Origin of the sequence: Cyanobium gracile PCC 6307, from assembly GCF_000316515.1 — a bacterium.
Taxonomy (GTDB): domain Bacteria; phylum Cyanobacteriota; class Cyanobacteriia; order PCC-6307; family Cyanobiaceae; genus Cyanobium; species Cyanobium gracile.
This window is the reverse complement of the sequence record NC_019675.1, coordinates 2,245,995-2,465,537: the sequence shown is the minus strand read 5'-3', so window position 1 is coordinate 2,465,537 and position 219,543 is coordinate 2,245,995. Positions and strand designations below refer to the sequence as shown.

Here is a 219,543-nt window from a genome sequence, read left to right as displayed (position 1 = left end):
CCATCGGGGTGACGTTGCCAACGCAGCTGCTGCGTCAGGCCGACCGGGTGGAGGGGTGACGCCGCCGGCGGCCAACGGGGCGGTCAGCGGCCGCGCTCGCCGCGGGGTTCCCCGGTCCGCTCGATCAGCTCGATCACCCAGCTCTCGTTGAGCGTCTTCACCAGGCGGTTGGTGGCGCTGGCCATGGTGGAGAGCTCGCGCAGGGTCTGGAGCAGCAGTGGCCGCGTCTGGGATTCGGTGCTCTCCAGCCGCCGGATCAGGGCGGACAGATCCGCGGCGGTGCCGTCGGCCCGGCCCTCCAGCCGCTCGGCCAGGGCCGGGTGGCCCCCAGGGTGCGGCTGAGTTCGCTGCTGCTGCGCCGGGTGTCCGCCTCCAGGCGGGTCGCCAGGCGACGGCTGGCGACCAGGGTGCGATCGAGCTCGTCGAGGCTGCGGGGCAGGCGGGTCTCCGCCAGGCTCAGGCCGCTGCTGACGGCCCGCTGCAGGGGGATGCGGCTGCTCGCCACCTCGGCAAGCAGGTCGTCGAGGTCGGGGTGGCTGGTGAACACGAGCGTCTCGCCATCACCGATCGGGGGCTGGCCGATCGCCGCCGGATCGGGGGTGATGGCGATGTAGCTGTCGCCCAGGAGCCCCAGCTGGGCCAGTTCGGCCCGGCTGCGGCGACCCACCATGGAGCGGTAGGGGTCCCGCAGCTCCAGTTCCACCAGCACCTGGGCGTCGGGCTGCAGCACGATCCGGCGCACCTGGCCGACGGAGAATCCCGAGATCTTCACCGCCATGCCCGTCTGCAGGCCAGCGGCGTCGAGGGTGCGGAACTGCAGGCGGACGCTGGGCGCGAGCCAGTTGCCAGCGCGGGCGATCCCGAGCACGAACACCCCCAGCAGGGCCACCGCTCCGGCCAGGAAGACCAGGCTCTGGGGGCCGGGGCGCCGCGGCGTAGCGGTGGTGGACACGGTCAGGTTCCTCCCATGCGCAGGGGATCGACGACGATCGTCCAGAGCACATCAAGGCAGACCATCACCCCGATGCCCAGCCGCAGCGACCGGGCCATCCTGGAGGCCATTCCCACGGCGCCGGAGGCGCTGCGCCGGGCCTGCTGCAGGCAGATGGCGGCGCAGATCCCGCCATAGGCGGCCGCCCTGGCCAGGGCGGCCGCGAAGCGAGCCGGCTCCAGCTGGCCGATCAGGAAGCCCACCTCCCCCACCCCATCCCCCTGGTTGAGCATGAGGCTGGCGGTGATGATCACCGCCGCCATGAAATAGAGGAGCAGCACGACGCTCAGCAGGCCGCTGGCCAGCAGGTCGGGCCCCCAGGAGGCGGGGGGGCGCCGGTCGCCCAGCAGCAGCGGGCCATCCCGCAGCAGCAGCAACAGGCTCACCAGGAGTGGGGCCAGAAACAGCAGCGCCCGCACCGCCAGCAGTTCGATCGTCACCCTGGAGAGCTGCTGCAGGGGACTGCGCAGCAGCTCGATGAACCCCAGGCAAACCACCACCCCCGTGCCCATGACCGTGGCGACGAGTCGGGCATCCAGGCGCTCGAAGCGACGGATCAGCGTCGGCATCGGTCCGTCACTCACCGCAGCCCTCGGCGCTGGCGTCAGGATGGCACCCATCCTGGACCGGGGCGATGGGCAGCAAACTGAGGGTCGGTGTGGCCGGACCGGTGGGATCGGGCAAGACGGCCCTGGTGGACGCGCTCTGCCGGCGGCTGCGGGAGCGGCTGCAGCTGGCGGTGGTCACCAACGACATCTACACCCAGGAGGACGCCCAGTTCCTCACCCGCGCTGGCTCCCTGGCCCCCGAGCGGATCCGGGGCGTCGAGACCGGCGGCTGCCCCCACACCGCCATCCGGGAGGACTGCTCGATCAACCGGGCGGCGGTGCAGGAGCTTGAGGAGGCCTTCCCGGACCTGGACCTGGTGCTGGTGGAGAGCGGTGGCGACAACCTGGCGGCCAGCTTCAGCCCGGAGCTGGTGGATCTGTGCATCTACGTGATCGACGTGGCCGCCGGGGACAAGATCCCCCGCAAAGGGGGGCCCGGCATCACCCGCTCCGACCTGCTGGTGATCAACAAGATCGACCTGGCCCCCATGGTCGGGGCCAGCCTGGCCGTGATGGAGAGCGACACCGAACGTATGCGCGGCGGCCGCCCCTGGTGCTTCACAAATCTGCGGAGCGGCGAGGGCCTGGATCGGGTCGAAAGCTTCCTGCTGCGGCAGCTGCCCGACCCTGCGGCCGCCTGAGTCGCCAGAGAGATCCAGAAATCTGGTATTCGCCTTTCAGGCGTTGATCACCTAAACCGTAGGTAATGCAACATATCGACAGCTCCGTGACGTGCAAATCCTCACTCCAGCAGGCCTTGGGCCTCTTTCTGTCTCATTGGATACCGGGGGTAGCCACGTCCTTCCGTACCTTTCCCTTTGCCGTCGGTTACGGCGACTACAATTCATCTTGAACAGGCATCAATGTCTCTGCATCTTTCAAGGCGACTGGCAGCTGCAATCGCCGCAACTGCCGTGAGCGTAACCCTCGTCTCCTGCGGGGGCGAGTCCGGGTCCGGCGGCAATTTTGACGGTGAAGTGAAGGTCGGCATCCTTCACTCTCTCAGCGGCACCATGGCCATCTCCGAAACGACTTTGAAAGAAGTCGAAGAGATGGCGATCAAGGAAATCAATGACGCCGGCGGCGTCAAAGTCGGCGGCAAGTCCTACAAGATCGTTGCCGTTTCCGAAGATGGCGCCTCCGACTGGCCCACCTTCGCCGAGAAGGCCCAGAAACTGATCGACTCCGACAAGGTCGCCGTCGTCTTCGGTGGTTGGACCTCCGCCAGCCGCAAGGCGATGCTGCCGGTCTTCGAGTCGAAGAACCACATCCTCTTCTACCCGATTCAGTACGAGGGTCAGGAGTGCTCGAAGAACATCTTCTACACTGGCGCTGTTCCGAACCAGCAGGCTGAGCCCGCGGTTCAGTGGCTGATGGACAAGTTCGGCGACAAGCTCGGCAAGAAGGTCTACCTGGTCGGTTCCGACTACGTCTATCCGCGCACGGCCAACACCATCATCAAGGAGCAGATGAAGGCCCTTGGCGGTGAGACCGTCGGCGAGGATTACATCCCCCTCGGCAACACCGAGGTGGCTCCGATCATCGCCAAGATCAAGAAGGCTTTCCCGGATGGCGGGATCATCATCAACACCCTGAACGGCGACTCCAACGTCGCCCTCTTCAAGCAGTTCAAGGCCTCGGGCATCGATCCGGCCAAGTACCCGATCATGTCCTTCTCCATCGCCGAGGAGGAGATCCGCCAGATCGGCCCCGAGTACACCACCGGCACCTACGCCGCGTGGAACTTCTTCATGAGCCTGGACACCCCGGCCTCCAAGAAGTTCACCTCCGACTTCCAGGCCATGTACGGGGCCGACCGCGTCACGGGTGACCCGGCCGAATCCGCCTACAACATGGTGTACCTCTGGAAGAACGCCGTCGAGAAGGCGGGCACCTTCGAGGATCTCGACAAGGTCCGCAAGGACATGATCGGGATCACCTTCGCCGCTCCCCAGGGCGAAATCAAGATGTTCCCCAACCACCACACCTCCGAGCGGGTGCTCATCGGCGAAGCGGAGCCCACCGGCCAGTTCAAGATCCTGTACGACAGCGTCAAGGCCATCCCCCCGATTCCCTGGAACCAGTTCGTTCCCGAGACCAAGGGCTTCACCTGCGACTGGACCCAGGATCGGCCTGACGCCGGCAAGTTCAAGATGTGATCACGGAGCCATCCGTGAGGGAATGAAAGTCGGGTGGTTCCTCCGGGAACCGCCCCTTTCCTCTCCGCCACACCACCACGTTCGACCCGATCCAGCGTCGCCTCAGCAGCGCTGGATCTAACGTTCAACCTTCATTCCGTTGGAACTTTTCTTTTCTCAGATCCTCGATGGCCTCAGCATCGGATCCGTGCTGCTGCTGGCAGCGACGGGCCTGGCCATCGTCTTCGGATTGATGGGTGTCATCAACCTAGCCCATGGCGAATTCATGATGCTCGGGGCCTATGTCACCTACGTGGTGCAATCGGCTTTCAAGCCCATGGGTGGCGTGATCTTCGAACTGTATTTCCCGGTCTCACTGGTGTTGGCCTTCATTGTGACGGCACTCATCGGAGTTCTGCTGGAGAGAACGTTGATCCGGCAGCTCTATGGCCGCCCACTCGAAACGCTTCTTGCCACCTGGGGGGTCAGCCTGATTCTGATCCAGCTGATTCGAAGCGTGTCGACGGCCATGATGCTGGGCATCATCGTGGGTGTCGGCGTTGGCTTCATTATCTCTAAATTACTCGGGGCGAAGTTCTCCGAAAAGCCTTTCTTCACCTATCTCAATGGACTGGGCTGGGCGATCGCCATCGGCATCGGCCTGATCGCCGTCAACCTGTTCGACCAGGTTCGCCCGCTCTCCAAGGCCTGGTTCGGTCCGCGCAACATCGATGTCACCGCCCCGAAATGGCTACAGGGAAGCTGGGGGATGATCGGCACGATCGAACTTCCCGGCCTGCGCATTTTCATCATTCTGCTGTCCGCCCTGTTGCTGCTGGCCACCTACTGGTTCCTCAACAAGAGCGTCTGGGGCCTGCGCATCCGTTCGGTCACCCAGAACCGTCAGATGAGCAACTGCCTGGGCATTCCCACCGACCGCGTTGACAGCATCACCTTCGGCATCGGCTCCGGCCTGGCGGGGGTGGCCGGCTGCGCCATCACCCTGCTGGGCTCGGTGGGTCCGAACCTCGGGGCGGCCTACATCGTCTCCTGCTTCATGGTGATCGTCCTTGGTGGAGTCGGCAATCTGCTGGGTACCGTGCTGGCCTCACTGCTGCTGGGCATCATTCAGTCGGTGATCGGCTCGGGCACCCTGCTCACCATCTTCCCGGATCTGCCTGCGGCGGCCAAAGGGGTGATCGAATTCTTCGCCACCACGAGCATGTCACTGGTGCTGGTGTTCATCTTCATCATCGTCTTCCTGCAGTTCCGCCCCAACGGCATGTTCCCCCAGAAGGGTCGCTCGGTCGATGCCTGACCCGGTCCGTCCCACCCTCTGCAGATTCCCGTTCCATCTCCCCACCAGGAGGCCCTACCTGTGAAAATCTTCCAACGACTTGTCCCCTGGATTCTGCTGGCGATCGCCCTGTTCATCCTGCCGGCAGCGCTGGATGATTTCCGCCTCAACCTCTTCGGCCGCTACTTCTCACTGGCGATCACGGCTCTGGCCATCGACCTGATCTGGGGATACACAGGTCTGTTGAGTCTGGGGCAGGGCATCTTCTTTGCCCTCGGGGGCTACGCCGTGGCCATGTACCTGATGCTCAACACCAAGAGCCTGGCGGGTGGCAACGGGATTCCCAAGTTCTTCGAGAACTACGGCGTCGACCAGCTGCCGTTTTTCTGGCAACCCTTCTGGTCACCGGTGTTCACCCTGATCGCCCTCTGGGTGATTCCGGCCGCGGTGGCGGGCCTGGTGGGCTGGCTGATCTTCCGGAACCGCATCAAGGGGGTGTACTTCTCGATCATCACCCAGGCGGCTCTGATGGTCTTCTTCCACTTCTTCAACGGCCAGCAGAAACTCTTCGACGGCACCAACGGCCTCAAGACCAGCACCAGCGAATTGTTCGGCCAGCTGGTGGGCTCCCCGGACATGCAGGTCTGGTTCTACCGCCTCACCGTCGTGCTGCTGCCCCTGGCGTTTCTGGTCTGCCGCTACTTCACCAGTGGCCGTTTCGGCGATGCCCTGATCGCCATCCGGGACGACGAGAGCCGCCTGCGCTTTGCCGGCTTCAACCCCGTCCCCTTCAAGACCATCGTCTTCCTGGTGGCGGGAGCCCTGTGCGGGATTTCCGGAGCCCTTTACACCGTCCAGTCCGGCATCGTCTCGCCCCAGTACATGTCGATCTCCTTCTCGATCGAGATGGTGATCTGGGTGGCCGTGGGCGGCAGGGGCACCCTGGTGGGTCCGATCATCGGCGCCACCCTGGTGAACTACCTGCGCAGCCTGGTGAGTGAGGCCCTGCCCGAGGCCTGGCTGTTTGTTCAGGGGGCCCTGTTCATCTTTGTGGTGGTTCTGATGCCCGATGGCATCTACGGCTGGATCACCAAAGGAGGCTTCCGCACCTTCCTCGCCGCCTTCGGCATCGCCAAGAAGGCCAAGACCTACCCCCAGATCGACAAGGAGGCCGTTCCTGTGGATTAGTCGCCCAGGAAGACGCTTTCTGGCTCATCTGCTGTGACCGCTCCTTTGATTCCGCACCCTTCCGAAGTCCATGTCAGAACCTCTACTCGAGCTCAATGACGTCAGCGTGAGTTTCGATGGCTTCTATGCCCTCACCGACCTCAGCCTGAAGCTCTACAAGGGTGAGCTGAAGTCCATCATCGGCCCCAACGGTGCCGGCAAGACCACCTTCCTCGATGTCATCACAGGCAAGGTGCGGCCCACGAAAGGATCGGTGAGCTTCAAAGGCAAGTCGCTGCTTGGCGTCTCCGAGCAGCAGATCTCGCGCAACGGCATCGGCCGCAAGTTCCAGACGCCGCGGGTGTTCGAGAACCTCACCGTGCTTCGCAACCTGGAGCTCTCCGCCTCACCGGTCAAGAACGCCTTCAGCCTGCTGGGTTCCGGCCTGCCCCAGTCCTCCAAGGACGAGGTGCACCGGATCATGAACTACGTGGGCCTGACTCCCTTCGCCACCGTCAAGGCGGGCTCCCTCTCCCACGGCCAGAAGCAATGGCTCGCCATTGCCTCCCTCGTGGCCCAGGCCCCGGAAGTACTCCTGCTGGACGAACCCGTGGCCGGCCTCACCGATGAGGAAACCCTGCGCACGGCCGAGCTGATCAAGTCCCTCGCCGGCGACCACACCGTGGTGGTGATCGAGCACGACATGGAGTTCATCCGCGACCTGGGCTTCGACGTCACCGTGCTGCACCAGGGACAGGTGCTGACCGAAGGACCGCTGGAGAAGGTCAAAGCCGACCCGCGGGTGATCGAGGTCTACCTGGGGCCGCCCGAACACTGATCGTTTCCCGACCATCACCCACCGCGAGCCCATGTCCACCACCAGCGCCCAGCCCCTGCTTCAGGTCTCCGACCTCAATGTGTATTACGGTGAGAGCCACATTCTCCGCAACGTGGATCTGACCATCCACGAAGGCAAGATGGTCTGCCTGATCGGCCGCAACGGCGTCGGCAAGACCACCTTCCTCAAGACCGTCATCGGACTGCTGCAGCAGCGATCCGGGACGATCAACTACCAGGATGGCCAGCTCACCAACCAGCCCCCCTACAAACGGGCCCGGGCCGGCATCGGTTATGTGTCCCAGGGCCGGGACATCATTCCCCAGGTGACGGTCAAGGAGAATCTGCTGCTGGGCATGGAAGCCCTTCCCGGCGGCCTGGAAAAGAATCGCCACATCGATCCGCTGATCTTCGATCTTTTCCCGATCCTCGAGAAGTTTCTCAAGCGCAAGGGCGGGGATCTCAGCGGTGGCCAGCAGCAGCAGCTCGCCATCGCCCGTGCCCTGCTTGGCAAACCCAAGCTGCTGCTCCTCGATGAACCCACCGAGGGCATCCAGCCCTCCATCATCCTCGACATCGAAAATGCGGTGCAACGGATCATGAAGGAGACCGGCATCAGCGTGCTGCTGGTGGAACAGCACCTGCACTTCGTGCGCCAGTCCGACTTCTACTACGCCATGCAGCGTGGCGGCATTGTCTCCAGCGGCCAGACCGACCAGCTCTCCGACGACGTGATCAAGGAATTCCTCACGGTCTGAGTCTTCAGGCGCAACAGCAAGTCCCGGGCCGAAGCCACCAGCGGTGGCACGGCCCGGGACTCTTGCTTGGTGTCGCGCTCAGCAGCCGCGATTGAGCATCCAGGGTCGGGTGCCGCTCTCCTTGAGCCTGGGCTTGCCGGTGGCTTCCCTGGTTTCCTTGCGAATCAGACGCGGTTCGGACTGCTCCTGCTTCAGTCGGAAGGGGCCGCTGAGGGACATGACCGGTGTGAACACACGGAAGCCTTCGGCGCTGCAGGCCGGGCAATTGGTTTCCTTGTGGCGCTCATCGATGCTCCGCCAGACCTCATAGTTCTCGCAGCCGTTGCTGCAGCTGTATTCGTAGACGGGCATCGCAAGACGAGGGGAACAACAGGGGAAAGAAACATGGCCGCCAGCAACAGCGGCAGGCCAGAACATCGGGAGACAAGAAAAAGGGGCCTGGTGTCCAGGCCCCTCCCTCCAGCCTGCCGATCAGCAGGGGAGAATGTCCTTGTCGAAGATCCCCGTGGGGATGGCCAGGGTGCAGCAGGCGTTGGGGATGTCGACGATGCCGCTGATCCTGCCCTCCACCGGCGCACAGCTCAGCAGCAGGTAGGCCTGCTCACCGGTGTAGCCGAACTTCTTGAGGTACTCGATGGCGTTGAGGCAGGCACGCCGGTAGGCGATGTGGACGTCCATGTAGTACTGCTTACCCTCAAACTCATCCACGGAGATGCCTTCGAACACCAGGTAATCGGTGTAGTGGGGCTCCACCGGGCTGGTCTTGAACATGGGGTTGACCATCCCGTACTTCGCCATGCCGCCCTTGATGATCTCGACGTGGAGGTCGAGATAGCCAGACATCTCGATGGCGCCGCAGAAGGAGATTTCCCCATCCCCCTGGGAGAAGTGGATGTCGCCCATCGAAAGCTTGGCCCCTTCGACATAGACCGGGAAATAGATCCGGGTGCCCTTGGTGAGGTTCTTGATGTCGCAGTTGCCGCCGTGCTCCCGGGGCGGCACCGTGCGGGCCGCCTCGTTGGCCACCCGCTCGAACTCGCTGCCGGGGAGGGTGCCGAGGATGGCGCTGTTGGGGTTGGGCAGGGCCGCCAGCACCGGCTCACTGCCGGAGAGGCCGGCGCCGTAGGTGCGGCGGTCGGGGGCGGTCTTCACCAGCTCCGTCTCACGACGGTTCCACTCGTTGAGCAGCTCGTGGGAGGGGGCGCAGCCGATCAGGCCCGGGTGAGTGATGCCAGCGAAACGGACGCCGGGAATGTGACGGGAGGAGGTGTAGATGCCTTCGAGATCCCAGATGGCCTTGGCGGCCTTGGGGTAGTGATCGGTGAGAAAACCGCCACCGTTCTCCTTGGCGAAGATGCCCGTGAAGCCCCACTCATCCCCCTGCAGGGCACCGACATCGAGAATGTCGACCACCAGGATGTCGCCGGGCTGGGCGCCGTTGACCCAGATCGGGCCGCTGAGAACGTGAACGACCTCGAGATTCACATCCTCGATGTCCTTCGGGTCGTCATTGTTCTTGATCTGGCCGTCGGTCCAGTCTTTGCATTCGATCCGGAACACGTCGCCAGGATTCACCGAGGCCACGGCAGGGATTTCCGGATGCCAGCGGTTGTGCCCGGGCATGTCCTGTTGATCCATCGGCTTGGTGAGATCAACGGAGAAGAGTGTTTTGGGCATCGAGGAGCCGAGGCGCAATTTCCCATCCATCCAAAAGGATGACCTGCGGCCTGAAAGTGTCGATTGCTACAGGAAATTGGGGCCTTGTGTTCGCCCTAAAGAACAGAATCAAGAATCATTCTCACGTCTGTGGCAGCGTTCTGCTTGCCCTCGCCCACAGGGGGATCAGGTGTCGTCGAAATCCCCTTTGCGGCACAGATTATCCTTCAATCGCACAACCCAGACACTGGGATCCAGCTTGCCGACCTGATCCGTGCGGCCATCGAAATGGAACAGAAACTGCCAGCGATTCTTGACTGGAAATGTCACTTTGGCGTTGAGATCGCTGATCGGATCTCCATAGATATTGTCATACGATTGCCAGCCCGGCTCTCCCTTGACACTGCAGATCGCGGTGGTTTCGTACAGCTGTCCCTTGCCATCACCCGCTCCAGAGGTCACCTTCACGACACCCTTGTGCAGCCCATTGGCAATGCCCGGCGTGAACGCCCGTACCAGCTCCACCCGGCTCCCGTCCACCTCCACCAGCAGGTCGCCCGGCTTGGCGTCCTGAATGGCCACCTCCTTCGGGGTGGCGCGGCAACCGGCAAAAGCGAGGCCCGTACCAGCGAGAAAGCCGGCCAGCAGTCCGGCCAGGTGCTTCCGGGGCACCAGCCCCCCCACAGCGTCGGACAATGGCATCGATCGACTCTGGCGCCAACCTATGACGACGCCAGCAGCCGGCCCCAGAGGCCATCAACCCCGGCGGGCACGGGCAGATCGGTGGCCCCGCAGCGCCGGATCGGGCGGCCGCCCAGGCTGTTGATCAGCAGGGCCGCCTCGCTGGCCAGCAGGTCCGCCACAGACAGCCGCGCCTCCCGCACCAGCCCCAGGGCAAGGCCCCGGCCCCGCATCACCCCCGGCAGGCAGCCGCTCTCCAGGGGCGGGGTGACCCACGCGCCCCTGCGCCACACCAGCAGGTTGGCGCTGGTGCCGCAGCAGAGGTCACCGCCACTGCCGAGCAGCAGGGCGTCATCGGCCCCGGCGGCCCGGGCCTCCCGCAGGGCCTGGATGGCGCCGGCGTAGGCGAAGGTCTTGCAGCGGCTGACCAGGCTGGCTGCATTGCGACGCTCCAACGCGCTGACGATCACCGTCACCGGCGTGGAGGCCGGCGTCCAGGGGCTCAGCTGCAGCCAGAAGCGGGGTCGGCCCTGGGGTTCGTCCGGCCCCGGCAGCGCCAGTCCCCGGCCAGCGCCACTGCCCCGGCTCCAGTTGAGCCGCAGGGCCCCGGTGCCGGTCAGGCCGCTGCGGGCCACGGCCTCGGCCAGCAGCGGCCGCACCCGGTCGGCCCCGGGGGGTGGCGCCATTCCCAGACTGGCGGCCGAGGCGCGCCAGCGCTCCAGGTGCTCCGCGAGCAGCCGGGGCTGCCCCCCCTGGACCAGCAGCGTCTCGAACAGGCCATCGGCCAGCAGCAGGCCCCGGTCGTTGAGGGGCAGGCAGAGCCGGTCGGGATCGCCCCAGGTTCCCTCCGGGGACGGCCCGTCGATCCAGGCGATGGCCGTGCCGACCGGGTGCACGCCGCCGCCGCTCATGCCAGGGCCTCCAGCAGCGGCTCGATCTTCCAGCCCATCTCCCGGGCCTCCCCGGCCGGGTCGGAATCGGCCACGATGCCGCCGCCGGCGTGCAGCCGCAGGCGCCGATCCTTCTGAATCAGGCTGCGGATGAGGATGCTGCTGTCGAAGCCGCCGTCGGCGCCCAGGTGGAAGAGGGAGCCGCAGTAGGGCCCCCGCGGCACCGGTTCCAGCTGGTTGAGGCGCCGGCAGGCCCGCACCTTGGGGGCGCCGGTGATCGAGCCCCCCGGCCAGCAGGCCCGCAGCAGGTCGACCAGGCCGCGGCCTTCGGCGAGCCGGCCCATCACCACCGAGGTGAGGTGGTGCACGTGGGCGTAGCTCTCCAGCCCCAGCAGCTGGGGCACATGCACCGACCCCGGCACGCAGACCCGGCCCAGGTCGTTGCGCAGCAGGTCGACAATCATCACGTTCTCGGCCCGGTCCTTGGGGTCGCAGATCAGCTCGGCGGCACTGGCGGCATCGGCGTCGGGGTCGGCCCGGCGCGGCCGGGTGCCCTTGATCGGGCGCGTCTCCACCTGGCCGTCGGGGTGCAGGCGCAGAAAGCGCTCCGGCGAGGCCGAGATCACCGCCTCCCCGCCGGCAATGGCCAGGCCGGCGAAGGGGGCCGGGCCGTGGCCCACGAGCCGGAGGAACAACGCCAGCGGATCGGGCGGCTGCGGCCGCAGGCTCTCGCAGCAGGCGGTGAGGTTGGCCTGGAACAGGTCACCGGCGGCGATCCACTCCCGCAGGATCCCCACCTGGGCGGCATAGGTGTCCGGGTCGGTGTGCCAGTGCCAGTCACCGCGGGCGATGCCAGGCCCCTCGGCCGGGCGCTCCCCGGCCCCGGCCACCGCCGCCCCTGTGGCGGGATCCGCCAGCAGCCCCGCCATGGCCGCGAACCGGGCCGGGTCCTGGCCCTCCAGCCAGAGCCGACCCTCCCCCCGGTCGAAATGGATCAGGGGGTCGTGGCGGGCCGCCCACAGGGTGGCCATGTCGGAGGCCTGCCAGTGCCCGGCCGGCTCCACCCAGGCCCCGGCTTCGTAGCCGAGCCAGCCCAGCCACGGTCCGCCCTGGCGCTCCAGATCGGCGAAGACGTCGAAGGGATCGGCCGCCCCCGGACTGCCCGGCAGCCCCCGGCAGGTCACGCTGGCCACGGGATCCACCCCGAGCACACCGCGGCAGCCGAGGGGGCTGCCGTCACCGTCGAGCAGCACCAGCCCGTCCTGGCCGAAGCGTTCGGCCAGGACCCGGGCCAGGGCCCGGGGCTCCAGCCAGGGAAGCGGGTCGCTCCTCAACAGTCGGCTCCAGTGCGGAGGGCGGCTCCAGCGGGGAGGTCGGCTCCGGCACGAACGGCGGCGCTGGTCAGGTCGGCCCGGCCCGCGGCCACCAGGGCGGCATCACGGATGCGGCAGCTGTCGCAGCGGCCGCAGGGGAGATCCTCGCCGCTGTAGCAGCTCCAGGTGGCCGCGATCGGCACCCCCAGCCGCAGGGCCTCGCGCACGATGGTGGCCTTGTCCCAGGCCACCAGGGGGGCCCAGAGGCGGGCCCCCTGGCCCTCCCGTCCCGCCTTGGTGGCCAGGTCGGCCAGGTTCTGGAAGGCGGCCAGGTAGTCGGGGCGGCAGTCGGGATAGCCGGAGTAATCCACCGCGTTGACCCCGAGCACGAGGCTGGTGGCGCCGCGGGCTTCGGCGAGGCTCAGCCCCAGGGCGATGAAGACCGTGTTGCGGCCAGGGACGTAGGTGCTGGGAATCACCCCCTCGACCACGCCGCCGTCGGGGACAGGGATGGCCGGATCGGTCAGGGCCGAACCGCCCCAGGCCGCCAGGTTCACGGCGATCACGTGGTGCTCCTCAAGGGCCAGGGCGCCGGCCACCGCGGCGGCGGCGTCCAGCTCGCGCCGGTGGCGCTGGCCGTAGTCGAAGGAGAGGCCGATCACCCGGTGGCCCGCCTCGATCGCCAGCGCCGCGGCGGTGGCCGAATCCAGGCCGCCGGAGAGCAGGGCGATGGCGAGCGGCGGGAAAGGGGAGGAGGTGGCAGGGGAGCGGGTGATGGGGCGAGCGGTCGCGACGGCCCACCCATTGTGGAAGCGGTCGCGGGGGGCGGAGCGATCGGACGCGACGGAGGATGCCATGGTGGTGGCGCCGGATTCCGGTCCCTTCCGAGGTTCCCCATGGCCCATGCCCTGCGCCGCGCCACGGCGGCCGCGGCCACCGCCAGCGTCATCGTCAGCCTGCCGTCCCTGCTGGCGCTGGCGGTGGCACCGGCCCGGGCCATCCCCCGGCTGGACCTGACGCCCTACCCGAAGCCCACCGCCGCCCAGACCCGCTGGGTGATCCAGCTGCCCGGCGTGCTGCCGCCCACCGCCGATCCGCGCCTGTCGCCCAATCCGAGCGACTGGCGGGTGCAGCTGATCGCCGGCCGGGAGGTGGAGGCCGACTGCAACCAGAGGGCCTTCCGCGGCCGCTTCCGCGCCAGCAAGCTGAAGGGCCTGGGCGTCAGCGTCTACACGGTGAGCGATGTGGGGCCGATGGTGTCGACCCTGATGGCCTGCCCCCCCGGCCAGGCGACACGCAAGGTGTTCATCCCGATGGGCAGCAAGCCCTTCGTGGTGCCCTACGACGCCAGCCGGCCGATCGTCGTCTATACCCCGAAGGATCTGCAGCTGCGCTGGCGGCTCTGGAAGGCGGAGAAGGTGCAGCAGCCGGCCCAGGCCCTCTGAGGCCCCAGCGCTGGGGCTCCGCAGCGGGGCCTCAGCGCACCCCCAGCCACTTGTGGCTCTGCAGGCTGAGGCGCCAGTCGGGGTGGGCACGCACGTAGGCCACCGCCAGCTCCCGGGCGGCCGGCTCGTCCCAGACCGGCTGGAGCAGCCGCGCCGGGCCGGGGGTGGCGGGCGGGCGCAGGCGGTCCGCTTCGGCGGCCATGGCTTCGGCGAAGGCCAGGTCGGCCGGGGAGGTCACCACCACCTTGAGCTCATCGCAGCGGGCCAGGAGGGCAGCCGCCGGGGGGCGGTGGGGCTTGGGCGAGAGGGTGATCCAGTCGAAGCGGCCGCTGGGCTGCCCCACACCGCTGGTTTCCAGGTGCAGCGGCAGGCCCGCCGCCGCCAGGGCCGCACACAGGGCGTCCAGGGGCTGCTGCAGGGGCTCGCCACCGGTGATCACCACGAAGGCGGCACCGGCGGCGGCGGCGGCGCTGGCCTCGGCCGCCAGTTCGCCCAGGGGGCGCTGGGGATGGGCTGCCTGCGGCCAGGAGTGCTTGGTGTCGCACCAGGGACAGCCCACGTCGCAGCCCGCCAGGCGGATGAAGAAGGCGCTGCGGCCGGCATGGAGCCCCTCCCCCTGCAGGGAGTGGAAGGTTTCCACCACCGCCGGGCCTTCAGCCGTGGACAGGGGTGGCGACACGGTCCACGGCCTCGCTGGGGGAGCCGGGCAGCCGCTGCTGGGCCGCCGCGATCAGCCCCCGGAAGAGGGGATGGGGCTTGCCGGGGCGGGAGAGGAACTCCGGGTGGTACTGGCAGGCGGTGAAGAAGGGGTGGTCCTTGAGTTCGATCAGCTCCACCAGGCGGCCGTCAGGGGAGGTGCCGCTGATCTCGTAGCCCGATTCCAGGAACAGGGAGCGGTAGGCGTTGTTGAACTCGTAGCGGTGGCGGTGGCGCTCGTAGACCACCTCCTCCCCATACAGGCGCTGGCCCATGGTGCCCGCCGTCAGCCGGCAGGGATACACCCCCAGGCGCATGGTGCCGCCTAGATCGACCACGTCCTGCTGTTCGGGAAGCAGGTGGATGACGGGGTGCGGCGAGGCGGGATCCAGCTCGGCGCTGGTGGCTCCCTCCAGACCGGCCTGGTGGCGGGCCCACTCGATCACGGCGCACTGCATCCCCAGGCACAGGCCCAGGAACGGCACCCGCTGCTCGCGGGCCCAGCGGATCGCCGCCACCTTGCCGTCGACGCCGCGGTTGCCGAAGCCGCCGGGGACGACCACCGCATCCATGCCCCGCAGCAGGGCCTCGGCGCCCTGGCTCTCGATCTGCTCGGCGCAGATCCAGCGGAGATCGAGGGAGGCGTCCCGCTCCAGGCAGGCATGGCGCAGGGCCTCCACCACCGAGAGGTAGGCGTCATTGAGCTGGACGTACTTGCCCACCAGGGCCACCTTCACCGCCGGGCCGGGGTGGCGCAGCTTCTCCACCAGGTCCGCCCAGCGCGCCATGTCGCTGTCGTGGTCGACCAGGGAGAGGACGTCGAGCACCTGGCGGCAGAGGCCCTCGCTCTCCATCGCCAGGGGCACGGCATAGATGCTGTCGGCATCGAGGGCCTGGATCACGGCGCTCGCCTGCACGCCGCAGAAGCCGCCGATCTTGGCCTTGAGGTCGGTGCTGATGGGCCGGTCGCTGCGGCAGACGAGCACATCGGGCTGGATGCCGATCGAGCGCAGCTCCTTGACCGAGTGCTGGGTGGGCTTGGTCTTGAGTTCGCCGGAGGTGCCGATGTAGGGCAGCAGGGTGACGTGGACGTAGGCCAGATCGTGGCGGCCCACGTCACCGCGGAACTCGCGGATGGCCTCCAGGAACGGCAGCGACTCGATGTCGCCCACCGTGCCGCCGATCTCGGTGATCACCACGTCGGCGCCGCTGTTGGCCGCCACCCGGTGGATGCGCTCGCGGATCTCGCCGGTGATGTGGGGAATCACCTGGACGGTGCCGCCGTTGTAGTCGCCGCGGCGCTCCTTGTTGATCACCGCCTGGTAGATCGAACCGGTGGTCACGCTGTTGAGGCGCGACATGGCCGTGTCGGTGAAGCGTTCGTAGTGGCCCAGGTCCAGGTCGGTCTCGGCGCCGTCCTCGGTGACGAACACCTCGCCGTGCTGGTAGGGGCTCATCGTGCCCGGATCCACGTTCAGGTAGGGATCCAGCTTCAGGATCGAGACGCTGTAGCCGCGGGATTTCAGCAGCCGCCCGAGGCTGGCGGCCACGATGCCCTTACCGATGCTGGACACCACCCCGCCGGTGACGAAGACGAACTTTGCGGCATGGCCCCGCGTGGCGGACGGTGCGGACATCGGGTGCGGCGCTGATCCCCCAATCTACCGACCCCTTCCAGGCCGGCCGCGCTCACGGGCCTCCGTCGCAGCGCCCCCTCCCCGCCATCCAGCCGGAGCGTGCCCAGCCTCCTTGAGGGGGCGTCAGCGGGGCGGCCGAAGCCGGCCGTTGCCCGCAAAGCGGGCGCGGACCGGCGCAGGCCGCACCGCTGATGCTCACCCCTCCAGGAGGCTCCTCAGCATCCAGGCCGTCTTCTCGTGGATCTGCAGCCGCTGGGTGAGCAGGTCGGCGGTGGGCTGGTCGTTGGCCTCGTCGGCCAGGGTGAACACCGAGCGGATCGTGCGGGCCACGGCCTCATGGCCCTCCACCAGCTCCCGCACCATGGCCAGGGCGGCGGGGACGCCTTCGGCCTCGGGGATCGAGGAGAGGCCGGCATAGAGGGTGCCGCCAAAGGGGGCGGGGAAGCCGAGGGCCCGGATGCGCTCGGCGATCAGGTCGAGGGCGGTCCAGAGCTCGGTGTACTGGTCCATGAACATCAGGTGGAGCGTGTTGAACATCGGTCCGGTCACGTTCCAGTGGAAGCCGTGGGTCTTGGCGTAGAGCACGGTGCTGTCGGCCAGGACCCGGCCGAGGCCCTCGGCGATCTCCTGACGCTGGGCGGCGGGGATGCCGATGTCGATGGGGGGGGCGGTGGTGGTCATGAACTCCGTCGTGGCTGAACAGATGATCGCGCACTCCGTCGCCGTGCTGCCTCCGGCGCAGCCGCCGTTGGGCCGTTGACTCGATCCTGCGGGCCCCCTTCCCAGGGGAGGCTCAGCTCCACCCCGATCACGGCGTGGGTGCGGCCCAGGGCGACCATCAGGCGGCGAGGGAATGGAGGATCCCCTGGCGGATCCACCAGTAGGAAAAGGTGTCGAAGCGGATGCCCCGCTGTGGATCGAACCGCTCCACCCCCTGCCGCAGGCGTCGATGCAGCACCGCCATCCCAGGCCAGGGAGGACGCTTCTTCCTGATCCTGAGCCAGAAGATCGATCCGGCTGAGGCCATTGAACATCCGCCGCACCAGATCGGAACCCCCGATGGAACAATCGGGGGTGATTTCTGATCTCCAACCAGATCGGCCTGATGCCAATGGGATTCAGGCAAGCCTCCGTTGCGTGAATCTTCCCGCTTGATTCAGGAATTCCACTTGACCCTCCAAGACTCCAGGCCGGGCCCTGCCCCCATACGAGCCTGGCCCCCGTCGGTTTCCCCGGGTGGGCCACTGCCGGATCGCCAGAGGAAGGCGATAGAGCCTTGGGGAGACAGTCAATGAATCATGGTGCGTCGCAGACCCCTTTTCATGGGACGTCCAGGAGGTGACGTCTCATTTTTGGGGTTGAATCCATGGGGGATGAGCAGCGCAATGCCTGTGCCAGATCCAGCGCTGCCCTTTGAAGTTGGCCCTTATCTCAGTGAAGGCTAATTTCGACAGACTCTTTTCGACAACATTTCACGTCGCGTGCGACTTCCCATCCTTCCTTTTTGCATTTCCTCCATCGGCGCGGCTTCCATCGTGCTGGGACCGTGGGCCTCTGCCAAGGCAAATCCAGTGACGGTGACACTGGATGGCTTCAATTATTCGATCACCTCTACAACGCTTATTTACATTGACTCAAGAGATCAGTTTAACGCCACTACTATGCCTTGGCTGAACAACAGCGACCTTGCTAAGACTTTCGCAACAGAGGTAGGGGGTGAGCTCGGGTACCCTAACAGGAGCGGTAGATATGGTCCATATTTTTCTTGGTCTAATGCGAGTTTTTTTACGCGTGCATGGGTCTTCGAGAGCCCCGATACTCCTATTAGATTGAATCTGAGGGGTTTCTTCCCTGAAGTCTATGCAATCCTTTCTGTCCCCCCTACCCCCGTCCCGCCTCCTACCCCTGTCCCGCCTCCTCCCTCGGGCATTATCCCCGGTGGCAATGCCTCAGCCAGCAATCCCTACAGCACCACCTTCGCTGGCGGCACGTTGGTGGTGGATGCATCAGGGCCCTATGCCACTGACTACACCCTTGGGGAAGCGGGTGGAACGGTCGACACCAATGGAAACATCGCGAGTTTCAACGGCGTGTTCTCCGGCAGCGGCCCCTTCGGATTCACCAACACAGGTGTGGGCGGTGGCATCAATCTTTCGGCTGACAACCCCTACAGAGGTTTCACGACGATCAACAACGGCGCTGTTGTTCTGATCAATGGCTCCATAGCCAGCTCTGCAGGCCTGCTTGTGCAGTCAGGCGGAACCGTGGGTGGCAATGGCTTCCTGCCTTTCACCACGATCAATCCCGGTGGGTCCATTGCACCGGGCAATTCCATCGGAACCCTCACGGCCGCGGCTCTGAACCTCAACGGCGGCACGATCCGTGCAGAGATCCAGGGCCCTCAGGTGGACAGGATCAACGTCACCGGCGCGGTGGGAACCTTCTCGGGCACGGCGACGCTGACCGGCTTCGGTGGCGGAGGCCCCTGGCCCGGATTGAGTTACACCATCGTGGCGGCGCCCAACAGCCCGGATTTCGCGACGCCCGGCTCCCTCATGCTCCAGCCTGTCAGTGTTCCGAGTGCCCTGCTGAATCTGGGGACCACCCTGATCCAGGAAGCTGACGGTAATCCCAGAACGTTCGATGTGCGCTGGCAGCCGCGCAACGGCCAAGGCGCCACCACCTCCGCCCTGCAGCTCCTGGGCCAGGGTGGTGTCAATCAGCTGGCGACGGCAGGAGCTTTTGACCGCGTATTCCAGTCGCTCGCGATCGGGGCCGGGGGAAATGCCAACAACACGGGCGCGCCGATCGGTACCACGGGCTTCACGACCGACCAGGCTGCCGCGTCAGGGGTCTCCGCCGACTTCCTGGGGGCCACGGCAGCGCTGCTGGGTCTGACGTCGGGCAGTCAACTCAGCGCGGCGATCGATTCCCTCTCCCCCGAGCCCTACGCCGCCTTCCAGAGCGTCGGGCTGGAGACACTCAAGCGTCAACGCAAACTCCTGATGGCCCAGGCCGGCTCCTGCCGAGCCACCGGCTGGGTGGTGAGGGCTGAAGCCCTGGCATCAGGCAAGAGATCTCCATCGCCCTGGTGCGTGTTCGCCCTGGCGGCCAATGGCAGCAGCACCATCGACGGCGGCGGCGGGCTCTCTGGCTACCGTTCGGGTGTCTTCTCCAGCTTCATCGGAGTTGAGGTCAGACCGGGCCCAGGGTGGACCGTCGGTCTGGCCTATGGGCGAGGCACCTCCTCCCTGAACAACATGGCCCTCACCAATGCCTCCGTCACGGCAGGCGTCAACAGCATGTCATTCTATGGGGTCTATCAACCCACGGACCGCTGGAATGTCCGCGGTCTGGTGGGTTACGCGAATTTCAAGGGAAACGGCAGCCGCCTTGTCGCCTTCATCGGCAACGGATCAGCGATCGATGCGGCAACTAACGCGAATGGCTACAACGTGGCCATCAATGCGGACTACCGCATCGATCTGACAGGTCCGACCGCCAGGACTCCCGTCACCGTCAAGCCGCTTCTGGGTCTGGCGTGGGGTGGCTACCAGCAACTCAGTTTCGGTGAATTGGATGGAGGGCCCCTGAATCTGCAGGTTCAGGGTCATACAGCGAACAGTCTGGTGGGAACAGTGGGCCTGGAACTGGCCACAGGCCCGATCCCCCTCAACAGGAGCAACACCACCGCCATCACTCCCAGACTTGCCGTGGCCTATCAGGTGGATGCCCTTGGCAACGACGCCGCATCCCGCTCCATCACCTCATCGTTCTCCAGCGCTCCGGCGGCCGGCACGTTCATCACCCAGGGGCAGAATCGTGGCGTGAACGCGTTTGTGGTGGACGGTGGGGTGGACCTGAAGGTGGCAGAGAATGCCTCTGTGTATGCCGGCATCGGCTACGAGGTGTTCTCGAACGGCTCCCAGTTCACCTACAGCGGGGGCGTGAAAGTGAAGTTCTAGTTGCCAGCCCTGGGGGCCTGCCGGGCTACTCCTCCTCCGTCCAGGTGCTGGCCACGTGCAGCTCCTCCAGCTGGGCCTCGCTCACGTCGGCCGGGGCGCGGGTGAGCAGGCAGCGGGCCTGCTGGGTCTTGGGGAAGGCGATCGTGTCGCGGATCGACTCCTCACCCACCAGCAGCATCACCAGCCGGTCCATGCCGAAGGCGATGCCGCCGTGGGGCGGGGCGCCCATGTCGAGGGCCTCCATCAGGAAGCCGAACTGGCGTTCGGCCTCCTCCAGCGGCAGGCCGATGGTCTGCAGCACCTGGCGCTGCAGGGAGGAATCGTGGATGCGCAGGGAGCCGCCGCCCAGCTCCAGGCCGTTGAGCACCAGGTCGTAGGCCTGGGCGCGGGCCGTGGGCAAGGTGGTGGCCCACTGGCCGGGATCGCCGCCCAGGTCGCCCGGGTTGGGGGCACAGAAGGGATGGTGCAGGGCTTCGAGCCGGTTCTCGCCGGCGTTGAACTCGAACATCGGGAAATCCACCACCCAGAGGAAGTTCCACCGGTCGTTGTCCCGCTCGGCCGGCACCAGGCCCAGTTCGCGGGCCAGGTACTGCCGCACCCGGTCGAGGGCCTTGTTGACGGTGGCGGTGTCGCCGGCACCGAACAGCAGCAGGGTGCCTTCCGTGGCGCCGGTGCGCTCCAGCAGTTCCGCCTTCCTCTCGGCCGAGAGGTTGTCCTTGATAGCGCCGATCGTGTCGATCTCACCGCCCGCCCGCACCCGGATGAAGGCCAGGCCGCCGGCCCCCGCCTTCTGGGCCTCGCTGAACACATCCCCACCGGGCTTGATACGCACGTTGCTGACGGCCTCATTGCCGCCGGCCACGCCGATGCACTTCACCGAGCCGCCGGCCGCCACGGCGCCGGAGAACACCTTGAAGCCCATGTCCCGGACGATGTCCGAGACGTCGGTGAGCTCCATGCCGTAGCGGGTGTCGGGCCGGTCGGTGCCGTAGCGGGCCATCGCCTCGTGCCAGGTGAGGCGGGGGAACGGCAGCGGCAGCTCGATGCCCTTCACCGCCTTCCAGATGGCGGCGATCAGGCCCTCGTTGAGCGCCAGGATCTCTTCCTGGTCCATGAAGCTCATCTCCATGTCCAGCTGGGTGAACTCCGGCTGGCGGTCGGCCCGCAGGTCCTCGTCGCGGAAGCAGCGGGCCACCTGGTAGTAGCGCTCGATGCCCCCCACCATCAGCAGCTGCTTGAACAGCTGGGGCGACTGGGGCAGGGCGAACCATTCCCCACCGCAGACCCGGCTGGGCACCAGGTAATCGCGGGCGCCCTCGGGGGTGGAGCGGGTGAGCACCGGCGTTTCCACCTCGATGAAGCCCTCCCCCTCCAGATAGCCGCGGGCGGCCTTCACGGTGGCGTGGCGCAGCCGCAGGTTGCGGCCCATGCGCTCGCGGCGCAGGTCGAGGTAGCGGTGGCGCAGGCGCAGTTCCTCGCGGGTGTTCTCCTCGTCATGGACCGACACCGGGAAGGGCAGGTTGCCGCGCACCTCGTTGAGGACCGTGATGCCGCTCGCCAGCACCTCGATCGCTCCGGTGGCCAGCCGTTCGTTGAGGGACTCGGCCGGCCGGGCCCGCACCTTCCCCTCCACCCGCAGCACCGTCTCGTTGCGCAGCCGCTCGGCCACGGCGAAGGCGGCGGGGGCCAGGTCGGGATCCACCGTGACCTGCACGGTGCCGCTGCGGTCGCGCAGGTCGATGAAGATCACCCCGCCGTGGTCACGGCGGCGGTCGACCCAACCGCCCAGCTGGACAGCCTCACCGATGGCGTCGTTGCGCAGATCGCCGCACCCGTGGCTGCGCATGGGGAAGAACACATCAATCCGCGAGTTTCCCACAGGGCGCTTACGGCCCTGGCGCCCTCAGCCGCGCCGGTAGAACGGACGCTTGACCACCTCGGCCGGCTCGGCGCGCCCGCGGATCTCCACCGCCAGCGCGGTGCCGGGCTTCGCCGCGGCAGCAGGCACGTAGGCCAGGGCCACCGCTTCCCCCAGGGTGGGGGACCAGGTGCCGCTGGTGACCTCCCCCACCGGCTCCCCATCGAGGAGCACCGGATAGCCGTGGCGGGCGATGGCGCGGCCCTGCAGCTTGAGGCCCACCAGCTTCCGTGCCACTCCCTCGGCGGTCTGGCGCTCCAGGGCGGCGCGGCCGATGAAGTCGGCCGGCATCTCCAGGTGCACCAGCCAGCCCAGGCCGGCCTCCAGCGGCGTGGTGGCCGCGTCCATCTCGTTGCCGTAGAGGTGCATGGCCGCCTCCAGCCGCAGGGTGTCGCGGGCGCCGAGGCCGCAGGGGGTGACGCCTTCGGCCAGCAGCCGCTGCCACAGCGCCACGCCGGCCTCGCGGCCCAGCAGCAGCTCGAAGCCGTCCTCACCGGTGTAGCCCGTGCGACCCACGAACACCGGCGCGCCGTCGATGGCCAGCTCCCGGTGGCCGAAGCGGGGCAGGCCCGCCAGGCTCGTGCCCACCAGGGCCTCGAGGCGGGCGGGGGCCTCCGGGCCCTGCAGGGCCAGCAGCACCCCGTCGCCCTTGCGGTCGGTGATGTTGATCCCTTCGGGCTCCAGCTGGCTGGTGATCCAGGCGGTGTCGGCCTCGGCGCAGGCGGCGTTGATCACCAGCACCACTTCATCACGCTCCCCCTCGGGACCAGCGACGCGACCGCGGTCGTAGACGATCAGGTCGTCAAGGATGCCGCCGGCCTCGTTGAGCAGCACCGTGTAGCAGGCCTCGCCCGGGCCGATGCGGAACAGGTCGGTGGGCACCAGCCGCTGCAGGGCGTCCTTGGTGCCCTGGCCCCGCAGGGTAAGCACCCCCATGTGGGAGATGTCGAAGACGCCGCAGTGCTGGCGCACGGCGTTGTGCTCCTGCACCAGGCCGGCGAACTGGATCGCCATCTGCCAGCCGGCGAAGGGCACCATGCGGCCCCCGGCGGCGAGGGCGGCGGCATCCAGGGGTGTGCGGCGCAGGGGGGTGGAGTCCATCGGAGGCGACCGGCCGGCCAGGGGGACGCCGGAGCAGGGTGGCGAGATCCTATGGACTGGGCGCCGCCAAGACTGGAGGTGGGGCCGCCAATACCGAAGAAAGCCTGTGATTCGGCTTCCACCCCTATCACACCGGCAAGGAAATGCGTACCTTGAATGGCCCAATGGGTCAAGAGGATGGGCAACCGTCCCAACTGCCGCAGCTGCCGCCACTGCACCCCTCCCGCCGGGGTGGAGATGGGATGGTGCCAGCTGCGTCAGCTCCCCATCCACCCCGAGCTGGTGGCCGAGCTCTGGTGCCACCACTGGACGGCCCGCCCGCCGCGGCTGCCGGTGGTGTCCCCCGAAGCCCTGCTCAAGCAGGCCAAGCATCCGGTGGCCAGCCAGCAGCTGAGCCTGGCCACAGGGCTGTCCTGAAATCCAAGGAGAAGCCGAAAAGGGTGACGAATGTTTCCGTTTCTCCTTTCTTCTGGCTATTCTCCCTCCCTTCCAGTAGCGGAACGGTCCGTTTGGCCCTAGGAAGGCAGGATCCCGTCCACCCCGACCACGGAGGTCCCCGGCATTGATCAGAACCGCCACATCCCCATCACCCCTCGAGCTGATGGCCGTACATGTGGATTGTGAAACCTTCACCCTCCCCACCGGAGCCCACGTCTTCAGCCGCGGCGCCAGCGCCAACGCCATCTATGCCGTGCGACGCGGCATCGTCGAGCTGGTGGGCGAGCAGGGCGAAAAAACCTGCTACCGCCCCGGTGAGCTGTTCAGCTACCAGGACATCACCTGGCGCGAACTGAGCCACCGCAGCGATGCCTTCGCCCGCACGCCCGTGGAGGTGCTGCGCCTCGATCGGCTGCGCTTCCTCAACCTGCTGCACAACCACCCCACCTTGGCCGTGCAGTTGATCGGGCAGCAGCACACCCGCCTGCGGGAGCAGCGCGCCAGCGGCACCTGCTGCTACTGAGCCCGCCCGAGCAGCAGCAGCAGGCTGCGGGTCACCTTGGCCGCCAGCACGGCGCTGACGCCGCTCGGGTCGAGCTGGGGGGCCAGCTCCACCACGTCCGCGGCCACGAGCCTGTGCTGGCGCAGCTCCTCCACCAGGAGCGCGAACTGGGGCCAGTGGAAGCCACCGGGTTCAGGCGTGCCCGTGCCCGGCAGCACCGCCGGATCGAACCAGTCGAGGTCGACGGTGAGATAGAGGGGCCGGCCCCGCAGGGGTGCCAGCGCCGCCGCCATGGCGTCGATCGGCACCAGGCGGCCGGTGGCGCGCAGCTCCTGGAACTCCTCGCGGGTGCCGCTGCGGATGGCGATCTGGCGCAGCTCGCCGCTGGGCAGCACCTCCAGGCAGCGTCGCATGGCGCAGGCGTGGCTGTGGCGGGCGCCGAGCCACTCCTGGCGCAGGTCGGCGTGGGCATCGAGCTGCACCAGCACCAGATCGGGATAGCGCTGCGCCACCGCCGCCACCGCCCCGCTGCTGATCGAGTGCTCACCGCCCAGCATCAGCGGCGCCAGACCCAGATCCAGCACCGCCTCGGTGGCCCGGCCCACGGCCGCCACCACCGGCTCGGGGGCACCGAAGGGGATGGCCACGGCCCCGAGGTCGGCGAAGGCCAGGTCCTCGAGATCGAGGTCGAGCTGGGGGTCGTAGCTCTCCAGGCCGCTGCTCACCTCCCGGACCGCCGCCGGGCCGAAGCGGGCGCCGGGACGGAAGGAGGTGGTGCCGTCGTAGGGAACGCCGAAGAGCCCCACGGCGCAGCCCGTGGGTTCGCGGCGGGCGCCCATGTAGATCGCCCCTTCGGTGTCGAACAGCTCCGGGGTCATGGCTGGCTCGTCGCGTCGGCCAGCGCGCGCTCCACGAAGGCCGGAACCGCCTCGAAGGCCCCCCGCTGCCAGCGGGGCGACCAGATGCTGCAGCCCGGCGCCACCGCCGCGGCCCGCTCCGGCAGCGGCTCGCGGTAGCGGGGTCCTTCGGGGCTGGCGAAGGTCCAGCTCCACCAGCCGCTCGGGTACATCGGCACCCAGCCGTACATCGGATCGGCGTGGCCGAACACCTCGCGCAGCAGCCGCACGGTGTCGATGTGGACCTGGCGGAAGGCCTCGGGGGATTCGCTCTGGGTGGCGAACACACCGCCGGGGCGCAGCAGGCGGCGGCAATGCTGGAAGAAGGTGCGGTTGAACAGGCCCTCGGCCGGTCCGGCCGGATCGGAGCCGTCCACCAGCACCACGTCGTAGCTGGCGGCGGGGGCGTTGGCCGCCCAGGCGATGCCGTCGCCGACGGTGAGGTGGAAGCGCGGGTCGCTCCAGGCGTCGCCGCCCAGGCTGGGCAGGTGCCGGCGGGAGAGCTCCACCACCAGCCCGTCGATCTCCACCATGTCGAGGTGGGCGACGCCGGGGTGGCGCAGGCATTCCCGGGCGGTGCCGCCGTCACCGCCGCCGATCACCAGCACCCGCTCGATGGCGGCGGCGGCGCAGAGAGCCGGATGGACCAGCGGTTCGTGGTAGTGCCGCTCCTGCCGTTCCGCCGTCATCCAGCAGCCATCGAGCAGCAGCCCCTTGCCGTAGGTCTGGCTGTCGATGATGGTGATCCGCTGGTAGGGGCTGGTGCGCTCCTCCACCACGGTGGCGGCCAGGCCGTAGCGCACCCCGCCCAGCTCCTCGTCCACCCAGGCGCCCGGGGGGCAGGCGTCGGCCGGTGGCTGTTGCGGTCCCATGCGGTTGGCTCGTGGCTTTCCAGCTAAACCTTCAAGACGACCCGTTGTCACGGCGCCATGGCACATTCCAGACGCCACCTACTGAGGATCCTCGCCCTGGCGGGGGCCAGCGTGGCCCTGGACACCCTGGGACCCCGGCGGGCGGCGGCCGCGGAGGCGGCGGCGGAGACGGAGGGCACCCTGGTGGAGCGGCTCTCGGTGTGCCGCCCCGGCGGCGACCCTCTCCAGGAGCTGCTGCGCCGCAACCGCGACTTCTGCCGCACCTGGCAGGCGGCCGAGCGCAGCGAGAATCCCCTGGACCGGGCCACTCTGCTGCACGACACCTGGCCGATGCACTGCCAGGTGCGGCCCGATGCCCTGGCGGCCGGCCAGCGGCCCTGGGCCTCGGTGCTCTGCTGCGCCGATTCGCGGGTGGCACCGGAGTGGATCTTCGCCTGCGGTGCCGGGGAGCTGTTTGAGGTGCGCAGTGCCGGCAACACGGCCTTCGATGCGGGGGTGGCCTCGCTGGAGTACGCCGTGGCGGAACTGGCGGTGCCCCTGATCCTGGTGATGGGCCACAGCGGCTGCGGCGCGGTGACGGCCGCCATGGCCAGCACCCCGCTCACCCCCCTGCTGGAGGAGCTGGTGGCACCGATCCGGGCGAACCTGCAGCCGGGTGCCGACCTGGCCCAGGCGGTGCGCCACAACGCCGCCGCCGCCGCCGCCGCCCTGCCCCGGCGCAGTGCCCTGCTGCGCCAGGAGGTGGCGGAGGGGCGGCTGACCATCCAGGCCGCCTACTTCGACATCGGCAGCGGCGAAGTGAGCCTGGTGTGAGCGGCGATCTGCCCCTGGGGAACGGCCGGGTGATCCCGGCGGCCGAGCTGGGCTGGCGCTTCTCGCGCGCCTCCGGCCCCGGCGGCCAGGGGGTGAACACCACCGACTCCCGGGTGGAGCTGGTGTACGACCTGGCCGCCAGCGACGCCCTGCCCCCCGCCCTGCGGCAGCGGGCCCTGCGGCGACTGGCGGCCCGGCTCACCCCGGCCGGGGTGGTGGTCGTGGCGGCGGAGCACCGCTCCCAGTGGCAGAACCGTCAGGCGGCCCAGAAGCGCCTGGTGGAGCTGATCCAGGCGGCGATCGCGCCGCCGCCGGCGCCCCGCCGTCCCACCAAACCCAGCCGGGGGTCGGTGGAGCGGCGGCTGAAGGCCAAACGGCAGCGGGGGTCGCTCAAGAGCCGCCGCCGGCAGGGTCCGCCGGAGGAGACTTAGGCCCGGAATCCTGCTCGGCGCGGATCTGGGCCTTGGCCGCCCGCCAGTGGCCCTCCAGCTCCGCGAGGCCGCGGCCGCCGAGATCGCCGCCCAGGGCGGCCTCCACCCGGGAGAAGCGGTCGAGGAAGCGGCGGTTGGTGCCCGCCAGACCCTCCTCCGGGTCGAGGCCACACCAGCGGGCCACGTTCACCAGGGTGAACAGCACATCACCCAGTTCCTCCTGGGCATGGGCCCGGTCGCCGCTGGCCACGGCCTCCCGCAGTTCGTCCAGCTCCTCCTGCACCTTGGCCCACACCCCCTCCATGGCGTCCCACTCGAAGCCGGCGGCGGCGGCCATGCGGGAGATCGTCATGGCGCCGGCCAGGGCGGGCTGGCCGCGCACCTTCTCCGCCAGGCGGTCGCTGAGGGGGCTGGCGCTGGCTGGCTGCTGGCGCTCGGCGGCCTTGATCGCCTCCCAGCTGCGGCGCACGGTCTCGGCATCGTCGGCCCGCTCCGCCGCGGGATCGAACACGTGCGGGTGGCGCCGCACCAGCTTGGCGGCGATGGTGCGGGCGACGGCGGCCAGATCGAAACTCCCCGCCTCACTGGCGATGCGGGCGTGCAGGACCACCTGCAGCAGCAAGTCGCCCAGCTCCTCGGCCAGGTGATCGTCGTCGCCGCGGCGGATCGCATCGGCCACCTCATGGGCCTCCTCGAGCACGTAGGGGATCAGGCTGCTGTGGGTCTGGGCCAGGTCCCAGGGGCAGCCCCCCTGGGGATCCCGCAGCCGATCCACGATCGCCACCAGCTCCGCCAGGGGCTCCAGCGCGGCCCCATCGGCATCAGAAGCGGAAAGCGGCCGGGAACCAGACATCGCATGGAGGCGAGAACCACGGAGACCATCCTTGGCGATGGCGGCGCGGGCGTTATCGGCAGGGTCCAGGTGGATCCTGGAGGTGGTCGCGGATACCCATGCCGGTGGCTGTAACTACCTCGGGGATGGGATCGGCGAGGGGGCGATCCTCACTCACGCCCCAGCCTGAGAGCGACACCAACCAGATTCCACCACCGCCGAGCGCCGCCGAGGAGCGGAGCCGAACCCTTGGTGGTTGGTGACACCAGGGCTGGCATCGGCGACCACAGGGCAAGCCTCCGCTGCGATCGATCGCGCCGTGAAGCAATGATTCTTCGGGCGGCAGTGGGGCGGCAGTGGGGCGGCAGTGGGGCGGCAGCGATCACCCCTACCGGCAGCATGGAATCATCTTGCCATCATCGGGGTGCCGCCGGAGGCCATGCGGCGCAATGGATACGGGCGAGAGAACCTCCATGGGAGCAGCCAGGGAAGATCCATCCGCAAACACGAACATTGCCCCCTCCAGAAACAAGACAGCACCTTGCCTGGAATCACAAGAACGCTGCTTGTTCAATGCTGCTGAATGTCAGCGGAGGGGCAGGGCTAACCGCGCGTCGATTCCATCAACAACCTCCATCGAAGGGAACGAGAGACACCCAAAGGACGGGCGAAGACCATTCGCAACAGTGGCGCTTTACATTTCGTCACTTTCGACAGGCCGGCTGTGGCGGCTGCTACCTTTCACGGCCACTCAACCGATGAGAACTCCGACACCACGTGGCATTCATCTCCGACTTCCTCCCGCTCTTCCTGGAGCAGGTTCAGTCCCCGACCCTGGGATTCCTGATCGGCGGGATCATCGTCGCCGCCCTTGGCAGCCAGCTGGCGATCCCCGATTCGATTTACAAGTTCATCAGCTTCTTTCTGCTGATGAAGATCGGCCTGACGGGCGGGATCGCGATTCGGAATTCCAACCCTACCGAGATCTTTCTGCCGGCGCTTGCGGCCGTAGGACTGGGCATCGTGATCGTCTTCATCGCCCGCTACACCCTGGGCAAACTGCCCGGCATCAGCGTGCCTGACGCCGTGGCCACCGGCGGTCTGTTCGGTGCGGTGAGCGGCTCCACGCTGGCGGCCGTGCTGCCGCAGCTGGATTCCGCCAAGATCCCCTATGAGGCCTGGACGGCGGCTCTCTACCCCTTCATGGACATCCCGGCGCTGGTGACGGCCATCGTGGTCGCCAGCGTCTACCTCTCCAAGAAGACGGGCAACACCGCCGAGAAAGTCGAAGTTTGGCCGATCATCAAGGAAAGCATTCAGAGTTCGGCCGTCACGTCGCTGCTGCTGGGCGTGGCCCTCGGCATCCTCACCAAACCCGAGCCCGTCTACGAGAGCTTCTTCAACCCCCTGTTCCGCGGTTTCCTTGCCGTTCTGATGATCATCATGGGGATGGAGGCCGCCCAGCGGATGAACGAGCTGCGCAAGGTGGCCCAGTGGTTCGCCATCTACGCCTTCATCTCCCCCATCGTCCATGGCTTCCTGGCCTTCGGCGTCGGCGTGATCATCCACAAGCTCACCGGCTTCAGCATCGGCGGCGCCGTGGTGCTGGCGGTGATCGCGGCGTCCAGCTCGGACATCTCGGGCCCGCCCACCCTGCGTGCCGGCATTCCTTCGGCGAATCCCTCGGCCTACATCGGCGCCTCCACCGCCATCGGCACGCCCGTGGCGATCGCGATCTGCATCCCGCTGTTCATCGGGATTGCAGAAGTGATGCTCGGCCGGTAAATTCTCACCCACCAATCCATTTCCTGCCTACCACCCTTTAGGTCAAACCCATGAGTCAACAGGTCTGGAAGCTTGTGATCGTTGCGGAGGAAGTCCTCTCCAAGAAGCTCGTCAAGCTCATCAAGGCAGCAGGCGCCACCGGTTACACCGTCAATGCAGCCGGTGGTGAGGGGAGCCGCAATGTGCGCTCCACGGGAGAGCCGAGTGTGTCTCACACCCTCTCCAATGTGAAGATCGAAGTGCTCACCGGCACCCGCGAGCTGGCCGACACCATCACCCGTGAGATCGAAGCCAAGTTTTACGCAGACTTCTCGATCATCACCTACATCTACCCAGTGGAAGCCCTGCGCGATCACAAGTTCTGATCCACCGGCTCCCCCGGGCCACTGGCCCCCATCCGTTCCTGCCGGGACGGATGGGGGCCTTCCAGGCCGCCGGCTGGCGTGGATGACCGCCATCGATCACCACCGCTGATCGGATCCATCACGGGATCCATTGGTTTCTGGTGTCTTCCAGACAACAGTTCGAGCCTCCTTCCCTCTAAAACTGCACCCACCCGTACCGCACCTGATGGATCTGCTGCCCACGTTGCTGATGGAAGTCGGCAGCCACCAGGTTGAAGTGACGGAAACCCTGATCGGGGTCGGCCGTTTTCTCGTCATTTTCGTGGCGGCCCGCTTCATGGCGGAGCTGATGGTGCGCCTGCAGCTGCCCACCATCCTCGGCGAGCTGGTCGCCGGGGTGATCATCGGTGCCTCCGGTCTGCACCTGGTGGTTCCCCCCGAGGCCCAGGCCCAGCTGAGTGGGGCTCTGCTCGGGATGCTGAGCTCCCTGGGCGGCATGAGCCCGGAGTCGATCAGTTCTCTCTACAGCGAAACGTTTTCCAGCCTGAAGGTGGTAGCCGAGATCGGCCTGTTTTCCTTGCTGTTCCTGACGGGCCTGGAAAGCGAACTGGATGAACTGGTGGCCGTGGGCGTTCAGGCCGGCACCGTGGCCTTCACCGGCGTGGTGCTGCCCTTCGCCGCCGGCACCGCCGGGCTCTACTACCTCTTCCATGTGCCGTTCATCCCGGCCGTCTTCGCCGGCGCCGCCATGACGGCCACCTCGATCGGCATCACGGCGAGCGTGTTCGGCGAGCTGCAGTGGCTCAAGCGCAAGGAGGGCCAGATCGTCATCGGTGCCGCCGTGCTCGACGACATCCTCGGCATCGTCATCCTGGCGGTGGTGGTGTCCCTGGCCGGCGGGGGCTCCTTCACCCTCGGGCCTGTCATCCAGCTGTGCGTCGCGGCGGTGATCTTCGTGGCTGTGGCGCTGGTGCTCAGCCGTTTCGCTGCCCCGGCCTTCGACTGGGTGGTGGATCAGCTCAAGGCCCCCGGAGATGTGGCGGTGGCCAGCTTCGTGGTGCTCACCCTCTGCTGCTTCGCCGCCCAGGCGATCGGCCTCGAGGCCGCCCTGGGGGCCTTCGCCGCCGGCCTAATCCTCAGCGCCTCCAAGCACACCCACGACATCGAAGCCGCCGTCAAACCCCTGGTGGCCCTGTTCGCCACGGTGTTCTTCGTGCTGATCGGTACCGGCATGGACCTCTCGGTGCTCAACCCCTTCGATCCCGCCAACCGCGAGGGGCTGGTGGTGGCCCTGTTCCTGCTGGTGGTGGCCGTGGCCGGCAAGGTGGCCGCGGGCTGGACCTACACCAGCAAGGACCCCACCAACCGGCTGGTGGTAGGTCTGGGGATGATGCCCCGCGGCGAGGTGGGTCTGATCTTCCTGGGTCTGGGAACCCAGGCCGGCATCCTCACTCCGGCCCTCGAAGCCGCCATCCTGTTGATGGTGATCGGCACCACCTTCCTCGCCCCGATTCTGCTGCGGCTCGTGATCGGTGGTCAGAAGGAGGCAGCACCTCAGCCCAGCTGAGCCGTCCAGCCTCCAGGCCCATCCGATTCGCCGCCCTGCCGGTACCTCCGGTATCCATCCCCTCCATTCATGGGCGTTGCCGATCTGAACGGCCCCACCACCCTGGCGCCGCCGTTCCCGGCCCTGAGCCGCGGCCGGCTCGACACCCTGCAGGTGAACCTGGGCTACCGCTGCAACCAGAGTTGCAGCCACTGCCATGTGAACGCCGGCCCCAGCCGCACCGAGATGATGGATCCGTCCACCATCGCCCTGGTGCCGGCGGTGCTGCAGGCCCGGGCGATCGCCAACCTCGATCTCACCGGCGGCGCGCCGGAGCTGCATCCCGGCTTCCGCGACCTGGTGCGCCAGGCCCGGAGGCTGGGGGTCGCGGTGATTGACCGCTGCAACCTCACGATCCTCAGTGAGCCCGGCCAGGAGGACCTGGCCGCCTTCCTGGCCCTGCAAGGGGTGAAGGTGGTGGCCTCCCTGCCCTGCTACCTCGCCGGCAACGTCGACCGGCAGCGCGGTGATGGGGTCTTCGCGCGCAGTCTCGCGGGCCTGCGCCAGCTCAACGCCCTCGGCTACGGCGATCCGGACGCAGGCCTGGAGCTGGATCTGGTGTACAACCCCCAGGGCCCCAGCCTGCCGCCCCCCCAGGCCGCCCTGGAGGCGGACTACCGGCGGGAGCTGGCTGATCGCTTCGGCCTCCGGTTCAACCGCCTGTTCACGATCACCAACATGCCCATCCAGCGCTTCGCGGCGGTGCTGCGGCAGCAGGGGGAGCTGGAGGGCTATTTGACGCTGCTGCGCCAGCACCACAACCCGGCCAACCTGGCCCAGGTGATGTGCCGCAGCACCCTCAGCGTCGACTGGCAGGGCTTCCTCTACGACTGCGACTTCAACCAGATGCTCGGCCTGCCCATCGGCCAGGGCAGCCCCCGGGCCCACCTGCGCCAGCTGCTGGAGCGAGACCCTGATGGGGAGCCGATCGCCGTGGCCGACCACTGCTTCGGCTGCACGGCCGGCGCCGGCTCCAGCTGCGGGGGAGCCCTGAGCTGAGGCCCCGAACCGCCCGGGAGCGCCCTGAACCCTGCCGCCTCAGGGGCTCTGGCGATTCAAGTCCCAGTTGTAGGGGAGGTAGGCGAAGCGGTAGTCGCCGCCCAGGATCAGGGAGCGCTCCGCGGCGGGGCGGTAACGGGCGATGAAGCGCAGCACGGCGCTCTGCTTCTTGTGGCCCGGCACAGCCTCCGCCTGCGGATCAGCGCGCTGCCAGTCCTCGGCGAACCACTGGAAAATCGCGGAGATCCGCACCGTGCCGGCGGCCCGTTCGATCGCCAGGCCCACGGGGCTGGCCAGCCAGCGGGTCGTCTGATCCTCCAGCTGCCGCTCCAGCGCCGCCCCCGTGAAGGCCTCCTGCCGCAGGGGCGGGCAGCTGATGGCGGCGCACACCAGGGCCGCGTGGATGCGGGGCTCGTTGTACTCGCGCCGCAGAATCTCGTGCTCGATGCCATCGAGGGTGAGGCCGCGGCCCATCAGCTGGTGGCGGCGGAACTTCCACACGCCGGGAATCGCCTTGATGCTGGGCCGGATCGGATCGTTGTCGATGATCGCGCGCAGGGTGAAGGCGTTGTAGGCGTTGATCAGCAGGGCGATCTGCTCCGCCTCCGGCCAGGAGGCGAAGCGCTCGGGGGCCAGGGCGCCCAGCGCCTCGATGTAGCGATCGAGCTGGGCCGGATCCCGCTGCAGGGCGGCGTAATCCACCAGGCCCCGGCCATCCACCACCGTCCGCAGCACCGCGTTGTAGGGACCTGGATCAAGGGGGGGCTGGGGGGCGGTGGCCACCAGGGACGGGCGGCTCGCATCGGCAGACGTCCACGGGGCCGGCCCGCCGCCACAGCCCGTGGCGGTGATCAGCACCAGGCCGCAGGCCAGCAGCAGCGGGGTGCAGGAGCGGGCACGGACCATGGCGAAGCGGAGGAACACCAGAGCTTTACCGGCCAGGGGCCGATTCGGTTCGATCCCTGGCGCTGAGCAGCAGCCCCAACAGCAGGGGCAGCCACAGCAGCAACCGCTCCGGGGTGGTGAGCTGCCAGTCCGGCAGGCGTGAGGGCAGCACGAAATAGACGAACGCCGAGAGGCTCACCAGCCGCGCCCCCCAGTTCTGGCTGGGCACGGCGAAGGGCATCAGCCAGATGAAGTACCACCCGTGCACCACCGGCGAGAGCAGCAGCAGGACCAGCAGGTAGCGCCAGGCGAAGACCCCCAGCCGGGCACTGGTGAGCAGCAGCACCAGGAGCACCGGCAGCAGCAGCAGCCCATGCACGGCATTGGTCTGCAGGGTCCAGGGCCAGAGCTGGCCGATCCAGTGCGGCAGCCACTCGGCGCTGCGGCCGTGGCGGATGAAGCTGGAGCCGGCGGGCAGCAGCGGGCAGCTGCGCAGACCGCAGAACAGGGGGGCCCCCAGCAGCAGCGGCGCCAGCCCCAGCAGCAGGGTGGCGAGCACCGGGGCGGGCCGCCGGAAGCGGCGCCAGCGGCTCCAGGCCCGCTGCAGCAGCAGCGGCAGGGTGATCCACTTCAGGGCCACGCTCAGGCCCAGCAGCAGGTCGATGCAGGCCTGGGGGCTTTGGCCCTGGGGCGGGGGAACACGCTCGGCCAGCAGCCAGCCGGCCACCAGCGGCAGCAGGAACCAGCTGTCGTAGTGCCCGCCGCCGCTGAAGCCATAGATTACCAGCGGATTCCAGGCGTAGAGCGCCGCCCGTGCCGCGCCGAAACGGGCGGCGAGCAAGCCGGCGATGGCCAGGTCGGCGGCCGTGAACGACAGCTTGAACAGCAGCACCTGCTGGGCCACGGCGGCATGCAGCCGGAACAGCAGCTGCGCCAGGGGCGGGTAGATGGCGGTGGTGTCCGGGTGGTTGATCGACGGCCACCAGGGCGTGCGCAATCCCTCCAGCGCCGCGGCGTCGGGGGGCAGCGCATAGGGGCTGAACCCATGCAGCTGGATCCCCCCCTCCCAGAGGTACCGCCAGATGTCATCGCCGGGCTCCATCGCCAGCAGGGCCAGCCGCGTCAGCACCGCCACGGCCCAGAACAGGGCGCGGGGGATGGTGGGCAGCGACCAGGAGAGGGCGAAACCCAACCCCATCACCGCGGCCGCCCGCCAGAACGGCAGCAGCTGGGCGGCGTCGAACAGGTCGCCGTGGGGGCGCAGCAGCAGCGCCCCGCCGATCAGCAGCAGGGCACTGGCCGGCAGCTGCAGGCGCCGCAACCAGGCCGTCAGCGCCATCACCGCTGTCCTCGTCGCAGGGGTCGCCGCAGGAGTCGCAGCACCCACAGCCCGCCCAGGGTGGTGAGGATCACCCATCCGGCCCGGAGGCTGGCGCCCCAGCGCCCGGAAATCTTCGAGGCGCCGGCCAGGCGCGGGCGATGGGAGATCGGCACCTCGCGGATGCGCAGGCCCAGCTCGATGGCCCGCACCTGCATCTCCAGGGTCCAGCCATAGCCCCGGTCGCGCAGGCTCATCGCCGCGAAGGCCTCGCGCCGCACCAGCCGCAGCGGCCCCATGTCGCGGTAGCGGAACCCCCATCCCAGGCCGATCAGCGTCGTGGCCAGCCGGTTGCCGCTCCGCTGCAGGGGCGTGAGCGAGGCGCGGCCCACGGCGGTGGCGGTGCGGTCGCCGAGCAGGAGGTCGTGGTCGTCGATGAGCTCCAGGAAGCGGGGCAGTTCCTCGAGCGGGTCGCCGCCATCGCCATCGCAGAACAGCAACCAGTCCACGTCGGGGGCGAGATCGAGGCACCCCCGCCAGCAGGCCCGGCCGTAGCCGGGACGGGGTTCGCTGAGCACCTCCGCCCCCAGCCGGCGGGCGATGGTGGCGGTGCCATCGCGGCTGCCGTTGTCGACCACCCGGATGCGCTCGAGTCCCTGGCGGCGCAGCTGGCCGATGACGTGGCCGATGGTCTGACGTTCGTCGCGCGCCGGAATCACCACCTGGATGGCCCCCATCGCCATGGCCGATCCCGGGTTGGGCATGGACGTCCCCTGCTGATGAACGTACCGGCGAAGGGATCAAATGGATGGCCGCCCTCCCGGGGCCGGGGCCATCCGAAACGGCGGCTCGCCGGTAGGAAGGGGGAACGGCTTTCCCCATGGCCCCACCGCTCTCGCCTTACCGCTGGCGCCGGCTGCTCCTGATCGCCGCCATCGCCCTGGCGGTGGTCCTGTTCTTCTCGCTGGGCCTGCACCGCCAGCTCACCCTGGAGGCCCTGCAGGCGGCACACGGCGCCCTGCTGGAGCAGCGCCGCCAGACCCCCCTGCTGGTGGCGGGCGCCTACCTGCTGCTCTACGTGCTGGTGGCGGCCCTGTCGCTGCCGGGAGCTGCGGTGCTCACCCTGGCCGGCGGGGCACTCTTCGGGGTCGGGCTGGGCACCCTGCTGGTGTCATTCGCCTCCAGCATCGGCGCCCTGCTGGCCTTCCTGGTGGCCCGCACCCTGCTGCGGGAACCGGTGCGGCGGCGGTTCGCCCGCCAGCTGGAGCCGATCGAGGCGGGGGTGGCCCGCGATGGGGTGCTCTACCTGCTCAGCCTGCGGCTGGCGCCGGTCTTCCCCTTCTTTCTGGTCAACCTGCTGATGGCGCTCACGCCGATCCGGGCCGCCAGCTTCTACCTCACCAGCCAGATCGGCATGCTCCCCGGCACCCTCGTCTACGTGAACGCCGGCACCCAGCTCGCCCAGCTGCGCGGGGTCGGCGGCATTCTCAGCCCGACCCTGCTGTGGTCGCTGCTGTTGCTGGCCCTGTTCCCCTGGCTGGCCAAGGCGGCCCTGGGCCGCTGGCAGACCTGGCGGCTCTACCGCCGCTGGCCGCGGCCGCGCCGCTTCGACCGCAACCTGATCGTGATCGGCGCCGGAGCGGCGGGGCTGGTCACCGCCTACATCGCCGCCACCGTGAAGGCGCGGGTGACCCTGGTGGAGCGTGGCGCCATGGGCGGCGACTGCCTCAACACCGGCTGCGTGCCCAGCAAGGCGCTGATCAGCTCGGCCCGGCTGGCGGCACGCCTGCGCCGGGCCGACCGCTACGGACTCGAGCCGCTGGAGCCGCGGCTGAACCTGCGCCGGGTGCTGGAGCGGGTGGCCGCCAAGGTGGCGGCCGTGGCCCCCCACGACAGTGTCGAGCGCTACGAGGGCCTGGGGGTGGAGGTGCTTCGCGGCCAGGCCCGCCTGCTCGATCCCTGGACGGTGACGATCCGCACCGGCGCGGGAACCGAGCAGCGGCTCACGGCCCGGGCGATCGTGCTGGCCACCGGCGCCGAACCGGTGCGGCCCGACTGGCCGGGCAGCGAGACGGTGCCCCTGCTGACCAGCGAGACCGTCTGGGGCTGGCTGGCCCAGTGCCCGCTGGAGCGGCCGCGGCTGGCGGTGCTGGGGGGCGGGCCGATCGCCTGCGAACTGGCCCAGGCCCTGGCCCAGCTGGGCCTGCCGATCACCCAGATCCAGCGCAGCAACCGCCTGCTGCGCAAGGAGGACGCCGATGTGGCCGCCGAGGTGCGCCAGGCCCTGGAGGAGGACGGCGTGACCCTGCACCTGGACACCGAGGTGCTCGGCTTCGAGCGGGATCCCGCCCCCGACGGGGCGGTGACCGTGCTGGTGCGGCAGGGGGAGCGGCGGGGGCGGATCGCCTGCGACGCCGTGCTCTGCGCCCTGGGTCGCCGCGCCCGGCTGCAGGGCTACGGCCTCGAGGAGCTGGGCCTTCCCACCGGCGCCACGATCACCACCAACGCCTTCCTGCAGACGCTCTACCCCAACATCTACGCCGCCGGCGATGTGGCCGGGCCGTTCCAGTTCACCCACACCGCCGCACACCAGGCCTGGTATGCGGCGGTCAACGCCCTGTTCGGCCAGCTGCGCTCCTTCCAGGTGGACAACCGCGTCATCCCGCGCACCACCTTCACCGACCCGGAGGTGGCCACGGTGGGGCTCACCGAAGCCGAGGCGGCGGCCCGGGGGCTGGCGGTGGAGGTGACGCGCTTCCCCCTGCACGAACTCGACCGTGCCATCGTCGAGAGCGCCGAGCGGGGGTTCGTGAAAGTGCTCACCCCACCGGGCAGCGACCGGATCCTGGGCGCCACGATCGTGGCCGAGCACGCCGGCGAACTGCTGGCCGAGTTTGTGCTGGCCATGACATGGGGCCTGCGACTGGGCAGGATCTTCGGGACGATCCACGCCTACCCCACCCTGGCCGAGGCCAGCAAATACACCGCCGCCGCCTGGAAGAAGCAACGGGTGCCCCAGCACCTGCTGCCCTGGCTGCGCCGCTACCACACCTGGCGGCGCCGCGGCTGAGCCCCCGCGCACCGCGACACACCGCCCCCACCCACCCCCCCGCAACCCTCCCCCGATGACCAGCGCCGCCGATCTGCACCGCAGCGTGCAGGAGTACTACGGCTCCACCCTGAGCAGCAGCGACGACCTGCGCACCAGCGCCTGCTGCGATGCCAGCAGCGTGCCGCCAGCGCTGCGGCCCCTGCTGGCCCGGATCCACCCCGAGGTGCTGAGCCGCTACTACGGCTGCGGCCTGGTGGCGCCGCCGCTGCTGGAGGGCCTGCGGGTGCTCGACCTGGGCTGCGGCAGCGGCCGTGACGTGTACCTGCTGGCCCAGCTGGTGGGGGCCGGCGGCGCGGTGGTGGGCATCGACATGACGCCGGAGCAGCTGGCGGTGGCCCGGCGCCATGTCGACCACCACGCCGAGGTGTTCGGCTACGCCAATGTGCAGGTCCTGGAGGGCCGCATCGAGCAACTCGACCAGCTGCCCCTGGAGCCCGGCAGCTTCGATCTGGTGATCTCCAACTGCGTGGTCAACCTCTCGGCCGACAAGCTGGGGGTGCTCAACGGGGTGCGGCGACTGCTCAAGCCCGGCGGTGAGTTCTTCTTCGCCGACGTCTACGCCGACCGGCGCGTGCCCGAGGCCCTGCGCCACGACCCGGTGCTGCACGGCGAATGCCTCAGCGGCGCCCTCTACTGGAACGACTTCCTGCGGCTGGCGCGCCAGGCCGGCTTCGCCGATCCGCGCCTGGTGGCCGACCGGCCCCTGGAGATCACCGACCCGGAGCTGGCGGCGCGCACCGGAGCGATCCGCTTCTTCTCCGCCACCTACCGGCTGTTCAACATCGAGGCCCTGGAGGACGCCTGCGAGGACCACGGCCAGGCGGTGACCTACCGCGGCAGCATCGCCGGCCACCCCGACGCCCTGCCCTTCGACAAGCACCACCACATCGAGGCCGGCCGGGTATTTCCGGTCTGCGGCAACACCTTCCGCATGCTGGCGGAGAGCCGGCTGGCGCCCCACTTCGAGTTCATCGGCGATTTCAGCCGCCACTACGGCCTGTTCGAGGGCTGCGGCAGCACCCTCCCCTTCGACAGGGGGGTCGCCCCTACCGCCGACGCCCCCGCAGCCGCGCCGGCCCCCGCCAGCGGCGGCTCCTGCTGCTGAGGCGGCTGAGGCGCCGGCGCAGGGCGCGCAGGGGCCGCGGCAGCCTCGGGATCGGGTCACCGTCCTGGAGCAGGTGCAGCCAGCTGCTGGCCTCCAGGCCCACGACGGCGGCCAGCAGCAGGGGCCGCTGGGAGCCCCAGAGCTCCCGGCCCCGCTGCAGCAGCTCGGCCGGCGCCGGGGCGCCCAGGGGCCCGAGGGCGGCGCAGGCGGCCAGCACCAGCGCCGCCAGCCACAGCAGCCGCAGGCTGGTGCCCAGCAGGGGGCTGTGGGAGAGCAGGGAGCGGTGGCTGAGCAGGCGCCGGTAGGGCCACCAGAGCAGCCGCAGGGGACCCCAGCGGCGGGTGGCGTTGGAGCGGGTGTCGAGGTCTGGGGAGAGCCAGAGGCCGCCCAGGAGGAAGGCGCCGCTGGCGACGGCCACCCCCGCCGGCCCCAGGGCCGGCCACCAGAGCAGCCCGAAGGGCAGGGCCAGCCAGCGGGTGGCGCGATCGTGGCGGCGGCCGCTGGCCATGGCCGGGCTCCGGACGCTGCCGGCAAGGTACCGGCCCCCGGCCCCCGGCGCCCCCTCCGCCAGAATGGGCCGACCGCCCGATTAGCTCAGGGGTAGAGCGCCTGCCTTACAAGCAGGATGTCGCTGGTTCGAAACCGGCATCGGGCATTAGCAAAACCCGCTCCAGCACAGGGCCTTCCAGCTGCTTCCTCTGATTTTGCCGAGGCGTGCTGAGGCATGAATGGGGCAATGTGCGCACGGTTTTGCGCAGAATGGGAGGAAGTAAGCGATCAACCGCCTCATGGGCGTTACGCCTCCTCCTTGGGTCGCAAGCTTGCGGGCGCTGCTGAAGACCTCGCATGGCTTCGGCTGGACCGTCCGCGAGATCCACGGGCATGTCCAGCTAACGCACCGCTACCCGGATGGCTCCAGGTCTTCAGCGGTGCTTGATCTGCCTTGGAGCCCGGAGGCAGCCACGGCGGTGGCGGTAAGGGTTCAGGAGATCCGAAGCCGCATGGAGAGCCAAGGCCTGGGGCTCAGGGAGGCGTCTGATCTGCTTCAGGCGCCTGCGGCTGCCGTTTCAGGTGCGATCGACTGGCATGACCTAGTGGAGCGGTTCAGGAAGCACAAGGTCGAGGACACCGGCGACGTTGCTGCTACGACGTTTGAAGCGGTGTACCGGCCAGTCATGGTGCAGACGAAGACAGTGATGATGACGAAGCCCATCCCACGAGATGGGAGGGCCCTGCTGGCCGCTCTACGTGATCGCTACGGGGGCGAACCTGGGAGCCGGGGCCGGCAGATCCGCATCCAGCACGCTGCCCAGCTCCTGAGGTATGCGGTCAAAGAGCTTGGGCACCCAGACCGGTGGCTGCCTCCAGATGATCTGGTGGCGTTTGTCGGGAAGCGGCCCAAGGGCAGCTCCAGGCAACCAGCCACACCCGTGAAAGACCACCAGCTTGTTCGTTTACTGGAGGGCATCCCCGATCCCCGGTGGCGGCTAGCGGTGGGGCTTCTCGCGTGCTTCGGGTTGAGGCCGGTAGAGCTGAAGTACTGCCGCGTCAGTGGCAACAAGCTGCACGTCAACTACCAAAAGCGCACAGCAAGGGGCTCCTCGAAGGCAGGTGAAGTGAGCGGACTTGACCCTGAGGGCATGCCGGATGAAAGCCTCCGGCTGTTGCGCCTGCTGGAAAGCGGCTTGGTCGAACTCCCACCCTTGGGAAACACCGACAAGGCGTCGGCACTGGCCGTCAGGCAGTACCTCGAACGGCGTCCTGCGTGGAGGGCGCTGAAAGAGGAGGCAGCCGCCACGGGCGGAAGGCTGTCTCCATACAGCTTTCGGCATGGCTTCGCGTTGAGGGCACATGAGCTCTATGGCCTGAGCCCAAGGACCACAGCGGCCCTGATGCGTCACTCGCTGGTGACCCATTCAACTCACTATGGCCACTGGACCGACAGTGCAACGCTTGATGAGGCTGTCAGCCGGGGAATAGTACGGGCGAAAATCACAGCCGCTGCCCCAGCATTCCGGGGCTTGAGTACTTGACAAGCTAGGCAGAGTAGTTCACACTCAACCCAGCAGAGTTCGTTGCGCGGCTTGTGGCCGGCATCGAATGGCCCTTGTGGGGCTGGCTCCGGCAAAGCTGTGCTGAGCCGTACATCACCTCAAGCGTCCCCTGGCGGGATCACGAAAACACTTTTCAAGGCCGTACCACTCCACCTCGTTCTTTCTGAGAATGGCAACTGATGACCGGTGGCTGCCCACGGGGCACGCCACTGCTGCCTTGGGCGTGAGCGCCGACACGCTCAAGCGCTACGCCGACCGCGACTGCTTTCTTGTCGAAGGGACTCACTTCCGGTTTGGCCCTTACAAGAACTCTGCTCGGGTTTGGAACGTTCCTGCCTGCGCCGAGGCCTTGGCCTATCGAGGACGCTTGCAGCGCAAGCAGTTAGCGAAGATCGCCTAAGAAAAAAGGGAAGAAGTCTGCCTAGGACTCCCCCCCCTGAAATCCACGAATCGCCATGAACCCTATCACGACCCCGCTCCCAATGAGGGCGGGGGTTGTCCCCTCGTGGGACTTGCTCCAGATCCATCGGACTGCCCTTAAGCATGGCTGGCAATTTGAAGACTACTCGGCCGCCCTTAGGTGGACTGAGATCCATCGTCCTGACGACCCAATGATCAAGGTCTGGCGCTGGCTGGCGAGCGTGAAGAGAGGCCAGATGCGATGACCGGCATCTACATCCCAGACACGTGGGAAGAGGAGCAGGAGTTGGCCAGGTCTTCCAAGCCTCACCACACACCGGAAGTAGGAAAACTCCCCTACCAACGAACGGCGCCGAAGGTTGACGCCAAACCGGATGTAGGGAAAGTCCGCTCCGTTGCCGAGCTTCGCCAGGATCGGAGCCCGACGATCTGGACCATCGACCAGTTCGGTGCACAGGGCAATGCCGTGATCCTCGCGGCAGAGCTTGGCGTTGGGAAAACCAGCTTCATGTATCGAGCAGCGGAAGCCATCGCACACGGCCTTCCACTGATGGGTCAGCTCCCAACCGTCAAAGGTCGCGTCCTGTTCATTCAGGCCGACGAATCCAGGCGGAACGCAACGGAAAAGCTGGAGATTATGGACATTCAAGCAGAGGGTATCGAATTCCTCTTCCCAGACGAACAAGGCTGGTGTGGGCTTGAGATGGATCGCTTAAGAGCCCAGATCAATGGCCAACGCTATGCCGCTGTGTTCTTGGACTCCATAACGACTCTCCTGACGCACGGTTCCCACAGCATGAAGGACGCGGAGTTTTCGCATCCTCTCTATGAACTGAACGCCCTCGCCAGCAGGAACAATCTTCTTGCGGTCATCGCCGCCCATCTCAAGAAGCCTGAATCCGGACAACGCTCTCAAGTCACCGTCCATGACATCACTGGCACGGGCACCCAAGGCGGCGCAGTGTCCGACATCTGGGGCATGTGGCGGCCATCACAGCCGACCCATGAGGATCATTACGTGCTCGGATGCCTCGGCAAACGCAACTGTAAGGAGGGCACTCGCTGGCACCTCCAAGGCAACCCAGAAGACTTCTCCTGGACACTCAAGGCCGTTGGTGAAGGCGACCTCTTACCCAGCAAACGTCAACAACTCAAGGCCAGACTCCTGGAGCATCTGAGGGCTGACCCCTCCCCAAGATCCGCCAAGGATCTAGGCCAAGCACTAGGCCACAACCCCGAGCATGTCAGACGTGTCTGTATTGAGCTCTTCCTAGCTGATGCCCTCAGCCGCACAAAACAGCCCACTGCCATGGGCAGACCTATCTGGCTCTACTCTCTGCCTCTCTAATCCGGCATTGCTTAGGTATGTACTGGCAGGTTCATGAGGGCTTGACTTTTCCTATACGGGGTGAGGCGTCAGCTTTCACCCATCCACTTTTCCTACATCTCCTGAGGCGTGAGCCACGCTCCAAGGCCACTAACGCGCACCGGTCTGCGCAACAGAATCACGTTCTTGCATTGAAACCCTTGCTATCACTGCAGGAACATACTGCTTTAAGAGCAGGCTGTCTGCGTTTTCTGCCAGCCGCTATTTTGACGGGCTCAGGGGCGCCGCGCTCGGAATCCAAGATGCCGGTCCTCCACGTCGCCGTCATCCGCCACCACCGGGACGTCAATCGGGCTGCCGAAGCCCATCGGCTCCGGTTGCTCAGGCTGCGGCCGCTCCTCAATCTCCAGGTCGAGGGTGAGGTGCAGGCGCCAGATCCGCAGGTGCAGCGAGGCGAGGTCAGCCACGGCGGGGATCAGCCATCACGGCAGCGTTATGGCGCCATGCATAGCAGCAGAAAGAGCCGATTCCGGGGCAGGCGGTGGCCCATGCATAGGTGACAAAAGAGCCAGAAACGTCATCGCTGCCACGGCTTCGGCCTGCGGTTGTAGTTGCCACTCAGGTCGATGCCAAAGCCCGTCAGGCCGTTCAGCAGCCTCACCGCCCCGATGATCTCGTTCGGGTTCTTGCGGGCAATGGCCAGCTCTACCGCCTTCTCGGCCGCCTGCAGCGCCGTGGTGAGCAGGTCCATGCGCTCCACGCTGTCGTACACCTGAAACCGTTCCGCGTCGGCGCGCTGCAGGTACTTGAGGGCCTGGGGCCGGGAGACCCCATACCGTTCCATCACTTCTCGCACGATCTGGGGTCTGGGACGGAAGGCAGCGATCTGCTCAACGATCCAGGAATGGCGCGCCTCGGCCTCGGCCTTTGTGCAGCGATGGCCGGCCATGGTTACTTCTTCCGCTTGCGCGGCGGGTCGAGGATGTTGCCCTTGGCCGAGTCGAGGATGTTGCCTTGGAGCCCGTCAAGGATGTTGCCTTGGAACCTGTCGAGGATTTTCCCCTCGAATCTGTCGAGGATGGTGCGTTTGGGCTTATCAGCGGGGGGGGTGGTCATGGTGATTCGGCCTCCGCGAGGATGCGCTTCATGGCGGCAATGTGGAGGCTAGCGGTAGGGGATTGCATCTCCACGTCGTTGGGGTCCTGGGCCTCCCAGCGGGCGATCAAGGCGCGGTAGGTGTCGTGATACCCCACTTCACGGGGAAGCTCCTCGATGAAGCTGCTGGGGTCCTCCCGCGTGCCGTAGAGCCAGCGGGAACGGAAGTGCTCAGCATCAGCGAGGGTGCGCAGGTGGAGGGCACCCCAGGTCGGCCACCTCCAGCAGGTGCTGGCGCGGTGGATGGGGCGGAGCTTCTCCCACTCGGACAGCGGCCGGGGCTTGTGCTTCCGTGGCTTGGGCACCAGCGCCTTCCAGTCGGGGGACCAGCGGGGGTCGTAAGTCACGGTTGCGCCGCGAGGATCTCGCGCATCCTGGTTACGTGCTTCTCGGCGTTTCCCAGGCTGGTGATCTCCGGGTCGCCGGCATCGAATCGGGCCACGATCGAGGCGTACTGGTCGAGCCAAAAGGCCCCGGAAGTGGGCAGCCGTTGCACCATGGCATCCACATCGGCGTTCAGCGAACGCCAGGTCTGAAACCACTGCCCCCGTGCTGCCCTGCTGCCCACCAGCAAGGCGCCGAAGCTCGGGAATCGCTGGCTGCTGATCAAGGTGTGAATAGGGCGAAGGGGGCGAGTCCAGGCCATCACCGCTTCGTGCGCAGGTGCTCAGGGAAGGGCACTCCCTGCTTCCATCCGGTGTTGACCTTGGGGGTGCCCTGCTGCAGGCGGGCGTTGTATTCAGCCAGGGCCTTTTCCCGGCTGGCCTTGAGTTCGGCGGTCATCTGCGCCATCTCGGAATCCCAGATCGCCCGCTGCTTCTTCCGCTCGATCCCGGCATAGTCGATCGCCGGAGCTGGGATGCCGGCACGCTCGCAGAGCAGGGGGATCAGGCGGGCAGCATCAGGGTGCTGGCTGCTCTGGAGGGCCATGACCACCGTGTTATTGGCAAAGGGGCCACCGAAGGGGTTGCGCAGGACGCCTTGGGAGCGAGGCTTGGAGAGGTATTCAGCGGGGATGCCGCCCATGGTGGCAATCGCGCGGAGCCGCTGATCAAGGGCAACAGCCTGTTGCTCTGCGTAGGCGGTCTGCTTGTAGGCGCGTTCGACTTCACCTTCGAGCGGATCGACTTCAACAGCGGCAGGCCGCTGAGCAGTTGACCGGCCGAGAAAGGCATCGGTTTCGGCCTGCCACTTGGCGCAAAGTTCTTTCGCGTCGGCGATGGGGTCAAAGTCCATGGATGGTCACAGGGAGGGCGGTGGTTGCATAGCGGTCCCGCAGGAAACGGCGGAACTGGGCGGAAGTCAGGGGCGAATCGTCCAGTTCACAGGGACCGTGCTGATCTTCTCCCGGATGCCTCAGCACCCTTGGAGAATCGTCATCGACGGCGTAAGCCACTTGAACTAAGCTTAGACACCTCCAAGTGTTGCATGGTTTCGTCAATCGCGCCGGTCAGGGCCTTGCCGACCGTGGAAGTACAGGCGGCGCCGGTAAGGCTGGCGCTGCGCCTTGCGCCTAAGGACTTCGGCAAGACAATCCCGCGCGATCTACAGATCGAGCCGCACGGTGAAGGGGTCCGACTGTTCGCCACGGATGGTGTAACTGCGGTGATCATCGAAACCGCCGGCCATTGCGCGCAGCATCTGGCGATCCCGACGCAGGCGCTGGCGCACCAGCTGCAGCGCCATTCCGACGCGGAAATCGTGGCAGTGACACCTACAGCCGACGGCGGGGATTGGTCCTGGCGGGTGCGGACGTTCTCCGCTGCGATGACGTGCGTCTCTGAGATGCCGAGAGGTGAAACGCTGGACCCGAGTGGCATAGAGAGGGTTCTGGAGGTTGCAGAGCCTCAGGAGCGCAATGAGGGCGGCACCTGGGGGGTGCTGGCGCTCTCATCAGTGCAGAAGCTGCTGGGGGCCAAGGAGGGGCGGCTCGACCGGGTGGACATCAGGACGGTGGGCACCAAGGGGCCGCTGGTGGTCACCTTCACCGGCGAGGGGTTCACCGGGACGGTGCTGGTGATGCGACTGGAGCGGAAGTGATGGGGCGCCCCAGGAAGGCGATCGACAACGCCGGCCCCGTGGTGCGGATCGGGGTCTGGTTTGCGGAGCGAGAGGGTGACGAACCCCACTTCTCCATGGACGGGCAGCCGTGCGCCGTGGAGGACGTGGCGGAGCGGTTCGGCATCAGCCACCACGCGATCTTGAGCAGGGCACGGCGGAAGGTGCCGCCTGAGGTGTGGTTCCTCAAGCCGCAGGCGTTCAAGCGGTGGTCGGAGGATCAGCGGCTGGCGGCCTGACGCTCGCCACTCTGCCTCTGAGGGACAGATACGCCGACACTGCAGCGCCAAGGATCTCGGGCCTGTCCAAGGCGCAAAACAGGCGCTTGGCCAAAATTGGCACACCCAACCGGCACAAGCCGACGGGTGTTCGGTAGCAGGGCGATCCGTTCCGGTGGTGTTGTGTTGAGGTGCCGGGGGCGGGAAGTAGCCTTTTCGCCCCCGGCGTTTTCCTGATCAGACTTCCGCCGGATCCTTCGCCGGCGTCAGAACGCGGCCCAGGTCGTCGGTGATCACGTCCCGCGCCTCTTGCAGGGAGACAACGCCGCAAAGGGCGATCTCCTCATCAGGGCGCCAGACGTTCCATCCGCGAGGGCCAGGGGTCGCCTCGATGTAGTAGCCCCGGTGCATGTAGCCACGGGGCGCGTGCTGGATCTTGTGCATGGTTCAACTGCTGCGATGGGCTGCCGGTTTCCCTGTACAGGTCGTGACCGGCGGACGATGGCGGTGCGATGCATTGCGGTCTGCGGCCCATCACGGCGCAGCCCAGCCCATAGGGGCCATGGAAAGCATAAGGCGATCCGTTCCGGGGGTCGAGGGGTCAGCAGGCCACCAGCTGGGCCACCAGCTCATGCTTGCGGTGCCGCTTGCTGCTGACGCCGGCGAGGGGCCGTAGGCGGGCAACGGGGAGGGCCTCCAGCTGCTCAGCCACCAGGGCCAGGGGATGCAGCAGGGGGATCGGCGGGGCGTCAGTGCTGCCTGCCGCCGCCACCTGGCGGGGGTCGGTGGTGGCAGCCGGTGCCGGCACAGCAGGGGCGCGGGATGGCCTCCAGCGGGCCAGCGTCAGCAGCAGGGCCACCACGGCGACGATCAGGACCAGCAGGGCCTGGGCCACCTCCAGGGCGACCGCCAGCAGCACGTCCACCGTGTCGTGTTTCGTGTTCATTGTTCTCAGGGGCGAAGGATTCGGCGGCCGGCGCATCGCTTCCAGCACAGCGGCCACCAAGGAGCCCCTGGAACGGATCGGTTGATTCTGTTGTCGAGGTGCTGGGGGGTAGGCGTCTCATCCATGCCGGACCCCGCTACCGGGTCTTCCTTCAGTGCCTGCTGGTGCCGGATGCCGGTCCTGCAGTAGCGGGGGCGCCGTGGCGCTTGGGATGTCGTTCTGGTGATCGGTGGCTCACTCGGCCTTCTCGATCTGAAGGCATTGTACTACGGCACTGGTGGCAGTGGGTGCGATCACCGACTAGGCGCGGAGCATGGCGCCGGAGGCCCCCAGAGCGCACCAACGGCCGTCTGCCCCGCGTTGCAGGTGCGTGGTGGTGCCGGTGTCCTCGCAGGTGATCGCCACGGCCCCAAAGGTGCCGTTATCGAGGATCATCTGCCAGGCCCGGTCGGCGGTGGGGCCATCGGCGGCGGTGATCTTGAGCATGGGAAGCGGTGCAGGGCTCCCTATTGATAACACCAGCCGGCAAGAAATAGGGACCGTTTCAGATTAACTATCGCAAGGCATTCGTTGCTGTTTCGCATCTGCAACAGTTTGCTTACAGACCAGCAGCAGCGAGCCTGGCCCACTCCCTGGCGAAGAACGGCGCGATCGGCTCGGCCTTCAGGGCCGGCGTGATCCAGTCCCTCGGCGGATAGGACTTCCCAGGAATTCCTTGGAAGATGTAGCCGGCGTAAGTCACCCCGCCACTGCCGCCCCACTCAAAGCGGATGGTGGTGATGTTGATGCGCCTCCGCCGCTGCGACCGCAGGAAGGCCCCGGTATCCACGATGTCGCGGGGGCTGCCCACCGTTTCCCCGTTGCGGCGCACGGTGACGCCAGGCCACGGGTACTGGACGCTGCGGATTTCCTCCTTCAGGCGCGCATCCAAAACTTTTCCGTAGTCGGTGAGGATCTTCGGCAGCCTGCGGATCAGGTCGTCGCTGTTGAAGCTGGTGATGCGCAAGTTGGACTTGATCACCGATCCCCCCGGTAGGCGATCACCCGACCCGACGCCAGGGTGATGCTGCGGAACTGCCCGTCAATGTGAGCCCCGGCGGGCAGGGGCACGCTGGTGAAGGCGTTACTGCCGGCGGTGAGGCCCTGCACCGTGGCGGAGGCGATCACGGCAGCCTCCAGGGCGTAGATCCGGCAGAAGCTCCCGGCATGGGCAGCGGTGTCGGAGAAATACTCGAGGCCCCTCATGAGAGTGGACGGATTCATTTCTTAATGTGCCACGCTCCCGGCAGGCCTCAGGATCCTCCACGTAGCGCTCCAGGCGGCGGATGATGTTGTCGCGCGTGCCGGGGTTGGCGCGGGTCGGTAACTGTGGGGGACCCCCACTGTTTCCCGCTGGCCTTCCTTCCGGCCGCTTCACCTCGCGGTGAGCACTTATTACCTTTCGCCGAGCTTAATGAACATCATGATATCCGACATACAAGGACCACCATGGCTGCACTTGCGGACTCGGTAGCCGTTGACGCTCATGTTGGGATAAAACGCGCCTGCCGGTAGGTTATTTATTGCATACTGCTGCAATAGCTGTTGACGGCATCGCTCAACTTGCAGGTTATCTTTCGCTGACTGTCTTGAGGCCGCGAGGAAATTGTTCACTGATGCTCTTGCTACGGTGCCCTTGGCGCCGCAAATCGCATCCATCTCATCTTCTGTCATTGCCGCAACAGGTGCAGCGAGAGACGAGAAAAGAGTGAGCAGGAGCAGGGCTCGCATGTGCATCTAGCTTTCACCACACTCTAATCGTTTAGCCCAAAGGCAGGGCTGTGGCGGCCCGCAAGACATCTACGCCGCCATCTTTTGTATCTGATCACACATCTTAGACGAGCTGGGGCGCGCAGGATTGCTTCACAATCTCACCTTCACCTTCGTTGATGAGCACAGAGATCGGCTGGGCGGCGTGGGTGCATTGAACAAGCCGAAGCAGAAATACGCACGATCCTGCGCAACAAAATGCAGGATTCCCCCATAGTCGTTCTGGTCACTGGCGCAATGCAATGCCTTACAAGCAGGATGTCGCTGGTTCGAAACCGGCATCGGGCATCGCTCAGATCCCAGCAAAGGCGGGCATCCCTGCCACTCCGGCCACCCGGAAGGTTGACGATCACGGCTAGTGTCAATCTCACTGGAACCTGAGCTACCGGCCATGGCTACCGATGCCTCTCCCATCTGGAAGAGCAAGGTTGCCGGTCAGAGCAGCGCGCCCTCTGTTGAGCCTCCCCGGCCAGGCGCTCTCCCGCCCCTCACTGCGCGGTATGGAGTGCGCCAGGAACTCATCGATGACGCTCTGGCGTTCATGGACGAGTACGACGACGTCTTCCGTTCGCTGGCTCAGTGAGGATTGCGCCTGGGACCCTGATCCTCCCAGGCCCTTTTGAGATTGCACGGGTCCATGCGGCGACGATCAACAAGCATGGTGGTCTCCAGGTAACGCCTGATCCACGCAGGATCGAAACCGCTCTGGAGGAGGTCCTGACATTCCACACCTTCAGGCCTGAGGCGGACATCGCTCTGTTGGCTGCTGTGGTGGCCTACGCCTTTGCGAAGGGCCACCCCTTACCCGATGGCAACAAGCGGGTGGCGTTCTTCTCCGTGAAGATGGTCCTGCGGGCGAATGGGTTTGAGTGGAAGCCCCGCCATGAAGAGGCGGAGCAGCGCCTGTGGCAGATTGCAGAAACCTCCCCTGCACAGCGTGATCAGATGCTTGAAGAACTCTCGATCTGGATTCGGCAAAGCTGCACGCCGCTGTCCAGCTGATTTCGCCATTTTTGCAGTGGCAGATGCAGGGCACCATCTCCCCTCCGACCCTCCTGCCGGCGCGGCTGGTGGCACGAGGGGGCATGTACAGACGGCGCGTGTTGGCCAATTACTGCCGGGGCACCGCCCCACGAGAAGCCCTGAAGTTGGTCATCGCGATGACCAACACCATGCGACAGGTCACGGTGGCGGAGGCCAAAGTCCAGCGGTCGAGCCTGCTCGACGTGGTGGAGCAAGGCCAGCCGGTGGTGATCACCCGCCGCGGCAAAGCCATCGCTGAGCTGGTTCCCCGGCAGGCCGTGCGCGATCTCTTGCCCTAGCTCCAGCCTCTGCGGGACTCCCTGCCCCATCAGGCCACCAGCGGCGTGGAGACGATGCGCGCCCTGCGGGATGACGTCGGCTCCTGATGCTGTTCGTGGACACCTGCGTGCTGCTGGCGGCCCTCATACCGGAGCACCACTCCGACGCCGCCGCGACCTTTCTCGAAGAGGCCCCTGCGCCACTGGCGATCAGCCCCTGGAGTGCCACCGAGCTCCATTCCGCTCTCGGGATGAAGGTGCGCACCGGTGCCCTGAGTCCCTTGCAGGCCGAGGCGGTGCTCGAAGGCTTCGAACGCAGCCTGGCCCCAGGGTTTCTGATTCTGGAGGTGCAACCCCAGGACTTCCGCAATGCCGACGCCTGGATGCGCCGTTCATGAGGGCCGCCCGGCAGCTGGGACTCGAGGCCCAGCTGATCGGGGCTGACTGACGCACGCCTGGCGGACCACCAGAACCAGGGGGTCGCCAGTCTTGTTAAAGGAAATGCCGTTTCGCTTGAATTAGGCTTCCGCTTATTCAAGGTAAGGCCTCCCCCACAGGAGATGAAACGGGAAGCCACAGGCCACCTGGAAATCACCAGCACCGCCGGGGAGCCCGTCAGGGCGTTCGTACCGGATCCACTGCCACCCCTGCCCCCGCTCAAGCTGGGCCGTCTGGGGCTGGCCCTGCACGATCGCGCCCTCCTGGCCTGTGGGCGCCTCGATGGCGTGGCAAGCCTGCTTCCCGATCCCGACCTGTTCCTCTACGCCTACGTCCGCCGCGAAGCCCTGCTCTCCAGCCAGATCGAGGGCACCCAGTCCTCCCTGTCGGATCTGCTGCTGTTCGAGCTGGCGGAGGCTCCCGGGGTTCCTTTCGATGATGTGGTGGAGGTGTCCAGCTACGTGGCGGCGCTGGAATACGGCCTGACCCGGCTGGCCAGCGGCTTCCCTCTCTCGTCCCGCTTGCTGAAGGAGATCCACGCCGTACTGCTCGCCCGTGGGCGAGGGGTCGATCGGCAGCCGGGAGAGTTCCGGCGCAGCCAGAACTGGATCGGCGGTACCAGGCCGGGCAACGCCCGCTTCGTGCCACCACCACCGGGACGGGTGGACAGCTGTATGGCCGAGCTGGAGCGGTTCCTCCATGCCGAGGGCGACCTCCCCCTGCTGGTGAAGGCGGCGCTTGCCCATGTCCAGTTCGAGACGATCCACCCGTTTCTGGATGGCAACGGCCGCCTCGGGCGGTTGCTGATCGTGCTGATGCTGGTGGACGGCGGCCTGCTGCGCCAGCCGCTCCTCTACCTCAGCCTGTTCTTCAAGCAGCACCGCAGCCGCTACTACGAACTCCTCGATGCGGTGCGACGCGACGGTGACTGGGAGGCGTGGGTCCTGTTCTTCCTGGAAGGCGTCGAAAGGACCGCGGCCGCTGCGGTGGACGCAGCCCACCGGCTGCTGGCCCTGTTCCAGGCCGACGAGGCCAAGCTCACGGTGCGGGGACGATCGGGCGTCAGCGTGCGGCAGGTGTTGGCAGCGCTGAGGCAGCGGCCCCTGATCGGGATTCCCCAGCTCGCGGCCCGGGCCCAGTTGAGCTTCCCCACAGCAGCGAAGGCCGTGGAGCGGCTGGTCTCTCTGGGGATCGCCCGGGAAATCACCGGAGGTCGGCGCAACCGGGTGTTCGCCTACGACTCCTACCTCGCGATCCTCGGCGAAGGGGCCGATCCTCTCTGAGCCAGACGGACCCAGCGGGACCCAGCGGGACCCAGCCCGACCCCGTGCGAGCCATCATGAGCTCCGCATGTTCCTCCAGCCGTGGACCTCACGGATCTCATCCCCGGGATCCCCACCCTGCTGGTGGAGCTGGAGGACATCCTTGCCGGCCTGACCACGGTGGCCTGCCTGGAGCACATGAAATGGCTGGGGGCCTTCATGTGCATCACCCCGGTCCAGAAGAGTCTGGTGGGGGCCGCCACGACAGAGGAGGAGGGCTTCCGGCTGGTGGAGCGACAGCGGCCGTCGCTGCTGGTGGTCAGCCAGCGGCTGCAGGAGGGCACCGGGCTCTCGCTGGTGGAGCGCACGGAAGCGCTGGACCCCGCCATCCGGACCCTGCTGATCGCCGACGATGCCAACGAGGACCTGGTGCGGGAGGCCCTGGCCCGGGGCTGCAACGGCATCTGCTTCGAATCGGGCCTGTTCATGCCGGCGCTGCGGGTGGTGGCCGGCGGCGGCATCTACTACCCCGAGCCGGTGGCGGCGGTGCTGCGGCAACAGCCGCCCGTGGCCCCGATCGAACCGCTGACCGAGCGCGAACGGGTGGTGCTGAACCACCTGATGCTGGGTCTGACCGACCAGCGGATCAGCCAGGAGCTGGTGGTCAGCCCCGAAACCGTCAGAACCCACGTGAAGCACATCTTCCAGAAGCTCCAGGTCGACAACCGCACCAAGGCCGTCGTCAAGTCGATCGCCGCCGGGCTGATCAACCTGGAATCGGCTTTGGAGGCTCGCACCCCGGTCACCGGCTGAGCCGCCGGGTCTGCCGCAATCCCCCGTTCTGGGGATGCGGGCCGAGGGTGCTCCAGGAGAAGATTGTCAGGTCAGGGGATGACCCGAGCGGCCTCCCGGCCCCCCGCGCGACCCCAGCAGCAGATCAGCGCACCATGGCCGTCCACCTCAGCTTCGCCGCGGCCGGGCACTCCCGCGTCTCCGAAATCATCCTGGCCGGCCGCACCGGCTACTGGCTGTGCGACCCCGACCGGGTCCTGGCCCATGGCGTCGTCAAGCTCTACGAGCGGCACCCCGAGGGAGGCGACTTCGATCTCAACGACAGCGTCGTGGGCCCCTGGGTGGCGACCCTGACGGTCACCGGCGCCGAACGGGTGCAGTGGCTCGACCGGACCCGGACGATCATCGCCTTCGACCCCGCCACCCTGACGACGGAATACGTCACCACCGTGCCCCCGTTCAACGCCTCCGGCGTGTACTACGACCCGGAGCCGAGCCCCTGAGGGGGGATCAGCCCGCGACCTGCACGTGCTCTCCGTAGGCCACGAGGGTGTGGTCGGCGCTCAGGAGCCTCAGGCCCTCCAGCTGGGCCTGCACCACCAAGAGGCGGTCAAAGACGAACTCTTCCGCGCAGCGGTAGGGGTCGCGGTGGATCCAGGGCAGGTGCTGCACCGCCAGTGCGTGTTCGGCGCGGACGGGCAGTTCGCGGAATCCCTGCCCCAGCAGGCCAAGCCGCAGGGCGGCGGCCTCCACCTGGAAATCGGCCCGGCCCAGGGACGACTTGATCGCCACTTCCCACAGACTCACGACGCTGAACACCAGGGGCTGGGAAGGATCCGCCAACAGGCTCGCCGTCCCGGCCGGCAGCCGACGCGGTTCGATCGCCCACCAGAGCAGGAGCTGGGTATCGAGCAGCAGGGCCTGGGGGTCGGATCGGGGTTCGCTGCAGCTCACGGCGTGCGGATCAGCCGAACAGGCCGTCGATCGCGGCGGCGAGATCGGCCTTGAGATCGGCGCCCAGAACCGCGCCCCCCTCCAGGAAGCCGCCCCGGCGGGGTTCGGGAGCCGCCGCCACCGGCACCAGCCGCACCAAGGGGCGCCCTGCCTTGGCGATCACCACCTCCTCCCCTTCCAGCGCCTGGGCCACATAGCGGGAGAGGTGGGTCTTGGCGTCATGGAGGTTGACCTGCATGGCGGCGACACGCAGCCCCTTCAACTTAGTCCGCTTGCGGCTAGGACCATGGCTGCAACGAACTCCCCGCAGCTGATCTGCTCGCCGTAGCCGGCAAAGCACGCCAGGGCGGCGGCATGGCGCTCCGGGGTCACCGCCTGGCAGGCGTCGGGGACGCACACCAGCCGGTAGCCGCGGTCGGCACTTCTGCCGCCGCCAGATGGTGCAGCTGCAGCGGGCCGGGGTGGAGTTGCGGGCCGGCTTCAAGGTGGAGTGGCTGGTGGCCAGCCCCGCTGCCGAGGGCACCCCGGCCCTGCTGGATGCCCTGGAGGCAGCTGGCCGGCCCTGGCTGCAGTGCCACCCGGTGTACGGCGCCAGTTCGAGCTGTCGCTGGCGCCGGGCACGCTCCTGGAGGCCACCGACCAGCTGGTGCACGCCAGGCTGCTGATCCAACGGGTGACGCGCCGCTTCGACTGGCGCTGCAGCTTCAGCCCCAAGCCCAGCCTGGAGCGGGTGGGCAACGGCGGCCACCTGCACCTGAGTGTCCGGCGCGACGGGGCGGCGCTGCTGGCGGAGGCCTCGGCCGCCTTCACCGCCAGCGACCTGCTGCGCCAGGCCCCTGGGGGACGCGCTGCCCGGCGCCTTGCTCGACAGCCAGGCGGCGGAGCTGCAGCGCGCAGCGGGCTGCAACGAGGCGGAGCTGGTGGCCGCGGCGGCCTGATGGCCGGTGGGGGGGGATCGGCTGAGGGGCTATCCATCCCGTCCTGGTCCAGCCGTTCAGGGGCTGATCAGCTCCAACCCCGGGAACGCCTGCCGGTAGCGGCGCTGATCCCGGGTGAGCAGCGGCAGGCGCTCCACCAGGGCATGGGCACCGATCAGGAAATCCGGCAGGATCGTGCGCCGCTCTCCGCCGCGGCTGCGGTCGTCGGCATGGGCCCGAGCGGCCAGGTACGCCGCCTCCCGTGGCAGGGCCCGATAGTCGAACAGATGGGGAGGCAGCAGCTCATCCACCGACTCAATCGTCTCGCAGGCAAAGGCAATCTCGCCATAGATGATCGCGTTGATCACCACCGGTCCGTGGTCCAACCAGTGGCAAAGTTGATGGGAACTCCAGCGGCTCCAGCGGGGGTCGTCGGTGGCGACGTCCAGGATCACGTTGGAGTCGACCAGCACCATCAGCCCCCATCTCCCCGGGTGAGAGCGAGCAGTTCATCGGTACTGAGGCGGGTGCACAGCCGTGCCCGGCGCAGCCGCTGGATCGCCTCAACCCCGGGCTCCATCTGCTCAGGGGCCTTCTCCAGCAGAACCCGCCCCTCTTCGACACGAAAGACCACCTCGGTGTGGGGCAGAAGGCCGCACTGTCGCCCTCAGCCCGCCACCATCACCCGGTTCCGCCCGGCGGCCTTGGCGGCGTAGAGGGCGCCGTCGGCGTTGCGCAGGCCAGTCTCCAGGGCCGCCAGGCCCGTGCCCTCCACGATGGCCACGCCGGCCGAGAGGGTGACGCGCTGCCCCGGCGCCCCTGGGTGGGGCACAGCCGCAGCGGCCGCCCGCAGCCGCTCCAGCAGGGGCCCGGCCCCCATCGCATCGACACCGGGCAGCAGCAGGGCGAACTCCTCGCCGCCGACGCGGGCCAGCACATCGCCCGGGCGCAGCACGGCCCGCATGGCGGCGGCCACGTCGCGGAGCACCACGTCGCCGGCGCCATGGCCCCAGCCGTCGTTGATGGCCTTGAAGAAGTCGATGTCGAGCATGGCCGCCGCCACCGGCCGGCCATCGCGGGCGGCGGAGGCCAGCGCCACCGTGGCCGCCTCGGCAAAGCCCGTCCGGTTGGGCAGGCGAGTCAGTGGATCGCTCCGCACCGCAGCGGCCAGCTCGGCCTCCAGGCGGTCGCGCTGACGCAGGGTGCTCAGCACCGCCAGCACCTGGGCGGGGATGGAGAGATCGAGGATCACCCACACCCAGCTGCGCCAGCGCAGCGGCTCGCCCGGCCGGCCCAGGGCCTCGCCCACCCCGTCCTCGAGGGCGAACACCCCCAGGGCCAGCAGCACGGCCGCGCCGCACCGGGCTCGCCAGCGCCGCTGCCGCGGCTGCCCCGGCAGGCGGGCGCGCTCCCAGGCCTCCCGCGCGGCCACCCCGCACAGCATCGCCGTGGCGGCCCGCAGCAGCAGGAAGATGAGATCGGCAGTGTTCACGGGCTGGAGGAAAGTCCGGGGAAAAGTAGGAGGGAACGGAGGACACCAGGCGTCCATCACCCCACCCCGCCCCGGCCAGAATCCCCCCATCAACCGCAGGCCTGCGCCCCATGCACCGCCCCCACCCATGAGCTTCGCGGTGGCGCTGGCGATGCTGGAGCGCGAGGGCCGCTGGCTGCTGCAGCTCCGGGACGACATTGAGGGGATCGTCCATCCGGGCTGCTGGGGCCTGTTCGGCGGCCACCTCGATCCGGGCGAGCGACCGGAGCAGGCGATCCTGCGGGAGCTGGGCGAGGAGATCGGCTGGGAGGCGCCAGAACTGCCCCTCTGGTTCGAGCACCACGACGACCAGCTCAGTGCCTTTTACTTCCGCGGCCCCCTCACCGTGCCCCTCTGCGAGCTGCAGCTGAATGAGGGGCAGGACATGGCGCTGGCCGGGCTGGAGGAGCTGCGCAGCGGCCGGATCTGGAGTCCCAGGCTGCAGCAGCGGCGCGGCCTGGCCCCGTCCCTGGAGCGGGCCGTGCGCCGCCTCGACCCAAGACTCGGCCCGAAGAACTAAAGAATGGTGAATGATGGCTTAAGCTTGGAAGTATCAGACCGTTCTCCTGCGTCTCAGGGTTGATGAGGATGCGCTTCCCGGCAAGATTCGCGACAATCTCAAGGATCTTCCCTTCGGAAGCTGTCCGCGCCGTCACCCCTTCCATGGCGCCCGCAGGCCTGCCCCCCCGACCCGCGTCCCTTCAATGACCAACGTCTGGTGCGTTCGGGCGGGCGGCGGCATCTACGCGGACAATTTCATCAGCGGCGGCTTCGTCGGCATCGGCTGGCGGGAGATCACCGAGGATCTCGGCCCGGTCCGGAACCGGGAGCAGCTCTTCTCGGTGGTGCGGCGCTACTTCCCGGACATCCAGAGCGCGATCCTGCTCTCCAACTACGTCAACGAGATCCACCGCTTCCTGTTCGAGATCCGCCCCGGCGACCACGTGATCATTCCGGCGGCGGAAGCCGACCTGCTCCGCTTCGGCGTCGTCGATGAGGGCCGCGCCTACTACGACCCCACCGGCGACGACGGCTGTCCCCTGCGCCATCGGCGTCCTGTCACCTGGTCGCCCGAACCGCTCCGGCTCGACCACTTCTCGGCGCCGTTCCGTAACTCCATCCGCACCCTGCTCACCGTCCCGGCCCACACCCGGATGCGTTCCCTGCTGACGGTGTTCCTGGTGGAGCACCAGGCCGAGTTCATCCGCGCCATCGGCCGTCAGGAGACAACGGCCCCGGCCCGGTCGACGACCCGGAAGGAGGAGTCCCACCGCAGCGTGCTCGAGCAGCTCCTGCAGCTGGATCCCGGCGAATTCGAGCGGCTGGTGGTCCATCTGCTGGATGCCCTCGGCTTCCAGGACTGGGAGCGGACCGAGCACCACGGGGTGCTGCGCGACGTATTCGATGCCTGCGGCGACATCAGCCTGTCGCTGCCGGCCCGCATCCGCATCCATGCCCGCTTCCACCGCGGCAACCTCGGCGCCCGGATCGGCGCCGATGCGGTGCGGGAACTGCGCCAGTTCATTCCCTTCGGCGGCCATGGGATCTTCATCACCACCGCCGATTTCCAGCCGGCGGCGACCACGGCGGCCGGTGAGGAGGGCTTCGCCAGGATCAGCCTCGTCAACGGCCAGCAGCTGGCCGAGCTGATCGCCCACCACTGGACCCACCTGCCCGGTGACATCCGTGATCGTCTTTCGCTCGAGCAGGTGCTGGTGAAGAATTGAGGCCCCTTCCCCTCGCCTCCATGGCTTCGCGATCGCGTCGACGCACGCCCGGCCATGGCAGGGGCACGCCCCCCCGGCAGAACCCCACCGGGGCCGCTCCGGAGGCCACCGGCCTGCGGCCGCGGCTGCAGATCCTGGCGGGGTTCCTGCTGCCGCTGGTGGTGCTGGGGCTGTGGCTCAACTCCCGCGGCTTCTGGAGCCCCTGACCAAGCCACCCAACCCAGCGGACCCTCAGGGGCCTGTTCCGGGGAAGGTGGGTCCGCAGCCCACCAGCTCCACCTCCGGATCGTCGCCGAAGATCGCCAGCAGTTCCCCGTGCAGGGCCTCGGCCCAGGGGGGGGTCGATGAAGCGGAAGCGGCGCCAGTCCCAGATCCGCTCGGTGACGGCGCCGTCGGTGCAGCAGAACGCCATCCCCTCCGCCTCCGGGGCCGCCTCCGTCTCCGCCGGCAGGCTGTAGGTGGAGACGCCTTCATGGCCCTGGAGAGCGGATCCCGGCGTGCGCTCTGCGGACGGTAGGTGCTGCTACCGGCGTTGTCCAGGGTCCGCCCCCAGAGTGCGCCGGCAACCACAGGCGACAGGCGTGCAGGATCAGGTGGGAACGGTGCAGGCGCTCTGGCGCTACCCGGTGAAATCGATGCTCGGGGACTCCCCCAGCCAGCTGGCGGTGGATCCCCGCGGCATCCGGGGCGACCGGGCCTACGCCCTCTGGGACCACGCCAGCGGCCGGGTGGCCAGCGCCAAGAACCCACGGCTCTGGCAGGGGCTGCTCGGCTACCGGGCCCGCTTCCGGGAGGAGCCCGCGCCCGCGTCGCCCCTGCCACCGGTGCTGATCAGCCCCAGGGAGGACGACGGCAGCGCCGGGCTCTGCAGCGCCGACGACGACGTGGGCGCCGTCTTCAGTGAGCGCTTCGGCCGCCGGGTGAGCCTGATGGACACCCCCCCGGAGGGCGCCAGCCTCGACCAGTACTGGCCGCCGGTGGAGGGGCGAGCCTTCCAGGACGTGACCAACGCCCTGGAGCTGCCCGAAGGCACCTTCTTCGACGCCTGCCCCATCCACGCCATCACCACCGCAACCCTGGAGCGACTGCGCCAGCTCGAACCCCAGCTGGATTTCGCCGTCGAGCGCTTCCGCCCCAACCTGCTGATCAGCACGCCGCCGGAAGCCTCCGGCTTCGTGGAGGAGGCCTGGAGCGGCGCCTGCCTGCAGATCGGCGAACAGCTGGTGCTCCGGGTCGACGGCGGCTGCCCCCGCTGCGTCGTCACCACCCTGGCCCAGGGCGCCCTGGAGGAGAACCTGGAGATCCTGCGGGCCACCGCCCGTCACAACGGCGTCGTGGCCGGCATCCGCCTCAGCGTGGTCACCCCCGGTCCGATGGCGGTGGGGGATCCGGTACGGCTGTTGCCCTGAGCGGCTCGCAGCTGGCTAAGGGGCCGGCGCCAGTCCGGCCGCGAGGCGCTCGAGGGCCTCGGCCAGCAGGGCCTCGGAGGTGGCGAAGCTCAGCCGCAGGTGACCCGCCGCCCCGGGGCCGAACCAGCGGGGACTCCCCGGCACCACCACCACCCCGTGCTCCCGCCGCAGCCGCTCCACCAGCTCCTCGACGCTCTCCTGCAGCGGCGACAGGCCGACGAACAGCACGAAGGTGGCCGCGGGGGGCCGCACCCGCAGGCCTGGGATCGCCGCCAGCCGGGTAACGGCCTGATCGCGACGGGCCCGCAGATGCTCGAGAAAGGCCCCCAGCCAGGCCAGGCCGTCGGGGCTGTAGGCCGCCGTGGCCGCCACCTGGCTGAGGGTGGCCACGCCATCGACGGTGGACGGCAGCTCACTGGCGGCCAGCAGCCGGGCGGCCGCCTCCGGATCCGCCATCGCCACGTAGCCCACCCGTAGACCGGCCAGGCCGAAGGATTTGGAGAAGCCGTGCACCACCGCCCCGAGGCCGGCCAGCTCCGGCTCCAGGGCCAGCCAACTGGTGAAGGTGGCCGGCGGGTAGACCACATCGCTCCACACCTCATCGCTCAGCACCCGCAGGCCCCGCTCCAGGCAGAAGCGCCCCAGGGCCTGGAGTTCGTCGCGGCGGAAGCAGCGGCCCAACGGGTTATGGGGGTTGCAGAGGCACAGCACCCGGGTGCGGGGGGTCACCAGGGCCGCCAGGGCCGCGAGATCCAGGGGGGCCTCGGGATCGATGCGCCACAGCACCGGCACCCCACCGGCGCTCCGAACCGTGTGGGCGAAGAGGAAGTCGACCGGATCCCAGAGGATCGCCTCGTCACCGGGCGCGAGCCAGTGACGGCTCAGCAGGGCCAGACCGGCGGCGGCACTGTTCACCGCCACCACCGCTTCGGGGGGCACGAACGCCCCCCGCTGCCGGAGGTAGCCGGCCACCGCCTGCCGGAAGGAGGGCAGCCCGCCGGCCGGGCCGTAGCTGAACACACCGGAGCGGGCGTAGTCGGCGATGGCCTCGCGGATGACCGGCGCCGCCGGGAAATCGGGATCGGCGGCGGTGAGCGGGATCACCCCGGGAGGCTGCTCGGCCCAGCGCAGGTTGTGGGCCCGCTGGCGCAGCAGCTCAAGCGGTACCGCCCCGTCGCGGAAGCTGTCGGCGAAGCGATCGCTCATGCCATCAGCGGCAGCTGGAGCCCGGTGGCCGATGGCAGGACGAACGCCCGCGCCATCTGGCGACCGGCCTGCACACAGCCCAGCAGCGTCGGCCGCCGCTGGCGTTCGTAGGCGCTGAACAGGTCCGGCAGATCGCCAGGATCGCGGCAGCCTGCCAGCAGGTCACTGAGCAACACCGCATCCTCCAGGGCCGCGTTGACCCCCTGGCTGGTGAAGGGCAGCAGCGGATGGGCCGCGTCCCCCGCCAGGGCCACGTTGCCCTTGCTCCAGCGGGTGGCCGGGTCTTCGTCCACGGTGTGCCACACGTGGGCGCTGGCCGGATCGGTGGTTTCCAGCACGTGGCGGACCATGGCGGGGAACCTCCGGAAGTGGTCCTGGAGGAAGGCCCCCACCTCGGAGGGCTGCGGGGCGGTGAAGCGCTGGCTGTCGAACTGAACGAACCAGACCAGCCGGTCATCCCCCAGGGGCACCAACCCGACCGCCAGCCCCCCGGAGGGGTCGAGCACCTTGAGGAAGCGATGGCCCAGTTCGGCGGCCACCAGGGGCTGGTGCCCATGGGCCACGATCTCCTTGACCCGGCCTGGATTGGTCATCGCCCCACATCCCAGGGACAGCCGGCAGCTGGAGCGCACCCCATCGGCGGCAACGAAGGCATCGGCCTCATGGGAGCGACCGTTCTGAAAGCACACCGCCCGGGCCCGCTCCCGATCCCAGTCGAAGCGCTCGAACGGGTGGTTGTAATGGACCAGATCGTCGGGGCCCCCCCGCAGCAGCACATTGAGCAGCTGGTGGCGCAGCATCGCCACCGCCCCCTCGAGCGGGTGCTCCACCAGCACCTGCCCGGAAGCGCAGAGAATCCTCACCGAGGTGATCGGGTGGCCCAGGGTGCCGTCCGGGTCGCAGCCGAGCCGCCGCAGGGCGGCGAGACCATTGGCCAGCAGGAGAAACCCATGGCCATGGAGATGGGAGGCCATGGCCCGTTCATAGACACGCACAGGCCGGCTCTGCTGCCAGAGTCCCCTGGCCAGGGCCAGCCCGCAGGCGCCTCCTCCCACCACAGCTGTATGGATCACCGCTGAAGATCCATCGGGAAGGTGAAAACATGCCCGCTGATCAAGCAGGGATGTGCTGACTCACGCGGTGGATTCGTGATCCGTACGGAGCCCACGGCCTGAAGGAATGCATGCCCGCGAATGTTAGGGGTCACGGCAAACCTGTGGACGTCGCCATAGTCACCTTGGAGCGCTCAGCGAACAAGCCTGAGTTTTCCCTGAGCAATGGTGAGGAAACCCAGGGGAATGGGCGCTGAGGAATAACGTCGAACCGCACCGGCAATGGCGGAAGGTAACGCAACCAACGCCTGCACCACCCCCCTGCACCTCCCTGTTGCCCCGGGCAGGGAAGCGGCGACGACCTGGGGCTCGCCACGCCAGCCGTGGCTAAGGTGCGGGTGGTGAGGGAGGAACATGCGCCGTCGCACCACATTGATGATCATCAGTGGAGCGCTTCTTTCGGGCACCTCTCTTCTGATCTTCACGCATCTGCTGGATCAGCGCAGTTCCAACGACTTACGCCGCCAGAATGATCGGATCGCCGGGCGGCTGTGCACCGCCCTGCAGGACGTCGAACGTTTTTTTGCCACACCATCGGCGCAGGGGTCCGCCAGCGCGGAGGCCAAAGGGCCGGCCATGCCCCCCCCCGGTCTGCAGTCCGTCAACGAGGCGGAGCTGGTAAGCCCCCCCGTTCCGGCGGTGATGGCGACGGGCTCCACTTCCCTGAAGGGCAGGCTGCTGGTCTGCCCCCGCCGCTTTTCCCGGCTGGATCTGGTGGTGGCAGGCGAACCGGGGCAGGGGAATGCCCTTCTCCTCAGCACGGGCCCCGATCGCCGCCGGGCCCCCGAATGGATCAGGCTCACCGGCAGCAACCTGATCCAGCGCGACCAGGATGGCGACAGGCAGATCCGGCTGGCCCCATGGACCGACCTGGAGGCGAAGGGGATGGCGAAGGGGGCCCCGGCCGGTTCGCTCTACCGGGTCGGCTTCGGGGGTGTGGCGGTGGGGCTGACCCTGGCGCCGGCCCTGCCGACAAAAGCGGATCGCGTCCGCAACCTCGCCTTGGTCCTGGGGCTGCTGGGCATCGGGCTGACCATGGTGATCGCCTGGCGTTCCAGCCACAACCGCCGGAAGGATCAACCGGCGACCGGAAGCTTCCGCAGGGACGGCCAGACGTCCTTCCTGACGCACTATGCCCTGGTAAAGGATCTTGAGCCTTCGGCACTCAGGAAGCACGCTGAGCGCGGCGGAGACGGCTTCCTCGTGACCATCGACTTTCGCTATCTCGAACGGCAACGCGGCTATCTCAGCGAGGTGGAGATCAACCAGATCCTCACGAAGGCCTGTCGTGCAATCGAGAAGGGATGGGCCGTACACCCCGGCTTCAATTTCTACCATGTCTCGAAGAACAAGATTGCCCTGATCGTCCGGTCTTCCGGCAACATTCCCATCGATGACAATGGCGCCTGTGAGGCGCTCCTGGCCCGTCTGCTCGGCATTGTCTCCGGGTCCATTCAGATTTCCAGCGATTCGGTGCTTGCCTGGGATGATGTGATCATCACCGGGCAGCGATTCCCGCTGATTGATCCACCCGGCTCCCTGCTGACGATGCAGGCCTTCGGGGAGATTCTGGCCGCCGAAGACAGACGTTCGTACCGCCTAGTGAAGAGCGGTGATGATCTGCTGGTCAAGGATAAAGGTGAAATCAGAAGTCAACTCACGTCCCTGAAGGCGAGTGATCTTGAGCTGCGCTTCCAACCGATTCTTCAGCTCAGCAATCCGGGCCACTTCGGCCTCGAGCTGCTGATCCGCTTCCTGCCGCCGGCCCTGAGCAAGCTCGGCACGGGACATGTGATTCAGCTGGCTCATGACATCGGCATTACCCACAAGATCGATGCGCTGGTTGTCAGCCGGCTCGCTGACGTGCAACAGCAGATCCATGCATCGGAGTTTCTGCGTCATCGCATTGAGTATGTCTCCGTCAATGTCAGTTCCGATTCCGTGTCCACCGATCAGCGACTCAATCAGCTGATCAGTCTGTTCAAGCAGCACAGCATCGACAGCTCCATCTTCTGCATCGAGATCACGGAGATGGCCGCAACGGATATCCTGGCGGGCTCGGAAGGTGTGACGACGGCATCCGAGCGACTGATGCGGGAGCTGAACTTCAGAATCTTCATCGACGACTTCGGCTCCGGACTTTCGAACTACCGGCGGATCAGTGAAGCCTGGTATGACGCCATCAAGCTCGACATTGATCTGATCAAGGGGATCGATCGCTCCTTCCGGCTGCAGCGCTATGTCGGCTCCTTCATCGAAACGGTCCATGCACTGGGCAAAACGGTCGTCTGCGAAGGCGTGGAAACCCACAACGAACTCACCGCGGTCATCCGATTGGGCGCCGATGCCCTGCAGGGGTTCCTCGTCTCACCTCCCCTCTCCCTGGAGGACGTGGAGTCGTTCATTCGATCCTCCGAATGGGCGGACCGCGATTCCCTGCAGCACAGGCTGGAGCAGATCCGTGCCATGTCGCGGCTGCGGGACTCCGGGCATGGCGAAGGTTACCAGACGTCCGACAGGAAGATTCCGCTGGAGCGCTACATCATCGACAACTGGTCGAGGCTGCGCAGCTTTGAGGAGTTCGTGCTCCTGTTTGTCAATGAGCTGAAATCCTGGGGCCTGGAGATCTACCGCTTCTCCCTGGCTTTTCTGCCCGATCAGGATGATATCGACTGCAGCCAGTATGTCTGGGTCAGCTCCAGACCCGGCCTTGTCAGCACCCTGCGCATGGAGCGGGACTTCCTGGAGCAGGATGAGCACCTGCGCAGCCCCCTGCATTTCATCGCCACCAGGAGCAAGGTGTTTCGGCAGCAGCTGATCGCCACGAAGGAGAATGGCTTCCCTTTTCTGGACTCCCTCAAGGACGGGGGCTGCAGCGATTACCTCGGCATCCGACTGGACTCACGCGGAGTTTCCATCCCGGTGCTCACGATCGCCCTGCATGAAGGCAGCATCTTCAGCGACCAAGAGGTGCAACGCATCGAAGCGATGAGCAGCCTGCTGAGCCTGCTGTTCTATGCCTTCGAGAGTGAACGCTCGAAGCGGCTGGCGATGCTGGATCCCCTCACCCAGCTCGCCAATCGCCGCAGCTTCGATTCCTTCCTCAAGGGGAATGTCTCCGCCTCCAGAGCCGCCCAGGTCAACCTTTCCCTGGCGTTGATCGACATCGATCAGTTCAAGGTGGTCAATGATGTTCTGGGCCACGCCTACGGCGACCGATGCCTCAAGGAGATCGCCGATGCCCTCCGCACCAGCCTGAGCCGCAAGAGCGACTTCGTGGGCCGGCTGGGGGGCGAGGAATTCGCCATCATCCTGCCCAAGACCGATGCCGCTGCCTCCCTCCGCCTGTGCGAGAAGCTGCGCGAGTCGATCCAGGACAAGGGGATTTACCATCCAGGCGTGGTAACGGGCAACGTCCTCACCGTCAGCATCGGCATCGCGTCCTGGGATCCGCTGTCAACGACCGAGTGCGACGCCGACCGGATGCTCCAGCTGGCCGACGACTGCCTCTACGAAGCCAAGCGCCATGGGCGCAACCGGGTGGTCTGCCGGTCCCTGCCCAGCCAGATCGGTCTTTCCGCCTGAAGCGCACTGGAGCCGCCACCATGACCATGGCCCAGCCCAGGGAGACCCCATGACCCAGCAGAGCATTCCCACCGTGCGCGTGCGGCTGTTCGCCGGCCTGCGCGAACGGGCCGGCTGGGGGGAACGGCTCATCCCCCTCGACGCCCAGCGCACCACCGCGGCGGGCCTCTGGCGGCAGCTGGCCCTCGACACCAGCCCCGGAGAGGACAGCGCCGAGCTGCCGGCCGCGGTGCGGGTGGCCATCAACCAGGCCTTCGCCGCCCCGGACAGCCCCCTGGCCCCGGGCGACGAGGTGGCCTTCCTGCCCCCGATCACCGGAGGCTGAACCATGGCCACCACCAGCCCCGTGCGCCCGGCCCCCCCGATCGAGGTGCAGCTCCTGGAGGTCCCCTTCCAGCCGATGGAGAGGCTGGCGGCCTGGCACCGAAGCCTGGCTGCCGAGGGGGCCAACGCCACGGGTTCAGCCGCCGAAAGCCACTTCATCGGCCGCGTGCGCCCCACCAGCGCCGCCGGCGAGCCCCTCGAGGCCCTGGAACTGGAGCACTACCCGGGCATGACCGAGGCCCAGCTGATCCTCCTCGCCGAAGCCAGCGCGGAGCGCCACGGGGCGGGCGCGGTGCTGGTGGCGCACCGGGTGGGGCGGGTGCGGCCGGGGGAGGCCATCGTGCTGGTGGCCGTCCTGGCCGACCGCCGCGGTCCCGCCCTGCGCTGCGTCCAGGAGCTGCTGGAGGATCTCAAGCACCACGCCCCCTTCTGGAAACGGGAGTGGTGCGGCGGCCGCGGCACCTGGGTGGCCGGCAACACGCCGCTGTGACGTCCCCAGCTCCCCACGCCCCCTTCCCTTCGCACTCCGTTCCATGGGCCAGTCCAGCGACGCCCTCACGGCCGACCAGATCACCTTCATCGGCGCCCAGAAGCTCTTCTTCGTCGGCACCGCCACCGCGGACAGCACGGTGAACGTCTCCCCCAAGGGGCGGGATGCGCTGCGGGTGCTCGACGAGCGCCGGGTGATCTGGCTCAACCTCACCGGCAGCGGCAACGAAACCGCCGCCCACGTGCAGGCCTGCCCGCGCATGACCCTGATGGTCTGCGCCTTCGAAGGCCCGCCCCAGATCCTGCGGCTCTACGGCACCGCCCGCACCCTCCAGCGGGGTGAGGCCGGCTGGGAGGCCCTGTTCGGCCACTTTGAGCCCCTGGCCGGCGCCCGCCAGATCTTCGACCTGGCCATCGAACGGGTCCAGACCTCCTGCGGCATGGCGGTGCCCCGCTACAGCTACGGGGGCGACCGCACCGAGCTCGACACCTGGGCCCGCCGCAAGGGCAACGACGGCCTGGAGCGCTACTGGAAGCGCAAGAACCGCCGCAGCATCGACGGCCTCCCCGCCCCGATCCCGGCGCCGATCGCCGCCCCCGGAACGCCGGAGGCCAGCAGCGACTGACTCACAGCAGCGGCAGCCGCAGCAGCTGGGCCCACAGCTCCGTGCCGGCCGCCAGGGCACCGGCCTCGGCGGGGATCTCCAGCAGCAGGTCAGCCCCCTGCAGCGAGCCGATGCGGGAGGAGGCCTGGCTGCCCTCCACCTGCGCCAGCAGGGCCCCGTCGCCGGCCACCGCCAGCCGGGCCCGGGCCAGCTCGGGCCGGCCGGCGCCCCGTTTCAGGGCCGAGGCCAGGCGCACCTTCAGCCGCGGCAGCAGCACCACCTCGCCCCCCTCCAGCTGCTGCAGGGCCGGCCACAGCAACTGCAGGGCCGTGACCGCCGCGGCCACCGGGTTGCCGGGCAGGCCGAAGAAGGGGCAAGACCCCAGCCGGCCGAAGGCGAAGGGCCGGCCGGGCTTGAGGAACAGCTTCCAGAACCCCACCTCCCCCAGCTCGGCCAGAAGGGGGCGGACCCAGTCGCTGTCGCCGGCCGACACCCCGCCGGTGCTCACCACCACATCGCAGCGGTCGGCCAGCTCCCGCAACGCCTGGCGCAGGGCGGCCGGATCGTCGGCCACCACCCGCTGCTCGCTGACGGGGTAGCCCAGCCGCTCCAGCAGGGCCCGCAGCAGGGTGCCGTTGCTCTCCCAGATCTGCCCCGGCCCCCGGGCCGCACCGGCCTCCACGAGCTCATCACCGCTGATCAGCAGCCCCACCCGCGGCTGGACGCTCACCTCCAGGGCCGCCACGCCGCAGCTGGCCAGCCGGCCCAGGGCGGCGGCCCCCAGGCGCACCCCGGCCGGCAGCAGTTCGTCCCCGGCGGCGGCCTCCTCCTCGGGGGCGCGGATCCAGGGGTTGGGGCCCGCCTCTCCGGTGAGCACCAGGCTGTCGGTGCCGGCCGCCTCCCCGAGGGACTCGGGACGCACCAGCTCCTGGGGCAGCACCCGCAGCGCCCCCTCCGGCAGGGGGGCGCCGGTGAGGATCCGGATCGCCTCCCCCTCAGCCAGCACCGCTCCGTAGGGGGCTCCGGGGGCGGAGCGGCCCACCAGCCACCAGCGGCGGCCGGGGCTGGGGGCCTCGGCGTCGGCGATGGCGTAGCCATCCATGATCGAGGCCCGGAATCCCGGCACGGCCTCGGGCGCCCGCACCGGTTCGGCACTCACCCGGCCCAGGCAGCGCGCCAGCGGCAGCCGCTCACGGCCCGTCAGCGGGGTGATCGCCGCCAGCACCCGGCGCCGCGCCTCCTCCAGGGGCAGGCCCTCCCGGGGGAACGGCTCAGCCATCGCTCTCCTCCGCCAGGCCCCGCACGGCAGGGTGCTCCCAGGGGCCCCGGCGCCCCCCCTCCTTGCGCAGCAGCCGCACCGGGCCGATGGTCATGGCCGGATCGGCCGATTTCACCATGTCGTAGAGGGTGAGCAGGCCCACCTGCACCGCCGTCAGGGCCTCCATCTCCACGCCGGTGGCGCCGTTGGTGCGGGCGCTGGCCTCCAGCCGCAGCCCGCTGCCGTCGGCCATCGGCTCGATCCGCACCTCCAGCCCGGTGAGGGCGATCGGATGGCACAGGGGGATCAGCTCCCAGGTGCGCTTGGCGCCCTGGATCGCCGCCACCCGGGCCACCGCCAGCACATCCCCCTTGGCCGCCCGGCCCTCCAGCACAAGGGCCAGCACCTCGGGCGCCATCGTGATGCAGCCCTCGGCCACGGCGCGGCGGTCGCTGGCGGGGCGGTCGCCCACCTCCACCATGTGCACCTGGCCGGCGGCATTGAGGTGGGAAAGGCCGGGCTGGCTCATGCCGGGGCTGGCGGGATCGGCGGCCTCAGAAGGGTATCGGCATCGCCACATCGGCGGGCGACGGGGCGCAGGACGGCACCCGCTCCTGCACCACAGCCCCGACCACGACGATCGAGGGGGAGGCGAAGGCCTCGGCCTCCACCCGGTCGGCCAGAACCTCCAGGGTGGCCACCAGCTGGCGCTGGCCCCGCACGGTGCCCTGCTGGATCACGGCGGCGGGGGTGGTGGGGGCCAGTCCGCCCGCCACCAGCTCGGCAACGATGTGGCGCAGGTTGTGCAGCCCCATGTAGATCACCAGCCCGTCGCTGCTGCGGGCCAGGCCGCGCCAGTCGACACCGGGGCGACGCTTGTCGATCTCCTCGTGGCCGGTCACGAAGGTGACGCTCGATCCCGCCCGCCGGTGGGTGACCGGAATGCCCGCGTAGGCGGGGGCGGCGATGCCGGCCGTCACCCCCGGCACCACCTGCACCGGGATCCCGTGGGCCGCCAGGTGGGCCGCCTCCTCCCCACCGCGGCCGAACAGGAAGGGATCGCCGCCCTTGAGGCGCACGATCAGCCGCCGGCGCCCGGCCAGCTCCCGCAGCACGGCGTTGGTGCTGGGCTGGGGCACCGAATGGTGGCCGCGGCGCTTGCCCACGAAGTGCCGCTCACAGCCCTGGGGCACCAGATCCAGCAGGGCGGTGGGCACCAGGGAGTCGTAAACGAGGGCGTCGCACTGCTGCAGCAGCCGGTGGGCCCGCAGGGTGAGCAGGTCCGGATCCCCCGGGCCCGCCCCCACCAGGTACACAGTCCCGGGGCCGTCATCAACGCGGGGGGCCGGGGTCTCGTCCGTCATGGCTCCGTCATGGCAAGGCCATCAGGGCCTCCAGCACCACGGCCCGGAACCGGGGCCGCTGCAGCAGCGGCCGTCCCAGCGACGGCGGCAGGGCGTCGGTGAGCCGGTTGGCCGCCAGGGCCAGGGGCAGGGCGGGGCCGGGCAGGGGCAGCGGAGCGTCCTCGGGATTGGGGGCACTGTATGGAGTGGCGTGGCAGCGGGCACCGGTGACCGCCTCCAGGTGGGCCAGGAACGCCGCCCCCAGCGGCCCCTCCAGCGGGTGATGCAGCAGCCAGGGCACCGGGCGGCCCTGCAGCGCCGCCAGCTCGGCGGCCAGGGCCCTTTGCCAGGCGGCCCAGGCCCCCAGGAACGGCAGGCGCCGCACCGGCCCGCGCCGGCGGCAGCGCTCGGCGATCCGTGGCACGTCCCGGCGCACATGGCTGCCGGGCAGAAGGAACAGGGGCACCAGCACCAGGGGGGCGGCGGCGCTGCCGCAAGGGGCATCCGGCGGCAGCGCCGCCGTCAGGGCCTCCAGCCCCACCGGAGCCCCGCGCCCCGCCTCCAGCTCCCTGGCCAGGACCTGCAGTTCGGCGGGGATGACGCCACCGGCACGGCCATGCACCACCAACAGAAGGGGGCTTGCGATGATCCCGGGCATGCCCCTCACCCTAGGGATCACCGTAAGGAGGTCGCCGCGCATGTCGACGCCGAGCCCCGGGGGGGAATGGACGGCGCAGAGGCGGCTGGAGCGGGCGGAGGCGCTGGGGGCCGACCGGCGCCGCTTCCGCGAACTGATCGCCGCCCTGGGCAGCGGCGAACGCAGCGGCCGGGCCCTGAGCCGGGCCGAGGCCGGCGAAGCCCTCGACCACCTGCTCGACGGCCGCTGCACGGACGCCCAGGCCGGCGCCTTCCTGATCGCCCATCGCCTGCGTCGCCCGGAGCCCCAGGAGCTGGCCGGCATGCTCGACAGCTACGCACGCCGCGGGCCGCGGCTGGCGACAAGCCAGCGCCGGGTGCTGAGTTTCGGGGTGCCCTTCGATGGCCGCAGCCGCTCGGCGCCGCTGCTGCCCCTGGTGGCCCTGCTGCTGGTGGCGGCGGGGGCCGGCGTGGTGCTGCACGGCGGCGATCCGATGCCGGTGAAGTACGGCCTCACCACGGCCGAAGCCCTGGCCGCCCTCGGCCTCGACCGCCGCGGCCTCCCCTGGGACGCGGTGAACCGCCGCTTCGCCGCGGAGGGGCTGGCCCTCTTGCACCAGCCGGCCCACTTCCCGGCGGCCGAGCGGCTGGTGCCGCTGCGGGAGCAGATCGGCAAGCGCCCGCCGGTCGCCACCCTGGAACTGCTCTGGAGCTGCCACCCCGGGCCCCACCTGCAGGTGAGCGGCTTCGTCCACGCCCCCACCGAGCGGCTGGCCGGCGAGGCCCTCGCCGCCACCGGCCAGGACGAGCTGCTCCTGATCAAGGGGATGGAGGGGGGCGTGGAGCTGCCCACCAACCGGGTGGCGATCGCCTCCCACCGGCAGGGGGGAGCGGCGGGTGAGGCCGAGCGGCTGATCCTGCGGGCCCGCGACCATGGCCTGGGGGCGCCCGAAGTGCCGCTGGAAAGCCTGGCCCAGTGGCGGGACCAGGCCCGGGAGGCCCTGGCCGGATCCGGACCGCTGCGGCCCGGGCTGATCTGGAACGGCGGCTTCCTGCTCTGGCGCGCCGGAATCAGCGACAGCCTCCAGGCGGGGCTGACCCTTGCGGAGCGGCTGCTGGAGGATGGGGCGGTGGAGGACCGGCGCCGCCAGCTGGCCGACGCCCTGGCGGGCGAGCTGGCCCTCAGATCAGGGGATACCCCCCCAGCAGGGCACCCACCCGATCCAGCAGGTTGTTGATCAGCCGGCGCCCCTGGCGCTCCCCCTCCTCCCCCCAGCGCTCCCGGCCGGCCCTGATCTGCTCCACTCCGTCGGGTCCGAGGGCCTGGCGCACGTAGTCGCCGTCCTCCTCGAGCCAGACCTCCAGGGCGGCGTCCGTCACCTCCACGTGGAACTGGAGCCCGTGGGCGTGGTGCCCGATGCGGAACATCTGCTCGGCGCAGAGCGGCGTCGAGCCCAGCAGGACGGCGGTGGCGGGGAGCCGGATCCGGTCGCCGTGCCAGTGCAGCGCCGGCAGGCCCACCCCGAGTCCGGTGAGCACCGGTTCCTGATCCTCGGACCGTATCCAGTCCACCGGCCCCCAGCCCACTTCGTAGGCCCGCACCGGCGGGTCCCCCGCCGTCAGCGGCACCACCTGGCCACCGGCGGCGAAGGCCAGCAGCTGGGCCCCCAGGCACAGCCCCACCACCGGGCGCTCGCACTCCAGGCACTCCCGCAGCAGGGCCACCTCCGCCGCCAGCCAGGGGAAGGACGGCGATCCGATGTCGCCCACCCCCATCGGTCCCCCCAGCACCAGCAGGGCCTGGTCGGGCCCGAGCCGGGGCATCGGCTCCCCCCGGTCGGGCCGGCAGACCGTCACTGTCCAGCCCCGGCGTCGGGCCTCCTCGCCGAACCGGCCCGGACCTTCCCGCTCCAGGTGCTGGAGCACCACCAGGTGGGTCATGGGTGGGCGGGACGGCGATGGGAGCCCCAGCATGGGGGAGTCCGCCGCTCCGGGCCAGGTTCCATGGGCAGCGATCCCAGCCTCCGCCAGCTGCTGACGCTGGTGATCGGGTCGATCGGACTGGGCTCCCTGCTCGATGGCCGGAAGCAGGCCCATGCGGTGGCCCTGGGCTGCGGAGTGCGGCTGATGGTGCTTCCATTTCTCCTGCACCGATTCCTCGTCTGAGCCATGCCGACGCCGCAGGAGGTGCTGTGCTTCTGGTTCGAGGAAACGCCCCCCTCCGCCTGGTTCCGGCCCGGTGGCGACCGCGACCGGATCGTGCAGGAACGGTTCGCGGCCCTCACCGACCAGGCCCTGGCCGGGGGCCTGGCCGCCTGGGGCGAGCGCGCCGACGACGCCCTGGCCCTGCTGCTGGTGCTCGACCAGTTCCCGCGGCAGATCTGGCGCGACCAGGCCCGCGCCTTCGCCGGGGACGGGCAGGCCCTGGCGCTGACGCTGCGGGCCGTGGAGGCCGGCTGGGTGGAGGCGGAAGCGGCCCCGGAACGGCGGCCGTTCTGGCTGATGCCCCTGATGCACAGCGAGGATCTGGCGGTGCAGGAGCTGGGCCTGCCCCTGTTCGAGCGCCTCACCGACGCCCGCACCGCGGACTTCGCCCGCCGCCACCAGGCGGTGATCGCCCGCTTCGGCCGCTTCCCCCATCGCAACCAGGCCCTGGGGCGGCCGAGCAGCCCTGAGGAGCAGGCGTTCCTGCTGCAGCCCGGTTCCCGCTTCTGAGTCCCCGATGAACGATCCCTTTGATCCCGGCGACGCCCCGGCCGCCGGCACCACGGCCGACGCCGCAGCAACCGCCGACGCCGCCGCGAGCCTGCGGGCCGCCGAAGCCACCGCCCACCGGCTGGCCGGCGAGCTGTTTCCCTGGGACCTCACCCGGGCCCTGGAGCTGGCCCTGCTCAAGACCTTCTGTGTGCCCTCCATCTCCGGGCTGCTGTCCCGCACCGGCGAATTCGAGCAGCGGCCCCGCAAGCGCTACGACGACACCGGGCTGATGGTGGCCGAACTGCTGCGCCATGGGCTGGACAGCCCGGCCGGGGCGGCGGTGATCGACCGTATGAACCGCATCCACGGTCACTACGCGATCGGCAACGACGATTTCCTCTACGTGCTCTCCACCTTCGTGGCCGAGCCGATCCGCTGGCTGGCGCGCTACGGCTGGCGGCCCCTGACCCCCCAGGAGCAGGAGCACCTGTTCCGCTTCTGGCGCGGGGTGGGCGAGCGGATGGGGATCACGGACCTGCCGGACACCCTGGGGGACCTGCTGGCGCTGAACGAACGGGTGGAGCGGGAGGCCTTCGCCCCGGCGGCCACCAACCGGCGCATCGCCGACGCCACCCTGGCCATGCTCCTGGCCGACTGCCCCGCCCCCCTGCACCCCGCGCTGCGGTGGGGTCTGCTGGGCCTGCTCGACCGCCAGACCTGCGCGGCTCTCGGCTGGAGCGCGGCGCCCGACGGGCTGCAGGCGCTGGTGCTGCAGGTCCTGCGGGCCCGCAGCCGGGCCGCGGCCCTGGTGGCCGGCGTCCGTGCCCGCCTGGGCAGGCCCGCCCCCGCCCGCTTCTATTCCCAGCGCCCCACCCCGAGCTACGGCGCCACGTTCCGCCTCGAGCAGCTGGGCCCACCGCCGCTGCTGGACGCGCTGGCGCCGCCCCCTTCCGAGGGGCCCTGAGCTCCCCAGGGCTGCCCGCCCCACCGGCCCTGGCTAAGCAGGAGGTACCGCCCCCCTCCCGCCAGCCATGGCCGCCCCCTTCCAGTCCCCCCACTTCGCCGTCGTGCGCACGGAGGATGGCTGGATCCTCGAGGCCCGCGTCACCAAGGATCTGGAGGGCGACTGGCTGCTCAGCCGCCACGAGCTGGAGGAGCTGCACGGGCTGCTGGAACGGGTGATCGCCTCCTGACCCGCCCCGCTCCCCCCGATCCGGTGGCCCCGGACCAGGCCGCGACCGCCCAGACCCCGGGCCGCCTGCTCAGTGTGCTGGGGGTGAGCTTCGGCATCGCCGGGGCGGTGGGGGGCACCATCGGCGCCGGCATCCTGCGCACGCCCGGCCTGGTGGCGGCCCAGCTGGGCAGCGGCCCCTGGGTGGTGGCGGCCTGGCTGGCCGGCGGTCTCTACGCCCTGCTCGGTGCCAACGCCGTGGCGGAGCTGGGGGCCAGCCTGCCCCTGGCCGGCGGCTGGTACGTCTACGCCCGGCGCTGCTTCGGGGATGCCGCCGGCTTCACCGTGGGCTGGATGGACTGGATCGGCCACTGCACCGGCATCGCCTGGGTGGCGGTCACCATCGGGGAGTACGCGGCCTTCCTGCTGCCGGGACTGGAGCCCCACGGAAAGCTGGTGGGGCTGGCGGTGCTGCTGCTGTTCACCCTGATCCAGCTGCTGGGGGTGGAGGCGGGCAGCGGCAGCCAGAAGCTGCTGAGCCTGGCCAAGGCGGTCGCCTTCCTGGCGGTCGTGGCGGCCTGCGTCCTGCTGGGCGGCCCCGACACCCGGGCCGCCGCCGCCGCGGCGATCCCGGCGACGGCCCTGGCCACCCCGGCGGGCTGGACGGGCCTGGCGGTGGCGCTGGTGTTCTCCCTGCAGGCGATCATCACCACCTACGACGGCTGGCACAGCCCCATCTACTTCTCCGAGGAGTTCAGCGAACCCCAGGAGGACCTGCCCCGCTCCCTGATCGGCGGGGTGCTGGCCGTGATCGCCATTTACACCCTGTTCAACCTGGCCCTGCTGCGGGTGCTGCCCCTGAAGGTGATCGCCGTCTCCAGCCTGCCGGTGGCCGATGCGGCCGCCCTGCTGTTCGGCGCCTTCGGCGGCCAGGCGATCACCGTGCTGGCGCTGCTGTCCCTGGCGGGGCTGATCAACGCCTCGATCATGGGCGCCCCGCGCATCCTCTACGGCCTCAGCCGCGACCGCCTGTTCAGCCCCCTGGTCGACCGGGTGAACCGGGGCGGCACCCCCACCGTGGCGCTGGTGCTCACCAGCCTGGCGTCGGCCCTGCTGGTGCTCGGCGGGGACTTCACCATCCTGCTGGGGCTGGCGGCCTTCCTGTACGTGAGCCTCTACCTGGTGGGGATCGTCTGCCTGTTCGTGCTGCGGTTCAAGGAGCCGGAACGGCCGCGGCCCTACCGGGCCTGGGGCCACCCCTGGAGCACCGCGATCGTGCTGGTGGGCTCCATCGCCTTCCTCGTCGGCGCCTTGCGCAACGACACCGCCAACAGCGGCTGGGCCCTGCTCCTCATCGGCGGGGGCGTGCCGGTGTTCCAGGCCACCCGGGCCCTGACGCCGGCCGAGGCGCCATGACCTCCCGGTGGCCCCCCGCCTGGTGGGACGGCGCCCTGGCCGGGGAGATCCTGCAACGCAGCGGTGAGCACCTGCTGCTGGTGGGCAGCGCCATCGGCCTGGCCCTGGCGATCAGCCTGCCGCTGGGCCTCTGGATCAGCCGCCGGCCCCGCTGGGCCGGGCCGGTGCTGGCCCTGGCCAGCACGGTGCAGACGGTGCCGAGCCTGGCGATCTTCGGCCTGCTGCTCACCGTGCCGCTGCTGGGGGGCATCGGCACCACCCCGGCGATCGTGGCCCTCACCCTCTACGCCCTCCTGCCCCTGCTGCGGGGGCTGGTCACCGGCCTGGCCCAGGTGCCCCCGGGGCTGAAGCAGGCGGGCCGGGCCCTGGGTCTCAGCGGCCGCCAGGTGCTGCTGCACGTCGAGCTGCCCCTGGCCCTGCCCACCCTGATGGCGGGCCTCCGCGTGGCCACGGTGATCGGCGTGGGGGTGGCCACCATCGCCGCCGCCATCGGCGCCGGCGGCCTGGGGGTGTTCATCTTCCGGGGCATCGCCACGGTGAACAACGGCCTGATCCTGGCGGGGGCGCTGCCGGCCGCCGCCATCGCCCTGCTCGCCGATGGCGGCCTGGGGCTGCTGGAGCGGCGGCTGGCCCGGCGCCCCACCGGGACCAGCTCCCCCGGCCGGCGGCGGGTGCTGCGGCTCGCCTGGGGCCTGGCGGGCCTCGCCCTGGGAGCCGTGCTGGCCCTGAAGCTGCTGCCGCCCGCCGGCGCCGGCACGGTGCGGATCGGCAGCAAGAGCTTCACCGAGCAGCTGATCCTGGGCGAACTGCTGGCCCAGCAGATCGAGTCCTCCACGCCGTTGAACGTGAAGCGGGACTTCGGCCTGGGGGGCACCGGCCTGATCCATGCCGCCGTGCGCAGCGGCCGCATCGACGGCTACGTGGAATACACCGGCACCGCCTGGACCACGCTTCTTGGCCAGCCGCCGCCGCCACCGGAGACGCCGGATCCGGCGCGGGAGGTGTTCGCGCAGACCCGCCGGCTCTACGCCGAGCGTTTCGGGCTCACCGTGTTCCCCTCCCTGGGCTTCGAGAACAGCTTCGCGATCCTGGTGCGCCGCGCCGAGGCCAGGCGGCTGGGGATCGCCACGATCAGCGAGGCGGCCCCCCACACCCCCGGCTGGCGGGCGGGCTTCGGCTACGAATTCCTCAACCGCCCCGATGGCTTCGCCGGCCTGGCCCGCCGCTACGGGCTGCGCTTCGCCCAGCCGCCCGAGGCCATGGATCTCGGCCTCACCTACCGGGCCCTGGCCGAGGGGCGCGTCGACCTGATCGCCGGCGACACCACCAACGGCCTGATCCCCGCCCTCGACCTGCAGCAGCTGCAGGATGACCGCCATTACTTCCCCCCCTACGACGCGGTGCCCGTGTTCCACACCGCCACCCTGCGGCGGCGCCCGGAGCTGGTGCCCGTGATCGAGGGGCTGGCCGGCCGCATCCCCGCCGCCACCATGCAGCGCCTCAATGCCCAGGTTGACCTCGACGGTCTGGACGTGGCCGAGGTGGTGCGCCGCTGGCGCCTTCAGCAGGCCGGCGTGGCCGGGGCCGAGGGCGCCTCCTGACCATGGCCGGCGGCGGGCCCGGGGCGGCGGAACACCAGCACCGGCAGCTCGGTGTGGGTCAGCACCCGCTGGGTCTCGCTGCCCAGCAGCAGCCCGGCGAGGCCGCGGCGGCCGTGGGAGGCCATGAAGATCAGGTCGCAGCCGTGGCGGGTGGCGGCGTCGATGATCGCCTCGTAGACGACCGGATGCTCACCGACGGCGGTGTCGCAGGGGACCCCGGCCTCCTCGGCGAGGGCCCTGGCCCGCCCCAGCAGTTCGTCGGCATAGACCCGCTCCGCCTGGCTGAACTGCTCCACCACGGCCGGATCCAGCAGCACCGGATCGCCGTAGAGGGAGCCCTGGGGCGGCATCGCCAGGTTGGCGAGCACGTGCAGGAAAGTGATGGTCGCCCCGGATTCGCGGGCGAAGCTCACCGCCCGGCGAATCGTGCCGTCGGAGAGATCGGAGCCATCGGTGGGCACCAGCAGGTGACGGAACATCGGCCTCGCCTCAAGCGCGCTGGGGTGCGGTCATGATCGCCCGGCCGCCAGACGCCGCTCCACCCGCCGCGCCAGCTCCGGGGCCAGGCGGCAGCGATCCAGGGCGGCCAGGTCCTGGCCTCCCCCGGGCAGACGGGCCAGCAGGTCCACGGCCGTGGCGGCCAGGGTCGGGTCCAGATCCCCCACCAGCGCGATGAGCACCTGCCGCAGGGGGAGCAGCGGCCAGGCCCCGAGCCCCACGGCCAGGCCCTCCAGTGCGGCCCGTCGCTGCTGCAGCGGCAACGGCGCCAGCGCCCGCTCCCGCAGCAGCACGAAATCGTCCGGCTGGCGCTGATGGCCCAGAAGGGGCAGCAGGAGCGCAGCCCGTGCCCCTGCGGCGGAGCCGTCGGCGAGGGCGGCGGCGGTCGGGGCCAGGGCCTGCCGCAGCAGGGTGCGGCAGCGGGGGTGGCGGTGGCGGCCGATCACCGCCAGCAGGGCCGGGTCGGCGGCGGGCTGGGCCAGCCACCAGGCCAGCAGCCGCGCCGCCGCCGGGCCGTCGAGCCGCTCCGCCAGGGCGGCGAGCAGGTCGGAGTCGGGCCGCAGCCATCCCGCCTCCACCGCCTGCAGCCAGGGCTCCAGGTCAAGGTCCCGAGCCCGCCGCAGGCCCTGCAGCCAGGGCCAGCGTTCGGGGCTGCCGCCGGCCGGCAGCTGCCGGGGATCCCACGGGGCGCGGGCGGCCGTCACGGGGCACTCACGGCGCGGGCCGCCGCCGGGCACCGAAGCGCTCCACCAGCAACCCTTCCAGCACGTCAGCGAGCTCGGAGAGGGGCACGGCCTTCCCATGCAGCTCAGCCAACTTCGGGTCCTGATCCAGGCGGCCCCCCAGGAAGATCTTGGCCGCCTCCACCATCTGGCCGTCCTGGCGGGCCTTGGCCCCCATCAGGCCGATCTGGCCCATGTAGGGCTGGCCGCAGGCGTTGGGGCAGCCGGTCCAGTGGCTGCGCACGGCCTCGGGCAGCTCCAGGCGCCGCTCCAGTTCGTCGATCACCGTCTGGGCGGTGCGCTTGGTGGGGATCAGGGCGAAGCTGCAGTACCGGCTGCCGGTGCAGCTCACCGCTTCGGCCTGGAGGGCGCCGGGCTCCAGGCGGAACCGTGCCAGCAGGGGTTCGGACTCCAGGGCCGCCAGGCGATCGGCCGGCACGTTCACGATCAGCACGTTCTGGGCCTCGGTGAGGCGCAGCTCACCGCTGCCGTAGGTGCGGGCCAGGCGGGCCAGCTCCAGCATCGAAGCGGCATCGAGCCGCCCCATCGGCACGTGCAACCCCGCCCAGTGGAGGCCCGCCTGCTTCTGAGCCTGGAGCCCCAGCCCATCGCGGGGGGACCGCACCACCAGATGGCGGCCGTCGTGGGTCAGCGGAACCTCCGCTGCCTCCCCGGCCAGCTCCCGGTAGGCCGCCACCACCGCATCGCGATAGGCCGCCAGCCCCAGGCCATCCACCAGATACATCAACCGGCTCTTGTTGCGCTGGACCCGGTTGCCGTGGGCGTCGTAGTGCCGCAGCAGGGCCAGGGTGAAGTCAGGCAGCTGGTCGGGCCGCAGCCACAGGCCGAGGGGCACGGCCAGTTCGTTGCGCTGGGCCGAGAAGAAGCCGCCCACCATCACCGTGAAACCCAGCGGCGCGGCCGGATCCTGGGGATGGGGCGCCGGCAGGAAGGCGAGGTCGTTGTGGAGCAGGAAGCTGTCGGGGGCCCCGCCCACCGCCACATTGAACTTGCGCGGCAGGTTGCGGGGGCCGTCGTCGGCGAGCAGGCGGGCCTGGATCGCCGCCACCAGCGGCCGGGTGTCGATCAGCTCCTCCGGGTCGAGGCCGGCCAGGGGGTTGCCGGTGATGTTGCGGGGGTTGTCGTGGCCCGACTGGCGGCTGGTGAGCCCGACCCGCTCCATCCCCTCCAGCAGGGGGGGCATGTCCTCCAGCAGCAGGCCGCGCAGCTGCAGGTTCTGGCGGGTGGTGATGTCGGCGCTGCCGTGCTCGCCGCAACGGTCGACGGCGTCAGCCAGCAGCTCCAGCTGCTCGGCACGGAGGACGCCGTTGGGCAGCCGCAGCCGCACCATGAAGCGGCCGGGGGTGACGGGACGGAAGAAGATCCCCAGCCACTTGAGGCGGATCGTCAGGGTGGCCTCATCGAGGGACTCCCAGCCCGCCGCGGCCAGTTCCGCCAGCCTGGGGGCCAGCTCCAGGCCGCAGAGCTCCGCCTTGGCCCGTTCGACCTTGCTGAGGCCCGCCGGCGGCAGGGCGGACGTGTCGGTGTCGACGCTGGTGTCGGTGCTGTTCATGCGAAAGCGGCGGTCCGCATGGCCAGCCATGCGGCGGAGTCCTGCCAGGCAGGTGGGCGGAAGCTGAGGCTCGGGGGTGCCTCGGAGGTGCTTCGGGGGAGCGCGTCTCAAGCCGGTCCGGCGAGACGGGAGCCCGGGACGCCGATGAGAGCTGCGTCGTCCGGAAAGATCGTTGTGTCGGGGAGCGCCGGGGAAAGCTGCGCGAACCCACTGATCGGTAAGGCTTTAGTTTCCGGCATGGAACCGTCCACCCATGTCGTCACTGTTACCAGAACCGGCCGGCCCGGGACCTGACGCCATCCCGCCGGGGACGGCCCAGCCGCTGAACGCTGCCGAGGATCGGCGTCTGGTGCGCCTGCGGGCGCTCGGCCCCGAGCGGGCCCGGTTCCGCGAGCTGATCGGCAAGGTGGGCAGCGGCGAGCACACCAGCACCGGTCTGGACCGCCAGGAGGCGGCCGAGGCCATGGACCTCATGCTCCAGGGGCTGGTCGATGACGCCCAGATGGGGGCCTTCCTGATCGCCCACCGGATCCGCCGCCCCCACCCGACCGAACTCTCCGGCATGCTCGACAGTTACCGGCGCAGCGGGCCGGTGCTGGAAACCCCCGGCCGGCGGCCACTGTGCTTCGGGGTGCCCTACGACGGCCGCAGCCGCACCGCCCCCCTGCTGCCGCTGGTGGCCCTGGTGCTGGCCAGCGACGCGGTGCCGGTGGTGCTGCACGGCGGCGATCCGATGCCGGTGAAGTTCGGCGTCACCCTGGCGGAGCTGTTCGGCGCCATCGGCATCAGCTGGACCGGCCTGCCGCTCGAGGAGGTGCAGCGGCGCCTCGATCGGCACGGGCTGGCCCTCACCCACCAGCCCGACCATTTCGCCTGGGCGGAGCGGCTGGTGCCGGTGCGGGACGCCATCGGCAAACGGCCGCCGATAGCGAGCCTGGAGCTGCTCTGGACACCGCACCGGGGGGAGCACCTGCTGGTGAGCGGCTTCGTCCATCCCCCCACCGAGACCCGCGCCTGGCAGGCCCTGCAGGACTGCGGCGAGACTGACCTGCTGACGGTGAAGGGCCTGGAGGGCTCCACCGATCTGCCCACCTCCCGCGCCGGCATCACCGCCCGCGTGCGCCGGGGAGCCACCGAGCGGATCCTGCTCCACCCCCGCGACCACGGCATCACCAGCGCCGAGGTGCCCTGGCAGGGCCTGGAGGCCTGGCGAACCGAGGCCCTGGCGGCCCTCAGCGGCGAAGGATCCCTGGTCCCGGCGCTGCGCTGGAACGTGGCGGCCTACCTCTGGTTCGCCGGACGCTTCGAGCACCTCGAGGACGCCCTCGAGCAGGCCACGGCGCTGCTGATGGCCCGCAGCGGCGAACGGCTGCGCCGCCAGCTGGCGGCGCCGGAGAACGGAGACCCGCCGCTCGAAGATCCGAATCGGTAACCGACGCGACCCTGGGGAGGGCCGCCGGCGTGGTCTTTTGAGAGTTGACTGGTCAGCCTGCGCGCCAGCCACCCCACTTTTCGCCAGCACGATGCGCTTCGTTGTGGAGCCCGTCCTGAGAACACATGCACCTCACGGTGCATCCCTCCGGTCCTCCCTGGCTCCCCTTCAGGCTTCATGTCCAACCTTTCCCGTCGCAAGTTCCTGATCACCGCTGCCGGCACCACGGCAGGCGCCATCTGGCTGAGTGCCTGTGGCGGCAAGAAGGAGGTCGCCACCCCCGCCGCCGCTCCGGCCGCCGGTGGCGCCGATGCGCCCGAGGTCACCGGTGTGTCCCTTGGCTTCATCGCCCTCACCGATGCCGCCCCGCTGATCATCGCCAAGGAGAAGGGCTTCTTCGCCAAGCACGGCATGCCGGAGGTGAAGGTGATGAAGCAGACCTCCTGGGCCGTCACCCGCGACAACCTGGAACTGGGCGGCGGCGGCGGCGGCATTGATGGCGCCCACATCCTCACGCCGATGCCCCTGCTGCTGGCGGCGGGCAAGATCACCAAGAGCCAGCAGCCGCTGCCGATGGCCACCCTGGCCCGGCTGAATCTGCAGGGCCAGGGTCTATCGGTCTCGAAGGACTTCCTGGCCAACAAGCTCACCATCGACAACAAGGCCGGCCTCGCCGACGCCGTGGCCGCCACGGCCAAGACCGGCCGGAAGTTCAAGGCGGCCGTCACCTTCCCCGGCGGCACCCACGACCTGTGGATGCGGTACTGGCTGGCCGCCAACGGCATCGACCCCAACAAGGACGCCGACCTGGTGGTGGTGCCCCCGCCCCAGATGGTGGCCAACATGCAGACCGGCACCATGGACACCTTCTGTGTCGGCGAGCCCTGGAACCAGCGGCTGGTCAACAAGAAGCTGGGCTACACGGCGGCGGAGACGGGTGAACTCTGGAAGTTCCACCCGGAGAAGTCCTTCTCGATGCGTGCCGACTGGGTCGCCAAGAATCCCAAGGCCACCAAGGCCCTGCTGATGGCGGTGCTAGAGGCGCAGATGTGGTGCGAGGACCCCGCCAACCTCGACGAGCTCTGTGAGATCACCTCGAAGGACAGGTATTTCAAGGCGTCGGTGGCCGACATCAAACCCCGCCTGGCCGGCACCTTCGATGCCGGCGACGGTCGCACGGTGACCGACAGCCCCTACCGGATGCGCTTCTGGAGCGAGAACGCCTCCTTCCCGTTCAAGAGCCACGACCAGTGGTTCGTGATCGAGGACATGCGCTGGGGCTACCTCCCCGCCAGCACCGACGTCGACGCCCTCGTGAACCAGGTGAACCGGGCCGATCTCTGGAAGGAGGCGGCCAAGGCGATCGGGCAGGACAAGGCGATTCCCGCCAGTGATTCCCGTGGCAAGGAAACCTTCTTCGACGGTGTCGTCTTCGACCCGGGAAATCCGAAGGCCTACCTGGACGCCCTGAAGATCAAGGCCATGTCCTGAAGCGGAAGCCACTCCTTCCCTTCTCCCCGCCGCCATTTCCCACCCATCCCCCATGGCCCTCAGCGCAGCAGCACCGCACCACCGTTCCCGGAGGATCACGCCGATCTGGGTGTCCCGGGTATCTCCCTATCTGATCTGCATCGGCGCCTTTCTGGTGCTGTGGCAGCTGCTGTCCCTGATCCTGGGAGTCGCCCGCCTGCCGGGGCCCATCAATGTCGTTGTCGACACGTGGGACCCGTACATCATCCATCCCTTCTTCGATGATGGGGGCACCAGCAAAGGCCTGGCCTGGCAGATCCTGATCTCGCTGCAGCGGGTGGCCATGGGCTACGGACTGGCCGCGGTGGTGGGGATCACCATCGGCGGCCTCCTGGGGATGAGCCGCTTCCTCGGCAAGGGCTTTGACCCCGTGATCCAGGTGCTGCGCACCGTGCCTCCCCTGGCCTGGTTCCCGATCGCCCTGATGGTGTTCCAGGATTCCACCGTCTCCGCCGTCTTCGTGATCTTCATCACGGCGATCTGGCCCATCATCATCAACACGGCCATCGGCATCCGTGAGATCCCCGAGGACTACATCAACGTCGCCAGGGTGCTGAAGCTGCGGAAAGGCGCCTACATCAGGGACATCGTGATCCCGGCCACCGTACCTTTCGTGTTTGCGGGCCTGCGCATCGCCGTTGGTCTGGCCTGGCTGGCGATCGTTGCCGCCGAAATGCTCAAGGCCGACGGCGGCATCGGCTATTTCATCTGGGATGCCTACAACTCAGGGGGTGATGGCAGCTCCAGTGAGATCGTGCTGGCCATCATCTATGTGGGTCTTGTCGGCCTGCTGCTTGATCGCCTGGTGGCCTTCGCCGGGCGCAAGCTCAGCAAGGGAGCCGCCTGACCATGGCCGCCCTGTTCACCGTCGACCACGTCACCCAGGCCTTCCCCCTGCCCGGCGGGGGTGAGTACGTGGCCCTCAGGGACATCTTCCTGGATATCGCCGAGGGCGAGTTCATCTCCCTCATCGGCCACTCCGGCTGCGGCAAGTCCACCCTGCTCAACCTGCTGGCCGGCCTCACCACCGCCACCCAGGGCGGCATCCTGATGAGCGGCCGGCAGGTCACCGATCCGGGGCCCGATCGGATGGTGGTGTTCCAGAACTACTCGCTGCTGCCCTGGCTCACGGTGCGCCAGAACATCGCCCTGGGTGTGGACAACGTGATCGCCGCCAGCGACCGCCGGGAGCGGGACGCCATCATCGAGCACCACATTCAGCTGGTGGGCCTGAAGGCCGCCGCCGACAAGTATCCCCGGGAGATCTCCGGCGGGATGAAGCAGCGGGTCGCCATCGCCCGCGCCCTGGCCCTGCGCCCGAAACTCCTCCTCCTCGATGAACCCTTCGGGGCCCTCGACGCCCTCACCCGGGGCAACCTGCAGGAGCAGCTGATGCGGATCTGCCAGGAGGCGAAGGTCACCGCCCTGATGGTCACCCACGACGTCGACGAGGCCCTGCTGCTCTCCGACCGGGTGGTGCTGATGACCAACGGCCCCGAGGCCCACATCGATCAGATCCTTGAAGTGCCCCTGCCCCGGCCCCGCACCCAGCTGGGCACGGTGGAGCACCCGCGCTACTACGGGCTGCGGGCCGAGATCGTGAACTTCCTCTCGGATCAGCGCCGGGCCCGGCAGCAGCGGCTCAAGCCCGCCGAGGCCATCGCCGCCGACGGCCTCGAGAAGGTGAACCTGGAGCTGGGCTTCATTCCCCTCACCGACTGCCTGCCCCTGGTGGTGGCCCAGGAGAAGGGGTTCTTCGCCCGGCACGGCCTGACCCAGGTGCAGCTGCGGCGGGAGAGCAACTGGAAAACCCTCGAGACCCACGTGCGCCAGGGCGTTCTGGACGGGGCCCTGATGGTGGCGGGGATGCCGATCGCCATGACCCTCGGCTGCGGTGGCCAGCCGCCCCTGGGGATGGTGAGTGCCCTCACCCTCAGCTGCAACGGCAATGCCATCACCCTGCACCGCCGCTTCCACGACGCCGGGGTGAACACCCTGGCCGACTTCAAGGCCTGGATCGGCGCCCACCCGGAGTCCAGGCCGGTGCTCGCCGTGGTGCACCCGGCCTCGATGCACAACCTGATGCTGCGGGCCTGGCTTGCCTCGGCGGGGATCCACCCCGAGCGCGACGTGGAGCTGCTGGTGATCCCGCCGCCCCAGATGGTGGCCGCCCTCAAGGCGGGCACCATCGATGGCTACTGCGTCGGCGAACCCTGGAACTCCCGCGCCGTCCTGGAGGGCCTCGGCACGGTGATCGCCACCGATGTGGAGCTGTGGAACGGCCACGGCGAGAAGGTGCTGGGGGTGAGGGAGGCCTGGGCGGCCGCCTACCCCCGCACCCACCGGGCCCTGGTGCAGGCGCTGCTGGAGGCCTGCCGTTACTGCGAGGACCCGGCCCACCGCGGCGAACTGGTGGAGCTGCTCTCCCAGAGCCAGTACGTGGGCACCGATGTGGCGATGCTCCGGCCTGGTCTCGTCGACGCCTACGACCGCGGCACCGGCGCGCCCACCAGCATGCCGTCCTTCAACCGCTTCTACGGCCCCGAGGTCAACGAGCCCAACCCGGCGGAGGCGGTCTGGATCCTCTGCCAGCTCGGCCGCTGGGGCCTGGCCAGCTTCCCCAGCAACTGGCAGGAGGTGACCGAGCGCGTGCAGGATCGGGCCCTGTTCCGGAGCGCGGCCGCCGCCCTGGGGCTGCCCGCCGCGGAGCGCCCCCTGTCACCGGTGGCGGTGGTAGCGGCGTTCGATGGTGATCCTCTCGACCCGCTCAATCCCCTCGCCTACCTCGAACGCGTGCGCGTCAAGGGCCCGGTGACGGTGGCCCCGGCGCCCCTGCCGCCACCGCCGGCGCCGGTCCCGGACGCACCGCTGCCCGCCCCGGCCCGCCGCTGACGCCCCTTTCCCTCCTGTCCTTCTCCACGTTCCGATCGCATGCAGACCCAGACGTTGCCCCAGCCCAGCACCGCCGGCGTCGCTGAACCATTCCTGGTGATCGATGGGGTCAGCAAGGTGTATCCCACCCCCGGCGGGCCCTACACCGTGCTCGACAACATCAGCCTGGAGGTGGCCGAAGGGGAGTTCGTCTGCGTGATCGGCCATTCCGGCTGCGGCAAATCCACCCTGCTCGACCTGGTCTCCGGCTTCGGCCAGCCCACCAGCGGCGAGGTGCGCCTGCAGTCGGTGCCGATCCGGGAACCGGGACCGGACCGGATGGTGGTGTTCCAGAACTACTCGCTGCTTCCCTGGATGTCGGCCGCCGAGAACGTGGCCCTGGCGGTGAACAACGTTTTCCCCCATCTGCGGCGCAGCGGCGACACCGACCGGATCGTGGAGAGCCATCTGGCGATGGTGGGGCTGAGCGAGGCCGCCGACAAGCGTCCCGCCAGCCTGTCGGGGGGGATGAAGCAGCGGGTCTCGATCGCCCGGGCCCTGGCACTGCAGCCCAAGGTGCTGATCCTCGATGAACCCTTCGGAGCCCTCGATCCGATCACCAAGGAGGAGCTGCAGGAGGAGCTGCTGCGGATCTGGCGGGAGCACAGGGTGACCGTGCTGATGATCACCCACTCGATCGATGAGGCCCTGTTCATGGCCGACCGGGTGGTGATGATGACCAACGGCCCGGCGGCGACCATCGGCGAGATCCTCGAGCTGCCCTTCCCCCGACCCCGCCAGCGGGCCCAGCTGATGGAGATGCCGGAGTACTACGACTACCGGAACCACGCCCTGGACTTCCTCTACCGCCGCTTCGCCCACGACGACCAGTGAGCCACCGCTGAGCCACCCCCCGCAGGGGCTCAGTCCCCCGGGGCCTCCTCGCAGGGACGCACGGTCACCGCGGCGGCCTTGAGCTCCGGCTGCTGGGAGATGGGGCAGCCCAGGGCGTGCATCAGCCGGTTGGCCTCGCAGGCCTGCTCCTGGGCCGCCCCCCAGTGCATGGGCAGGAACACCGTGCCCTGGCGAATGCGGTCGGTGACGCACACCCGGGCCGTCACGGCGCCCCTGCGGGAGCTCACCTGCGCCCGGCCGCCATCGACCACTCCGTGGGTCCGGGCGTCGGCGGGATGGATCTCCAGCAGAGGCTCGGTGTGGGGCCGCAGCAACCGCTCGACCTGGCCCGTGCGGGTCATGGTGTGCCACTGCTCCAGGTAGCGGCCCACGGTGAGCACCAGGGGGTAGGCGCCATCGGGGGGTTCGCCCAGGCCCATCGGCTGCTCGCTGATCAGCCTGGCCCGGCCGGAGGGGGTGGGGAAACGGCCGGAGGTGTGCAGGCGCGGGGCACCGCCTCCGGGCGCCGTGCCGGAGGGGAAGGGCCATTGCTGGGGACCGTGCTCCTGCAGCAGCCCATGGCTGAGGCCGCTCAGATCGCACACCCGGCCCGCCGTGATGGCCGCGAACTCGGCGAACACCTCGGCCGAGGAGCCGTAGCGGAACTGCTGCTCGAACCCCAGGCGCCGGCCCAGCTCGGCGAAGATCGCCCAGTCGGGACGGGCCTCCCCCGGAGGGGTGCGGAAGGCCGGGCACAGGGTGACGCGGCGCTCGGAATTGGTCATCACCCCGGCCTTTTCGCTCCACTGCGCCGCCGGCAGCACCAGGTGGGCAATGGCGGCGGTTTCGGTGCCGGCGTAGGCCTCGCTGAGCACCACCAGCGGGCAGCGGGCCACGGCGGCCCGCACCCGATCGAGCCAGGGCAGGCTCACCAGCGGATTGGTGGCCGCCACCCACCAGAGCCCCAGGGCCCCCCGCTCCATCGCCTCGATCTGCTCCCACACGGTGAGGCCCGAGGCCGGCGCGATGCTCCCCGGCTCCAGGCCCCAGTGCTGCTCGATCTCAGCACGATGCCCGGCATCGGTGACGTAGCGGTAGCCCGGCAGCAGCCGGGCCAGGCCGCCGGCCTCCCGGCCCCCCATCGCATTGGGCTGGCCGGTGAGGGAGAAGGGCCCCGCCCCGGGCCGGCCGATCTGGCCGCTCACCAGGTGCAGGTTGATGATCCCCGCCACGGTGGCGGTGCCCTCCACGCTCTGGTTCACCCCCATCGACCAGAGACTCACCACGCCGCTGCTGGCGGCCCAGCGGTCGGCCAGCTGGTGCAGCTGCTGCTCCTCGATGCCGCAGAACCGGCTCACCGTCTCGGGCGTCCAGCCTGCCCAGAGCTCCGCGAGCGCCTCGAAGCCCTCGGTGGACGCCGCCACGTAGGCCCGGTCCAGCGCCCCCTGCTCCAGCAGCAGGTGGCCGAGGCCATGGAGCAGCGCCAGGTCAGTGCCGGGCCGGATCGCCAGGTGCAGATCGGCCGCGTCGCTGGTGGCGGTGGCGCGGGGATCCACCACCACGATCTGCAGGTCCTGCTGTTGCTTGCGCTTGCGCTTCAGCAGCCGCTGGAACAGCACCGGATGGCACTCGGCCGTGTTGGTGCCGATCAGCAGCACGAGGTCGGCCTGATCGAGATCGTCGTAGCAGCAGGGAGGGCCGTCGCTGCCGAAGCTGCGCACGTAGCCGGAGACGGCCGAACTCATGCACAGGCGCGAGTTGGCATCGAAGTTGTTGCTGCCCAGCGCCCCCTTGATCAGCTTGTTGGCGACGTAATAATCCTCGGTCTGGAACTGCCCTGAGCCATACATGGCGATCCCTTCGGGGCCCTTCTCGGCCAGGGTGCGGCGCACCTGGGCCTCGATCAGGTCGAAGGCCCGGTCCCAGCTGATCGGCGCGAAGGGCTGGTCGGTGCGCGGCCGGTAGAGCGGGGTGGTGAGGCGGTTGCGGTGCAGGGTCTCCCCCACGGTGGCCCCCTTGACGCAGACCTGCCCCAGGGAGGAAGGGTGGTGGCGGTCGCCGCGGGCCGTCCAGATCGCCGCGCCGGCGTCGCTGGCCGCCGCGGGGGGCTTCATCTCCAGGCCGCAGCCCACACCGCAGTAGGGACACTGGGCCCGGGCGGGGCCGTCGGAGGGGGAGGGAGGCGTGGCGGGGAGGCTCAAAATGGTGTTCGGGTGTCAGCGGCGGCCACCCTCATCACCACTCCGGCCGGGGCATCGAGCTTAAGTGAGCGTCACGACGTCATCCCGCGGGAGCCCTTCCGTGACAACGATTCAGAACGGCCCAGCCGCCACCACCACCGGCCCCGTTGCGGTGGTCCTGATCCGCCATGGCGAGACGACATGGAGCCTCTCGGGCCAGCACACCGGCAGCACCGACATCCCCCTCACCGCACGGGGGGAGGCGGCGGCCCGCCGCCTGGCGCCGCTGCTGGCGACCAGCCCGTTCTCCCTGGTGCTGTGCAGCCCCCTGCAGCGGGCCCGGCGCACCTGCGAACTGGCGGGCCTGGCCGCCCAGGCCTGCCTCGAGCCCGATCTGGTCGAGTGGGACTACGGCGCCTACGAAGGTCTGACGACCGCGGAGATCCAGGCGCGGCGCCCCAGCTGGATGGTGTTCCGCGACGGCTGTCCGGACGGGGAGAGCCCTGGCCAGGTGGGGGAACGGGTGGACCGGGTGATCGGCCGGCTGCGGCAGGAGGGCGGCCGGGTGGCCCTGGTTGCCCACGGTCACCTGCTGCGGGTGTTCGTGGCCCGCTGGATCGGGCTGACGCCCAGCCACGGCGCCCATTTCCTGCTCGACACGGCCACCCTCTCGGTGCTCTCCGATTACCGGGGGCTGCCGGCGGTGCAGTGCTGGAACGCCCCCCTGGCTCCGCCCCCCTGAGGGCGGTCCATGTCGGATTCCCGACCCCCGACCGGCTCGGTCGTCGAAACACCTGCGTTTCCACGCAGGCAGGCGAAAGTTGAGATCACAGCCCCCTGCATGTGACGGCCATGACCATCTCGACGATGGCCCCCATCGAGGCCCAGGCCATGACGCCGGAACTGGAGCAGGAGCTGTCCCTGATCGACGCCTGGTGGCGCGCCGCCAACTACCTGGCGGTGGGCATGATCTACCTGCGCGCCAACCCCCTGCTGGCCGAACCTCTGCGCCATGAGCACGTCAAGGCGCGGCTGCTGGGCCACTGGGGATCGTCTCCCGGCCAGGCCTTCCTCTGGGCCCATGCCAACCGGGTGATCCGCCGCCACGACCTCGACATGATCTACCTGTCGGGACCGGGCCATGGCGCACCCGGCGTGCTGGGGCCCACCTACCTCGACGGCAGCTACAGCGAGGTGTATCCGGACAAGAGCCGGGACAGCGAGGGGATGCGCCGCTTCTTCAAGCAGTTCTCCTTCCCCGGCCACATCGGCAGCCACTGCACCCCGGAAACCCCCGGTTCGATCCACGAGGGCGGCGAACTCGGCTATGTGCTCTCCCACGCCTGCGGGGCGGTGTTCGACAACCCCGACCTGATCGCCCTGGCCTGCGTGGGCGATGGCGAAGCGGAGACCGGCCCCCTGGCCACCTCCTGGCACATCAACAAGTTCCTCAATCCGATCGACGATGGGGCGGTGCTGCCGGTGCTGCACCTCAACGGCTACAAGATCGCCAACCCCACCCTGCTGGCCCGCATCCCCCATGAGGAGCTCGCCAACCTGATGCGGGGTTACGGCTGGGAGCCGATCTTCGTCGAAGGCCACGAGCCGATGGCCATGCACCGGGCCATGGCCGCCGCCATGGACCAGGCGATCGGGCGCATCCTGCAGATCCGGGCTGAGGCGCGCGCCAGCGGCGATGCGGTCCGCCCCGCCTGGCCGATGATCGTGCTGCGCTCTCCCAAGGGCTGGACCGGGCCGGCCACCCTGCACGGCAAGAAACTGGAGGGGTTCTGGCGCGCTCACCAGGTGCCCCTGGCGGCGCCGAACACCGATCCCGAGGAACTGCAGCTGCTGGAGGAGTGGCTGAAGAGCTACCGGCCCTGGGAACTGTTCGACGGGAACGGCACCCTGCGGCCGGAGCTGCAGGCGCTCTCCCCGCAGGGAACGCGGCGCATGGGCTCCAACCCCCATGCCAACGGCGGCCTCCTGCGCCGCAAACTGCAGTTCCCGCCGCTGGAGGACTACGCGGTGGAGGTGGCGGCCCCCGGCACCATCCAGGTGGAGAACACCTACCCGCTCGGCGAGCTGCTGCGCGACCTCATCCGGTCGAATCCCGTGTCCATGCGGGTGTTCGGTCCTGACGAAACCGCCTCCAACCGGCTGCAGGCCATCTACGAAGTGAGCAAGAAGGTGTGGATGGAGGACTTCCTGCCGGAGGACCTCAACGGCAGTGAGCTGGCCCGCAGCGGACGGGTGGTGGAGATGCTCAGCGAGCACACCCTGGTGGGGATGATGGAGGGCTACCTGCTCACCGGGCGCTACGGCTTCTTCCACACCTACGAGGCCTTCGCCCACGTGATCGCCTCGATGTTCAACCAGCACGCCAAATGGCTGGAATCCTGCCTGCTGCACGCCACCTGGCGTGCCCCGATCGGCCCCTGGAACTGCCTGATCTCCTCCACGGTGTGGCGCCAGGACCACAACGGCTTCACCCACCAGGACCCCGGCTTCATCGACCTGGCCGGCAACAAGAGCGGTGACGTGGTGCGGGTGTATCTGCCGGCCGACGCCAACTGCCTGCTGGCGGTGGCGGAGGAGGCCCTGCAGGAAACCAACGTCTGCAACATCATCGTCTCCGACAAGCAGAAGCACCTGCAGTACTTCACCCTGGAGCAGGCCCGGCGCCATGTGGCCAAGGGGGTCAGCATCGTCGGCTGGGCCAGCAACGACGACTGCGGGGTCGAGCTGGATGAACCGGACGTGGTGATGGCCTGCGCCGGCGACATCCCCACCAAGGAAACGCTGGCGGCGGTGGAGATCCTGCGCAGGGAGATCCCGAAGCTGCGCATCCGGGTGATCAACGTGGTCAAGCTGTTCGCCCTCACCGAACCGAACGAGCATCCCCATGGTCTGAGCGACAAGGATTTCGACACCCTGTTCACCGCCGACCGTCCGGTGATCTTCAACTTCCACGGCTACCCCTGGCTCATCCACCGGCTCACCTACCGCCGCACCAACCACGCCAACATCCACGTGCGCGGGTACAAGGAGAAGGGCAACATCAACACGCCCCTCGAGCTGGCGATGAACAACCAGATCGATCGCTTCAATCTGGTCATCGACGTGGTCAACCGGGTGCCCTTCCTGCGCTCCCGCGCCGCCCACGTCAAGGAACGGATGCAGGATGCGATCCTCTCCCACCGGGCCTACGCCCACACCCACGGCACTGATGCCCCGGAGGTGACCGAATGGCGCTGGGCGCCCCCGTCGGCCCCCCACGGATGACGGAGCCGGCGACGGCGGCGGTGGCTGACGCGGCGGCCGGCGAGGTGCTGGTGCTCAACGCCGGCAGCTCCAGCCTCAAGGTCTCCGTGCACACCCGCTCAGGGGAAGCCCTGTGGCGGGACCAGCGCAGCTGGAGCGTCGGCGCCGCGGAGGGGGTGGCCCCGGAGGAGCGCCTGGAGGCCGTGCTGGACGCCTGGCTGCCCGGCGCCCTGGCCGGCCGGGTCGCCGGGCTCACCGTCGCCGGCCACCGGGTCGTCCACGGGGGTGAGCGGTTCACGGCCCCGGTCCGGCTCGACGCCGCGCTGCTGGCGGTCCTGGAGGAGCTGGTGCCGCTGGCGCCGCTGCACAACGGTCCGGCCCTGCGGGTGATGCGCTGGCTGAGCCGCTGGCAACCAGAAATCACGCAGTGGGCCTGCTTCGACACGGCCTTCCACGGCACCCTGCCGGAGGCCGCCCGCACCTACGCGATCCCGGCCCGCTGGCGCGCCGAGGGCCTGCGGCGCTTCGGCTTCCACGGCCTCAACCACCAGCACGTGGCCGAAACCGTGGCCCGCCGGGGTGAAGACCTGCGGCTGATCAGCTGCCACCTCGGGGCCGGCTGTTCCCTCTGCGCCATCCGGGGGGGCCGCAGCATCGCCACCACCATGGGCTACACGCCCCTGGAGGGGCTGGTGATGGCCACCCGCAGCGGCTCCCTCGACCCCGGCCTGCTGCTGCACCAGCTGCGCCGGGGCGTCACGGCCGAGGAACTCGACCACGCGCTGCAGCAGGAGAGCGGGCTGCTGGGCCTCTCGGGGCTCAGTGCCAGCATGAAGGACCTGCGCCAGGCCGCCGCCGAAGGCCACGCCGGTGCCCAGCTGGCGATCGCGGTGTTCCGCCACCAGCTGCTGCAGGGCATCGGGGCCATGGCCGCCAGCCTGGGCGGGGCCGACGTGATCGCCCTCACCGGCGGCATCGGCGAGCACGATGGGGCACTGAAGCGGGAGCTGGAGGACACGCTCGGCTGGCTGGCGCCGTTCGAGCTGCTGCAGATCCCTGCCGATGAGGAGGGGGTGATCGCCCGGCACTGCGGCGCAGCCGGGGTCTGAGAGCTCAGGGGCGCCGCCAGGATTCGCGGTGCATCCAGCTGATCCAGTCGGCGGAGATCTGCTTGGGGCAGGCGGCCTCGCATTCCAGATGGCTGCTGCAACTGCCGAAGCCCTCGCTGACCATCCGGTCCTGCATGGCCTGGGCACGGTCCCTGCGCTCCGGCTGGCCCTGGGGCAGCTGGCCCAGGTGCGCCAGCTTGGCCGCCACGAACAGGCTGGCGGAGGCGTTGCGGCAGCTGGCCACGCAGGCGCCGCAGCCGATGCAGGTGGCGGCGTCGAAGGCCTGGGCCGCCTGCTCCCGGCCGATCAGCAGGGCGTTGGCTTCCGGAGCGCTGCCGGTGTTGATGGAGCAGTAGCCGCCGCTGGCGATGATCCGGTCGAAGGCGGAACGGTCCACCGCCAGGTCCTGCAGCACGGGGAAGGCCCGGGCGCGGAACGGCTCCAGCGTCAGCTCGGCGCCGTCGCGGAACTGGCGCAGGTAGAGCTGGCAGACGCTCGTCGCCCGCTGGGGCCCCTGGGCCTGGCCGTTGACGAGAAAGCCGCAGGACCCGCAGATGCCCTCGCGACAGTCGTGCTCAAAGCCCACCGGTCGTCCGCCGGCGGCGATCAGGCGCTCGTTGAGCAGGTCGAGGGCTTCGAGCAGGGAGAGGTCGGTGGACATCGCTTCGAGCGCATGGACCTCGAAGCCACCGGGCTGGTCGGGACCGGCCTGGCGCCAGATCCTCAGGGTGAGGGAAACGGTCGGCATGGGAACGGCGGTGGCATGGGGCTGCCGTCGGCGAGCCCCGGAAGGCACCGGGGTCGACCCAGATTCTGCTGCTCAGGCGGCGGGGATGTTGTCGTTCCGCTTCATCCCTGCGGCCATGGCCCCGGTGGCTGGGCGAAAGATGCAAGACTTCAGTTAATTTTCAGAAATAGGGTTACGGCCCCCATGCCCGATCGGGTCCCTGCTGCCGCGTAAACGACCCGTGAACGACCACCGCAAACTTGTCGTGGAACTTCGCCGGTCGATGGGCCGTCTCGAGGCGGCCCTCGGCACGATCAGCGATGCCCTGGTGATCACCAGTTGCGAGGGGCGGGTGCTGTGGTGCAACGCCAGCTACGCCCAGCTGGTGGACCGCACGCCCCCGGCGGTCCTGGGCGAATCGATCTACGACCAGCTGCCCCGCGACTGCGACAGCGCCCCCCTGCTCAACCCGGAGCTGGTGCTCGCCGGCGGTGACCTGGGGGGGCACTTCACCCGGGTGCTGGCCCGCAGCAAGCTGCGGGCCATCGAGATCGAGTGGAAGCCGATCCGCAGCGAGCGGCTGCGGCCGCTGATCTTCTGCTTCCGGGACGTCAGCGCCATGCTCTCCTACGAGCAGCTGCGGGTCGAGGCCGAGCGGATCGAGCGACGCCGCCAGCAGACCGAGAACCTGAACCGGGCTCTGGAACTGGAACGCCTCGCCCTGGCCACCAAGGTGATGGAGTGTCCGGTCACCGGCCTTCCCAACCGCCGCGGGCTCCACGTGAGCATCCGCGCCGCCCTCAAGACCCAGCGCCAGAGTGGTGGCCGGATCAGCATCCTGTTCTGCGATCTCAACAATTTCAAGGAGATCAACGACCTGCACGGCCATCAGATCGGCGATGACCTGCTGATCGAGATCGGCCGCCGGCTGCAGCGTTCCCTGCGTTTCGGTGACATTCTCTCTCGCCTCGGTGGTGACGAGTTCGTCGTCCTCACGATGGGCATCTTCACGGAGGCCGATGCCCTGCAGCTGGCGATGCGCCTCAACGACGCCGTCGGCCAGGCGTGGTCGGTGGAAGACCACACGATCCGCCCGTCGATGAGCATCGGCATCACCATCTCGGACGATCCGGACATCTCCGTCGATGAGTTGATTCGGCGGGCGGATCTGGCGATGTACGAAGCCAAGACCAACGACCAGCACATCGCCTTTTACCATTCCTCCATCGACAAGAGAGTTCGGAAGAACATCCATCTGCGCCATCAGCTGGAGGAGGCGATCCAGCATGAGGCCATGTTTCTCGCCTATCAGCCGATCGTCGGGCTGGAGGATCGGACGGTGGTGGGAATGGAGGCGCTGCTGCGCCTCGGTGCCATCACGGCGCCGATCGCCAGCCCCTCGGAATTCATCCCCCTCGCCGAACGCACGGCCCTAATCCTGCCCATCGGCCGCTGGGTGATCAGCGAAGCCCTCCGGCACCTCGCCGAGCTCCGCGCCGGGGGCTCGGAGGTCACCATGGCGATCAATGTGAGTCCCCTGCAGCTGAAGGAAAGCGGCCTCAGCGATTACTTCCTCACCCAGGCAGAGCGGATCGGGGTCGATCCCAGCTGGACCGTGATCGAGGTGACCGAAAGCATCCTGATCGAACACCCCGAACTGGCCACCTGCGAGCTGAGCCTGTTACGGGAGGCCGGCGTCAAGGTGCATCTCGATGACTTCGGCACGGGATACTCCAGCATGTCGTGGCTGGCGCGGCTGCCGATCGACTCCATCAAGGTCGACCGCAGTTTCGTCGCCGATTTTCTCAACGACCACCGCAAGGCCGTGGTGCTCGATGCCATGATCCGCCTCTCCCACGACCTGGGGCTGGGCCTGATCGCCGAAGGCATCGAGACCGCCGAGCAGCACGAAGGCCTGCTCGCCATGGGCTGCGACCATGGTCAGGGGTTCCTCTTCGGCCGGCCCGAGCCGCTCAGCCGTAGCTTCGCGGTCCCGGCACAACGGATCGGTAGGTGAGGGGCTCGCAGTGGCGCAGGGGGGTGGCTCCGGGCCGGTGCTCCCAGGACGCGATGTGGGCGAAGCGCTCGTCGTCCCGCAGGGCTTCCCCGTCCGGGGTCTGATGGTCCTCGCGGAAGTGGGCGCCGCAGGATTCCTGCCGCGCCAGGGCGTCCCGCAGCATCAGATCCGCCAGCCCGATGAAGTCCTCCAGCCGCAGGGCCTTCTCCAGCTCGCCGTCGACCACACCGTCCTGGTCCGGGAGGCGCAGATCCCCGAGGAAGTCCTGGCGCAGGGCCTCCAGCTCTCCGAGCGCCGCCGTGAGGCGATCGGCGCGACGGCTGATGCCGCAGGCGTCGATCATCAGGTGGCCCAGCCGGCGGTGGAAGACATCCACGGGCTGGGTCCCCCCCGTGCGTCGCAGAGCGCCGATGCGCGCCTCCACGGCCGCCACCGCCTCCCGGCAGGCCGGGTGGTCGTCCGCCAGGACACCGGCACCGGCGCCGGCCAGCCAGCCCGTGACCGTCGCCGGGGCGATGAAGTAACCATCGGCCAGGGCCTGCATCAGGGCACTGGCCCCGAGCCGGTTGGCCCCGTGCTCGGAAAAGTTGGCCTCCCCGAGCACGAACAGCCCCGGCACCGTGCTCATCAGGTGATAGTCGACCCACAGCCCCCCCATCGTGTAGTGGGGGGCGGGATAGATCCGCATCGGCGTGGCTCTGGGGTCGTCGCCCGTGATTCGCTCGTACATCTCCAGCAGGTTCCCGTAGCGGGCGTCGATCGCCTCGGTGCCGTCCCGGGCAATGGCCCCGGCCAGATCGAGGTAGACCGAACGCCCCCCGGGCCCGACGCCCCGGCCCTCCAGGCAGAGCTCGCGGGCGCGGCGTGAGGCCAGATCCCGCGGCACCAGATTGCCGTAGCTGGGGTACTGGCGCTCGAGGAAGTAGTCCCGCTCCGCCTCCGGAATCGCCGCCGGCGGCCGGTCGTCGCCGGGGCGCAGCGGCAGCCAGATCCGGCCGTCGTTGCGCAGGCTCTCGCTCATCAGGGTGAGCTTGCTCTGGTGGACGTCGCCGCTGGGGATGCAAGTGGGGTGGATCTGGGTGAAGCAGGGGTTGGCGAACCAGGCTCCCCGCCGATGGGCCTGCCAGATCGCCGTGGCGTTCGACTTCAGGGCATTGGTGGAGAGGTAGTAGACGTTCGAATAGCCACCGGTGGCGAGCAGCACCGCATCGGCACGGAGCACCTCGAGGGCGCCGGTGAGCTGGTGGCGGCAGACCACCCCCCTGGCCCTGCCGTCATGGACGATCAGGTCGAGCATGTCGCGGCGGCAGAGCAGCTCCACCCGCCCGGCGGCCACCTGGCGCAGCATCGCCTGGTAGGCGCCGTAGAGCAGCTGTTGGCCCGTCTGGCCGCGGGCGTAGAAGGTGCGGCTCACCAGGGCGCCGCCGAAGCTGCGGTTGGCGAGGGTGCCGCCGTACTCCCGGGCGAAGGGCACCCCCTGGGCCACACACTGGTCGATGATCGACCCGCTGATCTCGGCCAGCCGGTGGCAGCCGGCTTCCCGGGCGCGGAAATCGCCGCCCTTCACCGTGTCGCGGAACAGGCGCTCGACGCTGTCGCCGTCGTTGGCGTAGTTACGGGCGGCGTTGATGCCCCCCTGGGCGGCCACGGAATGGGCCCGGCGCGGGCTGTCGTGGTAGGTCAGCACCTGAACCCGGTAGCCCTGCTCGGCCAGGCTGGCGGCCGCCGAAGCCCCCGCCAGGCCGCTGCCCACCACCAGGATCCGCAGCCCCTGCTTGCGGTTGGGGCTGATCAGCGGCAAGGTCTCCCGGCACCGCTGCCAGGCGGTGGCGACGGGGCCCTCGGGCAGGCGCGGATCCAGCCGCATCGGCGTGCTCATCCGCCGGCCAGGGGCGGGGCCGCGGGCCGCAGCACCAGGGCGATGGGGACCAGGGTGAACCCCGCCCCGAGCAGCAGGGCCAGGCCCCTGCCGCCCAGCCGCAGGGCCACCGCATGGGCGGGCTCGATCAGACCCAGGCGGCGCACGGCGCTCTCGGTGCCGTGGATCAGGTGCAGACCCGCCGCGACTCCGGCGGCCCCATACAGGGCCAGGCACCAGGGCGCTTCCAGCACCTCCATCAGGGCGGCCAGCTCAGCCCCCGCCGCGGGCCGCGGCCAGCGCAGCTGGGCGAGGTGCAGGAGGAGAAACAGCAGCAGCAGCGAACCGCTCCAGGGGATGGCCCGGCCTGCCAGGGCCGCCACGGACTCCCAGGGCCCCTGGCGGCGGCTGCGCAGGGGGCCGGCCACCGGCCCGCGGGCCCGGCGATTGAGGTGGGCCCGGTGCAGCGAGAGCAGGGGATGGGCCAGGGCGGCCCCGAGCAGGGCGACCTCGAGCCACGGAAGCCAGCCCTGCTGGTGCAGCGAGGCGGCGTAGCGTTCAAACCCCTCCGAATCCAGGAGCGCCAGCGACACGCCGCCGAGGTGCACGGCCAGAAAGAGCACCAGGGCCAGGCCGGTGACGGCGATCCAGAATCCGGTGATCATCTGAGGAACGGAATGCCTGGGGGGTCAACGCCCACGAATCATCACCATATTGGGCTGCCAGGCTCCTGATCGGTGAGTAAAAGAATGAATGTGTTGGATTCCAGCACCTCATTGATAAGTCCAGTCCGACCGCCATCGAAGTCATGTCATGACACAAAACGACCATGGACTCATACCAATCATGCAGCAGCGACAAGCAGGTCGCCCACGATCAGAGCTACAACAATTAAACATAAGGCAATTATAGCGACATGAGACGCTCACCCCCCTTGGACAGTTCCTGCACGAAGAAAAATCACGGATTCTGAAGATGAAGAGCCACACCATGAGTCCCTTGGTGAGTGTCATCATCCCGAACTACAATCATGAACGTTTCTTGGCAGAACGTCTTAACTCGATTCTTGGCCAGACGTTCCAAGATTTTGAGCTCATCATTCTTGATGATGCCTCTAAAGACAACTCGGCGAGGGTGATACAAGAGATCATCGCCCAACATCCTCATCGCCTTGTGCAGAACAGAGTCAACTCAGGGTGTCCCTGCGCCCAATGGATCCAGGGCATCCTGATGGCGAAGGGAAGATATATCTGGATTGCAGAGTCAGATGACACATGCGAAACCAGTTTTCTTGACCAGATGGTGACCTCACTCCAGAACGGAGGAGTGCTTTCTTACTGTAGGACCAAAGCAATTGACAGCAAAGGCAATCCGATCAGCGGTCAACAGTTCTGGCCTGATACCTTTGATTCAACTCGCTGGAAAAGCTCATTCTTGCTCAGCAGCCGCAACCTATGCCGTAACTTCATGGCAAGAGGGAACGTCATCGCAAATGCCAGTTCTGTGGTATTCCTGAAGCCGACCAGTGACGTCCTGAAGAAATTGGCAGAGGCAACGAGAGGCACTCGCTTTACTGGCGATTGGCTCTTCTGGTGCCATTTTCTTATGCTTACCCCAGGCCTAGTGAGTTTTGAGTCCAGGGAGCTTTCGGGCTTCCGCTTTCACGATCAGACTACTCGCAAGGTTGAAAGCCTTGGCAGCGTCAATCGAAGCAAGGAAAGGCAAAGATTCTTCGAATACTCCTGTGCAGTCAAGTCGATTTTGCGCGTCACTCGGCCATGGCCTCGTGGTTACTGGTTACAACTCGCAGCAAGGGGGTACTGGGACTGGATCTTCTCAGAATACCTGTTCCGATTCCAACCAAAACCGCATGAAAAGCTCTTCATTACGGCTCTGCACGGTCCCCTACGACTCGGGCTATACCTCAGATTGCTCAGCTCCAGAAGCAGGCAATTTCGCTATTGGGGCTCATTCTGAATAATCAATCATGAGCATGTATCAAGATCCTGAAAATAGATGTGGTGTTCTGGGCTGCCGGCCTAGAACCAGCTTTCAGCACCGGCAAGCGTCCAATCATGCGTGGGCCCATCAGGGTACGCCGTGCTGAAACCATCTACAGATGTCGAGAATGAACTATTCATCAGCGATCTACGGACGCTTCTGAAGCCAACTATACTTGCCGAGACAACGCAAGTCTGCCATCAGTTGAGATGAGAGTCGCTTTCGCTCATTATAGCCAAGAAAACGACATCAGCGGAGTAACGACTTGGCTCTTCTCCCTGGCCAGGCGTTTAAAGGACGACAATATAGAAGTCGCCATTCATTTCGTCCATTCGGATGTTGAACTGGGCTCTGAGCCGTTGGCGCTGCAGAAACTACGCAGAGACGGCATAGAGATCTCCCGCGTGTCACCTCAATCAACATTGGAAGCTGAGGCACAGCAAACGCTCGAGTTCCTCAATAAATGGCAGCCATCAATCTTTCTTCCCCAATGTCTTCCGGCCCATTTTGCTGCCGCTGCCCATGCGGGTCAGAAGGGACTGCCATGGGCACTGACCTTGCATTCAGACGATCCAATCTACTGGGAATCCGTCCATGCGTTCATTCACCCAAAGGACCGAAATCACATCGTATGCGTTTCTGAGTATTTACGCGACAAGCTGATCGGCGCAGGAAGGGCACAACATGCTCACGTCATTCCATGTGGGGTAGCGATCCCACAAGACCTTACCACCTTCAACGACTCGCCATTCAACATGGTCTTCAGCGGAAGAATATGGGAGCGGCAGAAACGAGCAAGCCTAGTCATCCAGACGTTTGTAAAAGCATGCCAAGCCAATCCTGCGATGAGAGCAACGATGATCGGAGAAGGCTATGCACGACAATCCTGCGAGGAGCTGGTCAACGCTCACGGACTGTCCCATGCCATCACGTTCACGGGTGCACTCTCTCCGAATCAGGTCAGACCTCATCTTGCGGATTGTCAAGCCATACTTCTCATGTCAGACTTTGAAGGGCTCCCCGTTGCACTACTGGAGGCGATGGCGTTGGGGGTCGTTCCCGTTGCAAGGAGGATACCCAGCGGGATCCCCGAACTGATTGTCCATGAGCAAACAGGACTGCTCGTCTCAGAAGATCCTAAGGATGCCGCCCATGCCCTGATTCGGCTTTCCCAAGACAAACACCTGTGGCGAAGCTGCTCGGAGCAAGCCAGAAGACTCGTCGCTGATCGGTACAATGAGGAGACGAGCTACCGGAAGTGGCGCACACTTCTTGAAACGCTCCTCCACGACAGGGATTCTTCCGCGACGATTCGTTTTCCGATCGATACGAGTGTGCTCACAAGTATCCCCAAGAAGAATCCGTATCTGAATTCAATCTCAAAGAGACAGAAAGCCCTCACGAGCAGAGTTCGCCAACTCCTTCGAACCACGCTCGCCAGAGTCAAGCACTTCGTGAAGACTATCTTTCAGGATCTCTTTTGAACAGTCAATCGGCTGTGAACCTCCCAATCTCGCCTCGCTTCACTCCGGCGCAGTGATCAACCAGGCTTGCATGGGAAGGAAGACTCTTCAGAGGTTTTGGCACGTGCCCTGCGCCATCCCGTCATGGCAAATGGAATGATCAGCCCATTGGCCATACGTTCCAGGACGAAGGTAAAGTCTCCATCGAATCGCTATGCGGCCGACCAATGACTAACGGATATCCTGCCCCTTACTCCATTGCAGTGGGGCGGGGGTCGGACGCCACTAGGGACAGCAATAAGTTCTCCAGGCTCAGCTACTGTTGATGAGATGGCATGTGGAACCTACGTTGAGAGTCGCCTTCGCCCATTACAGCCAGGAGAATGACATCAGCGGTGTCACCACCTGGGTGATGAATCTAGCCAGGCGACTGCGCGGTGATGGTGTCGACGTTGCCATCCATTTCGTGGGCCCACCGGAGCTTCAGGCCAGCGAACCTCCAGTATTCGAAGAATTGCGCCGTCAGGGCATCGCCGTGTTTTCCACCCCAAGGCGGTCCCGGATTCAGGCCGACATCGCGGACACCATCGATTTCCTCAACCAGTGGCAGCCCACGGTCTTTCTCCCCCAGTGCAAACCGGCCCACTACGCTGCAGCGGCCCTGGCCGGCAGCCTGGGCCTGCCCTGGGTGCTCACGCTCCATTCCGATGACCCGGACTACTGGGCGACGGTCCGCCACTTCGGCGGCGCCCTTCACGCCGCTTCCATCGTCTGCGTCTCCCAACACATCCAGGACGAACTCAGCCGCCGGGCCACCGATCGGGCCTCCAGCGTCATTCCCTACGGGGTGACCCTTCCGGAGCGAAGCGCCGCCTTCGCTGACGATCCCTTCCGGGTGGTGTTCTGCGGCCGCATCTGGGAACACCAGAAACGGGCCAGCCTGGTGATACAGGCCCTGATCGGCGCTTGCCGATCCCACCAGTCCATCCGGGCAACCCTGATCGGCGACGGCTATGCCCGAGGGGCCTGCGAACATCAGGTGGCCGAAGCCGGTCTCGGCGAAGCGATCAGCTTCACCGGCCCCCTTTCGCCAGCCGAGGTGCAGGGCCGGCTTGCCGAATCCCAGGCCATCCTGCTGATGTCCGATTTCGAGGGGCTGCCCATCGCCCTGCTGGAGGCGATGGCGGCGGGGGTGGTACCCGTGGTGCGACGTATCCCCAGCGGCATCCCCGAACTGGTGGCCCATGAACGCACCGGCCTGCTGGTGTCGGAAGATCCCGCAGAGGCGGCCCGCGCCATCGTGCGGCTGGCCGCTGATCCCGACCTCTGGCGCCGCTGCTCCACGGCAGCCAGGACCCTTGTGAACGGGCAGTACAGCGCCGACGCCAGTTACGCCCAATGGCGCCAGCTGCTCGAGGACCTCAACCGGCGGCACGCCACCGCGAGCCCCTATGCGATCGATCCCAGCCGGATCCGCAGCCTCGGCCGGATCGATGAGAGCTTGACCCAGGAGTACCGAACCACGCCGCCACTGGGCGAGCGGTTCGCTCAGGCCCTGACGACAGCCGTCGCCAAGGCCAAGCATCGGATCAGGGGCGTCCTGGACCGTCGCCGGCAGGGGTGACCCCGCCATGGGAGGGTGCAGGGATCCCCGGCTCCCGGCCGTGCGACTGTCGCGCCCCTCCACCCTCCTCTGTGCCTTCCTGACGCTGCTGAACGACCGGCTGGGGGAGAGCATCGTCTTCCCGCTGCTGCCGTTCCTGCTGGCGGACTTCACCGCCGACGGCCGCACCCTCGGCCTGCTGGCGGGCAGCTACGCCATCGCCCAGTTCACCTTCACCCCCCTGATCGGGGCCCTCAGCGACCGCTACGGCCGCAAGCCCGTGATCACCGCCTGCGTCGCCGGCTCGGTGCTGGGCCTGGGGATGTTCGCCCTCACCGTGATCCTGCCCTGGGGCCGCGTCTGGCCCGAGGCGGCCGCCGCCGGCCTGCCCCTGGCCCTGCTGTTCGCCGCCCGCCTGATCGACGGGGTGAGCGGCGGCACCGCCGCCACCGCCGCGGCGGTGCTGGCCGACATCTCGACGCCGGAACGGCGGGCCCGGGCCTTCGGCCTGATCGGCGTGGCCTTCGGGCTGGGGTTCATCCTCGGCCCGGCCCTGGGCGGTCTGCTGGGTCGCATCAGCGTGAGCCTGCCGCTGCTGCTCGCCGTGGGCTTCGCCGCGCTGAACCTGGTGGTGGTGGTGACCCTGCTGCCGGAAACCCATCCGCCCCAGGCGCGGTTGCCCCTGCCCAGGGTCTGGGAGCTGCAGCCCTTCGGCCAGCTGCAGCGGGTGTTCGCCGATCCGCGGGTGCGACGCCTCTGCGCCGCCTTCTTCCTGTTCTTCCTGGGGTTCAGCGGCTTCACCGCCCTGCTGGTACTGTACTTCAAGCAGGCCTTCGGCTGGGGCCCGGGCCTGTCGGCCGGGGCCTTCCTGGTGGTCGGCGTGGTGGCCACGGTGGTGCAGGGCGGCCTGATCGGCCCACTGGTGCAGCGGCTGGGCGAATGGCGCCTCACCCAGATCGGCCTGGGCTGCGTGATGGCGGGCTTCCTGCTGGTGCCCCTGGCGGATCAGGGCAATGCCGTGCCCCTGGTGTTCACGGCGGTGGCGATCCTGGCCCTGGGCACCGGCCTGGTGACCCCCAGCCTGCGCAGCCTGGTGTCACGGCGTCTGGCCGACAGCGGCCAGGGTGCCGCCCTGGGCAGCCTGCAGGGACTGCAGAGCCTGGCCAGCTTCCTCGGGCCGCCCCTGGCGGGGCTGGCCTACGAGACCATCGGCCGCCGCAGTCCGTTCTGGCTGGGGATCGTCCTGATGGCCGTCGTGGTGTGGCTTGTGGCGGCGGGAACCCACCGTCAAGCAGAGGCAACACCCTGAGGGCGGGATCGCCATTGCTACGTTGCCGTCTCTCATGCCCGCGGAGCCCCGCCGTATGTCGTCGCAGCCGGTCGTCGCTCCCGATCTCTACATCAACCGCGAGCTGAGTTGGATCGACTTCAACCATCGGGTGCTGGCCCTGGCGCTCGATGAGCACACACCGCTGCTGGAGCAGGCCAAGTTCAGCGCCATCTTCAGCAACAACCTCGACGAGTTCTTCATGGTGCGGGTGGCTTCCCTGAAGTCCCAGCTGGAAGCAGGGGTCACCAGCCGCAGCGACGACGGCCTGACGCCCCAGGAGCAGCTGGAGGCGATCCAGAAGAAGCTGCGGCCCCTGCTGGAGATGCAGCAGCAGCACTACCGCCACTCCCTCAAGACCCATCTGGCCGAGTACGGGGTCCAGCTGCTCGACTACCTGCGACTCAACGAGGCCCAGACAGCCTGGGCCGACGACTACTTCCGCAAGGCGATCTTTCCGGTGCTCACCCCCCTGGCGGTGGACCCGGCCCACCCCTTCCCGTTCCTGAGCAACCTGAGCCTCAACGTGGCGGCCTTGATCCGCGATCCGGACACGGGCCGGCAGCAGTTCGCCCGGGTGAAGGTGCCGCAGAAGATCCTGCCGCGCTTCGTGCCGATCCCCACCGAGCTGAGCGGCGTCGTGCCCACCCCTGGCTACACGGCGGTTCCGCTCGAGCAGCTGGTGGCCTTCAACCTGCGCTGGCTGTTCCCCGGCATGACCATCGAGGGGCACTACTTCTTCCGGATCACCCGGGACGCCGACCTGGAACTGCGGGATCTGGAGGCGGACGACCTGATGGAGGCCCTGCAGGAGGGCCTGCGCAAGCGCCGGGTGGGCGGCGAGGTGGTGCGGGTGGAGGTGGCCGACGAGATGCCCGAGGAGGTGGTGCACCTGCTGATGGAGGGCACCGACGTGGAGCCGGAGGACGTGTACCGCACCAACGGCCCCCTCGGCCTCGACGACCTGATGAGCCTGATGGCGATCCCCCTCAGCCAGCTGCGGGACGCCCCCCACAAGGGACGCACGGCGCCGGCCCTGGTACGGGCCCAGCGCAGCCAGCTGGAGGACGGCTCGATCAAGCAGGAGGAGTTCGAGAGCATCTTCTCGGTGCTGCGGCGCGGCGATGTGCTGCTGCACCATCCCTTCGATCTGTTCTCCACGTCCGTTGAGGAATTCCTCAGCCAGGCCGCCGCCGATGCCTCGGTGCTGGCCATCAAGATGACCCTCTATCGCACATCGAAGGATTCGCCGGTGGTGGCCTCCCTGATCCGCGCCGCCGAGAACGGCAAGCAGGTGATGGCGCTGGTGGAGCTCAAGGCCCGTTTCGACGAGGACAACAACATTCAGTGGGCCCGCCAGCTGGAACGTTCCGGGGTGCATGTGGTCTACGGGGTGCTGGGACTCAAGACCCACACGAAGGTGCTGCTGGTGGTGCGGCGGGAGAAGGGGGCACTGCGGAGCTATGTGCACATCGGCACCGGCAACTACAACTCCAAGACCTCCTCGCTCTACACCGACATCGGATTGCTGACGGCCCGGGAGGACTTCGGCCAGGATCTGGTGGAACTGTTCAACTACCTGACTGGATTCTCCAAGCAGCAGAGCTTCCGCAAGTTGCTGGTGGCGCCCGTCACCCTGCGCAAGGGCATGGAGGGGTTGATCCGGCGGGAGATCGAGCACTCCAAGTCAGGACGCGGCGGACACATCAAGGCCAAGATGAATGCCCTGGTCGATCCGGCGATCATCGCCCTGCTCTACGAAGCCTCGGCCGCCGGGGTGAGGATCGAACTGATCATCCGCGGCATGTGCTGCCTCCGCCCGGGGGTGGAGGGGGTCAGCGAGGGCATCACGGTGGTGAGTGTCATCGGTCGCTTCCTGGAGCATTCACGGCTGTTCTGGTTCGCCAACGGCGGCCAGCCGGAGATGTTCTTCGGCAGCGCCGACTGGATGCCCCGCAACCTCGACCGACGGGTGGAGGCGGTGGCGCCGATCGAGGACCCGCGGCTCCAGCAGCAGATCGAGGCCTTGCTTGAGCTTTACCTCACCGATACGGGCGCCTGGCACATGCACAGCGATGGACACTTTGCACAGCGTCAGCACTCCGGCGAGCCGAAACTGACCCAGAACCTGCTGATGGAACGCTGGCGCGGCGGCCTTGCTTCGGAGGCCAAAGCGTAGCCGTCACGACATACGCAACATCTTTCAGTCAAATCACATGCAATCTTTTGCCGGATCCGGTTTTAACCGTTCCTGCGGTGCTAAATTCCGGCCAAATTCATTTGGGAGCCTGGGGTGATGGGGACACCTCTGCATTCCGCCCTCTCACTGCTGAAAAGCAGTGCAGATGGGTCTTCGTCCAGCCGGACCAGACCCAGCGGCGGTTCAGCCAGTTCCAAGCCGACAGCCACAGCCAAGACAACGACCCGCCAGGGGGGACGCATCAGCGCTGACTCCATTGGTTGGTATCTCAGCACCATCGGTCGTGTGCCGCTTCTCACACCGGCCGAGGAAATCGAACTCGCCCATCACGTCCAGGCCGGCAAGACGTTGCAGTCCCTCGTCGAAGGGGAGCTCACGGCCCGCCAGAAGCGCCAGCTGCGCATGGCCCAGCGGGCCCGCGACCGCATGATGGCCGCCAATCTGCGGCTGGTGGTGAGCGTCGCCAAGAAGTATCAGAACCAGGGCCTCGAACTGCTCGATCTGGTGCAGGAAGGGGCGATCGGCCTGGAGCGGGCCGTCGACAAATTCGACCCCGCCATGGGCTACAAGTTCTCCACGTACGCCTACTGGTGGATCCGCCAGGGAATGACGCGCGCCATTGATAACAGCGCCCGCACGATTCGCCTGCCGATTCACATCAGCGAGAAGCTCTCGAAGATGCGGCGCATCACCCGTGAGCTCTCCCACCGGCTCGGGCGCCAGCCCAACCGGCTCGAACTGGCCCATGCCATGGGCATGCAGCCGGAGGAGCTCGAGGAACTGATGACCCAGAGCGCCCCCTGCGCCTCCCTCGACGCCCACGCCCGTGGGGAGGAGGATCGCAGCACCCTGGGCGAGCTGATCGCCGACCCGGCCAGCAACGAGCACTTCGACTCGATGGACCGCCATCTGCAGAAGGAGCACCTCGGCGCCTGGCTCTCCCAGCTGAACGAACGGGAACAGAAGATCCTGCGGCTGCGCTTCGGCCTCGAGGGCGCCGAACCGCTCACCCTCGCCGAGATCGGCCGTCAGATCAACGTCTCCCGCGAACGGGTGCGCCAGCTGGAGGCCAAGGCGATCATGAAGCTGCGCCTGATGAGCAACCTTCACCAGGCCGCCTGACCCAAGCTTCCCTGCTGGCGTTGGTCCTTCCACCGGAGCATGACGACCTGGCCCGGCTCACCGGTGTGCTGGCCGTGGCCCTCTGGCTGGCCCTGCTCAGCGCCGGAGCCCTGCTGCTGCGCCGCCGCTGGCCCGCTCAGAGGGAATGGAGCCGCAAGCTCGTGCACATCGGAGCCGGGCCGGTGGTGCTGATCGCCTGGGCCTTCGGGGTCGAGCGGCTGATCGCGCTGCCCGCCGCCGCCGCCATCACCCTGCTGGCCGCCCTCAACCACCGGGTGCGGGTGCTGCCGGCGATCGAGGACGTGGAGCGGCACAGCTACGGCACGGTCGCCTACGGCGCCTCGATCACCCTGCTGCTCTGGCTCTGGTGGCCCGCCCACCCCGACACCGTGGCCGCGGGCGTGCTGGTGATGGCGTTCGGCGACGGCCTGGCCGGTCTGCTGGGCCCGCTGATCCCGTCACCGAGCTGGACGGTGTTCGGCGAACGGCGCTCCCTGGCCGGCACCGCCGCCATGGGGATCGCCAGCCTGGCGGTGCTGCTGATCCTGGGGCTGCTGGGCGGTGGCCCGGCGCCGGCCGCGATCGCCCTGATCGCCCTGGTGGCCACGGGGCTGGAGCAGTGGGCCCTGCTGGGCATCGACAACCTCAGCGTGCCTCTGGCGGTGGCCGGGCTGTGGCGGGTGCTGAGCTGATGGGACCGATCGAGCGGATCCTGATCGGCCTGGCCCTGGCGGCGGTCCTGCTGGCCCTGCGGCTGGCCAGCCGCCGCCTGCACCTGCCGTCGCCGCCCCTGCTCCTGCCGCTGCTGGCGGTGCTGCTGTGGGGCGTGCTCGGCGGCACCACCCGGCCGGCCGGGGTGCCCTGGCTCGGCGCCGTGGACGAGCTGGCCACCGCCTACGCCCTGATCGCCCTGGGGAGCTGGCTGATCCTGGAATGCCCGGAGGCCCTGGGGTGGTGGCGTCCCACCGCCAAGATCCTGCGCGACCTGCTGATGCTGGGCCTCGCGGCCCTGGCGACGGTGCTGGTGCTGCAGCGCCTGGCCAACCTCAACCTGGTGGGCCTGGTGACCACCTCGGCAGTGCTCACCGCCGTGATCGGCCTGGCGGCCCAGGAGACCCTCAAGGATCTCTTCGCCGGCATCGAGCTGCAGGTGGATCCCCCCTTCCGGGAGGGGGACTGGATCGGCGTCGGCGACGAGAGCGGCACGGTGGAATCCCTGCACCTGATGAGCACCCGCCTGCGCCGCAAGGACGGCTCGACCGTGAACCTGCCCAACAACACGGTGGCGGACAACCCGATGCGGCGCTTCAGCCAGCACGAGCCGGTGGGCAACCGCTTCGAGATCGCCCTGGGCTACGAGATCCCTCCGGCCCGGGCCCGCCAGCTGCTGGAGCGGGTGCTGGTGGAGAACCCCCTGGTGCTGAACGACCCACCGCCGGAGGTGCTGGTCCTCGCCTACGAGGACTCCCTCATCCGCTACGAACTGCAGGCTTCCCAGCAGGGCCCCTCAGAGGGGGACCGGCTGCGGCTGCGCAGCGAACTGCTGGAGCAGATCTGGTACGCCCTGGAGCGGCAGGGCTGGGAGCTGCCCTATCCGGTGCGGGAGCTGAAGCGTCGCCAGCCCCAGCGGGATCCGGCCCACCCCACCGGCGTGGATGCCTCCCTGACGGCGCAGCTGCTGCGGCGCAGCTGGCTCTTCGCCAAGCTGGATCCCGAGCAGGTGGATCGGCTGGCCGGCTCGGTCCGCTGCCTGCGCTTCGGCTCCGGCGAAACGATCGTGGCCGAGGGGGAGGAGGGCGAGGCCCTGTTCCAGGTGGTGGATGGCGAGGTGGAGGTGTTCAAGGCCGACGGCTCCCCCCTGGGGCGCTCGGTGGCGGTGCTGGGCCGGGATCAGATCTTCGGGGAGATGACCGTCTGCACCGGCGAACCCCGCACGGCCACGGTGCGCTCGCGGGGGGAATGCGTGCTGCTGGAGGTGGAGCGGGACGACTTCATGTCCCTGGTGGAGGACGATGCCGGGGTGCTGGAGGCGCTGGCGGCGATCGTGGGCCAGCGGCGCTCGGAACTGGAGAAGCTCTCCTCCCCGGATGCGGCCCGCCGCCAGACCTCGATCCTGGAGCGCATGCGGCAGCTGTTCGGCCTCGAGGGCGACTGAGGGACGCGCTCAGGCCCGAAGGAGCTGCTCGCAGCGGTGCTCCCAGTCGCGCTGGGTGCCGATGCCGGCCACCAGCACCCGCTCGGCCGGCTCCTCCCGCAGCCGCAGCTGCCACTGGCGGATCACATCGGCCCGCTCCATCCAGACATCGATCACCAGGCGCTGGATGGCCTCACCGTCCCAGCAGCGGCCCCGGGCCGTGTCGAGGGCCCAGCCGAGGAGGTCGTCGAGCTGGAAGGGGCGGAAGCCGCCGTAGATCGGGCCGGGGGCCGCGGTGCCACCGGCGGGGGCGGCAGCCGATTTCTGTTCGAGATAGAAGAGCTGCAAAGGGTCGGACAACCCGCAGAACTGCAGGAGATAAGTCATCAGCGGACCACCCCGATCTTGCTGATGCCAAACGTACCAAGGGCACGCCAGTCAGCTGTTCACCAGGAACACTCTGTTGCAGAAGATCGGATCAGCACTCTCACCTTCCGAGTGCTGATTGTGCTGCCTTGGAGAAGACCGCAGCCCCTCAGGCGAGGGCCAGGCTGCGGGCCTGGGCCTGGCGAACGGCTTCCGCCAGCTCGACGAGCAGATCCAAGGTGGTGGCCAGATCGATGCAGGCATCGGTGATGCTCTGGCCATAGGTGAGCGAGGCCAGGTCGGCGGAAATCTTCTGATTTCCTTCCACCAGATGGCTCTCCAGCATCACCCCCATCACGTGGATGGAACCGCCCCGCACCTGCTCGGCCACGCTGCGCAGCACTTCCCCCTGGCGCCGGTAGTCCTTGTTGGAGTTGCCGTGGCTGCAGTCCACCATCAGCCGGGCCGGCAGGCCGTCCCGGGCCAGCAGGGTGGCGGCGGCCTCCACCGCTTCGGCGTGGAAGTTCGGGCCGCTCTTGCCACCCCGCAGCACCAGGTGGCCGTCCGGGTTGCCGGTGGTGGAGACGATGGCGGCCTGGCCCTCCTTGTTGATGCCCAGGAAATGGTGGGGCCGGGCGGCCGCCTCCATGGCGTTGATGGCGGTGGCGGCGCTGCCGTCGGTGCCGTTCTTGAAGCCGATCGGCATCGACAGGCCCGAGGCCATCTCGCGGTGGGTCTGGCTCTCGGTGGTGCGGGCGCCGATGGCGGTCCAGCTGATCAGGTCGGCGAGGTACTGGGGCACCACCGGATCGAGCACCTCGGTGGCCGCCGGCAGGCCCATCTCCGCCAGGTGCAGCAGCAGGGAGCGGGCCCGGCGCAGGCCGGTGTTGATGTCGTAGCTGCCGTCGAGGTGGGGGTCGTTGATCATCCCCTTCCAGCCCACGGTGGTACGGGGCTTCTCGAAGTAGACCCGCATCACGATCTCCAGCTCATCCCGGTGGCGGCGCTGGGCCTGGGCGATGGCCTCGGCGTACTCCCGGGCGGCGGCCACGTCGTGGACCGAGCAGGGGCCGACGATCACCAGCAGCCGCTGGTCGCCGGCGTGAAGGATGGCCTTGATGCGCTCCCGGGCCTGCTGCACGGTGCGGGCCGCCTGCTCGGAGAGGGGCAGCTCCCGGTGCAGCACCGCCGGCGGCACCAGCGGCCGGGTTTCCACCACATGGAGATCGGAGGTGGGGATCATGCGGCCGGCGGCGGGGAACGATCACACCTTCCACCCTACGAACTGGCGGCACCGCTGCCAGCGCGGACTTCTGCAGCCGTCGTCACCAGAGGGCGGACCCGCGGGGAAGAACAATGGAACGTATGTCCATGCGGTCCTGCGTCCATATGTCCGTCTCCCCCAGCCCCACCCCCCTGTCCCCCGCCGAGCTGCTGCCCAGCTACCGCGAGGCCGCCGCCGCCCGCGAGGCCTTGGGCGTGCCGCCCCTGCCGCTCACCGCCCCCCAGGCCCAGGCCCTCACCGAGCTGCTGGAGCAGCCGCCCGCCGGCGAGGAGGCCTTCCTGCTGCACCTGCTGAGCGAACGGGTTCCGCCGGGGGTGGATGAGGCCGCCTACGTGAAGGCCGGCTGGCTGAGCGGGATCGCCAAGGGAACGGCCACGAGCCCCCTGGTGAGCCCCCTGGAGGCCACGCGGCTGCTGGCCACCATGATCGGTGGCTACAACGTCGGCGCCCTGATCGAGCTGCTCTCCTGCCCGCAGGCGGACGTCGCCGAGGAGGCCGCCCGGGGGCTGAGCCGCACCCTGCTGGTGTACGACGCCTTCCACGACGTGCTGGAGCTGGCCGAGACCAACCCCCTGGCCCGCCAGGTGGTGGACAGCTGGGCGGCGGCCGAATGGTTCCACGCCCGGCCGCCCCTGCCGGAGGCGATCACGGTCACGGTGTTCAAGGTGACCGGGGAAACCAACACCGACGACCTCTCACCGGCCACCCACGCCACCACCCGTCCTGACATCCCCCTGCACGCGATGGCGATGCTGGAGACGCGGATGCCCGAAGGGCTCGGCCTGATCGCCGAGCTGAAGGCCAAGGGCCATCCGCTGGCCTACGTGGGCGATGTGGTGGGCACGGGCAGTTCCCGCAAATCGGCGATCAACTCGGTGCTCTGGCACATCGGCACCGACATCCCCCACGTGCCCAACAAGCGCAGCGGCGGGGTGGTGCTGGGGGGCAAGATCGCGCCGATCTTCTTCAACACCGCCGAGGATTCCGGCGCCCTGCCGATCGAGTGCGACGTGAGCGCCCTCAACAGCGGCGACGTGATCACGATCCGGCCCCACGCCGGCACGATCGAGCGGGCCGCCGGCGAGGCGGGGGCCGGCGAGGTGCTGGCCCGCTTCCAGCTCAAGCCCAGCACCATCGCCGATGAAGTGCGCGCCGGTGGCCGCATCCCCTTGCTGATCGGCCGCTCCCTCACCGACAAGGTTCGCCTGCAGCTGGGCCTGCCCCCGTCGGAGGCCTTCATCCGGCCGGTGGCCCCCAGCGACACCGGCAAGGGCTTCACCCTGGCCCAGAAGATGGTGGGCAAGGCCTGCGGCCTGGCGGGGGTGCGTCCGGGCACGAGCTGCGAACCGCTGATGACCAGCGTCGGCAGCCAGGACACCACCGGGCCGATGACCCGCGACGAGATGAAGGAGCTGGCCTGCCTGGGCTTCTCCGCCGATCTGGTGATGCAGAGCTTCTGCCACACCGCCGCCTACCCCAAGCCGGTGGATCTCAAGACCCACGCCGAGCTGCCCGACTTCATCAGCTCCCGGGGCGGCGTCGCCCTGCGGCCCGGCGACGGCATCATCCACAGCTGGCTCAACCGCCTGCTGCTGCCGGACACGGTGGGCACCGGCGGTGACAGCCACACCCGCTTCCCGCTGGGCATCTCCTTCCCCGCCGGTTCCGGCCTGGTGGCCTTCGCCGCCGCCATCGGCGCCATGCCGCTCGACATGCCGGAATCGGTGCTGGTGCGTTTCTCCGGCTCCCTGCAGCCGGGCGTCACCCTGCGGGACGTGGTGAATGCCATTCCCTATGTGGCGATCCAGCAGGGCCTGCTGACGGTGGAGAAGGCCGGCAAGAAGAACATCTTCAGCGGCCGGATCATGGAGATTGAGGGGCTTCCCGACCTCAAGCTGGAGCAGGCGTTTGAACTGACGGACGCCACCGCCGAACGCTCCTGCGCCGGCAGCACGATCAAGCTGAGCATCGAGACGGTGAGCGAGTACCTGCGCAGCAATGTGGCTCTGATGCGCAACATGATCGCCCGGGGCTACAGCGATGCCCGCACCCTGGCGCGGCGGATCAAGGCGATGGAGGCCTGGTTGGCCGATCCGGTGCTGATGGAGGCCGATGCCGATGCCGAGTATGCGGCGGTGATCGACATCAACCTGGACGAACTGACCGAACCGATCCTGGCCTGCCCCAACGACCCCGATAACGTCAAGCTGCTCAGCGAGGTGGCGGGCGACCGGATCGATGAGGTGTTCATCGGCTCCTGCATGACCAACATCGGCCACTACCGCGCCGCCGCCACGGTGCTGGACGGGGCCGGCACCAGCGCCGCGCGGCTGTGGGTCTGCCCGCCCACCCGCATGGACGACGAGATGCTGCGGGCCGAGGGTTACACCGCCAAGTTCGAGACCGCCGGCGCCCGCATGGAGCTGCCCGGCTGCTCCCTGTGCATGGGCAACCAGGCCCGGGTGGAGGACAACACCACCGTGTTCTCCACCAGCACCCGCAACTTCAACAACCGCCTCGGCAACGGCGCCCAGGTGTACCTGGGCAGCGCCGAACTGGCGGCGGTGTGCGCCCTGCTGGGCCGCATCCCCAGCCCGGCCGAGTACCTAGAGATCGCGGCGGCCAAGATCGATCCCCTCTCCGACCAGCTCTACCGCTACCTCAACTTCGACCAGATCGATGGCTTCGAGGATGCCGGCCGCGTGGTGAGCGTGGAGGAGGAGGAGAAGGTGCTGGCGGAGGTGTGAGCCGGCTCCCCCCCGCGGAGGCCCGCCGGTTCATGGCCACCTACGAACAGGTGGCCATCGGCGTGCACGGAGTGCTCACCGAGAACCCGTGCTCGGAGCCGAGCCAGGCCCTGGCCAAGGCGCGGAAACGACTGCAGGAGACACCTGAACTTCTGAACAAGGCCATCCAGTTCCTCCGGGAACGAGGAACGCACCCGGATCCTGAAGTCATCGGAGCCCTGAGTCAGATGCGCCTGGCTGAATGGGTGCACCTGAAAGACCTCAAGAGTGGTGCCATCCTCCTCGACATCGAGGGACATGAGGCTTACTGCGTGGCGGGCCTGACGCAGTCACCCGGTGAGATCATCGGCAGCCGTGGCTGGATTGTGGAAACCGCGCTCTGCCCATTCGCCGGTGTGATTCTCTGCGGTGGAATCTTCCTCGCACGATGCCAACTGGGACCAGATCTGCGACGCCGTTTTAACGAGCGCTATCTAAGCCTGAAAGCCGCAGGACGGCTTCATCGCCGTCCAGATACCGCTCCGCTGTGGGAATCAACACGATCCTGGCGCTGATTGCGAGGATGTAAGGCAGCAGCGGGCTTGGATTGCCATATGCAGCTCATTCGCGTTGGGGTGGAATTTCGATCGCGATGACATTGATTGTCGTCTCTGGACAGTTGAACGCTGCCTCTGAGTGGCTGGCAAGGACATTAGAACGCAAGAACGTAATCGGTGGTGGCCTGTCCACTTGAAGGGCTTGTTCGATGGCTTACCGCTTTGTCATTGACTTGATAAGCTTGAGGTACTCATGAGAATCAAGAAAATAGTTCGGATAAGCTCTTCTGAGATTGCTAAGCGACTGCGCTGAAACAAGTACTATTTGGTGTTCATCAGTGCCTGAGTACCTCTTCTCCAGGTCGATGTATGCAGCGCTTGCTTCTGCCAAGCGATCTCTTCCGTAGGTCGTGTACTCTAATCGACTACTCAGCGTGTCTAGATCCAAGAGATAATAACTCCCACGAGTTGTCAAGGGCAGACTGGCGGCAAGATTGTATCCTTGTAGCTTCGTCTGCACTCCCAAGCGTGCGTGCGACTCGCATGTAGCCGTAAATGCCTGTTGCTTCGATTGATCTTCAAACCTAGGAACTAACTGGCATTTTTCAATATGCGCTAGTGCACTGCTTGCCTGAGCAAAATAGTTTTTCCATTCTTCTGGACCTTCACTGGATTTTAGTGAGTACTTCAGAAAAGTATCAACGGTCTCAACGGCCGTAGCCCACGCGTGTTGCACTTTCGTTCTAATCTGCAGCTCGATAAATAAGCCGTCATACCTGGGGTTTTGAGTATTCTTGTATTTGTAGATCTGGTGAAGACTACGATAGCCTGAGGGTTTTGGCTGCACTATATAGTCATCCTCCGGCATTCGCGAGTGAAGAAAGCCTGCTTGCCGATAAGCCTCTGCAATTCTGTTGACGTCTTGAATTGAATTAACTACAACACGAATGCCTGCGATATCTTGCATTGTGCTAAGCCTCATCGTTCGCCTCAGCCGCAGCTTGTTGAGGATTGACGGCATTCTCTTGAGGCGTTGGGCAATAAGACACTCAACATTCAACTTTTTTGTCTTGTCTCGGAGCGTTGCTTGAAACGTATTAATGATATAAGAGTGGGAGGCCCTCCAGTTGCTGAGAATGTCTTGCGCTTTTGCAAGTTCTTGAGCATCAACATCCTCAGTGAGACTTTTTCGCAGTAGATCTCCTGCCTTGTCGACATTGCTCTTGGAATGGAGCGGATGCTCAAAGCTCATGTCGCCATCTTAGCGAACGGCACCACTCCTACTTCTCGAGTCTGGCCTGCCACGCCTATCGAACGCTACATGGACGGAACCAGATAAGCCCCCACGCTTCCCCTTTTGGCAGCCCAAGAGCGCGTTGTCCTGAGGCCAACGGCGGCCAATCTCTGTCATGGCATGAATTCATCTTTCGAAGTCTGGAAGAACTGGCGACTTCGGCAGACCCGCAGAAATCTCATCCTGCCGTGGCCCAACCCTGGCGGGCAGTAGCCCTCCATCCAAGGAGTGGGCGTTGCCCGTGTCGCCGCGTTCGACCATGTGAGTTCGGGCGGCTGGGGCCATCCCCATGCCAAGGTCCAGCCGCAGGCGGCTGTCTTGATGATCACCCATTCGGGCTGGTTCTGACGGAAAACCTTGAGCACACAGCTCAGCCCAGCCCCGCCACAGCCCGCTCGCAGCGCTCGAGTTCGGCCTCCAGCAGAGCCAGCAGCACCGATCTCTCGGCCGGCAGGGGGAAGGGCCCCTCCTCGTAGCGGGCCTCCACGGCGAACTCCTGCAACGCCGCCAGCCGGGGCTCCAGGGGCTGACCCGCCACAGAGGCCAGGTCGCTCAGCTCATGCACCCGCGGTGGCCGGCGATCGCTCAGCACGATCCAGGCCTTGAGCAGCTTCTCCACCACCTGCTGGGCGGTGAAGCCCCAGTCCTCCTCCGGATACGCAGGATCGAGCCCGATCCGCAACGTGCGCAGATGGCGGCGCACGATTGCCAGCAGCAGAGCCGCGTCCTCAGCCGGCGACATAGAGCACCTTCCCCTCGCGGGCCACATCGCCGAACACATGCCAGCGCGAGCCACTCAACCGTTCGGCGTCGGCGGCCCCGGCCACCACCAGGTCCACCCTGACGCCGAGGGGGCCGAGGGCCTGGCGAAAGCGCTGCCAGCAGGCGGCCTTCTCGGCGGGGGTGAGTTGGGGGCGTTCCACGATCACGGCCAGATCAAGGTCGGAATCAGGACGCGCCTCGCCCCGGGCCCGTGAGCCGAACGCCAGCACCGCCATCACATCGGCGTCGGCACAGAGCCGTGCCAGAGCCAGCCGGCAGGCCTCCGGATCCAGGCCTGGGCCGAGATCCGGCAGCGGCGAGAGCCCCTGGGGCTCACGCCAGGGAATCGCCGGCGGTACAAACGGCTGTGCGGAGGCGGAGACCATGGCAAAACGCTACCGCCGCTGAACGCAAGGGCCTATCGGCGCGACTCACACCAAGCCAGGCCTGCCGTCCTTCTATTCGCCGCCCTGAACGGCCAGGAGCTTGCGCTGCTGCCTCCAGCGCAGCACCTGCCAGACCAGGAACACCATCAGCAGGGGCAGCACCGCCACCAGCACCACGAACCGGAAGGTGTTGTCGACGATCTCGCCGCCGGCGGTGGCGGCAAGGACCTGCTCCACCAGGTAGAGCCCGTAGAGACCCAGCAGCAGCCAGCCCTCGAGGCGGCTGATCACCCCTTTGGTCCAGAAGATCGGCAGGCAGGCCAGGGTGGTGGCCACCATGATCGGCAGGTCGCGGCTCACCATCACCGGGTCAACCGCCAAGCCCTTGCCGCCGGAGAGCACGGCGCAGAGTCCCAGGATCACGATCTGGTTGAGCAGGTTGCTGCCCACCACGTTGCCGATGGCCAGGTCGGCCTTGCCCCGGTAGGCGGCCACCACGGAAGTGACCAGCTCGGGCATCGAAGTGCCGGCCGCCACGATCGTCAGGCCGATCACGGTCTGACTCACCCCCAGGGCCACGGCGGCGGTGGTGGCCCCCCGCACCAGCAGCTGGGAGCCGAGCACCAGCAGGACCAGGCCCGCCGCCAGCTTGAAGGCCGCCACCAGCGGGGTGGCCCGTTCCGCTTCGTTGTCCTCGTCGTCTTCGGAATCTTCCGAGGCGGTGCGGATCTCCCAGACGAGATTGGCCACCGTCGCGAACAGCAGCGCCACACCGGCCTGCCAGGTGAGCCGGCCCCCCGAGGCCATGCCCCACACGGCCATCGAGATGCCCAGCAGCAGGGGCACGTCGCGGCGCACCAGACGGCTCCTGACGCGCAGGGGAACGATCGCCGCGCTGGCCCCCAGCACCACCAGGATGTTGAAGATGTTGCTGCCCACCACGTTGCTGACGGCCAGGTCGGCGTCGCCCTGGATCGTGGACAGCACGCTCACGAACAGTTCCGGCGTACTGGTGCCCAGGGACACCACCGTGAGACCGATCACGAGCTGGGGGATGCCCAGCAGCAGGGACAGGGCGACCGAACCGGCCACGAACAGTTCCCCGCCGCCGAACAGCACCAGGATGCCGAGGATGATCTCGACGAAACTGGGCAGCGTGGGCATGGCGGCGTGTCGGAAAGCGCATGAGCTTAGGCAGACGCCAGCCCGTCTCTGGAAGTGACACGCTGGATCTCCCCGTCCCGCCGCCCCCCTGAACCAGGAAACGTTGCTGTTCGAGCCGGCCCGGCCGGCCGCCGATGCCCTGCGCACCGTGCTGGCCTTCCCGAGCAGCTATTCGGTGGGGATCACCAGCCTGGGCTATCAGGTGGTGTGGGCCAGCCTGGCGCGCCGCAGCGACCTGGACGTGCGCCGGCTGTTCACGGATCAGGGGGATCCGCCGCACCGCCATTGCGACCTGTTCGGCCTGTCGCTCAGCTGGGAGCTGGACGGACCGGTGCTGCTCGACCTGCTGGAGCAGCAGGGCATCCCCCTCTGGAGTCACCAGCGAGGCGAGGACGACCCGATCGTGTTCGGCGGCGGCCCGGTGCTCACCGCCAATCCCGAGCCCCTGGCACCCTTCTTTGATGTTGTGCTGCTGGGCGACGGCGAGTTGCTGCTGCCCGCCTTCATCGACGCGCTCCAGGCGGCCCGCGCCCTGGCCCGGCCCGAACGCCTGCGGCAGCTGGCTCGGGTTCCCGGGGTCTACGTGCCGTCGCTCTATGCCCCCCGCTACGACGCCGCTGGCGCCCTGCTGGGGGTGGAGCCCACCGCCGCCGAGGTGCCGGCGACCGTCGCCAAGCAGACCTGGCGCGGCAACACCCTGAGCCATTCCACGGTGATCACGCCGGAGGCGGCCTGGCCCTCGATCCACATGGTGGAGGTGGCCCGCAGCTGCCCGGAGCTCTGCCGCTTCTGCCTGGCCAGCTACCTCACCCTGCCGTTCCGCACCGCCTCCCTCGACGACGGCCTCATCCCAGCGGTGGAAACCGGCCTGGCGGTGACCAAGCGGCTCGGCCTGCTGGGGGCCTCGGTGACCCAGCACCCCCAGTTCGCCGACCTGCTCAGCTGGCTCGACCAGGACGGTTTCGAGGGCACCCGGGTCAGCGTCAGCTCGGTGCGGGCCGCCACGGTGACCCCCCAGCTGGGGCGGATCCTGGCCCGGCGGGGCAGCAAGTCACTGACGATCGCGATCGAGAGCGGCAGCGAGCGGATGCGCCGGGTGGTGAACAAGAAGCTGGCCGGTGAGGAGATCTTCGCGGCGGCCCGCTACGCGAAGGAAGGGGGCCTCAGCGGCATGAAGCTCTACGGCATGGCGGGCCTGCCGAGCGAGGAGGAGGCCGACATCGAAGCCACCGCCGACCTCCTCCTGGCCCTCAAGAAGGCCACCCCGGGCCTGCGGCTCAGCCTCGGGGTGAGCACCTTCGTGCCCAAGGCCCACACCCCCTTCCAGTGGGAAGGGGTGCGGCCGGAGGCGGAGAAGCGGCTGCAGCGGCTGGCGCGGCGCCTGCAGCCCAAGGGCATCGAACTGCGCCCCGAGAGCTACGGCTGGAGCGTCATCCAGGCCCTGCTCTCCCGCAGCGACCGGCGCCTGGCGCCCGTGATCGCCGCGGCGCGAGGCCAGCACGACAGCCAGGGCGGCTGGAAAAAGGCCTACCGGGCAGCGCGCACCGGCGAGGTGGCCGCACCGGCGGATCTGCCGGTCCCCCTGCCGGCGCCGCCCCCCTGGGAGGAGGTGGTCCATGCCACCTGGGACGAGGAGCGAGTGCTGCCCTGGACCCATCTGGAGGGTCCCCTGCCGCCCGCCACCCTGCTCAGGCATCGGCAGGAGGCGTTGGCCGGCGATAGCAGCGCAGACCCGCCAGCAGCACCCACCCCGCCACATTGACCCGGCTGTCATAGAGGGGGATGTCGGTGGCGTGAAGGGCCACCAGCACCAGGGCCGCGGCCCACCAGGCCCGATCGAACAGGGCCCCGCCGGCCATGCCCAGCCTGCCGGCCCGGAGCAGCAGCCACAGCACCAGGCCCACCACCAGGACGGCGACCGGCACCCCATGGCTCATCGCCAGATCGATCGGCAGGTTATGGGGGTGGCCATGCCAGAAGCCGGTGCGCATCGGGTAAATGATGCTGAAGGCGGCCGCCCCCCAGCCCAGCCAGGGACGTTCGGCGATCAGCCCCAGCGCCACCTGCCACTGGGCCAGACGGGTGATCGCCAGCGGCCGCTGGCCGCCGTGCTGGAGGTCGATCAGCCGGCCCCAGATCGCCTCTGGCACCACCTGCCGGGCCAGCTCCTGCGGGGCCGCCGGCACCCAGGGCAGGGTGGAGAGGCCGATCACCGCCAGCACCACCAGCAGCACCGGCAGCAGCCACAGCCAGCTGCCGGGCCCGGCCACCACGGGCACCGCCAGCAGCAGGGCCCCCCAGGCATTGCGGGAATCGGTGAGGAACACCGCCGCCACCAGACCGGCGGCGATCACCAGCACCACCCCCCGGCGGCGCCAGCCGAGACCGCTCTCCAGCAGGGCCGCCAGGGTCAGGGGCCAGGCCAGCACCAGCCAGGCCCCGGCGATGTTGGCGTAGTCGAACAGGCCCGCCAGCCGCTCCGGCGGGTTGCCGCCGGCCTTGATGTGCCAAATGATCAGGCCCCCCAGCCACTGGAAGGGTCCGCTCCAGCCCCACCAGATCTGGCCCAGGCCGGTGAGGATCACCGGCACCGTGCCGGCCACCAGGGCCAGGGCCACCCGGCGGCGGGCGGCGGGGGTGCCGAGATACACCTGGAAGCCCCAGAAGCCCCAGAAAAAGGGCAGCCAGTTGCCCAGCCCCAGCCAGGCCAGGTCATTGCTGGCGGCCCGGAAGCAGCCCAGCACCATCAGCACCGCCGCCGCCAGCAGTACCGCGTTGGCCCGGTCGGCCAGGACCGGGCGGCGGCCGCGGCTGCCCAGGATCAGGGCCAGCAGCAGGGCCAGCCCAGCCAGAAAGGCACTGCTGGCCAGCAGGACCATCCCCAGCTGGAAGCAACGCCAGCCCAGGGGCGTGGCGGCGGCCGGCTTGGGCGCCATCAGGCGCGCGTCGAGGGCGGAAAAACGGATCACCGGAGCGGTGGCGGCAGCGGAGGACCGACGGCGGGTCCCGGGAGACGGCTCAATCAAACACGGCGGTCCGGCCCCGGTAGACCATCACCTGTCGCCGCAGAAACAGGCGCACCGCCCGGGCCAGGGCCAGCCGTTCGGTGTCGCGGCCCTTGCGGATTAGGTCCTCCACCTCGTCGCGGTGGCCCACGTGCATGGTGGCCTGCTCGATGATCGGCCCCCCGTCCAGCTCCTCGGTGACGAAGTGGGCGGTGGCGCCGATCAGCTTGACCCCCCGCTCCCAGGCCCGGTGGTACGGCTGGGCCCCCTGGAAGGCCGGCAGGAAGGAGTGGTGGATGTTGATCACCTGGGAGAAGCGGGCCAGGAAGGCGGGGCTCAGCACCTGCATGTACTTGGCCAGCACCACCAGCTCGATCCCTTCCGCCTCCAGCAGGGCCAGCTGGGCCTGCTCCACCTCCGCCCGGGTGGCCGCCGTGATCGGCAGATGCACGAAGCGGGCGCCGAAATCGACCGCCAGCGCCTCCAGATCCGGGTGGTTGGACACCACCAGGGGCACCTGCATCGGCAGCTCGCCGGAGCGGGTGCGCCAGAGCAGGTCCACCAGGCAGTGGTCCTGGCGGCTGGCGAAGATCGCCACCCTGGGCAGGGCATCGGAGACATGCACATGGCCCTCGCCGCCGAGGCGCCCCGCCAGGGCCGCCACGGCCGGAACGATCGCCTCACGGGGCAGGCCGAACCCCTCCAGGGCCCATTCGATCCGGCTCAGGAACAGCCCCGCCCCCGCATCGGTGTGGTGGTCGGCATGGAGGATGTTGCCGCCGTTGGCGGCCACCCAGCCCGAGAGTTCGCTCACCAGCCCTGGCCGATCGGGGCAGATCAGCTGCAGGATCGCCGTGGGGGAACGCATCAATGAATCCGGAACGGATCGGTCGGAAGCTGCATCGTGGCGCAGTCGGGCCGGTAAAGTCACGGCGCCAGCCACGTCACAGCACCGTCCCATGGCCGTCGCGACGATTCCCGCGCCCTTCTCCCTGATGGGTGTCCTGCGCCGCCTCAGCCTGCTCGCCGTGGCCCTGGTGCTCAGCGTTTCCCTGGTGGCCTGCTCGGGCGACCAGACCCGCAAGCCGCCGACGATCAGCCCCACCGACATGACCCTGATCGCCCGCCAGGCCGAAGGCTTCCTGGCGGCGAAGGAGCGCCTGCCGGAACTGGCCGACCTGGTCAACGAGCGCAACTGGGTGTTCACCCGCAACCTGATCCACGGCCCGATGCAGGATCTGGGTCGCCAGATGCTCTACATCAACCAGCGCCTCCTGCCCGCCGACCGGGCCGAAGCCACCAAGCGGGCCACCAAGCTGAAGGCCTCCCTGGCCAAGCTCGATGAGGCCGCCCGTCTGCAGGACGGTGAGAACCTGCGCAAGGACTACATCAAAGTGGCCACCGGCTTCAGCGCCTATGCCGAGGTGATTCCGGCCGAGGCCATCGCCCTGGCCGAATCCTTCAGCGCCGAGGCCAAGGTGTCCAACGCCGTGCCGCCGGCCCCCTCGCCCAACACCCCCGCGCCCCAGCCCATCGCCAGCGGCGACGACGCCTGACCCTCACCCCGGCGGGCCCCGCAACCCCTCCTGAGGCGGGAGGGTTCCCCTTGGCGTCTTCCGGCACCTCCGTCATCGTGATTGGAGGGGGCATCGTGGGTCTGGCCTGCGCCTGGTGGCTCCAGGGCCGCGGCCACACGGTGCTGTTGATTGATGGCGCCGGCCCGGGCGAGGGCCCCGGGCGCAGCGGCAGCCTGGCCGCCCTCGGGGTGCTGATGGCCGACAGCTTCCACCGCGACCGGGGCCGGGCCTGGGAGCTGCGTCAGCGCAGCCTGGAGCTCTGGACCCGGTGGCGCCACGAGCTGGCCGAACGGGGGCATCCGATCCCCTACCGCTCCGGGGTGCTGCTGCTGGCGGCCGAAGGGGACGAGGAGGAACGGCTCGCGGCGCTGGGTGCCCGCAAGCGGGCCCTGGGCCTGCCCCTGGAGCCCTGGGACCGGCGGCGGCTGGAGCAGCTCGAGCCCGGCCTGCCCCAGCCCTGCCTGGCGGGGCTCCACTCCGGCCGCGACGGCCAGCTGGATCCGGGATCGGCCCTGGCGGCCCTGGCGGCGGACGGCCGGCAACGGGGCCTGACCGTGCGGGCGGAGGCGGCCGTGGCCCTACGGCCCGATGGCGGCGGCTGGCGGGTGGACCTGGCCGGGGGCGGCGCGGAGCGGGCGGCGTGGGTGGTGCTGGCGGCGGGGAGCGCCAGCGGCCCGCTGGTGGAGACGGCCGCGGGGGTGCCCGCCGGGGGGGACGGTGGCCGCCGGCTGCTGGAGCCGGTGCTGGGCCAGGCCCTGGAGCTGGAGCTGGACACCCCGCTCCTGACCCACTGGCCCGGGGCGGTGGTGTGGCGGGGCGTCAACCTGGTGCCCCGTCCCGACCTGGAGGGGGGCCGACGCCTGTGGCTGGGGGCGACCCTGGAGCCGGGCCGCGAGGCCGACCCGGACCAGCTCAGCGGGCTGCGGGACCTGGGGGGGGCGGCACCGGAGTGGCTGCGGGAGGCACGGGTGGTGCGCCGCTGGCAGGGCCTGCGCCCCCGCCCCCTCGGCCGGCCGGCCCCCCTGCTGGAGCAGCCGGCCCCGGGGCTGCTGCTGGCGAGTGGCCACTACCGCAACGGCATCCTGCTGGCGCCGGCCAGCGCCGCCTGGGCGGCCGAGCAGATCGAGGCCCGCCCCACCGACGGCTGAACGCTGCGGCAGGCATGAAAAAGCCCCCCTGGTGAGGGGGGCCGTGGCTGTCGGATCCGCGGCACTCGGCCGACGGATCACTTGCTCTCGGTGAACTCGGCGTCGATGACGTCATCGGCGGCCGAGGCGGTGCCGTTGCCATTGCCACCGGGGGCGGCGCCGGCGGCGGCACCCTCGGCCCCGGCCTGCTGGTACACGGAGGCACCGGCGGCATAGAGGGCTTTCTGCAGCTCCTCGAGGCTGGCCTTGATGGCCGGGGAGTCGTCCTTCTCGAGGGCCTCCTTGAGGTCCTTGGCAAAGCCCTCAACCTTGGCCTTGTCCTCGGCGGCCACCTTGTCGCCCAGTTCGCCCAGCTGCTTCTCGGCCTGGTAGATGAGCGTCTCGGCCTGGTTCTTCAGGTCGATCTTCTCACGCTTCTCCTTGTCGGCCGCGGCGTTGGCCTCCGCATCCTTCACCATCTTGTCGACTTCGTTGTCGCTGAGGGTGGAGGCGCCGGTGATCGAGATGCTCTGCTCCTTGCCGCTGCCCTTGTCCTTGGCGGTGACGCTGAGGATGCCGTTGGCGTCGATGTCGAAGGTGACCTCGATCTGGGGCACACCCCGGGGGGCCGGGGGGATGCCGTCGAGGCGGAAGGTGCCGAGCGACTTGTTGTCGGAGGCCATCTCACGCTCGCCCTGCAGCACGTGGATCTCCACGTTCGTCTGCCCGTCGACGGCCGTGGAGTACACCTCCGACTTCTTGGTGGGGATGGTGGTGTTGCGGGTGATCATCTTGGTCATCACGCCGCCGAGGGTCTCCACACCCAGGGAGAGGGGGGTGACATCGAGCAACAGGATGTCCTTCACCTCGCCGGCCAGCACACCGCCCTGGATCGCGGCACCCACCGCCACCACCTCATCGGGGTTGACGGTCTGGTTGGGGGTCTTGTTGGTGATCCGCTTGACCAGCTCCAGCACGGCGGGGATGCGGGTGGAGCCGCCCACCATGACGATCTCGTCGAGCTCGCTGGTGGAGAGCTTGGCGTCCTTGAGCGCCTGTTCCACCGGCACCCGGCAGCGGTCGATCAGCTTGGAAGCCAGCTCCTCGAACTTGGCCCGGGTGAGGGTGAGGTCGAGGTGCTTGGGACCTTCGGGGGTGGCGGTGATGAAGGGCAGATTGATCTCGGCCTGGGTGGCACTGGAGAGTTCGATCTTGGCCTTCTCAGCCGCCTCGGTGAGGCGCTGCAGGGCCTGCTTGTCCTGGCGCAGGTCGATGCCCTCGTTGGCCTTGAAGCTGTCGGCCAGGTGATCAACGATCACCTTGTCGAAGTCGTCGCCGCCCAGGTGGGTGTCACCGCTGGTGGAGAGCACCTCGAAGACGCCATCGCCCACTTCCAGCACGGAGACGTCGAAGGTGCCGCCGCCGAGGTCGAAGACGAGGATGCGCTCGTTGCTCTTGCGATCCAGGCCGTAGGCCAGGGCCGCGGCCGTGGGCTCGTTGATGATGCGCAGCACCTCAAGGCCGGCAATCTTGCCGGCGTCCTTGGTGGCCTGCCGCTGGGAATCGTTGAAGTAGGCCGGAACGGTGATCACCGCCTGGGTGACGGTTTCGCCCAGGTACTTGCCGGCGTCCTCGGCCAGCTTGCGCAGCACTTCGGCCGAGATCTCCTCAGGGGCGAACTGCTTGCTGAGCACCGGGCACTTGATCTTGACGTTGGCGCCGGCCTTCTCGACGCCGTAGCTGACTTCCTTCGACTCCTCGTTGACCTCATCCACCCGACGGCCGATGAAGCGCTTGACGGAATAGAAGGTGTTCTCCGGATTCATGACCGCCTGGCGCTTGGCGATCTGTCCGACCAGCTTGTCCTGGTTCTTCGTGTAGGCCACCACCGACGGCGTCGTGCGGAAGCCCTCGGCGTTGGCGATCACCGTGGGCTTGCCGCCCTCCATCACGGCGACGCAGCTGTTCGTGGTGCCGAGGTCAATACCGACGACCTTGCCCATGGATGACCACCTCCTGGTGTGGATGAAGTTCTGACTGGAGCCATCTTCCGCATCCAGGGTTCACCCAGGCGAGGGGTGGTTCCCGAACCGGTGCCGTACCGGGAGGCGGGTCTGGGCCTGTCGGAGCCTGGGATCCGGGGGATCTACGGTCGGGCGGCAGCTGCTCACCCGAGCCCATGGCGACCCCCCAGGCAGCACCGGCGATCGGTGGCGGCACCACCCTGGCGGGGGTGCTGGGGGATCCGGTGCGCCACTCCCTCTCACCGGCGATGCACAACGCCGCCCTCGCCGCCCTGGGCCTCGACTGGGTCTACCTGGCCCTGCCGGTGGCGGCGGCGGACCTGGCCGTGGTGCTGCAGGGCCTGGAGGCGATCGACTGCCGCGGCCTCAACGTCACCCTGCCCCACAAGCAGGCCGCGGCCGCGCTGGCGCAGGAGCTGACGCCCCTGGCGCGGCGGCTGGGGGCGGTGAACACCCTGGTGCGACGGGACGGCGGCGGCTGGCTGGGCGCCAACACCGATGTGGAAGGGTTCCTGGCGCCGCTGCGCGCCCTGGCCGCCCGCGAGGCCCTGGTGCTGGGCTGCGGCGGCAGCGCACGGGCGGTGGTGGCGGGGCTGGTGGAGCTGGGCCTGGACCGCATCCGGGTGGCGGGCCGTGACGGCACGCGACTGGAGCGATTCCTCGCCTCCTGCGCCGACTGGGCCCCCGGCCTGGAGCCCCTGGCCTGGGACTCCGCGACGGCCGACCGGGCGGAACCCCTGGCCGGGGCGCTGGCGGGCGCCGACCTGGTGGTGAACACCACGCCCCTGGGCATGGCCTCCGGCGGGGATCCGGCGGCGGCGGCGCGCTCGCCCCTGACTTCGGAGCAGGTGGCCCTGCTGCGGCCGGACGCCACGGTCTACGACCTGATCTACACGCCCCGGCCCACGGCCCTGCTGCGCCTGGCCGGCGCCCGGGGCTGCCGCACCATCGACGGCCTGGAGATGCTGGTGCAGCAGGGGGCCGCCTCCCTGCGGCTCTGGAGCGGCCGGCGGGACGTGCCGGTCATCGCCATGCGGGAGGCCGCCCTGGCCCGGCTGGGGGCCCCCTAGCCTGCGGGAACCGTCCGCATCAAGCCAGCGCCCCCATGGAAGGTCCCCCGATCTGGCAGCGGCTGCTGGGAGCCCTGGCCTACCTGCTGCCGCTGAGCGATGCCCTGCGCTTCGGCCAGGCCCTGTTCGACATGTTTCCCCTGCTGCAGTGGCTGGCACTGCCGGCCCTGCCCCTGGTGGTCCTGGAGCAGGCCGTCCCTTTCGGCGGCCTCGTGCTGTTCCTGCTGCTGTTCCTGCTGGTGGTGCGCAACCCCAAGGTGCCCTACCCGATCCGCTTCAACGTGCTGCAGGCGATCCTGATCGACATCGTCCTGGTGCTGCTCAGCCTGGCCTTCGACACGGTGCTGGCACCCCTCGGCGCCGGCTTCGCCATCCGCACCCTCTCCAACACGATCTTCCTGGGCACGGTGCTGCTGGTGCTGTTCTCCGTGGTCCAGAGCCTGCGGGGCAAGGAGGCCGACATCCCCACCGTCTCCGAGGCGGTGCGCATGCAGCTCTTCTGAAGGGCGCTACGGCGCTGCGATAAGGTCTTGGATTCGTCGCTGACGGGCCTCGGTGCCCTTCAGCCCCTCCACAGGCGACCATGACGCAGCCCTATTACGAAACGATGTACATCCTCCGGCCGGACATCCCGGAGGAGGAAGTCGAGACCCACGTCGCCAAGTACCGCGACATCGTCGTCGAGGCCGGCGCCGAAGTGCTCGACACGCAGATGCGCGGCAAGCGTCGCCTGGCCTACCCGATCGCCAAGCATCGGGAAGGTATCTATGTGCAGCTCAACCACAGCGGTGACGGCCAGCAGGTGGCCGTGCTCGAGCGGGCCATGCGTCTCTCCGAGGACGTGATCCGCTACCTCACCGTCATCCAGGACGGTCCCATGCCCCCGCCCCGCAGCGTCCCCGGCGCGGCGGTCGAGGTGGCTCCCACCGAAGCGGCGACGGCCTGAGCCGGCTTGTTCTCCCCTGTTCCCTGGGCCTAAAGTCCGCCCAATGGGTGCCAGGCGATGACGGCGACGGACAGGTCCACGGACGGCGATGAGGCCGGCCCGGAAGGCAGACCGGCGTCGCGGGGGCTGCCGGCCCAGCCGGCCTTTCCTCCTTCCAGCTGGCCCTCCAGTCCGCCGCCACCGGCCGCCAGTGTGCTGACGCCCGGCCAGCCGGTGGCCCCCCTGCCGGGGCCACCACCCACCAGCTTCAGCTTCGGGGACGTCCCCGCCGTCCCGGATGCGCCCCCCATCGCCGCCGAGCCCGTCACGGACGATCTCGGCCATGCCATGGCGCCTGTCCCCCCGGCGTCCGTGGCACCGCCGGCCGCAGCCACGGCGGCCACCCCTGGCCCCGCCACCGCCAGCCCCACCAGCCTGGCCATCACCACCACCGGTCACGACGCCCAGCAGCTGGAGATGGAGCTGGCCGCCGCTCGTGATGAGCTGAAGGCCCTACACGAAATGCTGGAGGACCTGCCGGAGATCTTTGAGCGCAAGTTCCAGCAGCGTCTGGCCACGGTGATGGAGCACCAGAAGCACCTGCTCGCCGACAACCAGGCCCTGCGGGACCGGCTCTACAGCCTCAACCCCGCCGCGGCCGACGGACCGCCCTCCGGTTCAGGTCGCCCCCAGCCGCTGCTGGTGCCCACCGTGGCCAGGAAGCAGGGATGGGGCCAGGCCCTGAAGCGGGCCCTGCGGCTGGGCGGTGAAGGGGCCCCCCAGAAGATCAGTCGCCACGACGACGGGCGGCCCATAACCGCGTAGGCATCCCCCAGACGTAGATGAAGCCCTCGGCGGCCCGGTGGTCGAAGAGGTCTTCGGCACCGTAGGTGGCCATATCGGGAACGTAGAGGCTGTCACTGGCGCTGGAGCGCCCCACCACGGTGGCGCTGCCCTTCTGGAGCCGGATCCGCACCAAGCCGTTGACCGTGGCCTGGGTGCGGTCGAGGAAGCCGTCGAGGGCGTCCTTGAGGGGCCCGAACCAGAGGCCCTGATACACCAGATCCGCCCAGCTCATCTCGATCTGACGCTTGTAGCGCAGCACGTCGGCGGCCAGGGTGAGGCTTTCCAGCTCCTGGTGGGCGCGGATCAGCAGCAGCAGGCCCGGGGTCTCATAGATCTCCCGGCTCTTGATGCCCACCACCCGGTTCTCGATCATGTCGAGGCGGCCGAAGCCATGGGCCCCCGCCAGGGCATTGGCCCGGCGGATCAGGGCCACCGGATCGAGGCGCTCGCCGTCGATGGCCACGGGGTTGCCCTGCTCGAAGGCGATCTCCACCACCTGGCCCTCGGCCGGGGCGTCCGCCACCGACCGGGTCATGGCGAAGACCTCCTCCGGCGGCTCCACCATCGGATCCTCCAGGGGGCCGGCCTCGATGCTGCGGCCCAGCAGGTTGAGGTCGATGGAATAGGGGGACTTCTTGCTCACCGGGGCCGGGATGTCGCAGCGCTCGCCGTAGGCGATCGTCTCCTCGCGGCTCATGCCCCATTCCCGGGCCGGGGCCAGCACCTTCAGGTCGGGGGCCAGGGCGCCGATGGCGACGTCGAAGCGCACCTGGTCGTTGCCCTTGCCGGTGCAGCCGTGGGCCACCGCGTCGGCCCCCACCTCGCGGGCCACCTCGACGAGGCGTCGGGCGATCAGGGGGCGGGCCAGGGCCGTGGAGAGGGGGTAGCGCCCCTCGTAGAGGGCATTGGCCCGGATGGCCGGGAAGGCGAACTCGCGGATGAAGGGATCGATCAGATCGTCCACCAGCGACTGGCTGGCCCCTGCCGCCAGGGCCTTGAGCCGGATCGGCTCGAGCTCATCGCCCTGGCCGAGGTCGGCGGCGAAGGTGATCACCTCCTTCACCCCCCACTCGCGCATCAGGTAGGGGATGCAGACGCTGGTGTCGACACCACCGGAATAGGCGAGCACCACCCGCTCGGCACGCGGCGTGCCCACGGGCGGTGCCGCGCCCGCCCCCTGCTGCCCCAACGTCGCCATCCGTGCCGCTCCTGCGCTGTGGCGCCCGATTCTGGCGCCTGGGGGTCATTCTCCCCCCTGGTCCGCCGGCGGCAGCCGCCAGCGCAGCAGCACCACCAGGGCCAGCAGCAGCGGCGGCCCCAGCACCAGGGCGGCCACCAGCGCCGGCTGGACCGGCAGGGGCTGGGGCCAGCGCAGGCCGGCGGCGGCCAGCAGGGTGCTGAGCAGGAGGGCCGCCGACCAGAGACGGCCCACCTCCAGGAACTTGGATGGGGTCATGGGGGCGGCGCGATAGAGTGATGAGTCGGTCCTTGACGACCCAGCCTGACGGCATGAGCATTCTCGACACCATCAACCCCTCCCTGACCCGCTACCGGCGCAACGAGCCGGCGCCGGTGCTGCCGCTGCGGGATGAGCCCGATCTGCTGAGCCTGCTCGAGGCCAGCGGCCGCCTGGTCGCCGACGAGGAGACCGCCAGCACCGATGTGAGCACGGTGGAGGAGGAGGAGCTGTCGGCGCTGATGGGCGAGAAAGAGGACTACAACCCGGCCGACGAGCCCTCGGAGGAAGACTGGGAGGACTGACGGCCCGCGCCGGCTTCACCCTGCAGCGTTTCCGATGGCCTCCCGCGACGGCCGCCTCCCTGCGGCCCTGCTCGCCCTGATCCTGCTGGGCGCCTGCCTGGCCAGCGATGTCCTGGTGGCCAATTCCATGCTGACCCTGCCGCTGGTGGTGGCGGCCCTGTTCAGCGCCGGTGTGGCAGCCCTGGGAGTACCGCGGCTGCGGGCCCTGAAGCTCGGCCAGGTAATCCGCGATGAGGGGCCCCAGGCCCACCACAGCAAGGCGGGCACCCCCACCATGGGGGGCCTGCTGGTGGTGCCCGTGGGGGTGCTGGTGGGGGGGCTGATCAGCCCCCAGGATCCCCGCCCGCTGGCGGTGGCGGCGGTCACCCTGGCCTACATGGCGATCGGCGCCGTCGACGACTGGCGCAGCCTCACCCGCCGCACCAACACGGGCCTGAGCCCCCGGGGCAAGCTGCTGCTCCAGGCCCTGGCCGCCGTCGGCTTCCTGGTCTGGGCCCACCAGGGCGGCTGGCTGGGGGGCGGGGTGCCCGGCGATCTGGGGCTGCCCTTCGGCCGGGTGCTGACCCTCGGGCTGCTGATCTGGCCCCTGGCCCTGTTCGTGTTTCTGGCCGAGAGCAACGCCACCAACCTCACCGACGGACTCGACGGCCTGGCGGCGGGCTGCGGTGCCGTGGTGTTCACCGGCATGGGGCTGCAGCTGATGCTGCGGGGGCACGGGGGCGATCCGGTGCTGGCCGCCTTCTGCACCGCCATGGCGGGCTGCTGGCTCGGCTTCCTCAGCCAGAACCGCCACCCGGCCCGGGTGTTCATGGGGGACACCGGCTCCTTGGCCATGGGGGCGGCCCTCTCCTCGGTGGCGCTGCTCACGGACAGCCTCTGGCCCCTGCTGCTGATGGGCGGGGTGTTCCTGGCCGAATCCCTCTCGGTGATCCTGCAGGTGGGGGTCTTCAAGGCCACCAAGGGCCCTGACGGCCAGGGGCGTCGCCTGTTCCGCATGGCACCGCTGCACCACCACTTCGAGCTCGGGGGACTGCCGGAGCAGCAGGTGGTGCTCGGTCTCTGGGGCGCCAGCCTGATACTGGTGCTGGTGGGGCTGGTGCTGCTGCCCTGAGCAGCCGCAGTCCTGTCGCCGATCCTGGCGATCCCCCGCCGCTCCGTCGCATCCTCGGCCATGGCGTTTTTCACCTGGAAGGAAACGGGTCTCACCGCCGACTGCGCCAGCCTGGAGGCGATGGCGGCACGGTTGGAGGAGGCCGCGGCCCTGATGCGCCGCATGGCCGATGAGGGTTTCCAGGTGGAGCGGCACCCGGAGGGGCAGCGCATCACCCACCCCGATCCGGCGGTGTTCGGGGCCTACGGGTTCGTGAGTGAGGAATCGGCCGAGAGCCAGCTCACCCTGCTGGACGAGCCCGGCGCCTGAGCCCAGCCCCCCCTGAGCCCAGCCCTGTGCGTGGAGAGCAAGGGCCCTCAGCGGCGCAGGTACCCCACCAGCCACACCACCACGAAGGCCAGGGACGACACCCCGAGGTAGACCAGCGTCCAGGTCTGGAAGTCAGAGACGCTCCAGCCGAAGGGCAGCAACCCGTTGGCCGCGTCACCGGCGGTGCTGAAGGCGAGGATTCGGGGGGCCAGGGGGCCGAAGCCCTGGGAGATCACGGGGAGAGCCGCAGGCATCGCGGCACGTTAGGGGAAGGGGCGCGCGCCGCGTCAGGATCGCCTGATCCGCACCCCAGACATGGCACCAGGCCCTTCCCCCTTCCCGCGGACGGTGATGCTGCTGGGCAGCGGCGAACTGGGCAAGGAGGTGGCCATCGCCGCCCAGCGGCTCGGCTGCCGCGTCATCGCCGTCGATCGCTACGCCGGTGCCCCCGCCATGGCGGTGGCGCAGGTGAGCGAGGTGGTGGCCATGGCCGACCCCGACGAGCTCAAGGCGGTGGTGCGGCGCCATCGGCCCGACGTGGTGATTCCGGAGATCGAGGCCCTGGCGGTGGATGCCCTGGCCGAGCTGGAGGCGGAGGGCCTCACGGTGATTCCCACCGCCCGGGCCACGGCGGTGACGATGAACCGCGACCGCATCCGTGACCTGGCCGCCGGCGGACTGGGGCTGCGCACCGCCCGCTTTGACTACGCCGAAAGCGCCCCCGAACTGGCGGCCGCGGCGGCGCCCCTGGGCTGGCCCGTGGTGGTGAAGCCGGTGATGAGCTCCTCGGGCAAGGGGCAGAGCGTGGTGCAGGGCCCCGAGGGGATCGAAGCCGCCTGGGAGGCGGCCATGGCCGGCGCCCGCGGCGAGGGGGCGCGGGTGATCGTGGAGGAGTTCCTGCGCTTCGGCCTGGAGATCACCCTGCTGACGGTGCGCCAGTGGCAGGGCCCCACCCTGTTCTGCCCGCCGATCGGCCACATCCAGGAACGGGGTGACTACCAGTGCAGCTGGCAACCGGCCCGGCTGGGGGAGGAGCAGCTGGCGGCGGCCCAGGCGATGGCCCGGGCCGTCACCGATGACCTGGGCGGCGCCGGCCTGTTCGGGGTGGAGTTCTTCCTCTGCGGCGAGCCCGGCACCGAGGAGGTGGTGTTCTCCGAGCTCTCACCCCGACCCCACGACACCGGCCTGGTGACGCTGGTGGGCCAGAACCTGAACGAATTCGAGCTGCACCTGCGGGCGGTGCTGGGGCTGCCGATCCCGGAGATCCGCAGCCTCGGAGCGGCGGCCTCCCGGGTGATCCTGGCCGGAGCGGACGACGCACCGGGTGCCGGAAGCCCCACCTACCTGGGGCTGGAGCAGGCCCTGGCGGTGCCGGACACCCAGGTGCTGATCTTCGGCAAACCGGAGGCCCGGCCCTGGCGACGCCTGGGGGTGGCCCTGGCCCGCGGCGCCGATGAGGCCGAGGCCCGCCGGCGCGCCGATGGGGCCGCCGCACACGTTCAGGTGCAGACCAGCAGCTAAACCGTCGCCACCACTGGTTTTTCGGCGCTTCAAGCCCTATGGTGCGCCCCTCCGGGTAGCACAATGACTCAGGCCCATTCACCATCGAGGCTCTCTCGCTCCCGGAAAGCCCAGCAGAGGAGGGAACTCGGAGCGGTGGCCCTGCCTGAGAAGACCAGCACCCGGCCCGATCCGAAGCAGCGGCCCCCGGCCCCGCAGCGCTCCCGGCGTCGGCCCCTGCTCACCTTCGGCATCGGTGTGGCCGTCGGAGCCTTGATGGCGGGCCCCCTGCCGGCGCGCCTCGCCCCGTTCCTCGCCGGCCTGATTCCCAGTTCGCGCGGCATCGGGGCGGTGCTGAATCCCCTCACGATCGAGAACCGCCCGATCCTCGTGCTCGGCCGCGACGCCGTCGGCGAGAACACCGACGTGATGTTCACCGTGCGCCTCGATGGCGACATCACCCACATCACCCAGGTGCCGCGGGACACCTTCATCGAATCGCCCCAGCTGGGGGTGGTGAAGGCCAATTCCCTTTTCGCCCTCGGCGGCATCCAGACCGCCAAGGCGGAAGTGGGCACCCTGCTGGCCACCCCGGTGGAGCGCTACCTCAAGGTGAACCTCGACGCCGTCAACAAGGTGGCCGAAGCCCTCGGAGGCGTCGAGGTGGATGTGCCCAAGCGCATGTACTACGTCGACAACGCCCAGGGCCTCTACATCGACCTCTACCCCGGCAGGCAGCTGCTGAAGGGCAAGGACCTGGAGGGGTTCCTGCGCTTCCGTCACGACGAGCGGGGCGATCTGGGCCGGATGGAACGCCAACGGCTGGTGATGGCCCAGGTGTTCAGCAAGCTGGCCCAGCCGGCCACGATCGCCAAGCTGCCGGCCCTGCTGGAGATCGCCGGCAACGACATCGTCACCGACCTCTCGCCGATCGAGATGACCCAGCTGATGTCCGCCCTCGGCAAGACCAAGCTGAGCACCCAGAGGGTGCCCGGCCGGCTCTACTGGCACAACGACCTCAGCTACTGGATGCCCGACAGCAACCAGGCCTACCCCAGCGGCAGCGGCGAGGAGCCCCTGCCCTGAGGCCTCAGGGGGTGCGCCAGCCGGCGGTGAGCTCGGCCAGCAGCTGGGCCAGCCCCTCCTTTTTCGGCAGGTCGGCCTCCGCCGCCCACTCGATCTCCTGAATCCTGGCGTCCTCCAGGCCCAGCAGCTCCACCAGCTGGCGGTAGGCCACCCGTTCCTGGGCGTTGATGCTGGGCTCCTCCGCTGAGCGCCGGCCCACGCGCACCATCATGTAGCTGAGCTTCAGGGCCAGCTGGCGGTCGTCGGAGCCGGGGAGCTGGGTCACCAGATCGTCCAGGCCCGCCACTGGCAGCCGCTCGGCCAGAAAGGCCTCCAGCTGCGCTTCAGCGAGGCTGTCGGGGCTGTCGCCGTGCAGCTGCGTGGCCACCTGGTCGGCCAGCAGCTCCCGCTCGGCCCTGGAGCATTCGCCGTCGGCCCAGGCGACGGTGCAGACGATGCGCAGCAGGGCCGCTTGCTCCTGGGAGAGGACCGCGGCGGGGGTGAGTTCAGCCATGGATCAGGCCGCGAGGGGGATGGGGGGATGCTGCTCCAGCACGTGCCGCAGGTAGCGGCCGGTGTGGCTGGCGGCGTTCTGGGCCACGGTCTCGGGGGTGCCGACGGCCACGATCTGGCCCCCCTTGTCACCGCCTTCCGGTCCGAGGTCGACCAGCCAGTCGGCACAGCGGATCACATCGAGGTTGTGCTCGATCACCAGGATCGAATTGCCCTTGTCCACCAGACGCTGCATCACGTCCATCAGCTTGTGGACGTCGTAGAAGCTCAGGCCCGTGGTGGGTTCGTCGATCAGGTAGAGGGTCTTGCCGGTGGCGCGGCGGGAGAGCTCGGTGGCCAGCTTCACCCGCTGGGCCTCACCGCCGGAGAGGGTGGGGGCGGGCTGGCCCAGCTTGATGTAGCCGAGGCCCACGTCCACCAGGGTGCTGAGACGCTCGCCGGCCTGGGGGATGGCGGCGAACACCTCGGCGGCCTGCTCCACCGTCATCTCCAGCACATCGGCGATGGTGTGGCCCCGGAAGGTCACCTGGAGGGTTTCGCGGTTGTAGCGGGCCCCCTTGCAGACGTCGCACTGGACATAGACGTCGGGGAGGAAGTTCATCTCGATCACGTTCACCCCCTGGCCGCTGCAGGCCTCGCAGCGGCCGCCCTTGACGTTGAAGCTGAACTGCCCCACCTGGTAGCCGCGGGCCTTGGCCTCCACCGTGGCGGCGAACACCTGGCGGATGGGATCGAAGGCGCCGGTGTAGGTGGCGGGGTTGGAGCGGGGGGTGCGGCCGATCGGCGACTGGTCGATGACAATCACCTTGTCGATCGCCTTGATGCCCCGCAGCTCCTCGAGCCCGGTGGGGAAGGGCACCTTCATGCCGAGGCGGTTCTCGAGGGCCGGGTGCAGCAGCTCGTTCACCAGGGTGCTCTTGCCGCTGCCGCTCACCCCGGTCACGCACACCAGCCGCCCGAGGGGGATCTCCACGTCGATGCCCTGGAGGTTGTTGCGGGTGCAGTTCACCAGGGTGAGCCGGCGGCTGCCGGCATCGCGGCGCTCGGCGGGGGTGGGGATGGAGCGGCGACCGCTCAGGTAGGCCCCGGTGAGGGAGGCCTCGGCGGCCAGCAGGTTCTCGAGGGAGCCCTCGGCGACGATGTGGCCGCCATGGACACCGGCGCCGGGGCCGATGTCCACCAGATAATCGGCGGCGCGGATCGTGTCCTCGTCGTGCTCCACCACGATCAGGGTGTTGCCCAGGTCGCGCAGCTTGGTGAGGGTGGCCAGCAGGCGGTCGTTGTCGCGCTGGTGCAGGCCGATGCTGGGCTCGTCGAGCACGTACAGAACGCCGGTGAGGCCGGCACCGATCTGGGTGGCCAGGCGGATGCGCTGGGCCTCCCCGCCGGAGAGGGTCATGGCGGGCCGATCCAGGCTCAGGTAATCCAGGCCCACATCGAGCAGGAACTTGAGCCGCATGCGGATCTCCCGCAGCACCAGGTCACCGATCTGGATCTGGCGGCTGCTGAGCAGGGGCTCGGCCCCTTCATGGGCACCCACCCCCATCAGGGCCTCGATCCGCTCCAGGCTGTCGGCCACGCTCACCGAGGTGAGCTCGTGGATGGCGTAGGGGCCCACCCGCACCGCCAGGGCCTCCGGACGCAGCCGCAGGCCGTGGCAGCTGGCGCAGGGCACCAGCTCCAGGTACTTCTCGAGCTTCTGGCGCATGGATTCGCCGCTGGCATCGCGCAGCTGGCGCTCCAGGATCGGCAGGATCCCCTCGAAGGGCCGCACATAGCCCTCGCTCTTGCGGTAGCGGCTGTCGGCCTTGATGGCGATCGGCTCCTGGCTGCCCTGCAGCAGCACCGCGCGCTGGGCGTCGGTGAGCTCGTTCCAGGGGGTCTTGAGCTCGAAGCCGAAGGCCTCACCGACGCTGAACAGCAGGGAGAAGTAGTAGCTGTTCTCCTTGTCGCTCCAGGGGGCGATGGCGGCGTACACCGGCAGGGAGGGATCGGGCACCACCCGCTCCACGGTGAACTTGCGCAGGTGGCCGATGCCGTGGCAGTCGGGGCAGGCGCCGTAGGGGCTGTTGAAGGAGAACAGGCGGGGCGAGAGCTCCTCCATCACGGCGCCGTGCACCGGGCAGGCGAAGTTCTCGGAGTAGAGACGTTCGCGCTCCACCCCTTCGGGCAGGGGTTCGTCGGCCTTGGGCACCACCTCCACCAGGGCCAGGCCCTCGCCCCGCTTGAGGGCGGTGCGCAGGGAATCGGTGAGGCGCTCGTTGATGCCCTCGCGGGCCACCAGCCGGTCGACCACCACCTCGATGTGGTGGGCGTGGTTCTTGTCGAGCTCGATGTTGTCGGCCAGCTCGCGCACCTCGCCGTTGATCCGCACCCGGGCGAAGCCCTCGGCCACCAGGCCGGCCAGCAGCTTCACGTGGGTGCCCTTCTTGCCCCGCACCACGGGGGCCAGCAGCTGGTAGCGGGTGCCCTCCGGCAGGGTGAGGATCTGGTCCACCATCTCGTCGATGGACTGGGGCTTGATCGAGCGGTCGCACTGGGGGCAGTGGGGTTCGCCGGCGCGGCCGAACAGCAGGCGCAGATAGTCCTGGATCTCCGTCACCGTGCCGACGGTGGAGCGGGGGTTGTGACTGGTGGACTTCTGGTCGATCGAGATGGCGGGCGAGAGCCCCTCGATCGCATCCACGTCCGGCTTGTCCACCTGGCCGAGGAACTGGCGGGCGTAGGCGGAGAGGCTCTCCACGTAGCGCCGCTGGCCCTCGGCGAAGATCGTGTCGAAGGCGAGGGAGCTCTTGCCGCTGCCGCTCACGCCGGTGAACACCACCATCCGGTTGCGCGGGATGGTGAGATCGACGTTGCGCAGGTTGTGCTGCCGGGCCCCACGGACCCGGATCACGTCCTCGAGGCTGCCGCCGGTGAGGGTGCGCAGGGCGATGTCGGGAGCCGCGCTCTTGCTGGAGGATCCGACGCGGGCACGGGGCATGGGGGGCGGTCGGCAGCCGATGAGTCTACGGGGGATGGCCCTGGGACAGGCTCAGGCCAGGGCCGGCAGGGGGGCGGCGGCGCCGCAGAGCTCCAGGCTCACGTCCCAGAGGCGCCGGCACTGGTCGGCATCGAGGGCCGCCGGGGCGATGCGCACCTCGGTGGGCCAGCCCCGCAGGCCGCCCCACTGGTCGGGACCGTAGTGACCACCGGGCCTGGCCTGGGGGGCGGTGGCGGCGAACAGCTGGGGCAGGGCCCCCATGGCGGCGCTCTGGAAGAGCGGATCCATCAGCCGGTAGGCGAGGGGCTCGAACCAGGAGCCGGTGGCGGCGATCGAGGCGGGCTGGAGGTTGGTGCGGGCGAAGCCGGGGTGGGCCGCCAGGGACAGGACGGGGCTGCCCTGGTCGGCCAGGCGCCGCTGCAGCTCCAGGGCGAACATCACATTGGCCAGCTTGCTCTGGCCATAGGCCCGCCAGCGGTCGTAGCGGCGCTCTCCCTGGAGGTCGTCGAAGGCGATGCGGCCGAAGTACTGGGCCCCGGAGGTGACGGTGACCACCCGGGCTCCGGGGCGGTCGCGCAGCAGGGGCAGCAGGGCGAGGGTGAGGGCGACGTGGCCCAGGTGGTTGGTGCCGAACTGGAGCTCGAAACCCTGGCGGGTGAGGCGGCGGGGCGGCGCCATGACGCCGGCGTTGTTGATCAGCAGATCGAGGCGGCCGTAGCGCTCGGCGACGGTGGCGGCGGCGGCGGCCACGCTGGCCAGGTCGGCCAGGTCGAGGTGCAGCAGGTCGAGGGCGCCGGTGGAAGCGGCGGCGGTGAGCAGCTCCTCGCGGGCCTGCTCCGCCTTGGCCAGGGAACGGCAGGCCAGCAGCACGGTGGCGCCGCGGGCCGCCAGGGCGCGGGCGGTTTCCAGACCCAGGCCACTGTTGGCCCCGGTGACCAGGGCGATCCGGCCGGACTGGTCAGGGATGTCGGCGGCGGTCCAGCGCATGGTGATCAGACGGCGACAAGCGTTCAGGGGAGAACGGTCATCCGGAGACGTCCTCCCTCGGTCAAATCGTAACGGATTGTGACGGGTCTGGTCCTTCCCGGCGCAGCAGGAAGAAAAAGGGCATCTCCATGCCCTTGAGGTCCATCACCCCCAGCACGGTGTCGTCGTCCACCCGGCGGAAGACATCGTTGATGGGCAGGTGGTCGTACTGCATCGTGGCGCTCACCACGCCGCGGTAACGGGTCATCCGCAGCCGGGCCCGGGAGCGGCGGGTGCTGAGCAGGGGCAGCAGCAGCTGGAACAGGCGGCCGGCCAGCGGCGAGGTCGGGATCGGCACCCGCCCGCTCAGGCGCAGCCCCGGCCCCATGGCCCTCGGCTCCAGCCAGGTGCGGCCGCCGCCGAGGGTGCGGAACACCAGCGGATGGACCTCCTCGGCGCTGTCGAAACGCTTCCCATGCCAGTGGAAGGCCTCCAGGGCACCGTCGAGCGGATGGCCGGTGGGGACGCTCTCCCCCGTCCAGGCCCCGAGCAGGTCGTCGATTTCCACCGGGGGGAGGGCATCAAAGCGGGCGAAGGCCGCCTCCGTGGTCATCTCCCTGGTCATCGGGGCTGCGGAGGGCGAACCCATGGCGGGTTCAGGCGTGAGGTCTCCATTGTCCGTCGCCGAAGGGTGCAGCGCGGGGGCAGTGTCCGGATGGAACTGTCCTGCCAGGCCGCTCCTGCCCTCAACCGGCCAGGTGAGCGCCGCTGCGATCGATGACCCTCCACGACAGAGCGGCGGCCGGATACTTCCTGGAGGACGACATCTCTTCATCCACCGATCTCTCGGTCACGCTGCCGAAGAACCATTTCCCCAGCAGGGAGCACAACCCCCGCGCCGTGTTCGCCGCGATCCGCGACGAGCTGATGCTGGATGGCAATTCCCGTCAGAACCTGGCCACCTTCTGTCTGACCTGGGTGGAGGACGAAGTCCATGCCCTGATGGATCTGTGCATCGACAAGAACATCGAGGACAAGGACGAATATCCCCAGACCGCCGAGATCGAAGCCCGCTGTGCCCGCATGGTGGCCGATCTCTGGCATGCCCCCTCAGTTGATGACGCCATCGGCTGCTCCACCACCGGCTCCAGCGAGGCCGCCAAGCTCGCGGGGCTGGCGATGAAGCGCCGCTGGGGAGCGCAGCGGAAGCAACAAGGGCAACCCAGCGACAGACCCAACCTGGTGACCGGGCCGTTGCAGATCTGCTGGCACAAGTTCTGCCGCTACTGGGACATCGAGCTCCGGGAGATCCCGATGCAGCCCGACCAGCTGATCCTCAGCCCGGAAGCGGCCCTGCGCTACTGCGACGAGAACACCATCGGCGTGGTGCCCACCCTGGGGGTCACCTTCACCGGCCAGTACGAGCCGGTGCAGGCGCTGGCGGCCGCCCTCGATGGCCTGCAGGCCCGCACCGGCCTCGACATCCCCATCCACGTGGATGCCGCCAGCGGCGGCTTCCTGGCGCCCTTCTGCGCCCCCGATCTGGTCTGGGACTTCCGGCTGCCGCGGGTGCGCTCGATCAATGCCTCCGGCCACAAGTTCGGCCTGGCGCCCCTGGGGGTGGGCTGGGTGCTGTGGCGGCAGTCACGGGATCTGCCCGAGGAGATGGTGTTCTGGGTGAACTACCTGGGGAGCAACAGGCGCGATCTCACCCTCAACTTCTCCCGGCCCGGGGGCCAGGTGGTCTGTCAGTACTACAACTTTCTGCGCCTGGGCCGGGAGGGCTACCGCAAGGTGCACGCCGCCTGTTACGCCACCGCCCAGTACCTGGCCCGGGTGATCGCCAAGCTGGGGCCGTTCGAGATCCTGTTCGGCGGCGAGGATCAGGCGGGCATTCCCGCCCTCTGCTGGATGAAACGGGAGGGAAGCGCGGTGAACTTCAACCTCTACGCCCTCGCCGACCGCCTGCGGGTGCACGGCTGGCAGGTGCCGGCCTACAGCCTGCCGGCCCACTGCGAGGGGATCACCGTGCAGCGGATCCTGGTGCGCCATGGCGTCAGCCGCGATCTGGCCGATCTCCTGCTGGAGAACATCCGCCAGTCGCTCGACGTCTTCGCCAGCCACCCCGGCCACCACGCCCTCAGCGAGGCGACGGCCTCGGGGTTCCACCACTGAGCGGTGCCAGCGCCGCCGATCCGTCGCTGATCGCCGTCCAGGCCGCGAGCACCTGAGCCACCGACCAGGCCTGGGCGATGCAGCCCCGCGGAGCATGGGGGGGATCGCCATCGAAGATCTCGCTGAGGCTGCCCACGCCCGCCGCGTCCAGGTGATCGGCCATGGGCTCCAGGTAGGACAGGGCCCGCGGCGCATCCCCGTGCAGGCGGAAATGGCCCCGGGCGAAGGGCCCCAGCCACCAGGCCCACACCGTCCCCTGGTGGTAGGCCCCATCCCGCCGCTGGGCGTCACCGCCGTAGTGGCCGCGGTAGTCGGGATCGGCGGGGTCCAGGGTGCGCAGCCCGTGGCGGGTGAGCAGGCGCCGGCCGCAGAGGGCCAGCACGCTGGTGGCCTGGGCTCGGCTGAGCAGGGGCTCCGGCAGCGACAGGGCCAGCAGCTGGTTGGGCCGCAGCCGGTCATCGGGTCGTCCCGAAGGTCCGTCGATGACATCGAAGCAGCCGCCCATCCGGGGGTTCCAGAAGCGCTGGAAGCCCGCCGCGGCCCGATCGGCCAGGGCCCGCCAGCGGCCAGGATCGGCCCCCGTGAGCCGGGCGAAGCCCGCCATCGCCCCCAGGGCATTCACCCACAGAGCATTGACCTCCACCGCCTTGCCGTGGCGGGGGGTGATGGCCCGGTCGCCGGGCTTGGCATCCATCCAGGTGAGCTGGGTTTGCCCCTCCCCGGCGCCCAGCAGGCCATCGGCCGGATCCATGCGGATCCCGAACCAGGTGCCGGCCACATGCTGCTCGAGGATCGCCTCCAGCCGGGTGAACAGCTCCCGCACCAGGGCGTCACTGCCGCTGGCAGTCCGGTGTTCCGCCAGGGCCTGGAAGAACCACAGCGTGGCGTCCACCGTGTTGTAGGCGCCCTGATCCAGGGGCTGGTCGGCCCGGTCCGGGAAGCTGTTGGGGATCAGCCCGTGGCTGACATGGGCGGCGTAGGTGCGCAAGATGCGCTCGGCCCGCTCGCAGCGGCCCGTCGCCAGGGTCAGGCCCGCCAGGCTGATCATCGTGTCGCGACCCCAGTCGTTGAACCAGGGGTACCCGGCGATCAGCGAGGCGCCCGGCTGGTGGCCAGAAGCACCGTCCATCGACCGCTCCACCACAAAGGCATCGGCCGCCAGCACCAGCTGGCGGATCCAGGCGGGTGCCTCCGGCGCCAGGCCGGGCTGGGCGGCCTCCCAGCGGCGCAGCAGCGCCTGTTCGTGGTCGTGGCGCTCGCCCAGCGCCCGTGCGCCATCGGTGCAGGCGCCGCGATGGGTGCTGGCCACGACGGTGACGGCGGGATCCAGCGGCCCCAGGCTCACGGTGAGGGTGGCCGCCCGCAGGTGCTCGGCCGTGCTCGCCAGCCCCCGTTCCGCCTCCGCCGCCAGGGGGATCCCCTCCACCCAGCGGGCTGGATCCTCCAGCCGCCAGTCACCGCGGTCGCTGCCAAGGAAGAACGGCGCCGCCGCCGCCGGCCGCACCTCCACCCCCATCGGCAGCGCCACCAGGTCGAGCCGCGGCCGCTCGCCGCCGTGGTGCGAGCGGTGCTGCACGCAGGCGGTCAGGGTGAGGTCGAGGGGGCCGCCGCGCACCAGCCGGTAGCTCACGTAGGTGGTGTTCGCCCCCTGGACCATCCACACCCGCTTCTCCAGCAGGGTCTCCCCCCAGGCGTAGCGCCAGCGGGGCACGCTGCCCTCGAGGGCGAACGCCACGAGCCGCTCCCGCCCGCAGCCCCCCGCGTCCCCGTCGACCCCCCGCACGCTCTCCTCCAGCCCGCTCACCAGCAGGGTGCGCTCCACCGGCGGCGCCAGGGCCGCGATCAGCAGGCCGTGGTAGCTGCGGCTGGGTGGCCCCGCCACCGTGCCCATGGCATAACCGCCCAGCCCGTTGGTGACCAGCCACTCCCGCCCGTCAGCCGGCGGGGGCGATGCCGGCATTGAGGTTGGTGTCATCGCTGCCGCGGCCACGGCGGCCTGCACAGGGTGGGGAGTGGTGTCGATGACGGATCCCGATGAACTGGCTCGAGCCCACCACTCTGCTGCTGCTGGCCTGCGCCCTCCTCTACGGCCTGATGGGGGAATGGATCGATGCGGCGATCCTGCTGGCGTTCGTGCTGGGCATCAGCCTGCTCGATGCCGTCCAGCAGCAACGCAGCAGCCACGCCCTGGCGGAACTGGCCCGCCTCTCGGCACCCCGCGCCCACGTGCGCCGCGATGGCAGGGACCTGGAGCTCTCCACCGATCAGGTGCGCCTGGGCGATCTGCTGCGTCTGGAGGAGGGGGATCGGGTGGCCGCCGATGCCGCGCTCACCGAGGCGGTGGGGCTGTGGCTGGATGAGTCCCTGCTGACGGGGGAATCCCTGCCGGTGGCCCGCACCGAACCGGGGGAGCGGGTGCTGGCGGGGTCGCTGGTGGCGGGCGGACGGGGTTGGGCGACGGTGGTGGCGGTGGCGGAGGCCACGGAACTGGGCCGGCTCGGCACGAGCCTGGCCACGGTGCAACCGCCGCTGACGCGCCTGCAGCGCCAGACCCGGCGGCTCACCTCCCGGCTCACCGTGATGGCCCTGGCCCTCTGTGCCGCCCTGGCCGTGATCCAGGGCGTGTCGAGCGGCGACTGGCCCCGGGCCCTGCTGGCGGCCCTGGCCCTGGCCCTGGCGGTGCTGCCCAACGAGATCCCCGTGGTGCTGGCCCTGTTCCTGGCCCTCGGCGCCCTGCGGCTGGCCCGCATCGGCGTGCTGGCCCGCTGGCCGGCGGCGGTGGAGAGCCTCGGCAGCGCCACGGTGCTCGCCGTCGACAAGACCGGCACCCTCACCGAGAACCGCATGGGGGTGCAGCAGCTGCTCACCTGGCCGGATCTGAAGGATTGGCAGGCCGGCACGCCCCTGGAGGAACCCTTCCACCAACTGATGGAGCTGGCGGTACTGGCCAGCCGGGGCGATCCGGTGGATGCCATGGAACTGGCGATTCAGCGCCTGGCCGCCGACCAGCTGGACGACACCGAACACCTGCATCCCGATTGGCCCCTGGAACGGGAGTACCCGTTGCAGAGTGACCTGCTGGTGTTCTCGCGCCTCTGGCGCGACGGCGACGGGGACCTGCAGCTGGCGGCCAAGGGGGCACCCGAGGCGATCGCCGATCTCTGCCACCTGGATGGGGAGGGGAGCGCCGCCCTGCTGGCGGCCGCCGATGGACTCGCCACCAGGGGGCTGCGGGTGCTGGCGGTGGCCCGCGGCCTCGATGGCGCCCCCCAGCACGACCCACCGCCTCCGTGGGGCGCCACGGAGCCGGCCGCCGCCGCCCACGACTACCCCTTCGAGCCGGTGGGCTTCCTGGCCCTGGCGGACCCGCTGCGGGCGGAGGTACCGGCGGCCATCGCCACGGCCCGGGGCGCGGGGGTCCGCGTCGTGATGATCACGGGCGACAGCCCGGTGACGGCCCGCTCGATCGCCGACCAGGCGGGCCTGCCGCCGGGACCGGTGCTCACCGGCCAGGACCTCCGGACGCTCGCACCCCGGGAGCTGGCCGAGGCCATCGGCGCGGTGTCGGTGTTCGCCCGGGTGATGCCCCAGCAGAAGCTGCAGCTGGTGCGCGCCCTGCAGGACGCCGGTGAGGTGGTGGCGATGACCGGGGATGGGGTCAACGACGTTCTTGCCCTCAAAGCCGCCGACATCGGCGTGGCGATGGGCAAGAGGGGCACCGCCGTGGCGCGGGAATCCGCCGATCTGGTGTTGCTCAGGGACACCTTCAGCGATCTGGTGCTGGCTCTGGAACTGGGCCGGCGCGTCGATGCCAACCTGCACCGGGCGCTGGGCTACACCCTGGCGATCCACCTGCCGATCGCGGCCCTCGGCCTGATGCCGCTGCTGCTGCCGGGCCAGGCCCTGATCCTGCTGCCGGTGCACATCGCCCTGCTGCATCTGGTGATCGATCCGGCCTGCACGGTGATGTTCGAGGCGCTGCCGGCCACACCGGGCCTGATGCGGCAGCCGCCCCGCCCGCCGGAGGCGCCCCTGTTCGGCCCCGACACCTGGCGCCACTCCCTCACCCAGGGGGCCGTGGTGATGGTGGCGGCCCTGGTGCTGGCGTTCTGGCCCGACACGGACACCGCATCACGCCGCAGCCTGGTGTTCTCGCTGCTGCTGCTCGCCGGTGGCGGGCTGGTGTGGCTGAACGGGGATCCCCACAGCCGCATCACCGCCGCCGGTGCCGGCATCGGCCTGGGCTTGTGGCTGCTGCTGATGGCATTCCCCGCCCTCCAGCGGGTCCTGCAGCTGGCGCCCCTGACGCCCGACCAGATCCTCACCCTGCTGCTCACCACGGCGGGGGCCCTGCTGGCGGCGGGCCTGCTCGGCCGCTCCCGGGTCCGGCGGCGCCCCTGACCCCAGCAGGCTGGCGGCATAGCTGTGGGCCTCGCCGGAATCACCGCCGGCCAGTTCCGCCAGCTCCGCCTGGCGCTCGCGAGTGTCCCGCAGGTGGGACACCCGCGTGTGGGTGAGGCCCGCCTCGACGCTCTTGCTGACCCGGAAGTGGTGCTGGGCCGCGGCGGCCACCAGGGGCTGGTGGGTGATGCAGAACACCTGGCGCCGCTCGGCCAGGCGCCGCAGCAGCTGGGCCATGGCGCCGCTGACACGGCCGCTCACCCCCGCATCGATCTCATCGAAGAGCAGGGTGACGTGGGGGTCGGCCGCGGCCAGACAGGTTTTCAGCGCCAGCAGGAAGCGGCTCATCTCTCCGCCGGAGGCCACCTCCACCAGGGGCGCCAGCGGCTGGCCCGGGTTGGCGGAGAACAGGAACTGCACCGCATCGGCCCCCTCCTCGCCGGGCTCGGCGGCACCGAGGGCCACGCTGAAGCGCACATTGGCCAATCCCATGGGGCGCAGGGCCGCCATCAGCTGGTCCTCCAGCAGGCCGGCGGCAGCGGTGCGGGCCCGGGTGAGCGCGGCATTGGCCCGGTCGCGCCGCTGGCGGGCGGCGGCTTCGGCGGCCTCCAGCCCCGCCAGGGCCGCCTCGGCATCCGCCCCGGCCAGCTGGTCGCGCAGCTCGTCGCGCCGGGCGATCAGTTCGGCCAGGGTCTGGCCATGGCGGCGCTCCAGGGCCTTGAGCAGGGCCATGCGCTCCTGCAGCAGGGCCAGGCTGTCGGGGTCGCTCTCCAGCAGGGAGCCGTAGCGATCAAGATCCCGGGCCAGATCCTGCAGGCCAGCCAGGGCCTCGGCGCAGGCCCCGTGCAGCGGTGCCACACCGGCGTCGAGGCCGGCCATGGTCTGCAGCTCCTGGTCGCAGGCCGCCAGGTGGTCGAGCACCGAGGGGGCCCCCTCGGCCCCCTCCACCAGCCGGCCGATCAGGGTCATCACCCCCTCCTGCAGGCGCACCGCGTGGGCCAGGCGGTCCTGTTCGCCCTGGAGCCGCTGGCGTTCGGCCGGGTCCTCGAGGTCGGCGGCCTCCAGCTCCGCCAGCAGCTCCTCCTGCCGCTCCCGATCCCGGGCGAAGCGGTCCCGGTCGGCGCGGGCCCGGGCCAGGGCGTCGGCCTCCCCCTTCCAGTGTTGCCAGGCGGCGCGGGTGGCCTCCAGAAGGGCAGCCAGCTCCTCGCCCGCGAAGCGATCCAGCCAGCGGCGCTGCTGGCCGGGGCGGCCCAGCTGCTGGGTCTGGCCCTGGACGGTGAGATCGAGCAGCAGGGGGCGCAGCTCCAGCACCTGGTTGCGGCTCACCACCACCCCGTTGAGCCGGTGGCGACTGGTGAGCCGGTCGTCCTGCAGGCGCCAGTCGCGGCTGAGCAGCAGCTCGTCGTCCTCGGCCTCCAGCTCCTGGCGCTCCAGCCAGTCGCGCACCGGGGCAGCCAGGCTGAAGCTGGCCTCAATGCGGCCCCGCTCGGCGCCGCGGCGCAGCAGGCGGGCCCCCTGGCTGCCCTGGGCTCCGCCGAGCAGGGCATCCAGGGCATCCAGCAGGATCGACTTGCCGGCGCCGGTCTCGCCGGTGAGCACGGTGAAGCCGGCCGAGAACGCCAGTTCCAGGCGCTCGATCAGGGCGATGTTCTCGAGGCGCAGACCCGTGAGCACCCAGGCCTCCGGCGAGCGATCGGTACGTGGCCCGACCGTAGCGGCTGTGACTTTCGTTTAGAAGGGGGTTCCGCCTGCCGGCGCCGCGGCGGTGCACCCCAGCCATGGTCTCCTCCCCCCCAGCCCCTGTCCCGATCCCCGAGCGCCCGGCCGCCACCGTCGAGATGGGCGTCGAGATGGGGGACTTCCTGGAGGCGGCGGGCCTGCTCAGCTACGACCCGGCCGCCATCACCCGCATCTACGCCGGCCACCCGATGCGCCTGGCCCGGCGGATCTGGCAGACGCTGGTGCCGATCGGTCTTTACCTCCTGGGGGTGGGCTTCGACTGGTTCACCGGCCAGCTGGCCAACCCCGCCCGGGCGCGCGAACGGGCCCGGGAGTGCGCCGAGCTGCTGGTGGCCCTCGGCCCCGCCTTCATCAAGGCGGGCCAGGCCCTCTCCACCCGGCCCGACATCATTCCGCCGGTGCTGCTTGAGGAGCTGGCCCAGCTGCAGGACCAGCTGCCGGGCTTCGACAGCGCCCTGGCCATGGCCTGCATCGAGGAGGACCTCGGCGCTCCGGTGGAGACGATCTTCGCCTCCCTGGAGAAAGAGCCGATCTCCGCCGCCTCCCTCGGCCAGGTGCACCGGGGGGTGCTGATGAGCGGTGAACGGGTGGCGGTGAAGGTGCAGCGGCCGGGCCTGCGGGAGCAGATCACCCTCGACCTCTACATCGTCCGCAACATCGCCGCCTGGCTGAACCGGAATGTGGGGCTGATCAAGAGCGATCTGGTGGGTCTGATCGATGAACTCGGCAAGCGGGTCTTCGAGGAGATGGACTACATCAACGAGGCCACCAACGCCGAGACCTTCGCCCGCCTCCACAGCCACAACCCCCGCATCGCCGTCCCCGCCATCTACCGCCAGGCCACCAGCCGCCGGGTGCTGACGATGGAGTGGATCGACGGCGTCAAGCTCACCAACCTCGACGCGGTGCGCGCCCTGGGGGTCGACCCCGACCAGATGGTGGAGGTGGGGGTGAACTGCAGCCTGCAGCAGCTGCTGGAGCACGGGTTCTTCCACGCCGATCCCCACCCCGGCAACCTGCTGGCCCTGCCCGACGGACGCCTGGCCTACCTGGATTTCGGCATGATGAGCGAGGTGTCGCGGGAGGCGCGCACCGGGCTGATCCAGGCGGTGGTACACCTGGTGAACCGCAATTTCGGCGCCCTCTCCAAGGACTTCGTCCATCTGGGCTTCCTGGGGGAAGCGGTGGATCTGGAGCCGATCGTTCCGGCCTTCGAGACGGTGTTCGGCCAGGCCCTGGAGATGGGGGTGGGCCGCATGGACTTCAAGGCGGTCACCGACGACCTCTCCGGGGTGATGTACCGCTTCCCCTTCCAGGTGCCGCCGTACTACGCCCTGATCATCCGTTCCCTGGTCACCCTCGAGGGCATCGCCCTGAGCGTCGACCCGGACTTCAAGATCCTCGGCGCCGCCTACCCCTACTTCGCCCGCCGGCTGATGGAGGATCCCGATCCCGAGCTGCGGCGCAGCCTGCGGGAGATGCTCTACGACGGCGACGAGTTCCGCTGGCAGCGGCTGGAGAGCCTGGTGGCCAGTGCCTCGCTGCAGGACCAGCTCGACCTCGACGGCCTGCTCGACCAGGTGCTGGATTTCCTCTTCTCCCCCAACGGCGGGCTGCTGCGCCAGCAGCTCGTCGATGCACTGGTGCTGCAGATGGATGCCCTGGCCTGGAACACCACCCTGCGGCTTGGCCGGCGGCTGCCTACGCGTCTGCTGCCGCCGGGGCTGCGGGCCCTGCCGCCCTCCCTGGCGAGCCCGCCACTGCTGGATCTGGAGCCGATCCAGGAGCTGCTGGCGATCCTGCGCGACCTGCCCGGCTTCGAGCCGTCGCTGCTGCTGAAGCGCCTGCCGCGGGTGCTGGGGGAGCCGGATCTGCGCCGCATGGGACTGCAGGTGGCCAAGGGTCTGGCGGAGAGAGGCGTGGTGCACCTGCTGCGCGATGTGCTGGTGACACCGGCGGTGCGTCAGGCGGCCGGTGTGTCCGGTGCCTGAGATCCGTAGAGTCAATCGGATCCAAGGGAGACAAGCGTGAACAAGCGGCGAAGGCTCCTGGCCGCTGTCCTGGGTCTGGGACTGTGCTGCTCGACTCCCGCGGCCATGGCCACCGAGAACCTGGTGTTCACCAGCGGGGCCTTCCGACGCTCGATCCCGGTGGCCGACCTGGAGCACCTGGCCACCACCGGTGAGGCCCGCGGCCTGCTGGCCGACGTGCTGCGGCTGGGCCGCCAGGACCCGAAACAGGTCAGCAAGCTGCTGAACGAATCGGTGCGGCTGCCGATCGTGCTGATGAGCCGCCTGCTCAACACCCGCATCGGTGAGGCGATCCTGGCCCGCCTGGCCCGGATCCTGTTCCCCCTGCGGGCCCCGGAAGCCGGCGTGCCCGCCCTGCGGGCCGCCATGGTGCTGGGCACCTACGAGGGCAAGGGGTCGCTGTCGGCCATCACCTTCCTGCGGGCCTACCCGACCCGGGAACTGGAGGTGAGCCTCCCGGCCCTCATGGCGCTGGCGTCCAAGGCCTCCTCGATCAGCGAACTGGTGCGCTTCTTCTCCGAGTCGCCCCTGGACGGGCTGCGGGGCAGCGAACCGCAGGCGACCCCGGCGCCGGCACCCGCCGCGCCGGCGCCGGCCGCCCCCGCCCCCTGACGCGTCAGACCGGAGCCCTACATTGACGTCAGCCACGCCGCTGTCCCCCGTGCCCCTGCTACGAGCCCTGCGACGCCTGGGCCGGCAGCCCACCATGCAGGACTGGCCGGGGCTGATCGAGGCCTACCGCAGCTGGCTGCCCGTCAGTGACGCCACGCCGGTGGTGACCCTGCGGGAGGGGGCCACGCCCCTGATTCCGGCGCCGGTGATCGCCGAACGGGTGGGCCGCGGCGTCAAGGTGTTCCTCAAGTACGACGGCCTCAACCCCACCGGCTCCTTCAAGGACCGGGGCATGACGATGGCCATCAGCAAGGCCAAGGAGGCGGGCTCGGAGGCGGTGATCTGCGCCAGCACCGGCAACACATCAGCAGCCGCGGCCGCCTACGCGCGCCGGGGCGGGATGCGGGCCTTCGTGCTGATCCCCGACGGCTACGTGGCCCAGGGGAAGCTGGCCCAGGCCCTGCTCTACGGCGCCGAGGTGCTGGCGGTGCAGGGCAACTTCGACCGGGCCCTGGCGATCGTTCGGGACGTGGCTGACCGCTACCCGGTCACCCTGGTGAACTCCCTCAACCCGTACCGGCTGCAGGGGCAGAAGACGGCCGCCTTCGAGGTGGTCGACGCCCTCGGCGAAGCCCCCGACTGGCTCTGCATCCCGGTGGGCAACGCCGGCAACATCAGCGCCTACTGGATGGGCTTCAAGGAGTACCGCCAGGCGGGCCACAGCACGGTCCTGCCGCGGATGATGGGCTTCCAGGCCGCCGGGGCCGCCCCGATGGTGCTGGGGCACACCGTGGAGCAACCGGACACCATCGCCACGGCGATCCGCATCGGCAATCCGGTGAACAAGGAGAACGCCCTCAACGCCCGCAGCGAGAGCAACGGCGACTTCATGGCCGTCACCGACGCCGAGATCATCGAGGCCTACAAGCTGCTGGGCCAGGGGGAAGGGGTGTTCTGCGAGCCCGCCAGCGCCGCCTCGGTGGCGGGCCTGATCAAGCGGCGGGAGGAGGTGCCCGCCGGCGCCACGGTGGTGTGCGTGCTCACCGGCAACGGCCTCAAGGACCCGACGACGGCGATCGAGAACAACGACGCCACCTTCCACACCGGCATCGCCCCGGACACCGAGACCGTGGCCAAGGTGATGGGCTTCTGATCGCCTGACGCTGGCCCAACCGTCTGGGGAAATCCTGGGACATTCCCCACCGCCGACCGGGAGAGCCGGGGGAGGGAAAACCCACGTGGGCGGGCCGCGGATTCCCCAGGCCCGGGAATCGGTGGAAAACCCCTGGAAACGGCCCCGTTGCGGCGCCCTTTCCCCAACCATCGAGCCAGGAAAACCAAGTGATGGCAAGGGGAGTGAACCGCTTTACCCGTTTTCCCCCGCCCCTACGACGACGGGCTGTTTTTCTTCTTCTCAATCCTTGATTGATCCTCTGAACAGTCGGGAGACCACCCGTTGCGCTTTGGCGCGCCCTGTGAAACCGTGGGGCCTCACGAACGCCGTGCCGCCCTCGCCGGCCTCCGCCATGAAGCTGGTCTGCTCCCAGGCTGAACTCAGCGCCAGCCTCCAGCTGGTCAGCCGGGCGGTGGCGACCCGCCCCACCCATCCGGTGCTGGCCAACGTGCTGCTCACCGCCGATGCGGGCACCGGCCGCCTCAGCCTCACCGGCTTCGACCTCAGCCTCGGCATCCAGACGAGCCTGCCCGCCGCCGTCGAGACCAGCGGCGCCATCACCCTGCCGGCGAAGATGTTCGGCGAGATCGTGGCGCGTCTGGCCACCGACAGCCCCATCAGCCTCAGCTGCCCGGAGGGGGAGGAGCAGCTGGAGCTGACCAACCTCTCCGGCAGCTACAGGATGCGGGGGATGCCCGCCGACGACTACCCGGACCTGCCCCTGGCCCAGAGCGGTACCCCGATCCGCTTCCACGCCGAGGCCCTGGTGAAGGGCCTGCGGGCCACCCTGTTCGCCAGCAGCCCGGATGAGAACAAGCAGTTGCTGACGGGCGTGCACCTGCGCCTGGACGGCGAAGGCCTGGAGTGCGCCGCCACCGACGGCCACCGCCTGGCGGTGCAGCGCCTCTCCCACGCGGTGGAGGCCACCGACCAGCCGGCCGCCGATGGCGAGGATTTCGCCGTTACCGTGCCGGCACGGTCCCTGCGGGAGCTGGAGCGGATCCTCTCGGGCCGCGGCTCCCAGGAGCCCCTGAGCCTGTTCTGCGAGCGCGGCCAGGTGGTGGTGCTCTCCGCCGACCAGGTGCTCACCAGCCGCAGCCTCGACGGCACCTACCCCAACTACCGCCAGCTGATCCCGGCCTCCTTCCAGCGCCGCATGGTGCTCGACCGCCGCGCCTTCATCGCCGCCCTCGAGCGGGTGGCGGTGCTGGCCGACCAGCACAACAACGTGGTCAAGATCAGCGCCGACCCGGCCGCCGGCACGGCCACGATCCGGGCCGACGCCCAGGACGTGGGCAGCGGCTCGGAATCGCTGGCGGCCACGATCGAGGGGGAGGCGATCGAGATCGCCTTCAACGTCCGCTACCTGCTCGATGGCCTCAAGGCCATGGGCTCCGACCAGGTGGTGCTGCAGTGCAATGCCGCCACCACGCCGGCCGTGCTGGCGCCGGTGGGGGCCGATGAGGCGTTCACCTACCTGGTGATGCCCGTCCAGATCCGCACCAGCTGAGCCCGTGGGTCTTCCCGACCAGCTGCTGCTGAGCGATCTGCTGCGGCGGCAGGTGCGGTGCGATCAGGGCCTCGAACGCGGCGCCGGGGTGCTGGCCTGGATGCATCCACCGGTGCACCGGCTGCTGGGCTGGGCCAGCCGGCCCTCGGCCTTCGCCCAGCGGCGGCTCGTCTGGCGGCTGGACCAGCTGCGGGGCCTGGGGGAGCAGGAGGTGTTCGTGAAGGGGGAGCCGGCGGAGACGGACGCGGCCACCCTGGAACGGCTGCCGACCCTGATCGACGCGGCCCTCACCGGCGCCGATGACGTGCCCCTGGGGCTGGTGGCTGACGCCGCTGTGGAACTGCGCAGCGGCCGCATCCTGCACTACCTGGTGGCCCGCAGCGACCCGCGGCTGCCCGGCACCAGCCGCTGGCGCCTCAGTCCCGACCGGATCGTCGACCAGCAGCCCGGCCGGGTGTTCACCGCCCTGCGGGGGCTGGATGATCTGCCGGTGGCCCGCGCCAGCGTGCGCCAGCAGCTGCTGCGCCGCTCGCGGCGCTGGAAGGAGCAGGTGCAGGAGGTGGGCGGCCGCGTCGAGGAGCGGCTGGAGGGCTGGATGGAGGAGCCCCCCTGGCCGGACGCCTTCCGCGAGGAGCGGCCCTGGCCCGATCGCGACCCCGACGCTGGGAGGGAGCGCCGCGACCCCTACGACGATGAGCCCGACGGGGCCGACCCCTATCCCCAGGAGCGCTACACCGACGAGCGGGACGAACCCGACCCGCTGGAGGACTGGCCCGAGGAGGAGGAGCCCCAGGAACCGCCCCGGGAGTACCGGGAGCCCCCCCAGCCGCCCCCGCCGGAGCCGGAACCGCGCCGCGATCGCTACCGGGGCCGGGAGCCCCGCGAAGCCGACGACCCCTGGATCTGATACTGGAGAGCCGTTGCCGCGCCCCCCGGTGGTTCCTGCCTCGACCCCGTTCTTCTCGGTGCCCGAGGCCCTGCGCAAGGAGGGCCTGAGCCAGGGCGACTACGACGAGATCGTGCGCCGCCTCGGCCGGCCCCCCAACCGGGCCGAGCTGGGCATGTTCGGGGTGATGTGGTCGGAGCACTGCTGCTACCGCAACTCTCGCCCCCTGCTGGGCCAGTTCCCCACCACGGGCCCCCGCATCCTGGTGGGGCCGGGCGAGAACGCCGGCGTGGTGGACCTGGGCGAGGGGCAGCGGCTGGCCTTCAAGATCGAGAGCCACAACCACCCCTCGGCGGTGGAGCCCTTCCAGGGGGCGGCCACCGGGGTGGGGGGCATCCTGCGGGACATCTTCACCATGGGGGCGCGCCCGATCGCCCTGCTCAATGCCCTGCGCTTCGGGCCGCTGGAGGACGAGCGCAACGTGGGCCTGATGGAGGGGGTGGTGGCCGGCATCGCCCACTACGGCAACTGCGTCGGCGTGCCGACGGTGGGGGGTGAGGTGGCGTTCGATCCCAGTTACGGCGGCAACCCGCTGGTGAATGCCATGGCCCTGGGCCTGATGGAGACCGACGACATCGTCTGCTCCGGAGCGGTGGGCGTGGGCAATCCGGTGGTCTACGTGGGCAGCACCACGGGCCGCGACGGCATGGGCGGCGCCAGCTTCGCCAGCGCTGAACTCACCGAGGCCTCCCTCGATGACCGGCCCGCCGTGCAGGTGGGCGATCCATTCCTGGAGAAGGGGCTGATCGAGGCCTGCCTGGAGGCCTTCCAGAGTGGTGATGTGGTGGCGGCCCAGGACATGGGCGCCGCCGGTCTGACCTGCAGCTGCTCGGAGATGGCCGCCAAGGGGGGCCTGGGCATCGAACTGGATCTTGATCGGGTGCCGGCGCGGGAGAGCGGCATGAGCGCCTACGAGTTCCTGCTGAGCGAATCCCAGGAGCGGATGCTGTTCGTGGTGGCGGCCGGGCGGGAGGAGCCGCTGATGGAGCGCTTCCGCCGCTGGGGCCTGCAGGCGGCGGTGGTGGGCCGGGTGCTGCAGGAGAACGTGGTGCGGGTGCTGCAGCACGGCGAGGTGGCGGCCGAGGTGCCCGCCAGCGCCCTGGCGGACGACACGCCGATCAACCACCACGAGCTGCTGGCCGAACCCCCCGCCGACCTCCAGGCCCACTGGACCTGGAGCGAAGCCGAGCTGCCCGCGGCGGCGGCCGGCGGCCTGGAGATGGCCGACGGACCGCTCGGCTGGGGTGACGCCCTGCTGCGCCTGCTGGATGACCCCACCATCGCCAGCAAGCGCTGGGTCTACCGCCAGTACGACCACCAGGTGCAGGCCAACACCGTGGTGCTGCCCGGCGGTGCCGATGCGGCGGTGGTCCGGCTGCGGCCCCAGCAGGGGGAAGGGGCGATGGCGCCGGCGACCCGCGGCGTGGCGGCGACGGTCGACTGCCCCAACCGCTGGGTGGCCCTCGATCCAGAGCGGGGTGCCATGGCGGCGGTGGCGGAGGCGGCCCGCAACCTCTCCTGCAGCGGCGCCGAGCCCCTGGCGGTCACCGACAACCTCAACTTCCCCTCCCCCGACACGGCCATCGGCTACTGGCAGCTGGCGATGGCCTGCCGGGGCCTGTCGGCGGCCTGCAGCGCCCTGGCCACGCCGGTCACCGGCGGCAACGTCTCGCTGTACAACGAGACCCGCCTGCCCGATGGGCGGATGCAGCCGATCCACCCCACCCCGGTGGTGGGCATGGTGGGGCTGGTGCACGACCTGGCCCACGTGACGGGGCTGGCCTGGGGCGAGGCCGGCGATGGCGTCTGGCTGCTCGGGGTGCCGCTGCAGGAGAGCGGCGACGAACGCCTGGGGCTGGGGGCCAGCAGCTACCTGGAGGTGGTGCACGGCCGGCTCACCGGCCGCCCGCCGCTGACGGATCTGGCCCTGGAGGGCCAGGTGCAGGGCTTCCTGCGCCAGGCCATCGCCGCCGGTCTGGTGCGCTCCGCCCACGACCTTTCCGATGGCGGCCTGGCGGTGGCGCTGGCGGAGGCCTGCATCGCCTCCGGCCTGGGGGCGGCGCTGGAGCTGCCTGCCGGCGCGGGGCGAGCCGACCGGCTGCTGTTCGCCGAGGGCGGCGCCCGGGTGCTGGTGAGCGTGGCGCCGGAGCAGGAGGCGGCCTGGCGGGCCGCCCTGGCCGAGGCCGGTGAGGCCGTGCCGGCCGAGCGCCTGGGCACGGTCACGGCGGATTCCCGCCTGGTGGTGGCGTGGGGCGGCGAGCCCCTGCTGGCGCTGGCGGTGGAGCAGCTGCGCCACACCTACGAGCAGGCGATCCCCGCCCGCCTGGGCAAGGCCGGCCCCCCACCCGACAGGTAATGGGCCAAGATGAAGCCGGTCCTTGGTCTGAGTCTGCCGTGCCCTTCGCCGATCACCGCGATGCGCACGCTTCCCTGACCAGCACCGCCGAAGGCCAGGACGGCCTCGACCCTGACCGCCCTGACAAGCCGGAGGAGGCCTGCGGCGTGTTCGCCGTGCTGGCGTCGGGTCAGGCGGTGGCCAACCTCACCTACTTCGGGCTCTACGCCCTGCAGCACCGGGGCCAGGAGTCGGCCGGCATCGCCGTCTTCGACGACGTCAAGGTGCGGCTGCACAAGGACATGGGCCTGGTGAGCCAGGTGTTCGACCAGGAGGTGCTGGAGCGCATGCCCGGCCAGCTGGCGATCGGCCACAACCGCTATTCCACCACCGGCAGCAGCAAGGTCTGCAACGCCCAGCCCGTGGTGCTGATGACGCGCCTGGGGCCCCTGGCCCTGGCCCACAACGGCAACCTGGTGAACGCGGCGGAGCTGCGGACCTCGCTGGATCACCTGGCCGGGGAGTTCACCTCCACCACCGATTCGGAGCTGATCGCCTTCGCCCTGCAGGAGGCGGTGGATTCGGGTCTGGGCTGGAACGCGGCGATCCGCAAGGCGGCCGGCCGCTGCCGCGGCGCCTTCAGCCTGGTGATCGGCACCCCCGACGGCCTGTTCGCCCTGCGGGACGGCCACGGCATCCGGCCCCTGGTGTTCGGCCTGCTGGGGGAACCGGAGCAGGGTCAGTGGGTGGCCAGCAGCGAGACCTGCGGCCTCGACATCATCGGCGCCAGCTTCGTGGATGACGTGCAGCCCGGCGAGCTGATCCACTTCCGCCAGGCCGATCCGATTCCCGAGCGGCAGCGTTGGTGCGAGGAGCCGCCCAAGCTGTGCGTGTTCGAGATGATCTATTTCGCCCGGCCCGACAGCCGCTTCTTCGGAGAGTCGCTCTACAGCTACCGGGTGCGGATCGGTGAGGTGCTGGCCCGGGAAACGCCCGTGGAGGCCGACATCGTGATCGGCGTGCCCGATTCGGGGATCCCCGCGGCGATCGGTTATTCGCACGTAAGCGGCATCCCCTTCGCCGACGGCCTGATCAAGAACCGCTACGTGGGCCGCACCTTCATCCAGCCCACCCAGGCGATGCGGGAGGCGGGGATCCGGGTGAAGCTCAACCCCCTGCCTGATGTGCTCTCCGGCAAACGGGTGGTGGTGATCGACGACTCGATTGTGCGTGGCACCACCAGCCGCAAGCTGGTGCAGGCCCTGCGGGATGCGGGCGCCACCGAGGTGCACATGCGGATCAGCTCGCCGCCGGTCACCCACCCCTGCTTCTACGGCATCGACACTGACACCCAGGACCACCTGATCGCCGCGCGGCTGACGCTGGAGGAGATCGAGCGGCACCTGGGGGTGGATTCGCTCGCCTATCTCACCAAGGGGGGCATGGTGGAGGCGGCCCAGGCCCATTCGAGCCATTTCTGCACCGCCTGCTTCGACGGCCAGTACCCGATCGAGATGGATGACGAGGTGCGCAACAGCAAGCTGATGCTCGAGCCCACCGGCCTGGCGGCGCGGGTGTAGGGCCGGCGGCCGGCCCCAGCATGCGCATCGCCTTTCTCGATTCCTGGCTGCAGGAGGTGGCCGAGGGGAGCGGCACGGCGGCGGCCATCGGTGGCCTGGCCGGAGCCCTGATCGCCCGTGGCCACACGGTGGAGCGGCTGGTGCCGGAGGGGGGCTGGCCGCGGAATCTGCTGCTGCGCCGCCTCTGGTTCAACCTCACCCTGCCCCGGCGTCTGGCCGCCGCCGAGGGCCGCTACGACCTGGTGGTGGGCTTCGACATCGACGGCTTCCGGGTGGCGCACCGCTGCCCGGTGCCCTATGTGTGCTGCATCAAGGGGGTGCTGGCGGAGGAGTCGCGCTGCGAGAGCGGCTGGCCCCGGCTGATGCTGTGGGGCCTCTCCAGGCTGGAGCGCCTCAACGCCCGCCGGGCGCCCCTGGTGTTCTCCACCAGCCGCTACTGCTGCGAGCGCATCGAAGCCCACTACGGCGTGCCGGCGGGGCGGCTGCAGCTGGTGCCTGAGGGGATCGATGTTGGGCTCTGGAACCCGGCGGCCGAAGACCCTGCCGCCCTGGCCGCCCTGGATGGGGCCCGCGAACCCCACACGGTGCTGTGCGTGGCGCGCCAGTACCCGCGCAAGCGGGTGGGGGATCTGATCACGGCGTTCCAGAGCGTGCACGAGCGGCTGCCGAGTGCTCGGCTGGTGGTGATCGGCGACGGGCCGGAGCACGGGGCGCTGCGGGAGCTGGTAGAGCGGCTGGGGCTGGAGGCGGTGGTGCAGCTGCTGGGGGCCCTGCCCGACGACAGCGCCGTGCGGGAGTGGTACCGGCGCAGTGCGGTGTTCTGCCTGCCGTCGATCCAGGAGGGCTTCGGGATCGTGTTCCTTGAGGCGATGGCCAGCGGACTGCCGGTGGTGAGCACCACGGCCACGGCGATCCCCGAGGTGGTGCCCCATGGCCAGGCCGGCCTGCTGGTGCCACCGCGGGATCCTCAGGCGCTGGCCGAGGCCATTCTCAACCTGTTCACCGATCCTGCGCTGCAGGCCCAGCAGCGGGCCTACGGCCGCGAGCACGTGGTGCCGTTCAGCTGGGACCGGGTGGCGGAACGCTTTCTGGAGGCGGTGTCGCCCCCGGCAGCCGCCGGATCGTGACCAGGCCGCGGCTGCGGCCCGAGGTGCTGTCGATGGTGCGGATGGCGGCCCAGAGGTCGGCGACGGGCACCCACACCGAGGGGTAGCGGTAGCGGGCCACATCGAGGATCAGCACCCGGTCGCTGGGGGCGTGGAAGGCGGCCAGGGGGGCGATGTGGCCGCCGCCGGCCTGGCCGAGGGAGGGGCGCAGGTAGTTGGCCAGCAGGCGGTCGCCGGGCTGGCTGAGGTTGGCGCGCAGCAGGGCGCGGAACTGCTCCAGGCTCAGCCGGTCGCCGTGGATCGCATCGGCCTTCACGCCGTGGGCCGCCAGCAGGCCGGCCAGTTCCGTCAGGGTCATGCCCTGGCGCCGCACCACCTCGGCGCTCACCACCTGGCTGCCGGCCGGCACGTCAAAGACGTTCTCCTGGGTCCAGAAGCGGTAACGGCCGTAGCCCGGCACGGGCGGGGCGGGAACGGCCAGGCTGTTGAGCACCATGGCGGCGCTGGCCACGCCGCAGTAGGCGAGGTTGGCCTGGGTGAGGAACTGCTCGGCCAGGGGGCCGTAGTCGGCCCGCTCGCCGCTGGCCACCAGCAGCTCCATGCCCGCCGGCTGCATCAGGGGGATCGGCGCCGCCCGCAGGCGCCCGGCCGCCAGCGGCGCCGCCAGGGCCAGCGACAGCAGCACCAGGCCGGGAAACGGGGATGGGGGGCGCGTCATCACGGCGGCTGCGGGCGCTGGGGTGGGGCGGCTCTGGTTGGAAGGTAGGGGAGCCTTCGGCGGGTTGGGTCAGCCGAGCTCCAGGCAGGCCAGGCCGTAGACGTCCGCGAGCGACACCACCGGCGGCACGCCCCGGTACATGCGCAGCGTGCGGGAGACGGGGGCGAACCCCAGCGACGCCAGCAGCGGGGCGGCGGCGGCATTGGCGCCGGGGGCATCGATCAGCACCGTGCCGGGATGGCGCTGCAGCAGGCCCTCGAGCAGGGCCCGGGCGGCGGCGGGACTGTCGGCCACCAGGGGCCCGAGGCGCCAGCCGTCGCCATTGGCAAGGAGGCAGGGCCGCACCCGGCCGAAGCCGTGGCAGGCGCCGGCGCGATCCACCAGGGCCAGCACGGTGCCGGCCGGATGCCGGAGCCACGGGCGCAGGAAGTGGGGCCGGGGCGAGGGTTCCCGCTCGGCATCGAAGCGCTGCACGGCGGCGGACGGGATGGCGCTCCCCTCCAGCAGGCACCAGGGGGGCTCCGGCGCGGCGGGCACCGGGAGCGTGGCGCCGGCGTGGAGCCGCTGCCAGCGGGTGGTGGGGGAGGCGGGCGCGAAGCCCCAGCGGGCGTAGTCGTCGATCCGCTCGGGGGCGGCCTCCAGGCCGATGCAGGGCACCTCGGCCAGATGGGCCAGCGCCTGCTTCCACAGCTGCACCCCGTAGCCCCGGCCCCGCTGGGGGGGCACCACCAGGAACAGGCCGATGAAGCCGTAGGAGGGGTTGTAGCGGACCCCGGCGATGCACCCCACCGGCTCGTCGCCGAGCCAGCCCACCCAGAGCCCCTGGCGGTCGGTCTGGCGGTAGATGGCCACATCGCCCACGCCAGGCGCGAAGCCCTCCTGGCGGGCCCAGCCGGTGATGGTGGGGATGTCGGCGCTCTGCAGGGGGCGGATGGTGAGGGGAGCGCTCACCAGATCGTCTCCAGCTCGGGAATGGCGTGGAGCTTCTCGTCGGCGCTGATCAGGGGCCGGCGGCCCTGCAGGGCCGTGGCGCCGATGAGGCGGTCGGCCGGGTCGCCATGGCGGAACTGGGGACCACGGGAGAGCAGGGCGATCTCGGCGGTGATCGGCAGCACCTCCAGCCGCAGGGCTTCCAGCAGACGGCGCAGGTACAGGGCCGGGGGCACGTCGTCCGGCAGGCTCAGGCGTCCGCGTTCGTGGAGCAGGGCCAGCTCCCAGAGGCTGATGTCGGCGATGGCCAGTTGACCCTGGGCGCGCCCCTGCTCCAGGGCCGCCGCGGCGCGGCGGGAGAGCCGGGCCGGCTCATGGGCCCAGAACAGCAGCACATGGGTGTCACAGATGGTCAGCATCACCCGAGCCCTCGAGATCGGCGTCGCCATCAGCGATCGAGGCGACCACATCCCCCAGGGTGACGCTGCCGCCCAGCCCCTCCAGCCAGCGGCGGGCCTCCTCGGCTGGGTCCTGTTCCGGCTCGATGCGGGCAATCACCCGGCCGTGGGAGGTGACCTGAATCGCTTCCCCGGCCTGCACGCGCTTGAGCCAGGCCGGCAGGTTCTGGCGCAGGTGGGTGACGGAGACGCGCGCCATGGTGGGCGTCTGTACATGGGGTCTGTACAGACTATGGCGTGTGTGGATGGGGTTGGGACCAGAGGTGGAACTCTCAAGAAACCCCACACACTCTCGAGCCCATGGCTGACGCCAGCCGCGCCCCCGGCCTGATCCAGCGCTATCGCGAAGAGCTGCAGGTGCGCCATTACGCCCGCCGTACCGTGAACACCTACGAGCAGTGGCTGCGGCGATTCCTCCGGTTTCACGGCAGGCGTCATCCGCGCGAGATGGGAAGCGCCGAGGTGAACGCCTTTCTGAGCCACCTGGCGGTGGAGCTGCAGGTGAGCGCCTCCACCCAGAACCAGGCGCTGGCGGCGCTGCTGTTTCTGTACAGGGAGCTGCTGGAGCGGGATCTGGAGCTGGAGGGGGTGGTGCGGGCGCGGACACGGCGCCGGCTGCCGGTGGTGCTCAGCGAAGCGGAGGTGCGGGCGGTGCGCCAACGACTGGAGGGAGAGTCGGCCCTGGCGGTGGGGCTGTTGTACGGCAGCGGCCTCCGATTGATGGAGGCGCTGCGGCTGCGGGTCAAGGATGTGGATGTTCAGCGGCGTGAGCTCACGGTGCGCGACGGGAAGGGCGGCAAGGACCGGCTGACGCTGCTGCCCCAGAGCCTGGTGCCTGGGCTGCAGGAGCATCTGCTGAAGGTGCGCCAGTTGCATCGGGGTGATCTGGCTGCGGGGTGGGGCCGGGTGGTGATGCCCTATGCCCTGGCGAGAAAGTATCCGAGGGCGGATCGGGAGTGGGCCTGGCAATGGGTGTTTCCCCAACAGAACCGTTGGCATGATCGGGCCTCAGGAACACAGGGCCGCCACCACCTCGATCCGAGCGTGGTGCAGAAAGCCGTGAGGCGGGCCGTGGCTGAGGCGGGCGTCACCAAAGCGGCCAGCTGCCATACCTTCCGGCACTCATTTGCGACCCACCTTCTGGAACGGGGCCAGGACATCCGCACGATCCAGGAACTGCTGGGCCATAAGGACGTGAGCACCACCATGATCTACACCCATGTGCTGAACCGCGGGCCACTGGGCGTCTGCAGCCCCGCGGACAACTTGTAGTCATGGCTACATGTGGTTATCGGACCCGTGAACCACGGTCGAAAGACTTGGCCTTCCAGCTAAGATCGCTGTTCAGGAAAGGATTCTCGTTTGATGGGCCATTGGCAACAACTGTGGTTCACGGAAACGAGCGGAGGACGGACCGTGGTTCACGGAACCACCCAATAACAAGTTGAACTAAGCCGCTACGCGGCAGATTGCAAGCCACAGCATAGCTGAACTGCTTCAGTTTCAAGCCGACTGCCCAAGGTTCTAGCGCCATGCCACTGGCGCGGAACTGCAAGCATGTCTTGAGCAGCGACAGGAGAGCGCGACCGTCGGGAAGACACTGAGGGATGCACGTCCTCGGATGTGCTTTCCCCCTTCATCTTCCCGCTGGGAAGCTGCTGAGATGAATACTGCAGAACAGGAGCGTTTTGATCGCCTGTTTGATGCCAATCTGCAAGCCATGCAGCTGCATGGCTTGCGCGACAAAACAATTGATAGCTACAGCCGAACATTGCGGCGAGTCGCCGGCCATTTTGGTCGTTGCCCCGATGATCTCAGCCCTGATGAGTTAAAGAGCTACTTTGCCGCTCTGCTGGAGCAGTATTCATGGAGCACAATCAAGGTGGATCTCTGCAGCCTGCAGTTCTTCCATCGCTATGTGCTCGATCGCGAGATGGAGTGGATCAAAATCATTCGCCCTCCCCGTGTACGCACTCTCCCGGACATTCCCACCCGAGAGGAAGTGCATGCGTTGATCAATACGGTACGCAAGTTGCGTTATCGCATCTTCCTGCTGGCGGTCTACAGCCTGGGTCTGCGAATCAGTGAAGGCCTGGGACTGGAGGTGGCGGACATTGACGGCAGCCAAAGACGTGTGCACCTCCGCGATGCGAAAGGCGGTAAGGATCGCTATGTCCCCATCCCCGATCTCACGCTCCAATCGTTGCGCAGGTTCTGGACAACCCACCGTCACCCCCGTCTGCTCTTCCCCAGTCCGGCCGGAAGCCAGTTCATCGTCCGGATGGCGAGCGCACCGATGGATGCCAGCGGTGTCCAGGCCGCGCTCAAGGCCGCCCGCAAGGAGTGTGGCATCGAGAAACGGCTCACAGTGCACTCCCTGCGCCATGCCTATGCCACCCACCTGCTGGAGCAAGGGATGGATCTACGCCTGATCCAATCGTTGCTCGGCCACAGCAACAGCAACACCACAGCGCGTTACGCCCACATCACCCATGTGGTGCGCGATCACACCAGCGATCGGATCGAGACGCTGCTGAGCGGCTTCCAGCTTCGTTGGGAGGAAGGCTGATGCTTCTCCTCTCCCATCTGGTGGCGCGCTATCAGGGTGAGCTGGAGCGCCGCCATGGCCATCAGCTGCTGCCAAGCCACCGCCAGGCCCTGCAGGCGATGGGACGTTGCCGCCAGAGCGGCAGTGACGTCATGCGGCTGCAATGCTCCGATTGTGAGCACAGCATCCGCATCCCCCATTCCTGTGGACACCGCAGTTGCCCACACTGCCAACATCATGAAAGTCAACAGTGGATCGAACGACAACGGGCCAAGCTGCTGCCAGTGGAGTACTTCCTGATCACCTTCACCGTGCCTGCAGAACTCAGGCAGATCTTCTGGCAGCAGCAACGATTGGCCTATGATCTACTGCTGAAAACAGCCTGGGAAACGATCGATTCCTTTGCCCGCCGTGATCCGAAACTGAGAGGGAAGATTGGCGCCCATGCCGTTCTGCACACCCACAACCGGCGGCTTGAGTACCATCCCCACGTGCATCTGATTGTGCCCGCAGGTGCGATCAACGTGCAGAAACGGCAGTGGAGGGACAAAGTGGCAGGGTACCTGTTCCCGGCCGGCAACCTGGCGAGGGTGTTCCGCGCCAAATGGTACGAGGGGATGCGCCGTCTGGGCTTGCGGCTCAAGACTCCACTGCCAAGAGAGTGGATTGTGAACTGCAAATCGGTGGGCAGGGGCGAAAAGGCCTTGGTGTATCTGGGGCGCTACCTCTACCGTGGAGTATTGCCGGAGAAGAACATCATTGCCGACCATGAGGGCAAAGTCAGCTTCTGCTATCAGGACAACAAGGGAACGCGCCAGGTTCGCACACTACCGGGCGGAGAGTTTCTGTGGCTGCTGCTGCGGCATGTCCTGCCGAGACGCTTCCGGCGTGTACGGGATTACGGCCTGCTGCATGGCAATGCCAAACGACTGATCCAAGGGGTGCAATTGCTGCTCAGGGTGGAATTGCCGATTCCAGAGCTTCCCCGCGAGAAAGCGCCTATGCTCTGCCCCCTGTGCCAGGGACAGATGCGCATCATCGCACTGCGAGAACGAGGGATGACGCCGCTGCTGTGCTGAGGCTGACAAGAATGCTGGGAAGATATCCCTGAATGTAGCCAGCAGACACTGAGCAGATCCGTTCAGCTCCAGAGAACTGAACGGCCAGCTCAGCTGCGCTCTAGATTCGGCTGAGGCATGGCAAGGTTCAACGATGCCCCAAACGGCAGGCATTTGCACTCAGGAGAAAGCCAAAGATATCCTGAAAACTGGCCGGATGTTTCTGCAGTAAGCCATCAGGCTCCATCGTTGCAGGCTTGTTCAACTTCGGATAAGATCGTGGCTGCGCACGATCTATCCATAATCGTTAGTTTGACGTTCCGGAGGTGCTGATGCAGTCACCCGTGGTGGCCTCCCTGGGTTTCTGGTTACAATGTGCCGAGGAGGTGTGTTATGTCAGTCCCCATTGACGAGAAGCTTGAAGAGATCGCCGCAGCTTGCCAGCGATATGGGATTGAGCGGCTGTTTGTCTTTGGCTCAGCTTTGAGAGACGACTTTAAGCCTGGAGAAAGCGACATCGATCTTCTTGTTGAGTTTGGCCCATTGGAAATTACCAAGCGCTTCCACGTCTTTCTTGACGCTCGCGAGGCCTTTAGAAACATCTTTCAAGCCGACGTTGATTTAGTGATGCAGGGAGCGGTGAAAAACAAAATAATTGCCAACGAGATTGATCGAACAAAGAAGCTGGTGTATGGCGCGTGATGTATCTGCCTATTTGCAAGATGTCCTTGAAGCATGCATTGCGATTGAAGACGTAATGAGCGGCGTCTCGGTTGAAGAATACCGAAGCAAGCGTGCCGTGAGATCTGCTGTCGAGCGAGAGTTCATCATTATTGGGGAGGCACTTAGAAGGGTCAGCGCTCTAGATGAGAGGCTATTTCGTTCCATTTCCAATTCTCGTGCGATCGTTGACTTTAGAAACATGCTTGCTCATGACTACGGAGCAGTTGACGACGATGCCGTTTTCGGACTTGTCTATTCAGACCTAATTGTATTGAAGGCCGAGGTTGGCGAGTTTTTGCATGACTCCCATGACGCAAACTAACCATGCCATTCACCAGAGCCGCCTCCAAGGGGTTTCTTGTTCCTGCCTGAGATCATTGCGGCCTGGTGATGGCAAGCGTTCGAAGGATGTGTAGTGTTTGCTGGGAGCCAGAAAGGCAGCGTTGCGTGCTCGTAGCCAGGCAGCTACAGGTGAACCATGGTTAAAGTAGAAGGAAGATCGCTTCTCTCTTGGAGTGAACAGGCTGGCGTCGAGCTTGCTGCGATAGCAATAGTTTCTTGCCGGCCACTCAGGGACAGTGCAGGCCACACTGGCAACCGTCTCCTTGTGGATTCTAGCTTGCTGATCTAGATGGAATTCATTCTTGGGTTAATCACTGGAGTTATCTTGCTTGTTGCGATAGAGGCAGTGTTGAAAGGAAGCGGGAAAAGGAGATCTAGATCAACCCGTTCGCAGGCTACCCGGATGCCGGCAAAGGTTGAAGTTGATATTGAAGTAAGAGAAAAGCTGATATCAATGCTGGGTGGCGATAAAGACAAAGCGGAAAGACTTGTTGCAAGAATGCGATTTGGCAAAGTAGGTAGATACTCAGAGACCTACTATTGGCGAATGGCAATTAGGGAATTAGAAATGGAGAATGGAAATGGATAAGTCTTGTTTATGGAACTGGGTTCAAGCATGTGGGGTTCACTGGCGGGTCGCCTTCTCGCGCAGTGTGTCTAATTGAGGCTCCCGTTCAGTGAGAGATGTCAGGCTGATATGCCTTGACATCTGCTTGTGAGGAGTGGGCCTACAAGCGATGCCTGTGAAGATGCGACACCTTCGAACAAGCCCCTCGAGTGGGCAGGCCACCGTAATCTCTCTGCTACGCCGCGCAAGGCTCCTTGCCTGCCACTCAGGGGCAGCGTTAGATGGCTAGCCTTACCGAAAGGATGCATATCGATCTTATGAAGCCATTCTCTGAAAGAATCGGTGCTGTCACGGCACATAAGAACATTCAGGTTGAAGGCATGGATGATGCCTTGAAAAACTCGCTGTGGAATGAGATATATCTCTTTTATGACAACGAGACACCTTCACCATGGCAACGAGTTGCTTCAACAGTGGCAAGAAATGTGCATAAAGTGCCAATAGATAAAATTGGCGGAACTTCTAGCAAAGCCCTTGAGTGGTTCCGCTATGCGTTCTTCGAGGGACCCTGGCACCAGACCTACGAGATTATCGAGCATCTATTTGTAAGCGAGGAATCCATGGCCAGAACCATCGCCTCGACATTCGGAGACATCACAAGACATCGGCAAAGAGTTGCTTTGCTGAAGTCTAGACTTAACCACGTACTAGAGCGTGAGCTGTCGGGCTACCGTTTTATCGATAATGTTTTGGCTCCGATTTCAAGCCCTATCGAGGTTGCCGCGATTGATAAAGCCATTCATGACTTGGAAGTGGAAGGGCAGGGCGGAGCACGCCAACATCTTTTAACTGCTCTCGAGCTATTAGGAAAGAAGCCAGCTCCAGATTATCGGAACTCAATTAAGGAATCTATTTCCTCGATTGAGGCAATTGTTAATGGCTTAGCAGGCACGGGAGGCAATGGTGTCGCGTATGCATTGGAGCGAATCTCAGCAAAGTCCCCGATTCACAGGGCGCTTAAGACTTCGTTTAAGAGTCTCTATGGTTACTCAAGCGACGAGAGCGGAATTCGCCATTCACTGCTTGAGGAGAACAACATTGGCTACGAAGAGGCAGCATTCATGCTAGTCGCTTGCTCCGCCTTCGCTTCATTTCTAACAGCAAAGTCATCGCTACTTGTTGATGGCGAGTGATTACCATCTAACATGCCCCTCGAGTGGACAGGCCACCACCGGCTCTCTGCTATCACTCTAGAGTCCTTGCCTGCTACTCAGGGGCAGCGTTGGGCTTACGGTGGTTGACTGATTACATTGTCACTTGAATCCAACATTGCCTTGCATTAACGTCAGTGTAGTGAAGAGACCCACAGCCATACACTCATCCATAATGTCATTTCTATTGACAGCTTATCCATGTTGGGCATTGGAGTAATGCAACAAGATGAGTCAGCCCAATCTGGTAGGATTGAAATTGAGACTATACGTTCCGAGGCACTGCGTAAGGTTGGTCGCAATGTTGTCAACTTTGCAAGACTCGAGTCTGGCCTCAAGATCTTACTCTCGTTGTGTATATCTGGTTCTCCTAAGGACCTAAAGAGAAAGAAGCGACGCAGAATTCGAGAGAATCACAGGAAGACCCTTGGGAATCTTACGATGCAAATTGTTAGTTCACTGGAAAAGGGACACGATAATCTGGAAGACATTCCCGAGAACCTAGACGACATTCACATTTCACTTTCCTTTTCAGTCGGAGATGACAAGGGCTCCCGGAAGTTCCGAGAATCCCTGCTAGAACTTGTAAAAGATCGCAATAACTTGATACATCACAGGCTGGCCGAGCTAGATAGTACATCAGTTGATATCTATAGAATGGTAATTGAGTACTTGGATGAGCAGCAAAAAAGAATAATTGAAAAGCTTGATTCGATTGGGATTCTACTTGATCTTCTTGATCGGGCCCGCAACGTGATTGTTAGTGATCCTCAGGGCCAGCTGTCTAAATTCTTATTGACTTGCGATTCGTGCGAAGCCCAACAACAAGATCCACCTGACCCGCCACCGATGTCTCAGTAGTTATACCAATGCGATGCTTGCGGGCAGGTGATCTTGAGCGTTAGGCGGCACAAAACAAGCCACTGTGAGGTGGTCTGGTTTTTCTGGACAGGGTCCATCGTTAACCTGTGAGGCGGGGCACCGCCCCTGAGAGGGGGCTCCCACCGATGAGCAAACGCCGCACCCATAGCCCCGAGTTCAAGGCCAAGGTCGCCATGGAGGCGATCAGTGGCCGCAAGACGCTCCAGGAGATCGCCGCTGATCATTCGGTGCACCCGATCCAGGTGAGCCAGTGGAAGAAGCAGCTGCTGAAGGGTGCCAGCGACTTGTTCACGCGGGGCAAGAAGACGCAGGCCAAAGACGAAAGCCAGGCTAAGGAGGCGGAGCTGTTCCAGCAGATCGGCAAGCTTCAGATGGAGCTGGAGTGGCTGAAAAAAAAGTCTCAACTGCTCTGATGCCCATGAACTGCGAAAACTGGTCGATCATGACCATCCTGAGCTCACGGTCAGCCGTCAATGTGAGCTGCTTGGCCTGCCTCGATCCTCGCTGTATTACCAGCCGGTGCCGGTGGGTGAATCCACGCTACGGATCATGGGCAGGATCGATGCCCTCTACCTGGAGGATCCCACCGCCGGCAGCCGTCGGATGGTGCAGTATCTGGCCAGAGACGGCATCCCAATCAGCCGTGACCGTGTCCGAAACCTCATGCGGCGCATGGGATTACGGGCGATCTACCAGAAGCCTCGTACCACGGTGCCGGGCGAACCATCAGAGCGCTTTCCCTGCCTGGTTGATGTCAGAGCCGTCACAGCTCCAGATCAGGTCTGGGCGACAGATATTACCTACATCCCACTGCGGAAGGGCTTCCTATACCTGGTGGCGATTGTGGATCTGTTCTCCAGGCATGTGCTCAGTTGGAAGCTTTCCAACAGCCTTGACACGGAGTTCTGCCTGGAGGCCCTGGAGATGGCCCTGGTCAGTGGCGGCAAACCCGAGATCTTCCATTCTGATCAGGGCTGTCAATTCACCTCATCGGCCTTCGTTCAACGACTCAAGGCAGAAGACATCAAGGTCAGCTGGTCAGGCAGGGGGCGGTGCTTTGACAACATCCTGGTGGAGAGGCTCTGGCGCACCGTCAAATATGAGGAGGTCTACCTCCGCGCCTATGGCGATGGCTGGGAAGCCGAGATCAGTCTGGCCCGCTTCTTCTGGAGGTATGGCCATGTAAGACCACACAGCGCACTGGGAGGCAAAACTCCCCATGAGGTCTACACTGAGAGCAAACCCTGTTCTTCCCGCCCGGGGTTAACGATGTCAGGGGCCGAATCTGTCCAATAAAAGCCATCCACCTCAGAGAGAATGTGTTGAGATACTCAGGGAGTCGGAGGACGTAGTGAAAGACGGCTCTGACCAGAGGCCTGACGCAGACTAACAATGCCATTCACCTGTGCCGCCCCCAAATAATTCTTGCTTGTCCCCTTCCTCGCCGCGGCCAGTTGATGGCAAGCGTTGGCAGCACTCACACCCAGACAGTGAAAGAACATGAGCAAGCAGCAACTACACGCGATACTTGACGCGATCTTCAACGCTCATGTGCAGGCGGAATTGGCCGGCGACCTCGACGAGACGCTTGTGACCATGGTGCCGAACCCGCATCTCGTAAATGTGCCGACCATGGTGGGGGGACAACGTTCACAGGGCGTCCGTACCTTCTACTCCAAGCGGCTCATAGGCCAGTTCTTCCCGCCTGATGTCATGTTCGAAACGATTTCGCGCACGTACAGCGAGGAACGTCTCGTCGATGAACTCATCATCTCGTTCACTCACACCATTAAGATGGACCACGTCCTGCCCGGAATTGAGCCCACTGGACGACGCGTGGAAGCGGTACTCGTCGTGATCGTCGGTATCGAAGACGACAAGGTCGCCTACGAACACATCTCGTGGGATCAAGCGAGTGTGCTCGTTCAGCTCGGTCTGCTTGATCAAAAGGCCTTTCAGCGGACGGCACTTTGCGCCGCCGCTAATTCTGAGCGTTAGGCCTCTCGCTCACCGATATGATCGATCCACAGCAACGCTCTGAGGGAAACCGAATGTTCGAAGTTGACAAGGAGATCCTTAACGCAGTCCTGCTCGGGGAGCCTGCTCCCGAAATCATTGCTCTTGAGGCGCAGATTCGAGCGGCTCAACTCACCGGTGACGTTGCAGCCTTGGACCACCTGATCTCTTCAGAGCTCCTTTTCACCGGTCATGATGGCCAGCTCGGCTCTAAGGCAGAAGATCTTGATGCACATCGCTCCGGCTTCTTCCGCTTCCGCAGCCATCAACCCGAGGAGCTTCGGGTTTCGTGGGTCAGGCCGGATGTCGCGGTAAGCTCCCTACGGGCTCGGCTCTCCGTGGAGGTGGCTGGCAATCTGATCGAAGGTACCTTTCGTTACACGCGAGTCTGGGCGCCTGAAGCAGACGGAAAGTGGCGTGTCGTCGCCGGCCACGTCAGCGAGGTTCTGAATCCAGAATTGCCTCACAACGGGGCCTAATCTTGCTCTGTAGCCAATACCTCCAGGGTGTCACGAACGCTGCGCAAGCAGCGTTGGCGCCATCCCTCCGGTGTCGCTGAGTTCGGTCGTTAGGTTTGGTCGTATCGATCGTTCTTGAACTGGGGGAACTCGTGAAGCGATTCTGGTTGCTGATGTGCGTCGTCGGAACGGTGGTTCCGTACGCTGTATTTGTCCCGTGGCTCCTTGAGAACGGGCTGAACGTGCCGTCTCTGATCCAGCAGGCTTCAACACCTATCGCCGCATTCGCGTGGCTCGACGTGGTTATCTCCGCCATCTTGATGCTCGTGCTGTCGGCGCGGCAAATCGCGCGCGGATCCAAGAAGCACTGGCTCGTGGTGGCCTGCACCTGTACCGTTGGGGTCTCCTTGGGGCTTCCGCTCTATCTGTACCTTGGCGATGCCGATAGCGCTCAGCTAGTAGCGCCGGAGGGACACACCTAACAATCGCATCGAGCTGACGCCGTCAGAGATCCTCGTCCCAATGCGTTGGAACGCCGCTCATGGGCAACACGTTGGTGACAAAATCGGCCGCTTTCTTCTCTCAGCCTCGTGAACGCTCCCCCTTCGATCCGGCTCCTCGGCGCCTCTGACGCACCGGCCCTCCGCCAGATGCTGGGGCTCTTCAGCGAGGCCTTCGACGACCCCGAGTCCTACCTCAACCATCAACCCAGCGACGCCTACCTCACCAGGCTCCTGGCCAGCGACACCTTCATCGCCGTCGCCGCCTTCGCGGCAGGTCAGGTTGTCGGCGGGCTGACCGGCTACGTCCTTCCCAAGTTTGAGCAGGAGCGCAGCGAGTTTTACATCTACGATCTGGCGGTCGCGGCGGATGTCCGGCGCCAGGGCATCGCCACCGAACTCATCAGCACCATCAAGCGCATCGCCAAGCAGCGCGGCATCTATGTCATCTTCGCCCAGGCCGACGATGGCGATGACTCAGCCGTCGCGTTGTACACCAAGCTCGGCACCCGGGAAGACGTCATGCACTACGACATTCTTCCCGAACACCAGTCGACGTGATCGAATTCCGCCAGGAAACCCTCCGCCGTGGGGCTGCATGCGTACAGCCCGATCTGCACCGCTCCCGTCTCGCTCAGCTCCTGCAGCCGTGCCATCCGGAGCTGTTCCCAGTGCTCCCCATCCAGGCAGGCGTCGGCGATCACATCGCGGCCCTCGCGGCGCAGCCGGAACCACACCGTGCTGATCTCCCGGGCCAGGGGCTGGGTCGACCAGTCGGAGGCCTGGGCGTTGGTCACCACAGCGCCGAGCCGGTTGGGGCCGTCCGGTTCGAATTCCACCGAGGTCTTGATCCAGCAGGCCGGTGACAGCCGCAGCAGCAGCCCGGCCTGGTCGTAGCGGTGCTGCGGATGGGCCGTCACCCGGCAGGTGAGCACCCCATCACCGTCCACCTCCCGCAGCAGCGCATGGCCGTTGTCGGCCTCGAAGCCGTAGTGGGTGCGCTGCCAGAAGTCGGTGCGGCCCGCCGGCCACAGCCGCAGGCGGCCGTTGGCGGCCTCGCGCTCCCATCGCGGCGGCTCGTTCAACCAGTGCAGGTCCGTGTCGTGGTTCATGGCGTCACAGGGGTGGGGGTGGAGGCCAGGCCGATCTCCTGGCCGTAGGAGAGCTCCAGGGTGTGGCCGTCGGGATCCCGCAGGAAGGCCCAGAGCCCCACGGGCGGTCCGTCGTCCCGGGGGTCTGCGATCAGCACCCCTTCGCTGCGGGCCAGCGCGCAGAGCTCCAGCAGTCGCTCCGGACTGGCGCAGCCCACCCCCAGATGGCCCAGGGGCCGCAGCGGCGCATCCACCACGCGGCTCTCGATCAGCACCACGACGAAGGGCCGAGTGCCGTCGCCGATCCACGCCACGCGCAGCCCCGTGCCACTGTCCCGCCGGTGGACGGGACGCAGGTCGGTGTAGGTGGCATAGAAGGCCAGGCTCCGCTCCAGATCCGTGACGGGCAGGGCCACATGGGTCAGTCCGATGTCAACCATGGCGAGGCAGGAGAAGGACATGGAGGCCGGCCAGGCCCAGCCCCACGGGGATCAGCAGGGCGGGCACGGCGGCCAACCCCATCTCAGCAGCGATCCAGCCCAGCGAGGTGGGCACGGCCACCGCGCCGGCGCTGGCGGCACTGGTGGCCAGGCCGACGGCGGCCGGCACCAGGGCGACGGGCAGGCGCCGCGGGATCAGCAGGATCGTGGCGGGAAAGATCCCGGCCAGGCCGAACCCCGCCAGCGGCAGGGCGAGCCAGGGCGCAGCCCCGCCGGACCAGCCGATCAGGGCCGTCAGCAGCAGGGCCAGCGAGCCGCTGATCCATCGGATCACCCCCAGCCGTCCCACCAGCCCGCCGAAACCGAAACGCCCCACCGTCAGCCCCAGCCAGTAGAGGCTGACGCCGATGCCGGCTGCCACCGCCGACTGGGAGCGGCCCAGGTGCTGAACGCTGAAGGCCCAGGTGCCGATCGAGGCCTCGAGGCCCACCGCAGCCAGCAGCACCAGCCCGCTCAGCCCCACGGCCGGCCGCCGCAGGGCCTGCCCCAGCACGCGCCACTCGCCGCCGGCGGCCCCGGCGGCACGCGGCCCCGGGCCGGCCCGCCGTTGCTGCCAGATCACCAGCAGCACCAGCCCGCCCAGGCCTGCCAGCACCAGATACACCTGCCGCCAGCCGCCCCCCAGGGCCAGCACCGTGGTGGCGATTGCCGGCCCCGTGACGGCGCCGACGCCGTAGAAGCCATGCAGCGGGCCGATCAGCCGGGCGCCGGCCTCGTGCTGCGCCACCGCCGTGTTGAGGCCGGCGTCGATCAGGCCGATGCCCAGGCCCACCGCCACCCCCGTGGCCACCATCAGGTCCCAGCGGGGGGTGAGGGCGTAGAGCAGCAGGGCCGAGGCCAGCAGCGTGAAGGCCACCAGCAGCAGCCGGTCCAGCCCCAGCCGGCTGTTCACCATGCCGTTCAGCAGGGCCGCCAGCAGATAGCCACCGATCTGGCTGGCCAGCAGCAACGTCACCGACCCCGTGCTCAGCGAGAAGGTGTCCAGCAGTGAGGGCACCAGCACGCCGAGGGCCGCTTCCACCGCGCCGATCACCCCAAAGGCGGAGCAGGCCACCCCCATCCGCAGATCACCCTTCGTGTCAGTCATCGCTTCGGCGCAAGGCGACGGCGACCAGCAGCAGCAGCACCGCCAGCCAGCGGCCGGGCCCGGTCGGTTGCTGGGGGACGCCCAGCCAGCCCCAGTGATCGATCAGCAGCGAGCCGATCAGCTGGCTGCAGACCACCGTCATGGTGGTGGCGGTGAGTCCGAGCCTGGGAATCACCAGGGTGATCAGGGTCACGTACACGGCGCCGAGCATGCCGCCGCCCAGGGCCCAGGGTGGGACCCCGCCCAGCCGTGCGAGGGGGTCGGCATGGAAACTCCCCAGGACCAGCAGCAGGCCGAGGGTGGCGGACCCCACCAGGAAATTGACCGTGGCGGCGGCCACGGCGGAGCGCAGGCTGCCGGCCAGCCGCGCGTTGGCGGCCCCACCCAACGAGAGCATGCTGCCGCCCGAGAAGGCACAGAGCACGGCGGAGAGGGGGTTCATCGCCCACCCCCCGCCTGGGTGAGCAGGGCAAGGGCGGCCAGGAGCAGCGCCATGGCCGCGTAGCCCCTGGCGCCGAGACGCTGGCGGCGGACCCCCAGCCAGCCGTGGTGATCCATCACGAGGCCGGAGACCGCCTGGCCGGCCACCACCAGTCCGAGCGTCAGTGTGGCGCCCAGACGCGGGAGCACCAGGGTGCTCGAGCAGATGTACCAGACGCCGAGCACCCCGGCCAGCAGGCTCCAGCGCGGGGCCGTGCGGATCGCCCGCCAGTCGGGTGCCGGCCAGAGGCGACTGAGCAGCAGCCCGATCAGGGTGAGTGAACCCAGCAGGTAGGAGAGCAGGGCGGCGTGGGGAACGGACTGGAGCGACCGGGCCACCTGGGCGTTCATGGCCGCCTGCACCGGCAGCAGGGTGCCGGCCAGCAGGGCCATGGCGATCGCCATGGCCGAGGAGACGGGGACAACGGGCGCCCGCGAGCGGGGCAGAGACAGGCAAGGCATCTCGATATCAAGAGACTTGATTCGAAGCTAGGGGTGAGTTGTCTCGACGTCAAGTTATCCTCGGGTCATGGCCTCCGACCGCATCGACCAGATCCAGAGCCAGTGGCAACAGGCCTCCCCAGGCCTGGATGTCTCTGCCCTGGCCGTGGTGGGGCGGATCCTGCGCCTCGCCCGGCTGCTGGAGCGCCACCGCGAAGCCTTGCTGGCCCCTCATGGCCTGAGCCTCTGGTCCTTCGATGTGCTGGCCACCCTCCGGCGCCAGCCTCCCCCGCACCAGCTCACCCCCACCGAGCTCTACGGCGCCTTGATGCTGTCCTCGGGGGCGATGACCAACCGGATCGACCGCCTCGAGGCCGACGGCCTGGTGGAGAGGCACCGTGAAACCACCGATCGGCGCAGCGTCCTGGTGCGGCTCACGGCCAGGGGCGCCCAGCTGGTGGAGGCGGTGCTGCCTGTGATCGTTGGCAGCGAGCGGGAGCGGCTGGAGCAGTGCACGACGCCGCAGGAGCGTGAGCTCCTGGCAGGCCTGCTGCGCCGCCAGCTCCTGGCCCTGGACGCCGGCGACTGAACCCTCCGTGAGCATCCCAAAGGGGCCCACCGCCATGCCTTCCGCGATTTGCTTCAGACCCCTGTCGCTGGCCGACCACCAACGCCTCGAGAACCTGTGCCTTGCCTGCAGCGACTTCTTTGCGTGCATCGAAGGTCAGCCCGGTGGCCGTGAAACGGCGGCCGAACTTCTCGGACCCCTCGCGCCGGACGTGAGCAGCGGAGAGAAAAGCCTCGTTGGCGTGGAGATCGACGGTGAGCTGGTCGGGGTGGTGGAGCTGTTGGCTGGTTTCCCTGGGCCGCAGGAGTGGTACATCGGTCTGCTTCTGCTCCGTCCCGATCGGCGCGGTGCCGGAGCAGGAACGGCCATCTGGCAACACCTACGGCAACGGATGACCCAGGAGGGGGCCACCAGCGTGCGACTCATCGTCCAACACCAGAATCCCCGGGCACGACGGTTCTGGGAGCGGCAGGGATTCGCCGTGGAGAGGGAGATGGTGGCCAAAGCCGGCAAGCTGGATAGCCCCGTCTGGCTGTTGCACCGTTCGCTTCAGGCGGAGGACGCCCATGCCGTGGCAGCGCAGCAGGCCGCACCTTGCCGCTGAGCGAAAGCGCCCGCCACGACCATGAAGATCAGGCTCGAACCCCCCAACCCTGCCTGGACGGAGGCCTTCGAACGGCACAGGGCACGCCTCCTGGAAGCCCTACCGGAACCGGGGGTATCCATCGATCATGTGGGGAGCACGGCGCTCGGCGACATCAGCGCCAAGCCGATCATCGACATTCTGGTCGGCCTGATGAAGGCATCCCCACTGGATGCGGTGATCGATCCCCTGCTGGCCGCTGGTTTTACCTATGTGCAAGCTTTCACGGGCGCCATGCCCTACAGGCGTTTCTTCGTCGATCTCTAAGCTCTGTCTGACAAGCCCCTGCCTCGTGTCATCGACACTTCGCATGCGCTGGCCTTCTGACGCGATGACGACTCCCTCGCCAACATTCATGTGATGGAGCGAGAGACCTCTCACTGGACACGACACATCGCCTTCCGTGACGACCTACGGGCGCATTCGGAGGTGAGACTTGCGTATGAAAGGCTGAAACTCAAGATTGTGGAAATGGATTTCGAGGACCCACTCGACTACAACAGCTTCAAGGAGGATTTCATTCGTGAGCATCAGGAGAAAGCGATGACATGGTTCCAGCAATGGGGCTGTAGATCTGGGTTGTAACTCAGGACTGTCGATCAGGACTCTGATTGCCTCTCGGTATTACCGCCTGATGGGATAGCATTTTAACTGTTTGATCCATGCGCCAGTTGTTCGATGAAGGTCATCATTCTCGGCAACGCCGGGGCCGGCAAGAGCACCCTGGCCAGGAAGCTGATCGCCAGCCAGCCGGCCGCCCGGTTATCGCTGGATGAAGTCGCGTTTCAGGGCGGAACCGAACGACGTCCCCTTCAGGAGAGTGTCGAGGACGTCAGGCGCTGGATCTCGGAGCAGGACAGCTGGATCATCGAAGGCTGCTACGCGGACATCCTGGAGCCCGTCCTGGCCTGTGCCGATGAACTGATCTTTCTGAATCCCGGGGTTGTTGCCTGCCTGGCCCATTGCCGCTCCAGGCCCTGGGAGCCCGAGAAATTCAGCTCCCGCCAGGAACAGGACGCGAATCTCGACAATCTCCTGCAGTGGGTGGGCACCTACGACACCCGTGCCGACGAATACGGCCTTGCCAGGCACCGGGCCCTGTATGAATCCTTTGCAGGAAAGAAGCGAGAGTTATGCCATCCTGAATTGTATGCATCCACCAGGTGCTCCGTCTTCATCGCCACCAGTCTGGATGGCCTGATTGCCCGCAACGACGGCTCCATCGACTGGCTCGAGCGCGCCAACGCCGCCGTACCGGCCAGTGAAGACTGCGGCTACGCCGACTACATGCAGACGGTCGATGCGATCGTCATGGGACGGGCGACCTTCGACAAGGTTCTCAGCTTTCCCGATTGGCCCTACGGCAACCTGCCGGTCCATGTGCTCAGCACCACCCTCAGGTGCCGTCCTTCCGGAGTGCCGGACTCGGTCCAGGTGCTCCATGCCACGCCCCACGAGGTCGTGGAACGCGCCGCTGCAGCGGGCCACCGCCATCTCTACATCGACGGCGGGCGAACCATCCAGGGCTTCCTGAGAGCCGGGCTGATCACCGAGCTGACGATCACCATCATCCCGATCCTGCTGGGCTCAGGACTCAGGCTCTTCGGTGATCTGCCAGCCGACACGGATCTGCGCCTGTTGTCATCAAAGGCGTTCCCGTTTGGATTCGTTCAGAGTCACTATGCGGTGTGCCAGAAGGCCTGACATTCTGAACCCCATGCCAACCGCCTCCCTCTGGAAACGCTGGACCGGGCGATGGATCATCGCTTGTGTCGTCACGCAGCTCTTCGAGCTGTGGGGAGATGGGCTGGCTGGCTGGATCTTCTCGGCGATGGGGGTGAGCCCGGGGCCGGGTGCGCTGTTGCCCCTTGTGGTGATGGCTGTCATTCGTTTGTTCAGCGGGGCTCTGGGAGGGCTGGCCCAGGGGCGGGTTCTGAAATCCAGGTTCCCCTTCACGATCTCCTGGGTGGTCGCCACCAGCCTGGGAAGCGCCATCGCTCTGGTGCTTGTTTTCGGATGGCATGCAGCGGCGGTTCTGCCATCGGTCGGCCCGATGATCCTCGATGCGCTGCAGCCTCCACGATCCGTCCTGCCCCCCTTCATCTTCGCCAGCCTCACAGGTCTGGTTCTGGGTGTCGCGCAATGGCTGGCCCTGCGGGGCCATGTCGAGCAGGCCGGCCGTTGGGTGCTGTTCAGTGTTCTCGGACTGACGGCAGCCGATCTCCTGACCGGTGTGTTGCAGCGTTCCCTGGGCGCCGTCGGCCTGGATGTCAGCACGGGTGCATGGAATCCCGTGTTCTGGGTCATCTCCGCCGTCGGCATCGCACTGTATGGACTGCTCACCAGCCGCTTCTGGGTGGCGCGATTCGGGAGATGACGACGGTTGATTTCGGTTGGGCCTTGACCGGGTATCTCTTCGTCAGCCTCGTCCTTCTTTTTGCCTCGTCGTTCACCACCCTGGGATGGATCATGATCATCCATGGATTGATCCTGATGCCGATCTTTTTTATCGTTCTCGTCCTGCGGCTGGCGACGATCCTGGTGTCACCCGGTAACTCCTACGGATGGAGTCAGGGAAAGGGCTGCTATTCGAATGTCCAGATCGTGACGGGTCGTGCCCCGGCAACGGGACCGGGCACCATCCCCGCGTGGAAAATTGGCAGCGAGCGGTGATGGGCCACCCTGCCGGCCGACCTCCCAGCGTGTGGATCACGCAGGTTCTGCTGCTGTTGTCCTCGGTGGCGTTTGGCACGGCTTTGCTGGCTTCTGTTGTCCGGTGCCTTCTGCCAGCACAGCGAGGCAGCTGTCCATCGCCCGTCACGCTCCCTGAGCTTGCGCTCGGCCTGGCCATGCTGACCTGCGCTCTCCTGGCGTTCTTGGGGCTGCAGACCCGGCGGCGCTGCGGCCAGCTGCTGGCGGTGACGCTGCTGGCGGGCTCGATGGTCGTGGGTGTCAGCGACAGCCCTCTCCCCAGGGCTCTCCGGGTGGTTGCGCTCTCCATCACCCCAGGGGGCAGCCCGCTGCCGGATCCGCTGGAGGCCTGCGGTCACCCGTTCGGCAACCTCACCTATCTCTGCGGCTATGCCGGCTATCCGCAGCTGCTGTGGGCGATCGGCTCCGACCTGCTTCCCTCCCTGGTGGTGGGCGTCTTTGCCTTCCGACTGCTGTTCGGTGATGCTGCCAGGCGGTTCTTCCGCACCACGTCTCGGTGAGCCATCCCTGAGACGGGGAGCGCCGCAGCCGATACCCCTGCCACAAGGAGATGACCATCAGCCCACGGCAGCAACCAGGGTGGGTGGTTCTTCTCCTGGTCGTCTCCTGGTTCGCGGCGCTCGGGTGGCCAGGGCCTTCCCTCAGCCAGCCCAGGGGAGCCGGTGGGCCCAGCGATGCGGAAGAGGAGGCCAACTGCCAGCGGGTGTCCGAGATCGTCACCGCGAATGCCGCTCCCGTCCAGGAGGCCCTGGAGCGGCTGGCCTGGCAGCGCTACGGACGCCCCTTCTCCGAACTCAGCCCGGAGCAGCTGATGGGCCTGGCGACGGCCGCGAACGTGGAAGGCCGGCCGATGACGACGGCCCAGGAGCGGATGGGGGAGCGCTGTGCAGCCTGGCAGCAGCGGGTGATGGCGAAGGAATCCGCCGCCGGCGGCCTTCGCTCCCTCTTCAGCGCCCAGGGGTTGCTGGATCGCTGGGGGCGGGAGCGGGCGGCGGGATTGGGTTGTGACTGCCCGGGCTTCCTCCCCGCCGGGGAGGACGTGGAGCACCGCTGCCAGACCCGGGCCGTCTGTCCCGGCCAGCAGGGGGGCCACGGATTCCCGATCCGGAGCGGGGCTGCCGCAGCCTCGGGGCCTCGGCCTGGATCCGGCAGCAGCTGCCCGACTTCTACCGGATCCTGGGGATGCCAGCCCAGAGGGAGGAGGCCGGTGACGTGATCGCCGCCCGTGATCGAGGCAGCCCGCCATCGCCCTGCGGCCTGCTTCCGGTGCCGAGCGCCTCCCCGCCCGCCCTGGCTTCCCCCTTGGGTTCCGGTGCCCGGCCATCACCCACCGGATCCACCGCCCCGGCGGCGATCGCGGCGGCCGCGGCCTGCTTTGCCAGCCCGACGGCGGCAGGTTGCCAGCAGGCGCTGGTGCGAGGCGATGCCCTGGTGGTGGCCGCCCGCCGGGGCGGCCGCGACCGCTGCCTGGGCTACGCCCTCGCGGCCCGGACCCTCTGGGCGCTGGGGGCCGATCCGCGCTTCACGGATCTGCTGATCCGCTTCCCGGAGGCGGCCCGCCTGCGCAACGAATCCCGCATCGCCCTGCGCTACCTGCGCGCCGATTGCCGGGGGCTCTGAGGGATCCGAAGGGCTCGGCTGAGGGCGCAACGCAGCCATGAGTACGGTACGGTACCGTTTTTGCATGGCCAGGCTGCGGTCCTGCCGGTGTTCCCCGTCTTCGCATCGATGGCCCCCGACTCGCAACCCCGAGACCGCCTCCTCTCGGCCGCCCGGGAGCTGTTCTTTCAGCATGGTTTCGCCAGGGTGTCCACCGATGCCCTGGTGAAGGCGGCGTCGGTTTCGAAGGCCACGCTCTACAAGCATTTCCCCAGCATGGAGTCCGTGCTTCGGGCCGTTGTCGAGCGTGAGGTGGATGGGTTCGAGCGGGGGGTTCCCATCACGGTGGGCACCGCGGCAGCGTTCCGCGCCGCCCTGGTGCAGTACGGCACCAACCTGCTCGACTTTCTCAACCAGCCCGACATCATCCGGTTCGCCCAGCTGATGTTCGAGGAGGCGCGCGGCAATACGGGACTGGCCGGCGACTTCTACGACTCCGCCTACGGGCGCACCCAGAACGACCTGGCCCAGCTGATCCAGCAGGGCCTCGACCGCGGCGACCTGCGCTCCAGCCTCCCGGCCGTAGAGCTGGCCGAGCAACTGCTGGGCCTGTGGGAGGGCTTCGGCTTCATCCGTGCCCTGCTCGGCCTCACGCCGCGGCCGTTCCCCGACCCCGAGGCCTGGAGCGAGGCCTGCGTGGGCACCTTTCTGGCGGGCCAGGGTTCCGCCCAGCCGCAGGGCGACGACCCCACCCCTTCCTGAGCTGACCCCAGAGCGCCATGGCCATGCACAAGTTCGTTCCACCCACAGGACCTGGGGACGTCCTCGCCGATCGCCGCCGGCTCTGGATCCTGGGGGCCAGTCGCCTGGCCTTCACCATTGCGGTGGCGATCGCCACCCACACCGTGTTTCCCCTGCTGCGCTGGATGCAGCATCGCCGGATTCGCAGCGGCGATGTGATCTGGCTGGAGGACATGCCGGGGCCACCCCAGAGCCAGCGCTTCGACCATCTGGCCTTTGTGCCGGCTGACATCACCCCCAATCCCGGTCCGGTCCGCAAACGGGCGCGGTTCATGAAGGTGGAGTATCCCGCCGCCGCCTATCCCTTCGCCTTTCGCCAGCCACCCATCTCCGGGAACGCCATCAATGGCCTGGGGGAGGAGCGCCCCCGGCGGCCCGACCACGTGTTCTTCGGTGATTCCTACAAGCGGGCCTGGGGAAAGCTCGACTGGTACTTCCAGGTGATGGAGCCCACCGCCATTCATCGGCTGATCGTGCGGATGTTCTGGCAGGACCGGGCCCGGGTCGGGCCTGTGGCACCCACCGTCACCACCCTCGGCACTCCCGAAGAGGCCTCCGCCCACATCAAGGCCCTGGCCACCCGGATCGGCGCCGGATTGGTGGGCATCACCCGCCTGCGTCCGGAGTTCTGCTACCACGACTCCAACCCTGACTTCACCTACGCCATTGCAATCGGCGTGCCGATGGATCGCGAGGAGATGCTGCACACCCCCAGTGAGCGCTCCAATCAACAGATCATGCGGACCTACCTGGACGTGAACCGGGTGGCGATCCGGCTGGCCCACGCCATCCGTGCCCTGGGCTATCCGGCCCAGGCGTCCACCAATCTGGCGCCGGGTTCCAGCACGGAGGTGCTGCATGTGCCCATCGCCATCGCGGCCGGCCTTGGCCAGCTGGGCAAGCACGGCTCGATGATCACGCCCGAATTCGGCTCGAATGTCCGTCTGGCCACCGTGCTCACGGATCTGCCCCTGGCCGTCGATCAACCGAGGGACATCGGTGTGGACGACCTCTGCGCCCACTGCCGGATCTGTGAAACCAACTGCCCCCCGCACGCGCTGTTCCCGGAAAAGCAGCTGGTGCGTGGCCAGCGGCGCTGGTATGTGAATTTCGACAAGTGCGCTCCCTACTTCGCCGAAACCCGCGGCTGCGGCATCTGCATCGAGGTCTGCCCCTGGAGCACACCCGGTAAGGGCCAGGAGCTGATGCGCACCCTGCTCGAACGTCGGGAGGGGGCCGGGGGCGCTGCCCGGACCTGACGTGTGCCACGTTGGCCGGTGTTGTGGTGAGGTGCTGGCCCGCTAGGCCCCCCCGAGCAGCGGCACGAGTTCCCGCACCGCATCGCCGGCCTTCAACTCCAGCGCCAGGCCGGAACCGCCGCAGTCCTCCGCTGGCAGCTGGTCGGCGCTCAGCCGCAGGCTGCGGCCCTCGGGGCCTTCCAGCGTCACTCCGACCACGCCGGCATCGCCCGCCTGCAGGTCCACCAGGATGTCGTCGCGCTCCAGGAAGCGCAGGCCGATCTGGCCCATGGCGCCCCGCTGGCAGGGGCGCAGGCTCTCGAGCTGCAGCCGCTTCACCTGGCCGCGGCGGCTGGCCAGCAGCACGTCGCCGCCGGCGGCTGCCCGCGCCGCCCCCACCACCCGCTCGCCCGGCAGCAGCCGCAGCAGCATCGGCCCCTGGGCGGTGCGGCCCAGCACCGGCAGGTTGGTGTCGTTGACCGCCAGCCGCAGCATCCGTCCGGTGCTGGTGGCCACCACCAGATCCTCCCCCTCCCGGCAGGGCACCACCCGCTGCAGGGCCACCCCCTCCTTCAGCTTCAGCACCGTGGCGGGCCGGCCCGAGAGCTCCAGGAAGTCCTCGATCGGCAGGCGCTTGAAGCGCCCATCGGTGCTCAGCAGCCCGATGCTTCCCGACGGCGGCTGGGGCAGCGGCAGCACCTGCACCACCGTCTCCCCGTGCAGGCTGTCGGGCAGGAAGCGCTCCAGCCTGCCGGGGTTCTGGCCGGCGAATTCCCAGCGCAGCAGGGCCACCTTGCCGCCGGCGCTGAAGGCCAGCAACGCCGGCTGCTCGGCCACCGGCAGGATCAGCCGCGCCGGCGGCGGCAGCTCCCCCAGCTCGGCCGCCTGATCCAGATGCAGCCGGCCCAGCATCTGGGGGGTGACGATCCGCACCGCCCCGTCGGTCTGGATCAGCAGCCGGCCATCGCCGGCCAGGGCCTCGAAGGCCTGCTGCCGCTGCAGCTCGGTGTTGGGCCGCACCGCCGCCGCCCGCTGGGCCACCAGGGCGTCGCCCCCCTCCACCAGCCGGGTGCGGCGCGGGGTGGCATAGCGCTTCTTCAGCCCCTTGAGCTCGCTGACCATCGTTTCGAGCAGCGTGCCGCGGTCGTCGAGCAGGTGCCGCAGCCGGGTGCGCTCCTGTTCCAGATCCGCCGCTTCCTTGCGCAGCCCGTCCTGCTCCAGGCCCGTGAGCCGCCGCAGCGGCATCGCCAGCACCGCATCGGCCTGGCGCTCGCTCAGGTCCAGGTGCACCTGCAGGCTGGCCCGGGCCGTGGCGGCATCCCGCGCCTCGCTGATCATGTCGATCACGCGCTTGAGGTCGTCGAGGGCCTTGATCAGCCCCTGCACCACCTCAAGGCGGTCCTCGCAGCGCTTCAGCGCATGGTTGGTGCGCCGGATGATCGTCAGCTCCCGGTACTCCAGGAACTGCTGCAGCATCTGACGCAGGTTCAGCTGCTGGGGCTGGCCGTTCACCAGCGTCAGCAGGATGGCGCCGAAGTTGCTCTGCAGGGCCGTGCGCCGCTGCAGTTCCTCCAGCACCTTCTGGGGTTCGGCGTCGCGCCGCAGCTCGATCACCACCCGCATCCCCTCGCGGTCGCTCTCGTCGCGGATGTCGGCGATGCCGCCGATCTTGCCGTCGTTCACCTGCTCGGCCAGCTTCTCGATCCAGCCCGCCTTGCTCAGCTGGTAGGGCAGTTCCGTCACCACCACGGCGCCGCGGCGGTGGCGCCCCTTGCCGGGCTGCACCTCCTCGATGTGGGCCACGCCCCGCATCGGGATGCTGCCCCGGCCGGTGGCGTAGGTGTCGCGCACGCCGCTGCCCAGCAGCACCTCGCCGCCGGTGGGGAAATCCGGGCCCGGCACCATCGCCAGCAGCTTCTCCTCCGCCAGGTCGGGCTTGCGGATCAGGGCGATCAGGGCCTCCACCACCTCGCCGAGGTTGTGGGGCGGGATGCTGGTGGCCATGCCCACGGCGATGCCGGTGCAGCCGTTGAGCAGCAGGAAGGGCAGCTGGGCCGGCAGCACCGTCGGCTCCTGCTGGGAGCCGTCGAAGTTGGGGGCGAAATCGACCGTGTCGCTGCCGATCTCATCGAGCATCGCCTCGTTGGCGATCGGCGCCAGCCGGGTTTCCGTGTACCGCATCGCGGCCGGCGGGTCGTCGTCCACCGAGCCGAAGTTGCCGTGGCCGTCCAGGAGCGGGTGGCGGCTGGCGAAGGTCTGCACCAGCCGCACCAGGGCGTCGTAGACGGCCTGATCGCCGTGTGGGTGGTACTTGCCGAGCACATCGCCCACCACGCGGGCGCACTTGCGGTAGGGCCGGTCCGGGGTCAGCCCCAGCTCGTGCATCGCATAGAGGATGCGCCGCTGCACCGGCTTGAGCCCGTCGCGGACGTCCGGCAGGGCCCGCCCCACGATCACGCTCATCGCGTACTCGAGGTAGGAGCGCTGCATCTCCTGATGCAGCGCGATCGGTTGGACGCGCTCGTCCGGCATCCGGTCCTTTGGGGCAGCGGCTCAGGGCGCTCAGCCTACAGATGGCGCCCGGGGCCCCCCGGGCTCAGGACTCGTCGCTGCTGCCGCCGTCACCGTCGGTGGCATTGGCCAGGGCCCGCTCCACCGCCGCCTTCAGCTCCGGCAGGGCCAGCAGCTGGGCGGTCACCGCCCGCAGCTTCGGCCCCCACAGCTGCTCCTTCTGGAACGTCTCCTTGACGTAATTGGGCTCCTCCGCCAGGGCGGTCTCGGCCAGCTTCAGGGCCTGGGCCCGCTCCGCCGGTCCCCGCTCGAACAGGGCCGCCGCCAGGGCCAGGGAGGTCTCGGCGATGTCCGGCTTGATCTTCAGCACCCGCTGCCAGCGGCCGATGGCGTCGGCGGTGCGGCCGCTCTCGTAGAGCACCAGCCCCTGGTTGTTGATCGCTTCCCAGAAGTCCTTGCGCAGCCCCGACGCCCGCTCGAACGAGCCCAGGGCTTCCTGGGTGTTGCCCAGCAGGATCTGGGCGTTGCCGAGATCGAAGTAGGCGCCGGCGTTCTTGCTGTCCAGCTCCAGGCCCCGCCGCAGCAGGCCGATGGCGTCCTGGGGCTTGCCGTCCCGCAGCGCCAGGGATCCCTCGGCGAACCAGATGCCGGCGTTGTTCGGATCAAGCTCCTTGGCCCGGGCCAAGGCCACCTTCGCCTTCTCCATCTGGTTGCTGCGCAGCTCCGCCTCCGCCAGCAGCACCCAGCCGCGGGGGTCCTGCGGCAGCAGCCGCACCGTCAGTTCCGCCAGCCGGGCCGCATCCTCCGCCTGGCCGAGGCGCAGCAGCCGCGCCGCCGCCTGGGCGATGCCCAGCCCCGCCCCCTCCAGCTCCTTCTCCTGCGGCAGGTACACGAACGGCACCAGGGCCCGCGCCGGCAGGGCATAGCCCACCAGGGGGGTGGCCGTCAGCGGCATGGCCAGGCAGAGGGAGGAGAACAGTCGCCAGAACCGCCGGCCCACGGAATCACCCCGAATCGCCCCAGCCTAGGGAGCCGTCCCCCGTTGTCCCCAGCCGCCCGCCAGCGCCGCCCGGATGTTGCGCCGCCATAGGGCCGGCCGGATCCGCCGCAGAGCCGAGGCCCGCAGCCGCTCGTCCCAGTCGGCGTCGCTCCAGCCCAGGGCCTCCGTGCCGCGCAGATCCAGCAGCCACGGGCGGGGCTGCACGTCGGCGTCGGTGGCAACGGGCAGGGGCCGCCGGTTCCAGGGGCAGACCTCCTGGCAGATGTCGCAGCCGGCCACCCAGCCCTCCAGTTTCCCGGCGATTGCCGCCGGCAGCGCCTCGTCGCGGTTCTCGATCGTGTGGTACGCGATGCAGCGGCGGGCATCCACCACGAACGGTTCGTCGAGGGCGCCGGTGGGGCAGGCGTCGATGCAGGCCGTGCAGGCGCCGCACAGGGGCTCGGCCGGGCGGTCGGGGGGCAGATCGAGGCTGGTGAGCAGGTGGCCCAGCAGCATCCAGGAGCCCCGGCGGCGATGGATCAGGTTGCCGTTCTTGCCGATCCAGCCCAGGCCCGCCTCCTCCGCCCAGGCCTTGTCGAGCAGGGGGGCGCTGTCGACGCAGGCGCGCCAGGTGGTTCCCGGCGCCGCCTGCTCCAGCCAGCGCCCCAGCTGCCGCAGGCGGCCGTCGATCACCCGGTGGTAATCGCGGCCCCAGCCGTAGCGGGCCACCTGCAGGCTCCCCGGCGCCCGTTCCCGGGCCACGTGGTAGTTCCAGCCCACGGCAAGGATGCTGCGGACCCCCGGCAGAAGCGCCTCGATCCGGCGGCGGCGCGGGTCATTCATCCAGCCCATCCCCGCCTGGTGGCCCGCCGCCAGCCACCGCTCCAGGGCGGCCGTGCGCAGCGGCAGCCGCGAGCCTCCCGGCACCGCCGCCAGCCCCACCGGCGCGAAGCCGAGCCCCTCGGCCCTGGCCCGCAGTCCCGCCGCCAGTGCGCTAAGTGACGAAGGCGTGCTCATGGGCTGCCGGTAGAGTTCCACGAACCCGACTTCCCTTGAGTGGCAGCCAGTTCCTCCTCCCGCTTCAGTCCCCTGCTGCGCTGGATGGGCCTCACCCTGGTGGTGCTGCTCGTCCTGCAGCTGGTCGCCGTGCTCACCCTCTGGGACTGGCAGGAGGAGGCCTTCCGCCAGCTGGTGGTGGAGCGACTGATCGGCCAGGCCCCGATGGGTCTGATCGGGCTGCTGCTCATGTACCTCTCCTCCCGCCTGGAAGACACCTCGGAGGAGCGCACCCCCGTCCTCTGGACCGTCTGCATCATCAGCGGTCTGCTGGCCGTGCTGCTGACAGCCTCGCTGCCGATCGCCTTCGGCGGTGACCAGCAGATGCAGCAGCAGGCCGACCAGCAACTCGCCGCCAAGCGCGGCCAGCTGGAGATGGCCCGCCAGCAGAGCAAGGATCCCGCCCTGCTCCAGCAGCTGATCAAGCAGGCCGAAGCCACCGGCCAGGTGCCCCCGGGCGCCACCGAGGAGCAGAAGACCCAGTCGGCCCGGGCCTTCGTGGATCGCCAGCTCGACCAGCTCGAGACCCAGTTCAAGCAGACCGAGCAGACCAGCAAGGTCACCCTGAGCCAGCGCCGCTACGGCGGATCCCTCGGCGCGGTGGTGCTGATCATCGCCTTCACGATCCTTTGCCTCGGCAGTGTCCTGTAAGACCCCCGTGGATCGTTACCGTTAGGGTTTCGCCCCTTCGGACCCCATCCATTGGTCCCATCCAGTAGTCCCAGTTCCGATCAGCCCCTGGGCAACCGGCTGCAGCAGGATCTCAAGAACGATCTGATCGCCGGCCTGCTGGTGGTCATTCCGCTGGCCACCACGATCTGGCTCGCCACCACGGTGAGCCGCTTCGTTCTGGCCTTCCTGACGTCGATCCCGAAGCAGTTCAACCCGTTCAACACCCTCAACCCCCTCCTCCAGGACCTGATCAACCTGGGGGTGGGGCTGCTGGTGCCGCTCCTGGGCATCCTGCTGATCGGTCTGATGGCCCGCAACATCGTCGGCCGCTGGCTGCTGGAGTTCGGTGAGGGCACCCTGTTGCGCATCCCCCTGGCGGGCTCCGTCTACAAGACCCTCAAGCAGCTGCTGGAAACCTTCCTCCAGGGCAATTCCGCCCGCTTCCGGCGGGTGGTGCTGGTCGAATACCCCCGCGAGGGGCTCTACGCCGTCGGCTTCGTCACCGGCGTGCTGGGCACGGCCATCCAGGCCGATTTCGGCGAGACCATGCTCAGCGTCTTCATTCCCACCGCCCCCAACCCCACCACCGGCTGGTATGCGGTGGTGCCCGAGCGCCTGGTGAAGGACATCGAGCTGAGCGTCGAGGATGCCTTCCGCACGATCATCTCCGCCGGCATCGTCAGCCCCGACGAGCGGGAACCCACCTCCAACCGCAGCTTCGCCAGCCTCCTGGCCCAGCTGCGCGCCCCCCAACCCTCCTGATGCAGAGTCGCACCCTTGCCCGTGAACTCGCCCTGCTGATGCTGGGTCAGGTCAGCGACCGCGGCAGCGGCGCCGAGGCCCCCTCCGGCTCTTTCGATCTGCTGCTGCAGCAGGCCGTCACCAGCCTCAGCCAGCACGTGCGCGAGGCCCTCGACCGTTCCGCCGAGGATCTCCAGCAGGCCCAGCAGCGGCTGCTCGACAGCGAGCTGCAGGACCAGGGGGAGAAGCAGCTGCCCACCGTGCGGCGCCATCTGCAGGAGGGCCTCACCCACGCTGAGCACGCCCTCAACCGCCTTTCCGCCAGCCTGGAGCTGCCGCGCCTGCTGCTGCTGGCCGACCAGGAGGCCGTGCAGCGTGATGCCATCGGCCGCATCCGGGCGGTGCTGCGCGACCGCGAAGCCCTCGACGGCCGCATCGATGCGGTGATGGAGGGCTGGCGCCTCACCCGCCTGCCCCGGGTCGACCGGGACATCCTGCGGCTGGCGGTGGTGGATCTGGAGGATTTCGGCACCCCCGCCGCCGTGGCCTGCAGTGAGGCGGTGGAGCTGGCCAACCGCTATAGCGACGAGCAGGGGCGACGCATGATCAACGGTGTGCTGCGGCGCTTCACCGCCGCCCGGGTCTGACCAGGAACGCCATGGTCTTCGATTGGTTCAAACGGGCCCTGGCCCAACCCGCCCCGACGCCTGAGCCCGAGCCTGCCGCGGCGCCCGCGCCGGAGCCCGTGCCGGAGCCGGAGCCCGAGTCCCCCGCCGAGTCGGAGGCCGCCGCGGTTCCGGCCGCCCCTGAAGCCGTGGCCCCGGTGGCCGTGCCCCCGTCCGCTCCCGCTCCCGTCGGCCCCGCCGGCCAGGGGGTCGACGAGGACGCCCTGGCCTGGGCCCGCCAGGCCTACGCCCGGCTGAAGGCCCAGCAGGAGGCGGCCAGCCAGGCCGCGGCGCCCGCGCCGGACCCTGTCCCCACACCGGCACCGGCCGCCGAGGCACCACCCGCTCCCGAAGCCGCTTCCGAACCGCCGCCGGCCCCCGAAACCGCCGCCCCGCCTGCGGCGAGCGGCCTCTCCCTGCTGGAGCAGGCCGCCGCCCAGCGCCAGCAGCGCCTCCTGGAGATCACCGCCCCCGCCCCGGCCGCGCCGCCGGCCGCCACGGCAACCCCTCTTGCCGCTGAGGCCGATGTCGCCGACCCCAGCCTCGGCGCCTTCGATGACACCTTCACCTGGTCGGCGGAGGTGCTGGCGGCCCAGGGGCGCAGCGTCGAGGACGTGTCCCTGGAGGAGATCGACTGGCTGGGCCGGCTGCGGCGCGGCCTTGAGAAGACCCGCAAGGGTTTCGTCACCCAGCTGCTGGAGAACCTCGGCGACGACCCCCTCACCCCGGCGGTGCTCGACGACCTCGAGTCCACCCTGCTGCGCGCCGATGTGGGCGTGAAGGCCACCGACCAGGTGCTCGAAGCCCTGCGCCGCCGCCTCAACGAGGAGGTGGTCGACCCGGCCGAGGGGCTCCGCTTCTTGAAGGAGCAGCTGCGCGGCCTGCTGGAGGAGCCGATCCGCGCCGGCGGCACCGCCCTGCTGGCCCCCCAGCGCGACCGGCTCAACGTCTGGCTGCTGGTCGGCGTCAACGGGGTCGGCAAGACCACCACCCTCGGCAAGCTGGCCAACCTGGCGGTGCGCAGCGGCTACAGCTGCCTGATCGCCGCCGCCGACACCTTCCGGGCCGCGGCGGTCCAGCAGGTGAGCGTCTGGGGCGAGCGCAGCGGCGTGGCCGTGGTGGCCAACCCCAGCGCCAACGCCGACCCGGCGGCCGTTGTCTTCGACGCCATCGGTGCCGCCCGCTCCAAGGGCACCGAGCTGGTGCTGGTGGACACGGCGGGCCGGCTGCAGACCAAGCACAACCTGATGGAGGAACTGGGCAAGGTGCGGCGCACCATCACCAAGCTGGCGCCGGAGGCGGCGGTGGAATCGCTGCTGGTGCTCGATGCCAGCCAGGGCCAGAACGGCCTGCGCCAGGCCATGGCCTTCGCCAGTGCCGCCGGCCTCACGGGCGTGGTGCTCACCAAGCTGGACGGCAGCGCCCGCGGCGGCGTCGCCCTGGCGGTGGCCTCGGAGGCGGGCCTGCCGATCCGCTTCATCGGCGCCGGTGAGGGCATCCGCGACCTGCGGCCCTTCAACAGCTTCGAGTTCGTCGAGGCCCTGCTCGCCTCCTGAAGCCGCCTGCCGCTGCTACCTTGCGTGTCCTTTGCGGCCGCTCGGTGAGCAGCCTGCCGCCCCCGCAGCCCCATTCCACCCCCACCGCGGCGTCCCGTCCCGCACAGGGGCTCTCCGCTGGGGCCTCGCTGCGCCAGCTGCTCGACAGCCTCGGCCGGGAGCAGCGCCGCAACCTGGAGCTGCTGGCGTCGCTTTCCTTCGCCCTGCGCAGCTACACCAACCTCAAGCGCTTCCTCGAACTGGTGCCCCTGGTGGCGGCGCGCCTGGTGGAGGGGGAGGGCAGCCTGCTCGTGGTGTTCCATGCCGATGGCCGGCTCTGGCGCGAGCAGCTCCAGGCCACCCCCGGCGAGCGCAGCGCCGAGGTGCTGCGCCAGCTGGCCGCCCTGCCCGATGGGCAGCTCCAGAACCAGGAGGGCGACGAGGCCGTCGCGGTGCTGCTCGACCCCCTGATCCAGCGCCTGCTCGGCGTCCACCAGGTGTTCGCCACCTCCGTGGTGGCCCGCAGCCGCCAGCGGGGCCGGCTCTACGTGTTCAGCGACCGACGCGGCTTCAGCTGGAGCGATGTGCGTCGCCGCCACCTGCAGCTGGTGGCCGACCTCACCGGTGTGGCCCTGGAGAACGAGCTGCTGCAGCAGGACCGGCGCCGCCATGAGCGGCTCGACCGCCAGCTGAGCATCGGCGCCGAGGTCCAGTCCCAGCTGCTGCCCGACCACTGCCCCGTGATCGACGGCGTCGAGCTGGCGGCCCTCTGCCGCCCCGCCTTCCAGGTGGGCGGCGACTACTACGACTTCATCCCCACCCAGCCCCAGCTCACCGGCCACCGGCGCGAGCAGGCCCCCTGGGCGCTGGTGATGGGCGATGTCATGGGCAAGGGTGTGCCGGCCGGCCTGCTGATGACCTTGCTGCGGGGCATGCTGCGGGCCGAGGTGCTCAGCGGACTGCCGCCCGACCGCATCCTCCACGACCTCAATCAGCTGGCCCAGGAGGACCTGGCCCACTCGCACCGCTTCGTCACCCTCTTCTATTCCGACTACGACCCCCGCACCCGCCTGCTGCGCTACGCCAATGCGGCCCACAACCCGCCCCTGGTCTGGCGGCGCCAGTCGGGCCGGGTGGAGCGGCTCGACACCCCCGGCCTGCTGATCGGCCTGCAGAGCGAGGCCGAGTACGGCTGCGGCGAGCTGCAGCTGGAGACCGGCGACGTGATCCTCTATTACACCGACGGAGTGACGGAGGCCAGCGGCTTCAGCGGCGAGCGCTTCGACGAGGAGCGGCTGGTGAAGGCCTTCCAGGGCGCCTGCCGGGCCGCCCACGACGCCCAGGCGATCCTGGATCGGCTGTTCGAGCGCCTCGACCGCTTCGTCGGCAGCGACCGCAGGCTCGAGGACGACGCCTCGATGGTGGTGCTGAAGGTGAGGGACGGGGTGGTGCTGCCCACCCTGCCCGCCACCTGAGACGAATGGCAAGCTGAGGGGCTGCCCGGAACCCCCTGATGGCCGCCGACCCCTCCCCCACCACCTGGAGCGATCGCTTCGAGCAGGGCCTGCATCCGGCGATCGAGCGGTTCAACGCCTCGATCGGTTTCGACATCGCCCTGCTCCAGGAGGATCTCGACGGCTCCGTCGCCCACGCCCGCATGCTGGGCCGCTGCGGGGTGATCAGCGAGCCGGAGGCGGAGCGCCTGATCGAGGGGCTCGAAGCCATCCGCTCCGAAGCGGCCGCCGGGCGGTTCACGCCGGGTCTGGAGGCGGAGGACGTGCATTTCGCCGTGGAGCGGCGCCTGATCGAGCTCCTCGGCCCCCTCGGCAAGAAGCTGCACACCGGCCGCAGCCGCAACGACCAGGTGGGCACCGACCTGCGCCTGTGGCTGCGGCGCCGCATCGATGCCATCGACGCCGCCCTGGTGCGCTTTGAGCAGGCCCTGCTGGTGCGGGCCGAGGCCCACCCCGACACCCTGATCCCCGGGTACACCCACCTGCAGCGGGCCCAGCCGGTCTGCCTCGCCCACCACCTGCTCGCCTACGTCGAGATGGCCGAGCGGGACCGGCAGCGCCTGGCCGACGTGCGCCGCCGCGTCAACATCTGCCCCCTCGGGGCGGCGGCTCTGGCGGGAACGCCCGTGCCGATCGACCGCCGCCAGACCGCCGCCGAGCTGGGCTTCGAGGCGATCTACGCCAACAGCCTCGATGCGGTCAGCGACCGCGACTTCGCTGTCGAGACGATGGCGGCGCTGTCATTGGTGATGGCCCACCTGAGCCGCCTGGCGGAGGAGGTGATCCTCTGGGCCAGCGAGGAGTTCGGCTTCGTGGGGCTCACCGACCGCTGCGCCACCGGCAGCAGCCTGATGCCCCAGAAGAAGAATCCCGATGTGCCCGAACTGGTGCGCGGCAAGAGCGGCCGGGTGTTCGGCCACCTGATGGGGCTGCTGACGATGATCAAGGGTCTGCCCCTCGCCTACAACAAGGATTTCCAGGAGGACAAGGAAGCCCTCTTCGACGGGGTGCGCACCTGCCTCGACTGCCTGGAGGCGATGGCCGTGCTGTTCGAGGAGGGTCTCGACTTCCGCCCCGCCCGTCTGGAGGCCGCCGTGGCCGCCGATTACTCCAATGCCACCGATGTGGCCGACTATCTGGTGGCCCGCGGGGTGCCGTTCCGGGAGGCCTACCAGCTGGTCGGCGGGCTGGTGAAGGCCTGCCTGCTGGAGCAGCGGTTGCTGGCCGATCTGCCCCTGGAGCGCTGGCAGCAGCTTCATCCCGCCTTCGAAGCGGACATCCATGCGGTGATCGCCCCGCGCCAGGTGGTGGCGGCCCGCCGCAGTGAGGGCGGCACGGGCTTCGAGCGGGTGGCCGAGCAGCTGCGTCTGGCGCGGGAGCGCCTCGATCGCACCTCCTGAGCTTCTCCGGCGGGCGTTGGAATCGCGGGTCTACGTCTAATCTTGGGGGGTCTCGGGCGCCCGTGCGCCCCATCGGTTCCCCCTCATCGGTCAGTGAGTATTTTCGTCGGCAATCTTCCCTTCCGCGCCGAGCAGGAAGACGTGGCTGAACTGTTCGCGCCCTTCGGCGAAGTGGTCAACTGCTCCCTGCCGCTGGAGCGCGACACCGGCCGCAAGCGCGGCTTCGCCTTCATCGAGATGGCGGATGCCGACACCGAGACCCGGGCCATCGACGCCCTGCAGGGGGCCGAGCTGATGGGTCGTCCCCTGCGCATCAACAAGGCCGAGCCCCGCAGCGGCGGTGGTGGCGGCGGTGGTCCGCGCCGCGGTGGCGGTGGCGGCTACGGCGGTGGTGGCGGCGGCGGTGGCTACGGAGGTGGCGGTGGCGGCTATGGCGGTGGTGGCGGCGGCTACGGCGCCGACCGCGGTTCCGGGGCCAAGGGCTGGGAGGACCGCAGCTACGGCGGCGGTGGAGCTGGTGGTGGCGGTGCCGCCCCCGATGCCTTCGAGGCGGGCCGCTCCCGCCGGCGCCGCAGCGGCGGTGGTGGTGGTGACTACGGCGGTGGCGACTACGGCGGCGCCGAGGTCTGAGGCCCCGAGGTCTGAGGCCCGCCCGGCCGCGGGCTGGGTCGGCTCACAGGCCCCGTTCCTCCAGCTGGCGGGCGGCCTCCTCCAGTACGGCGGGGCCAGCGCCCGCCAGACCGGCCTCCCGGGTCAGCCAGCCGCGCCAGTGGCGGGCCCCGCTGACCCCCTCCACCACCTGCACCAGGTGCCGGGCGATCGGCCAGAGGCGTCCCCCCGAGGCGCACCAGCGTTCGGCGTGGGGCAGCACCCCCCGGAGCACCGTCGAGGCCCGGGCTTCCCCGGCGTCCCCATCCCCGAAGATCTGCCGGTCCACCCCCGCCCAGCGCAGGGGGTGGGCGTAGGCGGCCCGGCCCACCATCACCCCGTCCACCCAGGCCAGCTGCTCCCGGCAGGGTGCGAGCTCCTCGAGGCCACCGTTCAGTTCGATCCTCAGCGCCGGTCGCTCCGCCTTGAGGCGGTGCACCAGATCCCAGCGCAGGGGCGGCACGGTGCGGTTCTGCTTCGGATCGAGGCCGTTCAGCCAGGCCTTGCGGGCGTGCACGGCAAAGCGGGCAGCGCCGGCTGCGGCCAGGGTGTCCACGAAGGCCAGCAGTTCCGCGTAGGAATCCTGCTTGTCGATGCCGATGCGGTGCTTCACCGTTACCGGCAGGGGCGTGGCCGCCGCCATCGCCGCCACGCAGCGAGCCACCCGCTCCGGTTCCGCCATCAGGCAGGCCCCGAAGCGGCCCTGCTGCACCTTTTCACTGGGGCAGCCCAGGTTCAGGTTGATCTCGTCGTACCCCCAGGCGGCCCCCATCCGGGCGGCCTCCGCCAGCAGCTCCGGGTCGTCGCCCCCCAGCTGCAGGGCCAGGGGGTGCTCGATCGGATCGAACCCCAGCAGCCGCTCCAGCCGCTGCTGCCGCTCCCCCATGCGGGAGGGGGCGCCGTCGTGGGCGATGTGGTGCAGCGCCCGGGCCACCACCATCTCGGAGTAGAGCAGGCAGTGCCGGCTGACCTGTCGCATCAGCACCCGGAAGTGCCGATCGGTGCAGTCCAGCATGGGCGCCACACTGAAGCGGTAGTTGTGCTCCATCGCCCCATGCTGCCCAGCCGTGCCTCCGTGGTGGTGGTGGGAGGGGGCCCGGCCGGCTTCATGGCCGCCATCGCGGCCGCGGAAGCGGCCGCCGGCCACCTGTCCGGGGGGGTGCTGCTGCTGGAGTCCACCCCCGATCCGCTGCACAAGGTGCTGATCAGCGGCGGCGGCCGCTGCAACGTCACCCACGCCTGCTGGGATCCGCGGCTGCTGGTGGATCACTACCCGCGGGGCGGCAAGGCCCTGCGGGGCCCCTTCTCGCGCTTCGCCCCCGGCGACACGGTGGCCTGGTTCCAGGCCCATGGCCTGCAGCTGGTGGAGGAGCCCGACGGGCGGCTGTTCCCCCGCTCCAACCGTTCCGCCTCGGTGGTCGACACCCTGCGCCGGGCGGCCACCGCCGCCGGGGTGGCGCTGCACACGGCCGAGGCGGGCCAGGGGGTGGAGGCCCTGCCCGGCGGCGGGTTCCGGCTGCGGTTGCGCTCGGGGGCCGAGCTGCTCGCCGATCGCCTCGTGCTGGCGACGGGCAGCCACCCCAGCGGCCACCGCATCGCCGCTTCCCTGGGCCATGGCCTGGTGGCGCCGGTGCCCTCCCTGTTCACCCTCACCCTGGCCGACCACCCCCTGCTGGACCTGGCCGGAGTGGCGATGGATCCGGTGCAGCTGGAGCTGTTGCTGGCCCCCCTGGCGGATGCCGCCACGGCCGCCACTGCCACGGCCTCCACCGCCGCCGCCAAGCCCCAGCGGCAGCGGGGGCCGGTGCTGATCACCCACTGGGGCCTCAGCGGGCCGGCCACCCTGCGGCTCACGGCCTTCGCCGCCCGGGCCCTGCGGGAGCGCCGCTACCGGGCCGATCTCCGGGTCGACTGGACCGGCGGCCGCAGGCCGGCGGAGCTGGAAGGCTGGTTCGCCGCGGCGCGCCGCGATCAGGCCCGGCGTCAGCTCGGCAACTGGCGGCCCTGGCCCGACCTCAGCCGCCGCCTCTGGCTGCACCTGCTGGCCCTGGCGGGACTGGACGCCAGCCTGCGCTGGGCCGATCTCCCCCGTCGCGGGGAGCAGGCCCTGGTCACGGCCCTGCGTGACAGCCGCTACGGGGTCTCCGGCCGCGGCCCCTTCGGCGAGGAGTTCGTCACCGCCGGCGGCATCCCCCTGGCGGAGGTCAACCTGGCCTCGATGGAGAGCCGCCTGCGGCCGGGCCTGTTTCTGGTGGGGGAACTGCTGGACGTGGACGGCGTGACCGGCGGCTTCAACTTCCAGCACTGCTGGAGCTCGGGCTGGCTGGCGGGCCAGGCCCTGGCAGCTCAGCTCACGGGCGCGTAGGGCTCAGCGGACGTGCTCGTAGATCGAGAACATCGGCAGATACATGGCCAGCAGCACCGATCCGACGATGATGCCCACCAGGACGATCATCGCCGGCTCCAGCATGGAGGTCATGGCCTTCACCATCGTGCTGACCTCGTCTTCGTAGAAGTCGGCCACCTTCGAGAGCATGGCGTCCATCTCGCCGGTTTCCTCGCCGATGGCGAGCATGTTGACGCACATCTCCGGAAACACATTCTTCAGCCGTAGGGCCGCGCTGAGGGGCATCCCCTCGCTCACCTCATTCTTGGACGAGATGATGGCATCGGAGATCACGGAATTGGTGGCCGTCTCCCTCACGATCTCCAGGGAAAGCAGGATCGGAACCCCAGCCTTGGAGAGGGAACTCAGGGTGCGGCAGAACTGGGCACTGGCCGATTTCTGCAGCAACTCGCCGAACAGGGGAAGTTTCAGCAGCAGGCCGTCGATCTGGCGGCGGCCCATCGGTGTGTTGTAGGTGGACACCACCCAGAACGCGAAGCCCACCAGGGCCGCCAGCAGGACCAGGGCCCGCCAGGACCGCAGGAACTCACTCAGATTCAGCATCATCTGGGTGAACAGGGGCAGTTCCGCCCCCAGCTGCTCGAAGACGCTCGAGAAGGTGGGAATCAGGAAGATTGTCATGCCCAGGAACACCGCGATAGCGATCACCAGCACCGTGACCGGGTAGCTCATCGCCCCCTTGATCTGGTTCTGGAGCTTGGCGTTGTCCTCCAGCAGCTTGGCCAGGCGCTTGAGGGTGTCGTCCAGGACGCCACCGGCCTCACCCGCCTCCACCAGGGCAATGCTGAGGTTGTCGAACACCTTCGGCCAGCGGCGCATGGCGTTGCCCAGACTGTCGCCCTGGTTGACGTCCTGGGTCATGCCCGCCAGGGCCTGGCGCATCTTGTTGGAGCGCTGCTGGACCCGCATCAGGTCGAGGCTGCGCAGGATCGGTACGCCCGCATCCACCAGGGCGGAGAGCTTGTTGGCGAACAGGGCCTTGTCGCGGATGGTCACCGGCCCTTCGAGCAGGTCGGCCAGGCCGCTGAAGGAGGAGGCGGTCTTCTTCGGGCTGGCCTGCGGAACCTTGGGGGCCTCCTTGCGCACCAGGGTGTTGGCCAGGATGCCGCGGCGGCGCAGCTCCCGCCGGGCGACGGAGGGGCTGTCGGCATTCAGCGTCATCTCACGGCGCTGGCCGGACTTGGTGGTGTAGGTGACGACGAAGGCGGTCATGGCGTCCCTCAGCGATCGAGCAGTCGAACCAGCTCCTCGGGCTTGGTGGTCTTGAGCAGTGCCTCCTCGCGGGTGACCCTGCCCTCCTCCACCAGGTTGGCGAGCGCCCGCTCCAGGGTCTGCATTCCCTGGTTGGCGCCGGTCTGGATCTGGGAATAGAGCTGGGAGCTCTTGCCTTCCCGGATCAGGTTGGCGATGGCGGGGGTGTTGATCATGATTTCCTGGGCCATCACCCGGCCGAAGGCGCCGTTGCCGGTGGGTTCGGCGCTCTTGCAGAGGGTCTGGGAGAAGACCGCCAGCAGGCTGCCGCTGAGCTGCACCCGGATCTGGGTCTGCTGGCCGGCGGGGAACACGTCCACCATCCGGTCCACGGTCTGGGAGGCGGAACTGGTGTGCAGGGTGCCGAAGACGAGGTGGCCGGTTTCGGCAGCGGTGATGGCCAGCTGGATCGTTTCCAGGTCGCGCAGCTCCCCCACCAGGATCACATCGGGATCCTCCCGCAGGGCTGCGCGCAGGGCATTCGAGAAGCTGCGGGTGTCCTCGTTGAGCTCCCGCTGGTGAATGATGGACCTGACGTTCTTGTAGGTGAATTCGATCGGATCCTCGATCGTGAGGATGTGTTCCGAACGGGTGGCGTTGATGTGCTCGATCAGCGCGGCCAGGGTGGTGGTCTTGCCGGAACCGGTGGGACCGGTCACAAGGACGAGGCCCTTGGGTTTGTTGCTGATCTCCTCGACGATCGGCGGCAGCCCGAGTTTCTCCAGGCTGGGAATCGTGTTGCCCAGTGCCCGCAGACAGGCCGCGTAGGTGCCCCGCTGGCGGTACACGTTGATCCGGAACCGGGCCACGCCCTTGAGGCCGTAGGAGCAGTCCAGTTCCCAGTTCTGCTCCAGGTTCTTGCGCTAGGCGTTGTTGAGCAGGGAGAAGATCAGACGATTGCAGCTCTCCTCGGTGAGCTGGGTGTCCTGGACAATGGGCCGCAACTGGCCGCTGAATCGGCCGTAGGGCGGATTGCCTGCGGAGAGGTGCAGGTCGCTGCCTCCGGCCTTCACCAGTTCCTGCATCAGGTCTTCGATGAGGAGATCCATCCTGCTCAGCTCCGAACGCACAGACAGTAGGGACATTCCAACCATTCGTCCTCCAGGCCGGCCCCGCAGCTGCGGCAGGTGAGGGTGCTCAGGGCCCGGGCGCGGCGCTCCGATTCCAGGCCCGTGTCGGTGAGCAGCATGCGCTCCACCTGCTCCAGGGTGGTCAGGCCCTCCCGCACCAGATCGAGGCCGTAGCCGAGGAGCGTTTTCATGCCGCTCTCCAGGGCCAGGCGCCGCAGCTCCTCGGTCGTCGCCCGCTTGGCCACGGCGGCGGAGAGGGTCTCGTTCATGCGCAGGATCTCGTAGACCCCCACCCGGCCCTTGTACCCCCGCCCCTGGCAGGCGCTGCAGCAGCCCTCCGAGCCCGGCTGCACCGTGTTGGCGCGGTAGAAGGAGATGTCGGTCTCGTCGGAGGCCACCAGGCCGAAACGGGCCAGTTCGCTGTGGTTCGGGTGGTAGGGGATCCGGCACTCGCTGCACAGGCGTCGCAGGAGGCGCTGGGAGACGATCCCCAGCAGTGAGGCGCTCACCAGGAAGGGCTCCATCCCCATCTCGTCGAGCCGGGCAAAGGCGCTGGCGGCGTCGTTGCAGTGCAGGGTCGTGAGCACCAGGTGGCCCGTCAGGGCCGCCTCGATGGCGGTGCGGGCGGTCTCCAGGTCGCGGGTCTCCCCCACCAGCAGCACGTCCGGGTCCTGCCGCATGAAGGCGCGCAGGGCGGAGCTGAAGTCGTAGCCCTTCTCCCGGTTCACCTGGGTCTGGGTGATGCCCTGGAGGGTGTATTCGATCGGATCCTCGACCGTGGAGATGTTGATCGAGGGGTCGTTGCGCTCCGAGAGCAGGGCGTAGAGGGTGGTCGACTTGCCGGAACCCGTCGGCCCGGTGACCAGGATCATGCCGAAGGGCTTGGAGCCGATGTCCCGCAAGGCGGAGCGGGCTTCCTCGTCGGTGATCAGGGTGTCCAGGCCCAACTGGGTGGCGCCGCTGTCGAGCAGCCGCAGCACCACCTTCTCGCCGTAGCGGCCGGGCAGGGTGCTGACCCGGAAGTCCGTGGTGCGGCCGCGGAAGTTGCGGCGGATCCGGCCGTCCTGGGGCATCCGCCGTTCGGCGATGTCCAGGTCGGCCATGATCTTGAAGCGGGAGGTGACCGCGGGAATCAACGTGCGGGGCAGCTTGTCGATGCGGCGCAGCACGCCGTCCTGGCGGAAGCGGACCAGCAGGCCGTCTTCCTGGGGTTCCACGTGGATGTCGCTGGCGCCGCTGGTGAGCGACTCGATCAGGATCCGATCCACCAGGCTCATCACCGGCGAGATGCCCTCGCCCGAGCTGGTGGCTTCCAGGTCCTCGGTTTCCGGTGTGCTTGGCCCCTGGGGAGTGGCGGCCTGACCCAGGTCAAGGTCGCGGAAGAGCGAGGTGTGCTCTGCACCGGTGACCTGCGGGCGCTGGGTGAGACCTTCTGATGGCATCGACGGGAAGGATCGGAAGCGAAGCCGAGCTGAGGAGCCGTGGGTGGAGCGTGGCCGAGGTGCGGGCTTCCACCGCTTGTGGAGAGGGCTCCTGGGCATTCAACATAACGGCATCTGACATCCCTGCCAGAACGCATGACCGGCGACATCACTCCCCCCCATGAGGAACGGATCGATCCCCGGGAGGGCGCGGTCGACGCAGCCCGGGTGGAGGAACTCCTCGAGACCCTGCCGGTGAATCCCGACGGCGGCCCTGACTCCACGCCCCCCGCCGAGGGCCCCGGAGCCCCGGAGGCCGCCGGTGCCGTGCCGGATGCGGCGGACAGCTCCGCTGATCGCGTCAGCCAGCTGGAGGCCGAGCTGGCTTCGGTGCGCAGCGAGAACGAGTCGCTGAAGGGCCAGTACATGCGCATCGCCGCCGATTTCGACAACTTCCGCAAGCGCCAGTCCCGCGACAAGGAGGACCAGCGCCTGCACATCACCTGCACCACCCTCACCGAGATCCTGCCGGTGGTCGACAACTTCGACCGGGCCCGGCAGCAGCTCAACCCCCAGAGCGAGGAGGCCCAGAGCCTGCATCGCAGTTACCAGAACCTCTATAAACAGCTGGTCGACGTGTTCAAACAGCTGGGGGTGTCGCCGATGCGGGTGGAGGGGGAACCCTTCGATCCCTCCCTTCACGAGGCCGTGCTGCGCGAACCCAGTGAGGAGCATCCGGAGGACGTGGTGATCGAGGAGCTGCAGCGGGGCTACCACCTCGACGGCCGCGTGCTGCGGCATGCCCTGGTCAAGGTGTCCATGGGTCCCGGCCCGGCCGGTGGGTTCCGTTCCGACGCATCGGCGCCACCCAGCGAAGGGACATCCGACTGATGGCCGATTACTACGAGCTGCTCGGTGTCAGCCGGGACGTGGATGCCGACAGCCTCAAGAAGGCCTACCGGCGCCTGGCCCGCCAGTACCACCCGGACGTCAACAAGGATCCGGCCGCGGAGGACCGCTTCAAGGAGATCGGCCGGGCCTATGAGGTCCTCAGCGATCCCCAGGCCCGGTCCCGCTACGACCAGTTCGGCGAGGCCGGCCTGGGGGGCGCCGGCGGCATGCCCGACATGGGCGACATGGGGGGCTTCGCCGACCTCTTTGAGACCTTCTTCAGCGGTTTCGGCGGGGCCGGCGGCGGCGCGGCGGCCGGGGCACGACGCCGCGGCCCCCGCCAGGGCGACGACCTGCGCCTGGATCTCACCATCAGCTTCAGCGAGGCCGTCTTCGGCAGCGAGAAGGATGTCCAGATCCGCCACCTCGAGACCTGCACCACCTGCAACGGTTCCGGCGCCAAGGCGGGCAGCGGCCCCACCACCTGTGGCACCTGCGGCGGCGCCGGTCAGGTGCGACGCGCCACCCGCACCCCCTTCGGCAGCTTCACCCAGGTGGCGCCCTGCCCCACCTGCGATGGCACCGGCCAGGTGATCGCCGATCCCTGCAATGCCTGCGGCGGCCAGGGCCTGCAGCAGGTGCGCAAGAAGCTGCGCATCAACATCCCCGCCGGCGTCGACACCGGCACCCGCCTGCGGGTGGGCCAGGAGGGCAACGCCGGCCAGCGGGGCGGGCCGGCGGGGGATCTCTACGTCTTCCTCACCGTCCAGTCCCACCCCCATCTGCGTCGTGATGGCGTCACGGTCCATTCCGAGGTGTCGCTCAACTACCTCCAGGCGATCCTGGGCGACACGATCGAGGTCGAGACCGTCGACGGCCACGAGCCGCTGGAGATTCCCGCCGGCACCCAGCCCGGGGCGGTCATCACCCTCCAGGGCAAGGGGGTGCCGCGGCTCGGGAATCCGGTGGCCCGCGGCAACCACCAGTTCACCATCAAGGTGCAGCTGCCCACCAAGCTCAACGGCGAGGAGCGGCAGCTGCTGGAGCAGCTGGCCGGACACCACACCAGCAAGGGCCAGCGCCACCACCACAAGAGCGGCCTGTTCGGGGGTCTGTTCGGTTGAACGAGCCGGTGGCCCTCGATCTGCGGGGAACGGCTTGCCCGGTCAACTTCATCCGGGCCCGTTTGGCCCTCGAGCCCCTGCCGCCGGGGGCCTGGCTGCGGATTGACCTGGACGGGGGGGAACCGGAGCAGATGGTGACCGAAGGGCTGCGCAACGAGGGGCACGACGTGCAGCGGGTCGAGCCGTCGCCGTTCGCCCCCGGGGAGGGGGTGCGGCTGCTGGTCCGACGGGATGGAGTCTGAGCCGCTGCCGGGTCGGGTGGTGGCCCTGCAGGCCAACTACTGCCTGGTGAGCCTCGATGGCCCCTCGGAGCTCGGGGTCGACGGCCACCTCCTGTGCACCCGCCGCACGCGCCTCGACAAGAGCGGCCTGCAGGTGTGCGTGGGTGATCGGGTGACGGTGGCAGCCGTCGACTGGCGGGCCCGACGGGGGGCGGTGGTGGGCCTCGAACCCCGCCGCAGCCTGCTGGAGCGGCCGGCGGTCGCCAACGTGAACCGGGTGGTGGTGGTGGTGGCCGTGGCCGAACCCGGCCTCGACCCCCTGCAGCTGACGCGGTTCCTGATCACCGCCGAGGCCACCGGCCAGCCGGTGCAGGTGGTGCTCAGCAAGGCCGACCTGCTGCCGCCGGCCGAGGTGGGGGCCTGGTGTCGCCGGCTGGAGGGCTGGGGCTACGGCACGGTGGCGATCTCCACCCGCAGCGGCGAGGGTCTGGAGATCCTGCGCCGTCAGCTGGCCGCGCCGGGCATCGCCGTGCTCTGCGGCCCCTCCGGCGTGGGCAAGAGCAGCCTGCTCAATGCCCTGGCTCCGGCCCTGGAGCTGCGCGTCGCCACGGTCTCCGGGCGGCTGCGACGGGGACGCCACACGACCCGGCATGTCGAGCTGTTCTCCGTGGCGCCGGAGGCCCTGGTGGCCGATTCCCCCGGCTTCAACACCCCCGCCCTCCCCGCCGACCCCCAGAGCCTGGCGGCGGCCTTCCCGGAGCTGCTGGCCCGCCTCCAGGCCACCCCCTGCCGTTTCGCCAACTGCCGCCACCTGGGCGACCCGGGCTGTGCCATGGGGGACGGCTGGGACCGCCAGGCGATCTACGGCCGCTGCCTCGAGGAGGTGGAGGCCGTCGCGGCCCGTTCCCGCAGCGGCCAGGGGCGCCAGGGGGAGCGGGGCCTGCGTCAGCGGGGCGACCGCCTCGAACCCCTGCTCGATCCCCAGCTGCGCCGCTCCTCCCGCAGCACCCTGCGTCAGGGGCTGGAGCAGGACCTGCCGGCCCTGGAGGGGGACCTCAGTTCCCCAGACCGGGAAGATTCAGATCCAGGCCACCGGTGAGGGTTTCCATGCGGTCGCGCATGGTGCCGGTGGAGACCTCGTAGGCCTTGCAGAGGGCCGCCAGCACGGCCGCCTCGACCGTCTCCACGGGTTCGGCGAGCAGCTCGGGGCTCAGCTCGACCCGCAGGGGCTGCTGGTTGCCGGAGAGCCAGACGCTGGCGCGGCCCTCGGGGTCGCTGCCCTGCAGCTCCATCGCATCGAGTTCCTCCTGGAGTTTCTGGGCGTCCTGCTGAATCTGCTGGGCCTTGCGGAAGGCCTCGGTCAGCTGTCCGAAATTGGGAAGTCCGAAGCCGGCCATGCCAGGGGGTTGTCGTCTGGGGGCAGGCTAGAACCCCAGCCGCTGGACCTCCGGGTGCAGGCGCACCCCGCGGTCCTCCAGCACCCGCTGCTGCACCAGCCGGATCAGGGCGTCGATGTCGGCGGCGGTGGCGGCGCCGGTGTTGACAATGAAATTGGCGTGGATCGGCGACACCTGGGCATCGCCGATGGCGAGCCCCTTGAGGCCGAGGGATTCGATCAGCTGGCCGGCCTTGAGCGGTTCGGGATTGCGGAACACGCTCCCGCAGCTGGGTTGCTGGTAGGGCTGGGAGCTGGTGCGGCTCTGCAGGTTGGCGCTGGTGCGGGCGGTCAGCACCGCGGGGTCGTGCCCAGGCTCCAGCCGGAAGCGGGCCGAAAGCACCAGCAGGGGCTCCTCCTGCAGGCGGCTGTGGCGGTAGGCGAAGGCCAGGTCACCGGCGGCCAGTTCGAAGGGGGCGTCGGGACGGCGGGGATCCAGCACCCGCACCGACACCAGCCACTCGGCGGTGCAGCCCCCCTGGGCGCCGGCGTTCATCACCACCGCGCCACCCACCGTGCCGGGGATGCCGACGGCCCACTCCAGGCCCCGCAGGCCGCTGCGGGCCGCCTTGCGGGCCAGGGTGGGGATCGGTTCGCCCGCCTCAGCCTCCACCCAGCCTTCGCCCGGGTCCAGGCGGCTGCCCTGCAGCCGCCGGTTGCAGAGGGTGAGGCCGTCGAGGCCTCCGTCGGCGATCAGCAGGTTGGAGCCCGCGCCGATGCAGCGGAAGGGAAGACCCGAGGCCGCCGCCCAGGCGGCATGGGCGATCAGCTCCCCCTGGTCGGCGGGTTCGGCGAACCAGGCGGCCGGCCCGCCGACCTTCCAGGTGGTGTAGTCCCGCAGGGCGACCCCTGCCCGGGGCTGGCTGAGCGGGGCCGTCGCCATCCCCTCAGGCCACCAGCGCGGTGGGGCGACCCCGTTCGTCGAGGGCCCCCAGGCGGTCCCAGAGGCTGTTGACGTCGCCGGCCCCCATCGCCAGCACCAGGTCGCCCGGGCCGGTGCCGCCCGCCACCAGCTCCGCCAGCGCCTCCATGCTGGCCGCCACCGCTACCGTCAGGTCGGGGGCGAGGGACAGCACCGACTCCGCCAGGGCCTGGCTGGAGATCCCCTCCATCGGGGCCTCGCCCGCCGCATACAGGGGCGCCAGCAGCACCACGTCGGCCTCGGTCAGGGCGGCGGCGAAATCGTCCAGGAACTGGGCGGTGCGGGTGTAGCGGTGGGGCTGGAACACGGCCACCAGCCGCCGGGGCACCAGCGGCAGCGGACTGCGGCCGCTCTCCACCATCAGCCGGGCCATGGCGATGGTGGCGGCCACCTCGCTGGGGTGGTGGGCGTAGTCGTCGACGATCGCCCGGTTCTGCCAGAGGCCGCGGCAGTCGAAGCGCCGTCCGGGGGGGCGCAGCCCAGCCACCGCCCGGCGCAGGTCCTCGAAAGGCACCCCCTCCAGCCGGCAGGCCGCCATGGCGGCCACGGTGTTGCTCAGGTTGTGGCGGCCGGGCAGGGGCACCTCCAGGGTGCCGAGCGCCTTCCCGTGCTCGTACCAGGTGGCCAGGGTGCCGTCACCCCGCTCCTCCAGGGGGATGGCAGCGAAGTCGACGTCTTCGCTGCTGCAGGTCGACCACCAACTGGCGGCCTGGAAGTGCTCCCGCAGCACCGGACAGTCGCGGTTGGCCAGCAGCGTGGTGCAGCCGCTGGCGAAGTGCTGCAGGGTGGCCACCAGGGCGGCCAGGTTCGGGTAGTGGTCGGTGTGGTCGAGCTCCACGTTGGTGAGCACCCCCAGGCTGGGCGTGAACTTCACCAGGGAACCGTCCGATTCGTCGGCCTCGGCCACCAGCAGCCGGCCCTTGCCATGGCGGCCGTTGCTGCCGAAGGCGGGCACGATCCCCCCGATCACGGCGGTGGGGTCCTCGCCGACGGCCTCCAGGAGCGTGGCGATCAGGGTGCTGGTGGTGGTCTTGCCGTGGCTGCCGGCCACCGCGATTGACGGCTGGGCATTGATCAGGGCCGCCAGCACGTCGGAGCGGTGCACGATCGACAGCCCGCGCCGCCGGGCCTCGGCCAGCTCCTCGTTGGCGGCGGGCACCGCCGAGCTGATCACCACCAGGGGATCCGCCATCGTCCCGTCGAGGCCGGCGAGCACCGCGGTGATCGTTGCGGCGGTCTGCTCCTGGAACACCTGCACCCCGGCGGATCCCAGTCGCTCCAGCACGGGACTGGGACGGGGGTCGGAGCCGCTCACCATGAAGCCCCTCTCCGCCAGGATCCCTGCCAGGGCGGACATGCCGATCCCCCCGGCCCCGATGAAATGGAGCGGCTGACGGCGATCGAGCTTCGGGATCAAGGGGGACTCCAGGCCACGCCGAAAATAACGGCAGATCGGCCCTCCCCCCTCTGCGGGATACTTCGCTTTGCCGACCGTCCGATCCGAGGCCTGTGGCTGCGGGAAAGAGCAGGACCCCCCATTTCTGTATGATCGGCAGCCAAAATCCCCCCTTGCTAGCGGGTTCCACCGCTTTCTGCCATGACCTTGCGCGTTGCGATCAATGGATTTGGCCGAATCGGTCGGAATTTCATGCGCTGCTGGCTGAGCCGCGGTGAGAACACCGGCATCGAAGTGGTGGGCCTGAACGACACCTCCGATCCGAAGACCAACGCCCACCTGCTCCAATACGACACGATGCTCGGCCACATCCGCAATGCGGAAGTGAGCTATACCGACGACACCATCGTGGTCAACGGCAAGCCGATCAAGTGCTTCTCCGACCGCAATCCTCTCAACCTTCCCTGGAAGGAGTGGGGCGTCGACCTGGTGATCGAGGCCACCGGCGTCTTCATTGACGAGAAGGGGGCTGGCAAGCATATCGAAGCCGGTGCCAGCAAGGTCCTGATCACGGCTCCCGGCAAGGGTGACGGCGTCGGCACCTTCGTGGTCGGCGTCAACGCCGATCAGTACCGCCACGAGGACTTCGCCATCATCAGCAACGCCAGCTGCACCTCCAACTGCATGGCGCCGGTGGTGAAGGTGCTCGACCAGGCCTTCGGCATCGTCAAGGGCACGATGACCACCACCCACAGCTATACCGGGGACCAGCGCATCCTCGATGCCAGCCACCGCGACCTGCGTCGCGCCCGGGCTGCCGCCGTCAACATCGTTCCCACTTCCACCGGCGCCGCCAAGGCGGTGGCTCTGGTGTACCCGCCGATGAAGGGCAAGCTGAACGGCATCGCCCTGCGGGTGCCCACCCCCAACGTCTCGGTGGTCGATCTGGTGCTCGAAGTGAGCCGCGGCACCACCAAGGAGGAGGTGAACGCCACCCTCAAGTCCGCCTCGGAGAACGGCATGAAGGGGATCATCAAGTACTGCGACCTGCCTCTGGTCTCCACCGACCACGCCGGCACCGACGAGTCGGCGATCGTCGATTCCGATCTCACCCTGGTGATGGGCGACAACATGGTCAAGGTCATCGCCTGGTACGACAACGAGTGGGGCTACAGCCAGCGCGTCGTCGACCTGGCCGAGGTGGTGGCCCGCAACTGGAAGTGAGCCGACGGCCCGCCCTCGGCTGAATCCGTCCGCTGATTCTGTCAGCCGAAATGGTGGAAGGCGGCGGCCGGTGGGGCGATAGGGGCTCCCCCCTCCGCCCAACCCAGGGTTCCGCAGGGCTGGGGTTCCACCAGCTGGCCGATCCGGCAGGCGCCCGCCAGCCGTTCCACCAGGCCCTCGGCCCAGGCCGGCTCCAAGGCCAGCACCAGTTCGAAATCTTCACCTCCCCAGAGGCACCAGTCCTCGCCGGCGTCCTGGCCCTCCAGCTCCGCCGCCAGGGGCAGGGCGCCCCGGGACAGCAGGGCCGTGCAGCCGCTGGCCGCCGCCAGGCAGGAGGCCGCGATCGCCAGGCCATCACTGCTGTCGCAGCCGGCCACCCGCCAGTCCAGGGTCGCCGGGCGGCTGGCCCCCAGGGCCGCCACCGCATCGAACCGGGGCACGGGCCTGCGGTGGGCACGGATCGCCCGCTCCCGGCCGGCCGCCAGCAGGGCCGGCAGCGCCTCGCCCCGCAGCAGGGCCAGGCCCAGGCGGCTGAGCCCATGGGCGCCGGTGCTGATCAGCACATCCCCCGGCCGGCCGTCCCCGCGGCGGATCGCGCCGCCCCCCGCCGGGAGCCGGCCCAGGGCGGTGACGGCCAGCAGACGCTGGCGGCCGCCGCTGCAGTCGCCCCCGAGCAGCACGCCGCCGTGGGCCGCCAGCAGCTCCGCCATGCCGCCGTAGGCCCCCTCCACCCAGGCCCAGGGCGTATCCCCAGGGGCCACCAGGGCCACGGTGATGCCCACGGCGCCGCGGCAGCCCATGGCCGCCAGATCGGAGAGGTTGGCCGCCGCCGCCCGCCAGCCCACATCGGCGGCCCCCATCGTCGCCGCACTGAAGTGGACGTCCTCCACCAGTACGTCGGTGTTCAGCACCAGGGGCGGATCCCCCGCCGGGTGCGCCCCCAGCAGGGCCGCTCCGAGCAGGGCGGCGTCATCGTCGAACTGCCCCGGGGGCGCGAAGGTACCGAGGCGCCGGATCAGCTCCCCTTCCCCCAGCTGGGCCAGGGTGGGCCCCTCAGGCATGGGGGCGCAGGTTGTCGGCCCCCTCGACCACCGTCGCCTTGACGATGCCGTCGTCGGCGGTGAGCTCCTCGAGCACGTCGAAGCCGTCCACCACATAGCCGAAGGCGGCATAGCGCCCGTCGATGAGGTTGAGGCCCGCCGGGGTGAGCTCCGGTTCGAACAGGAACAGGAAGAACTGGGAGGAGCCGTCGCCCAGGGCCTCGTCGGAGTGGGCCCACCCCAGGGTGCCCTTGCTGGCGAAGGGCAGCACCGGTTCGGCCTTGAACATCCCCAGGTCCTCGAAGGTCTGGTTGTAGAAGGGGGCCTCCTGGCCGGGCACCATGATCTCCAGGGGCACGGTGCGCTCCTGCTTGCTGATCGGATCCACGTAGCCGGTGGCCGGGCCGGCGGGATCGCCGGTCTGGAGCACGTAGAAGTCCTCGGCGCGGTTGAAGGGCAGGCCGTCGTAGAAGCCGCGCTGCACCAGGTCCACGAAGGCGCCGGCGGTCAGGGGGGCGTTGTAGCCGTCCACGACGGTGGTCAGGTCGCCTTTGGTGGTGGTGAGCCGCACGGTGGCGCGGCCCAGGAGCCGCGGCAGCCCGTCGAATTCGGCGGGAATCGTGAACGGGAAGGGCCCCACCAGCAGGGCCTCGGCCTGGCCGATGTCGGCGAGGGCCTCCCGGCGGGCGGCCAGGAACCGGTCCCGGTCCTGGGCTTCACCGGCGGCCGCCAGCTCCTGCAGATGCACCGCCGTGTCGGCCAGCAGGGCTTCGGCGGTGGGCCGGTCGGCGGGATCGAAGCTGGCCAGGATCCGCTCCCGGCTGCCGCCGAGCTGGGACTCGGCCCGGCGCACGGAGCCGGTCAGGCTGCTCCAGCGCTTGGCCCGCAGGTCGTCGCTGGTGTCCTCAAGGCGGTGCTGGAGCCCCTGCAGGTCGCCCTGCTCCATGGGAAGGGCGTTGCGCAGCAGGGCGGTGGGATCGCTGACGGCGTTGCCCTGGGGCAGGTAGGCCCAGGCGGCGGGGACCGCCAGCAGCAGGGTGAGAACGAGGGTCAGGGCGGCCCCCAGCCGGGCGGCCAGCGTGGTGGTGAACCCGATGCGCCTGCGTCGCCGGTCCATGCTTCCCCTGTGACTGCCTGGACTTTGGCACAACCGGCCCGGGGCTCCGCAGCCGCCGTCCGCGGGTGGGCCTGTAGCCAGACGTACAATCCCCCGATCCGATCCGCCGGAATGATCTCCAGCAACGACTTTCGCACCGGCACAACCATTGAGCTGGATGGCCAGGTCTGGCGCGTCGTCGAATTCCTTCACGTCAAGCCCGGCAAGGGCTCGGCCTTCGTGCGCACCAAGCTCAAGGGCGTCCAGAGCGGCAACGTGGTGGAGAAGACCTTCCGCGCCGGGGAGACCATGCCCCAGGCCCTGCTGGAGAAGTCGACCCTCCAGCACACCTACATGGAAGGTGATGACTACGTTTTCATGGACATGGCCTCCTACGAGGAGACCCGCCTGACCGCCAAGCAGATCGGCGACGGACGCAAGTACCTCAAGGAGGGCATGGAGGTGAGCGTCGTCTCCTGGAACGGCAAGCCCCTGGAGGTGGAGCTGCCCAATTCGGTGGTGCTCGAAGTCACCCAGACCGACCCCGGCGTCAAGGGCGACACCGCCACCGGCGGCACCAAGCCCGCCATCGTCGAGACCGGCGCCCAGGTGATGGTGCCCCTGTTCATCACGATCGGCGAGAAGATCAAGGTCGACACCCGTACCGACAGTTATCTGGGCCGGGAGTCCTGATCGCCATGCAGCTCGATCACGACCAACTGCGCCAGTTGCTGGCCCTGCTCGGGGACAGCGACATTCAGGAGCTCAAGCTCGAAGGCGATGACTTCCGTCTGGAGGTGCGCCGCAACCTGCCGGCCCCCGCGCCGGCGACCGTCACCATGGTGCAGGCTCCGGCCGGGGCACCACCGCCGTCTCCCGCCCCTGCGGCCGCGGTCGCCCCTGCCCCGGGGCCTTCGGCGCCCCCGCCGCCCGCTGCTTCCGTGCGCAGTGATCTGCAGGCCGTCACGGCTCCGATGGTGGGCACCTTCTACCGCTCCTCGGCTCCGGGGGAGGCCCCCTTCGTGGAGGTGGGCAGCCGCATCAGCGCCGGCCAGCCGGTGTGCATCCTCGAGGCGATGAAGTTGATGAACGAGCTGGAGTGCGAGTTCAGCGGCGAGGTGGTGGAGATCCTGGTGGAGAACGGCACCCCGGTGGAATTCGGCCAGGTGCTGATGCGGATCAAGGCCGGCTGAGGGCGAACGCCTCCGGGGGCGGACCCAGCTCCCAGGCGGTCTGGATTGCCGCCGCCATGCTGTCGGCCCTGGCGATGCCCCGGCCGGCGATGGCGAAGGCGGTGCCGTGGTCGGGGGAGGTGCGCAGGAAGGGCAGGCCCAGGGTGGTGTTGACGGCGGCGTCGAAGGCCAGCAGCTTCACCGGGATCAGCCCCTGGTCGTGGTACAGCGCCAGGTAGCCGTCCGCCCCTTCAGCCTGGCCCCTCCAGGCGTCCGCCGCCTCCAGCCAGCAGGTGTCCGGCGGCACCGGCCCCTCCAGCCGCACCTCCGGATGCCGGCCCTGCCACGCCTGCAGGGTGGGAATCAGCCAGTCCTGCTCCTCCCGGCCCAGGTGGCCCCCCTCCCCCGCGTGGGGGTTGAGGCCCGCCACCACCAGCCGGGGCCGGCTGCGGAAGCGGCGGCAGAAGGCCAGCAGGGCCTCCAGCCGCTGCTCCACCAGCTCCGGCCCGAGCCGGACGCTCACCTCAGCCAGGGGGATGTGGGTGGTGGCCAGGAGCGTGTTGAGCCGCCAGCCGCCGCCGGGGGCCACTGCGGTGAACAGCATTCCGGCGTCGGCGGCGCCGGTCAGTTCCGCCAGCCGCTCGGTCTGGCCGGGGTAGGCATGGCCCGCTGCCTGCCAGCTGGCCTTGGCGATCGGGGCTGTCACCAGGGCCCGGCCGCCGCCGGCGCCCACCAGCGCCACGGCCTCGGTCAGCCAGGCGAAACTGGCGGCACCGGCCGTGGGGCTGCTCACCCCCGGGACCACCGGCTGCTCCAGGGGGATGTCCACCAAGGCAAACGCATCGGGGTCGGCCAGGGGCGCGTCGCTGCAGGTCAGCAGCTGGCGGTGGCAGTCCCGCAGCCAGCGGCCGCAGCCCACCAGCACCACCTCCTGGCCGGCGGGCCGGGGCCGGGCAAGGGCCTTGAGGGTCACCTCGGCGCCGATGCCGGCGGGATCCCCCAGGGCGATGACGAGGCGATCCGCAGTAGTTTTCATGCCATCGGGCGCTGTCGGGGTCGGTTCATGGTCCGCTTGCTGGTGCTGGGCGTGCTGCTGCTGGGTGGGGGGCTCGCCTTCCGCAACGAGTGGGTCGTGCTGGATTGGGAGAAGATGGGCAAGGACACGGGGCTGTCCTCCCTGATTGATCCCTCGATCTTCGGCGCTCAGAAGAAGTCGCCGCTGCAGGACGCCAGGCCCTCCCGGTAGGTGGGGTAGAGCAGGCGGTAGCCGAGGTCGTCCCTGAGCCTCCGGCTGCTGGCCCGTCGATTCTCGCTCCAGAAGCTGCGGGCCATGGGACCCATCCCCGCGGCCACGTCCTCGTAGCGCTGCACCTCCGGCAGCCGGCAGTCCAGCAGATGGGCGGCCAGGCCCAGGATCTCGCTGGAGGGGCAGGGGAAGGTGTCCGCCAGGATCAGCGTGTCGGGCCTGGCCTCGGGGGACAGGGCGATGGTGTGCAGCACCGCGCCGACGATGTCGTCGACGTGCACCCGCGAGAACACCTGGCCGGGCTTGTGGATGAGCCGGGCCGTGCCGTTGCGCAGGCTCACCATCGGGTTGCGGCCTGGGCCGTAGATGGCGGGCAGCCGCAGCAGCTGCACCGGCAGGCCGCTGCGGCGCCAGGCCTGCTCGCAGGCCAGCCGCGCCTGGCTGCGCTCCAGCAACGGCCGGGTGGGGCTTGTCTCGTCCACCCAGGCGCCGCCGGTGTCGCCGTAGACCCCGGTGGTGGAGAGATAGCCCACCCAGACCGGCGCCAGCTGACGCAGGCGGGTCTCGAGGGACTCCAGCACCGGATCACGGCCGCCGGCATCGGGCGGGATCGTCACCAGCACGTGGCTGACCCCGGCCAGGTCGGCCTGGCTAGGCAGGGCGCCCTGGTCGGGATCGAAGTGCAGCCAGCCCCGGGCGTCGCCCGGCGGGGCCGGCTGGCGATGGGTGAGCAGCACCGGCACACCGGCCGCCTCCAGCGCCAGGGCGAGGCGGCGGCCGGTGTAGCCACCGCCGAGCACCAGCATCCGGTCGATGGCGGCGGCGGCCGCGGGCAGAGCCGGGTGGTCGATCCGGCCGCCGTCGGCCCCCGGGTTGACAGAATCTGCCGTCATCAGTACATCTGTATCACTGTCCGTTTCCCCATCCCGTGACCACCTCGTCGTTCGGTGCCAGTCTCCCTGTCGGCCCCGCGCCCTCCCGCCCCCTCTGTCGCCCCCTCGAGCGGGCCCTCGGCCAGTCGTTCGCCGGCCGTGGCCATCGGGCCCCGGCGCGCCACCACCGTGCCGCCGCCCCGCTGCTGCTGGCCGTGGGGCTGGTGCTGGGGGCCGTGGTGCTGGCGCCGGAGCAGCCCCTCGATCAGGAGGCCATCTGCCACCGCCACAACGGGGTGGAGGCCTGTCGCGTCTGGTGAGTCACTTCCGCTTCGGCGGCCGTGGCTGTCTCCAGTTCGGCGGGGGCCACCCACTGGAGCAGGCGCAGGGCCAGGCGCAGATCACCGTCAGTCCAGGCCCGCAGGGCCATCGCCCGGCGCGGGTCGTAGAAGGGCTGACTCCGGTACCAGACGAACGCATCGCTGTCCCCTTTGCGGCCGTTGCATCCCAGGCAGGCCGGCACGCAGTTCTCGGTGATGCTCTGGCCGCCGCGGCTGAGCGGATGCACGTGGTCGATGGATTCCGACGCCTCGCCGCAGTAGAGGCAGCGGCGGCCGGTCATCCGGTGCAGCGACTGTCGCCATCGACGCGCTCGCAGCTTGGGGCAGAGGTCTTCGAGAAAGACTCCATCCCTGGCCTGCATCAGCGCGCCTCGGTTGGCGGAAGTTTGCCCTCAGCGTCCCGGGTGTCAATGTGTTCTTGATTGCTTTTTGCCGCATTGGCCACCCCCCTGGTGCAGATGCGCCTGGGCGCCTCGGGTCTGATCGAGGTGGTCAGTCCGTTCGACGCGGTCACCCAGGCCCAGCTGCGGGCCATCCGCCCCCGGGGCCAGTGGCTCAGCCACCGCGGCTGCTGGCAGTTTCCCCTCGAGGCGGCCGCGGCACTGCAGCAGCAGTGCGCCGGCCGCTTCCCGCTCACCCCGGAGCTGGCCCGCTGGTTCGGCTGGCTGGGGCAGCCCCTGCCGCCCCTGCCCCCCCACCGGGCCCTGGTGGCGGCGGCCGCCGCCCACGATGAACTCCCCGACGGCCGCCGCCTGTTTCGCCACCAGCGGCTGGCAGTGCGCTGGCTGCTGGCCCGCCGTGGCGCCGTGCTGGCGGATGCCATGGGTCTCGGCAAGACCCTCAGTGCCCTGGTGGCCGGCCGCGCCCTGGTGCGCATGGCGGACTGCCGGCTGGTGGTGGTGGCCCCGGCGGGGCTGCACCACCACTGGCGCCAGGAGGCAGCGGCCCTGGGCCTGCGCCTGGAGCTGCACAGCTGGGCCCGGCTGCCGGCGGAGCTGCCGGCCGCCGGCACGGTGCTGATCGCTGACGAGGCCCATTTCGCCCAGTCGCTCCAGGCCGCCCGCACCCAGGCCTTTCTGCGCCTGGCTCGCCATCCGCGCCTGCGGGCGATCTGGCTGCTCACCGGCACGCCGATGAAGAACGGCCGGCCGGTCCAGCTCTACCCCCTGCTGGCCGCCATCGGCCATCCCCTGGCGGCCGACCAGCGCCACTTCGAGGAGCGCTATTGCCAGGGGCACTGGCGGGAGCAGGGGGGACGGCGGATCTGGCAGGCCAGCGGCGCCAGCCAGCTGGAGGAGCTGCAGCGGCTGGTGCGCCCCCTGGTGCTCCATCGCCGCAAGGGGCAGTGCCTGGATCTGCCCCCGAAGCGGCGGCTCGAGCGGCCCGTCAGCCTCGATCCTGCTGGCGCCGAGGCCTTCGAGCGGGCTCTGCAGGCGCGGATCGACGACTACCGCCGCCGGTCCATGGCCGGTGAGGTGCGCCGCGACGCCGAGGCCCTGGCCGTGTTCACCGCCCTGCGCCAGATCGCCTCGCGCCACAAGGTGGACGCCACCGTCGCGCTGGTGGCCGAGCTGGTGGCTTCCGGCGAAGCGGTGGTGGTGTTCACGGCCTTCGTGGCCACGGCCCTGGCCCTGCACGAGCAGCTGGGCCGGCCAGGGGATGGGGGGCCCCTCGTGGGCGCCGTGCCGCCGCTGCGCCGCCAGAAGCTGGTGGATGCCTTTCAGTCGGGCCGGAACCCCGTGCTGATCGCCACCTACGGCACCGGCGGCCTCGGCTTCACCCTGCACCGGGCCCGGCATGTGGTGCTGGTCGAGCGGCCCTGGACCCCGGGCGACGCCGAGCAGGCGGAGGACCGCTGCCACCGGATCGGCATGGGGGCCGCGCTCACCAGCCACTGGCTGCAGCTGGGTGTGGCCGACCGGCTGGTGGACGACCTGATCGCCAGCAAGGCCGAGCGGATCTCCCTGCTGCTGCAGGGGCAGGACAGCCTGCGTCGCCAGGGGGCCCTGCCGGCGCTGGTGCGCCGGTGGCTGGAGAGCGGCTGAGTCGCCGCCGGGCCCTCAGCTCCCGGGGCGGGCGGGGGGGCGTCGTCGGCGCAGCTGCTGCGGCGCACCTCCAGGTCCTGGCGCAGGATCGGATCGAGCTTGCCCTTCGGCACCGCGGTGGCCAGCACCGTGGCCCGGGCGATGTCGCGGCAGGCCGCGGTGGTGTTGCCGGCCAGGGTGTGGAGCAGGAAGCGCTCGTTGAGGGGCCCGGGATCCTTCGGGAAGGCCGCCACCACCCGATCGCACTGGCGCAGGGCCCCGGGCAGGTCCTCCAGCGTCACGATCCGCAGGCAGTCCTCCCGGGTGATCGGCCGCTGGGGCAGGGGCTCCTCGGCACAGCCGCCCAGCAGCACGATCAGCAGCAGGCCCAGGGGCCGGGCGGTGGGACGCAGGCGGGCCCGCTCAGTTGTAACGCTCACTCCGGGTCATGCCGCTGCCACCAGCCTTACCACCGCCGACGACCGAGATGGAGGTGGGGCCGGGTTCGGGGCTGGCCGCGGTGCTGCCGGAGGTCCGCGGTGCATAGAGATCCCCCAGGAAGCGGCCGCAATCCGGGAAGGTGCCGGGGTTCTGGACCACGGACTCGGTGATCATCACCGCCGCGTGTTCGGGGGAGGTCTTGAACAGACCGGAGCTCTGGCGCTTGATCAGGGCATAGGCGGCGGTCCAGCTCACTTCATGGACGTTGCCGTTGTTGCGCATGAAGCAGTACACCTGGGCCCCCTTGCCACCGGGACCCTCAATGTCATTGCCTGCACGGGCGCTCTGGGCGGTGCCGGCGCCGGCCATCAGGACGGCCGCCGCCGCCAGGACGATCGGGCCCAGTCGGTGAGAGAGAGAGTGGCGTGTGGCCATCGGACCGCAAGCGAAGAACGAGGTGGCCCAACGTATCGACCCCAGCGGCGCTGTCCAGGGCGGTCAGCCGCCCGGTGGGGTGGCGGTCGCCGGCAGCACCAGCCGCACCACCAGGGGCAGGATCACCAGCACCGTGATCAGGCGCACGGCGTGGAGGGTGGCCACCGCCGCCCCGACGCCGAACTCGGCGCCGACCAGGCTCATGCCGCTGATGCCCCCTGGGGCCGCCCCCAGCAGGGCCACCACCGGATTGACGCCCATCAGCCGGCTGCAGCCCAGCCCCACCACCAGCCCGGTGAGCACCAGGGTGACCGTGATCAGGAGCGCGGGTCGCCAGAGCTGGCGCAGTTCCAGCAGGGCCGTGCCGGTGAGGCCCGTGCCGATCACGGTGCCGATGCCGATCTCCAGCAGGGTGCGGGTGCCGACCGGCCACTGGGCCACCTCCAACCGCCCCGAGACGCTGACCAGGGCGGCCCCCAGCAGGGCGCCGGCCAGGGGGGCCGCCGGGATGCCGGTGCGCAGGGCCAGCAGGCCGCCGGCGAGCCCCGCCAGCGCGTACATGAGCAGATGCCAGGCATGGTTCATCCGACGTTGAGCCCGATCCACAGGGCCCACTCTGGGAGATCCGTGCCACAGGTGCTTGAGGGGGTGCTCCGGGTGTGTTGTCATGCGGCACAGCCCAGTCGCTTTCCCCGCCATGGCCCCCGCCTCGGTGTCGTTCCGCATCAGCCGCAATGCCGAAGATCTCGCCGAAACCATCCATGCCCTCTCCCAGCGTCTGGTGACCCTGGAGCAGCGCCTGGCGGCGGTGGAACTGCAGGCCTCCAACCAGGCCAGGCCGGACCCCCAGGAGCTGGCCAGCCTCGACAACGTCGAGCGGCTGCTGCAGGACTGCCGCCATCTGCTGGAGATCGGCGTCCCATCCGAAGCGCCCGCTGCGTTCGACAGCCAGGAGGATGTCGCCTACCCCACCGCCGCCTGAATCGCGGCCCCCTGGTCAAGGGTGTCAAAATGAAAAGAAAGCGGGTCATGGCCTTCCCCACTTCCCCTTACCAGTCATCCACCGCCGCTCTGCACGGCCAGGGATCGGCCCCGCGGGGCTCCAGCCCAGCGCCCCACTGCCAGCTCCGCACCCATTCCCAGGAAGAGGGCGAGCACCAGCTGGAGAAGCTGGAATTCGCCCTCGCCGTCGCCCTCACCCGGGGCGACCTGCAGCGTTCCGACCAGCTGCGCTCCCAGATCGCCGCCCTGGGCGGCAATCGGGAGGAGCCGGGCACCTGAGCCGGCCGGCCGCCGTCCCCGAGCGAAACGAACCATCCGTTGCTGGGTGCAGAGAGATCATCTCTTTTCCCCCGCACTTCTGCTCCCGAGGGACCGACTGTTACCGTCTCACGTAAGATGTAAACAGCAAAGAGGTCGTTGGATGCCGACGAGCCCTTTTTATCTGTTTTCGATGCTGCAAAATCCTCGCCGGTCATGATCGTTGCCAGCCCACCGACCCCCGTCACTTTGACGCTGGAAACACCCGCACGGCCAAGGTTCGGCGTGTCGCCACTGTCGGATCCGGCCGTTCGCCAGCGTCTGCTGCTGCAGGCGGAGGCACTCAATGAGCAGGCCCGTGTGGCCGCCCGCGAGGGGGACATTGATGGCTCCGCCCGGGCGATTCTGCAGGCCCTCGACTGCGAGCGCCGGGCCGGCGGTCTTGGACTGCAGGTGCTGCAGCTGATCAAGCCCCGGGCCTGATTCCCGACCCCACGATGGGGCGCCGCAGGCCCTCGCCCCGCCTTCAGCCGAGCGGGGCAGTAATTCCCGCTTCCATCATCGTCGCAGCAAAGACTGAGGCCCCTAGCCAAAAATACCGGGCCTTGAGCCTGCAAATCCTTACGGATGGGACTCAGGCCTGCACATGATGTCAGGCTTGAGCGTTAATTCCGGCTCTGATTGATCAAGCGGGTGACCGGACTCGAACCGGCGACGTTCAGCTTGGGAAGCTGACATTCTACCACTGAATTACACCCGCGTTTCGTCACTCCCAGCCGCACACTAGCAAGGCTCCGGACACCGCCCCGGGGTCTGGAGCCCCGGGGAAGCCTGGCCAGCGGCTCAGCCGGCCAGCGCCGCCGCCGCCGCCGCCACGCCGGCGCCGGTCGGCGCCTTGGACAGCCCCAGGCCCTGCAGGGTGGCCTCGATGGCCGCCACGGCCGTGAGCACGTCGCGGTCGCAGACGAAGCCCAGGTGGCCGATGCGGAACACCTTGCCCTTGAGGTGGTCCTGGCCGCCCGCCAGCAGGATGTCGAAACGCTCCTTCACCTGCTTGCGCAGGGCCTCGGCATCGATGCCCTCCGGCGCCACCGCCGTGATCGCCGGGCTGCCGTGGCCCTCGGCCGCATACAGGGGCAGGCCGATGGCCTTCATCGCCGCCTGGGTGGCCCGGCGATGGCGGTCGTGGCGGGCGAAGATCGCCTCCAGGCCCTCCTTCTGCATCATCCCCAGGGCGGCCTCGAGGGCGAAGTAGAGGTTGATCGCCGGAGTGAAGGGGTTGCTGTCGTCGTCGGCCGCCTTGCGGTACTTGCCGAGATCCAGATAGAACTTGGGCAGGTCGGAGCGCTCGTAGGCCGTCCAGGCCCGCTCGCTCATGGCCACGAAGCTCAGGCCCGGCGGCATCATGTACCCCTTCTGGGAGCCAGAGCCCACCACGTCCACGCCCCAGGCGTCCATGGGCACGTCACAGGCCCCGAGGCTGGTGACGCAGTCGGCGATGGTGAGGGCCGTGCCGTGGGCCTTCACATGGCGGGCAATGGCCTGCAGGTCGTTGATCACCCCGGTGGAGGTTTCTGAGTGGGTCAGGATCACCCCCCGGATCTCCTTGGCGGTGTCGGCCTCGAGGGCGGCGCGGAAGGCCTCCGGGTCGAGGGGCTGGCCCCATTCCGCCTTGATCACCTCCACGTTCAGCCCGTAGGCCTTCGCCACCTTCACCCAGCGTTCGCCGAACTTGCCGTTGTCGCCGCAAAGCACCCGGTCGCCGCGGCTGAGGGTGTTGACGATCGCGGCCTCCATCGCCGCCGTGCCGCTGCCGGTGAGCACCAGCACGTGGCCCTTGGTCTGGTGCAGCCACTGCAGCTGCTCGGTGGTGCGGCGCACGATCTTCTGGAAATCGGCGCTGCGGTGGCCGATCGGATGGCGGGCCATGGCCTGCAGGACGGTCTCCGGCACCGGGGTGGGGCCGGGGATCATCAGAGTGAGCTTGTCCTGCATGAGCGGTGGGGAACGAAGGAGCGCGGGCCCGGCGAAGGCAAGGCGATCGACCACCATAAAAAACAGCGTTCCCGCCGGCCATCGATCCCCTGCGCTCCCCCTCCGCGCCCCGGCGGGGCCTCACCCTGCCGGTGTGGCTGGCGGCCGCGGCCCGTGCCGCCCTCAGCGCCCTGCAGAGGGAGCCGTTCCGCGCGTCGGTGGCCCTGGAACTGCTGCAGCCGCCGGGGGTGGTGCCGGTGCCGGTGCGGGCCGCTGCGCGGCTGGGCGAGGGGCTGGCCCTGGGGGAGAGCTGCTGTGATCCGGGCGAGGGCCTCGACCTCACCCGCGGCCTGGTGGTGTGGGTGCTGGCCCGCTGGCTCCGCGGTGACGGGCCCTGGCTGCAGCTGGAGCCCGGCGAGGGGGTGGGGGTCCACGCGGCGACCGGGGAGGCCTGCCTGTCGGCCTATGCCCGGGAGCTGCTGGAGGTCAACCTGCGGCCCCTGGTGCCCACCAGCCGCCGCCTGGGGCTCACCCTGGTGCTCCCCGACGGCCGCCGCCTGGCGGAGCGCACCAGCAACGCCGCCTTCGGGGTGGTGGATGGGCTGGCCCTGATCGGCACCCAGGCCGAGGTGCAGGCCGGCGCCGACCCGGACCAGCTGGCCCGCACCCTGGCGGCGCTGGCGACGCGGATGGCCGCGCCGGGGGCCGGCGGCGATCTGGTGCTGGTGATCGGT

227 protein-coding genes, 2 tRNA genes and 5 pseudogenes (2 of these 234 running past the window's edge) are annotated in these 219,543 nt (G+C 68.9%); 136 read left to right on the top strand and 98 right to left on the bottom strand.

Going from position 1 to position 219,543, the window contains the following annotated elements:
- Nucleotides 1-59: the 3' end of an ABC transporter substrate-binding protein gene (locus CYAGR_RS11980; protein ID WP_015110088.1), read on the top strand. Its footprint begins 955 nt before the window's first position; 59 of the gene's 1,014 nt are visible here — the last part of the coding sequence; its start codon lies off the left edge, out of view; the stop codon is at nt 57-59.
- A 197-nt stretch (nt 60-256) separates the two neighbouring features.
- Here the strand turns inward: CYAGR_RS11980 and CYAGR_RS11975 are convergent, their stop codons facing one another.
- Both CYAGR_RS11975 and CYAGR_RS11970 read right to left on the bottom strand, forming a co-directional pair.
- Nucleotides 257-952, bottom strand: coding sequence for an MlaD family protein (locus tag CYAGR_RS11975; RefSeq protein ID WP_015110086.1), 696 nt, complete (start codon nt 950-952; stop codon nt 257-259).
- Nucleotides 953-954: 2 nt separating this feature from the next.
- Nucleotides 955-1,560, bottom strand: coding sequence for a hypothetical protein (locus CYAGR_RS11970; RefSeq protein WP_156818463.1), 606 nt, complete (start codon nt 1,558-1,560; stop codon nt 955-957).
- 65 nt (nt 1,561-1,625) lie between these two features.
- On the opposite strand from CYAGR_RS11970, the gene ureG reads away from it, so the two are divergent.
- The 6 genes from ureG to urtE all read left to right on the top strand — a co-directional run bounded on the left by ureG (nt 1,626) and on the right by urtE (nt 7,796).
- A complete protein-coding gene (gene ureG / locus CYAGR_RS11965; RefSeq protein ID WP_015110084.1) occupies nt 1,626-2,240 on the top strand; it encodes an urease accessory protein UreG in 615 nt (204 codons plus the stop codon).
- A gap of 222 nt (nt 2,241-2,462) precedes the next feature.
- The gene (gene urtA / locus CYAGR_RS11960) at nt 2,463-3,758 is read left to right on the top strand and encodes an urea ABC transporter substrate-binding protein (RefSeq protein ID WP_015110083.1); all 1,296 of its coding nucleotides are present in this window, start codon (nt 2,463-2,465) and stop codon (nt 3,756-3,758) included.
- Nucleotides 3,759-3,897: 139 nt separating this feature from the next.
- On the top strand, nt 3,898-5,055 hold the full coding sequence (locus tag CYAGR_RS11955; protein WP_015110082.1) for an ABC transporter permease: 1,158 nt from the start codon (nt 3,898-3,900) through the stop codon (nt 5,053-5,055).
- 60 nt (nt 5,056-5,115) lie between these two features.
- The gene (gene urtC, locus CYAGR_RS11950) at nt 5,116-6,222 is read left to right on the top strand and encodes an urea ABC transporter permease subunit UrtC (RefSeq protein WP_015110081.1); all 1,107 of its coding nucleotides are present in this window, start codon (nt 5,116-5,118) and stop codon (nt 6,220-6,222) included.
- 70 nt (nt 6,223-6,292) lie between these two features.
- Nucleotides 6,293-7,039 (top strand): urea ABC transporter ATP-binding protein UrtD, encoded by a 747-nt coding sequence (gene urtD / locus CYAGR_RS11945; protein ID WP_015110080.1) that lies wholly within the window; start codon nt 6,293-6,295, stop codon nt 7,037-7,039.
- A 31-nt stretch (nt 7,040-7,070) separates the two neighbouring features.
- Nucleotides 7,071-7,796, top strand: coding sequence for an urea ABC transporter ATP-binding subunit UrtE (urtE, locus tag CYAGR_RS11940; protein ID WP_015110079.1), 726 nt, complete (start codon nt 7,071-7,073; stop codon nt 7,794-7,796).
- Nucleotides 7,797-7,874: 78 nt separating this feature from the next.
- Here urtE and CYAGR_RS11935 read toward each other — a convergent pair whose 3' ends face one another.
- The 6 genes from CYAGR_RS11935 to queC all read right to left on the bottom strand — a co-directional run bounded on the left by CYAGR_RS11935 (nt 7,875) and on the right by queC (nt 13,193).
- Complete coding sequence (locus CYAGR_RS11935) at nt 7,875-8,147, bottom strand: FmdB family zinc ribbon protein (protein ID WP_015110078.1); 273 nt, start codon at nt 8,145-8,147, stop codon at nt 7,875-7,877.
- A gap of 120 nt (nt 8,148-8,267) precedes the next feature.
- Nucleotides 8,268-9,473, bottom strand: coding sequence for a formamidase (gene fmdA / locus CYAGR_RS11930; protein ID WP_015110077.1), 1,206 nt, complete (start codon nt 9,471-9,473; stop codon nt 8,268-8,270).
- A gap of 165 nt (nt 9,474-9,638) precedes the next feature.
- Entirely contained in the window at nt 9,639-10,154 is a 516-nt protein-coding gene (locus CYAGR_RS11925) for a hypothetical protein (protein WP_015110076.1), read from the bottom strand.
- Nucleotides 10,155-10,174: 20 nt separating this feature from the next.
- Nucleotides 10,175-11,044: an aminotransferase class IV gene (locus CYAGR_RS11920; RefSeq protein ID WP_015110075.1), complete on the bottom strand. Its 870-nt coding sequence runs from the start codon at nt 11,042-11,044 to the stop codon at nt 10,175-10,177.
- The gene (locus CYAGR_RS11915; protein WP_015110074.1) at nt 11,041-12,357 is read right to left on the bottom strand and encodes an anthranilate synthase component I family protein; all 1,317 of its coding nucleotides are present in this window, start codon (nt 12,355-12,357) and stop codon (nt 11,041-11,043) included. Before CYAGR_RS11915 ends, CYAGR_RS11920 begins: the two co-directional genes overlap by 4 nt.
- Complete coding sequence (gene queC / locus CYAGR_RS11910; RefSeq protein WP_015110073.1) at nt 12,354-13,193, bottom strand: 7-cyano-7-deazaguanine synthase QueC; 840 nt, start codon at nt 13,191-13,193, stop codon at nt 12,354-12,356. Before queC ends, CYAGR_RS11915 begins: the two co-directional genes overlap by 4 nt.
- Nucleotides 13,194-13,232: 39 nt before the next feature.
- On the opposite strand from queC, the gene CYAGR_RS11905 reads away from it, so the two are divergent.
- On the top strand, nt 13,233-13,781 hold the full coding sequence (locus CYAGR_RS11905) for an ecotin family protein (protein ID WP_015110072.1): 549 nt from the start codon (nt 13,233-13,235) through the stop codon (nt 13,779-13,781).
- Between the two features lie 31 nt (nt 13,782-13,812).
- Here CYAGR_RS11905 and CYAGR_RS11900 read toward each other — a convergent pair whose 3' ends face one another.
- The 4 genes from CYAGR_RS11900 to CYAGR_RS19225 all read right to left on the bottom strand — a co-directional run bounded on the left by CYAGR_RS11900 (nt 13,813) and on the right by CYAGR_RS19225 (nt 17,078).
- Nucleotides 13,813-14,460 carry a 7-carboxy-7-deazaguanine synthase QueE gene (locus CYAGR_RS11900; protein ID WP_051017133.1) on the bottom strand — a complete coding sequence of 216 codons (648 nt, stop codon included), beginning with the start codon at nt 14,458-14,460 and terminating at the stop codon, nt 13,813-13,815.
- Nucleotides 14,435-16,114 carry a CTP synthase gene (locus CYAGR_RS11895; RefSeq protein ID WP_015110070.1) on the bottom strand — a complete coding sequence of 560 codons (1,680 nt, stop codon included), beginning with the start codon at nt 16,112-16,114 and terminating at the stop codon, nt 14,435-14,437. The genes CYAGR_RS11900 and CYAGR_RS11895 overlap by 26 nt, the downstream gene beginning before the upstream one ends.
- 195 nt (nt 16,115-16,309) lie before the next feature.
- Nucleotides 16,310-16,795 carry a Dps family protein gene (locus tag CYAGR_RS11890; protein WP_015110069.1) on the bottom strand — a complete coding sequence of 162 codons (486 nt, stop codon included), beginning with the start codon at nt 16,793-16,795 and terminating at the stop codon, nt 16,310-16,312.
- 157 nt (nt 16,796-16,952) lie between these two features.
- Entirely contained in the window at nt 16,953-17,078 is a 126-nt protein-coding gene (locus CYAGR_RS19225; RefSeq protein WP_425386780.1) for a sigma factor, read from the bottom strand.
- A gap of 1,030 nt (nt 17,079-18,108) precedes the next feature.
- Between CYAGR_RS19225 and CYAGR_RS11880 the strand changes: the two genes are divergently transcribed.
- The gene (locus tag CYAGR_RS11880; protein WP_245552668.1) at nt 18,109-20,079 is read left to right on the top strand and encodes an autotransporter family protein; all 1,971 of its coding nucleotides are present in this window, start codon (nt 18,109-18,111) and stop codon (nt 20,077-20,079) included.
- 25 nt (nt 20,080-20,104) lie between these two features.
- Here the strand turns inward: CYAGR_RS11880 and aspS are convergent, their stop codons facing one another.
- The gene (gene aspS, locus CYAGR_RS11875) at nt 20,105-21,925 is read right to left on the bottom strand and encodes an aspartate--tRNA ligase (RefSeq protein ID WP_015110067.1); all 1,821 of its coding nucleotides are present in this window, start codon (nt 21,923-21,925) and stop codon (nt 20,105-20,107) included.
- Between the two features lie 57 nt (nt 21,926-21,982).
- On the bottom strand, nt 21,983-23,098 hold the full coding sequence (gcvT, locus tag CYAGR_RS11870) for a glycine cleavage system aminomethyltransferase GcvT (protein WP_015110066.1): 1,116 nt from the start codon (nt 23,096-23,098) through the stop codon (nt 21,983-21,985).
- Nucleotides 23,099-23,275: 177 nt separating this feature from the next.
- Between gcvT and CYAGR_RS11865 the strand changes: the two genes are divergently transcribed.
- The gene (locus tag CYAGR_RS11865) at nt 23,276-23,515 is read left to right on the top strand and encodes a hypothetical protein (protein ID WP_015110065.1); all 240 of its coding nucleotides are present in this window, start codon (nt 23,276-23,278) and stop codon (nt 23,513-23,515) included.
- Between the two features lie 184 nt (nt 23,516-23,699).
- On the top strand, nt 23,700-24,059 hold the full coding sequence (locus CYAGR_RS11860) for a cyclic nucleotide-binding domain-containing protein (RefSeq protein WP_043325820.1): 360 nt from the start codon (nt 23,700-23,702) through the stop codon (nt 24,057-24,059).
- Here CYAGR_RS11860 and speB read toward each other — a convergent pair.
- Together speB and speE are read right to left on the bottom strand one after the other, a co-directional pair.
- Nucleotides 24,053-24,916 carry an agmatinase gene (gene speB / locus CYAGR_RS11855; RefSeq protein ID WP_015110063.1) on the bottom strand — a complete coding sequence of 288 codons (864 nt, stop codon included), beginning with the start codon at nt 24,914-24,916 and terminating at the stop codon, nt 24,053-24,055. The two genes, CYAGR_RS11860 and speB, sit on opposite strands and share 7 nt — an antisense overlap.
- Nucleotides 24,913-25,806, bottom strand: coding sequence for a polyamine aminopropyltransferase (speE, locus tag CYAGR_RS11850; protein ID WP_015110062.1), 894 nt, complete (start codon nt 25,804-25,806; stop codon nt 24,913-24,915). Before speE ends, speB begins: the two co-directional genes overlap by 4 nt.
- Nucleotides 25,807-25,863: 57 nt before the next feature.
- On the opposite strand from speE, the gene CYAGR_RS11845 reads away from it, so the two are divergent.
- Nucleotides 25,864-26,619, top strand: coding sequence for a carbonic anhydrase (locus CYAGR_RS11845; protein WP_015110061.1), 756 nt, complete (start codon nt 25,864-25,866; stop codon nt 26,617-26,619).
- On the top strand, nt 26,616-27,050 hold the full coding sequence (gene arfB, locus CYAGR_RS11840; protein ID WP_015110060.1) for an alternative ribosome rescue aminoacyl-tRNA hydrolase ArfB: 435 nt from the start codon (nt 26,616-26,618) through the stop codon (nt 27,048-27,050). Before CYAGR_RS11845 ends, arfB begins: the two co-directional genes overlap by 4 nt.
- On the opposite strand, the gene mazG is transcribed toward arfB, so the two are convergent.
- The gene (gene mazG / locus CYAGR_RS11835; protein WP_015110059.1) at nt 27,010-27,903 is read right to left on the bottom strand and encodes a nucleoside triphosphate pyrophosphohydrolase; all 894 of its coding nucleotides are present in this window, start codon (nt 27,901-27,903) and stop codon (nt 27,010-27,012) included. The two genes, arfB and mazG, sit on opposite strands and share 41 nt — an antisense overlap.
- Nucleotides 27,904-28,659: 756 nt before the next feature.
- Between mazG and CYAGR_RS11830 the strand changes: the two genes are divergently transcribed.
- The 4 genes from CYAGR_RS11830 to arsS all read left to right on the top strand — a co-directional run bounded on the left by CYAGR_RS11830 (nt 28,660) and on the right by arsS (nt 32,616).
- Entirely contained in the window at nt 28,660-29,667 is a 1,008-nt protein-coding gene (locus CYAGR_RS11830; RefSeq protein WP_015110058.1) for a sodium-dependent bicarbonate transport family permease, read from the top strand.
- 50 nt (nt 29,668-29,717) lie between these two features.
- Entirely contained in the window at nt 29,718-30,032 is a 315-nt protein-coding gene (locus CYAGR_RS11825; RefSeq protein ID WP_015110057.1) for a P-II family nitrogen regulator, read from the top strand.
- A 205-nt stretch (nt 30,033-30,237) separates the two neighbouring features.
- The gene (locus CYAGR_RS11820; protein ID WP_015110056.1) at nt 30,238-31,578 is read left to right on the top strand and encodes a cation:proton antiporter; all 1,341 of its coding nucleotides are present in this window, start codon (nt 30,238-30,240) and stop codon (nt 31,576-31,578) included.
- A 69-nt stretch (nt 31,579-31,647) separates the two neighbouring features.
- Nucleotides 31,648-32,616 (top strand): arsenosugar biosynthesis radical SAM (seleno)protein ArsS, encoded by a 969-nt coding sequence (gene arsS, locus CYAGR_RS11815; RefSeq protein ID WP_015110055.1) that lies wholly within the window; start codon nt 31,648-31,650, stop codon nt 32,614-32,616.
- A gap of 39 nt (nt 32,617-32,655) precedes the next feature.
- Here the strand turns inward: arsS and CYAGR_RS11810 are convergent, their stop codons facing one another.
- The 3 genes from CYAGR_RS11810 to CYAGR_RS11800 are packed head-to-tail and all read right to left on the bottom strand — an operon-like array spanning nt 32,656 to nt 35,583.
- Nucleotides 32,656-33,540, bottom strand: a complete 885-nt coding sequence (locus tag CYAGR_RS11810) for a DUF547 domain-containing protein (RefSeq protein WP_245552514.1) — start codon at nt 33,538-33,540, stop codon at nt 32,656-32,658.
- Between the two features lie 7 nt (nt 33,541-33,547).
- Nucleotides 33,548-34,840, bottom strand: a complete 1,293-nt coding sequence (locus CYAGR_RS11805; RefSeq protein ID WP_015110053.1) for a hypothetical protein — start codon at nt 34,838-34,840, stop codon at nt 33,548-33,550.
- Nucleotides 34,840-35,583 (bottom strand): glycosyltransferase family 2 protein, encoded by a 744-nt coding sequence (locus tag CYAGR_RS11800; protein WP_015110052.1) that lies wholly within the window; start codon nt 35,581-35,583, stop codon nt 34,840-34,842. Before CYAGR_RS11800 ends, CYAGR_RS11805 begins: the two co-directional genes overlap by 1 nt.
- 116 nt (nt 35,584-35,699) lie before the next feature.
- Between CYAGR_RS11800 and CYAGR_RS11795 the strand changes: the two genes are divergently transcribed.
- Both CYAGR_RS11795 and CYAGR_RS11790 read left to right on the top strand, forming a co-directional pair.
- Entirely contained in the window at nt 35,700-37,889 is a 2,190-nt protein-coding gene (locus tag CYAGR_RS11795) for an FAD-dependent oxidoreductase (RefSeq protein WP_015110051.1), read from the top strand.
- 55 nt (nt 37,890-37,944) lie between these two features.
- Nucleotides 37,945-39,036, top strand: coding sequence for a methyltransferase domain-containing protein (locus CYAGR_RS11790; RefSeq protein WP_015110050.1), 1,092 nt, complete (start codon nt 37,945-37,947; stop codon nt 39,034-39,036).
- On the opposite strand, the gene CYAGR_RS11785 is transcribed toward CYAGR_RS11790, so the two are convergent.
- Nucleotides 38,978-39,544: a metal-binding protein gene (locus CYAGR_RS11785; RefSeq protein ID WP_015110049.1), complete on the bottom strand. Its 567-nt coding sequence runs from the start codon at nt 39,542-39,544 to the stop codon at nt 38,978-38,980. The two genes, CYAGR_RS11790 and CYAGR_RS11785, sit on opposite strands and share 59 nt — an antisense overlap.
- A gap of 75 nt (nt 39,545-39,619) precedes the next feature.
- Between CYAGR_RS11785 and CYAGR_RS11780 the strand changes: the two genes are divergently transcribed.
- The 4 genes from CYAGR_RS11780 (at nt 39,620) to CYAGR_RS11765 (ending at nt 42,858) form a co-directional block, all read left to right on the top strand.
- A tRNA-Val gene (locus CYAGR_RS11780) sits at nt 39,620-39,691 on the top strand.
- 166 nt (nt 39,692-39,857) lie between these two features.
- Nucleotides 39,858-41,069, top strand: a complete 1,212-nt coding sequence (locus tag CYAGR_RS11775; protein WP_043325817.1) for a site-specific integrase — start codon at nt 39,858-39,860, stop codon at nt 41,067-41,069.
- Nucleotides 41,070-41,313: 244 nt separating this feature from the next.
- Nucleotides 41,314-41,490 carry a hypothetical protein gene (locus tag CYAGR_RS17315; protein WP_245552513.1) on the top strand — a complete coding sequence of 59 codons (177 nt, stop codon included), beginning with the start codon at nt 41,314-41,316 and terminating at the stop codon, nt 41,488-41,490.
- Nucleotides 41,491-41,751: 261 nt separating this feature from the next.
- Nucleotides 41,752-42,858 (top strand): AAA family ATPase, encoded by a 1,107-nt coding sequence (locus tag CYAGR_RS11765; RefSeq protein WP_015110046.1) that lies wholly within the window; start codon nt 41,752-41,754, stop codon nt 42,856-42,858.
- A gap of 254 nt (nt 42,859-43,112) precedes the next feature.
- On the opposite strand, the gene CYAGR_RS11760 is transcribed toward CYAGR_RS11765, so the two are convergent.
- From CYAGR_RS11760 to CYAGR_RS18465, 6 genes are all read right to left on the bottom strand, one after another.
- Nucleotides 43,113-43,304, bottom strand: coding sequence for a hypothetical protein (locus tag CYAGR_RS11760; protein WP_015110045.1), 192 nt, complete (start codon nt 43,302-43,304; stop codon nt 43,113-43,115).
- Between the two features lie 110 nt (nt 43,305-43,414).
- On the bottom strand, nt 43,415-43,786 hold the full coding sequence (locus tag CYAGR_RS11755) for a hypothetical protein (RefSeq protein ID WP_015110044.1): 372 nt from the start codon (nt 43,784-43,786) through the stop codon (nt 43,415-43,417).
- Between the two features lie 2 nt (nt 43,787-43,788).
- Nucleotides 43,789-43,953 carry a hypothetical protein gene (locus CYAGR_RS18470; RefSeq protein ID WP_015110043.1) on the bottom strand — a complete coding sequence of 55 codons (165 nt, stop codon included), beginning with the start codon at nt 43,951-43,953 and terminating at the stop codon, nt 43,789-43,791.
- Nucleotides 43,950-44,339 carry a hypothetical protein gene (locus CYAGR_RS11750; RefSeq protein ID WP_015110042.1) on the bottom strand — a complete coding sequence of 130 codons (390 nt, stop codon included), beginning with the start codon at nt 44,337-44,339 and terminating at the stop codon, nt 43,950-43,952. Before CYAGR_RS11750 ends, CYAGR_RS18470 begins: the two co-directional genes overlap by 4 nt.
- The gene (locus CYAGR_RS11745) at nt 44,336-44,602 is read right to left on the bottom strand and encodes a hypothetical protein (protein WP_043325812.1); all 267 of its coding nucleotides are present in this window, start codon (nt 44,600-44,602) and stop codon (nt 44,336-44,338) included. The genes CYAGR_RS11750 and CYAGR_RS11745 overlap by 4 nt, the downstream gene beginning before the upstream one ends.
- A gap of 35 nt (nt 44,603-44,637) precedes the next feature.
- Complete coding sequence (locus CYAGR_RS18465) at nt 44,638-45,228, bottom strand: hypothetical protein (protein ID WP_015110040.1); 591 nt, start codon at nt 45,226-45,228, stop codon at nt 44,638-44,640.
- 192 nt (nt 45,229-45,420) lie between these two features.
- On the opposite strand from CYAGR_RS18465, the gene CYAGR_RS18460 reads away from it, so the two are divergent.
- Complete coding sequence (locus tag CYAGR_RS18460; RefSeq protein ID WP_216593348.1) at nt 45,421-46,032, top strand: hypothetical protein; 612 nt, start codon at nt 45,421-45,423, stop codon at nt 46,030-46,032.
- A complete protein-coding gene (locus CYAGR_RS11735) occupies nt 46,032-46,289 on the top strand; it encodes a hypothetical protein (RefSeq protein ID WP_015110037.1) in 258 nt (85 codons plus the stop codon). The genes CYAGR_RS18460 and CYAGR_RS11735 overlap by 1 nt, the downstream gene beginning before the upstream one ends.
- Nucleotides 46,290-46,505: 216 nt before the next feature.
- Here the strand turns inward: CYAGR_RS11735 and CYAGR_RS11730 are convergent, their stop codons facing one another.
- From CYAGR_RS11730 to CYAGR_RS18455, 6 genes are all read right to left on the bottom strand, one after another.
- The gene (locus CYAGR_RS11730) at nt 46,506-46,712 is read right to left on the bottom strand and encodes a hypothetical protein (protein WP_015110036.1); all 207 of its coding nucleotides are present in this window, start codon (nt 46,710-46,712) and stop codon (nt 46,506-46,508) included.
- A 157-nt stretch (nt 46,713-46,869) separates the two neighbouring features.
- Complete coding sequence (locus tag CYAGR_RS11725) at nt 46,870-47,214, bottom strand: hypothetical protein (protein ID WP_015110035.1); 345 nt, start codon at nt 47,212-47,214, stop codon at nt 46,870-46,872.
- Nucleotides 47,215-47,514: 300 nt separating this feature from the next.
- Entirely contained in the window at nt 47,515-47,700 is a 186-nt protein-coding gene (locus CYAGR_RS11720) for a hypothetical protein (protein ID WP_015110034.1), read from the bottom strand.
- A gap of 112 nt (nt 47,701-47,812) precedes the next feature.
- The gene (locus CYAGR_RS11715) at nt 47,813-48,235 is read right to left on the bottom strand and encodes a hypothetical protein (protein WP_043325808.1); all 423 of its coding nucleotides are present in this window, start codon (nt 48,233-48,235) and stop codon (nt 47,813-47,815) included.
- Nucleotides 48,232-48,459: a hypothetical protein gene (locus CYAGR_RS11710; protein ID WP_015110032.1), complete on the bottom strand. Its 228-nt coding sequence runs from the start codon at nt 48,457-48,459 to the stop codon at nt 48,232-48,234. Before CYAGR_RS11710 ends, CYAGR_RS11715 begins: the two co-directional genes overlap by 4 nt.
- Before the next feature lie 189 nt (nt 48,460-48,648).
- Nucleotides 48,649-48,984 carry a hypothetical protein gene (locus CYAGR_RS18455; protein ID WP_156818461.1) on the bottom strand — a complete coding sequence of 112 codons (336 nt, stop codon included), beginning with the start codon at nt 48,982-48,984 and terminating at the stop codon, nt 48,649-48,651.
- A 618-nt stretch (nt 48,985-49,602) separates the two neighbouring features.
- Between CYAGR_RS18455 and CYAGR_RS16595 the strand changes: the two genes are divergently transcribed.
- The 6 genes from CYAGR_RS16595 to CYAGR_RS18445 all read left to right on the top strand — a co-directional run bounded on the left by CYAGR_RS16595 (nt 49,603) and on the right by CYAGR_RS18445 (nt 53,319).
- Nucleotides 49,603-50,025: a type II toxin-antitoxin system death-on-curing family toxin gene (locus CYAGR_RS16595; protein ID WP_015110030.1), complete on the top strand. Its 423-nt coding sequence runs from the start codon at nt 49,603-49,605 to the stop codon at nt 50,023-50,025.
- A gap of 23 nt (nt 50,026-50,048) precedes the next feature.
- Nucleotides 50,049-50,345, top strand: coding sequence for a type II toxin-antitoxin system Phd/YefM family antitoxin (locus CYAGR_RS19220; protein WP_015110029.1), 297 nt, complete (start codon nt 50,049-50,051; stop codon nt 50,343-50,345).
- Between the two features lie 86 nt (nt 50,346-50,431).
- Complete coding sequence (locus CYAGR_RS11695) at nt 50,432-50,722, top strand: type II toxin-antitoxin system VapC family toxin (protein WP_015110028.1); 291 nt, start codon at nt 50,432-50,434, stop codon at nt 50,720-50,722.
- 162 nt (nt 50,723-50,884) lie between these two features.
- The gene (locus CYAGR_RS11690; protein ID WP_015110027.1) at nt 50,885-52,045 is read left to right on the top strand and encodes a Fic family protein; all 1,161 of its coding nucleotides are present in this window, start codon (nt 50,885-50,887) and stop codon (nt 52,043-52,045) included.
- Between the two features lie 81 nt (nt 52,046-52,126).
- Nucleotides 52,127-52,837 (top strand): response regulator transcription factor, encoded by a 711-nt coding sequence (locus tag CYAGR_RS11685; protein ID WP_015110026.1) that lies wholly within the window; start codon nt 52,127-52,129, stop codon nt 52,835-52,837.
- A gap of 134 nt (nt 52,838-52,971) precedes the next feature.
- Nucleotides 52,972-53,319 (top strand): hypothetical protein, encoded by a 348-nt coding sequence (locus tag CYAGR_RS18445; protein WP_015110025.1) that lies wholly within the window; start codon nt 52,972-52,974, stop codon nt 53,317-53,319.
- Nucleotides 53,320-53,326: 7 nt separating this feature from the next.
- Here CYAGR_RS18445 and CYAGR_RS11675 read toward each other — a convergent pair whose 3' ends face one another.
- Together CYAGR_RS11675 and CYAGR_RS11670 are read right to left on the bottom strand one after the other, a co-directional pair.
- A complete protein-coding gene (locus tag CYAGR_RS11675) occupies nt 53,327-53,770 on the bottom strand; it encodes a type II toxin-antitoxin system VapC family toxin (RefSeq protein ID WP_015110024.1) in 444 nt (147 codons plus the stop codon).
- A 10-nt stretch (nt 53,771-53,780) separates the two neighbouring features.
- Complete coding sequence (locus CYAGR_RS11670) at nt 53,781-54,032, bottom strand: type II toxin-antitoxin system Phd/YefM family antitoxin (protein ID WP_245552512.1); 252 nt, start codon at nt 54,030-54,032, stop codon at nt 53,781-53,783.
- A 175-nt stretch (nt 54,033-54,207) separates the two neighbouring features.
- Between CYAGR_RS11670 and CYAGR_RS11665 the strand changes: the two genes are divergently transcribed.
- The 3 genes and pseudogenes from CYAGR_RS11665 (at nt 54,208) to CYAGR_RS18440 (ending at nt 54,708) form a co-directional block, all read left to right on the top strand.
- On the top strand, nt 54,208-54,435 hold the full coding sequence (locus tag CYAGR_RS11665; protein WP_015110022.1) for a hypothetical protein: 228 nt from the start codon (nt 54,208-54,210) through the stop codon (nt 54,433-54,435).
- Nucleotides 54,342-54,554, top strand: a pseudogene (locus tag CYAGR_RS19500) (glutamine synthetase); the annotation flags it as partial. The gene CYAGR_RS11665 and the pseudogene CYAGR_RS19500, both read left to right, overlap by 94 nt.
- A complete protein-coding gene (locus CYAGR_RS18440; protein ID WP_156818460.1) occupies nt 54,529-54,708 on the top strand; it encodes a hypothetical protein in 180 nt (59 codons plus the stop codon). The pseudogene CYAGR_RS19500 and the gene CYAGR_RS18440, both read left to right, overlap by 26 nt.
- A 56-nt stretch (nt 54,709-54,764) precedes the next feature.
- Here CYAGR_RS18440 and CYAGR_RS11660 read toward each other — a convergent pair whose 3' ends face one another.
- From CYAGR_RS11660 to CYAGR_RS11650, 3 genes are read right to left on the bottom strand one after another with little or no spacing between them, the layout of a single operon-like run.
- Nucleotides 54,765-55,163 carry a type II toxin-antitoxin system VapC family toxin gene (locus tag CYAGR_RS11660; RefSeq protein WP_015110021.1) on the bottom strand — a complete coding sequence of 133 codons (399 nt, stop codon included), beginning with the start codon at nt 55,161-55,163 and terminating at the stop codon, nt 54,765-54,767.
- The gene (locus tag CYAGR_RS11655; protein WP_216593347.1) at nt 55,163-55,321 is read right to left on the bottom strand and encodes a hypothetical protein; all 159 of its coding nucleotides are present in this window, start codon (nt 55,319-55,321) and stop codon (nt 55,163-55,165) included. Before CYAGR_RS11655 ends, CYAGR_RS11660 begins: the two co-directional genes overlap by 1 nt.
- 33 nt (nt 55,322-55,354) lie before the next feature.
- Nucleotides 55,355-56,179 (bottom strand): GGDEF domain-containing protein, encoded by an 825-nt coding sequence (locus tag CYAGR_RS11650; protein WP_015110020.1) that lies wholly within the window; start codon nt 56,177-56,179, stop codon nt 55,355-55,357.
- A 127-nt stretch (nt 56,180-56,306) separates the two neighbouring features.
- Here CYAGR_RS11650 and CYAGR_RS11645 point away from each other — a divergent pair, with 127 nt between their 5' ends.
- The 4 genes from CYAGR_RS11645 (at nt 56,307) to CYAGR_RS11630 (ending at nt 59,354) form a co-directional block, all read left to right on the top strand.
- Entirely contained in the window at nt 56,307-56,738 is a 432-nt protein-coding gene (locus tag CYAGR_RS11645; RefSeq protein WP_015110019.1) for an NUDIX hydrolase, read from the top strand.
- Between the two features lie 184 nt (nt 56,739-56,922).
- Entirely contained in the window at nt 56,923-57,945 is a 1,023-nt protein-coding gene (locus tag CYAGR_RS11640) for a restriction endonuclease (protein ID WP_015110018.1), read from the top strand.
- A gap of 20 nt (nt 57,946-57,965) precedes the next feature.
- Complete coding sequence (locus tag CYAGR_RS11635) at nt 57,966-58,151, top strand: hypothetical protein (RefSeq protein WP_015110017.1); 186 nt, start codon at nt 57,966-57,968, stop codon at nt 58,149-58,151.
- Between the two features lie 375 nt (nt 58,152-58,526).
- A complete protein-coding gene (locus CYAGR_RS11630) occupies nt 58,527-59,354 on the top strand; it encodes an MOSC domain-containing protein (protein ID WP_043325805.1) in 828 nt (275 codons plus the stop codon).
- A 15-nt stretch (nt 59,355-59,369) separates the two neighbouring features.
- On the opposite strand, the gene CYAGR_RS11625 is transcribed toward CYAGR_RS11630, so the two are convergent.
- Both CYAGR_RS11625 and CYAGR_RS11620 read right to left on the bottom strand, forming a co-directional pair.
- Nucleotides 59,370-60,560, bottom strand: coding sequence for a pyridoxal phosphate-dependent aminotransferase (locus CYAGR_RS11625; RefSeq protein ID WP_015110014.1), 1,191 nt, complete (start codon nt 60,558-60,560; stop codon nt 59,370-59,372).
- Nucleotides 60,557-61,633, bottom strand: a complete 1,077-nt coding sequence (locus tag CYAGR_RS11620; RefSeq protein WP_015110013.1) for an FAD-dependent oxidoreductase — start codon at nt 61,631-61,633, stop codon at nt 60,557-60,559. The genes CYAGR_RS11625 and CYAGR_RS11620 overlap by 4 nt, the downstream gene beginning before the upstream one ends.
- 393 nt (nt 61,634-62,026) lie before the next feature.
- Here CYAGR_RS11620 and CYAGR_RS16590 point away from each other — a divergent pair, with 393 nt between their 5' ends.
- From CYAGR_RS16590 to CYAGR_RS11600, 4 genes are read left to right on the top strand one after another with little or no spacing between them, the layout of a single operon-like run.
- On the top strand, nt 62,027-65,257 hold the full coding sequence (locus tag CYAGR_RS16590; protein ID WP_083891387.1) for a bifunctional diguanylate cyclase/phosphodiesterase: 3,231 nt from the start codon (nt 62,027-62,029) through the stop codon (nt 65,255-65,257).
- Nucleotides 65,258-65,306: 49 nt separating this feature from the next.
- Entirely contained in the window at nt 65,307-65,582 is a 276-nt protein-coding gene (locus tag CYAGR_RS11610; protein WP_015110011.1) for a MoaD/ThiS family protein, read from the top strand.
- Between the two features lie 3 nt (nt 65,583-65,585).
- Nucleotides 65,586-66,071: a molybdopterin synthase catalytic subunit gene (locus CYAGR_RS11605; RefSeq protein ID WP_015110010.1), complete on the top strand. Its 486-nt coding sequence runs from the start codon at nt 65,586-65,588 to the stop codon at nt 66,069-66,071.
- Between the two features lie 43 nt (nt 66,072-66,114).
- A complete protein-coding gene (locus tag CYAGR_RS11600) occupies nt 66,115-66,696 on the top strand; it encodes a pyridoxamine 5'-phosphate oxidase family protein (protein ID WP_015110009.1) in 582 nt (193 codons plus the stop codon).
- A 1-nt stretch (nt 66,697) separates the two neighbouring features.
- Here the strand turns inward: CYAGR_RS11600 and CYAGR_RS11595 are convergent, their stop codons facing one another.
- From CYAGR_RS11595 to CYAGR_RS11580, 4 genes are read right to left on the bottom strand one after another with little or no spacing between them, the layout of a single operon-like run.
- The gene (locus CYAGR_RS11595) at nt 66,698-67,954 is read right to left on the bottom strand and encodes a molybdopterin molybdotransferase MoeA (protein ID WP_015110008.1); all 1,257 of its coding nucleotides are present in this window, start codon (nt 67,952-67,954) and stop codon (nt 66,698-66,700) included.
- Nucleotides 67,947-68,462 (bottom strand): cyclic pyranopterin monophosphate synthase MoaC, encoded by a 516-nt coding sequence (gene moaC / locus CYAGR_RS11590; RefSeq protein ID WP_015110007.1) that lies wholly within the window; start codon nt 68,460-68,462, stop codon nt 67,947-67,949. The genes CYAGR_RS11595 and moaC overlap by 8 nt, the downstream gene beginning before the upstream one ends.
- A gap of 25 nt (nt 68,463-68,487) precedes the next feature.
- The gene (cobA, locus tag CYAGR_RS11585; protein ID WP_015110006.1) at nt 68,488-69,297 is read right to left on the bottom strand and encodes a uroporphyrinogen-III C-methyltransferase; all 810 of its coding nucleotides are present in this window, start codon (nt 69,295-69,297) and stop codon (nt 68,488-68,490) included.
- Nucleotides 69,298-69,304: 7 nt separating this feature from the next.
- Nucleotides 69,305-69,934, bottom strand: coding sequence for a CbiX/SirB N-terminal domain-containing protein (locus tag CYAGR_RS11580; RefSeq protein ID WP_015110005.1), 630 nt, complete (start codon nt 69,932-69,934; stop codon nt 69,305-69,307).
- A 40-nt stretch (nt 69,935-69,974) separates the two neighbouring features.
- Between CYAGR_RS11580 and CYAGR_RS11575 the strand changes: the two genes are divergently transcribed.
- Entirely contained in the window at nt 69,975-71,150 is a 1,176-nt protein-coding gene (locus CYAGR_RS11575) for an anthranilate phosphoribosyltransferase (protein WP_156818458.1), read from the top strand.
- Here the strand turns inward: CYAGR_RS11575 and CYAGR_RS11570 are convergent.
- Complete coding sequence (locus CYAGR_RS11570) at nt 71,095-71,853, bottom strand: type 1 glutamine amidotransferase (RefSeq protein WP_015110003.1); 759 nt, start codon at nt 71,851-71,853, stop codon at nt 71,095-71,097. The two genes, CYAGR_RS11575 and CYAGR_RS11570, sit on opposite strands and share 56 nt — an antisense overlap.
- Before the next feature lie 63 nt (nt 71,854-71,916).
- On the opposite strand from CYAGR_RS11570, the gene CYAGR_RS18435 reads away from it, so the two are divergent.
- The 6 genes from CYAGR_RS18435 to CYAGR_RS11550 all read left to right on the top strand — a co-directional run bounded on the left by CYAGR_RS18435 (nt 71,917) and on the right by CYAGR_RS11550 (nt 76,797).
- Nucleotides 71,917-72,078: a hypothetical protein gene (locus CYAGR_RS18435; RefSeq protein WP_015110002.1), complete on the top strand. Its 162-nt coding sequence runs from the start codon at nt 71,917-71,919 to the stop codon at nt 72,076-72,078.
- A 3-nt stretch (nt 72,079-72,081) separates the two neighbouring features.
- The gene (locus tag CYAGR_RS11565; RefSeq protein WP_015110001.1) at nt 72,082-72,627 is read left to right on the top strand and encodes a DUF924 family protein; all 546 of its coding nucleotides are present in this window, start codon (nt 72,082-72,084) and stop codon (nt 72,625-72,627) included.
- Between the two features lie 7 nt (nt 72,628-72,634).
- Nucleotides 72,635-73,573 carry an oxygenase MpaB family protein gene (locus tag CYAGR_RS11560; protein WP_015110000.1) on the top strand — a complete coding sequence of 313 codons (939 nt, stop codon included), beginning with the start codon at nt 72,635-72,637 and terminating at the stop codon, nt 73,571-73,573.
- 67 nt (nt 73,574-73,640) lie between these two features.
- Nucleotides 73,641-73,802 carry a hypothetical protein gene (locus CYAGR_RS18430; RefSeq protein WP_015109999.1) on the top strand — a complete coding sequence of 54 codons (162 nt, stop codon included), beginning with the start codon at nt 73,641-73,643 and terminating at the stop codon, nt 73,800-73,802.
- Between the two features lie 23 nt (nt 73,803-73,825).
- Nucleotides 73,826-75,196, top strand: coding sequence for an APC family permease (locus tag CYAGR_RS11555; protein WP_015109998.1), 1,371 nt, complete (start codon nt 73,826-73,828; stop codon nt 75,194-75,196).
- A complete protein-coding gene (locus tag CYAGR_RS11550) occupies nt 75,193-76,797 on the top strand; it encodes a glycine betaine ABC transporter substrate-binding protein (protein ID WP_015109997.1) in 1,605 nt (534 codons plus the stop codon). The genes CYAGR_RS11555 and CYAGR_RS11550 overlap by 4 nt, the downstream gene beginning before the upstream one ends.
- Here CYAGR_RS11550 and CYAGR_RS11545 read toward each other — a convergent pair.
- Genes CYAGR_RS11545 through CYAGR_RS11535 form a run of 3 tightly spaced genes read right to left on the bottom strand, consistent with a single transcriptional unit; the run spans nt 76,758 to nt 79,590 of the window.
- Nucleotides 76,758-77,276, bottom strand: a complete 519-nt coding sequence (locus CYAGR_RS11545) for a universal stress protein (protein ID WP_015109996.1) — start codon at nt 77,274-77,276, stop codon at nt 76,758-76,760. The two genes, CYAGR_RS11550 and CYAGR_RS11545, sit on opposite strands and share 40 nt — an antisense overlap.
- Nucleotides 77,277-77,306: 30 nt before the next feature.
- Nucleotides 77,307-77,999, bottom strand: coding sequence for a hypothetical protein (locus tag CYAGR_RS11540; RefSeq protein WP_015109995.1), 693 nt, complete (start codon nt 77,997-77,999; stop codon nt 77,307-77,309).
- 7 nt (nt 78,000-78,006) lie between these two features.
- Nucleotides 78,007-79,590 carry a ferredoxin--nitrite reductase gene (locus tag CYAGR_RS11535; RefSeq protein ID WP_043325795.1) on the bottom strand — a complete coding sequence of 528 codons (1,584 nt, stop codon included), beginning with the start codon at nt 79,588-79,590 and terminating at the stop codon, nt 78,007-78,009.
- A 253-nt stretch (nt 79,591-79,843) separates the two neighbouring features.
- On the opposite strand from CYAGR_RS11535, the gene CYAGR_RS11530 reads away from it, so the two are divergent.
- From CYAGR_RS11530 to CYAGR_RS11510, 5 genes are all read left to right on the top strand, one after another.
- Nucleotides 79,844-81,022, top strand: a complete 1,179-nt coding sequence (locus tag CYAGR_RS11530; protein ID WP_015109993.1) for an anthranilate phosphoribosyltransferase — start codon at nt 79,844-79,846, stop codon at nt 81,020-81,022.
- A 177-nt stretch (nt 81,023-81,199) separates the two neighbouring features.
- A complete protein-coding gene (locus CYAGR_RS11525) occupies nt 81,200-82,513 on the top strand; it encodes a CmpA/NrtA family ABC transporter substrate-binding protein (RefSeq protein WP_015109992.1) in 1,314 nt (437 codons plus the stop codon).
- A 52-nt stretch (nt 82,514-82,565) separates the two neighbouring features.
- Complete coding sequence (gene ntrB, locus CYAGR_RS11520; RefSeq protein ID WP_015109991.1) at nt 82,566-83,399, top strand: nitrate ABC transporter permease; 834 nt, start codon at nt 82,566-82,568, stop codon at nt 83,397-83,399.
- A 2-nt stretch (nt 83,400-83,401) separates the two neighbouring features.
- Nucleotides 83,402-85,444, top strand: coding sequence for an ABC transporter ATP-binding/substrate-binding protein (locus CYAGR_RS11515; protein WP_015109990.1), 2,043 nt, complete (start codon nt 83,402-83,404; stop codon nt 85,442-85,444).
- A 39-nt stretch (nt 85,445-85,483) separates the two neighbouring features.
- The gene (locus CYAGR_RS11510; protein ID WP_015109989.1) at nt 85,484-86,317 is read left to right on the top strand and encodes an ABC transporter ATP-binding protein; all 834 of its coding nucleotides are present in this window, start codon (nt 85,484-85,486) and stop codon (nt 86,315-86,317) included.
- A 29-nt stretch (nt 86,318-86,346) separates the two neighbouring features.
- Here CYAGR_RS11510 and CYAGR_RS11505 read toward each other — a convergent pair whose 3' ends face one another.
- Nucleotides 86,347-88,431, bottom strand: a complete 2,085-nt coding sequence (locus CYAGR_RS11505; RefSeq protein ID WP_156818610.1) for a molybdopterin oxidoreductase family protein — start codon at nt 88,429-88,431, stop codon at nt 86,347-86,349.
- Nucleotides 88,432-88,618: 187 nt separating this feature from the next.
- Here CYAGR_RS11505 and CYAGR_RS11500 point away from each other — a divergent pair, with 187 nt between their 5' ends.
- From CYAGR_RS11500 to CYAGR_RS11490, 3 genes are all read left to right on the top strand, one after another.
- Nucleotides 88,619-89,239 (top strand): histidine phosphatase family protein, encoded by a 621-nt coding sequence (locus CYAGR_RS11500; RefSeq protein ID WP_015109987.1) that lies wholly within the window; start codon nt 88,619-88,621, stop codon nt 89,237-89,239.
- Nucleotides 89,240-89,349: 110 nt separating this feature from the next.
- Nucleotides 89,350-91,782 (top strand): phosphoketolase family protein, encoded by a 2,433-nt coding sequence (locus CYAGR_RS11495; protein ID WP_015109986.1) that lies wholly within the window; start codon nt 89,350-89,352, stop codon nt 91,780-91,782.
- On the top strand, nt 91,779-92,870 hold the full coding sequence (locus CYAGR_RS11490) for an acetate/propionate family kinase (RefSeq protein ID WP_015109985.1): 1,092 nt from the start codon (nt 91,779-91,781) through the stop codon (nt 92,868-92,870). Before CYAGR_RS11495 ends, CYAGR_RS11490 begins: the two co-directional genes overlap by 4 nt.
- Before the next feature lie 4 nt (nt 92,871-92,874).
- Here the strand turns inward: CYAGR_RS11490 and CYAGR_RS11485 are convergent, their stop codons facing one another.
- Complete coding sequence (locus CYAGR_RS11485) at nt 92,875-93,618, bottom strand: succinate dehydrogenase/fumarate reductase iron-sulfur subunit (protein WP_015109984.1); 744 nt, start codon at nt 93,616-93,618, stop codon at nt 92,875-92,877.
- 244 nt (nt 93,619-93,862) lie between these two features.
- Between CYAGR_RS11485 and CYAGR_RS11480 the strand changes: the two genes are divergently transcribed.
- A complete protein-coding gene (locus CYAGR_RS11480; protein WP_216593346.1) occupies nt 93,863-95,614 on the top strand; it encodes a putative bifunctional diguanylate cyclase/phosphodiesterase in 1,752 nt (583 codons plus the stop codon).
- On the opposite strand, the gene CYAGR_RS11475 is transcribed toward CYAGR_RS11480, so the two are convergent.
- Together CYAGR_RS11475 and CYAGR_RS11470 are read right to left on the bottom strand one after the other, a co-directional pair.
- Nucleotides 95,571-97,493, bottom strand: a complete 1,923-nt coding sequence (locus tag CYAGR_RS11475) for a fumarate reductase/succinate dehydrogenase flavoprotein subunit (protein WP_015109982.1) — start codon at nt 97,491-97,493, stop codon at nt 95,571-95,573. The genes CYAGR_RS11480 and CYAGR_RS11475 overlap by 44 nt on opposite strands.
- The gene (locus CYAGR_RS11470) at nt 97,490-98,137 is read right to left on the bottom strand and encodes a succinate dehydrogenase/fumarate reductase transmembrane subunit (RefSeq protein WP_015109981.1); all 648 of its coding nucleotides are present in this window, start codon (nt 98,135-98,137) and stop codon (nt 97,490-97,492) included. Before CYAGR_RS11470 ends, CYAGR_RS11475 begins: the two co-directional genes overlap by 4 nt.
- Nucleotides 98,138-98,447: 310 nt before the next feature.
- Between CYAGR_RS11470 and CYAGR_RS17300 the strand changes: the two genes are divergently transcribed.
- From CYAGR_RS17300 to CYAGR_RS11440, 8 genes are all read left to right on the top strand, one after another.
- Nucleotides 98,448-99,449 (top strand): glycosyltransferase family 2 protein, encoded by a 1,002-nt coding sequence (locus tag CYAGR_RS17300; RefSeq protein WP_071881591.1) that lies wholly within the window; start codon nt 98,448-98,450, stop codon nt 99,447-99,449.
- Nucleotides 99,450-99,682: 233 nt separating this feature from the next.
- Nucleotides 99,683-100,957 carry a glycosyltransferase family 4 protein gene (locus tag CYAGR_RS17295; RefSeq protein ID WP_015109979.1) on the top strand — a complete coding sequence of 425 codons (1,275 nt, stop codon included), beginning with the start codon at nt 99,683-99,685 and terminating at the stop codon, nt 100,955-100,957.
- A 328-nt stretch (nt 100,958-101,285) separates the two neighbouring features.
- Nucleotides 101,286-102,560 (top strand): glycosyltransferase family 4 protein, encoded by a 1,275-nt coding sequence (locus tag CYAGR_RS16585; RefSeq protein WP_051017130.1) that lies wholly within the window; start codon nt 101,286-101,288, stop codon nt 102,558-102,560.
- Nucleotides 102,561-102,600: 40 nt separating this feature from the next.
- Nucleotides 102,601-103,848, top strand: coding sequence for an MFS transporter (locus CYAGR_RS11460; RefSeq protein WP_043325792.1), 1,248 nt, complete (start codon nt 102,601-102,603; stop codon nt 103,846-103,848).
- 55 nt (nt 103,849-103,903) lie between these two features.
- A complete protein-coding gene (gene ppk1, locus CYAGR_RS11455; RefSeq protein ID WP_043325789.1) occupies nt 103,904-106,045 on the top strand; it encodes a polyphosphate kinase 1 in 2,142 nt (713 codons plus the stop codon).
- 117 nt (nt 106,046-106,162) lie between these two features.
- Nucleotides 106,163-107,188 (top strand): sigma-70 family RNA polymerase sigma factor, encoded by a 1,026-nt coding sequence (locus tag CYAGR_RS11450; protein ID WP_015109975.1) that lies wholly within the window; start codon nt 106,163-106,165, stop codon nt 107,186-107,188.
- A 20-nt stretch (nt 107,189-107,208) separates the two neighbouring features.
- On the top strand, nt 107,209-107,880 hold the full coding sequence (locus CYAGR_RS11445) for a diacylglycerol/polyprenol kinase family protein (RefSeq protein WP_015109974.1): 672 nt from the start codon (nt 107,209-107,211) through the stop codon (nt 107,878-107,880).
- The gene (locus CYAGR_RS11440; protein ID WP_015109973.1) at nt 107,880-109,343 is read left to right on the top strand and encodes a mechanosensitive ion channel family protein; all 1,464 of its coding nucleotides are present in this window, start codon (nt 107,880-107,882) and stop codon (nt 109,341-109,343) included. Before CYAGR_RS11445 ends, CYAGR_RS11440 begins: the two co-directional genes overlap by 1 nt.
- A gap of 9 nt (nt 109,344-109,352) precedes the next feature.
- On the opposite strand, the gene CYAGR_RS11435 is transcribed toward CYAGR_RS11440, so the two are convergent.
- Nucleotides 109,353-109,709 carry a hypothetical protein gene (locus tag CYAGR_RS11435; RefSeq protein WP_015109972.1) on the bottom strand — a complete coding sequence of 119 codons (357 nt, stop codon included), beginning with the start codon at nt 109,707-109,709 and terminating at the stop codon, nt 109,353-109,355.
- Between the two features lie 148 nt (nt 109,710-109,857).
- Nucleotides 109,858-110,931, bottom strand: a complete 1,074-nt coding sequence (locus CYAGR_RS11430; protein ID WP_015109971.1) for a 3-deoxy-7-phosphoheptulonate synthase — start codon at nt 110,929-110,931, stop codon at nt 109,858-109,860.
- Between the two features lie 146 nt (nt 110,932-111,077).
- Here CYAGR_RS11430 and acnB point away from each other — a divergent pair, with 146 nt between their 5' ends.
- The gene (gene acnB, locus CYAGR_RS11425; RefSeq protein WP_156818457.1) at nt 111,078-113,720 is read left to right on the top strand and encodes a bifunctional aconitate hydratase 2/2-methylisocitrate dehydratase; all 2,643 of its coding nucleotides are present in this window, start codon (nt 111,078-111,080) and stop codon (nt 113,718-113,720) included.
- A gap of 32 nt (nt 113,721-113,752) precedes the next feature.
- Nucleotides 113,753-114,274 carry a hypothetical protein gene (locus CYAGR_RS11420; protein WP_015109969.1) on the top strand — a complete coding sequence of 174 codons (522 nt, stop codon included), beginning with the start codon at nt 113,753-113,755 and terminating at the stop codon, nt 114,272-114,274.
- A 196-nt stretch (nt 114,275-114,470) separates the two neighbouring features.
- On the opposite strand, the gene CYAGR_RS17290 is transcribed toward CYAGR_RS11420, so the two are convergent.
- The 4 genes from CYAGR_RS17290 to CYAGR_RS11405 all read right to left on the bottom strand — a co-directional run bounded on the left by CYAGR_RS17290 (nt 114,471) and on the right by CYAGR_RS11405 (nt 117,862).
- On the bottom strand, nt 114,471-115,508 hold the full coding sequence (locus CYAGR_RS17290) for a RelA/SpoT domain-containing protein (protein WP_015109968.1): 1,038 nt from the start codon (nt 115,506-115,508) through the stop codon (nt 114,471-114,473).
- A gap of 412 nt (nt 115,509-115,920) precedes the next feature.
- Nucleotides 115,921-116,292: a HEPN domain-containing protein gene (locus CYAGR_RS11415; protein WP_015109967.1), complete on the bottom strand. Its 372-nt coding sequence runs from the start codon at nt 116,290-116,292 to the stop codon at nt 115,921-115,923.
- Nucleotides 116,279-116,698, bottom strand: a complete 420-nt coding sequence (locus CYAGR_RS11410; RefSeq protein ID WP_015109966.1) for a nucleotidyltransferase family protein — start codon at nt 116,696-116,698, stop codon at nt 116,279-116,281. The genes CYAGR_RS11415 and CYAGR_RS11410 overlap by 14 nt, the downstream gene beginning before the upstream one ends.
- 72 nt (nt 116,699-116,770) lie before the next feature.
- Nucleotides 116,771-117,862 (bottom strand): calcium/sodium antiporter, encoded by a 1,092-nt coding sequence (locus tag CYAGR_RS11405; protein WP_015109965.1) that lies wholly within the window; start codon nt 117,860-117,862, stop codon nt 116,771-116,773.
- Nucleotides 117,863-117,965: 103 nt separating this feature from the next.
- Between CYAGR_RS11405 and CYAGR_RS11400 the strand changes: the two genes are divergently transcribed.
- Entirely contained in the window at nt 117,966-119,624 is a 1,659-nt protein-coding gene (locus CYAGR_RS11400; protein WP_015109964.1) for a B12-binding domain-containing radical SAM protein, read from the top strand.
- Here CYAGR_RS11400 and CYAGR_RS11395 read toward each other — a convergent pair.
- Together CYAGR_RS11395 and purU are read right to left on the bottom strand one after the other, a co-directional pair.
- A complete protein-coding gene (locus CYAGR_RS11395; protein WP_015109963.1) occupies nt 119,551-120,831 on the bottom strand; it encodes an O-antigen ligase family protein in 1,281 nt (426 codons plus the stop codon). The two genes, CYAGR_RS11400 and CYAGR_RS11395, sit on opposite strands and share 74 nt — an antisense overlap.
- A 49-nt stretch (nt 120,832-120,880) precedes the next feature.
- A complete protein-coding gene (purU, locus tag CYAGR_RS11390; protein WP_015109962.1) occupies nt 120,881-121,735 on the bottom strand; it encodes a formyltetrahydrofolate deformylase in 855 nt (284 codons plus the stop codon).
- A 124-nt stretch (nt 121,736-121,859) separates the two neighbouring features.
- On the opposite strand from purU, the pseudogene psbQ reads away from it, so the two are divergent.
- Both psbQ and CYAGR_RS11380 read left to right on the top strand, forming a co-directional pair.
- Nucleotides 121,860-122,315, top strand: a pseudogene (gene psbQ / locus CYAGR_RS11385) (photosystem II protein PsbQ); the annotation flags it as partial.
- Between the two features lie 158 nt (nt 122,316-122,473).
- Nucleotides 122,474-123,592, top strand: a complete 1,119-nt coding sequence (locus tag CYAGR_RS11380) for an NAD(P)/FAD-dependent oxidoreductase (protein WP_015109960.1) — start codon at nt 122,474-122,476, stop codon at nt 123,590-123,592.
- Nucleotides 123,593-123,669: 77 nt separating this feature from the next.
- Here the strand turns inward: CYAGR_RS11380 and dnaK are convergent, their stop codons facing one another.
- A complete protein-coding gene (gene dnaK / locus CYAGR_RS11375) occupies nt 123,670-125,574 on the bottom strand; it encodes a molecular chaperone DnaK (RefSeq protein WP_015109959.1) in 1,905 nt (634 codons plus the stop codon).
- A gap of 176 nt (nt 125,575-125,750) precedes the next feature.
- Here dnaK and CYAGR_RS11370 point away from each other — a divergent pair, with 176 nt between their 5' ends.
- The 4 genes from CYAGR_RS11370 (at nt 125,751) to CYAGR_RS16580 (ending at nt 128,415) form a co-directional block, all read left to right on the top strand.
- Entirely contained in the window at nt 125,751-126,665 is a 915-nt protein-coding gene (locus tag CYAGR_RS11370; protein WP_015109958.1) for a shikimate dehydrogenase, read from the top strand.
- A 35-nt stretch (nt 126,666-126,700) separates the two neighbouring features.
- Entirely contained in the window at nt 126,701-127,168 is a 468-nt protein-coding gene (locus tag CYAGR_RS11365) for a Tic20 family protein (protein ID WP_015109957.1), read from the top strand.
- Nucleotides 127,169-127,248: 80 nt separating this feature from the next.
- Nucleotides 127,249-127,611 (top strand): 30S ribosomal protein S6, encoded by a 363-nt coding sequence (rpsF, locus tag CYAGR_RS11360; RefSeq protein WP_015109956.1) that lies wholly within the window; start codon nt 127,249-127,251, stop codon nt 127,609-127,611.
- Between the two features lie 57 nt (nt 127,612-127,668).
- Entirely contained in the window at nt 127,669-128,415 is a 747-nt protein-coding gene (locus tag CYAGR_RS16580) for a hypothetical protein (RefSeq protein ID WP_015109955.1), read from the top strand.
- Here the strand turns inward: CYAGR_RS16580 and CYAGR_RS11350 are convergent.
- Both CYAGR_RS11350 and CYAGR_RS11345 read right to left on the bottom strand, forming a co-directional pair.
- A complete protein-coding gene (locus CYAGR_RS11350; RefSeq protein ID WP_015109954.1) occupies nt 128,378-129,634 on the bottom strand; it encodes an argininosuccinate synthase in 1,257 nt (418 codons plus the stop codon). The two genes, CYAGR_RS16580 and CYAGR_RS11350, sit on opposite strands and share 38 nt — an antisense overlap.
- Nucleotides 129,635-129,679: 45 nt before the next feature.
- Entirely contained in the window at nt 129,680-129,892 is a 213-nt protein-coding gene (locus tag CYAGR_RS11345) for a hypothetical protein (RefSeq protein WP_015109953.1), read from the bottom strand.
- Nucleotides 129,893-129,945: 53 nt separating this feature from the next.
- Here CYAGR_RS11345 and CYAGR_RS11340 point away from each other — a divergent pair, with 53 nt between their 5' ends.
- The 3 genes from CYAGR_RS11340 to CYAGR_RS11330 are packed head-to-tail and all read left to right on the top strand — an operon-like array spanning nt 129,946 to nt 131,617.
- Nucleotides 129,946-130,197: a DUF3134 family protein gene (locus CYAGR_RS11340; protein WP_015109952.1), complete on the top strand. Its 252-nt coding sequence runs from the start codon at nt 129,946-129,948 to the stop codon at nt 130,195-130,197.
- A gap of 34 nt (nt 130,198-130,231) precedes the next feature.
- Nucleotides 130,232-131,308 carry a phospho-N-acetylmuramoyl-pentapeptide-transferase gene (mraY, locus tag CYAGR_RS11335; RefSeq protein WP_015109951.1) on the top strand — a complete coding sequence of 359 codons (1,077 nt, stop codon included), beginning with the start codon at nt 130,232-130,234 and terminating at the stop codon, nt 131,306-131,308.
- Nucleotides 131,309-131,368: 60 nt separating this feature from the next.
- Nucleotides 131,369-131,617, top strand: a complete 249-nt coding sequence (locus CYAGR_RS11330) for a hypothetical protein (protein ID WP_015109950.1) — start codon at nt 131,369-131,371, stop codon at nt 131,615-131,617.
- A gap of 47 nt (nt 131,618-131,664) precedes the next feature.
- On the opposite strand, the gene CYAGR_RS11325 is transcribed toward CYAGR_RS11330, so the two are convergent.
- Nucleotides 131,665-131,871, bottom strand: a complete 207-nt coding sequence (locus tag CYAGR_RS11325; protein ID WP_015109949.1) for a hypothetical protein — start codon at nt 131,869-131,871, stop codon at nt 131,665-131,667.
- 61 nt (nt 131,872-131,932) lie between these two features.
- On the opposite strand from CYAGR_RS11325, the gene purT reads away from it, so the two are divergent.
- A complete protein-coding gene (purT, locus tag CYAGR_RS11320; protein ID WP_015109948.1) occupies nt 131,933-133,138 on the top strand; it encodes a formate-dependent phosphoribosylglycinamide formyltransferase in 1,206 nt (401 codons plus the stop codon).
- Nucleotides 133,139-133,273: 135 nt separating this feature from the next.
- Nucleotides 133,274-134,203: an LCP family protein gene (locus tag CYAGR_RS11315; protein WP_245552511.1), complete on the top strand. Its 930-nt coding sequence runs from the start codon at nt 133,274-133,276 to the stop codon at nt 134,201-134,203.
- Between the two features lie 4 nt (nt 134,204-134,207).
- On the opposite strand, the gene CYAGR_RS11310 is transcribed toward CYAGR_RS11315, so the two are convergent.
- From CYAGR_RS11310 to CYAGR_RS11295, 4 genes are all read right to left on the bottom strand, one after another.
- On the bottom strand, nt 134,208-134,696 hold the full coding sequence (locus tag CYAGR_RS11310; RefSeq protein ID WP_015109946.1) for a tellurite resistance TerB family protein: 489 nt from the start codon (nt 134,694-134,696) through the stop codon (nt 134,208-134,210).
- Between the two features lie 3 nt (nt 134,697-134,699).
- The gene (uvrA, locus tag CYAGR_RS11305) at nt 134,700-137,678 is read right to left on the bottom strand and encodes an excinuclease ABC subunit UvrA (RefSeq protein WP_015109945.1); all 2,979 of its coding nucleotides are present in this window, start codon (nt 137,676-137,678) and stop codon (nt 134,700-134,702) included.
- 51 nt (nt 137,679-137,729) lie between these two features.
- Entirely contained in the window at nt 137,730-138,665 is a 936-nt protein-coding gene (locus tag CYAGR_RS11300) for an oxidoreductase (protein ID WP_015109944.1), read from the bottom strand.
- A 61-nt stretch (nt 138,666-138,726) separates the two neighbouring features.
- On the bottom strand, nt 138,727-139,293 hold the full coding sequence (locus tag CYAGR_RS11295) for a DUF4334 domain-containing protein (RefSeq protein WP_015109943.1): 567 nt from the start codon (nt 139,291-139,293) through the stop codon (nt 138,727-138,729).
- Nucleotides 139,294-139,421: 128 nt separating this feature from the next.
- Between CYAGR_RS11295 and gad the strand changes: the two genes are divergently transcribed.
- Complete coding sequence (gene gad, locus CYAGR_RS11290) at nt 139,422-140,819, top strand: glutamate decarboxylase (protein ID WP_015109942.1); 1,398 nt, start codon at nt 139,422-139,424, stop codon at nt 140,817-140,819.
- Here the strand turns inward: gad and CYAGR_RS11285 are convergent.
- The gene (locus CYAGR_RS11285) at nt 140,785-142,779 is read right to left on the bottom strand and encodes an amylo-alpha-1,6-glucosidase (RefSeq protein ID WP_015109941.1); all 1,995 of its coding nucleotides are present in this window, start codon (nt 142,777-142,779) and stop codon (nt 140,785-140,787) included. The genes gad and CYAGR_RS11285 overlap by 35 nt on opposite strands.
- A 74-nt stretch (nt 142,780-142,853) precedes the next feature.
- Between CYAGR_RS11285 and CYAGR_RS11280 the strand changes: the two genes are divergently transcribed.
- Nucleotides 142,854-145,220, top strand: a complete 2,367-nt coding sequence (locus tag CYAGR_RS11280) for a cation-translocating P-type ATPase (RefSeq protein ID WP_015109940.1) — start codon at nt 142,854-142,856, stop codon at nt 145,218-145,220.
- Nucleotides 145,221-145,283: 63 nt separating this feature from the next.
- Here the strand turns inward: CYAGR_RS11280 and recN are convergent.
- Nucleotides 145,284-146,894 (bottom strand): annotated as a pseudogene (recN, locus tag CYAGR_RS17285) (DNA repair protein RecN); the annotation flags it as partial.
- 164 nt (nt 146,895-147,058) lie between these two features.
- Here recN and CYAGR_RS11275 point away from each other — a divergent pair.
- The 8 genes from CYAGR_RS11275 (at nt 147,059) to CYAGR_RS11240 (ending at nt 158,274) form a co-directional block, all read left to right on the top strand.
- Nucleotides 147,059-148,951, top strand: a complete 1,893-nt coding sequence (locus CYAGR_RS11275) for an ABC1 kinase family protein (protein ID WP_043325771.1) — start codon at nt 147,059-147,061, stop codon at nt 148,949-148,951.
- 36 nt (nt 148,952-148,987) lie between these two features.
- Nucleotides 148,988-149,602: an alpha/beta hydrolase gene (locus CYAGR_RS11270; RefSeq protein WP_015109937.1), complete on the top strand. Its 615-nt coding sequence runs from the start codon at nt 148,988-148,990 to the stop codon at nt 149,600-149,602.
- A gap of 94 nt (nt 149,603-149,696) precedes the next feature.
- Nucleotides 149,697-150,755, top strand: coding sequence for a threonine synthase (gene thrC, locus CYAGR_RS11265; protein WP_043325769.1), 1,059 nt, complete (start codon nt 149,697-149,699; stop codon nt 150,753-150,755).
- Between the two features lie 373 nt (nt 150,756-151,128).
- Nucleotides 151,129-152,286 (top strand): DNA polymerase III subunit beta, encoded by a 1,158-nt coding sequence (gene dnaN, locus CYAGR_RS11260; protein ID WP_015109935.1) that lies wholly within the window; start codon nt 151,129-151,131, stop codon nt 152,284-152,286.
- A 4-nt stretch (nt 152,287-152,290) separates the two neighbouring features.
- Entirely contained in the window at nt 152,291-153,193 is a 903-nt protein-coding gene (locus CYAGR_RS11255; protein WP_015109934.1) for a hypothetical protein, read from the top strand.
- Nucleotides 153,194-153,221: 28 nt separating this feature from the next.
- Entirely contained in the window at nt 153,222-155,588 is a 2,367-nt protein-coding gene (gene purL, locus CYAGR_RS11250) for a phosphoribosylformylglycinamidine synthase subunit PurL (protein ID WP_015109933.1), read from the top strand.
- Nucleotides 155,588-157,147, top strand: a complete 1,560-nt coding sequence (purF, locus tag CYAGR_RS11245) for an amidophosphoribosyltransferase (protein ID WP_015109932.1) — start codon at nt 155,588-155,590, stop codon at nt 157,145-157,147. The genes purL and purF overlap by 1 nt, the downstream gene beginning before the upstream one ends.
- 20 nt (nt 157,148-157,167) lie before the next feature.
- The gene (locus CYAGR_RS11240; RefSeq protein ID WP_015109931.1) at nt 157,168-158,274 is read left to right on the top strand and encodes a glycosyltransferase family 4 protein; all 1,107 of its coding nucleotides are present in this window, start codon (nt 157,168-157,170) and stop codon (nt 158,272-158,274) included.
- Here CYAGR_RS11240 and CYAGR_RS11235 read toward each other — a convergent pair.
- The 4 genes from CYAGR_RS11235 to CYAGR_RS11220 form a co-directional block, all read right to left on the bottom strand.
- Entirely contained in the window at nt 158,207-158,971 is a 765-nt protein-coding gene (locus CYAGR_RS11235; protein ID WP_043325766.1) for a phytochelatin synthase family protein, read from the bottom strand. The genes CYAGR_RS11240 and CYAGR_RS11235 overlap by 68 nt on opposite strands.
- A gap of 69 nt (nt 158,972-159,040) precedes the next feature.
- Nucleotides 159,041-159,922 (bottom strand): GNAT family N-acetyltransferase, encoded by an 882-nt coding sequence (locus tag CYAGR_RS11230; protein ID WP_015109929.1) that lies wholly within the window; start codon nt 159,920-159,922, stop codon nt 159,041-159,043.
- Nucleotides 159,919-160,320 carry a type II toxin-antitoxin system VapC family toxin gene (locus CYAGR_RS11225; protein WP_015109928.1) on the bottom strand — a complete coding sequence of 134 codons (402 nt, stop codon included), beginning with the start codon at nt 160,318-160,320 and terminating at the stop codon, nt 159,919-159,921. The genes CYAGR_RS11230 and CYAGR_RS11225 overlap by 4 nt, the downstream gene beginning before the upstream one ends.
- Nucleotides 160,304-160,558, bottom strand: a complete 255-nt coding sequence (locus CYAGR_RS11220; RefSeq protein WP_015109927.1) for a type II toxin-antitoxin system Phd/YefM family antitoxin — start codon at nt 160,556-160,558, stop codon at nt 160,304-160,306. Before CYAGR_RS11220 ends, CYAGR_RS11225 begins: the two co-directional genes overlap by 17 nt.
- Before the next feature lie 101 nt (nt 160,559-160,659).
- Between CYAGR_RS11220 and CYAGR_RS11215 the strand changes: the two genes are divergently transcribed.
- From CYAGR_RS11215 to CYAGR_RS11170, 13 genes are all read left to right on the top strand, one after another.
- Nucleotides 160,660-161,631 carry an integron integrase gene (locus tag CYAGR_RS11215; RefSeq protein ID WP_015109926.1) on the top strand — a complete coding sequence of 324 codons (972 nt, stop codon included), beginning with the start codon at nt 160,660-160,662 and terminating at the stop codon, nt 161,629-161,631.
- A gap of 349 nt (nt 161,632-161,980) precedes the next feature.
- Complete coding sequence (locus tag CYAGR_RS11210; protein WP_216593343.1) at nt 161,981-162,928, top strand: tyrosine-type recombinase/integrase; 948 nt, start codon at nt 161,981-161,983, stop codon at nt 162,926-162,928.
- Nucleotides 162,928-163,986, top strand: coding sequence for an IS91 family transposase (locus tag CYAGR_RS11205; RefSeq protein ID WP_015109140.1), 1,059 nt, complete (start codon nt 162,928-162,930; stop codon nt 163,984-163,986). Before CYAGR_RS11210 ends, CYAGR_RS11205 begins: the two co-directional genes overlap by 1 nt.
- 372 nt (nt 163,987-164,358) lie before the next feature.
- Nucleotides 164,359-164,667, top strand: a complete 309-nt coding sequence (locus tag CYAGR_RS11200; protein WP_015109925.1) for a nucleotidyltransferase family protein — start codon at nt 164,359-164,361, stop codon at nt 164,665-164,667.
- Nucleotides 164,657-165,010 carry a HepT-like ribonuclease domain-containing protein gene (locus CYAGR_RS19625; RefSeq protein WP_015109924.1) on the top strand — a complete coding sequence of 118 codons (354 nt, stop codon included), beginning with the start codon at nt 164,657-164,659 and terminating at the stop codon, nt 165,008-165,010. The genes CYAGR_RS11200 and CYAGR_RS19625 overlap by 11 nt, the downstream gene beginning before the upstream one ends.
- Before the next feature lie 309 nt (nt 165,011-165,319).
- Entirely contained in the window at nt 165,320-165,619 is a 300-nt protein-coding gene (locus CYAGR_RS18425; protein WP_156818456.1) for a hypothetical protein, read from the top strand.
- A gap of 281 nt (nt 165,620-165,900) precedes the next feature.
- Nucleotides 165,901-166,791, top strand: a complete 891-nt coding sequence (locus CYAGR_RS18420) for an AbiJ-NTD4 domain-containing protein (protein ID WP_156818455.1) — start codon at nt 165,901-165,903, stop codon at nt 166,789-166,791.
- Nucleotides 166,792-167,816: 1,025 nt separating this feature from the next.
- Nucleotides 167,817-168,104 carry an IS3 family transposase gene (locus CYAGR_RS19210; RefSeq protein ID WP_043325763.1) on the top strand — a complete coding sequence of 96 codons (288 nt, stop codon included), beginning with the start codon at nt 167,817-167,819 and terminating at the stop codon, nt 168,102-168,104.
- Nucleotides 168,105-168,114: 10 nt separating this feature from the next.
- Nucleotides 168,115-168,987, top strand: a complete 873-nt coding sequence (locus CYAGR_RS11190; protein WP_342662083.1) for an IS3 family transposase — start codon at nt 168,115-168,117, stop codon at nt 168,985-168,987.
- Nucleotides 168,988-169,191: 204 nt separating this feature from the next.
- On the top strand, nt 169,192-169,689 hold the full coding sequence (locus CYAGR_RS11185; RefSeq protein WP_015109920.1) for a nuclear transport factor 2 family protein: 498 nt from the start codon (nt 169,192-169,194) through the stop codon (nt 169,687-169,689).
- Between the two features lie 53 nt (nt 169,690-169,742).
- A complete protein-coding gene (locus CYAGR_RS17275) occupies nt 169,743-170,186 on the top strand; it encodes a nuclear transport factor 2 family protein (RefSeq protein ID WP_015109919.1) in 444 nt (147 codons plus the stop codon).
- 95 nt (nt 170,187-170,281) lie between these two features.
- Complete coding sequence (locus CYAGR_RS11175; RefSeq protein ID WP_015109918.1) at nt 170,282-170,647, top strand: DUF2834 domain-containing protein; 366 nt, start codon at nt 170,282-170,284, stop codon at nt 170,645-170,647.
- A 168-nt stretch (nt 170,648-170,815) separates the two neighbouring features.
- Nucleotides 170,816-171,226, top strand: coding sequence for an AAC(3)-I family aminoglycoside N-acetyltransferase (locus CYAGR_RS11170; RefSeq protein ID WP_156818607.1), 411 nt, complete (start codon nt 170,816-170,818; stop codon nt 171,224-171,226).
- On the opposite strand, the gene CYAGR_RS11165 is transcribed toward CYAGR_RS11170, so the two are convergent.
- The 5 genes from CYAGR_RS11165 to CYAGR_RS11145 are packed head-to-tail and all read right to left on the bottom strand — an operon-like array spanning nt 171,193 to nt 174,285.
- The gene (locus CYAGR_RS11165; protein WP_015109916.1) at nt 171,193-171,777 is read right to left on the bottom strand and encodes a DUF1349 domain-containing protein; all 585 of its coding nucleotides are present in this window, start codon (nt 171,775-171,777) and stop codon (nt 171,193-171,195) included. The two genes, CYAGR_RS11170 and CYAGR_RS11165, sit on opposite strands and share 34 nt — an antisense overlap.
- Complete coding sequence (locus CYAGR_RS11160) at nt 171,774-172,217, bottom strand: VOC family protein (protein WP_015109915.1); 444 nt, start codon at nt 172,215-172,217, stop codon at nt 171,774-171,776. The genes CYAGR_RS11165 and CYAGR_RS11160 overlap by 4 nt, the downstream gene beginning before the upstream one ends.
- Entirely contained in the window at nt 172,189-173,343 is a 1,155-nt protein-coding gene (locus CYAGR_RS11155; protein ID WP_015109914.1) for an MFS transporter, read from the bottom strand. The genes CYAGR_RS11160 and CYAGR_RS11155 overlap by 29 nt, the downstream gene beginning before the upstream one ends.
- Nucleotides 173,336-173,785, bottom strand: a complete 450-nt coding sequence (locus tag CYAGR_RS11150; protein ID WP_015109913.1) for a DMT family transporter — start codon at nt 173,783-173,785, stop codon at nt 173,336-173,338. The genes CYAGR_RS11155 and CYAGR_RS11150 overlap by 8 nt, the downstream gene beginning before the upstream one ends.
- Nucleotides 173,782-174,285 (bottom strand): DMT family transporter, encoded by a 504-nt coding sequence (locus CYAGR_RS11145; protein ID WP_156818454.1) that lies wholly within the window; start codon nt 174,283-174,285, stop codon nt 173,782-173,784. The genes CYAGR_RS11150 and CYAGR_RS11145 overlap by 4 nt, the downstream gene beginning before the upstream one ends.
- 67 nt (nt 174,286-174,352) lie before the next feature.
- On the opposite strand from CYAGR_RS11145, the gene CYAGR_RS11140 reads away from it, so the two are divergent.
- From CYAGR_RS11140 to CYAGR_RS11085, 11 genes and pseudogenes are all read left to right on the top strand, one after another.
- The gene (locus CYAGR_RS11140) at nt 174,353-174,853 is read left to right on the top strand and encodes a MarR family winged helix-turn-helix transcriptional regulator (protein ID WP_015109911.1); all 501 of its coding nucleotides are present in this window, start codon (nt 174,353-174,355) and stop codon (nt 174,851-174,853) included.
- Nucleotides 174,854-174,887: 34 nt separating this feature from the next.
- Nucleotides 174,888-175,436, top strand: a complete 549-nt coding sequence (locus CYAGR_RS16575) for a GNAT family N-acetyltransferase (protein WP_015109910.1) — start codon at nt 174,888-174,890, stop codon at nt 175,434-175,436.
- Between the two features lie 21 nt (nt 175,437-175,457).
- A pseudogene (locus CYAGR_RS19205) lies at nt 175,458-176,060 on the top strand (GrpB family protein).
- A 93-nt stretch (nt 176,061-176,153) separates the two neighbouring features.
- Nucleotides 176,154-177,179 (top strand): dihydrofolate reductase family protein, encoded by a 1,026-nt coding sequence (locus tag CYAGR_RS17840; RefSeq protein ID WP_015109909.1) that lies wholly within the window; start codon nt 176,154-176,156, stop codon nt 177,177-177,179.
- Between the two features lie 13 nt (nt 177,180-177,192).
- Nucleotides 177,193-177,852, top strand: a complete 660-nt coding sequence (locus tag CYAGR_RS11115) for a hypothetical protein (protein WP_015109908.1) — start codon at nt 177,193-177,195, stop codon at nt 177,850-177,852.
- Complete coding sequence (locus tag CYAGR_RS11110) at nt 177,849-178,148, top strand: hypothetical protein (RefSeq protein WP_015109907.1); 300 nt, start codon at nt 177,849-177,851, stop codon at nt 178,146-178,148. The genes CYAGR_RS11115 and CYAGR_RS11110 overlap by 4 nt, the downstream gene beginning before the upstream one ends.
- A gap of 176 nt (nt 178,149-178,324) precedes the next feature.
- Nucleotides 178,325-178,687: a hypothetical protein gene (locus CYAGR_RS11105; protein WP_015109906.1), complete on the top strand. Its 363-nt coding sequence runs from the start codon at nt 178,325-178,327 to the stop codon at nt 178,685-178,687.
- Nucleotides 178,688-178,770: 83 nt separating this feature from the next.
- A complete protein-coding gene (locus tag CYAGR_RS11100; protein ID WP_043325754.1) occupies nt 178,771-179,403 on the top strand; it encodes a hypothetical protein in 633 nt (210 codons plus the stop codon).
- Nucleotides 179,370-179,807 carry a hypothetical protein gene (locus CYAGR_RS11095; protein ID WP_015109904.1) on the top strand — a complete coding sequence of 146 codons (438 nt, stop codon included), beginning with the start codon at nt 179,370-179,372 and terminating at the stop codon, nt 179,805-179,807. The genes CYAGR_RS11100 and CYAGR_RS11095 overlap by 34 nt, the downstream gene beginning before the upstream one ends.
- A 108-nt stretch (nt 179,808-179,915) precedes the next feature.
- A complete protein-coding gene (locus CYAGR_RS11090) occupies nt 179,916-180,548 on the top strand; it encodes a TetR/AcrR family transcriptional regulator (protein WP_015109903.1) in 633 nt (210 codons plus the stop codon).
- Between the two features lie 23 nt (nt 180,549-180,571).
- Nucleotides 180,572-181,846, top strand: a complete 1,275-nt coding sequence (locus CYAGR_RS11085) for a 4Fe-4S dicluster domain-containing protein (protein WP_245552510.1) — start codon at nt 180,572-180,574, stop codon at nt 181,844-181,846.
- Nucleotides 181,847-181,888: 42 nt separating this feature from the next.
- Here CYAGR_RS11085 and CYAGR_RS11080 read toward each other — a convergent pair whose 3' ends face one another.
- From CYAGR_RS11080 to queG, 3 genes are all read right to left on the bottom strand, one after another.
- Nucleotides 181,889-184,357 (bottom strand): DNA gyrase/topoisomerase IV subunit A, encoded by a 2,469-nt coding sequence (locus CYAGR_RS11080; RefSeq protein WP_015109901.1) that lies wholly within the window; start codon nt 184,355-184,357, stop codon nt 181,889-181,891.
- Between the two features lie 64 nt (nt 184,358-184,421).
- Nucleotides 184,422-185,336 carry a tetratricopeptide repeat protein gene (locus CYAGR_RS11075; protein ID WP_015109900.1) on the bottom strand — a complete coding sequence of 305 codons (915 nt, stop codon included), beginning with the start codon at nt 185,334-185,336 and terminating at the stop codon, nt 184,422-184,424.
- 24 nt (nt 185,337-185,360) lie between these two features.
- On the bottom strand, nt 185,361-186,332 hold the full coding sequence (queG, locus tag CYAGR_RS11070) for a tRNA epoxyqueuosine(34) reductase QueG (protein ID WP_015109899.1): 972 nt from the start codon (nt 186,330-186,332) through the stop codon (nt 185,361-185,363).
- A gap of 39 nt (nt 186,333-186,371) precedes the next feature.
- Here queG and CYAGR_RS11065 point away from each other — a divergent pair, with 39 nt between their 5' ends.
- The 7 genes from CYAGR_RS11065 (at nt 186,372) to CYAGR_RS11035 (ending at nt 193,528) form a co-directional block, all read left to right on the top strand.
- On the top strand, nt 186,372-187,022 hold the full coding sequence (locus tag CYAGR_RS11065; RefSeq protein ID WP_043325750.1) for an HpsJ family protein: 651 nt from the start codon (nt 186,372-186,374) through the stop codon (nt 187,020-187,022).
- A gap of 51 nt (nt 187,023-187,073) precedes the next feature.
- Nucleotides 187,074-187,805: a DUF502 domain-containing protein gene (locus tag CYAGR_RS11060; protein WP_015109897.1), complete on the top strand. Its 732-nt coding sequence runs from the start codon at nt 187,074-187,076 to the stop codon at nt 187,803-187,805.
- Nucleotides 187,805-188,431, top strand: a complete 627-nt coding sequence (gene nusB, locus CYAGR_RS11055) for a transcription antitermination factor NusB (RefSeq protein ID WP_015109896.1) — start codon at nt 187,805-187,807, stop codon at nt 188,429-188,431. The genes CYAGR_RS11060 and nusB overlap by 1 nt, the downstream gene beginning before the upstream one ends.
- Nucleotides 188,432-188,442: 11 nt before the next feature.
- Nucleotides 188,443-190,005: a signal recognition particle-docking protein FtsY gene (gene ftsY / locus CYAGR_RS11050; RefSeq protein WP_015109895.1), complete on the top strand. Its 1,563-nt coding sequence runs from the start codon at nt 188,443-188,445 to the stop codon at nt 190,003-190,005.
- 20 nt (nt 190,006-190,025) lie between these two features.
- On the top strand, nt 190,026-191,459 hold the full coding sequence (locus tag CYAGR_RS11045; protein WP_015109894.1) for a PP2C family protein-serine/threonine phosphatase: 1,434 nt from the start codon (nt 190,026-190,028) through the stop codon (nt 191,457-191,459).
- 38 nt (nt 191,460-191,497) lie between these two features.
- Nucleotides 191,498-192,898, top strand: coding sequence for an argininosuccinate lyase (argH, locus tag CYAGR_RS11040; protein ID WP_015109893.1), 1,401 nt, complete (start codon nt 191,498-191,500; stop codon nt 192,896-192,898).
- 93 nt (nt 192,899-192,991) lie between these two features.
- A complete protein-coding gene (locus tag CYAGR_RS11035; RefSeq protein ID WP_015109892.1) occupies nt 192,992-193,528 on the top strand; it encodes an RNA recognition motif domain-containing protein in 537 nt (178 codons plus the stop codon).
- A gap of 43 nt (nt 193,529-193,571) precedes the next feature.
- On the opposite strand, the gene dusA is transcribed toward CYAGR_RS11035, so the two are convergent.
- Nucleotides 193,572-194,594 (bottom strand): tRNA dihydrouridine(20/20a) synthase DusA, encoded by a 1,023-nt coding sequence (gene dusA, locus CYAGR_RS11030; protein WP_015109891.1) that lies wholly within the window; start codon nt 194,592-194,594, stop codon nt 193,572-193,574.
- 6 nt (nt 194,595-194,600) lie between these two features.
- Between dusA and CYAGR_RS11025 the strand changes: the two genes are divergently transcribed.
- On the top strand, nt 194,601-195,911 hold the full coding sequence (locus CYAGR_RS11025) for an aminoacetone oxidase family FAD-binding enzyme (protein ID WP_015109890.1): 1,311 nt from the start codon (nt 194,601-194,603) through the stop codon (nt 195,909-195,911).
- Between the two features lie 3 nt (nt 195,912-195,914).
- On the opposite strand, the gene CYAGR_RS11020 is transcribed toward CYAGR_RS11025, so the two are convergent.
- From CYAGR_RS11020 to CYAGR_RS11010, 3 genes and pseudogenes are all read right to left on the bottom strand, one after another.
- Complete coding sequence (locus CYAGR_RS11020) at nt 195,915-197,165, bottom strand: type II secretion system F family protein (RefSeq protein WP_015109889.1); 1,251 nt, start codon at nt 197,163-197,165, stop codon at nt 195,915-195,917.
- An 8-nt stretch (nt 197,166-197,173) separates the two neighbouring features.
- A pseudogene (locus CYAGR_RS11015) lies at nt 197,174-198,253 on the bottom strand (type IV pilus twitching motility protein PilT).
- A 5-nt stretch (nt 198,254-198,258) separates the two neighbouring features.
- Nucleotides 198,259-199,716, bottom strand: coding sequence for a GspE/PulE family protein (locus tag CYAGR_RS11010; protein ID WP_015109888.1), 1,458 nt, complete (start codon nt 199,714-199,716; stop codon nt 198,259-198,261).
- Nucleotides 199,717-199,851: 135 nt separating this feature from the next.
- On the opposite strand from CYAGR_RS11010, the gene grpE reads away from it, so the two are divergent.
- From grpE to rsgA, 4 genes are read left to right on the top strand one after another with little or no spacing between them, the layout of a single operon-like run.
- Nucleotides 199,852-200,586, top strand: coding sequence for a nucleotide exchange factor GrpE (gene grpE / locus CYAGR_RS11005; protein ID WP_015109887.1), 735 nt, complete (start codon nt 199,852-199,854; stop codon nt 200,584-200,586).
- On the top strand, nt 200,586-201,710 hold the full coding sequence (gene dnaJ, locus CYAGR_RS11000) for a molecular chaperone DnaJ (RefSeq protein ID WP_015109886.1): 1,125 nt from the start codon (nt 200,586-200,588) through the stop codon (nt 201,708-201,710). Before grpE ends, dnaJ begins: the two co-directional genes overlap by 1 nt.
- Nucleotides 201,707-201,952 (top strand): sulfurtransferase TusA family protein, encoded by a 246-nt coding sequence (locus CYAGR_RS10995; protein ID WP_015109885.1) that lies wholly within the window; start codon nt 201,707-201,709, stop codon nt 201,950-201,952. The genes dnaJ and CYAGR_RS10995 overlap by 4 nt, the downstream gene beginning before the upstream one ends.
- On the top strand, nt 201,942-203,030 hold the full coding sequence (rsgA, locus tag CYAGR_RS10990; protein ID WP_015109884.1) for a ribosome small subunit-dependent GTPase A: 1,089 nt from the start codon (nt 201,942-201,944) through the stop codon (nt 203,028-203,030). Before CYAGR_RS10995 ends, rsgA begins: the two co-directional genes overlap by 11 nt.
- On the opposite strand, the gene CYAGR_RS10985 is transcribed toward rsgA, so the two are convergent.
- The 3 genes from CYAGR_RS10985 to murC are packed head-to-tail and all read right to left on the bottom strand — an operon-like array spanning nt 202,987 to nt 205,702.
- Entirely contained in the window at nt 202,987-203,328 is a 342-nt protein-coding gene (locus tag CYAGR_RS10985; protein ID WP_015109883.1) for a YbaB/EbfC family nucleoid-associated protein, read from the bottom strand. The two genes, rsgA and CYAGR_RS10985, sit on opposite strands and share 44 nt — an antisense overlap.
- 27 nt (nt 203,329-203,355) lie before the next feature.
- Entirely contained in the window at nt 203,356-204,249 is an 894-nt protein-coding gene (gene murB / locus CYAGR_RS10980; RefSeq protein ID WP_015109882.1) for a UDP-N-acetylmuramate dehydrogenase, read from the bottom strand.
- 4 nt (nt 204,250-204,253) lie between these two features.
- Nucleotides 204,254-205,702, bottom strand: a complete 1,449-nt coding sequence (murC, locus tag CYAGR_RS10975) for a UDP-N-acetylmuramate--L-alanine ligase (protein WP_043327064.1) — start codon at nt 205,700-205,702, stop codon at nt 204,254-204,256.
- Between the two features lie 183 nt (nt 205,703-205,885).
- Here murC and CYAGR_RS10970 point away from each other — a divergent pair, with 183 nt between their 5' ends.
- The gene (locus CYAGR_RS10970) at nt 205,886-206,908 is read left to right on the top strand and encodes a type I glyceraldehyde-3-phosphate dehydrogenase (RefSeq protein ID WP_015109880.1); all 1,023 of its coding nucleotides are present in this window, start codon (nt 205,886-205,888) and stop codon (nt 206,906-206,908) included.
- A gap of 41 nt (nt 206,909-206,949) precedes the next feature.
- Here the strand turns inward: CYAGR_RS10970 and thiL are convergent, their stop codons facing one another.
- Together thiL and CYAGR_RS10960 are read right to left on the bottom strand one after the other, a co-directional pair.
- Nucleotides 206,950-207,969, bottom strand: a complete 1,020-nt coding sequence (gene thiL, locus CYAGR_RS10965; protein WP_015109879.1) for a thiamine-phosphate kinase — start codon at nt 207,967-207,969, stop codon at nt 206,950-206,952.
- Nucleotides 207,962-209,065, bottom strand: a complete 1,104-nt coding sequence (locus CYAGR_RS10960; protein WP_015109878.1) for a peptidylprolyl isomerase — start codon at nt 209,063-209,065, stop codon at nt 207,962-207,964. The genes thiL and CYAGR_RS10960 overlap by 8 nt, the downstream gene beginning before the upstream one ends.
- A 111-nt stretch (nt 209,066-209,176) precedes the next feature.
- Between CYAGR_RS10960 and efp the strand changes: the two genes are divergently transcribed.
- Both efp and accB read left to right on the top strand, forming a co-directional pair.
- The gene (gene efp, locus CYAGR_RS10955) at nt 209,177-209,737 is read left to right on the top strand and encodes an elongation factor P (RefSeq protein ID WP_015109877.1); all 561 of its coding nucleotides are present in this window, start codon (nt 209,177-209,179) and stop codon (nt 209,735-209,737) included.
- A 5-nt stretch (nt 209,738-209,742) separates the two neighbouring features.
- Nucleotides 209,743-210,237: an acetyl-CoA carboxylase biotin carboxyl carrier protein gene (gene accB, locus CYAGR_RS10950; RefSeq protein WP_015109876.1), complete on the top strand. Its 495-nt coding sequence runs from the start codon at nt 209,743-209,745 to the stop codon at nt 210,235-210,237.
- Here accB and pdxA read toward each other — a convergent pair.
- Nucleotides 210,224-211,252, bottom strand: coding sequence for a 4-hydroxythreonine-4-phosphate dehydrogenase PdxA (pdxA, locus tag CYAGR_RS10945; RefSeq protein ID WP_015109875.1), 1,029 nt, complete (start codon nt 211,250-211,252; stop codon nt 210,224-210,226). The two genes, accB and pdxA, sit on opposite strands and share 14 nt — an antisense overlap.
- 27 nt (nt 211,253-211,279) lie before the next feature.
- On the opposite strand from pdxA, the gene CYAGR_RS10940 reads away from it, so the two are divergent.
- On the top strand, nt 211,280-211,462 hold the full coding sequence (locus CYAGR_RS10940) for a hypothetical protein (protein WP_015109874.1): 183 nt from the start codon (nt 211,280-211,282) through the stop codon (nt 211,460-211,462).
- Here the strand turns inward: CYAGR_RS10940 and CYAGR_RS10935 are convergent.
- Nucleotides 211,420-212,355, bottom strand: a complete 936-nt coding sequence (locus CYAGR_RS10935) for a Rossmann-fold NAD(P)-binding domain-containing protein (protein ID WP_015109873.1) — start codon at nt 212,353-212,355, stop codon at nt 211,420-211,422. The genes CYAGR_RS10940 and CYAGR_RS10935 overlap by 43 nt on opposite strands.
- A 35-nt stretch (nt 212,356-212,390) precedes the next feature.
- Here CYAGR_RS10935 and CYAGR_RS17265 point away from each other — a divergent pair, with 35 nt between their 5' ends.
- Nucleotides 212,391-212,654 carry a hypothetical protein gene (locus CYAGR_RS17265; RefSeq protein ID WP_015109872.1) on the top strand — a complete coding sequence of 88 codons (264 nt, stop codon included), beginning with the start codon at nt 212,391-212,393 and terminating at the stop codon, nt 212,652-212,654.
- On the opposite strand, the gene CYAGR_RS10925 is transcribed toward CYAGR_RS17265, so the two are convergent.
- A complete protein-coding gene (locus CYAGR_RS10925) occupies nt 212,600-213,037 on the bottom strand; it encodes an HNH endonuclease (RefSeq protein WP_015109871.1) in 438 nt (145 codons plus the stop codon). The two genes, CYAGR_RS17265 and CYAGR_RS10925, sit on opposite strands and share 55 nt — an antisense overlap.
- 96 nt (nt 213,038-213,133) lie before the next feature.
- Between CYAGR_RS10925 and CYAGR_RS10920 the strand changes: the two genes are divergently transcribed.
- Nucleotides 213,134-214,720 carry a DEAD/DEAH box helicase gene (locus CYAGR_RS10920; RefSeq protein ID WP_015109870.1) on the top strand — a complete coding sequence of 529 codons (1,587 nt, stop codon included), beginning with the start codon at nt 213,134-213,136 and terminating at the stop codon, nt 214,718-214,720.
- Between the two features lie 402 nt (nt 214,721-215,122).
- On the opposite strand, the gene CYAGR_RS19200 is transcribed toward CYAGR_RS10920, so the two are convergent.
- Together CYAGR_RS19200 and CYAGR_RS10910 are read right to left on the bottom strand one after the other, a co-directional pair.
- The gene (locus CYAGR_RS19200; protein ID WP_015109869.1) at nt 215,123-215,575 is read right to left on the bottom strand and encodes a DUF6554 family protein; all 453 of its coding nucleotides are present in this window, start codon (nt 215,573-215,575) and stop codon (nt 215,123-215,125) included.
- A gap of 63 nt (nt 215,576-215,638) precedes the next feature.
- Complete coding sequence (locus tag CYAGR_RS10910; RefSeq protein WP_015109868.1) at nt 215,639-216,160, bottom strand: AbrB family transcriptional regulator; 522 nt, start codon at nt 216,158-216,160, stop codon at nt 215,639-215,641.
- 112 nt (nt 216,161-216,272) lie between these two features.
- Between CYAGR_RS10910 and CYAGR_RS10905 the strand changes: the two genes are divergently transcribed.
- The 3 genes from CYAGR_RS10905 to CYAGR_RS10895 all read left to right on the top strand — a co-directional run bounded on the left by CYAGR_RS10905 (nt 216,273) and on the right by CYAGR_RS10895 (nt 217,318).
- Nucleotides 216,273-216,557, top strand: a complete 285-nt coding sequence (locus CYAGR_RS10905; RefSeq protein ID WP_015109867.1) for a hypothetical protein — start codon at nt 216,273-216,275, stop codon at nt 216,555-216,557.
- A gap of 47 nt (nt 216,558-216,604) precedes the next feature.
- Nucleotides 216,605-216,856 (top strand): hypothetical protein, encoded by a 252-nt coding sequence (locus CYAGR_RS10900; RefSeq protein WP_015109866.1) that lies wholly within the window; start codon nt 216,605-216,607, stop codon nt 216,854-216,856.
- 264 nt (nt 216,857-217,120) lie between these two features.
- Nucleotides 217,121-217,318 (top strand): hypothetical protein, encoded by a 198-nt coding sequence (locus CYAGR_RS10895; RefSeq protein ID WP_156818452.1) that lies wholly within the window; start codon nt 217,121-217,123, stop codon nt 217,316-217,318.
- 205 nt (nt 217,319-217,523) lie between these two features.
- Here the strand turns inward: CYAGR_RS10895 and CYAGR_RS10890 are convergent.
- Both CYAGR_RS10890 and CYAGR_RS10885 read right to left on the bottom strand, forming a co-directional pair.
- Nucleotides 217,524-217,595 (bottom strand) — tRNA-Gly (locus CYAGR_RS10890).
- Between the two features lie 83 nt (nt 217,596-217,678).
- A complete protein-coding gene (locus CYAGR_RS10885) occupies nt 217,679-218,830 on the bottom strand; it encodes a pyridoxal-phosphate-dependent aminotransferase family protein (protein WP_015109864.1) in 1,152 nt (383 codons plus the stop codon).
- A gap of 80 nt (nt 218,831-218,910) precedes the next feature.
- Here CYAGR_RS10885 and cbiD point away from each other — a divergent pair, with 80 nt between their 5' ends.
- Nucleotides 218,911-219,543, top strand: the 5' portion of a protein-coding gene (cbiD, locus tag CYAGR_RS10880; protein ID WP_051017119.1) for a cobalt-precorrin-5B (C(1))-methyltransferase CbiD. The gene runs 501 nt beyond the window's last position; the window shows 633 of its 1,134 coding nt (coding positions 1-633); it begins with the start codon at nt 218,911-218,913; its stop codon lies beyond the right edge, outside the window.

Coding starts and splice junctions, on each gene's coding strand:
- CYAGR_RS19625 (WP_015109924.1), top strand. CDS start 164,657: ATGGCGCGTGATGTATCTGCCTATTTGCAAGATGTCCTTGAAGCATGC.
- arsS (WP_015110055.1), top strand. CDS start 31,648: ATGGGCGTTGCCGATCTGAACGGCCCCACCACCCTGGCGCCGCCGTTC.
- CYAGR_RS18420 (WP_156818455.1), top strand. CDS start 165,901: ATGCATATCGATCTTATGAAGCCATTCTCTGAAAGAATCGGTGCTGTC.
- CYAGR_RS10960 (WP_015109878.1), bottom strand. CDS start 209,065: ATGGACCGGCGACGCAGGCGCATCGGGTTCACCACCACGCTGGCCGCC.
- CYAGR_RS10940 (WP_015109874.1), top strand. CDS start 211,280: ATGGTCCGCTTGCTGGTGCTGGGCGTGCTGCTGCTGGGTGGGGGGCTC.
- CYAGR_RS11310 (WP_015109946.1), bottom strand. CDS start 134,696: ATGGCTGAACTCACCCCCGCCGCGGTCCTCTCCCAGGAGCAAGCGGCC.
- CYAGR_RS11345 (WP_015109953.1), bottom strand. CDS start 129,892: ATGACCCCATCCAAGTTCCTGGAGGTGGGCCGTCTCTGGTCGGCGGCC.
- CYAGR_RS11820 (WP_015110056.1), top strand. CDS start 30,238: ATGGATCTGCTGCCCACGTTGCTGATGGAAGTCGGCAGCCACCAGGTT.
- CYAGR_RS11515 (WP_015109990.1), top strand. CDS start 83,402: ATGGCCGCCCTGTTCACCGTCGACCACGTCACCCAGGCCTTCCCCCTG.
- ftsY (WP_015109895.1), top strand. CDS start 188,443: ATGGTCTTCGATTGGTTCAAACGGGCCCTGGCCCAACCCGCCCCGACG.
- CYAGR_RS11575 (WP_156818458.1), top strand. CDS start 69,975: ATGTCGACGCCGAGCCCCGGGGGGGAATGGACGGCGCAGAGGCGGCTG.
- CYAGR_RS11155 (WP_015109914.1), bottom strand. CDS start 173,343: ATGACTGACACGAAGGGTGATCTGCGGATGGGGGTGGCCTGCTCCGCC.
- CYAGR_RS11525 (WP_015109992.1), top strand. CDS start 81,200: ATGTCCAACCTTTCCCGTCGCAAGTTCCTGATCACCGCTGCCGGCACC.
- purT (WP_015109948.1), top strand. CDS start 131,933: ATGGCACCAGGCCCTTCCCCCTTCCCGCGGACGGTGATGCTGCTGGGC.
- CYAGR_RS10920 (WP_015109870.1), top strand. CDS start 213,134: ATGCGCCTGGGCGCCTCGGGTCTGATCGAGGTGGTCAGTCCGTTCGAC.
- CYAGR_RS11530 (WP_015109993.1), top strand. CDS start 79,844: ATGTCGTCACTGTTACCAGAACCGGCCGGCCCGGGACCTGACGCCATC.
- CYAGR_RS11150 (WP_015109913.1), bottom strand. CDS start 173,785: ATGAACCCCCTCTCCGCCGTGCTCTGTGCCTTCTCGGGCGGCAGCATG.
- CYAGR_RS11690 (WP_015110027.1), top strand. CDS start 50,885: ATGAAACGGGAAGCCACAGGCCACCTGGAAATCACCAGCACCGCCGGG.
- queC (WP_015110073.1), bottom strand. CDS start 13,193: ATGGCATCCTCCGTCGCGTCCGATCGCTCCGCCCCCCGCGACCGCTTC.
- ureG (WP_015110084.1), top strand. CDS start 1,626: ATGGGCAGCAAACTGAGGGTCGGTGTGGCCGGACCGGTGGGATCGGGC.
- CYAGR_RS11285 (WP_015109941.1), bottom strand. CDS start 142,779: ATGCCGGCATCGCCCCCGCCGGCTGACGGGCGGGAGTGGCTGGTCACC.
- CYAGR_RS18455 (WP_156818461.1), bottom strand. CDS start 48,984: ATGCGAGCCCTGCTCCTGCTCACTCTTTTCTCGTCTCTCGCTGCACCT.
- CYAGR_RS11145 (WP_156818454.1), bottom strand. CDS start 174,285: ATGCCTTGCCTGTCTCTGCCCCGCTCGCGGGCGCCCGTTGTCCCCGTC.
- CYAGR_RS11020 (WP_015109889.1), bottom strand. CDS start 197,165: ATGACCGCCTTCGTCGTCACCTACACCACCAAGTCCGGCCAGCGCCGT.
- CYAGR_RS11325 (WP_015109949.1), bottom strand. CDS start 131,871: ATGCCTGCGGCTCTCCCCGTGATCTCCCAGGGCTTCGGCCCCCTGGCC.
- dnaJ (WP_015109886.1), top strand. CDS start 200,586: ATGGCCGATTACTACGAGCTGCTCGGTGTCAGCCGGGACGTGGATGCC.
- CYAGR_RS11235 (WP_043325766.1), bottom strand. CDS start 158,971: ATGACGCGCCCCCCATCCCCGTTTCCCGGCCTGGTGCTGCTGTCGCTG.
- CYAGR_RS11080 (WP_015109901.1), bottom strand. CDS start 184,357: ATGCCGGACGAGCGCGTCCAACCGATCGCGCTGCATCAGGAGATGCAG.
- cobA (WP_015110006.1), bottom strand. CDS start 69,297: ATGACGGACGAGACCCCGGCCCCCCGCGTTGATGACGGCCCCGGGACT.
- CYAGR_RS11210 (WP_216593343.1), top strand. CDS start 161,981: ATGTGCTTTCCCCCTTCATCTTCCCGCTGGGAAGCTGCTGAGATGAAT.
- CYAGR_RS11800 (WP_015110052.1), bottom strand. CDS start 35,583: ATGCCCAACCCGGGATCGGCCATGGCGATGGGGGCCATCCAGGTGGTG.
- speB (WP_015110063.1), bottom strand. CDS start 24,916: ATGACCCCGGAGCTGTTCGACACCGAAGGGGCGATCTACATGGGCGCC.
- CYAGR_RS11410 (WP_015109966.1), bottom strand. CDS start 116,698: ATGGTCTCCGCCTCCGCACAGCCGTTTGTACCGCCGGCGATTCCCTGG.
- CYAGR_RS11435 (WP_015109972.1), bottom strand. CDS start 109,709: ATGACTTATCTCCTGCAGTTCTGCGGGTTGTCCGACCCTTTGCAGCTC.
- murB (WP_015109882.1), bottom strand. CDS start 204,249: ATGGCGACGGCCCCGCTCAGCCAGCCCCGGGCAGGGGTCGCCCTGCGG.
- CYAGR_RS11485 (WP_015109984.1), bottom strand. CDS start 93,618: ATGCCGACCGTTTCCCTCACCCTGAGGATCTGGCGCCAGGCCGGTCCC.
- urtA (WP_015110083.1), top strand. CDS start 2,463: ATGTCTCTGCATCTTTCAAGGCGACTGGCAGCTGCAATCGCCGCAACT.
- CYAGR_RS11730 (WP_015110036.1), bottom strand. CDS start 46,712: ATGCACAAGATCCAGCACGCGCCCCGTGGCTACATGCACCGGGGCTAC.
- CYAGR_RS11165 (WP_015109916.1), bottom strand. CDS start 171,777: ATGAACCACGACACGGACCTGCACTGGTTGAACGAGCCGCCGCGATGG.
- ppk1 (WP_043325789.1), top strand. CDS start 103,904: ATGTCGTCGCAGCCGGTCGTCGCTCCCGATCTCTACATCAACCGCGAG.
- CYAGR_RS11865 (WP_015110065.1), top strand. CDS start 23,276: ATGGGCAACCGTCCCAACTGCCGCAGCTGCCGCCACTGCACCCCTCCC.
- purU (WP_015109962.1), bottom strand. CDS start 121,735: ATGCGTTCCCCCACGGCGATCCTGCAGCTGATCTGCCCCGATCGGCCA.
- CYAGR_RS10900 (WP_015109866.1), top strand. CDS start 216,605: ATGGCCTTCCCCACTTCCCCTTACCAGTCATCCACCGCCGCTCTGCAC.
- CYAGR_RS11010 (WP_015109888.1), bottom strand. CDS start 199,716: ATGCCATCAGAAGGTCTCACCCAGCGCCCGCAGGTCACCGGTGCAGAG.
- CYAGR_RS11025 (WP_015109890.1), top strand. CDS start 194,601: ATGCTGCCCAGCCGTGCCTCCGTGGTGGTGGTGGGAGGGGGCCCGGCC.
- CYAGR_RS18445 (WP_015110025.1), top strand. CDS start 52,972: ATGGCCGTCCACCTCAGCTTCGCCGCGGCCGGGCACTCCCGCGTCTCC.
- CYAGR_RS11550 (WP_015109997.1), top strand. CDS start 75,193: ATGACCTCCCGGTGGCCCCCCGCCTGGTGGGACGGCGCCCTGGCCGGG.
- dusA (WP_015109891.1), bottom strand. CDS start 194,594: ATGGAGCACAACTACCGCTTCAGTGTGGCGCCCATGCTGGACTGCACC.
- rsgA (WP_015109884.1), top strand. CDS start 201,942: ATGGAGTCTGAGCCGCTGCCGGGTCGGGTGGTGGCCCTGCAGGCCAAC.
- CYAGR_RS17840 (WP_015109909.1), top strand. CDS start 176,154: ATGAAGGTCATCATTCTCGGCAACGCCGGGGCCGGCAAGAGCACCCTG.
- accB (WP_015109876.1), top strand. CDS start 209,743: ATGCAGCTCGATCACGACCAACTGCGCCAGTTGCTGGCCCTGCTCGGG.
- CYAGR_RS11725 (WP_015110035.1), bottom strand. CDS start 47,214: ATGAACACGAAACACGACACGGTGGACGTGCTGCTGGCGGTCGCCCTG.
- CYAGR_RS11415 (WP_015109967.1), bottom strand. CDS start 116,292: ATGTCGCCGGCTGAGGACGCGGCTCTGCTGCTGGCAATCGTGCGCCGC.
- CYAGR_RS11920 (WP_015110075.1), bottom strand. CDS start 11,044: ATGAGCGGCGGCGGCGTGCACCCGGTCGGCACGGCCATCGCCTGGATC.
- CYAGR_RS16590 (WP_083891387.1), top strand. CDS start 62,027: ATGCGCCGTCGCACCACATTGATGATCATCAGTGGAGCGCTTCTTTCG.
- CYAGR_RS11440 (WP_015109973.1), top strand. CDS start 107,880: ATGGGACCGATCGAGCGGATCCTGATCGGCCTGGCCCTGGCGGCGGTC.
- queG (WP_015109899.1), bottom strand. CDS start 186,332: ATGAGCACGCCTTCGTCACTTAGCGCACTGGCGGCGGGACTGCGGGCC.
- CYAGR_RS11605 (WP_015110010.1), top strand. CDS start 65,586: ATGGCCACCACCAGCCCCGTGCGCCCGGCCCCCCCGATCGAGGTGCAG.
- CYAGR_RS11295 (WP_015109943.1), bottom strand. CDS start 139,293: ATGGGTTCGCCCTCCGCAGCCCCGATGACCAGGGAGATGACCACGGAG.
- CYAGR_RS11755 (WP_015110044.1), bottom strand. CDS start 43,786: ATGGCCGGCCATCGCTGCACAAAGGCCGAGGCCGAGGCGCGCCATTCC.
- CYAGR_RS11280 (WP_015109940.1), top strand. CDS start 142,854: ATGAACTGGCTCGAGCCCACCACTCTGCTGCTGCTGGCCTGCGCCCTC.
- CYAGR_RS11495 (WP_015109986.1), top strand. CDS start 89,350: ATGACCATCTCGACGATGGCCCCCATCGAGGCCCAGGCCATGACGCCG.
- CYAGR_RS10935 (WP_015109873.1), bottom strand. CDS start 212,355: ATGACGGCAGATTCTGTCAACCCGGGGGCCGACGGCGGCCGGATCGAC.
- CYAGR_RS10985 (WP_015109883.1), bottom strand. CDS start 203,328: ATGGCCGGCTTCGGACTTCCCAATTTCGGACAGCTGACCGAGGCCTTC.
- CYAGR_RS11695 (WP_015110028.1), top strand. CDS start 50,432: ATGCTGTTCGTGGACACCTGCGTGCTGCTGGCGGCCCTCATACCGGAG.
- CYAGR_RS18435 (WP_015110002.1), top strand. CDS start 71,917: ATGGGCAGCGATCCCAGCCTCCGCCAGCTGCTGACGCTGGTGATCGGG.
- CYAGR_RS18470 (WP_015110043.1), bottom strand. CDS start 43,953: ATGACCACCCCCCCCGCTGATAAGCCCAAACGCACCATCCTCGACAGA.
- CYAGR_RS18430 (WP_015109999.1), top strand. CDS start 73,641: ATGGCCGCCCCCTTCCAGTCCCCCCACTTCGCCGTCGTGCGCACGGAG.
- CYAGR_RS11170 (WP_156818607.1), top strand. CDS start 170,816: ATGCTGGGGCTCTTCAGCGAGGCCTTCGACGACCCCGAGTCCTACCTC.
- CYAGR_RS11625 (WP_015110014.1), bottom strand. CDS start 60,560: ATGAGCGATCGCTTCGCCGACAGCTTCCGCGACGGGGCGGTACCGCTT.
- CYAGR_RS11720 (WP_015110034.1), bottom strand. CDS start 47,700: ATGCTCAAGATCACCGCCGCCGATGGCCCCACCGCCGACCGGGCCTGG.
- CYAGR_RS10885 (WP_015109864.1), bottom strand. CDS start 218,830: ATGCAGGACAAGCTCACTCTGATGATCCCCGGCCCCACCCCGGTGCCG.
- gad (WP_015109942.1), top strand. CDS start 139,422: ATGACCCTCCACGACAGAGCGGCGGCCGGATACTTCCTGGAGGACGAC.
- CYAGR_RS11160 (WP_015109915.1), bottom strand. CDS start 172,217: ATGTCCTTCTCCTGCCTCGCCATGGTTGACATCGGACTGACCCATGTG.
- argH (WP_015109893.1), top strand. CDS start 191,498: ATGGCCGCCGACCCCTCCCCCACCACCTGGAGCGATCGCTTCGAGCAG.
- aspS (WP_015110067.1), bottom strand. CDS start 21,925: ATGCGCAGCCACGGGTGCGGCGATCTGCGCAACGACGCCATCGGTGAG.
- CYAGR_RS11090 (WP_015109903.1), top strand. CDS start 179,916: ATGGCCCCCGACTCGCAACCCCGAGACCGCCTCCTCTCGGCCGCCCGG.
- uvrA (WP_015109945.1), bottom strand. CDS start 137,678: ATGCCCCGTGCCCGCGTCGGATCCTCCAGCAAGAGCGCGGCTCCCGAC.
- CYAGR_RS11470 (WP_015109981.1), bottom strand. CDS start 98,137: ATGATCACCGGATTCTGGATCGCCGTCACCGGCCTGGCCCTGGTGCTC.
- CYAGR_RS18425 (WP_156818456.1), top strand. CDS start 165,320: ATGGAATTCATTCTTGGGTTAATCACTGGAGTTATCTTGCTTGTTGCG.
- CYAGR_RS11490 (WP_015109985.1), top strand. CDS start 91,779: ATGACGGAGCCGGCGACGGCGGCGGTGGCTGACGCGGCGGCCGGCGAG.
- mraY (WP_015109951.1), top strand. CDS start 130,232: ATGGCCTCCCGCGACGGCCGCCTCCCTGCGGCCCTGCTCGCCCTGATC.
- CYAGR_RS11200 (WP_015109925.1), top strand. CDS start 164,359: ATGTCAGTCCCCATTGACGAGAAGCTTGAAGAGATCGCCGCAGCTTGC.
- CYAGR_RS11765 (WP_015110046.1), top strand. CDS start 41,752: ATGACCGGCATCTACATCCCAGACACGTGGGAAGAGGAGCAGGAGTTG.
- CYAGR_RS11185 (WP_015109920.1), top strand. CDS start 169,192: ATGAGCAAGCAGCAACTACACGCGATACTTGACGCGATCTTCAACGCT.
- CYAGR_RS19225 (WP_425386780.1), bottom strand. CDS start 17,078: ATGGCGGTGCTGCATCGACGCCTGCGGCAGGGGGTGGAGCGGTTCGAT.
- CYAGR_RS11225 (WP_015109928.1), bottom strand. CDS start 160,320: ATGCTGACCATCTGTGACACCCATGTGCTGCTGTTCTGGGCCCATGAG.
- speE (WP_015110062.1), bottom strand. CDS start 25,806: ATGGGACCGCAACAGCCACCGGCCGACGCCTGCCCCCCGGGCGCCTGG.
- CYAGR_RS11935 (WP_015110078.1), bottom strand. CDS start 8,147: ATGCCCGTCTACGAATACAGCTGCAGCAACGGCTGCGAGAACTATGAG.
- CYAGR_RS11905 (WP_015110072.1), top strand. CDS start 13,233: ATGGCCCATGCCCTGCGCCGCGCCACGGCGGCCGCGGCCACCGCCAGC.
- CYAGR_RS11510 (WP_015109989.1), top strand. CDS start 85,484: ATGCAGACCCAGACGTTGCCCCAGCCCAGCACCGCCGGCGTCGCTGAA.
- CYAGR_RS17295 (WP_015109979.1), top strand. CDS start 99,683: ATGAGAGTCGCTTTCGCTCATTATAGCCAAGAAAACGACATCAGCGGA.
- dnaN (WP_015109935.1), top strand. CDS start 151,129: ATGAAGCTGGTCTGCTCCCAGGCTGAACTCAGCGCCAGCCTCCAGCTG.
- CYAGR_RS11430 (WP_015109971.1), bottom strand. CDS start 110,931: ATGATCCCCACCTCCGATCTCCATGTGGTGGAAACCCGGCCGCTGGTG.
- CYAGR_RS11420 (WP_015109969.1), top strand. CDS start 113,753: ATGGCCACCTACGAACAGGTGGCCATCGGCGTGCACGGAGTGCTCACC.
- CYAGR_RS16580 (WP_015109955.1), top strand. CDS start 127,669: ATGACGGCGACGGACAGGTCCACGGACGGCGATGAGGCCGGCCCGGAA.
- CYAGR_RS11105 (WP_015109906.1), top strand. CDS start 178,325: ATGCTGACCTGCGCTCTCCTGGCGTTCTTGGGGCTGCAGACCCGGCGG.
- CYAGR_RS11535 (WP_043325795.1), bottom strand. CDS start 79,590: ATGAACAGCACCGACACCAGCGTCGACACCGACACGTCCGCCCTGCCG.
- CYAGR_RS10910 (WP_015109868.1), bottom strand. CDS start 216,160: ATGAACCATGCCTGGCATCTGCTCATGTACGCGCTGGCGGGGCTCGCC.
- CYAGR_RS11405 (WP_015109965.1), bottom strand. CDS start 117,862: ATGCCCACGCTGCCCAGTTTCGTCGAGATCATCCTCGGCATCCTGGTG.
- CYAGR_RS11600 (WP_015110009.1), top strand. CDS start 66,115: ATGGGCCAGTCCAGCGACGCCCTCACGGCCGACCAGATCACCTTCATC.
- CYAGR_RS11370 (WP_015109958.1), top strand. CDS start 125,751: ATGGCGACCCCCCAGGCAGCACCGGCGATCGGTGGCGGCACCACCCTG.
- CYAGR_RS11205 (WP_015109140.1), top strand. CDS start 162,928: ATGCTTCTCCTCTCCCATCTGGTGGCGCGCTATCAGGGTGAGCTGGAG.
- CYAGR_RS11140 (WP_015109911.1), top strand. CDS start 174,353: ATGGCCTCCGACCGCATCGACCAGATCCAGAGCCAGTGGCAACAGGCC.
- CYAGR_RS11890 (WP_015110069.1), bottom strand. CDS start 16,795: ATGACCACCACCGCCCCCCCCATCGACATCGGCATCCCCGCCGCCCAG.
- CYAGR_RS11710 (WP_015110032.1), bottom strand. CDS start 48,459: ATGAGGGGCCTCGAGTATTTCTCCGACACCGCTGCCCATGCCGGGAGC.
- CYAGR_RS18465 (WP_015110040.1), bottom strand. CDS start 45,228: ATGGACTTTGACCCCATCGCCGACGCGAAAGAACTTTGCGCCAAGTGG.
- CYAGR_RS11085 (WP_245552510.1), top strand. CDS start 180,572: ATGCACAAGTTCGTTCCACCCACAGGACCTGGGGACGTCCTCGCCGAT.
- CYAGR_RS11110 (WP_015109907.1), top strand. CDS start 177,849: ATGACGACGGTTGATTTCGGTTGGGCCTTGACCGGGTATCTCTTCGTC.
- CYAGR_RS11645 (WP_015110019.1), top strand. CDS start 56,307: ATGAGCTTCGCGGTGGCGCTGGCGATGCTGGAGCGCGAGGGCCGCTGG.
- CYAGR_RS11565 (WP_015110001.1), top strand. CDS start 72,082: ATGCCGACGCCGCAGGAGGTGCTGTGCTTCTGGTTCGAGGAAACGCCC.
- CYAGR_RS10925 (WP_015109871.1), bottom strand. CDS start 213,037: ATGCAGGCCAGGGATGGAGTCTTTCTCGAAGACCTCTGCCCCAAGCTG.
- gcvT (WP_015110066.1), bottom strand. CDS start 23,098: ATGGACTCCACCCCCCTGCGCCGCACACCCCTGGATGCCGCCGCCCTC.
- CYAGR_RS11275 (WP_043325771.1), top strand. CDS start 147,059: ATGGGCGTCGAGATGGGGGACTTCCTGGAGGCGGCGGGCCTGCTCAGC.
- CYAGR_RS10970 (WP_015109880.1), top strand. CDS start 205,886: ATGACCTTGCGCGTTGCGATCAATGGATTTGGCCGAATCGGTCGGAAT.
- CYAGR_RS11660 (WP_015110021.1), bottom strand. CDS start 55,163: ATGGTGCTGGTCGACTCCAACGTGATCCTGGACGTCGCCACCGACGAC.
- dnaK (WP_015109959.1), bottom strand. CDS start 125,574: ATGGGCAAGGTCGTCGGTATTGACCTCGGCACCACGAACAGCTGCGTC.
- CYAGR_RS17275 (WP_015109919.1), top strand. CDS start 169,743: ATGTTCGAAGTTGACAAGGAGATCCTTAACGCAGTCCTGCTCGGGGAG.
- CYAGR_RS11215 (WP_015109926.1), top strand. CDS start 160,660: ATGGCTGACGCCAGCCGCGCCCCCGGCCTGATCCAGCGCTATCGCGAA.
- ntrB (WP_015109991.1), top strand. CDS start 82,566: ATGGCCCTCAGCGCAGCAGCACCGCACCACCGTTCCCGGAGGATCACG.
- CYAGR_RS11595 (WP_015110008.1), bottom strand. CDS start 67,954: ATGGCTGAGCCGTTCCCCCGGGAGGGCCTGCCCCTGGAGGAGGCGCGG.
- CYAGR_RS11610 (WP_015110011.1), top strand. CDS start 65,307: ATGACCCAGCAGAGCATTCCCACCGTGCGCGTGCGGCTGTTCGCCGGC.
- CYAGR_RS11560 (WP_015110000.1), top strand. CDS start 72,635: ATGAACGATCCCTTTGATCCCGGCGACGCCCCGGCCGCCGGCACCACG.
- CYAGR_RS11475 (WP_015109982.1), bottom strand. CDS start 97,493: ATGAGCACGCCGATGCGGCTGGATCCGCGCCTGCCCGAGGGCCCCGTC.
- CYAGR_RS11860 (WP_043325820.1), top strand. CDS start 23,700: ATGGCCGTACATGTGGATTGTGAAACCTTCACCCTCCCCACCGGAGCC.
- CYAGR_RS11350 (WP_015109954.1), bottom strand. CDS start 129,634: ATGGCGACGTTGGGGCAGCAGGGGGCGGGCGCGGCACCGCCCGTGGGC.
- CYAGR_RS17290 (WP_015109968.1), bottom strand. CDS start 115,508: ATGAGCTTTGAGCATCCGCTCCATTCCAAGAGCAATGTCGACAAGGCA.
- CYAGR_RS19210 (WP_043325763.1), top strand. CDS start 167,817: ATGAGCAAACGCCGCACCCATAGCCCCGAGTTCAAGGCCAAGGTCGCC.
- CYAGR_RS11545 (WP_015109996.1), bottom strand. CDS start 77,276: ATGTTCCGTCACCTGCTGGTGCCCACCGATGGCTCCGATCTCTCCGAC.
- urtD (WP_015110080.1), top strand. CDS start 6,293: ATGTCAGAACCTCTACTCGAGCTCAATGACGTCAGCGTGAGTTTCGAT.
- nusB (WP_015109896.1), top strand. CDS start 187,805: ATGCAGAGTCGCACCCTTGCCCGTGAACTCGCCCTGCTGATGCTGGGT.
- CYAGR_RS11115 (WP_015109908.1), top strand. CDS start 177,193: ATGCCAACCGCCTCCCTCTGGAAACGCTGGACCGGGCGATGGATCATC.
- CYAGR_RS18460 (WP_216593348.1), top strand. CDS start 45,421: ATGGTTTCGTCAATCGCGCCGGTCAGGGCCTTGCCGACCGTGGAAGTA.
- CYAGR_RS11330 (WP_015109950.1), top strand. CDS start 131,369: ATGGCGTTTTTCACCTGGAAGGAAACGGGTCTCACCGCCGACTGCGCC.
- CYAGR_RS11640 (WP_015110018.1), top strand. CDS start 56,923: ATGACCAACGTCTGGTGCGTTCGGGCGGGCGGCGGCATCTACGCGGAC.
- purF (WP_015109932.1), top strand. CDS start 155,588: ATGGGCCAAGATGAAGCCGGTCCTTGGTCTGAGTCTGCCGTGCCCTTC.
- CYAGR_RS11240 (WP_015109931.1), top strand. CDS start 157,168: ATGCGCATCGCCTTTCTCGATTCCTGGCTGCAGGAGGTGGCCGAGGGG.
- CYAGR_RS11300 (WP_015109944.1), bottom strand. CDS start 138,665: ATGCGCTGGACCGCCGCCGACATCCCTGACCAGTCCGGCCGGATCGCC.
- CYAGR_RS11570 (WP_015110003.1), bottom strand. CDS start 71,853: ATGACCCACCTGGTGGTGCTCCAGCACCTGGAGCGGGAAGGTCCGGGC.
- CYAGR_RS11365 (WP_015109957.1), top strand. CDS start 126,701: ATGGAAGGTCCCCCGATCTGGCAGCGGCTGCTGGGAGCCCTGGCCTAC.
- CYAGR_RS11790 (WP_015110050.1), top strand. CDS start 37,945: ATGACCAGCGCCGCCGATCTGCACCGCAGCGTGCAGGAGTACTACGGC.
- CYAGR_RS11845 (WP_015110061.1), top strand. CDS start 25,864: ATGGCACATTCCAGACGCCACCTACTGAGGATCCTCGCCCTGGCGGGG.
- CYAGR_RS11895 (WP_015110070.1), bottom strand. CDS start 16,114: ATGTCCGCACCGTCCGCCACGCGGGGCCATGCCGCAAAGTTCGTCTTC.
- CYAGR_RS11735 (WP_015110037.1), top strand. CDS start 46,032: ATGGGGCGCCCCAGGAAGGCGATCGACAACGCCGGCCCCGTGGTGCGG.
- fmdA (WP_015110077.1), bottom strand. CDS start 9,473: ATGCCCAAAACACTCTTCTCCGTTGATCTCACCAAGCCGATGGATCAA.
- CYAGR_RS11970 (WP_156818463.1), bottom strand. CDS start 1,560: ATGCCGACGCTGATCCGTCGCTTCGAGCGCCTGGATGCCCGACTCGTC.
- grpE (WP_015109887.1), top strand. CDS start 199,852: ATGACCGGCGACATCACTCCCCCCCATGAGGAACGGATCGATCCCCGG.
- CYAGR_RS11825 (WP_015110057.1), top strand. CDS start 29,718: ATGAGTCAACAGGTCTGGAAGCTTGTGATCGTTGCGGAGGAAGTCCTC.
- CYAGR_RS19200 (WP_015109869.1), bottom strand. CDS start 215,575: ATGGCCACACGCCACTCTCTCTCTCACCGACTGGGCCCGATCGTCCTG.
- CYAGR_RS11785 (WP_015110049.1), bottom strand. CDS start 39,544: ATGGCCAGCGGCCGCCGCCACGATCGCGCCACCCGCTGGCTGGCCCTG.
- CYAGR_RS11095 (WP_015109904.1), top strand. CDS start 179,370: ATGCCAGCCCAGAGGGAGGAGGCCGGTGACGTGATCGCCGCCCGTGAT.
- CYAGR_RS11635 (WP_015110017.1), top strand. CDS start 57,966: ATGGCTTCGCGATCGCGTCGACGCACGCCCGGCCATGGCAGGGGCACG.
- mazG (WP_015110059.1), bottom strand. CDS start 27,903: ATGTCTGGTTCCCGGCCGCTTTCCGCTTCTGATGCCGATGGGGCCGCG.
- thrC (WP_043325769.1), top strand. CDS start 149,697: ATGCAGGACTGGCCGGGGCTGATCGAGGCCTACCGCAGCTGGCTGCCC.
- efp (WP_015109877.1), top strand. CDS start 209,177: ATGATCTCCAGCAACGACTTTCGCACCGGCACAACCATTGAGCTGGAT.
- CYAGR_RS19220 (WP_015110029.1), top strand. CDS start 50,049: ATGCAGGGCACCATCTCCCCTCCGACCCTCCTGCCGGCGCGGCTGGTG.
- thiL (WP_015109879.1), bottom strand. CDS start 207,969: ATGCCTGAGGGGCCCACCCTGGCCCAGCTGGGGGAAGGGGAGCTGATC.
- CYAGR_RS17300 (WP_071881591.1), top strand. CDS start 98,448: ATGAAGAGCCACACCATGAGTCCCTTGGTGAGTGTCATCATCCCGAAC.
- CYAGR_RS11340 (WP_015109952.1), top strand. CDS start 129,946: ATGAGCATTCTCGACACCATCAACCCCTCCCTGACCCGCTACCGGCGC.
- CYAGR_RS11805 (WP_015110053.1), bottom strand. CDS start 34,840: ATGGCGCTGACGGCCTGGTTGCGGCGCCTGCAGCTGCCGGCCAGTGCC.
- CYAGR_RS10905 (WP_015109867.1), top strand. CDS start 216,273: ATGGCCCCCGCCTCGGTGTCGTTCCGCATCAGCCGCAATGCCGAAGAT.
- CYAGR_RS16575 (WP_015109910.1), top strand. CDS start 174,888: ATGCCTTCCGCGATTTGCTTCAGACCCCTGTCGCTGGCCGACCACCAA.
- CYAGR_RS11665 (WP_015110022.1), top strand. CDS start 54,208: ATGGTGCAGCTGCAGCGGGCCGGGGTGGAGTTGCGGGCCGGCTTCAAG.
- acnB (WP_156818457.1), top strand. CDS start 111,078: ATGTCCGTCTCCCCCAGCCCCACCCCCCTGTCCCCCGCCGAGCTGCTG.
- pdxA (WP_015109875.1), bottom strand. CDS start 211,252: ATGAAAACTACTGCGGATCGCCTCGTCATCGCCCTGGGGGATCCCGCC.
- CYAGR_RS11505 (WP_156818610.1), bottom strand. CDS start 88,431: ATGAAGCCCCCCGCGGCGGCCAGCGACGCCGGCGCGGCGATCTGGACG.
- urtE (WP_015110079.1), top strand. CDS start 7,071: ATGTCCACCACCAGCGCCCAGCCCCTGCTTCAGGTCTCCGACCTCAAT.
- CYAGR_RS11925 (WP_015110076.1), bottom strand. CDS start 10,154: ATGCCATTGTCCGACGCTGTGGGGGGGCTGGTGCCCCGGAAGCACCTG.
- CYAGR_RS11795 (WP_015110051.1), top strand. CDS start 35,700: ATGGCCCCACCGCTCTCGCCTTACCGCTGGCGCCGGCTGCTCCTGATC.
- CYAGR_RS11580 (WP_015110005.1), bottom strand. CDS start 69,934: ATGCCCGGGATCATCGCAAGCCCCCTTCTGTTGGTGGTGCATGGCCGT.
- rpsF (WP_015109956.1), top strand. CDS start 127,249: ATGACGCAGCCCTATTACGAAACGATGTACATCCTCCGGCCGGACATC.
- CYAGR_RS11220 (WP_015109927.1), bottom strand. CDS start 160,558: ATGGCGCGCGTCTCCGTCACCCACCTGCGCCAGAACCTGCCGGCCTGG.
- CYAGR_RS11450 (WP_015109975.1), top strand. CDS start 106,163: ATGGGGACACCTCTGCATTCCGCCCTCTCACTGCTGAAAAGCAGTGCA.
- moaC (WP_015110007.1), bottom strand. CDS start 68,462: ATGAGCCAGCCCGGCCTTTCCCACCTCAATGCCGCCGGCCAGGTGCAC.